At 59.7% G+C, this 210631-nt stretch carries 181 protein-coding genes, 5 tRNA genes, 5 pseudogenes and 1 riboswitch; of the genes and pseudogenes, 111 read left to right on the top strand and 80 right to left on the bottom strand.

What is annotated here, in order from left to right; all coding sequences use genetic code 11:
• The 4 genes and pseudogenes from KVG87_RS25105 to KVG87_RS25090 form a co-directional block, all read left to right on the top strand.
• A pseudogene (locus KVG87_RS25105) lies at positions 1-631 on the top strand (hypothetical protein); the annotation flags it as partial.
• A gap of 151 nt (positions 632-782) precedes the next feature.
• Positions 783-4430 (top strand): Tc toxin subunit A, encoded by a 3648-nt coding sequence (locus tag KVG87_RS25100; RefSeq protein WP_217853082.1) that lies wholly within the window; start codon positions 783-785, stop codon positions 4428-4430.
• A gap of 65 nt (positions 4431-4495) precedes the next feature.
• The gene (locus KVG87_RS25095; protein WP_217853080.1) at positions 4496-8593 is read left to right on the top strand and encodes a Tc toxin subunit A-related protein; all 4098 of its coding nucleotides are present in this window, start codon (positions 4496-4498) and stop codon (positions 8591-8593) included.
• Positions 8586-12647 (top strand): Ig-like domain-containing protein, encoded by a 4062-nt coding sequence (locus KVG87_RS25090; RefSeq protein ID WP_217853078.1) that lies wholly within the window; start codon positions 8586-8588, stop codon positions 12645-12647. The genes KVG87_RS25095 and KVG87_RS25090 overlap by 8 nt, the downstream gene beginning before the upstream one ends.
• A 9-nt stretch (positions 12648-12656) precedes the next feature.
• On the opposite strand, the gene KVG87_RS25085 is transcribed toward KVG87_RS25090, so the two are convergent.
• From KVG87_RS25085 to KVG87_RS25060, 6 genes are read right to left on the bottom strand one after another with little or no spacing between them, the layout of a single operon-like run.
• Positions 12657-13985, bottom strand: a complete 1329-nt coding sequence (locus KVG87_RS25085; RefSeq protein ID WP_217853076.1) for a DUF58 domain-containing protein — start codon at positions 13983-13985, stop codon at positions 12657-12659.
• Positions 13982-14983, bottom strand: coding sequence for an AAA family ATPase (locus tag KVG87_RS25080; RefSeq protein WP_076563963.1), 1002 nt, complete (start codon positions 14981-14983; stop codon positions 13982-13984). The genes KVG87_RS25085 and KVG87_RS25080 overlap by 4 nt, the downstream gene beginning before the upstream one ends.
• Complete coding sequence (locus tag KVG87_RS25075) at positions 14980-16143, bottom strand: DUF4350 domain-containing protein (RefSeq protein WP_217853075.1); 1164 nt, start codon at positions 16141-16143, stop codon at positions 14980-14982. Before KVG87_RS25075 ends, KVG87_RS25080 begins: the two co-directional genes overlap by 4 nt.
• Positions 16140-17678, bottom strand: coding sequence for a DUF4129 domain-containing protein (locus tag KVG87_RS25070; RefSeq protein ID WP_217853073.1), 1539 nt, complete (start codon positions 17676-17678; stop codon positions 16140-16142). Before KVG87_RS25070 ends, KVG87_RS25075 begins: the two co-directional genes overlap by 4 nt.
• Positions 17665-18642 carry a stage II sporulation protein M gene (locus KVG87_RS25065; protein WP_217853071.1) on the bottom strand — a complete coding sequence of 326 codons (978 nt, stop codon included), beginning with the start codon at positions 18640-18642 and terminating at the stop codon, positions 17665-17667. Before KVG87_RS25065 ends, KVG87_RS25070 begins: the two co-directional genes overlap by 14 nt.
• Entirely contained in the window at positions 18639-19355 is a 717-nt protein-coding gene (locus tag KVG87_RS25060; RefSeq protein WP_217853069.1) for an RDD family protein, read from the bottom strand. Before KVG87_RS25060 ends, KVG87_RS25065 begins: the two co-directional genes overlap by 4 nt.
• Positions 19356-19622: 267 nt before the next feature.
• Between KVG87_RS25060 and sbcB the strand changes: the two genes are divergently transcribed.
• Positions 19623-21053 carry an exodeoxyribonuclease I gene (gene sbcB, locus KVG87_RS25055; protein WP_217853067.1) on the top strand — a complete coding sequence of 477 codons (1431 nt, stop codon included), beginning with the start codon at positions 19623-19625 and terminating at the stop codon, positions 21051-21053.
• 98 nt (positions 21054-21151) lie between these two features.
• On the opposite strand, the gene mvaT is transcribed toward sbcB, so the two are convergent.
• Positions 21152-21529 (bottom strand): histone-like nucleoid-structuring protein MvaT, encoded by a 378-nt coding sequence (gene mvaT, locus KVG87_RS25050; protein ID WP_016773476.1) that lies wholly within the window; start codon positions 21527-21529, stop codon positions 21152-21154.
• A 337-nt stretch (positions 21530-21866) separates the two neighbouring features.
• Here mvaT and purU point away from each other — a divergent pair, with 337 nt between their 5' ends.
• Together purU and KVG87_RS25040 are read left to right on the top strand one after the other, a co-directional pair.
• On the top strand, positions 21867-22715 hold the full coding sequence (purU, locus tag KVG87_RS25045; protein ID WP_041479808.1) for a formyltetrahydrofolate deformylase: 849 nt from the start codon (positions 21867-21869) through the stop codon (positions 22713-22715).
• Positions 22716-22796: 81 nt separating this feature from the next.
• The gene (locus KVG87_RS25040; protein ID WP_016773478.1) at positions 22797-22973 is read left to right on the top strand and encodes a hypothetical protein; all 177 of its coding nucleotides are present in this window, start codon (positions 22797-22799) and stop codon (positions 22971-22973) included.
• Here the strand turns inward: KVG87_RS25040 and gpgF are convergent.
• The 5 genes and pseudogenes from gpgF to KVG87_RS26370 all read right to left on the bottom strand — a co-directional run.
• Positions 22957-23955, bottom strand: coding sequence for a glucosaminyl phosphatidylglycerol flippase (gene gpgF, locus KVG87_RS25035; protein ID WP_217853065.1), 999 nt, complete (start codon positions 23953-23955; stop codon positions 22957-22959). The two genes, KVG87_RS25040 and gpgF, sit on opposite strands and share 17 nt — an antisense overlap.
• Entirely contained in the window at positions 23952-24722 is a 771-nt protein-coding gene (gene gpgD, locus KVG87_RS25030; RefSeq protein ID WP_217853063.1) for an N-acetylglucosaminyl phosphatidylglycerol deacetylase, read from the bottom strand. The genes gpgF and gpgD overlap by 4 nt, the downstream gene beginning before the upstream one ends.
• On the bottom strand, positions 24715-25827 hold the full coding sequence (gene gpgS, locus KVG87_RS25025) for an N-acetylglucosaminyl phosphatidylglycerol synthase (protein ID WP_496198651.1): 1113 nt from the start codon (positions 25825-25827) through the stop codon (positions 24715-24717). Before gpgS ends, gpgD begins: the two co-directional genes overlap by 8 nt.
• 195 nt (positions 25828-26022) lie before the next feature.
• Positions 26023-26787, bottom strand: a complete 765-nt coding sequence (locus KVG87_RS26375) for a methyl-accepting chemotaxis protein (RefSeq protein WP_425375757.1) — start codon at positions 26785-26787, stop codon at positions 26023-26025.
• Positions 26788-26880: 93 nt separating this feature from the next.
• Positions 26881-27912 (bottom strand): annotated as a pseudogene (locus tag KVG87_RS26370) (HAMP domain-containing protein); the annotation flags it as partial.
• 186 nt (positions 27913-28098) lie between these two features.
• On the opposite strand from KVG87_RS26370, the gene KVG87_RS25015 reads away from it, so the two are divergent.
• Positions 28099-29586, top strand: a complete 1488-nt coding sequence (locus KVG87_RS25015; RefSeq protein WP_041480025.1) for a helicase HerA-like domain-containing protein — start codon at positions 28099-28101, stop codon at positions 29584-29586.
• A 132-nt stretch (positions 29587-29718) separates the two neighbouring features.
• On the opposite strand, the gene KVG87_RS25010 is transcribed toward KVG87_RS25015, so the two are convergent.
• The gene (locus tag KVG87_RS25010) at positions 29719-30174 is read right to left on the bottom strand and encodes a DUF721 domain-containing protein (RefSeq protein WP_041479804.1); all 456 of its coding nucleotides are present in this window, start codon (positions 30172-30174) and stop codon (positions 29719-29721) included.
• Between the two features lie 309 nt (positions 30175-30483).
• On the opposite strand from KVG87_RS25010, the gene secA reads away from it, so the two are divergent.
• The 4 genes from secA (at position 30484) to KVG87_RS24990 (ending at position 36300) form a co-directional block, all read left to right on the top strand.
• Positions 30484-33225, top strand: a complete 2742-nt coding sequence (secA, locus tag KVG87_RS25005; RefSeq protein ID WP_038861039.1) for a preprotein translocase subunit SecA — start codon at positions 30484-30486, stop codon at positions 33223-33225.
• A gap of 121 nt (positions 33226-33346) precedes the next feature.
• Positions 33347-34564, top strand: coding sequence for a bifunctional glutamate N-acetyltransferase/amino-acid acetyltransferase ArgJ (argJ, locus tag KVG87_RS25000; protein ID WP_217853061.1), 1218 nt, complete (start codon positions 33347-33349; stop codon positions 34562-34564).
• A gap of 159 nt (positions 34565-34723) precedes the next feature.
• Positions 34724-35356: a glutathione S-transferase family protein gene (locus KVG87_RS24995; RefSeq protein WP_016773486.1), complete on the top strand. Its 633-nt coding sequence runs from the start codon at positions 34724-34726 to the stop codon at positions 35354-35356.
• A complete protein-coding gene (locus KVG87_RS24990; protein ID WP_217853059.1) occupies positions 35353-36300 on the top strand; it encodes a Nudix family hydrolase in 948 nt (315 codons plus the stop codon). The genes KVG87_RS24995 and KVG87_RS24990 overlap by 4 nt, the downstream gene beginning before the upstream one ends.
• Before the next feature lie 113 nt (positions 36301-36413).
• On the opposite strand, the gene KVG87_RS24985 is transcribed toward KVG87_RS24990, so the two are convergent.
• From KVG87_RS24985 to KVG87_RS24975, 3 genes are read right to left on the bottom strand one after another with little or no spacing between them, the layout of a single operon-like run.
• Positions 36414-36998, bottom strand: coding sequence for a cob(I)yrinic acid a,c-diamide adenosyltransferase (locus KVG87_RS24985; RefSeq protein ID WP_217853056.1), 585 nt, complete (start codon positions 36996-36998; stop codon positions 36414-36416).
• Positions 36999-37001: 3 nt separating this feature from the next.
• Entirely contained in the window at positions 37002-39038 is a 2037-nt protein-coding gene (locus KVG87_RS24980; RefSeq protein WP_076563949.1) for a sensor histidine kinase, read from the bottom strand.
• Between the two features lie 45 nt (positions 39039-39083).
• Positions 39084-40001 (bottom strand): putative 2-dehydropantoate 2-reductase, encoded by a 918-nt coding sequence (locus KVG87_RS24975; protein ID WP_217853054.1) that lies wholly within the window; start codon positions 39999-40001, stop codon positions 39084-39086.
• A 140-nt stretch (positions 40002-40141) separates the two neighbouring features.
• Here KVG87_RS24975 and KVG87_RS24970 point away from each other — a divergent pair, with 140 nt between their 5' ends.
• Both KVG87_RS24970 and KVG87_RS24965 read left to right on the top strand, forming a co-directional pair.
• Complete coding sequence (locus KVG87_RS24970; protein WP_016773491.1) at positions 40142-40627, top strand: YajQ family cyclic di-GMP-binding protein; 486 nt, start codon at positions 40142-40144, stop codon at positions 40625-40627.
• Between the two features lie 152 nt (positions 40628-40779).
• Positions 40780-41622, top strand: a complete 843-nt coding sequence (locus tag KVG87_RS24965; protein ID WP_016773492.1) for a mechanosensitive ion channel family protein — start codon at positions 40780-40782, stop codon at positions 41620-41622.
• A 224-nt stretch (positions 41623-41846) separates the two neighbouring features.
• On the opposite strand, the gene KVG87_RS24960 is transcribed toward KVG87_RS24965, so the two are convergent.
• Positions 41847-43199 carry an OprD family porin gene (locus tag KVG87_RS24960; RefSeq protein WP_056787902.1) on the bottom strand — a complete coding sequence of 451 codons (1353 nt, stop codon included), beginning with the start codon at positions 43197-43199 and terminating at the stop codon, positions 41847-41849.
• An 892-nt stretch (positions 43200-44091) separates the two neighbouring features.
• On the opposite strand from KVG87_RS24960, the gene KVG87_RS24955 reads away from it, so the two are divergent.
• A complete protein-coding gene (locus tag KVG87_RS24955; RefSeq protein ID WP_217853053.1) occupies positions 44092-44517 on the top strand; it encodes an HIT family protein in 426 nt (141 codons plus the stop codon).
• A gap of 3 nt (positions 44518-44520) precedes the next feature.
• Positions 44521-44727: a SlyX family protein gene (locus KVG87_RS24950; RefSeq protein WP_016773495.1), complete on the top strand. Its 207-nt coding sequence runs from the start codon at positions 44521-44523 to the stop codon at positions 44725-44727.
• 63 nt (positions 44728-44790) lie between these two features.
• Here KVG87_RS24950 and KVG87_RS26065 read toward each other — a convergent pair whose 3' ends face one another.
• Positions 44791-45393, bottom strand: a complete 603-nt coding sequence (locus KVG87_RS26065; protein ID WP_016773496.1) for a cold-shock protein — start codon at positions 45391-45393, stop codon at positions 44791-44793.
• Positions 45394-45705: 312 nt separating this feature from the next.
• Here KVG87_RS26065 and KVG87_RS24940 point away from each other — a divergent pair, with 312 nt between their 5' ends.
• From KVG87_RS24940 to nadA, 19 genes are all read left to right on the top strand, one after another.
• Positions 45706-46176: a Dps family protein gene (locus KVG87_RS24940; RefSeq protein ID WP_217853051.1), complete on the top strand. Its 471-nt coding sequence runs from the start codon at positions 45706-45708 to the stop codon at positions 46174-46176.
• A 181-nt stretch (positions 46177-46357) separates the two neighbouring features.
• Positions 46358-46696, top strand: coding sequence for a ribbon-helix-helix domain-containing protein (locus tag KVG87_RS24935; RefSeq protein WP_217853049.1), 339 nt, complete (start codon positions 46358-46360; stop codon positions 46694-46696).
• Positions 46697-46826: 130 nt separating this feature from the next.
• A complete protein-coding gene (locus KVG87_RS24930; protein WP_016773499.1) occupies positions 46827-47048 on the top strand; it encodes an FmdB family zinc ribbon protein in 222 nt (73 codons plus the stop codon).
• Between the two features lie 98 nt (positions 47049-47146).
• Positions 47147-48922, top strand: a complete 1776-nt coding sequence (gene aspS / locus KVG87_RS24925; RefSeq protein WP_217853047.1) for an aspartate--tRNA ligase — start codon at positions 47147-47149, stop codon at positions 48920-48922.
• A 119-nt stretch (positions 48923-49041) separates the two neighbouring features.
• Positions 49042-49788: a YebC/PmpR family DNA-binding transcriptional regulator gene (locus KVG87_RS24920; protein ID WP_217853045.1), complete on the top strand. Its 747-nt coding sequence runs from the start codon at positions 49042-49044 to the stop codon at positions 49786-49788.
• Between the two features lie 155 nt (positions 49789-49943).
• Complete coding sequence (gene ruvC, locus KVG87_RS24915) at positions 49944-50471, top strand: crossover junction endodeoxyribonuclease RuvC (RefSeq protein WP_016773501.1); 528 nt, start codon at positions 49944-49946, stop codon at positions 50469-50471.
• A 114-nt stretch (positions 50472-50585) separates the two neighbouring features.
• A complete protein-coding gene (gene ruvA, locus KVG87_RS24910) occupies positions 50586-51194 on the top strand; it encodes a Holliday junction branch migration protein RuvA (RefSeq protein ID WP_024014088.1) in 609 nt (202 codons plus the stop codon).
• Positions 51195-52256 carry a Holliday junction branch migration DNA helicase RuvB gene (gene ruvB, locus KVG87_RS24905; RefSeq protein ID WP_024014087.1) on the top strand — a complete coding sequence of 354 codons (1062 nt, stop codon included), beginning with the start codon at positions 51195-51197 and terminating at the stop codon, positions 52254-52256.
• 127 nt (positions 52257-52383) lie between these two features.
• Entirely contained in the window at positions 52384-52851 is a 468-nt protein-coding gene (gene ybgC / locus KVG87_RS24900; RefSeq protein ID WP_041479792.1) for a tol-pal system-associated acyl-CoA thioesterase, read from the top strand.
• Complete coding sequence (tolQ, locus tag KVG87_RS24895; RefSeq protein WP_008080223.1) at positions 52841-53536, top strand: protein TolQ; 696 nt, start codon at positions 52841-52843, stop codon at positions 53534-53536. Before ybgC ends, tolQ begins: the two co-directional genes overlap by 11 nt.
• Before the next feature lie 23 nt (positions 53537-53559).
• Positions 53560-54012 carry a protein TolR gene (gene tolR, locus KVG87_RS24890; protein WP_160767866.1) on the top strand — a complete coding sequence of 151 codons (453 nt, stop codon included), beginning with the start codon at positions 53560-53562 and terminating at the stop codon, positions 54010-54012.
• Positions 54012-55088: a cell envelope integrity protein TolA gene (gene tolA / locus KVG87_RS24885; protein WP_217853043.1), complete on the top strand. Its 1077-nt coding sequence runs from the start codon at positions 54012-54014 to the stop codon at positions 55086-55088. The genes tolR and tolA overlap by 1 nt, the downstream gene beginning before the upstream one ends.
• Positions 55089-55105: 17 nt before the next feature.
• Positions 55106-56386, top strand: coding sequence for a Tol-Pal system beta propeller repeat protein TolB (gene tolB, locus KVG87_RS24880; protein ID WP_172834032.1), 1281 nt, complete (start codon positions 55106-55108; stop codon positions 56384-56386).
• 52 nt (positions 56387-56438) lie between these two features.
• Positions 56439-56936 carry a peptidoglycan-associated lipoprotein Pal gene (gene pal / locus KVG87_RS24875; RefSeq protein WP_003178634.1) on the top strand — a complete coding sequence of 166 codons (498 nt, stop codon included), beginning with the start codon at positions 56439-56441 and terminating at the stop codon, positions 56934-56936.
• Between the two features lie 6 nt (positions 56937-56942).
• Positions 56943-57782, top strand: a complete 840-nt coding sequence (ybgF, locus tag KVG87_RS24870; protein ID WP_217853041.1) for a tol-pal system protein YbgF — start codon at positions 56943-56945, stop codon at positions 57780-57782.
• A 167-nt stretch (positions 57783-57949) separates the two neighbouring features.
• Entirely contained in the window at positions 57950-58597 is a 648-nt protein-coding gene (queE, locus tag KVG87_RS24865) for a 7-carboxy-7-deazaguanine synthase QueE (protein ID WP_016770671.1), read from the top strand.
• A 19-nt stretch (positions 58598-58616) separates the two neighbouring features.
• Complete coding sequence (gene queC, locus KVG87_RS24860; RefSeq protein ID WP_217853084.1) at positions 58617-59291, top strand: 7-cyano-7-deazaguanine synthase QueC; 675 nt, start codon at positions 58617-58619, stop codon at positions 59289-59291.
• Between the two features lie 63 nt (positions 59292-59354).
• Positions 59355-59430: transfer RNA gene (locus KVG87_RS24855), tRNA-Lys, on the top strand.
• Positions 59431-59702: 272 nt separating this feature from the next.
• Positions 59703-60761 (top strand): quinolinate synthase NadA, encoded by a 1059-nt coding sequence (gene nadA, locus KVG87_RS24850; RefSeq protein WP_016773509.1) that lies wholly within the window; start codon positions 59703-59705, stop codon positions 60759-60761.
• 177 nt (positions 60762-60938) lie between these two features.
• Here nadA and KVG87_RS24845 read toward each other — a convergent pair whose 3' ends face one another.
• The 12 genes from KVG87_RS24845 to arcD (KVG87_RS24790) all read right to left on the bottom strand — a co-directional run bounded on the left by KVG87_RS24845 (position 60939) and on the right by arcD (KVG87_RS24790) (position 75631).
• Positions 60939-61427 (bottom strand): RDD family protein, encoded by a 489-nt coding sequence (locus KVG87_RS24845; RefSeq protein WP_076563939.1) that lies wholly within the window; start codon positions 61425-61427, stop codon positions 60939-60941.
• A gap of 97 nt (positions 61428-61524) precedes the next feature.
• The gene (locus KVG87_RS24840; protein ID WP_003227496.1) at positions 61525-61737 is read right to left on the bottom strand and encodes a cold-shock protein; all 213 of its coding nucleotides are present in this window, start codon (positions 61735-61737) and stop codon (positions 61525-61527) included.
• Positions 61738-62140: 403 nt separating this feature from the next.
• Positions 62141-63265: a glycine cleavage system aminomethyltransferase GcvT gene (gene gcvT / locus KVG87_RS24835; protein WP_217853039.1), complete on the bottom strand. Its 1125-nt coding sequence runs from the start codon at positions 63263-63265 to the stop codon at positions 62141-62143.
• Positions 63266-63316: 51 nt separating this feature from the next.
• A complete protein-coding gene (locus tag KVG87_RS24830; RefSeq protein WP_217853037.1) occupies positions 63317-64693 on the bottom strand; it encodes an L-serine ammonia-lyase in 1377 nt (458 codons plus the stop codon).
• Between the two features lie 176 nt (positions 64694-64869).
• A complete protein-coding gene (gene gcvP / locus KVG87_RS24825) occupies positions 64870-67722 on the bottom strand; it encodes an aminomethyl-transferring glycine dehydrogenase (protein ID WP_217853035.1) in 2853 nt (950 codons plus the stop codon).
• An 11-nt stretch (positions 67723-67733) separates the two neighbouring features.
• Complete coding sequence (gcvH, locus tag KVG87_RS24820) at positions 67734-68117, bottom strand: glycine cleavage system protein GcvH (protein ID WP_039758162.1); 384 nt, start codon at positions 68115-68117, stop codon at positions 67734-67736.
• Between the two features lie 451 nt (positions 68118-68568).
• The gene (gene gcsR, locus KVG87_RS24815) at positions 68569-70077 is read right to left on the bottom strand and encodes a transcriptional regulator GcsR (RefSeq protein WP_110646607.1); all 1509 of its coding nucleotides are present in this window, start codon (positions 70075-70077) and stop codon (positions 68569-68571) included.
• A gap of 209 nt (positions 70078-70286) precedes the next feature.
• The gene (locus tag KVG87_RS24810) at positions 70287-70649 is read right to left on the bottom strand and encodes a DUF5064 family protein (RefSeq protein WP_041479784.1); all 363 of its coding nucleotides are present in this window, start codon (positions 70647-70649) and stop codon (positions 70287-70289) included.
• Between the two features lie 62 nt (positions 70650-70711).
• Positions 70712-71641: a carbamate kinase gene (arcC, locus tag KVG87_RS24805; RefSeq protein WP_056787936.1), complete on the bottom strand. Its 930-nt coding sequence runs from the start codon at positions 71639-71641 to the stop codon at positions 70712-70714.
• A gap of 191 nt (positions 71642-71832) precedes the next feature.
• Positions 71833-72843: an ornithine carbamoyltransferase gene (locus KVG87_RS24800; RefSeq protein ID WP_024014074.1), complete on the bottom strand. Its 1011-nt coding sequence runs from the start codon at positions 72841-72843 to the stop codon at positions 71833-71835.
• 68 nt (positions 72844-72911) lie between these two features.
• Positions 72912-74168, bottom strand: a complete 1257-nt coding sequence (gene arcA / locus KVG87_RS24795; protein WP_016773516.1) for an arginine deiminase — start codon at positions 74166-74168, stop codon at positions 72912-72914.
• Positions 74169-74203: 35 nt separating this feature from the next.
• The gene (gene arcD / locus KVG87_RS24790; protein ID WP_016773517.1) at positions 74204-75631 is read right to left on the bottom strand and encodes an arginine-ornithine antiporter; all 1428 of its coding nucleotides are present in this window, start codon (positions 75629-75631) and stop codon (positions 74204-74206) included.
• A 439-nt stretch (positions 75632-76070) separates the two neighbouring features.
• Between arcD (KVG87_RS24790) and arcD (KVG87_RS24785) the strand changes: the two genes are divergently transcribed.
• Entirely contained in the window at positions 76071-77498 is a 1428-nt protein-coding gene (gene arcD, locus KVG87_RS24785; protein ID WP_217853033.1) for an arginine-ornithine antiporter, read from the top strand.
• Positions 77499-77589: 91 nt separating this feature from the next.
• Here arcD (KVG87_RS24785) and KVG87_RS24780 read toward each other — a convergent pair whose 3' ends face one another.
• The 9 genes and pseudogenes from KVG87_RS24780 to gap form a co-directional block, all read right to left on the bottom strand.
• Positions 77590-78936, bottom strand: coding sequence for a CoA transferase (locus KVG87_RS24780; RefSeq protein ID WP_217853031.1), 1347 nt, complete (start codon positions 78934-78936; stop codon positions 77590-77592).
• A 191-nt stretch (positions 78937-79127) separates the two neighbouring features.
• Positions 79128-79883, bottom strand: coding sequence for a methyl-accepting chemotaxis protein (locus KVG87_RS26365; RefSeq protein WP_437180907.1), 756 nt, complete (start codon positions 79881-79883; stop codon positions 79128-79130).
• Positions 79884-79985: 102 nt separating this feature from the next.
• Positions 79986-80993: pseudogene (locus KVG87_RS26360) on the bottom strand (methyl-accepting chemotaxis protein); the annotation flags it as partial.
• 441 nt (positions 80994-81434) lie between these two features.
• Positions 81435-81845: a YbaN family protein gene (locus KVG87_RS24770; protein WP_122507696.1), complete on the bottom strand. Its 411-nt coding sequence runs from the start codon at positions 81843-81845 to the stop codon at positions 81435-81437.
• Positions 81846-82007: 162 nt separating this feature from the next.
• Positions 82008-82604, bottom strand: coding sequence for a biliverdin-producing heme oxygenase (locus KVG87_RS24765; protein WP_217853027.1), 597 nt, complete (start codon positions 82602-82604; stop codon positions 82008-82010).
• 109 nt (positions 82605-82713) lie between these two features.
• Positions 82714-85299: a TonB-dependent receptor gene (locus KVG87_RS24760; protein ID WP_217853025.1), complete on the bottom strand. Its 2586-nt coding sequence runs from the start codon at positions 85297-85299 to the stop codon at positions 82714-82716.
• A 122-nt stretch (positions 85300-85421) separates the two neighbouring features.
• Positions 85422-86387 (bottom strand): FecR family protein, encoded by a 966-nt coding sequence (locus tag KVG87_RS24755; RefSeq protein WP_073472027.1) that lies wholly within the window; start codon positions 86385-86387, stop codon positions 85422-85424.
• Positions 86388-86488: 101 nt separating this feature from the next.
• A complete protein-coding gene (locus KVG87_RS24750) occupies positions 86489-87016 on the bottom strand; it encodes an RNA polymerase sigma factor (protein ID WP_217853023.1) in 528 nt (175 codons plus the stop codon).
• A gap of 199 nt (positions 87017-87215) precedes the next feature.
• Positions 87216-88217 carry a type I glyceraldehyde-3-phosphate dehydrogenase gene (gene gap, locus KVG87_RS24745; protein WP_016773526.1) on the bottom strand — a complete coding sequence of 334 codons (1002 nt, stop codon included), beginning with the start codon at positions 88215-88217 and terminating at the stop codon, positions 87216-87218.
• 220 nt (positions 88218-88437) lie between these two features.
• Between gap and edd the strand changes: the two genes are divergently transcribed.
• The 11 genes from edd (at position 88438) to KVG87_RS24690 (ending at position 102355) form a co-directional block, all read left to right on the top strand.
• Complete coding sequence (edd, locus tag KVG87_RS24740) at positions 88438-90264, top strand: phosphogluconate dehydratase (protein WP_071173347.1); 1827 nt, start codon at positions 88438-88440, stop codon at positions 90262-90264.
• On the top strand, positions 90261-91220 hold the full coding sequence (locus KVG87_RS24735) for a glucokinase (protein ID WP_217853021.1): 960 nt from the start codon (positions 90261-90263) through the stop codon (positions 91218-91220). The genes edd and KVG87_RS24735 overlap by 4 nt, the downstream gene beginning before the upstream one ends.
• 180 nt (positions 91221-91400) lie before the next feature.
• On the top strand, positions 91401-92132 hold the full coding sequence (locus KVG87_RS24730) for a response regulator (RefSeq protein WP_016773529.1): 732 nt from the start codon (positions 91401-91403) through the stop codon (positions 92130-92132).
• Positions 92122-93591 carry an ATP-binding protein gene (locus KVG87_RS24725; protein WP_076563924.1) on the top strand — a complete coding sequence of 490 codons (1470 nt, stop codon included), beginning with the start codon at positions 92122-92124 and terminating at the stop codon, positions 93589-93591. The genes KVG87_RS24730 and KVG87_RS24725 overlap by 11 nt, the downstream gene beginning before the upstream one ends.
• A gap of 239 nt (positions 93592-93830) precedes the next feature.
• Positions 93831-95090, top strand: a complete 1260-nt coding sequence (locus tag KVG87_RS24720) for a D-mannose isomerase (RefSeq protein ID WP_217853019.1) — start codon at positions 93831-93833, stop codon at positions 95088-95090.
• 118 nt (positions 95091-95208) lie between these two features.
• The gene (locus KVG87_RS24715; protein ID WP_024014061.1) at positions 95209-96510 is read left to right on the top strand and encodes an ABC transporter substrate-binding protein; all 1302 of its coding nucleotides are present in this window, start codon (positions 95209-95211) and stop codon (positions 96508-96510) included.
• Positions 96511-96724: 214 nt separating this feature from the next.
• Positions 96725-97633: a carbohydrate ABC transporter permease gene (locus KVG87_RS24710; protein WP_016773533.1), complete on the top strand. Its 909-nt coding sequence runs from the start codon at positions 96725-96727 to the stop codon at positions 97631-97633.
• A complete protein-coding gene (locus tag KVG87_RS24705; RefSeq protein ID WP_039758116.1) occupies positions 97626-98471 on the top strand; it encodes a carbohydrate ABC transporter permease in 846 nt (281 codons plus the stop codon). Before KVG87_RS24710 ends, KVG87_RS24705 begins: the two co-directional genes overlap by 8 nt.
• Before the next feature lie 2 nt (positions 98472-98473).
• Complete coding sequence (locus KVG87_RS24700; protein WP_041479770.1) at positions 98474-99634, top strand: ABC transporter ATP-binding protein; 1161 nt, start codon at positions 98474-98476, stop codon at positions 99632-99634.
• Between the two features lie 193 nt (positions 99635-99827).
• Positions 99828-101177 (top strand): carbohydrate porin, encoded by a 1350-nt coding sequence (locus KVG87_RS24695; RefSeq protein ID WP_076563920.1) that lies wholly within the window; start codon positions 99828-99830, stop codon positions 101175-101177.
• A gap of 323 nt (positions 101178-101500) precedes the next feature.
• Positions 101501-102355: a D-hexose-6-phosphate mutarotase gene (locus tag KVG87_RS24690; protein ID WP_073472039.1), complete on the top strand. Its 855-nt coding sequence runs from the start codon at positions 101501-101503 to the stop codon at positions 102353-102355.
• A 127-nt stretch (positions 102356-102482) separates the two neighbouring features.
• On the opposite strand, the gene KVG87_RS24685 is transcribed toward KVG87_RS24690, so the two are convergent.
• Positions 102483-103343, bottom strand: a complete 861-nt coding sequence (locus tag KVG87_RS24685; RefSeq protein WP_169842436.1) for a MurR/RpiR family transcriptional regulator — start codon at positions 103341-103343, stop codon at positions 102483-102485.
• Positions 103344-103569: 226 nt separating this feature from the next.
• Here KVG87_RS24685 and zwf point away from each other — a divergent pair, with 226 nt between their 5' ends.
• The 4 genes from zwf to KVG87_RS24665 all read left to right on the top strand — a co-directional run bounded on the left by zwf (position 103570) and on the right by KVG87_RS24665 (position 107162).
• Positions 103570-105036 carry a glucose-6-phosphate dehydrogenase gene (gene zwf, locus KVG87_RS24680; RefSeq protein WP_016773537.1) on the top strand — a complete coding sequence of 489 codons (1467 nt, stop codon included), beginning with the start codon at positions 103570-103572 and terminating at the stop codon, positions 105034-105036.
• Entirely contained in the window at positions 105023-105736 is a 714-nt protein-coding gene (pgl, locus tag KVG87_RS24675; protein ID WP_056787964.1) for a 6-phosphogluconolactonase, read from the top strand. The genes zwf and pgl overlap by 14 nt, the downstream gene beginning before the upstream one ends.
• Before the next feature lie 17 nt (positions 105737-105753).
• The gene (locus tag KVG87_RS24670; protein WP_016773539.1) at positions 105754-106419 is read left to right on the top strand and encodes a bifunctional 4-hydroxy-2-oxoglutarate aldolase/2-dehydro-3-deoxy-phosphogluconate aldolase; all 666 of its coding nucleotides are present in this window, start codon (positions 105754-105756) and stop codon (positions 106417-106419) included.
• A gap of 170 nt (positions 106420-106589) precedes the next feature.
• Complete coding sequence (locus KVG87_RS24665; RefSeq protein ID WP_217853017.1) at positions 106590-107162, top strand: peptidase associated/transthyretin-like domain-containing protein; 573 nt, start codon at positions 106590-106592, stop codon at positions 107160-107162.
• Here the strand turns inward: KVG87_RS24665 and KVG87_RS24660 are convergent.
• Positions 107159-108340 (bottom strand): aminotransferase class V-fold PLP-dependent enzyme, encoded by a 1182-nt coding sequence (locus KVG87_RS24660; RefSeq protein ID WP_217853015.1) that lies wholly within the window; start codon positions 108338-108340, stop codon positions 107159-107161. The genes KVG87_RS24665 and KVG87_RS24660 overlap by 4 nt on opposite strands.
• Before the next feature lie 30 nt (positions 108341-108370).
• Positions 108371-108607: a DUF3820 family protein gene (locus KVG87_RS24655; protein ID WP_003227425.1), complete on the bottom strand. Its 237-nt coding sequence runs from the start codon at positions 108605-108607 to the stop codon at positions 108371-108373.
• A 206-nt stretch (positions 108608-108813) separates the two neighbouring features.
• Here KVG87_RS24655 and KVG87_RS24650 point away from each other — a divergent pair, with 206 nt between their 5' ends.
• The gene (locus KVG87_RS24650; RefSeq protein WP_217853013.1) at positions 108814-109281 is read left to right on the top strand and encodes a ferritin-like domain-containing protein; all 468 of its coding nucleotides are present in this window, start codon (positions 108814-108816) and stop codon (positions 109279-109281) included.
• Between the two features lie 123 nt (positions 109282-109404).
• On the opposite strand, the gene KVG87_RS24645 is transcribed toward KVG87_RS24650, so the two are convergent.
• A complete protein-coding gene (locus KVG87_RS24645) occupies positions 109405-109875 on the bottom strand; it encodes a MaoC family dehydratase (protein WP_217853010.1) in 471 nt (156 codons plus the stop codon).
• A 43-nt stretch (positions 109876-109918) separates the two neighbouring features.
• Positions 109919-110863 carry an alpha/beta hydrolase gene (locus KVG87_RS24640; RefSeq protein ID WP_217853008.1) on the bottom strand — a complete coding sequence of 315 codons (945 nt, stop codon included), beginning with the start codon at positions 110861-110863 and terminating at the stop codon, positions 109919-109921.
• A gap of 225 nt (positions 110864-111088) precedes the next feature.
• Here KVG87_RS24640 and fadD2 point away from each other — a divergent pair, with 225 nt between their 5' ends.
• Complete coding sequence (fadD2, locus tag KVG87_RS24635) at positions 111089-112777, top strand: long-chain-fatty-acid--CoA ligase FadD2 (RefSeq protein ID WP_024014054.1); 1689 nt, start codon at positions 111089-111091, stop codon at positions 112775-112777.
• 347 nt (positions 112778-113124) lie between these two features.
• Positions 113125-114822 (top strand): long-chain-fatty-acid--CoA ligase FadD1, encoded by a 1698-nt coding sequence (gene fadD1, locus KVG87_RS24630; RefSeq protein WP_024014053.1) that lies wholly within the window; start codon positions 113125-113127, stop codon positions 114820-114822.
• A 158-nt stretch (positions 114823-114980) separates the two neighbouring features.
• Here the strand turns inward: fadD1 and KVG87_RS24625 are convergent, their stop codons facing one another.
• Entirely contained in the window at positions 114981-115358 is a 378-nt protein-coding gene (locus tag KVG87_RS24625; protein ID WP_016775519.1) for a hypothetical protein, read from the bottom strand.
• Positions 115359-115552: 194 nt separating this feature from the next.
• On the opposite strand from KVG87_RS24625, the gene KVG87_RS24620 reads away from it, so the two are divergent.
• From KVG87_RS24620 to def, 3 genes are all read left to right on the top strand, one after another.
• The gene (locus KVG87_RS24620) at positions 115553-115744 is read left to right on the top strand and encodes a CsbD family protein (protein WP_016775518.1); all 192 of its coding nucleotides are present in this window, start codon (positions 115553-115555) and stop codon (positions 115742-115744) included.
• A 163-nt stretch (positions 115745-115907) separates the two neighbouring features.
• The gene (locus tag KVG87_RS24615; RefSeq protein WP_041479188.1) at positions 115908-116864 is read left to right on the top strand and encodes a YihY/virulence factor BrkB family protein; all 957 of its coding nucleotides are present in this window, start codon (positions 115908-115910) and stop codon (positions 116862-116864) included.
• Positions 116861-117400: a peptide deformylase gene (def, locus tag KVG87_RS24610; protein ID WP_076563914.1), complete on the top strand. Its 540-nt coding sequence runs from the start codon at positions 116861-116863 to the stop codon at positions 117398-117400. The genes KVG87_RS24615 and def overlap by 4 nt, the downstream gene beginning before the upstream one ends.
• A gap of 14 nt (positions 117401-117414) precedes the next feature.
• Here the strand turns inward: def and KVG87_RS24605 are convergent, their stop codons facing one another.
• Entirely contained in the window at positions 117415-117849 is a 435-nt protein-coding gene (locus tag KVG87_RS24605; RefSeq protein WP_217853006.1) for a GNAT family N-acetyltransferase, read from the bottom strand.
• A gap of 717 nt (positions 117850-118566) precedes the next feature.
• Here KVG87_RS24605 and KVG87_RS26355 point away from each other — a divergent pair.
• Positions 118567-119340, top strand: a pseudogene (locus KVG87_RS26355) (PAS domain-containing protein); the annotation flags it as partial.
• 6 nt (positions 119341-119346) lie between these two features.
• Entirely contained in the window at positions 119347-119886 is a 540-nt protein-coding gene (locus tag KVG87_RS26350) for a methyl-accepting chemotaxis protein (protein ID WP_223259141.1), read from the top strand.
• Between the two features lie 94 nt (positions 119887-119980).
• Here KVG87_RS26350 and KVG87_RS24595 read toward each other — a convergent pair whose 3' ends face one another.
• From KVG87_RS24595 to KVG87_RS24585, 3 genes are all read right to left on the bottom strand, one after another.
• The gene (locus KVG87_RS24595; protein ID WP_217853004.1) at positions 119981-120370 is read right to left on the bottom strand and encodes a hypothetical protein; all 390 of its coding nucleotides are present in this window, start codon (positions 120368-120370) and stop codon (positions 119981-119983) included.
• A 226-nt stretch (positions 120371-120596) separates the two neighbouring features.
• Positions 120597-122021 (bottom strand): MFS transporter, encoded by a 1425-nt coding sequence (locus tag KVG87_RS24590; RefSeq protein WP_217853002.1) that lies wholly within the window; start codon positions 122019-122021, stop codon positions 120597-120599.
• Positions 122022-122146: 125 nt separating this feature from the next.
• Positions 122147-122587 carry a PACE efflux transporter gene (locus KVG87_RS24585; RefSeq protein ID WP_217853000.1) on the bottom strand — a complete coding sequence of 147 codons (441 nt, stop codon included), beginning with the start codon at positions 122585-122587 and terminating at the stop codon, positions 122147-122149.
• Between the two features lie 122 nt (positions 122588-122709).
• Here KVG87_RS24585 and KVG87_RS24580 point away from each other — a divergent pair, with 122 nt between their 5' ends.
• Positions 122710-123582 (top strand): LysR family transcriptional regulator, encoded by an 873-nt coding sequence (locus tag KVG87_RS24580; protein ID WP_217852998.1) that lies wholly within the window; start codon positions 122710-122712, stop codon positions 123580-123582.
• A 139-nt stretch (positions 123583-123721) separates the two neighbouring features.
• On the opposite strand, the gene gntR is transcribed toward KVG87_RS24580, so the two are convergent.
• Positions 123722-124753 carry an HTH-type transcriptional regulator GntR gene (gene gntR / locus KVG87_RS24575; protein WP_217852996.1) on the bottom strand — a complete coding sequence of 344 codons (1032 nt, stop codon included), beginning with the start codon at positions 124751-124753 and terminating at the stop codon, positions 123722-123724.
• Between the two features lie 216 nt (positions 124754-124969).
• Here gntR and KVG87_RS24570 point away from each other — a divergent pair, with 216 nt between their 5' ends.
• Both KVG87_RS24570 and KVG87_RS24565 read left to right on the top strand, forming a co-directional pair.
• Positions 124970-125503, top strand: a complete 534-nt coding sequence (locus tag KVG87_RS24570; protein WP_071173330.1) for a gluconokinase — start codon at positions 124970-124972, stop codon at positions 125501-125503.
• Between the two features lie 82 nt (positions 125504-125585).
• Entirely contained in the window at positions 125586-126938 is a 1353-nt protein-coding gene (locus KVG87_RS24565) for a GntP family permease (RefSeq protein WP_016773551.1), read from the top strand.
• Between the two features lie 172 nt (positions 126939-127110).
• Here the strand turns inward: KVG87_RS24565 and alaC are convergent, their stop codons facing one another.
• Positions 127111-128328 (bottom strand): alanine transaminase, encoded by a 1218-nt coding sequence (alaC, locus tag KVG87_RS24560; protein WP_110602462.1) that lies wholly within the window; start codon positions 128326-128328, stop codon positions 127111-127113.
• A gap of 138 nt (positions 128329-128466) precedes the next feature.
• Here alaC and KVG87_RS24555 point away from each other — a divergent pair, with 138 nt between their 5' ends.
• From KVG87_RS24555 to KVG87_RS24545, 3 genes are all read left to right on the top strand, one after another.
• Positions 128467-129129 carry a LysE family translocator gene (locus KVG87_RS24555; protein WP_016773553.1) on the top strand — a complete coding sequence of 221 codons (663 nt, stop codon included), beginning with the start codon at positions 128467-128469 and terminating at the stop codon, positions 129127-129129.
• A 69-nt stretch (positions 129130-129198) separates the two neighbouring features.
• Entirely contained in the window at positions 129199-129684 is a 486-nt protein-coding gene (locus tag KVG87_RS24550) for a GyrI-like domain-containing protein (RefSeq protein ID WP_217852993.1), read from the top strand.
• 88 nt (positions 129685-129772) lie between these two features.
• Positions 129773-130261, top strand: a complete 489-nt coding sequence (locus KVG87_RS24545) for a GNAT family N-acetyltransferase (RefSeq protein ID WP_217852991.1) — start codon at positions 129773-129775, stop codon at positions 130259-130261.
• Positions 130262-130403: 142 nt separating this feature from the next.
• Here the strand turns inward: KVG87_RS24545 and KVG87_RS24540 are convergent, their stop codons facing one another.
• Positions 130404-130889, bottom strand: coding sequence for a GNAT family N-acetyltransferase (locus KVG87_RS24540; RefSeq protein ID WP_130928859.1), 486 nt, complete (start codon positions 130887-130889; stop codon positions 130404-130406).
• A gap of 142 nt (positions 130890-131031) precedes the next feature.
• On the opposite strand from KVG87_RS24540, the gene KVG87_RS24535 reads away from it, so the two are divergent.
• Genes KVG87_RS24535 through KVG87_RS24525 form a run of 3 tightly spaced genes read left to right on the top strand, consistent with a single transcriptional unit; the run spans position 131032 to position 133064 of the window.
• Positions 131032-131457, top strand: a complete 426-nt coding sequence (locus KVG87_RS24535) for a YybH family protein (RefSeq protein ID WP_217852989.1) — start codon at positions 131032-131034, stop codon at positions 131455-131457.
• Positions 131458-131497: 40 nt separating this feature from the next.
• Positions 131498-131842, top strand: coding sequence for a YciI family protein (locus KVG87_RS24530; RefSeq protein ID WP_039758054.1), 345 nt, complete (start codon positions 131498-131500; stop codon positions 131840-131842).
• Positions 131835-133064, top strand: coding sequence for an RNA polymerase sigma factor (locus KVG87_RS24525; protein WP_217852987.1), 1230 nt, complete (start codon positions 131835-131837; stop codon positions 133062-133064). Before KVG87_RS24530 ends, KVG87_RS24525 begins: the two co-directional genes overlap by 8 nt.
• A 145-nt stretch (positions 133065-133209) precedes the next feature.
• On the opposite strand, the gene KVG87_RS24520 is transcribed toward KVG87_RS24525, so the two are convergent.
• Complete coding sequence (locus KVG87_RS24520; RefSeq protein WP_073472068.1) at positions 133210-134064, bottom strand: LysR family transcriptional regulator; 855 nt, start codon at positions 134062-134064, stop codon at positions 133210-133212.
• Positions 134065-134153: 89 nt separating this feature from the next.
• Here KVG87_RS24520 and KVG87_RS24515 point away from each other — a divergent pair, with 89 nt between their 5' ends.
• Positions 134154-134591: a multidrug/biocide efflux PACE transporter gene (locus KVG87_RS24515; RefSeq protein ID WP_217852985.1), complete on the top strand. Its 438-nt coding sequence runs from the start codon at positions 134154-134156 to the stop codon at positions 134589-134591.
• Between the two features lie 61 nt (positions 134592-134652).
• On the opposite strand, the gene KVG87_RS24510 is transcribed toward KVG87_RS24515, so the two are convergent.
• Positions 134653-135411, bottom strand: coding sequence for an SDR family NAD(P)-dependent oxidoreductase (locus tag KVG87_RS24510; protein WP_217852983.1), 759 nt, complete (start codon positions 135409-135411; stop codon positions 134653-134655).
• Between the two features lie 121 nt (positions 135412-135532).
• On the opposite strand from KVG87_RS24510, the gene KVG87_RS24505 reads away from it, so the two are divergent.
• Complete coding sequence (locus KVG87_RS24505; protein WP_217852981.1) at positions 135533-136429, top strand: LysR family transcriptional regulator; 897 nt, start codon at positions 135533-135535, stop codon at positions 136427-136429.
• A gap of 137 nt (positions 136430-136566) precedes the next feature.
• Here KVG87_RS24505 and KVG87_RS24500 read toward each other — a convergent pair whose 3' ends face one another.
• Positions 136567-137589 (bottom strand): transporter, encoded by a 1023-nt coding sequence (locus KVG87_RS24500; protein ID WP_217852979.1) that lies wholly within the window; start codon positions 137587-137589, stop codon positions 136567-136569.
• 198 nt (positions 137590-137787) lie between these two features.
• Here KVG87_RS24500 and KVG87_RS26345 point away from each other — a divergent pair.
• Positions 137788-138603: pseudogene (locus KVG87_RS26345) on the top strand (methyl-accepting chemotaxis protein); the annotation flags it as partial.
• Between the two features lie 117 nt (positions 138604-138720).
• Entirely contained in the window at positions 138721-139488 is a 768-nt protein-coding gene (locus tag KVG87_RS26340; RefSeq protein WP_409258734.1) for a methyl-accepting chemotaxis protein, read from the top strand.
• Between the two features lie 182 nt (positions 139489-139670).
• Here KVG87_RS26340 and KVG87_RS24490 read toward each other — a convergent pair whose 3' ends face one another.
• Both KVG87_RS24490 and KVG87_RS24485 read right to left on the bottom strand, forming a co-directional pair.
• The gene (locus tag KVG87_RS24490) at positions 139671-139976 is read right to left on the bottom strand and encodes a PepSY domain-containing protein (RefSeq protein ID WP_016773566.1); all 306 of its coding nucleotides are present in this window, start codon (positions 139974-139976) and stop codon (positions 139671-139673) included.
• Positions 139977-140132: 156 nt separating this feature from the next.
• Positions 140133-141260, bottom strand: a complete 1128-nt coding sequence (locus KVG87_RS24485; protein ID WP_217852975.1) for a glycerophosphodiester phosphodiesterase — start codon at positions 141258-141260, stop codon at positions 140133-140135.
• Between the two features lie 220 nt (positions 141261-141480).
• Here KVG87_RS24485 and KVG87_RS24480 point away from each other — a divergent pair, with 220 nt between their 5' ends.
• Positions 141481-141807: a DUF2025 family protein gene (locus KVG87_RS24480; RefSeq protein WP_076563894.1), complete on the top strand. Its 327-nt coding sequence runs from the start codon at positions 141481-141483 to the stop codon at positions 141805-141807.
• Between the two features lie 126 nt (positions 141808-141933).
• Here the strand turns inward: KVG87_RS24480 and KVG87_RS24475 are convergent, their stop codons facing one another.
• Positions 141934-142239, bottom strand: a complete 306-nt coding sequence (locus KVG87_RS24475) for an antibiotic biosynthesis monooxygenase family protein (RefSeq protein ID WP_076563893.1) — start codon at positions 142237-142239, stop codon at positions 141934-141936.
• Positions 142239-142943, bottom strand: coding sequence for a CTP synthase C-terminal region-related (seleno)protein (locus KVG87_RS24470; protein WP_217852972.1), 705 nt, complete (start codon positions 142941-142943; stop codon positions 142239-142241). Before KVG87_RS24470 ends, KVG87_RS24475 begins: the two co-directional genes overlap by 1 nt.
• A 15-nt stretch (positions 142944-142958) precedes the next feature.
• On the opposite strand from KVG87_RS24470, the gene KVG87_RS24465 reads away from it, so the two are divergent.
• A complete protein-coding gene (locus KVG87_RS24465; RefSeq protein ID WP_076563891.1) occupies positions 142959-143906 on the top strand; it encodes a LysR family transcriptional regulator in 948 nt (315 codons plus the stop codon).
• Positions 143907-144017: 111 nt separating this feature from the next.
• Here KVG87_RS24465 and KVG87_RS24460 read toward each other — a convergent pair whose 3' ends face one another.
• Both KVG87_RS24460 and KVG87_RS24455 read right to left on the bottom strand, forming a co-directional pair.
• Positions 144018-145337 (bottom strand): methyl-accepting chemotaxis protein, encoded by a 1320-nt coding sequence (locus tag KVG87_RS24460; protein ID WP_217852970.1) that lies wholly within the window; start codon positions 145335-145337, stop codon positions 144018-144020.
• Between the two features lie 232 nt (positions 145338-145569).
• The gene (locus KVG87_RS24455; protein ID WP_122602118.1) at positions 145570-146178 is read right to left on the bottom strand and encodes a TetR/AcrR family transcriptional regulator; all 609 of its coding nucleotides are present in this window, start codon (positions 146176-146178) and stop codon (positions 145570-145572) included.
• 211 nt (positions 146179-146389) lie between these two features.
• Between KVG87_RS24455 and KVG87_RS24450 the strand changes: the two genes are divergently transcribed.
• Complete coding sequence (locus tag KVG87_RS24450) at positions 146390-147445, top strand: MBL fold metallo-hydrolase (RefSeq protein ID WP_217852969.1); 1056 nt, start codon at positions 146390-146392, stop codon at positions 147443-147445.
• A gap of 37 nt (positions 147446-147482) precedes the next feature.
• Here KVG87_RS24450 and KVG87_RS24445 read toward each other — a convergent pair whose 3' ends face one another.
• Positions 147483-147800, bottom strand: a complete 318-nt coding sequence (locus KVG87_RS24445) for a helix-turn-helix domain-containing protein (RefSeq protein ID WP_073472092.1) — start codon at positions 147798-147800, stop codon at positions 147483-147485.
• Between the two features lie 93 nt (positions 147801-147893).
• Positions 147894-148661: an AraC family transcriptional regulator gene (locus KVG87_RS24440; protein WP_217852967.1), complete on the bottom strand. Its 768-nt coding sequence runs from the start codon at positions 148659-148661 to the stop codon at positions 147894-147896.
• 112 nt (positions 148662-148773) lie between these two features.
• Between KVG87_RS24440 and KVG87_RS24435 the strand changes: the two genes are divergently transcribed.
• A complete protein-coding gene (locus KVG87_RS24435; protein WP_217852965.1) occupies positions 148774-149589 on the top strand; it encodes a sulfite exporter TauE/SafE family protein in 816 nt (271 codons plus the stop codon).
• Between the two features lie 77 nt (positions 149590-149666).
• The gene (locus KVG87_RS24430) at positions 149667-150356 is read left to right on the top strand and encodes a DUF6933 domain-containing protein (RefSeq protein WP_217852963.1); all 690 of its coding nucleotides are present in this window, start codon (positions 149667-149669) and stop codon (positions 150354-150356) included.
• 3 nt (positions 150357-150359) lie between these two features.
• Here the strand turns inward: KVG87_RS24430 and KVG87_RS24425 are convergent, their stop codons facing one another.
• The 5 genes from KVG87_RS24425 to KVG87_RS24405 all read right to left on the bottom strand — a co-directional run bounded on the left by KVG87_RS24425 (position 150360) and on the right by KVG87_RS24405 (position 155304).
• Entirely contained in the window at positions 150360-151346 is a 987-nt protein-coding gene (locus KVG87_RS24425; protein ID WP_217852961.1) for a hypothetical protein, read from the bottom strand.
• A gap of 183 nt (positions 151347-151529) precedes the next feature.
• Entirely contained in the window at positions 151530-152246 is a 717-nt protein-coding gene (locus tag KVG87_RS24420) for an HNH endonuclease (RefSeq protein WP_217852958.1), read from the bottom strand.
• A gap of 114 nt (positions 152247-152360) precedes the next feature.
• Positions 152361-152894 (bottom strand): BRO-N domain-containing protein, encoded by a 534-nt coding sequence (locus KVG87_RS24415; RefSeq protein ID WP_217852956.1) that lies wholly within the window; start codon positions 152892-152894, stop codon positions 152361-152363.
• Positions 152895-153242: 348 nt separating this feature from the next.
• Positions 153243-154493 carry a ribonucleotide-diphosphate reductase subunit beta gene (locus tag KVG87_RS24410; protein WP_039757978.1) on the bottom strand — a complete coding sequence of 417 codons (1251 nt, stop codon included), beginning with the start codon at positions 154491-154493 and terminating at the stop codon, positions 153243-153245.
• A gap of 550 nt (positions 154494-155043) precedes the next feature.
• A complete protein-coding gene (locus KVG87_RS24405) occupies positions 155044-155304 on the bottom strand; it encodes a DUF2790 domain-containing protein (RefSeq protein WP_217852954.1) in 261 nt (86 codons plus the stop codon).
• 423 nt (positions 155305-155727) lie between these two features.
• Between KVG87_RS24405 and acs the strand changes: the two genes are divergently transcribed.
• From acs to argR, 7 genes are all read left to right on the top strand, one after another.
• On the top strand, positions 155728-157683 hold the full coding sequence (gene acs / locus KVG87_RS24400) for an acetate--CoA ligase (RefSeq protein WP_016773581.1): 1956 nt from the start codon (positions 155728-155730) through the stop codon (positions 157681-157683).
• A 732-nt stretch (positions 157684-158415) separates the two neighbouring features.
• A complete protein-coding gene (locus KVG87_RS24395; RefSeq protein ID WP_024014020.1) occupies positions 158416-159189 on the top strand; it encodes an ABC transporter substrate-binding protein in 774 nt (257 codons plus the stop codon).
• Between the two features lie 91 nt (positions 159190-159280).
• A complete protein-coding gene (locus KVG87_RS24390; RefSeq protein ID WP_016773583.1) occupies positions 159281-159970 on the top strand; it encodes an ABC transporter permease in 690 nt (229 codons plus the stop codon).
• Positions 159967-160665 (top strand): ABC transporter permease, encoded by a 699-nt coding sequence (locus tag KVG87_RS24385; RefSeq protein WP_122507650.1) that lies wholly within the window; start codon positions 159967-159969, stop codon positions 160663-160665. Before KVG87_RS24390 ends, KVG87_RS24385 begins: the two co-directional genes overlap by 4 nt.
• A 1-nt stretch (position 160666) precedes the next feature.
• Positions 160667-161779, top strand: coding sequence for a succinylglutamate desuccinylase/aspartoacylase family protein (locus KVG87_RS24380; RefSeq protein ID WP_217852952.1), 1113 nt, complete (start codon positions 160667-160669; stop codon positions 161777-161779).
• A gap of 27 nt (positions 161780-161806) precedes the next feature.
• Complete coding sequence (locus KVG87_RS24375; RefSeq protein WP_007912705.1) at positions 161807-162571, top strand: ABC transporter ATP-binding protein; 765 nt, start codon at positions 161807-161809, stop codon at positions 162569-162571.
• Positions 162572-162821: 250 nt separating this feature from the next.
• Positions 162822-163802 carry a transcriptional regulator ArgR gene (argR, locus tag KVG87_RS24370; RefSeq protein ID WP_041479242.1) on the top strand — a complete coding sequence of 327 codons (981 nt, stop codon included), beginning with the start codon at positions 162822-162824 and terminating at the stop codon, positions 163800-163802.
• A 14-nt stretch (positions 163803-163816) separates the two neighbouring features.
• Here argR and KVG87_RS24365 read toward each other — a convergent pair whose 3' ends face one another.
• Positions 163817-171580: a dermonecrotic toxin domain-containing protein gene (locus KVG87_RS24365; RefSeq protein WP_217852950.1), complete on the bottom strand. Its 7764-nt coding sequence runs from the start codon at positions 171578-171580 to the stop codon at positions 163817-163819.
• Positions 171581-171884: 304 nt separating this feature from the next.
• On the opposite strand from KVG87_RS24365, the gene KVG87_RS24360 reads away from it, so the two are divergent.
• The 7 genes from KVG87_RS24360 to astE all read left to right on the top strand — a co-directional run bounded on the left by KVG87_RS24360 (position 171885) and on the right by astE (position 179767).
• Positions 171885-173105: an aspartate aminotransferase family protein gene (locus KVG87_RS24360; protein ID WP_016773586.1), complete on the top strand. Its 1221-nt coding sequence runs from the start codon at positions 171885-171887 to the stop codon at positions 173103-173105.
• 246 nt (positions 173106-173351) lie between these two features.
• Positions 173352-174371, top strand: a complete 1020-nt coding sequence (aruF, locus tag KVG87_RS24355) for an arginine/ornithine succinyltransferase subunit alpha (protein ID WP_024014015.1) — start codon at positions 173352-173354, stop codon at positions 174369-174371.
• Positions 174372-174422: 51 nt separating this feature from the next.
• Positions 174423-175448: an arginine N-succinyltransferase gene (gene astA / locus KVG87_RS24350; protein WP_024014014.1), complete on the top strand. Its 1026-nt coding sequence runs from the start codon at positions 174423-174425 to the stop codon at positions 175446-175448.
• On the top strand, positions 175445-176914 hold the full coding sequence (gene astD / locus KVG87_RS24345; protein WP_163018874.1) for a succinylglutamate-semialdehyde dehydrogenase: 1470 nt from the start codon (positions 175445-175447) through the stop codon (positions 176912-176914). The genes astA and astD overlap by 4 nt, the downstream gene beginning before the upstream one ends.
• Before the next feature lie 138 nt (positions 176915-177052).
• Complete coding sequence (astB, locus tag KVG87_RS24340) at positions 177053-178399, top strand: N-succinylarginine dihydrolase (RefSeq protein WP_071173304.1); 1347 nt, start codon at positions 177053-177055, stop codon at positions 178397-178399.
• Positions 178400-178456: 57 nt separating this feature from the next.
• Positions 178457-178747, top strand: a complete 291-nt coding sequence (locus KVG87_RS24335) for a topoisomerase II (RefSeq protein ID WP_217852948.1) — start codon at positions 178457-178459, stop codon at positions 178745-178747.
• Between the two features lie 12 nt (positions 178748-178759).
• A complete protein-coding gene (astE, locus tag KVG87_RS24330; protein ID WP_217852946.1) occupies positions 178760-179767 on the top strand; it encodes a succinylglutamate desuccinylase in 1008 nt (335 codons plus the stop codon).
• A 126-nt stretch (positions 179768-179893) separates the two neighbouring features.
• On the opposite strand, the gene KVG87_RS24325 is transcribed toward astE, so the two are convergent.
• A complete protein-coding gene (locus KVG87_RS24325; protein WP_217852944.1) occupies positions 179894-180403 on the bottom strand; it encodes a 6,7-dimethyl-8-ribityllumazine synthase in 510 nt (169 codons plus the stop codon).
• 103 nt (positions 180404-180506) lie between these two features.
• Positions 180507-180678, bottom strand: a riboswitch (FMN riboswitch).
• Positions 180679-180953: 275 nt separating this feature from the next.
• Here KVG87_RS24325 and ltaE point away from each other — a divergent pair.
• From ltaE to KVG87_RS24290, 7 genes are all read left to right on the top strand, one after another.
• Positions 180954-181958 carry a low-specificity L-threonine aldolase gene (gene ltaE / locus KVG87_RS24320; RefSeq protein ID WP_217852942.1) on the top strand — a complete coding sequence of 335 codons (1005 nt, stop codon included), beginning with the start codon at positions 180954-180956 and terminating at the stop codon, positions 181956-181958.
• 146 nt (positions 181959-182104) lie between these two features.
• On the top strand, positions 182105-184720 hold the full coding sequence (gene alaS, locus KVG87_RS24315; RefSeq protein WP_076563868.1) for an alanine--tRNA ligase: 2616 nt from the start codon (positions 182105-182107) through the stop codon (positions 184718-184720).
• 90 nt (positions 184721-184810) lie between these two features.
• Entirely contained in the window at positions 184811-186052 is a 1242-nt protein-coding gene (locus tag KVG87_RS24310) for an aspartate kinase (RefSeq protein WP_016773595.1), read from the top strand.
• A 187-nt stretch (positions 186053-186239) separates the two neighbouring features.
• On the top strand, positions 186240-186428 hold the full coding sequence (gene csrA / locus KVG87_RS24305; RefSeq protein WP_002554426.1) for a carbon storage regulator CsrA: 189 nt from the start codon (positions 186240-186242) through the stop codon (positions 186426-186428).
• A gap of 62 nt (positions 186429-186490) precedes the next feature.
• Positions 186491-186581, top strand: a tRNA-Ser gene (locus tag KVG87_RS24300).
• Positions 186582-186688: 107 nt separating this feature from the next.
• Positions 186689-186765 (top strand) — tRNA-Arg (locus KVG87_RS24295).
• A 72-nt stretch (positions 186766-186837) separates the two neighbouring features.
• Positions 186838-186914 (top strand) — tRNA-Arg (locus KVG87_RS24290).
• A 19-nt stretch (positions 186915-186933) separates the two neighbouring features.
• On the opposite strand, the gene KVG87_RS24285 is transcribed toward KVG87_RS24290, so the two are convergent.
• Positions 186934-187446, bottom strand: coding sequence for a cell envelope protein SmpA (locus KVG87_RS24285; RefSeq protein ID WP_217852940.1), 513 nt, complete (start codon positions 187444-187446; stop codon positions 186934-186936).
• Between the two features lie 321 nt (positions 187447-187767).
• Here KVG87_RS24285 and mgtE point away from each other — a divergent pair, with 321 nt between their 5' ends.
• Positions 187768-189210, top strand: a complete 1443-nt coding sequence (gene mgtE, locus KVG87_RS24280) for a magnesium transporter (protein WP_016773597.1) — start codon at positions 187768-187770, stop codon at positions 189208-189210.
• Positions 189211-189464: 254 nt separating this feature from the next.
• Here mgtE and KVG87_RS24275 read toward each other — a convergent pair whose 3' ends face one another.
• The gene (locus KVG87_RS24275; protein ID WP_003178899.1) at positions 189465-189791 is read right to left on the bottom strand and encodes an Arc family DNA-binding protein; all 327 of its coding nucleotides are present in this window, start codon (positions 189789-189791) and stop codon (positions 189465-189467) included.
• A gap of 388 nt (positions 189792-190179) precedes the next feature.
• Between KVG87_RS24275 and phnN the strand changes: the two genes are divergently transcribed.
• A complete protein-coding gene (gene phnN, locus KVG87_RS24270) occupies positions 190180-190749 on the top strand; it encodes a phosphonate metabolism protein/1,5-bisphosphokinase (PRPP-forming) PhnN (protein WP_217852938.1) in 570 nt (189 codons plus the stop codon).
• Here phnN and KVG87_RS24265 read toward each other — a convergent pair.
• Positions 190724-190903: a PA3371 family protein gene (locus KVG87_RS24265; protein ID WP_016773599.1), complete on the bottom strand. Its 180-nt coding sequence runs from the start codon at positions 190901-190903 to the stop codon at positions 190724-190726. The genes phnN and KVG87_RS24265 overlap by 26 nt on opposite strands.
• A 20-nt stretch (positions 190904-190923) precedes the next feature.
• A complete protein-coding gene (locus KVG87_RS24260; protein WP_217852936.1) occupies positions 190924-191157 on the bottom strand; it encodes a hypothetical protein in 234 nt (77 codons plus the stop codon).
• 298 nt (positions 191158-191455) lie between these two features.
• Here KVG87_RS24260 and KVG87_RS24255 point away from each other — a divergent pair.
• Positions 191456-191532, top strand: a tRNA-Arg gene (locus tag KVG87_RS24255).
• A gap of 75 nt (positions 191533-191607) precedes the next feature.
• On the opposite strand, the gene KVG87_RS24250 is transcribed toward KVG87_RS24255, so the two are convergent.
• The gene (locus KVG87_RS24250; RefSeq protein WP_217852933.1) at positions 191608-195744 is read right to left on the bottom strand and encodes a CheR family methyltransferase; all 4137 of its coding nucleotides are present in this window, start codon (positions 195742-195744) and stop codon (positions 191608-191610) included.
• Positions 195745-195928: 184 nt separating this feature from the next.
• The gene (locus tag KVG87_RS24245) at positions 195929-197281 is read right to left on the bottom strand and encodes a lysozyme inhibitor LprI family protein (protein WP_217852931.1); all 1353 of its coding nucleotides are present in this window, start codon (positions 197279-197281) and stop codon (positions 195929-195931) included.
• Between the two features lie 217 nt (positions 197282-197498).
• Here KVG87_RS24245 and KVG87_RS24240 point away from each other — a divergent pair, with 217 nt between their 5' ends.
• The 4 genes from KVG87_RS24240 to KVG87_RS24225 all read left to right on the top strand — a co-directional run bounded on the left by KVG87_RS24240 (position 197499) and on the right by KVG87_RS24225 (position 202691).
• On the top strand, positions 197499-199103 hold the full coding sequence (locus KVG87_RS24240; RefSeq protein WP_016773603.1) for a tetratricopeptide repeat-containing response regulator: 1605 nt from the start codon (positions 197499-197501) through the stop codon (positions 199101-199103).
• Positions 199100-199792, top strand: a complete 693-nt coding sequence (locus tag KVG87_RS24235; protein WP_217852929.1) for a sensor histidine kinase — start codon at positions 199100-199102, stop codon at positions 199790-199792. The genes KVG87_RS24240 and KVG87_RS24235 overlap by 4 nt, the downstream gene beginning before the upstream one ends.
• A gap of 199 nt (positions 199793-199991) precedes the next feature.
• The gene (locus tag KVG87_RS24230) at positions 199992-201233 is read left to right on the top strand and encodes a glutamine synthetase family protein (protein WP_172834031.1); all 1242 of its coding nucleotides are present in this window, start codon (positions 199992-199994) and stop codon (positions 201231-201233) included.
• Positions 201234-201302: 69 nt separating this feature from the next.
• On the top strand, positions 201303-202691 hold the full coding sequence (locus KVG87_RS24225; protein ID WP_076563862.1) for an MFS transporter: 1389 nt from the start codon (positions 201303-201305) through the stop codon (positions 202689-202691).
• Positions 202692-202764: 73 nt separating this feature from the next.
• Here KVG87_RS24225 and KVG87_RS24220 read toward each other — a convergent pair whose 3' ends face one another.
• The 4 genes from KVG87_RS24220 to flgA all read right to left on the bottom strand — a co-directional run bounded on the left by KVG87_RS24220 (position 202765) and on the right by flgA (position 205367).
• Entirely contained in the window at positions 202765-203511 is a 747-nt protein-coding gene (locus tag KVG87_RS24220) for a flagellar brake protein (protein ID WP_217852927.1), read from the bottom strand.
• An 89-nt stretch (positions 203512-203600) separates the two neighbouring features.
• Positions 203601-204068 carry a flagella synthesis protein FlgN gene (locus tag KVG87_RS24215; RefSeq protein ID WP_041479278.1) on the bottom strand — a complete coding sequence of 156 codons (468 nt, stop codon included), beginning with the start codon at positions 204066-204068 and terminating at the stop codon, positions 203601-203603.
• A 48-nt stretch (positions 204069-204116) separates the two neighbouring features.
• Positions 204117-204443: a flagellar biosynthesis anti-sigma factor FlgM gene (gene flgM, locus KVG87_RS24210; RefSeq protein ID WP_016773609.1), complete on the bottom strand. Its 327-nt coding sequence runs from the start codon at positions 204441-204443 to the stop codon at positions 204117-204119.
• 162 nt (positions 204444-204605) lie between these two features.
• Positions 204606-205367: a flagellar basal body P-ring formation chaperone FlgA gene (gene flgA / locus KVG87_RS24205; protein ID WP_217852925.1), complete on the bottom strand. Its 762-nt coding sequence runs from the start codon at positions 205365-205367 to the stop codon at positions 204606-204608.
• Positions 205368-205449: 82 nt separating this feature from the next.
• On the opposite strand from flgA, the gene KVG87_RS24200 reads away from it, so the two are divergent.
• The 6 genes from KVG87_RS24200 to flgE all read left to right on the top strand — a co-directional run bounded on the left by KVG87_RS24200 (position 205450) and on the right by flgE (position 210586).
• Positions 205450-206382 (top strand): chemotaxis protein CheV, encoded by a 933-nt coding sequence (locus KVG87_RS24200; RefSeq protein ID WP_016773611.1) that lies wholly within the window; start codon positions 205450-205452, stop codon positions 206380-206382.
• A 46-nt stretch (positions 206383-206428) separates the two neighbouring features.
• Positions 206429-207256 (top strand): protein-glutamate O-methyltransferase CheR, encoded by an 828-nt coding sequence (cheR, locus tag KVG87_RS24195; protein WP_016773612.1) that lies wholly within the window; start codon positions 206429-206431, stop codon positions 207254-207256.
• 362 nt (positions 207257-207618) lie between these two features.
• Positions 207619-208029, top strand: coding sequence for a flagellar basal body rod protein FlgB (gene flgB / locus KVG87_RS24190; RefSeq protein WP_016773613.1), 411 nt, complete (start codon positions 207619-207621; stop codon positions 208027-208029).
• A gap of 3 nt (positions 208030-208032) precedes the next feature.
• A complete protein-coding gene (flgC, locus tag KVG87_RS24185; RefSeq protein ID WP_016773614.1) occupies positions 208033-208476 on the top strand; it encodes a flagellar basal body rod protein FlgC in 444 nt (147 codons plus the stop codon).
• A gap of 15 nt (positions 208477-208491) precedes the next feature.
• The gene (gene flgD, locus KVG87_RS24180) at positions 208492-209220 is read left to right on the top strand and encodes a flagellar hook assembly protein FlgD (RefSeq protein ID WP_016773615.1); all 729 of its coding nucleotides are present in this window, start codon (positions 208492-208494) and stop codon (positions 209218-209220) included.
• A gap of 31 nt (positions 209221-209251) precedes the next feature.
• Positions 209252-210586 (top strand): flagellar hook protein FlgE, encoded by a 1335-nt coding sequence (flgE, locus tag KVG87_RS24175; RefSeq protein ID WP_041479563.1) that lies wholly within the window; start codon positions 209252-209254, stop codon positions 210584-210586.
• Positions 210587-210631: the final 45 nt, after the last annotated feature.

Below are 210631 nucleotides of genomic sequence, written 5' to 3'. Positions count from 1 at the left end.
ACAGGAGTCGGAAGACAGCGAGCCGCTGTACTTTGACGTTGTGCCAGCGGCACCCTTCATTGAAACCCCGATCGAAGGCGATGCCATCGGGCAGCAGGTGATGGTGTGCGGTTTTGGCGTGCCGGGCGATACGGTTACGGTGACGCTGGTCGGTGCCGCGCGTTCCGAGCCGGCAAGCGCCATCGTGCAGGAAAATCGCACCTGGTCAGTGATGCTCGATGCAAGTCTGCTCGGCGGAGGGCTTTACCGGCTCGAGGCAGTCGCATCTCTGGACGAGTTCGAATCATTTGAAACCCTGCGCTCGGTCATTTTGGGTACTTTTGTGCCAGCCCTCGACGAGCCGGCGCCGGGACGCTGGGTCAGTTATCCAGTGCAGTTCAGCGGCAAGGGCCGTCCGGGCGTGGGCGCCGTCGTGAGTTGGTACAACCCGGATATTCAGTGGCTGGCTCAGGTACCCGTGGTCGATGAGCACTGGCGCGGGGCGGCGACAATGGCACTGCCTCTGGCGGGCAACTGGTACCGATTCCGGCAGACGCTGACTGACGCAGCGGATGGCGCAACGATGTCCGATTGGGCCGACAGTGCGCGTTTTGAAGTCGAAGCCGCACGCTTGCGCAACGACAATTCCTGAAACGCGGTTTCCGACGAACGGCTATAAAACCTGTCATAAATGACAGTGGACTTGACGCCATTCGAAGCGCTCAATCGTACTCATTGAATGTGCAGCCTGACGAAGGACGTCAGGTTGCGCGGGCCAGTTGTCGCCTTAAGGAAATCTGATCATGGTTGATTCGCGCCGTCCCCCCCTGCAGCTGTTCGATCAGTTGTTCAGCAAGGAACAACGAGCACAGAACGTCGGACTGCAGAACCTCGAGACATACCTGCAAAACGGTGGATCAATTTATCCACTGGTTGAAAAGGGGGTTCAATGCATGGTCCAAGAGCATCAGCTCAGCGTTGAGCAAGCGCAACAATATTGGCGCGGCGCCAATAGCCTGGCCACGTCTCAGCGGCGCCAATTTATCGAGCAGACGCTGAGGGGCACCAGGCCCGCGCCAAAGCGCAGCTCCAGCGGTTTGTTATCGATCGTAGACGGTCCCAATTATCACGCTCTGATCGGTACCGATTTTTCCGCGTTGTGCCCGCCAGATGCACTGGAGTCCATCTGGTCGCCAGTGGCGTATCTGATCGACTTGTTGCGCTGGGTTCGTGACCGTCTGGAGGGTATTAGAAAGGAAGATGATTTCTCGCTGCATAACCGGCGCACAGATCTCTTGGCACTGAACGTCGACTTCAATGCGGTTTATCAATCGATCTCTTCTGTGGACATCATCGTTGAGGTGCTGGAGAAATTCATCGCGGCGAAAACGGATATCGGATCGATCGAAGACGCGCTGATCGCAGCCCGTTACCCCAATGGTCTGCCTTATTACCAGCATTGGGTCACAATTGATGGTATCGCGCAGTTTCATGACCTGTCGGTGGGCGACTTCGAGCACCGGGTCGACCTGGCTTATCCTTATTTTCTGCACGCCAATGCTCGAGGTGCCAATACTGCAAAGGGTTTCGCCCACGCCTCGCGGCTTGGCCCTTATCAGCGCCTGTTGCTGACAGAACCGCGTGCGGATTTCGAGCTTCGCGTAGCTTTTTTTGCGCACAACTTTGGTACCACCAATACCGAGATGTATTCGAATCTCAATCAGGTGGAGTTTTTCGGTCAGCGCACCAAGCTCGACAGCCGACAGATCGAGGCGCTTCTATCGATCGGCGACTTTGCTCCTGTGCGCTCGGCCAATGTGACCTACCCGGATGAAACGCCCGAGCAGCCTGAAAGCGAGCGCTCGGGTTCGGTTTACATAAATAACGGTACTGCGCCGGCGGTGCGTATCGATCCTGCAACCAAGCCTCGCCTTCGAATGACGGCAAACCCCAACGAACTCATCGGGTTCAACCGCTATACCCGGATGAATCAGATGGTGCGTCTGGCCAACTGGACAGGATTGCCGTTCGAACAGCTGGACGCAGTGTTGACATCGGTCATCCGGGCAACAGGGCGCGGCAATTCAACGAAAGGTCACAGCAACGAGATGGACATCTCAAGTGGCGCGGTTCATGCGCTTGGGTTGTTCCAGACGTTGCGCGAGCGCTACGAATGCACCGCCGCGGACTTTGCTGTGTTTGTGGGTGAGCTGTCGGTTTACGGTCGCGGCGAAGCGCTCTCGCAGTTCGATCAGGTGTTCAATTTTCAAACCGGTTATCGCGAGCCTTTCAAGCTCGACGACGGTGAGTTTGCGGTGGCGCCGATACCGGGCGAGGTGGATCTGACGATCAGCCAGCTTTGCAGTGGTCTGGCGATTGATCCGCAGACTTATTACGTGCTGGCGAACGCAGTGGCCAAGGCTCATGGCTTGACCGACAAATTGAAGCGCAACGCAGCGATTATCTCGAGCTTCTACCGTTTGGTGAGGCTGGCCCGGCTGTTGAACATCACTCCGGTTGAAGGCGTGCTGATGCTATCGATCCTGGGCGGCGATGACTGGGTCAATGGCTTGGCCGGCACGCCTGTCATTCGCGATGTACCGGAGGGTTCACCGGATGCGCTGGAACTGATCGAGGCTATGCAAAGTTGCGTGCAGTGGTGCGCGCAAAACAATCTGCCGGTGTTGTGGGTGTTGCAGCATGCGGTCGCTGCGCCAGCGGCTCAGGATCCATCCGAACAGGATGAGCAGTTTTTCGAGCAGCTTCGCAATTTGCTGCCGACTGCACAGCTGTCCAACAGTACGTTTCTCATGGCAGGCGTTCCGGCAGCCGGGGCCGCGGACTGGATCGAATTTCTCGCGACATCCGCCGACAACCTGGGGCCGATTACCGACGCGCATGGTTTGATCCTGCCTCCGGAGGGAAGCGCTGAGATGTATCTGGCCTCCGTCCATAAAAAAATCGCCTGGGCGGTCGACAGCGCCCTGGGTGAGATCGAGCCAGCGTTGCGGCAGAGCATCATCGACAGCATGGTCAGCGCGTTTTTACAGATGCGCGATGCGCAGACTTCGCTGGTCAAGGAGACGCTGGCGGCATACGCCGGCGTTGGCGTGGATCAGGCATTGCCGGTCCTGAACTGGGCAGACGTCACGGTGCATCAGTTACTGCTGCATGTGCTGGAGCAAGCGGATGCGGGAAGCGAAGGGGCCGGCCGAACTCGCCCCCGAGTTGCCGACACGTCATCCGATCTACTGGCTGAAGTTCGCCGGCGCAGTGAGGTGGTGTCGACACTGGGGTTAAGCGCGGCGCTGTTGCAGGATTATCTGGATAGCGGCTACAAGGACTGGCTGGTTCAGGACGACAAGCATGCGTTGACGGTGCGCACGCTTTATTTCCTGACCGTGCTCACTCGCGCTTTTGCCCTCGCCTCAGCCTCGAGCGGCCAACCGCCACAGAAGCTGTTGGACTACCTGCGCCAGGTCAACGCATTGCCGGATGTCACCGGAGATGCGAGATGGCTGGCACAACAGGCGGCGGCGATCAAACTGGCCGATTTTTTTGGCTGGAGCGTTCAGGAAGTGCGCGAATGTGTGAGCCGCATCGATCCCGACCTGAAGGTGTTGAAAAACCTTCCCCAGCTCGATTTGTTGATGCGCGTGCTGGCGCTGTCCACCGAGAGCGGCATGGATGCGTTAACGATTTTTCTCATTGGTAATCTGCCCGAAACCGTCGACAAAAAATCCTATGCCGATGCAGCCGAACATGCCCTGCTCGGCGAGTCCGATACTCGTGCCCCGATCGTGCATGTTCCAGGCGACGTCAAAGAGCTGGTCACCATCACGTGCGAAGTGGTGGATGACAGCACCGTCGTGGCTAACAAGCCAGACGAAAAAGTCACTTATAAAGTGACCCTCAAAGACGCCAATGGAAAGTCGCTGAGTGGCGTCAATGTTTATTGGCGCGCCACGTTGGGCACCATTGAATACAAGGCGACGGGAACGGACGGGACACTGTTGGTCGAGTTTATCCCCGGCAAGGTCATGGGCCGCGACACGCCAATGCTTTGGTTGGACTTGTTCGAGCCGCAATACGCCCCTCCCATAGAAATAACTGCCGACTTCACTACGTTGTCGTTCCCTATTGCAGAACTTTCACCTACGCCTTTGGAAACGGTGAAATACGGTCATGAAGTAGAACTGTATGCGGTGCTGGAGGACGACTACGGAAACCGCGGACAAAACTCGCTCGTGGAGTGGTTTGGCAAGAGCGTTGCGCCCGCGAAGATGGATGCCGTCACTATTCGGCCGGCGCAGGGGTTCACTGATCAGCAGGGGCTTACCCGGGTTTTTGTCTCAAGCAAGACGGGCGGCACATTCGTGTTCAGCGTTCGCTCTCAGTCTGGGGAACGCGAAAGAATATTCCCCAATGCCATTACCTTCGCCAGGGAGTAGCGGCAGGGCGTTGCGTACTGCCTGGCGAGCGTTTGTCTCCGGGCCATATTTCAAGGAGCAAGATCATGGCACTGAGTAATATTGGCGGGCTGCTGGAAAAACGTCGCTCGGCACTTCTTGAGTACTGCATCGGTCAAGTGGCCAATGATAAATACCCTTTTCTGAAAACACCTGAAGACTTGTTTGAATTGCTGCGCATGGATCCTCTGGATACTTATCAGGTCAAGAGTTCCAGAGTTGCCGAAGCGATAAGTTGTGTGCAGCAGTACATCCATGCGGTGTATCGAAAGCTGGAACCAGGGTTCCAGGATCACGAGTTCGACAAGCGTCATCTGCGCGAATGGGAGATTTTCAGCAATTATCCCGACTGGACCGTGCCCCAACGGGTTTCATGCTATGCGGAAAACTTCATCGTTCCATCGGTGCGACTGCGCAAAACCAGTCTGTTCAAGAATCTGGAAAACAACCTGAACCAGGCCCGTCTGGACAAAGATACCGTGCAGGCGGCGCTGGAGGATTATTTGCAGGCATTCGAACAAGTCTGCGATCTCGATGTGATCAGCTGTTTCATGGACGGCGTGACACCGGCCAAAGCCGATTACTACTTTCTGGGGCGGCAGCGGGTGCAGCCGTTCCAGTATTTCTGGCGCAAGGCCGAGATCGAACTGGGCGCAACCAGCGTTTCGGTCAATCCGGCGGTCTGGAGTGAATGGCAAGCCGTGGAAATCCCGACCGCCGATCAGGTGCTGGATATCCGCCCGGTGTTCTGGAATGGCCGGTTGTGTGTGGTCTGGGCCGAATGGCGCGACGCGGTAGTCGCGAGCGCAGCGGAGTCGCTCAGCCCGAGCAAACTGGTGATCAATCTGGCATTCATGAAGCAGAACGGGCAGTGGTCTGCGCCGTTGTGTGTGCACAGTTCAGAACACAAGGACGCGGGTTTGGCGAGCTCCAGACTGATTGCGACGGTGCAGGTCGATTATCTGAATCCGAAGGGCAAGTTGGGGATTTTACTGACGGGCAACCTATCTTCGCCATCCGGCAGTCTGCGGGTGCATGGTGTCTACGACGTTCTGATGCGCCCCCTTCTGGACGGTGGCGCATGGCTGGATCTGGCGCTTGAGGAGCGATTCGTCAGCAACGATACGGTTCAGCACCCACTGAACACTCAGGTGACTGTTGTCACTCGCATAAAGCCCCATGGTTTCCTGACGCCCTATCTCGACCTGCACGTTATGGCAACGCGCGCGGATGACAAAGATGTGCTGACGGTGCAGGGTTTTTGCAGCCCCACGGGCCTGGACAGCGCTCGGTTGAAAATGGAGCTGCAAATTGCAGGTCAGCCTTCTGATAGTGACCCGCCGCCGATCCTCGAAGAACAGGATGCAGGCGGGGGCTGGGTAACTCAGTCGTGGACTTCCTCGCGGACGAAAGGCACCTGGCCCACGCCAGTCACTTTTTCATTCGCCTCTCCCACTTCCCCGACAGGACAGAAAGAGTTCGACCTGACGATTGTCGATCTCATGGATTTCGTCCCGCCAGCTCTGCACAAGAACAGTACCGACGGGGCACAGTTTCTTTCATTCAATCAAACTGGACTGGCGTTGAAATTCATTCGGCTCAATTCCTTGTTTGGCTCGGAACTGGTGAGATGCTCGAATATTTCCGTGGACGCCGTGCTGGACTGGTCCAACCAGTTCATTCGCGAGCCGTCGCCGATCGGCGCAGAGTTCGTTGAACCACCCAATGGTGCCTTCGACGGTGCCAATGGTCTGAACTTCTGGGAGCTGTTTTTCCACCTGCCGCATTTGATCGCCACCCGGTTGCGCGACGAAGAACGCTTTCAGGAAGCGCAGAGCTGGCTGCATTACGTATTCGATCCACAGGCCACCGCAGATCCGGCCAATCCGCCGGTTCCGATCGCGAACCCGAAACCGGCGTATTGGCGTTGCCGGCCTCTGGATATCGCAACAGCGCCGGGCAATCCAGGGTGGGAAATTCAGAATCCCCTCGATCCGGATGCCATTGGCTATGCCGCACCCGCGCATTTTCAGATCCTGATGTTCACCGACTACGTAGAAAACCTGATGGCGTGGGGCGATTGGTATTACCGACAATTGACCCGTGACAGTCTGGTGGCCGCCAAGCTTTGCTATGTCCAGGCCGGGTTTCTGATGGGCAAGGCGCCCACCGCCGACACAGCGACTCGTTGGCAGACCGACACCGTGGAAAACCTCTTGGACAATTGCGAATCGCGACCCCTGCTTGAAGCGCTTGAACAAACGCTGGATTTCAACCTGGCAGATTACCCGATCGCTTCCGACACCCCGCCGATCCTGGGTTTGTTGGCCTGCGAACCTTTTAGAATTCCGATCAATCAATCGCTGCTCGACCTGTTTGCAAAGCCGCAGCAACGCCTTGATAACCTGCGCAACAATCTCACGATCGATGGCAAACCGCTGGACGTGTTGCTATTCAGCCCGATGACGGATCCCAGGGAATTGCTCCGCGATCTGGCCGCTGGTAGCGCGGCCGGGCCCAGACCGATGGGCGGGCGCCTGGTGGTCAATGCGTATCGCTGGCGGGTCACGTTCGAAGTCGCGTTGCGCGGGGTACAGAGCCTGCGGGATTTCGGCAGTCTGGTGCTGCGTCTGCTCGAGCAACGTGACCGTGCCGAGCAGGAAGAATCGCAGCAGAACCATTTGCTCGAGCTGGGTCGCTATGCCGAAACGGTACAGGAACAATCCATCGCCCAACTGGAGGCGAATGTCACAGCGCTGAAGCAGAGTCGGGCAATGGCGCAGGACCGGGCCGACGCCTATGCAATGCGTTACAGCGAAAACGTTTCGCCGATCGAGTATCAGGTCATGGCCAGTCTGCAGCAGTCGAAGACATCAGCACTGCAGGCCAAAGTTGTCAGGGTGGCAGGGGGCGTCATCGCGGCGTTGCCAAAAATCTATGGTACTTCCAACGGTGGCTTCAAACCCGAACACACTTTCGATGCGGTGGCTTTCGGCCTGGAGGTTTTTTCGTCATTGCTGCAAATCGACGCCGACCGACAGGCCACCACTGAAGGTTATCGCCGTCGCCGCAGTGAGTGGGCGCTGCAACGCGATCAGGCGCTGGCGGAGGTAGGCGCAATCGATGCGCAGATCGAAGCGCAAAGCCATGCGATCAACGCGGCGAGATCCAGCCTTGAACAGACGCTCAGGGCCAACAGCCAAGCGTTGACCATGTACAACTTCCTTAAAAAACGCGCGAGCAATGCCGAGCTGTTCGGCTGGATGCTTGGCCAGCTCAAGGCACTGCACTATCAGGCGTACGACGCAGTCGTCAGCCTGTGCCTTAGTGCTCAGGCTTCACTGGCTGCCGAAACCGGGGATTATGATGCCCCCGTCCCTTTGCCTCAGGCCTGGCTCGATCACCGTTACGGTCTGGGCTCGGGTGAACAACTGCATATGTACCTGCTGGACCAGGAGCGCAGGCGCTTGCAAAGCTACGAGCGGCGGCCGGAACTGATCAAAACCATTTCCTTGCGGCAGTTGTTCGACGACAGAATCGAGCCTCAAGAGGGCATAACCAGCTGGGCAGATGCACACGCGCAATTGATGGCAACAGGTGTGTTGGAGTTCAGACTGACCCAGTTGTTGTTCGACCGTGATCATCCTGGCCATTTCTGCCGGCAGATCAGTTCGGTGGAAGTCGATCTGCCTGTGCTGGCCGGTCCCTACGAGGATGTGCGGGCAACGTTGCTGCAGATCAGTAGCGTGACCGCGACCCGACCGACCACACAGTCTGTGCAATATTTGCATAAGCCCACCGCAATCGCACCTGGCGATCTGCTGTTCAACCTGCGCAGCGGTCAGCAGATCGTTTTGTCGGTCGGGCTTGGCGATAATGGCCAGACCCACCAGAAACCCGACGAAGGATTGCTCAACCCGTTTGAATACACGGGTGCCGTTTCCCATTGGCGGCTGAGTTTTCCTCGCCCGCTTAATCAGCCACAAGCTGCAATGCTCAAATCCTTGACCAATATCATTCTTCGCGTGCGGTACTCCATCAAGGCCGGCGAGCCGACGTACGTCCAAAAGGTCACAGACCTGGTGACCGAGGCTGAAAACACCTACCTGGCGCGCCAACGCAACGGAGCCAGCGATCATGAATGAGCCCGTCGTGCAAAAAAATGAAAGCCTGCTGCTCAATGGTGACTTCAATGATCGGCTCAAAGAGTGGCGTACCAGCGGTAGGGTTGGCCTGGCGAGCGAGTTCTATGATGGCGAGTTAGTCAATTTCATGGAGGTCGGTGTCGGGGCTTCGGCCACACAGGAAGTCAAAGCTCCCAAAACCCCCGGTGCACAAGCCGGTTACGAACTGACGTTTTTATGTGAACTGCGGCCCGGCGTTTCATGGTCGGGCGAATCGGGCTGGTTGCACATCCGCAAGCGCGGTGAAGTGTTGATGAGCATCGAGCTCACGGCGCAAGAAGATCGGAATCCGGAGCTCGAAAACGCCCGACGGCTGGCGGGACAGCCGCTTGAATTCAAGCCGCGCGCGTATCAACGGTCGCTGGATGAATTGGAATTCGTCAGCGATGACGCATTGAGCTTTGAGGTCAGCGGTGTCCCTGACAACGCAGGCGACAATCGTTCGGCAATCTGCATCACTCGAATCGACCTGCAACTGAAGCTTGAACCGCTGCAACTGCAGACGGTGCGACTGGATAGCGAAGATCTGCCACCACGCCAGACGTTATACCTTTGCCTGGGCGCTTCCCTTGGCGATGACCCGGACGACTCTCTGTTCATTCCCCACGGCCTGTCTTTTATTCCGGCAGACGGCAGCGCCTGGCTGGATACGAATATCGCATTGATCATTCACGGCAACCCGATGGAATCAGTCAAGGCGACCCCCGACTGGGGAACCGATCAGCCGCTACCGTCGCAGTGGTTGCTCGATTGCCCGGATATGGGGGAGGAAAAGGCTCATGACTTCACGATAAGTCTGGTGAACCAATACAACGCCGAGCCATACACGATTGACGTGTCGTTGGGGCATCATCGATTAGCGCTTCGCGAAGTACAGAGCGCGGCTTATTACCCTGTCCTGGATTGTGCGCAAAGCGTCCGTTTGGGTGTGCAGGTTCTCTCGTACTACACCGGCCAGGCGATTGATGGCAGGGAAGTCAGGTGGACGACTGCCGGGCAAGGTGTGCTGGGCACCGGCACTACCGATGAACAAGGCTTGGTCTACTTCGATTTCGTTCCTGAGCAAGCAGGCGATTTCATTCTCACAGCTTCGGTCGACAGTCCTTATTACCCAAGTGGCGAGGTGACTCTCGAGTTTTCGGTCACGGTGCTGGCGACCGATCCCTGGATGGACTTGCGTTGCGTTGTCGAAGGGCAGGTGACCCAGTGGAGCGCGACCGGTTATCCCAATCGCGGCACTGATTACCCCTTCATTGTGCGCTTGCCCGCCGACAGCCCTTTGCTGGCGACTGATCTATCGCTGCACTGGAGCGGCGTCGGGCATGAAGAGCTGAAGGTCACGGTCAACCCTCCACTCCAGCAACCGGTCGCTTTTGAGGGGGACGATAGTCTCTGGACGCTGGACTGCGAGGACTGGCTGGACGGTCGCTTCGAACTGTCATTGGTCTGCTCGAAGTTGTTACTGCCATCGCCGCGTAAACCCATGTCGCTGGCGCGCAACAAGGTCAGGATCGCTGACACGCGCGGCCCGAATATTTCACCGGTTGTCGAGAACTCCGAAAAGACGTTGATGCGGATGCAGGTGGTGCATGTCACTGACAAAGGTGCCGGTGAGCCAGTGATTGATGCGATCGTCGACTGGCAAACCCCCGAGGGCATTGTCGAGTCTCGTACCGGCAGTGGGGGCTGGGCCAGCCTCTATTACCGGCCGTTGACGGCTTTGAGCAACGAGACGATTACCGCCAGTGTGAGTGCCTACGAAGGCGGGCCGGCAGATGAACACTCATTTTCGGTCACGGCGTTTGCACGAGACGAATGGAAGGACAAGGTCAGCATCACGTTTGATGCTGTTCCGATTGCCAATGACGGAATCGCATGCAAGCGCGGCCAGAGGCACATCCTGACGGTCCGGGCATTAGCGGGCAGCCCGTTGATTGGCGAGGCAATTACGCTCGGATGGCGGAACGAAAATCCAGAGAACGGTCTGGCGGTGAGCGACCTTGACGTACCGAGAATATTGCGCGAAGGGGAAGATCTGAGTTGGTTGTTCAGCTCTGATCGTATCGAAAGTACCAGCAGTATTTTCGAGGTGAGTTTGCGCACCGACACTCTCACGAACAAGGATTTTTCTTGCCGACTGTTATCACCTGACCTCCATGAAGAAATGACCGTGGTCCTGGATCAGATGACAGATCTCAGGGGCCAGCCACTCTTTCCGTGTATCGGTGCTGTACATCGCTATATCTTCCGCACCAATGCGCTAAGCCCTTTAGTGGGTATTGCCATGGATCTGGTATGGAATGGAAGCCCGGCGGCAGAGCTCGGAATCGAATTGAGTCCACCCTGCGGAAGCGAAAATGTTGTGGATGACAGCGGGTTTATCTGGACGCTGGACTGTTCAAAAAGTACCAGACCCGGTGTCTTCGCACTTCGGTTCGTTATCAATACCCATGGTTTCAGCGACATCAATACGATGACCCTGGGCCACAATAAAATCACTATCGAAGACGCCCGTGCATCTGCGGTGGATCCGGTCATTGGGCAGGATCCTGCATGGATGTGGCTGAAGGTACGCTCCCCTTATCGTCCCGACCTCGCTCTGGATCAAGTGCCTGTTCAATGGACAGGCGACGGCAGCACCGAAGAGCACAGGACGGCTGCCGACGGCTGGAGTGGTTTTCCCTTTGCGCCAGCCACTGCAGGTGAACATGTGGTGACAGCGGCGGTTATCAGCCCTTATGACCGTTTTGAAGAGCGCCACTCCATGAAGGTCCTATCGCTGGAAGGGGACCCCTGGGCCGGATTTGAATACAGTTTCGACTCCCAACCGTTTCAGCCACTGGGTCAAAGCGCTGAATTCCCTCGGCGCAAGGGGCAGCACCAATTGCGCGTGAGTGCCCCGGCGCGCAGTGCGTTGTTTGACCAGCACCTGACGCTGGGCATGACCGGCACCGGGCCGACGGAATTGGGCATGCGCTTCGAGGAGCCACGTCTGGGTGACCCCAGGCTTTTCTCGAGCGCTGGAATGACCTATCGGTTCAACGCGGGCGACCTCAAGGACGGGCGTTTCGGCCTGCGCTTTTCCTCGGAGCGGTTGGCCAGGCTTTCTCCGGTTATTGCAATGTCGCTGGGGCAAGGCGCGCAGGTGGTAAAAATTGCGGATCGTTCGCGCAGCAGTCAGACGCTGTTTTGGGGCGAGGCTGTATCTGAGCAGATCACCATTGTGTCGGGCATCAGTGGCAGACCGATGGTGGGGATGAAGGTTGTCTGGAGCAGTCCGGACCTTGGTGAGGTGACCACCACTACCAACTTCTACGGTGAAGCGCGGATACGGTTCGTGCCGACGACACCGGGTACGGCGCGGTTGACCGCCACGGTGGGCGATGCGCTGTATTCGGAGTCGATTTCTTTACCGTTTTTGCTGCACGAGCCCCGGGAGATCAAGGAACTGGTCAGCGATGACCCGAGCGGGTATCCGGGGCAACAGATGACCGCGCAAGTCCTGGTCGTTTCAGCCAGTACCGCGCAACCCTTGGCCAATGTCGAAGTGATGTGGGAGTACGACCGCACCTCGCTGCCGACAACCCTGACGGATGCCGAAGGCAAGGCAACGGCGCGGATTGTCCTGGGAGGAGCAGGCGAGGCTGCATTGCGGGCGTCGGTAAAGGGTGGTTTGGCTGGCTGGGTGGTAAAAACGCTCTGGTTGACCGTCACTGAGTGTCCAGCAGCGGTGGAATCCGTTGTTGCGTCGCCTAATCCGGTTCCCTTGCAGACCTACGTCTCCATGACCGCGCTGATTGTGGCCAAGGAGGGGCGAGAGCCCATGCCCAGACGGAAAATCCTTGTTTCCACTAATGGAGCACCGTTCACTGAGTCGTTTACCGATCACAGCGGGCGATACCAGGCTCACTGGCGGCCGATGAACCTTACGGATCAGATTTCGCTGGTCGTCAAAGTAGAAAACAGCGACGGCACTTCGGACAGCGGCGCTGTGTATGTTGCAGTCACCAACTGATCGAATCTGTCAGATCGCAGCGGTCTTTTTCCAGCTCATGTAACTTGTCACCAGTCCGGCCCCCAGCTCGGCGGGCCGAACATCCATCACTGCAACGCCATGAGCAGTCAGCCGCTCATGAAGTTGCGAGCGGGCATTGAGAAAATCGATGGTGCCGCAGTAGGCGAGTGCCTCGGGCAACGTTTGCACCGTGGTCTGGCGCAATGTATCCAACGCCTGTTCACGCAGGCTCGCCACCAGCACCCGATGTTGTGCGCTCAGGCGTTTGACTGCGGCCAGCAGTTGCTCGTCTTCATCGCGCAAATTGGTTACCAGCACTACCAGCGCCCGGCGCTTCTGGCGAGCCAATAGCTGGTTGGCGGCAGCCTGATAATCGGCGGGGCGCTGCGTGCTCCCGAGGTCATAAACAGCGTTGAGCAAGACATTCAGTTGGCCGCTGCCTTTGACCGGCGCGACATGGCGCGGCTTATCACCGGCAAAGGTACTCATGCCCACCGCATCACCTTGACGCAAAGCCACATAACTGAGCAGCAGGCAGGCATTGAGCGCGTGATCGAAGTGCGACAGCTCGCCATCGTGACTGCGCATCTGCCGGCCGCAATCGAGCAGGAAGATGATCTGTTGATCGCGTTCATCTTCATACTCGCGGGCAATCGGTGTGCGCTGGCGGGCGGTGGCTTTCCAGTCGATCTGGCGCAGGCTGTCGCCCTCGCGAAATTCGCGCAACTGATGGAATTCCTGACCCTGCCCGCGACGTTGTCGCTGACGTATGCCGAGCTGGCTGAGCCAGTTGTCGACGGCGCGCAACTCACCGCCGTAAAGCCGGGCGAAGTCCGGGTAGACACGGGTCTCGTCGCGGACGCTGAGCAGGCGTTTGCCGGACCATAATCCCAAAGGGCTGGGCAGGTTGACTTCGCACTGTTCGAAGCTGAAATGCCCGCGTTCGAGAGGGCGCAGACGGTAGCTGATCTGGCTGACATGGCCGTGTTGAAGCTCGACAAGCATCGGCAGATGTTCAAACGCCAGGCCGTCGGGAACGTGGTCGAAGAGTCCAATGGCCAGTGGCTCGGCAAATTCATGGGCCACCTCCAGCTTCACCTCCGCCCAGCGCCCCAATGCCAGGCTGCCGGGCATCTGTCGCTTGATGCGCGGCGAGGGCAGGCGTCTGAGGCGCACAGCGTCGATCACCGCCAAGGCCAGCAGCGCCAGGAGCAATCCCCAGTTGATCGAAATCAGGCTGGACGGGAGGTCGATCTGCAACGCCTGCAAGGCGCCGAGCACGATACTGATAACTACCAGCAGGGCCAGCCAGATCAGCAGCAGCCGAGACGGTTTCACAGGCGCGGCGCCGGCACTTGATCGAGCAATTGCGTGAGCACCTGATCGACCTGCAGGCCTTCGATATCCAGCTCCGGCGCGATGCGCACGCGATGGCGCAACACCGCCAGCGCGCAGCCTTTGATGTCATCCGGGATTACAAACTCGCCGCCGCGCAACAACGCCCGGGCACGGGCACAGCGAACCAATGCAATCGAGGCGCGTGGCCCGGCGCCGAGGGTCAGCCCCGGCCAGGTGCGCGTGCTGCGCGCCAGGCGCACGGCGTAATCGAGGACCTGATCGTCCAGCGGCAAGTCGCTGGCGATACGTTGCAGGGCCTGGACATCCTTGGCCTGCAACACCGTGCGCAGCGGTTGCACATCGAGCATGTCGGCGCGGGTCGAACGACAGACCTGACGGACCATGTTCAGCTCCTGATCGGCGTCGGGGTAATCCATGCGCACCTTGAGCATGAAACGGTCAAGCTCGGCTTCCGGCAGTGGATAGGTGCCTTCCTGTTCGATCGGATTCTGCGTTGCCAACACCATGAACGGTTGCGCAATCGGCAGCGCGCGGCCTTCGAGCGTCACCTGACGTTCCTGCATGGCTTCGAGCAATGCCGCCTGGGTTTTTGCCGGGGCGCGGTTGATCTCGTCGGCCAGCAGCAGGTTGGTGAACAGCGGGCCTTTGCGCAGCTTGAACTGCTCGGTCTGCAAGTCATACACGGCGTGACCGGTAACGTCGCTGGGCATCAGATCCGGGGTGAACTGGATGCGCGCGAACTCGCCGCCGAAGCAACGTGCCAAGGCCCTCACCAGCAAGGTCTTGCCCAGGCCGGGCACGCCTTCGAGCAGCACATGGCCGCCGGCAATCAGCGCGGTCAGGACAGCGTCGACCACCGCATCCTGGCCGATCAGCGCCTTGTTCAATTCGTTGCGCACCGCCTGCGCCAACTGGCTGGCGCGCTGGCGCTGCTGGGCGGCGTGCGTCGCGGTGCCGGGCTCGATCTGTTCAGTCATAACGCGTTCCTCAAGGTTTGCAGATGAGCGACCTGACGGCTGAATTCGGCGCTGGACAAACGCTGCTTCGGACGTGGGCTCAGGGCCTGGCTGATGGCGCGGGTGGGTTGCCGGGTCAGGCGCGATAACGCCAGCCATTGTTCGGCCACATTCAATTGATCGAAACCGGGATGGCGGCGGCGCGCGCGGCGCAGTATGTCTTGTTGCAAGGCTTGCAGCAGCGCCTGCTGGCCGTTGTGGCGCAGCAGGAAATCGGCACTGGCACGCAGATGCTCCAGCAGTTGGCGGCGACCCGCTGGCGCCGGCATTTGCACCGGGCCGTGACGCACGCCGGCCTGCCACAAACACAGGCCGATCAAGGCGAGCAGGGCGACGATGGCCTGCGGGAAGTAGCGCCAGAGCAACGTCCACAGACCATCGTGTGCAGTGTTGTAAACCAGTGTGACGTCGGTGTCGGCGCTCAGATACCAGAGCAGCCAGGCGTTGTCATATTTGCCGATAGCCGGGGTTTTCCACAGCTCGGCATCGGTGACCACGGTGATCGTGCCGAGGCCGTACACCCGTTGCATCATGTGCGTGGCTTTGGCGCTGTTGGCCCAGGCTTGCGCGACATTGTTCGGGTCGTCGAGGTGAAAGTCGGTGTCGAAACCGGCGTAGGCCGGCGCGTCTTCGTCTTCCAGGTACAGTTTGGTCAGTTTCGGGAAGCGGTCCTTTTCCACGTCCACTGGAGGATCTTTCAAGTCCTTGCTCAGCGATTGGTGCAGTTGCACCTTATCGAGCAGCAGATCATTGCTTTGCCCGGTTTGCGCATCCCACAACGATTCGGCGACGAACACCAGACGTCCTCCGGCGCGAGTCCAGTTCAACACCTGATCGACTTCACGCGGCGTCATCCGTGCGCGCTCGCCAAACAAAAGCAAAGTGTGGCTATGCGGATCGATCTGCGGCAGCACCGCCAGCGTCTCGGCGTGATTGACCGCGAGGGCGCGCTCGCGCAGGAACATTTCTGCCGCCAGATAAGGATTGGCTTGCGCGGCAGGCGAGGGGCCGTGATCGACGGTTTCCTGATAGGGCCGGGCCTTGAGGTAGAGGAACAGGCTCAAGCCGCCAAGCAGCAGAAGCGCCAGCGCAGCCAAAGTCCAACCGATGCGCCGGTTCAATGCCCGGATCCTTTGCTGAACAATTCACGCCAGCCGTTACACAGCTCGGCTTGCAGGTGCGCGGCCGGAAGTCGGTGCCCGTAGGCCATGTTCTGCCAGTGAACAGTGAGGTTGCGGCTGTAGGCGAGCAGGTCCGGGCGTTGCAATTGCTCGATGCGGTTGAGGATCTGGCTCTCGGTGTCGGCGGCTTTCAGCGTCAGGTCGAAATCATGCAACAGATGACTGAGCAGGCCGCGATAGAGCAGGCCCAGCGCGGCGCGAGGTTCGCTCAGCCACAATTGTTCGGCACTGGCGGCGATGTCATCGGGAAGGGTTTCACGGTTCAGATCCAGCCCGAAGACGTGTGGCGGCGCCGGTGGTTTGCTGCGCGAGGGCAGGTTCGGGCGACGACTGACGAAGGCCCGGAGAAATTCGCGATAACGCCAGACCAGCCAGCCCAGCGCGGCAATCAGCGCGCCCCACAACAGCACCTCAATCACGTTCGCCAAGGCATCAAGGTGTCGACCGTCGAGCCAACCGAGAAGGGTTTTCAGCCACTGCGGAGCCTCACCCGGTTGCGCGTCCTTGGCCGGGCTTGCCGGGTCGTCTGCGAAGCGATAGCGGGTGACGCTTTCCTTGTTCTTGAACGGCGGTTGTTCGAGCAGCGACTGGATGCTGTCGCGTGCGGCCTGACTGGTCAGCGGCTGATTGAGCAACCTAGGAGCATCCGGCGCATCGCTGGCCCATACCGGTTGCAGGTTCGGCAGCAGCAGACACGCCGCCAGCAACACACCTAGCACGCTGCTGTTCAAACGCTGGCGCAAACGGCGGAAAACCAGCTCGATGTCCCAGGCTTCCAGTTGCGTGCGACGGTTCAGGTACAGGCTGAAGCCGCAGGCGACATAAACCGGTCCCCAGGCCACCAGGATCAGCGCATAAAAAACGTTGGTCAGGTGTTCCAGCCAACGCCAGTCCTGATCGGCGGCAAGCAGCAGCGATTGCCAGTCCCAGTCGGTTTCGATCTGCTGCGGCAAGAGCATGTAGAACAGCAGCATCAAGCCGATCCACAGTGCGGTTTCCAGATGCACGCCGATAATCGTCAACCATTGCGCGGCGCCGCCGTTGCGTTGCAGCAGCACCTGCAGACGTTGTTGTCTGGCCTCGCCGTCGAGCCCTTCGAGTTGCGTCACTGGCAGCACAAAGCTGCGACTCAGACTCAGCCGTCGCCAGGTCAGACTGGCCAGCAGTTGCGGCTTGAGCAGGCGCGGCCACTCGCGCAAGGCTTGCTTGAGCGTCGGGGTTTCACCGAACAGCGCTTTGGAGAGGATGTACAGCGGCAGGCGTTCGTAGGCCGGTTTCAGCCACCAGAAAATGAACACCGCCAGCGATGGCGAATCCCACAGCAACAGGCTGAGCAGGGCGAACAGCGGCAGGGTGACGATCGCCCAACTGGTCATCAACAACCGCCGATGCTGCTGGCTCATCAACACGCCCAGGTCCATGGCTTCCCAGGTCGTGCGCGGGCGGATCACTACGCTGGCGTCACTCAGGCGCATGACGAATCCTTCCGGCAAATAGCAGATACACCGCGACGGTCAGCCACAGCGCGGCGCCGACGGCGTATTTGGTCAGCGGCGTGACACTGGTTTTCGACGACCAATAAGCCTCGATAAAGGCTGCGATCAACAGGAACAGCATGGCCCCACACACCAGCAACACGCTTTTGCGTGCGGCCAGACGCAGCGCCTCGCCCCATGTCAGACGCCCGGGGGCGATCAGTGCCCAGCCCAGCTTCAGGCCCGCCGCTCCGGCGAGGGCGATGGCGCTCAGTTCGAACGCGCCGTGACCGATCACGAACGACCAGAAGGTCTGGCCGAAACCGATCTCGCTGAGATGCCCGGCCACCGCGCCGATGATCATGCCGTTGTAAAGCAGGAAAAAACCGCTGCCCACACCCATCAGCAAACCGCTGGCGAATGTCTGAAAGGCGATGCCCGTGTTGTGCATCACGTAATAGCCGAACATTACCCAGTCTTCGCTGGCCGCCCGTTCCGCCGAGCGTCCGAGGTGGCCGGCAACGGGGTCGTACATGCCTTGCATCTCGCGCACCTGTTCGGCCGGGATCAGGTTGTAGATCAGTTCCGGGAACAGATAAACCAGCACGCCGAAACCGATCAGGCTGCCGAAAAACAACAGGCTGGCGGCCGCAACGAAGCGCCATTGTTCGCGCACCAGTCGCGGGAAGTCGGCGAGGATAAAGCTGATGATTTGCGCCCCGAGCCGACTGCGATGCCGATAGAGCTGTTGATGGCCGCGCAGTACTTGCTGTTGCAATGAATCGATCAGAAAACTGCTGTAGCCGCGCGCCTGGGCCAGAGCCAGATGTTGGCAGAGACGCCGATAGGCCTTGGGAAAATCGCTGACTTGCGCTGTCTCCTTGCCTTGTTCGAGGCGTTCGAGCGCCACGGCGAAGCGCTCCCATTCGGCCTTGTGGTGACTTTCGAACAGGCTCTGCTTCATGGGGTCGGCCCCAACAAACCGTGCGCGATGCCGTTGATTTCAGACACCGCTTTGGGCGCAGAGATGTGCAACGGCTGCGCCAGCAATGCCGCCAGCTCGTTGACCCGTGCGGGAGAGAGTTCGGCCTGACGCTCGGCGAAACCAAGTACCGCGCGTTGTTCGCTCAAGGTCAGTGGAACGGGGCTGCGGCGAGGTTCAGCGTCAGGCAGTTGCGGGCGGCTCAGCGGGCGTTCGCTGTAAACCACCAACGTGCCGGCGGCAATGTCGCCGAGGCGTTTGAAGGTTGGGTGTTGCAGGCAACTGAGCGCACCGAGGAAATAGCCGAAGGGCAGTAGATCGACAAAGCGCAGCAGGTTGCGCAATAGCGAGGCCGACCAGCCGATCGGCGTGCCGTCATCGTGCACCACGCGCAAACCCAGCCATTGCTTACCCGGCGAGCGGCCCTGACGCAGCACCTCGAACAACACCATGTACCACCAACTGATGGCAAACAGCAGCAAGGAACCGAGGCCCATGCCGAGCTTGCCGAGAAACGCCAGTGCGATAAACAGCACACCGAGGATCAAGCCGCGAATGCCCAGATCGATGGCAAACGCCACGGCGCGCACCATCAACCCGGCGGGACGCAACGGCAGGTCGATGCCTTCCGGCGTTTCGACCTGATGGCGCGTATCCAGCGGTGCTTTCCTTCGCGGTGCTGTGGGCTCGAGCATGGGCTACCTGATGTTCGCCTGTTCGGGATGCAAGTGCGCCTGATGCTAGCAGCCTCTCGGGTGTGGGAGCGAGCCTGCTCGCGAATGTGGTGGATCAGTCAGCCTATGTGCAACTGACGGAAAGCCTTCGCGAGCAGGCTCGCTCCCACAAGGGCAATGCATTCCAGTTGTAGGAATCTGGAGAAATTGCTGTTCGAGGGCGACCAGGCTGGCCGTGGCAACCCTGAAACGCCTAGACTTCGCCGATCTTCTGTTCAGGATTCGCCCGTGACTTCAATCTTCTGGTACGACTACGAAACCACTGGCATCAATCCGCGCAACGACCGACCGCTGCAGGTGGCCGGGATTCGCACCGACCATGCGCTCAACGAGATCGACGAGCCGGTCAACCTCTATTGCCAACCCAGCGAGGACATCCTGCCGCACCCGGCGGCGTGCGCGATCACCGGCATCACCCCCGGCCAGCTCGCTGAAAAAGGCCTGAGCGAAGCCGATTTCATGACCCGCGTGCATGCGCAACTGGCCGCAGCGGGCACCTGTGGCGCCGGTTACAACACCTTGCGTTTCGACGATGAGATGACCCGCTACAGCCTGTATCGCAATTTCTTCGACCCCTATGCCCGTGAATGGCAGGGCGGCAACAGTCGCTGGGATCTGATTGATGTGGTGCGCGCCGCTTACGCATTGCGCCCGGATGGTCTGGTCTGGCCGACCGATGATGAAGGCCGCGTGACCCTCAAGCTCGAACGCCTCACGGCGGCTAACAATATCGATCACGGCCATGCCCACGAGGCGCTGTCGGATGTGCGCGCCACCATCGCACTGGCACGGCTGATTCGCGAGAAACAACCCAAGCTCTACGAGTGGCTGTTCCAATTGCGCAGCAAACAGAAGGTGATGGATCAGATCCGCCTGTTGCAGCCACTGGTGCATGTGTCCGGGCGATTCTCGGCGGCACGCAGTTATGTCGGCGTGGTGCTGCCGCTGGCCTGGCACCCGAAGAATCGCAACGCCCTGATCGTCTGTGATCTGCATCTTGATCCGCAGGGGTTGCTGGACCTCGATGCGCAAGCCTTGCGTCAGCGTCTTTATACCCGTCGCGATGAGTTGGCCGAAGGTGAACCGCCGGTGCCGCTCAAGCTGATTCATATCAATCGCTGCCCGGTTGTAGCGCCGCTGGCGGTATTGCGCGCACAAGACCAGCAGCGCCTTGGGCTGGACATGGCGCTTTATCAGGAGCGGGCAGTGCGACTAACTGACGCACAACAAGTCTGGAAAGATAAAGTCGCGGCGATTTATGCCAGCGAAGATTTCACTCCCAGCGAAGATCCCGAGCAGCAGTTGTACGATGGATTTATCGGTGATCGTGATCGTCGTTTATGCGAACAAGTTCGAACGGCGGATCCTGCGCAGTTGGCGCAAGAACAGTGGCCTTTCGATGATGAACGTTTGCCTGAATTACTTTTTCGATATCGAGCACGCAACTTTCCGGACACCCTCGACGTAGCCGAGCAAGAGCGCTGGAAATTATTTTGTCAGCAACGCCTGACGCAACCCGAGGCGGGTGCGCCGAATACCGTGCAGTCATTTATCGAGGCGGCAGAGCAATGGTCGCTTAGTGCGTCACCGATGCAGCGAGAGGTGCTCAATGACTGGCAGAATTATGTCCAGGCATTACGCAAACGTTTGAATCTGTGAAATCGAACATGCCCGGACAATAAATTACGGGCATAAAAAAACGCCAGCGTTAGCTGGCGTTCTTTTGTTCGCGGATCGCTCTGCGAAGGCGTTGCGGCTTAGCCCAGCAGGGTCGCCCAGCCTTCAACCACGTCGCCGCCCCACTTGGCTTTCCACTCTTTCAGAGTCTTGTGGTTGCCACCTTTGGTTTCGATGACTTCACCATTGTGCGGGTTTTTGTATTGCTTAACTTTGCGTGCACGCTTGGTGCCGGTAGTTTTTACTGCGCCGCCACGTGGAGCCTTGGATTTTGCTTCTGGATCCAGCAGCGCGATGATGTCACGCAGGGACTTGGAGTATTCACCCATCAGCGTGCGCAGTTTGCCTTCGAATTCCAGTTCGGCTTGCAGTTTGTCGTCTTCGGACAGGTTCTTCAGACGGGCTTGCAGCTCTTTGATGGCTTCTTCGGTGGCGCGATATTCGTTGATCAAGGACATGAGTACTACCTTTCGTAGAATGCTGAATGACAGGGGACAGTGCCGCAATAATAGTCAGGCTGTTTCATCAAGTAAACATTTAGATCGGCTTTTTATTTAAATGAGTTACAGGAATTAGCCGCGCTTTGAATGTTCCGTTAAATAATGTGATGCAGTCAGCACAGATATTTACAGTTGTCTGACAAAAGCCCCGCTAAAGCGTCACGGTCTTGACGTAAGACCTGCGTCAGAAAGCCGTTTGACCATGCTTTGTCCCACCCGGCGCGTATGCGTACTGCAGTTTTCCTGCGCAGTCGCTAGAATGGCGGCCTTTGTGAAGTTCTGGAGTTTCCCCCTCATGCGCACTTTTCGGCTGGTGATCTCTTGCCCGGACCGCGTTGGCATCGTTGCCAAAGTCAGTAATTTTCTGGCCTCTCATAATGGCTGGATCACCGAAGCGAGCCACCACTCTGACAATCAAGTGGGCTGGTTCTTCATGCGTCACGAAATCCGTGCCGATTCCCTGCCGTTCGGTATTGAAGAATTGCGCGAGAAGTTCGCGCCGATCGCCGAAGAGTTCTCGATGGACTGGCGCATCACCGACACCGAGCAGAAAAAACGCGTGGTGCTGATGGCCAGCCGCGAATCCCACTGCCTGGCCGACCTGCTGCACCGCTGGCACAGCGATGAACTGGATTGCGAAATCGCCTGCGTGATTTCCAACCACGACGACCTGCGCAGTATGGTCGAGTGGCACGGCATCCCTTACTACCACGTGCCGGTCAACCCGCAGGACAAGCAGCCGGCATTCGACGAAGTATCGCGGCTGGTCAAACAGCACGACGCCGAAGTGGTGGTGCTGGCGCGCTACATGCAGATCCTGCCGCCGGACATGTGCCGCGAATACGCGCACAAAGTCATCAACATTCACCACAGCTTCCTGCCATCGTTCGTCGGCGCCAAGCCGTATCACCAGGCGTCCCTGCGTGGTGTGAAACTGATCGGCGCGACCTGCCACTATGTTACTGAAGAGCTGGACGCCGGCCCGATCATCGAGCAGGACGTGGTGCGTGTCAGCCACAGCGACAGCATCGAAGACATGGTGCGCTTCGGTCGTGACGTCGAGAAGATGGTGCTGGCCCGTGGTCTGCGTTATCACCTGGAAGACCGCGTGCTGGTGCATGGCAACAAGACAGTCGTGTTCTGATCGAGCACGCCACGCTTGAAAAACCAGGGGCCTGGGCGTTGAATCGCTCAGGCCCTTGTCATTTGAGCCCGAGGAAAAGTCATGAGCGATCCGCTGGACAAAGCCACTTCCAAAGCCCCCGCCACTCTTGGTGAAGGTTGCCTCAGCCGCTACGATCCGGATGACATGAGCCCGGACGACGGCACCGAATTCCCCGGTGCCGCCGAGCTTTGGGAGCAGCTCCAGCAAGAGCAGGACGAACCTAAGAAGCCTGCCTGACGTTCATCAACTTCTTCAGCAACGGCTTGCCCAGCATCAACACGAACACCGGGCCGCCAACCAGCAGATAGAAGTAATACGTCACCACGCGCCAGATCAGGATCGCCGCCGCTGCGGTGGATTTGCCCACCATCGGCGCGAGCAGCGCAGCCGAGGTCAGCTCTGCCGCCCCTGCGCCGCCAGGTAACAGGCTGAACTGGCCGGCGCCAAGCGAGAGCATCTGCACCAGAAAGCTCCACGCCCACTGCAAATCCGCGCCGAGCCCGCGCAGGGCCAGATACAGCACGCTGTAGCGCAGCAGCCAGTGCACGCAGGTCAGAGCAAAAACCTTAACCAGCGTTTGCCAAGGCAGTTTCAAGGTATCGGTAAATGCCGCGAGAAAGTGCAGCAACTTGCGCGCCCAGCGACGGCGAGTACTTGTCGTGATGTTCATCCCCGCCAACAGCCGCCCGCTCAGGCGAATCAACGCTCGGTGATAACGGGCGATCAACACGCAACTGAACAACCCCCCAAACAGCGAAACGGCGCTGACGGTCAGCAGCCACTCGAGGCGATCGCTGAGGTGCTGGAATAGCGCATAGATCAGAATCCCGCTGAGGGCGCAGAGAAAGAACAGCAGATCGCTGAGCTGATCCATGGCAAACACTGCGCTGCCTCGCGCCGGACGCACGCCGCAACGGGCGAGCAGAGCCATGATCGTCAGCGGCCCGCCGCTGCCGCCGGGCGTGGCGCAGTACGCAAACTCGGCCGCCATCACCACGCCGAGGCTTTTCAAGGGCGCGACTTTTTCTCGCTGGTCGCCGAGCAACAAACGCAAGCGCAGCGTATTGATGCCCCAGCAGAGCAGAATCATGCCGAACATGATCAACAGCCAGTGCAGCGGAAAACTGCGCAGGCGCGACCAGGTCTCGCCGCCGCCGAGCAGTACCGGAATCAGCACCGCCGCGAGCAGGCCGATCAGCAACAACAGGCTGCGCTTCATGCTGCGCGTTCCAGCTGACCGCGCTGTCGGGCCAGCCAGTCGATCTTGGTCAGCGGCACGCGCCCCTCCTCTAGCAGGCGTTGCAGCGTGTGCAACCAGTAATCGCGAGAAAAGCGGTGACGCATGTCCACCGGATGCAGCCCCAGACGAATCACCGATGCCTCGCGCCAGCGCTGTTCACGCTGGTCGCTGAGGATTTTCGACACGCCGCGCCGCCAGGCACTGCGCGCACTCCACACCAGCCCCGGTGCATCGATGGCGCTGAAATCGGGCAAGCGATAAAGATGCTGCGGATCGCTGGTGTAGCTGAGCGGCAATTCACGCAAGGCCTGGCGCGTGCCGTCGCTCATCAGCCAGGCCGGGGCGACGAAACCCTGCACCGGCCAGTCGCAGCGCTGAAACATGTCCAGACCTGCGTGCAGGCGGGCAAGGGCTGCTTCGCGGGACAGGCGGTAAAACTCGCCTTCATGGGTGTAGACCCGGCGCATGAACCAGTCGCGCGGGGTGTTTGGCATGGGTTCCTGATCGTCGTGGTAGTAGCCGTGCAGCGCCAGTTCATCGCCTCGGGCGACCCTGGCATCGAGCACTCGGCGAAACGTCGGGTTGGCGTCAAGCGCATCGTGGCGATGGAAATCCGGCACCACCAGCCACGTCATCGGCACATCACCCAAGGCATCGACGGCCTCGACGAAGGGCTGGTAATCCGCCCAGGTCGAGGGCGCGACATCATGCAATACCAGGCAAACAGCTTTCATTTCTTCAACCATTGGCCACCCGTGGCAGCGTATGGCCGAGCACCGCGTGATAGTGGCTGAGCAGACTGTCGACCACGGTGTCCCAGGCGTAATGCCGTTCGACGTGCTGGCGCGCCTGTTGACCGAGGCGGGCGCAGCCGCGACTGAACAGCTCGCGCACGGCATTGGCCATGGCCTGCGGATTATTCGGTGCACAGAGCAGGCCGCAGGAATCGTTGACGATCTCTTCAAACGCCCCGGCCGCCACCGCCACCACGGGAATGCCGCAGGCCATGGCCTCAAGGATGACCAGGCCGAAGGTTTCCTGGTCGCCGGCATGCAGCAGCGCATCGGCGCTGGCCATCAGCCGCGCGACTTTCGGCGCCGGGCAGAATTCGTCGATAACGCTGACGTTGTCCGGCACCGCCGCAGGCATCGACGAGCCGACCAACAACAAGTGATAACGCGGACCGAGGCGTTGCATGCACTTGAGCAGCATCGGCAGGTTTTTCTCCTTGGAACCGCGCCCGGCAAAGATCAGCAGGCGGGTGTCTTCGGCAATGCCCAGCTCGGCCCGCAGGCCGGGGTCGCGGGCGTCGGGATGGAAGGTGTGCAGATCCACGCCCAGCGGTTGCACATGGACATTGCGCACGCCAAGCCCGATGAGCTTGTCGGCCATAACCTGGCTCGGCGCGAGAACGCGGTCGAAATTGCCGTAGAGACGCGTGACATAAGCTTCGACATTCGGCGTGACCCAATGGCCCATGCGATTGCCCGCCAGCAGCGGCAGATCCGAGTGATAAAAGCCGATCACCGGAACGTCCAGCTGCCGCCGCGCATCCAGCGCCGCCCATGCGGTGAGGTAAGGATCGCCGACTTCGATCAGATCCGGCTGCAAATCCTGCAGGACGTTTCGCCATGGCGCCAGCCGCAGCGGGAAGCGATAGCCTTTGCCAAAGGGCAGGGCGGGCGCCGGAACCGTGTAAATGCCGTCATGTTCACCCAGTCGCGCGCCGGGGATCAGCAGGCTGTGGCGAATGGCGTTGCGCTCGCCAAGGCGACGGTGTTTGGCATCCAGATAAGTCCGCACGCCTCCGCTGGCCGGGGCGTAGAACATGGTGATGTCGGCGATATGCACGGTGAGCAACCCTCCGCTGTGTCGTTCTCCCTTGATTGACCTTTATCCAGAATAGATGTTCGGTCGGGATTGCGCGGTGGGGTGTCACTCGGGTTTTGTTGAAAGGTAGATATTCGCGAGCAGGCTCGCTCCCACAATGGAATGCATTTTCCCTGTGGGAGCGAGCCTGCTCGCGAAGCGGCCAGTCGTCGCAGCTTAAATCCTGAAGCTGCCAACCAACTGCTTGAGACGCGAAGCCTGCTGCTCCAGATCCGAGCACGCGCGCAAGGTCGCTTGCAGGTTCTCCACGCCTTCCTGGTTCAGCGTGTTGATCTCGGTGATATCGACGTTGATCGACTCGACCACAGCGGTTTGTTCCTCGGTCGCGGTCGCCACCGACTGGTTCATCCCGTCGATCTCGCCAATGCGCAGGGTGACGCTGTTCAGGCGTTCGCCGGCGAGGTTGGCGATCTCGACGCTGTCTTGGCTGTGGCGCTGGCTGTCGCTCATGGTGCTAACCGATTCTCGAGCGCCGACTTGCAGCTCCTCGATCATGGTCTGCACCTGTTGGGCCGATTCCTGAGTGCGGTGCGCGAGGTTGCGCACTTCGTCGGCCACCACGGCAAAACCACGACCGGCCTCACCAGCGCGCGCCGCTTCGATCGCCGCGTTCAGCGCCAACAGGTTGGTCTGCTGGGAAATGCTGGTGATCACTTCGAGAATCTGGCCGATGTTGACGGTCTTGCTGTTCAGCGACTCGATGTTGGTGCTGGACGCGCTGAGCATGCTCGACAGCTGGTTCATCGCTTTGATGCTGCGCTCCACCACTTGCTGGCCATCTTCGGCCAGACCCCGGGCGTCGCTGGCCTGATTCGATGCTTGCGCGGCGTTGCGGGCGATTTCCTGGGCGGCGGCGCCGAGCTGATTGATCGCGGCAGCAACGCTGCTGGTGCGCGAGGCTTGCTGGTCGGAGTTGTACATCGACGAATTCGACGCAGCGACCACGCGCAGCGCGACTTCGTTGACCTGGCCGGTGGCCGAGGACACTTCGCGGATCGAACCGTGAATACGCTCGACGAAGCGGTTGAATGCGGTGCCGAGGATGCCGAATTCATCGTTATTGACGATGTTCAGCCGTTTGGTCAGGTCGCCTTCGCCGTCGGCGATGTCTTCCATGGCGCGGGTCATCACGTGCAGCGGCTGGATCAGCAGGCGGATGAGCATGCCGAGCAGGGCAATGATGATTACCACGGCAATGATGGTTGCGATTACCGCTGAGGTGCGGAATTCGCTGAGCATCGCGTAGGCCTGGTCTTTATCGATCGACAGACCGATGTACCAGTTCACCGACGGCAGGCCTTTGATCGGAGCGAAGGTGACGATGCGGGTTTTGCCATCAACTGTCACTTCGCTGAAATCGCTGCTGATGCGCGGCGTGTCTTGTGGGTAGGCTTCTTTGAGCGACTTCATCACCAGGGCCTTGTCCGGGTGGACGAGGATCTTGCCGTCGGCGCTGATCAGAAACGCATAGCCCATGCCGTCGAAATCCCGCGCGGCGAGGGTGTCGATCAGCGATTGCAGGCTGAGGTCGCCGCCGACCACGCCTACGCTCTGCCCGGCCTTTTTCGAAGCGGTGGCGATGGAGATGATCAACTGGCCGGTGGCCGCATCGATGTAGGGTTCGGTCAGGGTCGAGGTGCTGCTGCTTTCGGCACCTTTATACCAAGGGCGCACACGCGGATCGAAACCGTCCGGCATCTTCACGTCCGGGCGGATGGTGAAATGCCCGGTGGCATCGCCCAGGTAGGTGGCCATGAACGTCGAGGTCAGGCTTTTCTGTTCCAGCAGGCTGGCGACCGTGGCAGGTTCCGGGTTGATGGCGATGTTCTGCGCGGCGTTCTCGATCAGCAGAATGCGCCCGCTGAGCCAGGTCTGGATGTTGCCGGCGGTGACCTCGCCCATTTCATTGAGGTAGTTGTTCAGATCATCGCGGATCGCATTGCGCTGCAGCCAGTCGTTGTACAACGTGAACGAGGCAAAAGCGGCAATGACGATGAGAGCGGCGGCAAGCAAAATCTTATGGCTGAAGCGCAGGTTTTTGTTCATGGCTTGGGGTTCCGCTAAGGTCTTAATGTCCTGGGCGTGCTTTGATAGAGACGCGCACTATGGGCAAGGTTGAAAAACTGATATTTCCGGCTCTCCTTAGGGAAATGTCCGACCCGATTTTCTGATGGGTCTATCCAATTTATGTATCGGCCATGTGTCATCAAAGATTAACCATTGGGTGAGAAAATGCCTGACTCTTCGCAACTCGTTATCGGCGCTGATCCGGCCGCGCAACCCATCGCTCAGGCCATGCGCCTGGCCAACCGCCACGGCCTGATCGCCGGCGCCACCGGCACCGGTAAAACCGTGACATTGCAGCGTCTGGCCGAAGCGTTCAGCGACGCCGGTGTCGCGGTGTTCGCCGCCGACATCAAGGGCGACCTCTGCGGGCTCGGCGCCGCTGGCAACCCGCAGGGCAAAGTGGCCGAGCGCATCGCCGGCATGCCCTGGCTCGGTCACACGCCGCAGGCTTATCCCGTCACGCTGTGGGACATCCACGGTGAATCCGGACATCCGCTGCGCACCACGTTGAGCGAAATGGGTCCGCTACTGATCGGCAGCCTGCTCGAGCTGACCGACAGTCAGCAGTCGGCGCTGTACGCGGCCTTCAAGGTGGCGGATCGCGAAGGGCTGTTGCTGCTGGATCTCAAGGATCTGAAAGCGCTGCTCAATCACCTCAAGGACAATCCACAGTTGCTCGGCGAAGATGCCGCGCTGATGACCACCGGCTCCAGCCAGGCGCTGCTGCGCCGCTTGGCGACGCTGGAACAGCAGGGCGCCGAAGCCCTGTTCGGCGAGCCGGCGCTGCAACTCGAAGACATTCTGCAACCGGGCGCCGATGGCCGTGGACGTATCCATCTGCTCGATGCCAGTCGGCTGGTGCACGAGGCGCCGAAGGTTTACGCAACGTTCCTGCTGTGGCTGCTGGCCGAGTTGTTCGAGCAACTGCCCGAGCGCGGCGACGCCGACAAGCCGCTGCTGGCGCTGTTTTTCGACGAGGCGCACTTGCTGTTCGGCGACACGCCCAAGGCTTTGCAGGAACGCCTGGAGCAAGTGGTGCGTTTGATTCGTTCCAAGGGTGTTGGCGTGTATTTCGTCACCCAGTCGCCGGCGGATCTGCCGGATGACGTGCTGGCGCAGTTGGGCTTGCGCATTCAACACGGCCTGCGTGCGTTCACCGCCAAAGAGCAGAAATCCCTGCGTGCGGTTGCGGATGGCTTTCGGCCGAATCCGGCGTTCGACAGTCTGTCGGTGCTGACTGAGTTAGGTATTGGTGAGGCGCTGGTCGGCACGCTGACCGAGAAGGGCACGCCGGAAATGGTCCAGCGCGTGCTGGTGGCACCGCCGCAATCGCGGATCGGCCCGCTGACTGAAACCGAGCGCACCGTGCTTATCGCCGGCTCGCCGTTCAAGGGCCGTTATGACAAGCCGATCGACCGCGAGTCGGCCTATGAAATCCTGATGGGACGCAAAGGGCTGGCGCCCGAGGCTGAAACACCAGCGGGCAAAGCGGCGGCCGAAGAGCCGAGCCTGGCTGACCGTGCGGGAGAATTCCTCGGCACGGCGGCAGGGCAGGCGTTGAAGTCGGCAATGCGCCAGGCGGCCAATAATCTCGGCAAGCAGTTGGTGCGGGGGTTGATGGGCTCTTTATTGGGTGGCAGCAAGCGCCGCTGATCTCAGGCGAATCGAAGATCAAAACTGTGGGAGCGAGCCTGCTCGCGAAAGCGCTGTGTCATTCAACATCAATGTCGTCTGACACGGCCTCTTCGCGAGCAGGCTCGCTCCCACACGGAATGGTGTGCGCGGTCAGGTCTTGCTTTTGGCATGCGCCGCCAGCCGCTCCAGCGCCGCGCGCAATCCCGGATCGCTGATCCCGTCGGCCGTCGACTGAATCGTCTCTGCCGCACTGCTCGACAGATCCATGGTGTGCCCAACCGCCCGATGCTGCACGATCGGTGGGCGCACGCTGAATTTGATCCGCGTCAGGTTGGCGAACTCTTCGAACAGTTGCAGTTGCCGTTGCAGGCGTTTCTGCTGATAGCGCAGGCGCGTCGCCCAGTGACCGTCAGTGACCACCAGCGACAGCTCGCCTTCGCGCCACTTGGCTACCCGGCAATGCTCGCGGGCGGCAGGCTGCAGCTGGCTTTCGAGCAGGCGCTGCAAATGCTCCAGGCGCTGGGCATGGCCGAGGATGGCTTTGAGCGGTTTGGCTTCGCGTAACAGAACGGCGGGTGCTCTGGCCGTGAGAGGGCGAAACGCCATGATCGAACACCTGAAAGTCACAGAGGCGCCATGGTAGCAGAAAGCTGCGGAACCTCTGGCCCATTGCTTTTGTCCCTGATTTGCTCATTAAATCAACGCCTGACTTCTTTCCCTCGACGGGTTGAAGTTGAGCAAAACGCCCTTATTTTAAGTGAGCCCCGTCAAAGCGCAGTGCCAGCATCGTGGAACATCGCCACTTTCCTCACCACCGTTTCCGGGTAGAATGCTCGTTCGCATGCGGCCATGAGGGCTGCACGGGCGACTCACGGGGCCGCCCTCCATCCCTTTAGTGTGGAAGATCCTGCCGATATGTTTGCGCCTTTGTTAAAGAAACTTTTTGGAAGCAAGAACGAGCGTGAAGTCAAACGCATGCTCAAGACGGTGCAGCTCGTCAATGCCTTCGAAGAGCAAATGGTGGCCCTTTCGGACGATCAATTGCGCGCCAAGACCGCCGAGTTCAAGGCCCGTATCGCCAAAGGGGAGACCCTCGACAAGCTGTTGCCGGAAGCCTTCGCCGTCGCCCGCGAGGCCGGCAAGCGTGTGATGGGCATGCGCCACTTCGACGTGCAACTCGTCGGCGGCATGACTCTGCACGAAGGCAAGATTGCCGAAATGCGCACCGGTGAGGGCAAGACCCTCGTGGCCACCCTGGGTGTTTACCTCAACGCACTGTCCGGCAAGGGCGTGCACGTGGTGACCGTGAACGACTACCTGGCCCGCCGTGACGCCAACTGGATGCGCCCGCTGTATGAATTCCTCGGCCTGACCGTCGGCGTCGTGACGCCGTTCCAGCCGCCGGAAGAAAAGCGTGCCGCCTACGCCGCCGACATCACCTACGGCACCAACAACGAATTCGGTTTCGACTACCTGCGCGACAACATGGCGTTCAGCATGGATGAAAAATTCCAGCGCGAACTCAACTTTGCCGTGATCGACGAAGTCGACTCCATCCTCATCGACGAAGCGCGTACCCCGCTGATCATTTCCGGTCAGGCCGAGGACAGCTCCAAGCTGTACATGGAGATCAACAAGCTGATCCCGCAGCTGGAACTGCACGTCGAGGAAGTCGAAGGCCAGGTCACCAAGGCCGGCCACTACACCGTTGACGAAAAGACCCGTCAGGTCGAACTCAACGAAGCCGGTCACCAGTTCATCGAAGAAATGCTCACCCGCGTCGGCCTGCTGGCCGAAGGCGAGAGCCTGTACTCGGCGCACAACCTTGGCCTGCTGACCCACGTCTATGCCGGTCTGCGTGCGCACAAACTGTTCAACCGCAATATCGAATACATCGTCCAGGACGGTCAGGTCGTACTGGTCGACGAACACACCGGTCGTACTATGCCGGGTCGTCGTCTGTCCGAAGGCCTGCACCAGGCTATCGAAGCCAAGGAAGGTCTGAACATCCAGGCCGAGAGCCAGACCCTGGCCTCGACGACTTTCCAGAACTACTTCCGTCTGTACACCAAGCTGTCCGGCATGACCGGTACCGCCGACACCGAAGCGTTCGAATTCCACCAGATCTATGGTCTGGAAGTCATGGTCATTCCGCCGAACAAACCGTTGGCGCGTAAAGACTACAACGACCTGGTGTTCCTCACCGCCGAAGAGAAATACGCTGCGATCGTCGCGGACATCAAGGAAAGCATGGCCGCCGGTCGTCCGGTGCTGGTGGGTACCGCGACCATCGAGACGTCCGAGCACATGTCCGAATTGCTCGTCAAAGAAGGCATCGAACACAAGGTTCTGAACGCCAAGTTCCACGAAAAAGAAGCTGAAATCATCGCTCAGGCCGGTCGTCCGGGTGCGCTGACCATCGCCACCAACATGGCCGGTCGTGGTACCGACATCCTGTTGGGCGGTAACTGGGAAGTGGAAGTCGCTTCGCTGGAGAACCCGACTCCTGAGCAGATCGCGCAGATCAAGGCCGACTGGCAGAAGCGTCACCAGCAAGTATTGGAATCCGGCGGCTTGCAGGTGATCGCTTCCGAGCGTCACGAATCGCGCCGTATCGACAACCAGCTGCGTGGCCGTGCCGGTCGCCAGGGCGATGCCGGTTCGAGCCGCTTCTACCTGTCGCTGGAAGACAGCTTGATGCGCATCTTCGCCTCCGACCGGGTGAAGAACTTCATGAAAGCCCTGGGCATGCAGCCGGGCGAAGCGATCGAGCACCGTATGGTGACCAACGCGATCGAGAAGGCGCAACGCAAGGTTGAAGGCCGCAACTTCGACATCCGTAAGCAACTGCTCGAGTTCGACGACGTCAACAACGAACAGCGTAAAGTGATCTATCACATGCGTAACACGTTGCTGGCCGCTGACAACATCGGTGAAACCATCGCCGATTTCCGTCAGGACGTGCTCAACGCTACCGTCAGCGCCCACATTCCGCCGCAATCGCTGCCAGAGCAGTGGGACGTGGCCGGTCTGGAAGCGTCGATCGAAAGCGATTTCGGCGTGAAACTGCCGATCCAGCAATGGCTCGACGAAGACGATCACCTGTACGAAGAAACCCTGCGCGAGAAGCTCATGACCGAGCTGATGGCGGCTTACAACGAGAAAGAAGATCAGGCCGGTGCCGAGGCGCTGCGCTCGTTCGAGAAGCAGATCGTCCTGCGCGTACTCGACGACCTGTGGAAAGATCACCTGTCGACCATGGATCACCTGCGTCACGGCATTCACCTGCGTGGCTATGCGCAGAAGAACCCGAAGCAGGAATACAAGCGCGAATCCTTCACGCTGTTCTCCGAGCTGCTCGATTCGATCAAGCGCGACTCGATCCGCGTGCTCTCGCACGTTCAGGTTCGTCGCGAAGATCCGGAAGCCGAAGAGCAACGCCTGCGTCAGGAAGCCGAAGCACTGGCGGCGCGCATGCAGTTCGAACACGCCGAAGCGCCTGGGCTGGATCAGCCGGAAGCGTTGGGTGAAGAGGTCGATGTGGCACTGGCCACCGCCGCTGCCCCGGTTCGCAACGAGCAGAAGCTGGGCCGCAACGAACTGTGCTACTGCGGTTCGGGCAAGAAATACAAGCATTGCCACGGGCAGATCCAGTAAAACCCGTTTCAATCGCTGAACACCCGCGCCGCGACCGGCTCCTGCCGTCGCGGCGTTTTGCCATTTATCCCACCGTCCGTTCCCGTGACGGTGCTGACATCATTGAGTAAGGAGCGCATTCATGGCTGTTGGTCTTGGTCCTTTGCCAACGTTGCACCCGGTTGCCGGTTTTGAACTCGGTATCGCCTCGGCCGGCATCAAGCGCCCGGGGCGCAAGGATGTGGTAGTGATGCGCTGTGCTGAAGGTTCGACCGTGGCTGGCGTGTTCACCCTGAACGCGTTCTGCGCCGCGCCGGTGATCCTGGCGAAAAAGCGCGTGCACAATGCCGTGCGTTACTTGCTGACCAACACCGGCAATGCCAACGCCGGCACCGGCGAACCGGGCCTGGCCGCCGCCGAGCGCACCACCGCTAAACTGGCTGAGCTGACCGGCGTCGATGCCAGCCAGATTCTGCCGTACTCCACTGGCGTGATCGGCGAGCCGCTGCCGGTCGAGAAGATCGAAGGTGCGCTGCAAGCTGCGCTGGATGATCTGTCGGAGAACAACTGGGAAGCCGCCGCCACCGGCATCATGACCACCGATACCCTGCCCAAGGGCGCCAGCCGCCAGTTCGAGCATGACGGCGTGACCATCACCGTCACCGGCATCAGCAAAGGCGCCGGCATGATTCGCCCGAACATGGCGACCATGCTCGGTTACATCGCCACCGACGCCAAAGTCTCCCGCGAGGTGCTGCACAACCTGATGCTCGACGGCGCCAACAAGTCGTTTAATCGCATCACCATCGACGGCGATACCTCGACCAACGACTGCTGCATGCTGATCGCCACCGGTAAAGCCGCGCTGCCCGAGATCACCCGCGCTGAAGGCGAGCTGTTCGCCAAGCTGAAGCAAGCGGTGTTCGAAGTGTGCATGGACGTCGCCCAGGCCATCGTGCGTGACGGCGAAGGCGCGACCAAATTCGTTACCGTTGAAGTGAATGGCGGCGGCAACCATCAGGAATGCCTGGACGTTGGTTACACCGTGGCCCACTCGCCGTTGATCAAGACCGCGCTGTTCGCCTCTGACCCGAACTGGGGCCGTATCCTCGCTGCCGTGGGTCGTGCCGGCGTGCCGGATCTGGACGTGAGCAAGATCGACGTGTTCCTCGGCGACGTGTGCATCGCCAGCCGTGGCGCCCGCGCCGCGACCTACACTGAAGCCCAGGGCTCGGCAGTGATGCAGCGGGAAGAAATCACCATCCGCATCGAACTGGGCCGTGGCGATTGCAGCGAAACCATCTGGACCACCGACCTGTCGCATGAGTACGTGAAGATCAACGCTGAATACCGTACTTGACCTGATCCGGGACCGAGCCGCTCCATTCGCGAGCAGGCTCGCTCCCACAGGGTATTCTCGCTGCAGTTCGGTTTTCTGTGGGAGCGAGCCTGCTCGCGAAAACGGCGATCCGGACACAACCCATTCAGAAGCATTCCTCTGACGAAAAGGCGCCACACCATGTCCCTGCACCTGATCATCGGCGACAAACTGCTTTCCTCTTGGTCCCTGCGTGCGGCACTGGCGCTGGACCTGACCGGCGCACCCTACAGCGAAGAGCTGATCAAGCTCGGCAAACCCGACACCCGTGAGCGCCTGCTCAAGCATTCGCCGACCGGCAAGGTGCCGCTGCTGCAAACCACCCGTGGCACCATCGCCGATTCGCTGGCCATTGCTGAGTACCTCGCCGAACAGTTTCCGTCCGAGCAACTCTGGCCGAGCGATACCTTCGCCCGCGCCCAGGCACGCTCGGCCTGCGCACAAATGCACAGCGGCTTCTTCGCCATGCGTAACCACATGCCGTTCAACCTGAGCCAGGACGCACCGCTGAATCCTGTGCCGCCAGAAGTGAAGGTCGATATCGAACGCATGCTCGCGCTGTGGGCCGAATGCCGCGCGGCAGCGACGGAAGAGGGGCCGTACCTGTTCGGTCGTGTCAGCCTTGCCGATGCCTTTTTCGCGCCGATCGCCGTGCGCTTGCGCACCTATCAGGTGAAGCTGCCGGCGGTCGACGAAGCCTATGTTGAAACCGTCTACCAATGGCCCGCCTTCAAAGCGTGGCAAAAGGCTGGACTGGAGGAATTGAACCCGTGAAACGCGTCCACGTCGCCGCTGCCGTCATTCGTGACGGCGCCGGCAAAATCCTTATCGCCCGCCGTGCCGACACCCAGCATCAGGGCGGCTTGTGGGAGTTTCCCGGTGGCAAGGTCGAGGCTGACGAATCTGTCCAATCGGCACTGGCTCGCGAGCTGCACGAAGAGCTGGGCATCGTCGTTGATGCTGCCCGGCCGCTGATCAAGGTTCGCCACGATTACCCGGACAAACAGGTCTTGCTGGATGTCTGGGAAGTATCAGCGTTCAGCGGCGAACCCCACGGTGCGGAAGGCCAGCCACTGGCTTGGGTCACTGCCAGGGAATTGATTGACTATGAGTTCCCGGCGGCCAATCAGCCGATCGTCGCGGCGGCGCGCTTGCCTGCCGAATACTTGATCACTCCCGAAGATCTGGAAGGCCCGGCCTTGTTGCGCGGCATTCAGAAGGCGATTGCCGGCGGGATCAAATTGATCCAGCTGCGCGCACCCAACGGCTACGACCCGAAATACCGTGATCTGGCGGTCGACGCGGTGGGCCTGTGCGCAGGCAAGGCGCAGTTGATGATCAAAGGGCCGTTCGAATGGCTCGGCGATTTCCCGTCTGCCGGCTGGCACATCACTGCAGCCCAACTGCGTAAATACGCGGCGGCAGGACGTCCGTTGCCGGCTGAGCGCTGGCTCGCGGCGTCGTGCCATGACGCCGAAGAACTGGCGCTGGCCGAGCAGATGGGCGTCGACTTTGTCACCCTGTCGCCGGTACAGCCTACGCTGACGCACCCGGATGCACAGCCGTTGGGGTGGGAGCAGGCGGGGGCGTTGATTGACGGTTTCAGTAAACCGGTGTTTCTGCTCGGTGGAGTAGGGCCGGCGGAACGCGAGAAGGCTTGGGGTGTTGGGGCTCAGGGTGTGGCGGGGATTCGGGCGTTCTGGCCTGATCCAGTGTAAGAGCTACCGGCGTCTTCGCGAGCAGGCTCGCTCCCACAATGGATTGCATTTCTCCAGTCAGAATGCAGGCAAATGTGGGAGCGAGCCTGCTCGCGATGGCGTCCTGTAAGGCGCTACTTTCCTTCAGGTTTCGCAGCCGGCTGCCACAAAATCTCCGCCACCCCTTGCCGCCGCGCAATCAACCGCGCCACAACAAACAGCAAATCCGACAACCGATTGATATACGCCAGGCCAACCCCGGCCAACGGCTCCAGCGCATTCAAATGCTGACAGCGGCGTTCGGCACTGCGCGCCAAACTGCGGCAGACATGTGCCTGCGCAATCAACATCGAACCACCTGGCAAGATGAAATTCTCCAGCGGCCCCAGCTCTTCATTCCATACATCGATGGCCGCTTCCAGCCGCTCGATTTCAGCCTCGTTCAACGCCTGATATTCCGGCATCGCCAGTTCACCGCCGAGGTCGAACAGGCGATGCTGACACGGCGCCAACACTTCGATGATTTCATTCAGCCCCGGATGCACTTCGCGCTCGGCGAGCAAACCGGCGAGCAGCACGCCGATTTGACTGTTCAGCGTATCGACCTCGCCGATCGCCTCGATGCGCGGGTGATCCTTGGGGACGCGACGGCCGTCACCGAGGCCTGTTTCGCCTTTGTCGCCGGTGCGGGTGTAGATCTTCGACAAGCGAAAGCCCATGGGTTACCTCGGTAGTGAATTGGTTTCGGTGGTCAACGGCGCAGGCTGCACCAGCGGCAGACGCAGAGTGAAGCAAGTGCCCTGGCCGGGCGCCGACTGCACTTCCATCTGGCCTTTGTGATTGTTGGTGATGATGAAGTACGACACCGACAGGCCAAGGCCGGTGCCCTGGCCGATTTCCTTGGTGGTAAAGAACGGCTCGAAAGTGCGCTTGCGCACGTTCTCGCTCATGCCGATGCCGTTGTCCTCGACCTGAATCTCGGCCCACGGCGGATTGAGTCTGGTGCGCAAAATGATCCGGCCCGGCTCGCTGTCGTCTTCTCGCTGATGAATCGCCTGCGCGGCATTTTTCAGCAGATTGAGCAGCACCTGTTCCAGCTCGTTGGCGGTGCCCGGCACTGGACCCAGTGCCGGGTCGAACTGGCGGATGATCGCCTGGCCCTTGAAGTCGAAACCGATGGCCAGATCGAAGTCGTTACCGGCGATTTCCACGGCTTGATCGATCAGCGCCGGCAGATCGCACGGCGCCATTTGCCGGGTGCTGCGGCGGCTGAAGCTGAGCATGTGCGTGACGATTTTCGCCGCGCGGGCGCCGGCCTGTTGAATGCCGTCGAGCAGTTGCGGGACTTCGCGGCCTTGCAGGTAGCGGTTCACAGTGTCCAGTTCGATGCCCAGTTGTTCGGCAGTCTCGATGTTCTTCGGCAGATCCGCCGACAGACGCCGGCGAATGTTCTGCACGTTGTGCAGGATCGCGCCGAGCGGGTTGTTGATTTCATGGGCCATGCCGGCCGCGAGGCCACCGACCGAGAGCATCTTCTCCGACTGCACCATCATTTCTTCCAGCGACAGACGCTGAGTGATGTCATCGATACGGATCACCACGCCACGCCCGGCACCGCCCATCAGTGGGTAAAACGTCAGCGCGTAATGCTTGGGTTCATCGTCCTTGAACCAGGTCACCCGATCGACTTTGGCCACGGTGTGCTGTTCGACTGTGGCCTTGAGCTGCGGCAAAAACGGCTTGAGCGGTTCGAAGGCGAGGAAGATCGGCTGGTTCAAAGCCTCGTCCAGGCGCGTGCCGGAGAGCGCGCTGGCCTCCTGGTTCCACTGGGTAACGTAAAGCTGCTCATCGAGGGCGATCAGCGCCGAGGGCATCGAGTCGATGATGCTGTTGAGATAATTCTGGAAGCCGGTGAGCTTCTTTTCGATCTTGCTGCGCACCTGGACTTCCAGCTCCAGTTTGCGGTTGGTATGGCGGGTTTCCTCGGCCAGCCCTTGCGCCTGATCGTAGGCGGCCTGCGAGTCGTCGCGGGCACGCTTGAGCTGCTGCTCGCGGGCTTCGATGCGCGAAAGCATGGTGTTGAACGCCTCGGCCAGACTGCCGATTTCGTCGTGGTTGCCGCGCGCGGCGCGCAGGGCGTAGTTCTCTTCGCGGGTGACCTGCCGGGACAATTCCTCCAACTGGTGAATCGGCCGGGTAATCAGGCGCTTGATCTGCCGGGCGATGACCAGCCACAGCAGTACGCTGAAGATCAGGATGCCGAGGCTTGCGGTCAGAGTGCCGGTGTAGAACGCCATCGGCAGTTCGCTGCTGGCGACCAGCAACAGATGCCCCGGCGCGGCGCCGGGGCGGGGCAGGGTGATCAGTTGGTTGCTGCGGAACTCGGTGAGTTGCCAGGCTTCGACGTGGCGGTAGCGCTCGGGGAGGCTGAGTTTTTCCCCGCGCTGCACTTGCGCCAGGCGTTCGCCCTTGCCGTCGTACAGGGCGGCGGCGCGCAGCGGTGAATAACTGTCGAGTTCCTTGAGCAGGCGCTCGGCGCTGCGCGGCGACTCCAGCGCATCGCTGACCAGACTCGGATTGGCGATCAGCCGGCCGATGGTCTGCAGGGCCTGTGGTGCCATGCTTTCCTGGGAAATGTAATAGGCGGCGCTGATAAAGGTCAGGTTGGCGACCAGCAGAACCGTGGTCAACAACACCAGCAGGGCGGCCAGCAGTTTCTGGCCGACCGGCAGGTTTTCAAGGCGCTGGCGCAATGGCATCAGGTTTATCACAGCAGGGGAACAAGTCGTCAGCCTAGCGGCTGCTCAGTCGCTGGGCAATCCACGCTTGTGCAGATGCGCCACCAAACGTTGCTGCAACTGGTGCAGATGCGGCAGATGCAACTGATGGCGCTCGGCGACTTTGCAGGCGTGGCCCAACAGATAGCTGATCTCGGTGCGGCGCTGGTTGGCGACGTCCTGATACATCGAAGAGTAATTGGCGGCGGTGGCGTGGATCACTCGTTCGACTTCCGCTTGCAGATTGTCCGCCGCAGCGGGTTGGCCGCAGCGTTCGAGCAGTTCGGTCAATTCGGCACAGAGTGTGGCAACTTCGCAGTGATGCTCGCTCAGCCCGCCGTTGCGGCAATCGTGGAGCACGCTCAGCGGGTTGATCGCGCAGTTCAGCGCCAGTTTGCGCCACAGTCGACTGAGGATGTCAGCGCTCCATTCATGGGGAATGTTCGCCGCTTGCAGATCGTCCAGCCAGACCGGCGCCAGCGGATTTGCCGCATCGCCCAGCCAGTTGAAACCGTGACCGGCAAACACCACGCGCCAATCGCCATCACGGAACGCGCCCTCGGTGCTGGAGGCGCTGATGCAGCGCGCCTGTGGCACCCGCGCGGCGACGGCGTCCTGACTGCCGAGGCCGTTTTGCAGGAGGATCAGTTCGGCGTCCGGAGCGAGGCGTGAAGCGAGGCGGGCGACGGCCTCTTCGGCGTCATAGGCCTTGCACGCGACCAGCAATCGGCGAATTGGCTCGGAGCTGTCCGGGGTTTCGCCGGGAACTGCATAGGTGTGAGCTTGTCCGTTTTCTACCAGGGTCAAGCCGCCCACTGCCTCGTAGCTGTGCAAGCGCGCCGCATTGCGCAGGATCAGCCGCACTGGCAAGCCGGCGCGAGCCAGACGTGTCGCCCAGAGTGTGCCGAGGCTGCCGGCGCCAAGTACGTGCCAGGTGGTCGACATCAGTTTTTTGCTCGATTGCTTGCAGGCATGTGCGGCTCGCCGTATCGGTAGGAAAAGACCCGTTATAATGAGCCCGATTTTAACCGCAAGCCAAGCGCGCTCCATCCACATCGAGTGCGCCTTTTTATTGGAGAGATTACATGCCGTCGTTCGACGTGGTATCCGAACTGGACAAACACGAACTCACCAACGCGGTCGAGAACGCCGTGAAGGAACTCGATCGTCGTTATGACCTGAAAGGCAAGGGCAGCTTCGAGTTCAAGGAAAAGGACCTGACCGTAAGCCTTACCGCCGAAGCCGCTTTCCAGCTCGAAGCGATGATCGAAATCCTCAAGCTGGCGCTGACCAAGCGCAAGATCGACGTGCAGTGCCTCGAGGTCAAGGATGCTTACGCGTCCGGCAAGCTGATGAAGCAGGACGCCATCCTCAAGGAAGGCATCGACAAGGAGCTGGCAAAGAAAATCGTCGGCCACATCAAGGAAGCCAAGCTCAAGGTCCAGGCCGCCATTCAGGGCGAGCAGGTGCGTGTCACCGGCAAGAAGCGCGACGATTTGCAGGAAGCCATCGCGGCCCTGCGTGCCAAGGAATTCGGCATGCCGCTGCAGTTCAACAACTTCCGCGACTAAGCTTGGTCTGAAGGCTATGTGGGAGCGAGCCTGCTCGCGAATGCGGTGTTTCATTCAGCGAAAAGTTGACTGACACGCCGCATTCGCGAGCAGGCTCGCTCCCACAGTTGTTTTGAATACACCCCGGGAAGCCGGAAATCAGGAGATAGAACATGGATTTGAATGCGGAAGTGGACCACCTGGTCAAGGCGTCCCAGGCGTGGATCCCGATGATCATGGAGTACGGCAGCCGCGTGTTGCTGGCAGTGATTACCCTGGCCATCGGCTGGTGGCTGATCAACAAGGTCACGCAGAAACTCGGCGGTCTGCTCGCTCTGCGCAATGCCGACCTCGCGCTGCAAGGCTTTATCAGCAGTCTGGCCAACATCATTCTCAAGGTGCTGCTGATTGTCAGCGTCGCGTCGATGATCGGCGTCGAAACCACCTCGTTCGTCGCGGCCATCGGTGCTGCGGGTCTGGCGATCGGTCTGGCCCTGCAGGGCAGCCTGGCCAACTTCGCTGGCGGCGTGCTGATTCTGCTGTTCCGCCCGTTCCGCATCGGTGACTGGATCGAAGCCCAAGGTGTAGCGGGTACTGTCGACAGCATCCAGATTTTTCACACTGTGCTGCGTACCGGCGACAACAAGACCATCATCCTGCCCAACGGCAATCTGTCGAACGGCATCATCACCAACACCAACCGTCAGCCAACGCGCAAAGTCGTGTTTGATGTCGGCGTGGATTACGAAGCGGATCTGCAGAAGGCCCGTCAGGTATTGCTGGATCTGGCCAAGGATCCCCGCGTCATGCAGGACCCGGAGCCACAGGCGGTGATTTCGACATTGGGCGACAGTTCGATCACTGTATCCCTGCGCGTATGGGTTAAAACTGCGGACTATTGGGATGTGATGTTCATGTTCAATGAGCAGGCGCGTGATCGTTTGAAGGCTGCCGGTATTGATATTCCATTTCCGCAGCGGGTTATACGTGTAGTGCAGGAATCTGCCACGCAGTAATCGTGTTGGAAGTTGGCTTGGCAGTCAGCAACTAATATAAAACCCGAGCAGTGTGTGCACTCTCGGGTTTTTTATCGGCGCGATGAAACTATGCTGGCTAATAAGTAGCTAGCTAATGTTTGTCTGTTTGATCAGTTATTCATCCATAAAAAAACCGCCCACCTGATTCAGGCGGGCGGTTTTGTTAGAGCAGAGCTCTACAGTACGTCAGCTTCGCAACCTTATTAGAGGATGTTCAGTGGGTACTCGATGATCAGACGGGTGTCGTTGTTATCAGACGAGTAACCGCTGTAGGCACCGTTGGAGCGGTACATGGCGTAACGCAGACGGAACGACAGGTCTTTGGCCGGACCTTCCTGAACCACGTACTTGGACTCGGCGTTCCACTCGTTCTCTTTACCTTCACCCAGACCGTTGGTCTTGATGTTGTCACCCATCACATAACGGGTCATGAAGCTCAGGCCAGGTACGCCGTAAGTCTTCATGTTCAGGTCATAGCGAGCCTGCCACGATTTTTCTTCGCGGCCCACGAAGTCGGAAATCTGGATGGAGTTGGCCACGAAAATTGTACTGTTGCCGTCAACGCCATAGTAGTAAGCGTTGTCGCCGCTCGACTGCTGGTAAGCAACGGTGAACTTGTGGGCGCCCAAGCTGTAAGCTGCTGCCAAGGACCACAGGTTGTTGTCTACGCCACGGGTATCGTTGTCGTCGGTCTCGTCGCCAATTGCACTGACCAAGTCGCCGCGTTTGTCGCCTTTGGTGTGGTAACCGTTGAAGTCGAAGTTCAGCGACTGCTCGTCGTTGATCGGCAAGGTGTAGTTGAGGTTGACGTAGTACTTCTTGAAGTAGTCTTCAGCGTCGGAAGCAGCCAATGCACCGGTGAAATTGTCTGTGAAGGCATAGCTGGCACCGAAGATGTTGATGCTGGTCAGGCCTTTGCCGCCATTGCCATCTTCATCCGGCAGACCGGCGATGCTGTCGCGGCCCATGCCGGTCTGCTTGCTCAGCGCTGTGAAGCGACCTGCGCTAAGTTCCAGACCTTTGATCTCTTTGGAAGTGATCAGGGTACCGGTGGCGACTTCTGGCAGCAGACGGCTGTCGTCAGTGGCGAAAACCGGGCTGGCAACGAATTGCTGACCGTATTTCAGAACGGTGTCGGATACACGGAATTTGACTGCGCCGCCGACCTTGCCCTGGGATTTCTCAGGGTTGCCATCGCTGTCGTTGGCGAACAAGCCGTTACCACGACGACCCGAACCGCCGTCCAGTTTTACCGAACCCATGGCCATGGCGTCGAGACCGAAGCCTACGGTGCCTTGAGTGAAGCCCGACTCGTAAGTCAGCAGTTGGCTGAGACCGCTATCCTGGCGATAGCCACTTTTGAAAGTGCCGTCACCGTTGGAAACGTTGCCCGCGCCATTTTTGTAGTCGCGGTTCATGTATTCGAAACGAGTCTTCAGTTTCAGGCTCTGATCTTCCAGGAAACCTTTGGCTTCATCCTGAGAAGACGCCATTGCGAACTGCGAGGTGCCTGCTGCAACAGCCAGGGCGATCATGCTCCACTTCATCACGCGCATCGTGATTTGCTCCTTTGGTTTTTAGAAGAGTACTGCCGTCCCACCTGTTTTATTATCTGGGCGGCTCTTTCTTTTTGTGTCGGCGCAAACTTATATCACGCCGACATTGTTGGCGATACTTGCGAAATCAACCTTTCAGCTTCTTTACGGCGTTGTCGCAAAAGGAGCGCTGGATGTCGCAAATTCACAGTACCGATGCAGCCGGACTGACAACTTTATCGCTGTTTCCGGGCCTTTTTTGCATCGCTAAAAAAGAGTCCCTGGCAAAACACTTGAATCTCCATCGGGCAACCCTGCCACTGTTTTTATTGGCTTCAAGCGACCACTTCCAGTGGTGCGCTTATAGTCCATACGGTTACTAATGCAACAAGCGTGCACAAACCGCGAAAACGCTGCGGTTATTTTTCTATGGGCCGCTCGCAGATGTGAAAACCGTGTGAAAACGGGGCTCCGGAGCCTTTTTTGCTGCGGGCTTGACGAGGTTCTCCCAATGGTGTTGCAGCGTACCCAGGGTGCGCAGGACAGCAAAAAACGTTACCGGTTCACCCCTTACTGAGTATTTAGCGGATGCCCGACCCAGTGAGCGTAGTCGTGTTGTGCAGTTTTGGTGCAAAAAAATCATGAATCCAGCCTTGGGCAATCTGGCGGCGACTGACCTGAGGTACGGTAGATCAAGGATTTTCGTGCAGCTCTTCACGTCAAGGCTCATGTCGAGGCCTGTGTTGGTGCGCGGCCGGGATAAATGTTTCATGTCGGAGCGCCTGACGATTTACTGCTGGCAGCGGCGTGAAGCTCGCTGCATTCGCAGGTATGCTGCCGTTCTGTCGCTTGGCGCGCTGCTTCGAATGGGCCGCCGCTAAGCTGAGTTAGAGGATCAGCGGGAGTGCTCACAGTGTTTGCTTTGGATTCACGATTTCAACAGGACGCCCTGGTCATCGGCGACTTTCCGTTGTGCCGGCTGTTGCTGTCCAACGACAGCAATTACCCTTGGTTCATCCTGGTACCTCGTCGCGAGGATATAAGCGAGTTGTTTCAGTTGGATGTCGCCGATCAGCAACAGCTATGGCGAGAAACCACCACCCTTGCCGAGTTGCTCAAGGATTCGTTCGACGCCGACAAGCTGAACGTGGCAACCCTGGGCAACGTTGTCAGTCAGTTACACATGCATGTCATTGTGCGTAAGCGTGACGATGCCGCCTGGCCGGCTCCGGTCTGGGGCAGGCACCCGGCCAAGCCGTACAGCGCGGAACAGGTAGCAGCCATTCGCGAGCGCTTGCGTCTGGTGCTGACCGAAGAATTCACCTTTGTGGAGGGCTGAGTCATGAGCCTTGAAGAGCGCGTAACCGATCTGGAAAGCCGTCTGGCCTTTCAGGACGACACCATTCAGGCATTGAACGATGTGCTGGTGGCCCAGCAGAGAGTCATCGAGCGCCTGCAATTGCAGATGGAAGCGCTGATCAAGCGTCACGAAGAAATGGTCGGGCAGTTCGGTGCTTTTGAAGAAGATGCGCCACCGCCGCATTATTGAGTCATTCGGCAGACATAAAAAAACCGCGGACAGCCAGGCTGTTCGCGGTTTTTTTGCTTTGGATCAGCGACGCGGCAGAGCGGCGATCACGTCCTCGGCTTGCAGGCCTTTGTCGCGGTTCATCACAGAGAACTCGACGCGCTGGCCTTCGACCAGAACACGGTGGCCTTCGCCACGAATGGCGCGAAAGTGCACGAAAATATCATCGCCGGAATCCCGGGAGATAAACCCGAAACCCTTGGAAGTGTTGAACCACTTCACGGTGCCGGTATCGCGATTGCTCATGTCATAGGTAGTCGGCGCAGCGGCCGGTGACGATTTGTAGAAGCTGACAGCCAAATGTAGCAGCACGGCAACCAGGGCGATCACCAGGCTGAACAACACGGCCGGCTGGCCAGCGATGACCGGCATCGGCGCGATCAGGGTCAAAGTTTGCAGGACGACAGTCAGTACCAGAAGGGCGCTGACCAGATTTTGCAGATGCTGGCGCGGGCCTTTGTTCCAGTAGGGAATCACTGGAGCGATGACCAGGTTCAGCAGGCCGAAAAAGGCCAGGTAAAGTGCATCGGGCTGTTGCAGGTAAGGAACGGCTTCGGCTTTCAGGCTGGGTATGAACGACAGCAGCAAGGCTGCTGCGCCCATTAGCAGGTGGACGATTTTCAACATTTTGATTGGCTCACGTTATGACGGCTCACAAGGAAGAGCTGAAGGCGCACGGTTCGCTTCAGGACAAAATAAGAGGCGGTGGACACGTACACGGCATCAGCCTATGCGCAACACCCCCGGAAAATGGGGCATGGCGACACACTGCCTATTTAACAGCAAAGCCTGCGGCTACTCAAATCAGCCCGGCCAGCGGCAGAGAAACGGTCGATTTGTCGCAGTCAGATCACGGATTCATAGCTGCGAGCGGGCGCTTGCCTTGCTAAAGTGGGGCTGAACCTGCTGGATGAATTCAATCACTGTTAGGGGGTAAGCATGGCAATTGATATCGGTATCAGTGAAGAAGACCGCAAATCCATCGTCGAAGGGCTGTCGCGACTGCTGTCGGACACCTACGTGCTGTATCTGAAAACCCATAACTTCCACTGGAACGTCACCGGCCCGATGTTTCGCACGTTGCACCTGATGTTCGAAGAGCAATACAACGAGCTGGCGCTGGCTGTTGACTCGATCGCCGAGCGCATTCGCGCGTTGGGCTTCCCGGCGCCGGGTGCCTACGCGACCTACGCGCGTCTTTCTTCTATTAAAGAAGAAGTCGGTGTGCCGAGCGCCGAAGACATGATCAAGCAATTGGTCGAAGGCCAGGAAGCGGTGACGCGTACCGCGCGCGGCATTTTCCCGCTGCTGGAAAAGGTCAGCGACGAGCCGACCGCTGACCTGCTGACCCAGCGCATGCAAGTGCACGAGAAAACTGCGTGGATGCTGCGCGCGTTGCTCGAGGAATGACCCGGCCGCTGCGGACGGCGTGAGGTCGTCCGCATGCTCTCCAGACTCTTACCGTTGTCGTTGGCTTATCCTACGAGGCTGGTCAACAAGTCGTATGGCGCTAATTTTGTCACTGGGTTTTTATGAAGGCGCAGGATGTTGCCTTATAAATCAGCAGTCATGGCAAAGGAGTGTCAACGCTATGGTAGAAGGAGACAGGCGAAGCGACAGGATGTCGGCTTCGCGGCACGTAATTAAAGTCGACCCGTTTGTCAGCGAGTTCGACATGAATCTGATCCGGCCGCTGTCGCGGTCGATTCGCCTCAATGGTTTTGCGACCTGCCTGCGCCTGGAGCAGGTCTACTGGAATATTCTCGGCGGCATGGCCGAGGACAATCATTGTTCGGTCAGCACACTGTTATCCCACGTCGATCGTGAGGTGCATCTGCGTTACGGCGGGGTGAAGAATTTCAGTGCGCTGGTACGGGTGGTTTGTGTCATGAACGGGGTCAAAGATCTCGCACCCGCAGTTTCGCGCTGAAACGGAGGTTGCAACGAGGTTGCGGGCTGTGCAGCGTTACGGCTGCACAGCCCGCATTTAATCGATATAATCCCGCGCTTTCGCCGCAAAGCCCTGCGCGCGGCAGCAATCTGATCGCCGAGACACCCCCATGCCAATGTACGATTACCAATGTGCTTCCTGTGGTCATCAGTTGGAAGCTATCCAGAAGATCAGCGACGCACCGTTGGTCGACTGCCCTGCCTGCCAGGCGCCCGAACTGAAGAAGCAGCTGTCCATGCCGGGTTTTCGCCTCAGCGGCAACGGTTGGTACGAGACCGACTTCAAGACCGGAGCCAAGAAGAATCTGGCCGGTGGCGACAAAGCTGACTAGGGTTCAAACCCTGAACGAACGACACGCGTGAGTTTCCGCCCTGCATGATGGCGGCGGGATCTCCACCGAATTTCGAATTACGAGAAGCGAACCACACCATGATGCGCAGCCACTATTGCGGCCAACTGAACGAAAGCCTGGAAGGCCAGGAAATTACCCTTTGCGGATGGGTTCACCGTCGCCGCGACCACGGCGGGGTGATTTTCCTCGATATCCGTGATCGTGATGGTCTGGCTCAGGTGGTGTTCGATCCGGATCGCGCCGAGAGCTTCGCCGCCGCCGACCGCGTGCGCAGCGAATACGTCGTGAAGATCACCGGCAAGGTGCGTCTGCGTCCGGCCGGCGCGACCAACGCCAACATGGCCTCGGGCATGATCGAAGTGCTCGGTTACGAACTGGAAGTGCTCAACGAGTCGGAAACCCCGCCGTTCCCGCTCAACGAGTTCTCCGACGTCGGCGAAGAAACCCGCCTGCGCTATCGCTTCCTCGACCTGCGTCGTCCGGAAATGGCCGAGAAACTGCGTCTGCGTTCGCGCATGACCACCAGCATCCGTCGCTTCCTCGACGAGAACGGCTTCCTCGACGTCGAAACGCCGATCCTGACCCGGGCCACTCCGGAAGGTGCGCGTGACTATCTGGTGCCGAGCCGTACCCACGCCGGTTCGTTCTTCGCCCTGCCGCAATCGCCGCAGCTGTTCAAGCAACTGCTGATGGTGGCCGGCTTCGACCGTTACTACCAGATCGCCAAGTGCTTCCGTGACGAAGACCTGCGTGCCGACCGTCAGCCGGAATTCACCCAGATCGACATCGAGACCAGCTTCCTCGATGAAAAAGAGATCATGGGCCTGACCGAGCAGATGATCCGCAACCTGTTCAAGGAAGTGCTGAATCTGGAATTCGGCGAATTCCCGCACATGACCTTCGAAGAAGCCATGCGCCGCTACGGTTCGGACAAGCCGGACCTGCGTATTCCACTGGAACTGATCGACGTTGCCGACCAGCTCAAAGAAGTTGAATTCAAGGTGTTCAGCGGCCCGGCCAACGATCCGAAGTGCCGCATCGCCGCACTGCGTGTTCCTGGCGGGGCGAGCATGCCGCGCAAGCAGATCGACGACTACACCAAGTTCGTCGGCATCTACGGTGCCAAGGGCCTGGCGTACATCAAGGTCAACGAGCGTGCTGCCGGTGTTGAAGGCCTGCAATCGCCGATCGTGAAAAACATCCCGGAAGACAAGCTCAACGTGATCCTTGATCGCGTTGGCGCAGTCGATGGCGACATCGTGTTCTTCGGTGCCGACAAGGCCAAGATCGTCAGCGAAGCCCTCGGCGCGCTGCGTATCAAACTCGGTCACGACCTGAAGCTGCTGACCTGCGAGTGGGCGCCAATGTGGGTCGTCGACTTCCCGATGTTCGAGGAGAACGACGACGGCAGCTTCTCGGCGCTGCACCACCCGTTCACCGCACCGAAGTGCACCCCGCAGGAACTCGAAGCCAACCCGGCCGGCGCACTGTCCCGTGCGTACGACATGGTCTTGAACGGCACCGAACTGGGCGGCGGTTCGATCCGTATCCACCGCAAGGAAATGCAGCAAGCGGTATTCCGCCTGCTGGGCATCAACGAAGCGGAACAGGAAGAGAAGTTCGGCTTCCTGCTCGACGCGCTGAAGTACGGTGCACCGCCGCACGGTGGTCTGGCCTTCGGTCTGGACCGTCTGGTGATGCTGATGACCGGCGCCCAGTCGATCCGTGAAGTGATCGCCTTCCCGAAAACCCAGAGTGCTGCCGACGTGATGACGCAGGCTCCGGGCGTGGTCGATGCCAAGGCATTGCGCGAGTTGCACATTCGCCTGCGCGAAACGCCAAAGGCTGAGTAAGACGGGCCTGAAGGCGCATCTTCGGATGCGCCTTTTTTCTTTCTCAGGTCGAATTTTTCAATTGCCGGCCGCTGCCTCGGCGGGGCGGGCAAGGTTTCAAAGAGCATTCGGAGCAAGTTATGGCAGGTCATTCCAAGTGGGCAAACATCAAGCACCGCAAAGAACGTCAGGATGCCAAGAGGGGCAAGATCTTCACCAAGTGGATCCGTGAACTGACCGTTGCGGCCCGTCAGGGTGGCGGTGATCCGGGTTCCAATCCACGTTTGCGCCTGGCCCTGGACAAGGCGTTGAGCGCCAACATGAGCCGCGACATCATCGACCGCGCCGTCGCGCGCGGTGCCGGCGCCACTGAAGCGGACAACGTTGAAGAACTGACCTATGAAGGCTACGGCCCGGGCGGTGTGGCGGTGATGGTCGAGTGCATGACCGACAACCGCAACCGTACCGCCGCAGCGGTGCGCCATGCGTTCAGCAAATGTGGCGGCAACCTCGGCACCGACGGTTCGGTGGCCTATCTGTTCGAGCGCAAGGGCCAGATCAGCTTCGCCCCGGGCGTCGATGAAGACGCACTGACCGAAGCGGCGCTGGAAGCCGATGCCGATGACGTGGTCACCCACGAAGATGGTTCGATCGACGTGTTCACCTCGTTCACCGGTTTCTATGCGGTGCGCAACGCGCTGGAAGCGGCCGGGTTCAAGGGCGACGACGCGGAAATCGTCATGCAGCCAACAACTAGCGCCGAGCTGGATCTGGAAGGTGCGGAGAAGGTGCTCAAGTTGATCGACATGCTTGAGGACCTGGATGACGTGCAGAACGTCTACTCCAACGCGGATATCCCGGAAGAAGTCGCCGCTCAGCTTGGCTGATAAGCGACTAGTCTTCCCTGTGGGAGCGAGCCTGCTCGCGAGAGCGGTGTGTCATTCAGCATCTGTATCTGCTGACATACCGCCTTCGCGAGCAGGCTCGCTCCCACATTTGCTATTGGCTGTCAGGTAAATCGTTTTATGAATCTGCAGGCGTTATGACTCTAATTCTTGGTATCGACCCCGGTTCGCGCATCACCGGTTACGGGATCGTTCGCGATACCGGGCGGGGTGGCTGCATCTATGTGGCCTCGGGCTGCATTCGCACCGGCTCCGGCGAGCTGCATGAGCGTCTGCAGATCGTCTATCGCGGTGTGCGCGAAATCATCAAGACCTACGGCCCGGTGACCATGGGCATCGAAAAGGTGTTCATGGCGAAAAACGCCGACTCGGCGCTCAAGCTCGGGCAGGCGCGGGGCGCTGCGATTGTCGCCGGCGCCGAAGAGTGTCTGGAAATCGCCGAGTACACCGCCACGCAAGTCAAACAGGCCGTCGTCGGCACCGGTGCGGCCAATAAGGAGCAGGTGCAGATGATGGTCATGCACATGCTCAAATTGACCAGCAAACCGCAGATCGACGCGTCTGACGCCCTGGCCATCGCCATTTGCCATGCGCACACTCGCTCCAGCCTGCTGCCGCACGGTCTGGGAACCGCACGCAGTCGTGGCGGGCGCCTGCGTCTCTGATAGCATCAGCATCAATTTTCCTGAAAGTGGCTTTGCTGTGCCTGTGTTGCCGGCGCGCAAGCCACCTTCAATCGTCGCCAGCCCACGGCTGGCCAGCGCTCAAGGATTCAAAACGTGATTGGACGCTTGCGCGGCACCCTGGCTGAGAAACAGCCGCCGCACCTGATTCTCGATGTGAACGGCCTCGGCTATGAGGTGGAAGTGCCCATGACCACCCTTTATCGTCTGCCGTCGGTCGGCGAACCGCTGACCCTGCACACCCATTTGGTCGTACGCGAAGATGCGCAATTGCTCTATGGTTTTGCCGGCAAGCGTGAGCGAGACTTCTTTCGCGAGCTGATCCGTCTCAACGGGGTCGGACCGAAACTGGCGCTGGCGTTGATGTCGAGCCTGGAAGTCGATGAGTTGGTGCGCTGCGTGCAGTCTCAGGACACTTCGGCGCTGACCAAGGTCCCGGGGGTTGGCAAGAAAACCGCCGAGCGTTTGCTGGTGGAATTGAAAGATCGCTTCAAGGCCTGGGAAACTTCGCCGGCGATGTTCGCGCTGGTGCCGAATCAGCCGGACGGCCCGGCACCGGTCAACAGCGCCGAGACCGATGCGGTCAGTGCGTTGATTTCCCTGGGCTACAAGCCGCAGGAAGCGAGCAAAGCGATTTCCGCGATCAAAGACAAGAACCTGAGCAGTGAAGACCTGATCCGCCGCGCTCTGAAGGGAATGATTTAAGTGATTGAAGCTGATCGTCTGATCGCCGCCGCGCACAGCCCGCGCGAGCGCGAAGAAGTCCAGGATCGGGCCATCCGCCCGGTCAGCCTGGCCGACTACATTGGCCAGCCGACCGTGCGCGAGCAGATGGAACTGTTTATCCAGGCCGCCCGTGGCCGCAGCGAATCCCTCGATCACACCTTGATCTTCGGCCCGCCGGGCCTGGGCAAGACCACGCTGGCGAACATCATTGCCCAGGAAATGGGCGTGTCGATCAAAAGCACCTCGGGGCCAGTGCTGGAACGCCCGGGTGATCTGGCCGCGTTGCTGACCAATCTTGAGCCGCACGACGTGTTGTTCATCGACGAAATCCATCGTCTGTCGCCGATCGTTGAAGAAGTGCTGTACCCGGCGATGGAAGATTTCCAGCTCGACATCATGATTGGCGAGGGGCCGGCGGCGCGTTCGATCAAGCTGGATCTGCCGCCATTCACGCTGGTCGGCGCCACCACCCGCGCCGGCATGCTGACCAACCCGTTGCGTGATCGCTTCGGTATCGTCCAGCGCCTGGAGTTCTACAGCACGGCGGATCTGGCAACGATCGTCAGTCGTTCGGCGGCGATTCTCGGCCTGCCGCTGGACCCGGAAGGTTCGTTCGAGATCGCCCGTCGCGCCCGTGGCACGCCGCGAATTGCCAACCGTCTGCTGCGGCGGGTGCGCGATTTCGCCGAAGTACGCGCCAAGGGCCACATCACCAAAGCGGTGGCGGATCTGGCGCTGAACCTGCTGGACGTCGACGAACACGGTTTCGATCATCAGGACCGACGTCTGCTGCTGACCATGATCGAGAAGTTCGACGGCGGCCCGGTCGGTATCGACAGTCTGGCGGCGGCGATCAGTGAAGAACGCCACACCATTGAAGACGTGCTTGAGCCGTATCTGATCCAGCAGGGCTACATCATGCGCACGCCACGGGGCAGGGTGGTGACGCGGCATGCCTATCTGCATTTCGGTTTGAATGTTCCGTCACGCATGGGCGAGATGCCCGTGGCAGACGAGTTTCTCGACGCCGTCGACGATTGATACACATTTGTTGGTGATTTATTCAGGGTTTGTACTGTCAGACGACGGTACTTTTGCGTTAAAGCTTTGAAACCACGAAAAACAGTTGTCTGGCCGGATTGGCAACCTGAGGAGTAAGCACTAGAGTATGCGCGCGCAAAACGGGCTTGAGCCGTTCGCACATCGTTGTCGCGTTTATTACGAGGACACCGATGCGGGCGGCATCGTGTATTACGTTAATTACCTCAAGTTTATGGAACGGGCTCGAACCGAGCGGCTACGGGAACTGGGCTTTGCCCAATCTGTGCTTGCCGGAGAGGACCTGTTGTTCGTCGTGCATTCCAGCGAAGCGCGCTACCACGCGCCGGCGCGACTGGACGACGAATTGCTGGTAAGCGCTGATGTAATCGAATTGAACCGTGCCAGCCTGCGCTTCAAGCAGCAAGTCAGGCGGGCCACGGATAATGTGCTGCTCTGCGAAGGGCAGTTTTTGGTGGCCTGCGTGCGCACCGACAGTTTGAAACCCCGGGCCCTTCCCGAAGACCTGCGTGCGGCCTTCGCCGACGCGGTCGGCCCGGGTACACACTCAAAGCAGGAGATAAAGCGTGGAAGCTAACGTCGTCGACCATTCCTCCATGTGGAGCCTGGTCAGCAATGCCAGCATCGTGGTGCAGTTGGTAATGTTGACCCTGGTGGCCGCATCGGTGACCTCATGGATCATGATCTTTCAGCGCAGCAATTTGCTGCGTGCCGGTCGACGCGCCCTGGAGAGCTTCGAAGAGCGCTTCTGGTCGGGTATCGACCTGTCCAAACTGTACCGTCAGGCCGGCAGCAACCCTGATCCGGATTCGGGCGTGGAGCAGATCTTCCGTGCCGGCTTCAAGGAATTCTCCCGTCTGCGTCAGCAGCCAGGTGTCGATCCTGAAGCCGTGATGGAAGGTGTCGCTCGTGCGATGCGCGTGGCCATCTCGCGCGAAGAAGAGAAACTCGAGCAGAGCCTGCCGTTCCTCGCCACCGTCGGTTCGGTCAGCCCGTACATCGGTCTGTTCGGTACCGTTTGGGGGATCATGAACTCCTTCCGCGGTCTGGCCAGCGCCCAGCAAGCGACCCTGGCCACCGTTGCCCCGGGTATCGCCGAAGCCCTGATCGCCACCGCGATCGGCCTGTTCGCTGCGATCCCGGCGGTCATCGCTTACAACCGTTTTGCTGCGCGCAGCGAAACCTTGCTGGGCCGCTACTACACCTTCGCCGATGAATTCCAGGCGATCCTGCACCGCAAAGTGCACACCAGCGAAGAATAAGCAGGTATTTCCCGATGGCTTTAATCGCTCGAGCTCGCAAAAAGCGCAAGCCGGTCGCCGAGATGAACGTGGTGCCCTACATCGACGTGATGTTGGTGCTGCTGGTCATCTTCATGGTGACCGCGCCGATGCTCAATCAGGGCGTGAAAGTTGATCTGCCCAAGGTTTCCAGCGAAGCCTTGCCGCAGGACAACAACACCCAGGTCCTGACCATTTCGATCAAGGCTGACAAGACCTACTATTGGAACCTTGGCAGCGAAGTCGACACCGAGAAGCAACAGGACAGGGCGATGACCCTGCCACAGATGACTGACGCGGTGACCAAGATCATCCGCGCCGGCACCGAGGGCGGCAAACGCACCCAGGTGTTCATTCGTGGCGACAAGACTGTCGACTACGGCGCCGTCATGGGTGCCATGGGCGGGTTGCAGAAAGCCGGGGTCGGTAACGTTGGTCTGATTACCGAGGCCCCCTGATGCAGCAACAGCGAGAGCCGTCCGCCTCGGAAAGCTACTTCTGGCCCAGTGTTCTGGCAATTGTCCTGCACGTGCTGGTGTTCGGCATGCTGTTCGTCAGTTTTGCCTTCACGCCCGAACTGCCGCCAGCCAAGCCGATCGTTCAGGCGACTCTGTACCAGCTGAAATCGAAAAGTCCGGCGACCACCCAGACCAATCAGAAGATTGCGGGTGAGGCGAAGAAAACTGCCGCGCGCCAGACTGAAGTCGAACAGCTCGAACAGAAAAAGATCGAGCAGGAAGCGGTGAAGGCGGCGGAACAAAAGAAAGAGGAAGCGGCTCAAAAGGCCGAGGAAGCCAAGAAGGCCGATGAGGCGAAAAAAGCGGACGAAGCGAAAAAGGCTGATGAAGCCAAGAAAGCCGACGACGCGAAGAAAGCCGAAGCGAAAAAGGCCGAAGAGAAACAATTGGCTGATATAGCCAAGAAGAAGGCTGAAAACGAGGCGAAAAAGGCTGCTGAAGAAGAGGCCAAGAAAGCCGCTGCTGAAGAAGCCAAGAAGAAGATCGTTGAAGACGCGAAGAAGAAAGCCGCCGAAGACGCCAAGAAGAAAGCTGAAGCTGAAGAGGCGAAGAAGAAAGTCGCCGAAGATGCGAAGAAAAAGGCTGCTGCTGACGCTGCCAAGAAGAAGGCCCAGGACGCAGCTCGTAAATCGGCTGAGGATAAAAAGGCCCAGGCATTGGCCGAGTTGCTTTCGGACAAGACGGATCGTGCAGCGACCAAGGCTGATGAACTCGGCGACAGCGTCGCGGGTGATTTCGATGATCTGATCAGGCTGCGTGTTTCGGAGGGTTGGAATCTTCCGCCTTCGGCACGTAAAGGCATGAAAGTAGAGCTGCGGATCAGTATGTTGCCGGATGGCACCGTAACCGGTGCGACGGTCACAAAGTCCAGCGGCGATGCTCCTTTTGACGCTTCGGCAGTAGCCGCAGTCAAGAACATCGGGCGGTTGACGGAAATGCAGGGCTTGAGCCCCAGTGATTTTGCTCCGTATCGTTCATTCAAGATGACATTCAATCCTGAGGATTTAGGCTTGTGAGAAATATTCTTCGATCAATGCTGGTCGTTATCTGCTGCCTTGCAGGGATAGCGGTAGCAGACGAAAAAAACATCCTGATCAGCAGTGGCACTGACCGGGCTACTCCGATCGCCGTCGTACCGTTTGGTATGCAGGGCGGCGCCGTGCTGCCGGATGACATGGCGGAAATCATCGGTAACGATTTGCGCAACTCGGGCTACTACGCGCCGATCCCCAAGCAAAACATGATCAGCCAGCCAAGCCAGCCGAGCGAAATCATCTTCCGTGACTGGAAGGCATTGGGTGCTCAATACGTGATGGTCGGCAACATTGCTCCAGCGGGCGGTCGCCTGCAGGTGCAGTGGGCGCTGTTCAACGTCGCCACCGAGCAGAAAGTGGCGGACGGCAGTGTTTCCGGCACGACCGACCAGATCCGTGACATGGCGCACTTCATCTCCGATCAGTCGTTCCAGAAGCTGACCGGTATTGATGGCGCATTCTCGACTCGTCTTCTGTACGTAACGGCCGAGCGTTTCTCCGAGAAGAACACGCGTTACACCCTGCAACGTTCCGACTATGACGGCGCCCGCGCAGTGACTCTGCTGCAATCGCGCGAGCCGATTCTGTCGCCGCGTTTCGCACCGGATGGCAAGCGTATCGCCTACGTGTCGTTCGAGCAGAAGCGTCCGCGTATCTTCATGCAGAACATCGACACCGGTCGCCGTGAGCAGATCACCAACTTCGAAGGCCTCAACGGCGCGCCAGCCTGGTCGCCGGATGGCAATCGCCTGGCGTTCGTGCTGTCGAAAGACGGTAACCCGGACATCTACGTGATGAACCTCGGTTCGCGTCAGATCAGCCGCGTAACCAATGGCCAGGGCATCAATACCGAACCGTTCTGGGGCAAGGATGGCTCGACCATCTATTTCACCTCGGACCGTGGCGGCAAGCCGCAAATCTATAAAACCAGCGTCGGTGGCGGTGGTGCCGAGCGTGTGACGTTCGTGGGCAACTACAACGCCAACCCGAAACTTTCGGCTGATGAAAAGACTTTGGTGATGATCCATCGTCAGGATGGCTTCACCAATTTCAAGGTGGCAGCTCAGGATCTGCAGCGGGGTAGTGTAAAGATCCTCACTGATAGCACTCTGGACGAGTCACCTACTGTTGCGCCCAACGGCACCATGGTAATCTACGCCACCCGCCAACAGGGCCGGGGAGTCTTGATGCTCGTGTCCATTAATGGACGCGTGAGGCTCCCGCTTCCTACCGCTCAAGGCGAAGTCAGAGAACCGTCCTGGTCCCCTTACCTGAAGTGAGCGGGCGCTACACGTTTTACTTAACACACTGGGGTTCATTAGGAGTTTCACGATGGAAATGCTGAAGTTTGGTAAATTTGCTGCGCTGGCTCTGGCCATGGCTGTAGCTGTAGGTTGCTCGTCCAAAGGCGGCGACAACGCCGGTGAAGGCGCTGTTGATCCAAACGCTGGTTACGGCGCAAACACTGGTGCCGTTGACGGTTCCCTGAGCGAAGAAGCTGCTCTGCGCGCAATCACCACCTTCTACTTCGAATACGACAGCTCGGACCTGAAGCCAGAAGCCATGCGCGCTCTGGACGTTCACGCCAAAGACCTGAAAGCAAACGGCGCTCGCGTTGTTCTGGAAGGCAACACCGACGAACGTGGTACTCGTGAGTACAACATGGCACTGGGCGAGCGTCGTGCGAAAGCCGTTCAGCGCTACCTGGTACTGCAAGGTGTTTCCCCAGCTCAGCTGGAACTGGTTTCCTACGGCGAAGAGCGTCCAGTTGCTACCGGCAACGACGAGCAGTCCTGGGCCCAGAACCGTCGCGTCGAACTGCGTAAGTAATTCGATATGCGAACGTGCCGTCGTGCTGTAACTGTTCTGGCTCTCAGCCTCGCGCCGCTTGCGGCGTGGGCTGCGGTTCCTGTGGTCGATGACAACTCCGGTTATAACAATAGCGGGAGCAGTTATCCGCCTGCGGGTTACGGTACGAACGGCGCCTATGCCGGGGGAGCGGCTTCGGCCCCTGCCTCGGCACAAGGCATGCTGTTCAACCAATTGCAACAGATGCAGGATCAGATCTCGCGCCAACAGGGCGTGATCGAAGAACTGCAGAATCAGGTTTCGCGCATGAAGCAGGAATCCCTGGAGCGATACCAGGATCTTGATCGGCGCATAGGATCCGGCGTTGCATCAGCCGCGACTTCCGAGAATTCTTCTGCCGGTGGCGATGCAAGTGCTGCTGCCGGTGCTGCCGCAGGCGCGGGTGCTGCTGCGGCAGCCCAGGCCCCTGCTGCGGGTAGCGAACCGGCTGATCCGGCCAAGGAAAAGCTGTATTACGATGCCGCTTTCGACCTGATCAAAGCCAAGGATTTCGACAAGGCCAGCCAGGCCTTCGCCGCTTTCCTGCGCAAATACCCCAACAGCCAGTACGCGGGCAACGCTCAATACTGGTTGGGCGAAGTGAACCTGGCCAAGGGTGATCTGCAAGGTGCAGGTCAGGCCTTTGCCAAGGTTTCGCAGCTGTATCCCAAGCACAACAAAGTGCCGGACTCGCTGTACAAGCTGGCTGACGTAGAACGCCGCCTCGGTCATACCGACAAGGTCAAAGGCATTCTGCAGCAGGTGGTGGCGCAATATCCGGGCACTTCCGCCGCGCAGCTGGCCCAGCGTGATTTACAGCGCATGTAAGCCTGTTCATCCGTGTTTTGAAGAAACCCGCGCTTGTCGCGGGTTTTTTCGTTAGAATTCACGCCCTTTTTCTGAAACACGCTTCTTGTGGTCTACGCGTTGGCGGGATTGCCTGAAGTGCCTGACGGAGGCGGACAGCCTGTTTAGCTGTTACGCCCGTGGCGACTATGCAAGACACATTGAGAATCACCGAAGTTTTCTACTCGTTGCAGGGGGAAACTCGGACTGCCGGGCTGCCCACGGTTTTCGTGCGCCTGACCGGTTGCCCGTTGCGTTGCCAGTACTGCGACAGCGCTTATGCGTTCAGCGGCGGCACCGTCCGTACCCTCGACGACATCCTTGAGCAAGTGGCCGGTTATCGTCCGCGCTACGTCTGTGTTACCGGCGGTGAGCCGTTGGCTCAGCCGAACGCCATTCCTTTGCTTGAACGGTTGTGTGATGCCGGTTACGAGGTGTCGCTGGAAACCAGCGGCGCCCTTGACGTATCCGCTGTCGACCCGCGTGTCAGTCGCGTCGTCGACCTGAAAACACCGGGCTCGAAAGAAGCCCATCGCAACCGTTACGAGAACATCGAACTGCTGACCCGCAACGATCAGGTGAAGTTTGTCATCTGCTCGCGGGAGGACTACGACTGGGCGGTTTCCAAGCTGATCCAGTACGGTCTCGACCAGCGCGCCGGGGAAGTGCTGTTTTCGCCGAGTCACCACGACCTGAATGCTCGGGAACTGGCGGACTGGGTGGTGGCGGACAACCTGCCGGTACGCCTGCAATTGCAGCTGCATAAATATCTTTGGAACGACGAGCCGGGGCGCTGAGATGACTGAACAACTGAACATTACTCAAAAACGTGCGGTGATCCTGTTGTCCGGCGGCCTCGACTCGGCCACCGTGGTGGCGATGGCACGCGCCGAAGGCTACGCCTGCTACACCATGAGCTTTGATTACGGCCAGCGCTCCCATGCTGAATTGCATGCCGCCGCCCGCGTTGCTCGCGATCTGGGTGTAGTCGAGCACAAGGTCATCGGGCTGAACCTCAATGGCATGGGCGGCTCGGCGCTGACCGACACCAGCATCGACATTCCGGAAGAGCTGGGCGAAGGCATTCCGGTGACTTATGTGCCCGCGCGCAACACGGTGTTCCTGTCGTTGGCATTGGGTTGGGCCGAAGTGCTCGGCGCCCGCGACATCTTCATCGGCGTCAATGCAGTGGATTATTCCGGCTACCCGGACTGCCGTCCCGAGTTCATCGAGTCGTTCGAGCGCATGGCCAATCTGGCAACTAAGGCTGGCGTGGAAGGCAACGGCTTCCGCATCCAGGCGCCACTGCAGAACCTGAGCAAGGCGCAGATCGTTCAGGCCGGCGTGAAGCTTGGCGTTGATTACGGTCTGACGGTTTCCTGCTATCAGGCAGACGATGACGGCCGCGCCTGCGGCAAATGCGACAGCTGCCGCCTGCGTGCTGAAGGCTTCGCGGCGGCGGGTGTGAGCGATCCAACACCTTATTTTTGATATTTTTCAAAAAAGGTGTTGAATAGTCCTTAAAAATCAGTATTATACGCGCCACCACACAGCGGGTCGTTAGCTCAGTTGGTAGAGCAGTTGGCTTTTAACCAATTGGTCGTAGGTTCGAATCCCACACGACCCACCATATTTGGCGGTTTAGAAAATCCGGAAGGCCCACGAAAGTGAGGATTTCCGGGTTTTTTTTTGCCTGCAATACGGGCCTTCAATCTTTCAGTGCGGCCCGATCTGACACAGGTCAGATTCATCTTTTGTCTCAACGGGATATTCTGTAGCCTTGCGCAGCTTCAACGCTGTCCCGTGCCTGATGATACTCACTCTCCCGGCGGTACCCTCTAGTGGTCTGGAGCCGGGTGTATACTCGACTTTCGCGCGAATGCGCCTGCAGGTCTTGCGAACATGACGCAGATTTCCGAACGCCTTCTGGTTCAAGCTCACCTCGACGCCAAGCAGCCTAAACCGCTGACTGCAGAAGAGGAGGCTTATTACCGTTCCGCCATCGCCGCCGAGCTCAAGGCTCAGGACGCGGTGCTCGTAGCCCACTTCTATTGTGATCCGGTGATTCAGGCCCTGGCCGAAGAGACCGGCGGCTGTGTATCCGATTCCCTGGAAATGGCCCGCTTCGGCAACGCCCATCCGGCTAAGACCGTGGTGGTCGCCGGCGTGAAGTTCATGGGCGAGACTGCAAAAATTCTTAATCCGGAAAAACGCGTGCTGATGCCAACTCTGGAGGCGACCTGCTCGCTGGACCTGGGATGCCCGGTCGATGAGTTCTCGGCGTTCTGCGACCAGCACCCGGAACGTACCGTGGTGGTGTATGCCAATACTTCCGCCGCCGTGAAGGCTCGGGCTGACTGGGTGGTAACCTCGAGCTGCGCACTGGAGATCGTCGAAAGCCTGATGGACAACGGCGAGACGATCATCTGGGGCCCGGACAAGCACCTTGGCACTTACATTCAGCGCAAGACCGGCGCCGACATGCTGCTGTGGGACGGTGCCTGCATCGTTCACGAAGAGTTCAAGTCCAAGCAGCTCGAAGACATGAAGGCGCTGTATCCGGACGCGGCGATTCTGGTGCATCCAGAGTCGCCGACTTCGGTAATCGAACTGGCGGACGCCGTCGGTTCCACCAGCCAGTTGATCGCTGCCGCGCAAAGCCTGCCGAACAAGACCCTGATCGTCGCCACCGACCGTGGCATCTTCTACAAGATGCAGCAGCTGTGCCCGGACAAGGTCTTTATCGAAGCGCCTACCGCCGGTAACGGCGCCGCGTGCCGCAGTTGCGCGCATTGCCCGTGGATGGCCATGAACACACTTGAGCGCACGCTCAAGAGCCTGAAAGAAGGCACCAACGAGATCTTTGTCGATCCGGCGCTGATTCCCCAGGCGATCCGCCCGTTGAAGCGCATGCTCGACTTCACCCAGGCAGCGCGGATGAAATTGGCCGGTAACGCCTGAGAGAGCCCTTGTATGAGTGAGCCCTGTGGTGAGGGGATTTATCCCCGTTGGGTGGCGAAGCCGCCCTAAATCAAACACCGCGGCATATCAGGGATACCGCTTGTGCTTCTTTACGACTGCTACGCAGCCGGACGGGGATAAATCCCCTCACCACAGGCCGACTCTTGAGCATGGAAATTATTTGCTCTTCTTCGGGATTCGCACCACGCACGTATCCGAATAGATGTCGTGCCAGGTGCGTTTCTGCTTGTCGAACAGCGACCAGAAGAACCCCAGCCCGATACACAACCACGACGCGATCGACACCATAAAGCGCAGCAGCGACTGCCACAGGCTGATGGCCGTGCCGTCGTTGTTCTGCACGCGAATGCCCCACACCTGCATACCGAGCGTCTGCCCGCCATGGGTCCAGAACTTGGCGAAGAAGCCGAACAACACCAACAGCAGCACCGTGGAGTAGAGCGGATCGCCATCGAGCTGGCCGGCATCGGTCATTGCCCGCAGACGCTCTTCGCCGACAATGGCGGCCTGGATCAACTTATAGATGAATCCGGTGACGATCAGCAGGGCGGTGCACAGCAGGAAGTCGTAGAACATCGCCGCCAGACGACGACCAAGAGCAACGGGAGGAAAGTCCCCTTGCGGCGTGAGCAGGTGTTTCGACATGGCAGCCTCGGGACGCGAATGGAAGCGCCATTTTACGGATTAGCGCGCACAAAAAAGCCCCTGATATCAATATCAGGGGCTTTTTCGTATCAGAAGATCAGGCTTCTGCTTGTACTTCGTCAGCCTGCATGCCTTTCTGGCCTTGCACAGCAACGAAAGTCACTTTCTGGCCTTCTTTCAGGCTCTTGAAGCCGTTGCCCTGAATGGCGCGGAAATGTACGAACAGATCCGGACCGCTTTCTGGAGTGATAAAACCAAAACCTTTCTCGTCGTTAAACCACTTGACGGTACCGCTCTGACGTGTGGACATTTCTTATTTCCTTTGACGCATAAATTGATGACAGCCCCTTTCACATGAAAGAGTACTGGAGCTGGTTGCAAGGAGTAAGAAGACGTCGAGCGGGATGTAGCTAACTTGTAGGCTACTGCCCAGGTCACGATTCCAAGCTGACCCATGCAAACACAGTGGACAAACTCTACGCCAACTATGGGAGAAAAAACAAGCCCTGCGAAGGCCCCGGTTTTACTGCTCTTCGCGGAAATTAGACAGTTCACTAGTGCAGTCTTAGACGATTGTCTGGTTCAGTTTTTTGCAGTCGTTATAAGCAACGTTCATATTCGAAACAGATGTTAAAAAACGCACTGTTTTATGGCGATTGCGTTACACATTAGTGCACGCATAACGCAATCGCGTTACTTATAGAAACAGTCGATCAACCGCGATAGTAGCGTTGTGGAACAAATGGCATTTTGCTTACAAGCATTTGCACCTTTTTCCCACGGACGATGGCCCACACAGGTGTATCGAGCGCGACGTAAGCGGTGTCAAGGTAACCCATCGCCAATGGCCCGCCCAAGGTCGGACCAAAGCCGCCACTGCAGACGCTGCCGATGGTCTCGCCGGCCTCGTTGACGATTTCTGCGCCTTCACGCACCGGGGTGCGCTCCCGTGGCAGCAGGCCGACGCGTTTGCGTGCCACGCCATTTTGTTGCTGCGCGAAAATTTGCTCCGCGCCCGGGAAACCCCCGGCCCGTGCGCCATCGGCGCGGCGTGGCTTGGAGATCGCCCAAAGCAGGCTGGCTTCGATCGGCGTGGTCTCGGTGTTCATGTCGTGGCCGTACAGGCACAGGCCGGCTTCCAGACGCAGCGAGTCGCGGGCGCCAAGGCCGATGGCCTGGACCTCTGGCTCGGCTAGCAGGGCGCGGGCTAGTTTCTCCGCTTCAGCGGCCGGTACCGAGATTTCGAAACCGTCTTCACCGGTGTAGCCCGAGCGGCTGACAAAGCAGTCCACGCCCAGCAACGACACACGGTTGAACTGCATGAACGTCATCTTCGCCACGTCCGGCGCAAGACGCGTCAGCACTGTGACGGCTGCCGGACCTTGCAGGGCGAGCAGGGCGCGCTCTTCGAACAGCGCCGTAATGGTGCACTGATCGCCGATGTGTTTTTGCAGATGCGCGAGATCCTGATCCTTGCACGCGGCGTTGACCACCAGGAACAACTCGTCATTGCCCAGATTGGCAACCATCAGGTCGTCGAGGATGCCGCCGCTTTCGTTGGTGAACATCGCATAACGCTGCATGCCCACCGGCAGGTCGATGATGTCCACCGGCACCAGGGTTTCCAGGGCTTTGGTCGCATTGGCACCGGTCAGGCGAATCTGGCCCATGTGCGAGACGTCGAACAACCCGGCTTGCTCGCGGGTGTGCTGGTGTTCTTTCATCACGCCGAGCGGGTATTGCACGGGCATGTCGTAGCCGGCGAAGGGCACCATGCGCGCGCCGAGTTCGAGGTGCAATGCGTGCAGCGGGGTTTTCGACAGGTGTTCGGTGGTCATGCGGGACTCCTTGATTCATACCAATCCTCTCCCGCAGGGAGAGGGGGCTAATTAGCATTCGATAATGTTGACCGCCAGGCCGCCGCGGGCGGTTTCCTTGTATTTGCTTTTCATGTCGGCGCCGGTCTGGCGCATGGTGCGGATGACTTTGTCGAGGGAGACGAAATGCTGACCGTCGCCCCGCATGGCCATGCGCACGGCGTTGATCGCTTTCACCGAGCCCATCGCGTTGCGCTCGATGCACGGGACCTGTACCAGGCCGCCGATCGGGTCGCAGGTCAGGCCGAGGTTGTGTTCCATGCCGATTTCCGCGGCGTTCTCGACTTGTTGCACGCTGCCGCCGAGCACTTCGCACAGAGCGCCGGCCGCCATTGAACAGGCCACACCGACTTCACCCTGACAACCGACTTCGGCGCCGGAGATCGAAGCGTTTTCCTTGTAGAGAATGCCGATTGCGGCAGCGGTCAGCAGAAAGCGCACGACGCCGTCGTCATTCGCGCCGGGGATAAAACGCATGTAGTAATGCAGCACCGCCGGAATGATCCCCGCCGCGCCATTGGTGGGCGCAGTGACCACCCGTCCGCCATTGGCGTTTTCTTCGTTGACCGCGAGTGCATAAAGATTGACCCAATCGAGCACCGACAGCGGATCGCGCAGGGCCGATTCCGGGTTCTTGCACAATTGCCGATGCAGCGCTGCCGCCCGACGTTTGACCTTCAAGCCGCCCGGCAAAATGCCTTCGTTACGACAGCCGGCAGCGACGCAGTCCTGCATCACCTGCCAGATTTTCAGCAGGCCGGCACGGGTTTCGGCTTCCGGGCGCCAGGCGCTTTCGTTGGTCAGCATCACCTGACTGATCGACAGGCCATAGGTGGCGCAATGACCGAGCAAGTCCTTGGCACTTTTGAACGGGAAGGTCAGCGGCGTGGCGTCTTCAACGATGCGGTCGGCACCTGCGGCATCTTCATCGACAACAAAACCACCGCCGACCGAGTAGTACTCGCGGCTGCGGATCTGAATCCCCGCCGCATCGAAGGCGCGAAAGATCATGCCGTTGGGGTGATAGGCCAACGGTTTGCGGATCATCGCCAGATGTTCTTTCTCGTTGAACGCAATGCTGTGTTCGCCGAGCAGGTTCAAGCGGCCATTGCCGCGAATTTCTTGCAGGCGCGTGGCGACGGTTTCGGTTTCGACTGTGTCCGGGTGCTCGCCTTCAAGGCCGAGCAGCACGGCTTTATCGCTGCCGTGACCTTTGCCGGTAGCACCGAGCGAACCGTACAGCTCGACACGCACGCTGGCGGTGCTGGTCAGCAGGTTTTCACGGCGCAAGCCCTCGGCGAAGCGCGCAGCCGCGCGCATCGGGCCGACGGTGTGGGAACTGGAGGGACCGATGCCAATCTTGAACAGGTCGAACACGCTTAACGACATGGGGGCTCCTGCGGAGCAGTTGTGAGTTTCAAGCTGCAAGCTGCAAGTAAAAGCGGATCGGGTTTTCCTTGCGGCCTCTATAAGGCCTCAGTGCATGCAGCAAGACACAAGCCGCAAGTTAAAAGCAGATCAGCCCTTACTTGCAGCTTGCAGCTAGAAACTTGCAGCTGCCGCTCTTAAGCGTAGCTTTCGATCGACGGGCAGGCGCACACCAGGTTGCGATCGCCGAAGACGTTGTCGACGCGGCCGACCGGCGGCCAGTATTTACCTTCGATCAGTGACGCGACCGGGTAAACGGCTTGCTCGCGGCTGTACGGGTGGGTCCATTCGCCAACCAGTTCTGCTGCGGTGTGCGGGGCGTTTTTCAGTGGGTTGTCTTCCTTGTCCAGGGTGCCGTTTTCCACTGCGCGGATTTCTTCGCGGATGCGGATCATCGCGTCACAGAAGCGGTCCAGTTCTTCCTTGGATTCGCTTTCGGTCGGCTCGATCATCAGCGTGCCGGCGACCGGGAACGACATGGTCGGCGCGTGGAAGCCGAAGTCGATCAGGCGTTTGGCGACGTCATCGACACTGATGCCGCTGCTGTCTTTCAGCGGACGCAGATCGAGGATGCACTCGTGCGCTACCAGGCCGTTGCTGCCGGTGTACAGCACTGGGTAATGCTCTTCGAGGCGGCGGGAAATGTAGTTGGCATTGAGGATCGCCAGTTGCGAAGCGCGCTTCAGACCCGCGCCGCCCATCATGCGGATGTACATCCAGGTGATCGGCAGAATGCTTGCGCTGCCGAACGGCGCCGCGCAGACCGCGCCTTCCTTGCGTTCCATCTGGCCGTGGCCAGGCAGGAACGGGGTCAGGTGCGATTTGACGCCGATCGGGCCAACGCCCGGGCCGCCACCGCCGTGCGGGATGCAGAAGGTTTTGTGCAGGTTCAGGTGCGAGACGTCGCCGCCGAACTTGCCCGGTGCGCAGAGGCCGACCATGGCGTTCATGTTGGCGCCGTCGATATACACCTGGCCGCCGTTGTCGTGAATGATCGCGCAGATCTCGCGGATGCCTTCTTCGAACACGCCGTGGGTCGACGGGTAGGTGATCATCAGCGCAGCGAGGTGCTCGCGGTGCTCGATGGCTTTGGCGCGCAGGTCTTCGATGTCGACGTTGCCGCGGGCATCGCACGCGGTGACGACCACGCGCATACCGGCCATTTGCGCGGTGGCCGGGTTGGTGCCGTGGGCCGACGACGGGATCAGGCAGATGTCGCGGCGCTCGTCGCCACGGCTCTGGTGGTAGGCGCGGATCGCCAGGAGACCTGCGTATTCGCCTTGCGAACCAGCGTTCGGTTGCAGCGAGATCGAGTCGTAACCGGTGGCGGCGCAGAGCATCGCTTCCAGCTCATCGGTCAATTGCTGATAACCGGCGCTCTGTGCGGCCGGAGCGAACGGATGCAGCGCACCGAATTCGGCCCAGGTCACCGGGATCATTTCGCTGGCGGCGTTGAGTTTCATGGTGCACGAGCCCAGTGGAATCATGGTGCGATCCAGTGCCAGGTCCTTGTCCGCGAGTTTGCGCAGGTAGCGCATCAGCTCGGTTTCCGAGTGATAACGGTTGAACACCGGGTGGCTGAGGATCGGCGACTGGCGCACCAGCGCAGCAGGGATGGTGCTCTGCACCGAGGCGGCCAGCGCAGCGAAGTCTGGCAGGGTCTTGCCGTTGGCGAACAGGCCCCACAGGGTTTCGACATCAGCCTGAGTGGTGGTTTCGTCGACCGACAGGCCCAGACGTTCGGCGTCGATCACACGCAGGTTGATCTGCTGAGCGTGCGCCTTGTCGTGCAGCGCAGCGGTGTCTGCGCCGGTGGCAACGGTCAGGGTGTCGAAGAAGTTTGCCTGCTCGACTTGAGCGCCCAGCGCGGTCAGGCCCTTGGCCAGAATCGCGGTCAGGTGATGCACGCGGTTGGCGATCTGCGTCAGGCCTTTCGGGCCGTGGTAAACGGCGTACATGCTGGCGATGTTGGCCAGCAGCACTTGAGCGGTGCAGATGTTCGAGGTGGCCTTTTCGCGGCGGATGTGTTGCTCGCGGGTCTGCATCGCCAGACGCAGAGCCGGCTTGCCGAAACGGTCAACCGAGACACCGACCAGACGGCCCGGCATGTCGCGCTTGAACGCATCTTTAGTCGAGAAGTAAGCGGCGTGCGGGCCACCGAAGCCCAGCGGCACGCCGAAGCGTTGCGCCGAACCGATGGCGACGTCGGCACCGAATTCGCCCGGTGCGGTGAGCAGGGTCAGGGCGAGCAGGTCGGCGGCCACCGCCACCAGAGCGTTGGCGGCGTGGAAGCGCTCGGTCAGCTCGCGGTAGTCGAACACATCACCGTTGCTCGCCGGATATTGCAGCAGCGCGCCAAAGAACGGCGTGACGTCAGTCAGTTCGCGCTCATCGCCCACGACCACGTCAATACCGAGCGGCTCGGCACGGGTGCGCAGCACGTCGAGGGTCTGCGGATGGCTGTGGATCGAGGCGAAGAACTGGTGGCTGCCCTTGTTCTTGCTCAGGCGTTTGCAGAAGGTCATGGCTTCGGCAGCGGCGGTGGCTTCGTCGAGCAGGGAGGCGTTGGCGATCGGCAGGCCGGTAAGGTCGCTGATCATGGTCTGGAAGTTCAGCAGCGCTTCGAGACGGCCCTGGGAAATTTCTGGCTGGTATGGGGTGTAAGCGGTGTACCAGGCCGGGTTTTCCAGCAGGTTGCGCAGGATCGGCGACGGCGTGTGACAGTTGTAGTAGCCCTGGCCGATGTAGGTCTTGAACAGCTGATTCTTGCCGGCGATGGATTTGATCATCGCCAGGGCGTCGGCCTCGCTGAGGCCGTCGTCCATGCCGAGCACGCTGGTGCCCTTGATGCTTTCCGGGATGACGCTGGCGCTCAGCGCTTCGAGGGAATCGTAGCCCAGGCTGTTGAGCATGGCTTGCTCGTCACCGGCGCGCGGGCCGATGTGACGGGCGATGAATTCGTTGGCGGTGCCGAGATTGATGGCGGTCATGGGGTAATTCCTCAGGCTTCGGCTTGGGCTTTGATCAGGCGGTCATAGGCGTCCTGATCGAGCAGTTTGCCGACAGCGGCGGCATCGCTTGGCTGGAAGCGGAAGAACCAGCCTTCGCCCAGCGGATCTTCGTTGACCAGTTCCGGGGCGTCTTGCAGCGCCGGGTTGACTTCCAGCACGTCGCCATCGAGCGGCATGTACACGCCGCTGGCGGCTTTCACCGATTCCACGGTGGCGGCTTCAGCGCCTTTTTCGTAAGCCTGCAGCTCAGGCAGTTGCACGAACACCACGTCGCCCAGGGCGTTCTGCGCGAAAGCGGTGATGCCGACAGTAACGCTGCCGTCGGCTTCGGTGCGCAGCCATTCGTGATCTTCAGTAAAACGCAACTCGCTCATGGAAACTCCTCAGGGGCCAGACTCGTCTGGTGGACGCGGTGGAAAGCTTGGGGCGGCGAAGCCCTTTATAGATGAAGAGTCAGGTAGCAAGAATGCGGCCAAGGTTGATTTAGTTATATAAATCAATGGCTTGTATTTTTCAGGTGGGTGTCGGCAGGTTGCGCCTGTAGCGAAATCGCTACAGCTTGGGGCGAGGAGAAAAGCTGAACGGGATCAAAGCGTTGCGCAGCGCTGGTCATAGACGAGTGTAGCGATATCGTTCCGCTGTAGCGCTTTCGGTACAGGTGGAGGTCGTTTTTGAACGGATTTCGAATACACCATAAAACCCTGTGGGAGCGAGCCTGCTCGCGAATACGGTGTGTCAGGCGCCAGCTATTTTGCTGATAGACCGCTTTCGCGAGCAGGCTCGCTCCCACATGGGGAATTTCCTGCAATAGGGATGCGTGGTGAGTCAGGGTTTATTGGGAATGCCGTATTTGCGCAGGCGATGGGCGATAGCGGTGTGCGAGGTTTGCAAGCGGCTCGCCAGTTGTCGGGTCGAGGGATAGCTGACGTAGAGCTTTTCCAATAGCTCTCGTTCGAACGATTCGACCGCTTGCTCCAGGCTGTCGACATCGGTATCGGCCTGGCGCGCCACCGAAGTGCCGGCGATGTCGAGGTCACCGATATCGACCAGGCTGCTCTCGCAAATCGCCGCTGCGCGAAAAATCACGTTCTGCAATTGCCGCACGTTGCCCGGCCAGCGATTGCCGAGCAGCGCCGGATAAGTGCCGGGCGCCAGGCGGCAGACCGGGCGCTGGATCTGCGCACAGGCCTGCTGCATGAAATAACGCGCCAGCAGCAGGATGTCCTGACCGCGTTCACGCAGCGGCGGCACTTCGACGTTGAGCACGTTGAGGCGATAGAACAGGTCTTCGCGGAACAGGCCTTCGCTGACCATTTTTTCCAGATCGCGGTGAGTCGCGCTGAGGATGCGCACGTTGACCTTCACTTCACGATCACCACCGACGCGGCGGAAGCTGCCGTCGTTGAGAAAACGCAGGAGTTTGGCCTGCAAGTACGGCGACATCTCGCCGATCTCATCAAGGAACACCGTGCCCTGGTTGGCCAGCTCCATCAGTCCCGGTTTACCGCCACGCGCCGCGCCAGTGAAAGCGCCGGGGGCGTAGCCGAACAGTTCGCTTTCGGCGAGGTTTTCCGGCAGCGCTGCGCAGTTCAACGCCAGAAAGGGAGCGCTGTGCCGCGCACTGATCGCGTGACAGGCGCGGGCCACCAATTCTTTACCGGTGCCGGTTTCGCCTTGAATCAACAATGGTGCATCAAGGGCGGCGACCCGTTGCGCGCGGGCCTTGAGCGTGCGGATCGCCGGAGACTCGCCGAGCAGGGCGTCGAAGCCTTCGGCGTGATCGTGATGCAGTGCCGAGAGTTGTTCGCCAATGCGGTTCGGTTGATACAGGGTCAGCAGGGCGCCGGCGTCGGTGATCGGCGTGGCGTCGAGCAGCAGGGTCTGGCCGTTGACGGTGATTTCGCGCAGCGGCAGGCGAAAGCCGTTTTCCAGCAGGGTGTCGAGCAGACCGGGATCGTTGAACAGCGCCGAGACGCTTTCGCCGGCCGGTTCGCGACCGTACAGGGCAATCAACGCCGGGTTGGCCAGCAGCACCTTGCCGGCGCTGTCGAGGGCCAGCACCGGGTCGGTCATCGCCGCGAGCAGGGCATCGAGTTGCAAGTGCCGGCGCTGGCCGGGGAGGATATCGACCACGGTCACCGCTTCCACGCCGAGCACGCGAAACAGCGCATCTTTCAGTTCTTCGAGCACTTGCGGGCTGAGGGTCGGCGCGTCGATGTAGACGTTCGGCGGGATCATCTCCACCGCATCCAGATTGAGATTGCGCCCACCGAGGATAGCCAGGACTTCCTGGGTGATGCCGACGCGGTCGATGAAGCTGACGTGGATACGCATGGGGGCGGTTCAGTGATCTGCAGAGCGGAGGGGGGCAAGTATGCCTTGGGGCGGGCTAATGGTGAAATCTGCGAGGACTTTCGTCACAACACAGATCCCGTGGGAGCGAGCCTGCTCGCGAAAGCGGTGTGTCAGACAAGACGATAATGCCTGATAGAAGGCTTTCGCGAGCAGGCTCGCTCCCACAAGGGGAATGTGGTGGATTCGGATTATTCGAAATGCTCGAGGTTCACCGGATCCCCCGACTGCATATTCAACTTCTGCCGAATGTCTTCAAACATCAGATCGTAATGCTTGTGCACCGAGCCGATCTGGCTGTGGGTCTTGGGTATGCCGTACTTCTCGGCGATCCGCGTGACATCGCGGGCGAAGTTGTAGGCCTCTTCCTTGGGCAGGAAAAACGCCTCCTTCATGTCCTTGCCCTGCATGCTGCCGTGCAGGGTGAACTGAATCCCTTTGCCTTTCTGCGGGTCGGTGAACACTTCATAGTCCAGATGCACGTTGTAATTGACGTCATCGTCGGTCAACGCGTGCCGCTCGATGTGCAGATGACCGGGTTCGAACTGGGCCATTGAGCTACTCCTTTCAAGGCATGGAAGCGGAGCAGGCCTTGAGCCTGCCCCGGCGTTTATTGTTATCGGTAGCTGATCCCCGGCTTCGCCGTGCTGACCCGCGTACCGGCGGTGCCCTGGACGATGGCTTCGATATCGGCCAGCGAACCGATCACCGCGACCTTGCCAGTATGGCGCGCGAATTCGCAGGCTGCCTGCACCTTCGGTCCCATGGAGCCGGCGGCGAAACCAAGGCGCTCAAGTTCGTCCGGGTGGGCTTCGGCGATGGCTTTCTGCGTCGGCTTGCCGTAGTCGATGAACGCTGCGTTGACGTCGGTGGCGATCACCAGCAGGTCGGCTTCCAATTGCTCGGCAAGCAACGACGAACACAGATCCTTGTCGATCACCGCCTCGATACCCTTGAGGTTACGGTTTTCGTCATACATGGTCGGAATGCCGCCGCCACCAGCGCAAATGACGATGCTGCCCTTGTCCAGCAGCCACTTGATCGGACGGATTTCGAAGATGCGCTTCGGCCGTGGACTGGCCACCACGCGGCGGAATTTGTCGCCATCCGGGGCAATCGCCCAGCCTTTTTCGGCGGCGAGTTTTTCCGCTTCGGCTTTCTCGTAGACCGGGCCGATCGGCTTGCTCGGCTTCTTGAAAGCCGGGTCGTTGGCATCGACTTCAACCTGGGTCAGCAGGGTGGCGAACGGCACTTCGAAGTCGAGCAGGTTGCCCAGTTCCTGTTCGATGATGTAGCCGATCATGCCCTCGGTTTCGGCGCCGAGCACGTCCAGCGGGTAGGGGGTGACAGAGGTGTAGGCCGCCGCTTGCAGCGACAGCAGGCCGACTTGCGGGCCATTGCCGTGGGCGATGACCAGTTGGTTGCCGGGATGGATCTTGGCGATTTGCTCGGTGGCGATGCGGATGTTGGCGCGCTGGTTGTCAGCGGTCATCGGCTCACCACGGCGGAGCAGGGCGTTACCGCCCAGGGCTACGACGATACGCATGGTGCAATCCTTCTAAGCAGAGGAATGGCAAACGACTCGATCTCCCTGTCGGAACCGATATCCCTGTGGGAGCGAGCCTGCTCGCGAAGGCGTCAGATCAGTCGACATTGCTGTTGAATGACCCACCACTTTCGCGAGCAGGCTCGCTCCCACATTGGGTTTCCGGTTCCTTCAGTGGGAGCGCTGTGGCGTCAGAGATCAGCCAGGGTCGAGACCAAAATCGCCTTGATCGTGTGCATGCGGTTTTCCGCTTGCTCGAAGGCGATGCAGGCCGGCGACTCGAACACGTCGTCGGTCACTTCGATGCCGTTTTTCAGGTGCGGATATTGTTCGGCGATCTGTTTGCCGACCTTGGTGTCGCTGTTGTGGAAGGCCGGCAGGCAGTGCATGAACTTGGTACGCGGGTTGCCGGTGGCTTTCATCAGGTCGGCGTTGACCTGATACGGCAGCAGTTGCTGGATACGCTCGGCCCAGGCTTCCACCGGTTCGCCCATCGATACCCAGACATCGGTGTGAATGAAGTCGACGCCTTTGACCGCTTCTTTCGGATCTTCGGTGAGGGTGATGCGTGCGCCGCTTTCCTCACCGTATTTTTTGCAGCGCGCGACCAGATCGTCCAGCGGCCACAGGGCTTTCGGCGCGCAGATGCGCACGTCCATGCCCAGTTTGGCGCCGATCAGCAGCAGCGAGTTGCCCATGTTGTTGCGCGCGTCGCCCAAGTAGGCGTAGCTGATTTCGTGGATCGGCTTGTCGGCGTGCTCACGCATGGTCAGCACGTCGGCGATCATTTGGGTCGGGTGATATTCATCGGTCAGGCCGTTGAACACCGGCACGCCGGCGAACTTGGCCAGCTCCTCGACGATTTCCTGTTTGAAGCCACGGTACTCAATGGCGTCGTACATGCGCCCGAGCACGCGGGCGGTGTCCTTCATGCTTTCCTTGTGGCCGATCTGCGAGGAGTTCGGGTCGATGTAAGTGACGTTGGCGCCTTGGTCATAGGCCGCCACTTCGAAGGCGCAACGGGTGCGGGTCGAGGTTTTTTCGAAGATCAGGGCGATGTTGTTGCCCTTCAGATGCTGTTGCTCGGTGCCGGTGTATTTCGCGCGTTTCAGATCGCGAGACAGGTCGAGCAGGTAACGCAGCTCACGTGGGGTGTGGTGTTCCAGGCTGAGCAGGTTACGGTTGTGGATGTTAAACGCCATGATGATTCTCCTTGGATTCGGTAATCGGCCCGGCCGCTACGGGATGGGTGCGGCCGGGGGACGGTCGTTTAGTAATCGATCGGGTCGCGGATGATCGGGCAGGTCATGCAGTGGCCGCCGCCACGGCCGCGGCCGAGCTCGCCGGCGCTGATGGTGATGACCTCCACGCCAGCCTTGCGCAGCAGGGTGTTGGTGTAGGTGTTGCGGTCGTAGCCGATGACCACGCCGGGCTCCATCGCCACCACGTTGTTGCCGTCGTCCCATTGCTCGCGTTCGGCGGCGAAGCTGTTGCCGCCGGTTTCCACCACGCGCAGTTTCGGCAGATTCAGCGCCGCAGCGACGGTGTCGAGGAAGCTGCCTTCTTCGCGGCGGATGTCGATGCCGCCCTGTTTGCTTTCGTCAGGGCGCAGGGTGAAGGCGACGATCTGGTTGACCACTTCCGGGAAGATCGTCACCAGGTCGCGGTCGCAGAAGCTGAACACGGTGTCCAGGTGCATTGCGGCGCGGGACTTCGGCAGGCCGGCGACGATGACTTTTTCCACCGCTTTGTTGTTGAACAGGTTCAGCGCCAGTTGGCCGATGGCCTGACGCGATGAGCGCTCGCCCATGCCGATCAGCACCACACCGTTGCCAATCGGCATGACGTCGCCGCCCTCAAGGGTAGAGTTGCCGTGATCCTTGTCCGGGTCGCCATACCAGATCTCGAATTCGGCGTTGGTGAATTGCGGATGGAATTTGTAGATGGCGGTAGTCAGCAGGGTTTCCTGACGGCGCGCCGGCCAGTACATCGGGTTCAGCGTCACGCCCCCGTAGATCCAGCAGGTGGTATCGCGGGTGAACTGGGTGTTGGGCAGCGGCGGCAGGATGAAGCTGGAGTGGCCGAGGAAGTCGCGGAACATCTGGATGGTCTTGCCACCGAAGCTGTCCGGCAGATCATCGGCCGACACGCCGCCAATCAGGAATTCGGCGATGTGCCGTGGCTCGAGGCTTTTCAGCCAGGATTTCACTTCGCTGATCAGGCCCAGGCCCACCGAGTCGGCGGTCACCTTGCGCTCAAGAATCCAGTCCAGCGCTTCGGGAATGGCGACGATGTCGGTCAGCAGGTTGTGCATTTCCACCACGTCGATGCCGCGCTCGCGCATCTTGGTGACGAAGTCGAAATGATCGCGCTTGGCCTGCGCCACCCACAACACGTCATCGAACAGCAGTTCATCGCAGTTGTTCGGGGTCAGCCGCTGATGGGCCAGACCTGGGGAGCAAACCATGACTTTACGCAGTTTCCCGGCTTCGGAGTGGACGCCGTACTTCACTTTTTCCGTGGTCATTTCTGTGTTCCTCCAGATGACAATTCAATCAGGGGTTACAGCGTCAGGAAGCCATCGTAGAGACCGTAGGCCGCCACCACGGCGCCCACGACCACTGCGGCGAAAATCAGCTTCTCGACGTTGGTGAAAACCGGTTGTTTGAGTTCCAGCTTGGCCTTGGCGAACAGGATTGCGCCGGGCGCGTAGAGCAGGGCCGACAGCAGCAGGTACTTGACCCCGCCGGCATACAACAACCACACCGCATAGATCAGGGCGATACCGCCGATGATCAGATCCTTGCGCCGCTCGGCGGCGAAGCCTTCGTAGCTCTCGCCGCGCACCGCCAGCAGCAGGGCATAGGCCGCTGACCACAGGTACGGCACCAGAATCATCGAGGTGGCGAGGTAGATCAGCGACAGGTAAGTGCTGGCCGAGAACAGGGTGATGATCAGGAACACCTGCACCATCGCGTTGGTCAGCCACAGGGCGTTGACCGGCACATGGTTGGCGTTTTCCTTGCGCAGGAACTCCGGCATGGTGTGGTCTTTGGCGGCGGCGAACATGATCTCGGCACACAGCAGCACCCACGACAGCAGCGCGCCGAGCAAGGAGATGATCAGGCCGACGCTGATCAGCACCGCCCCCCAGTGACCGACCACATGCTCAAGCACGGCGGCCATCGACGGGTTCTGCAGTTTCGCCAGTTCCGGCTGGGTCATGATGCCCAGCGACAGCACGTTCACCAGCACCAGAAACAGCAGCACGGTGATGAAGCCGATCACGGTGGCCTTGCCGACGTCCGAGCGTTTCTCGGCGCGGGCGGAGAAGATGCTCGCGCCTTCGATGCCGATGAACACCCAGACGGTGACCAGCATCATGTTGCGCACCTGGTTCATCACACTGCCCAGATCAGGGTTTTTCACGCCCCAGATGTCGGCGGTGAAGATGTCCAGTCTGAACGCGAAGACTGCGATCAACACGAACAGCAGCAGCGGCACGACCTTGGCGACCGTGGTCACCAGGTTGATGAACGCCGCTTCCTTGATCCCGCGCAACACCAGGAAATGCACGCCCCACAGCAGCAAGGACGCGCCGATCACCGCCGCCGGGGTATTGCCTTCGCCGAAGATCGGAAAGAAATAGCCGAGGGTGCTGAACAGCAGAACGAAGTAACCGACGTTGCCCAGCCAGGCGCTGATCCAGTAGCCCCAGGCCGAGGAGAAACCCATGTAGTCGCCGAATCCGGCCTTGGCGTAGGCGTAGACACCGCCGTCCAGGTCAGGCTTGCGATTGGCGAGGGTCTGAAAGACGAAAGCGAGGGTGAGCATGCCGACTGCGGTGATGGCCCAGCCGATCAGCACTGCACCGACGTCGGCGCTGGCGGCCATGTTTTGTGGCAACGAAAATATCCCGCCACCGATCATTGAACCGACTACCAGTGCAACCAGTGCACCGAGTCTTAGTTTTCCGGGCGCTTCAGACATTTGCATGACTCCATTGCAGGAAAGGAGAGCTCACAGCCTAGTACTGTTGTCTGTTCGAACAGCTGACATGGATCAGTGCATGGTCACATTCCATTGTTAATGAATGACTTGTCCGCCCGTTGCGGGCATAACGCTGTGGACTGAAAGGCCCGTTCCAGAGGCATTTAGCTGATGCAATCGGGAATAACTGTTAATGCTTTCGAACTATGACGCTAGTTGCTTTTCAGCGTTTGGCAAATGGCGGTCATCTTTTCGCAGTACAGAATTGATTAATCAGGATCAGCGCACAAAACTGTCTTAAACGTGATAAGCGTTATCGTGGTCGGCTATATATAACGGGTGCGAGATTCGGCATTACCTGATAAACGTCATCTACCCTTAGGCTTTTAGTCAGGTGTTGTTACAAATAAACAACATCGGCTCTTTCAAGGAGATCTGCATGTCGCAACCGACGCAAAAGCTGCGCCTTGGTGCGTTGATCGCGCTGGTGGTCGGGTCGATGATCGGCGGGGGGATTTTCTCGTTGCCGCAAAACATGGCGGCGCGCGCCGATGCCGGGGCGATCCTGATCGGTTGGGGCATCACCGCAATCGGCATGCTGACGCTGGCCTTCGTCTTTCAGACCCTGGCCAATCGCAAACCAGAGCTGGACTCGGGCGTCTACGCCTACGCCAAGGCCGGGTTCGGCGATTACATGGGTTTTTCGTCGGCGTGGGGTTACTGGATCAGCGCCTGGCTGGGCAACGTCGGCTATTTCGTCTTGCTGTTCAGCACCCTTGGCTATTTCTTCCCGGTGTTCGGTCAGGGCAACACGCCGATCGCCATCGGCTGCGCTTCGGTGCTGTTGTGGGCGGTGCATTTTCTGGTGATGCGCGGGATCAAGGAGGCGGCGCTGATCAACCAGTTGACCACCGTGGCCAAGGTTGTGCCGCTGATCATGTTCATCGTCATCGCTGCCGTCGCGTTCAAGGCTGACATCTTCACCCGCGACATCTGGGGCCGCAGCAACCCGAACTTCGGCGGGGTGATGGACCAAGTGCGCAACATGATGCTGGTCACCGTTTTCGTCTTCATCGGCATCGAAGGCGCCAGCGTCTATTCGGCTCGCGCAGAAAAACGCAGCGACGTCGGCCGCGCCACGGTGATCGGGTTTCTCGGTGTGCTGGCGCTGCTGGTGCTGGTCAACGTGCTGTCGCTGGGGATCATGAGCCAGCCGGAGCTGGCCAATTTGCAGAACCCTTCACTGGCAGCGGTGCTCGAGCACATCGTCGGGCCGTGGGGTGCGTTACTGATCAGCATCGGGCTGGCGATTTCGCTGTTGGGCGCGTTGTTGTCATGGGCCTTGCTGTGCGCGGAAATCCTCTTCGCCACGGCCAAGGACAAAACCATGCCAGCGTTCCTGAAGAAGGAAAACAAGAACCACGTGCCGGTCAACGCGCTGTGGCTGACCAATGTGATGATCCAGATTTTCCTGCTGATCACATTGTTCTCGGCGGGTACTTACACCAGCCTGATCTATCTGGCGTCGTCGATGATTCTGGTGCCGTATTTGTGGTCGGCGGCCTACGCGGTGCTGCTCAGCGGGCGCGGCGAAACCTACGAACACGCCTCGGCCGAGCGCACCAAGGATCTGCTGATCGGCGGCATCGCCCTGGTTTATGCGGTGTGGCTGTTGTATGCCGGGGGAGTGAAATATCTGCTGCTGTCGGCGCTGCTGTATGCGCCGGGGGTGATCCTGTTTGCCAAGGCCAAGCGTGAACAGGGGAAACCGGTTTTCACTACGGTGGAGAAAGGGATTTTTGCTTGCGTGGTGATCGGTGCGGGGCTGGCGGCGTATGGGTTGTATAGCGGGGTGTTGAGTTTGTAGGCGGGTTTGCTTTGGCCGGGCAGGCCCCTTCGCGAGCAGGACTACGCGAATACATGTGGGAGCGAGCCTGCTCGCGAAGGCAGCCTCAAAATCACCACTGCGCCCGATGTGACCCCAATTCGGCGGCGGGCCAATCCCACCGCACCGCCGCCCCGCTGATCTGCAGCGGCACGCGCAACCTCCGCGCCGGCCCCCACGCGGTGTGTTCAATCGCCGGATCCTGATCCAGCGCATCTTCGGCCCGCAGCGGGTCATGCGTCCCCGGCCCATGCTCGACCAACAGCTTCGCCGTCCGTGCCAGCGACAACCGCGCCGCGCCCCCGCGACCGTTGGCCAGTCGTTCAGTCAGCAATCTGATCGCACTCGCCGCCATCAGATACCCGGTCGCATGATCCAGCGCCTGCACCGGCAGCGGCGTCGGTTTATCGCTGTGCTTCCAATGCTGTCCGGCCTCGGCGATGCCGCTGCTCATCTGCACCAGGCTGTCGAAGCCCCGGCGGTTCTGCCAGGGGCCGCTCCAGCCGTAGGCGTTGAGGCAGACGTCGATCAGCCCCGGTGCCAGCTGCCTTCGGCGTTCAATACCAAACCCCAGATGTTCCAGCGCATCGGCGCGGTAGCCGTGCAGCAGAATGTCGGCGTCTTTCAACAGGCCTTCAAACACCGCGCGATCCGCAGGAGCCTGCAGATCCAGCCGCGCACAGCGTTTGCCCACGGTCATTTCCGGGACCACACCGGGTTCGTTCCAGCTCGGTGGATCGATGCGCAAGACGTTGGCGCCCAGCCCGGCGAGAAAGCGGCTGGCGGTGGGGCCGGCGAGCACGCGGGTCAGGTCGAGCACCTTGATCCCGGCCAGCGGTCGTGCGATCGAACCTTGCCATGGGCTGCGGTTCTCGTCCGTCTGCTCGATGAACTGCACCAGCGCTTCGGCATTCACCGCCACCCCCTGCGGGTGTTGCTGCCACTGCGCCCAACTGCGCATTTCGGCGGCGCAGCCCTTGGCGTCGACCACCGCCTGCTCAAGATCCGCGCTCGCCCACTGTGCGACTTTCGCCGCCATTGCGGCACGATCGGCGCAGGCACCGAGCACGCGTTCAGCGGCGGCGCGGTGATGCGGGGCGTTGGTGTGCAGACGGATCCAGCCGTCCCGGGTCGCATAGTCGCCGGCGACGGGATCCCATAACGGCGGCACCTGCCAGCCGATCGGGCGCAGCGAGGTGGAGAACCACAACGAGGCCAGACGGCGGTCGACTGCAACCGCAGGCAAGTGCCCGATTTGCTGGTGAAGCAATTCGCTGAGCGCTTGCCCGGCAGCGGCGATGCTGGCGCAGGCCAGTTCAGTGACTGCGAACGCCGAGGGCAACGCGCCGTCACCGTTGAAGGGGATCGGCGTGTGGGGCAGGCCGAGTGCGGTTTGGATGGACGTGAGCAGATCAGTCATCGAAGGCCCTCCGGAACGAGAGGGCGATGATAGTGCAAAAGAATCGCGGTTTAGATGAAACCAGGATGTGAACCCGTTTCCCCTGTGGGAGCGAGCCTGCTCGCGAAGGCGTCGTGTCAGTCAACACTGATGTTGGATATGACGACCTCTTCGCGAGCAGGCTCGCTCCCACAGGGATTTATGCTGGATTGTTACACGCGGAACTGATCCATCAATTTCATCTGCTGGCTCGCCAGGCTGTTGAGCTGGCTGCTGATCGCTGCCGATTCGGTGGCCTGCTCGGTCAGGGTTTCGGTCACGATGCGAATCGCCGAGACGTTGCGGTTGACCTCTTCGGCCACTGCGCTTTGCTCTTCGGCGGCACTGGCGATCTGCAGGTTCATGTCGCTGATCACCGTCACCGCGTCGCTGATCTTGCCCAGCGCATCAACGGCCTGACGAATCTGCCCGGCGTTGTTGTGCGCCTGGGTCTGGCTTGAGTGCATGGTCGCGACCACGCCACGGGTGCCGGTCTGGATGCGCTCGATAACGATGCGAATTTCTTCCACCGAATCCTGCGTGCGCTTGGCCAGGTTGCGCACCTCATCGGCGACCACGGCAAAACCGCGACCGCTTTCGCCGGCGCGGGCGGCTTCGATAGCAGCGTTGAGGGCCAGCAGATTGGTCTGTTCGGCGATGCTGCGGATCACTTCCAGCACCGAGCCGATCTGCTCGCTGTTGACCGCCAGCGCTTCGACTTCGGTCACCGCTTTGCTGACTTCATCGGCCAGCTGATTGATGTCGCGGGTGCTGCGCTCGATGATCGCCATGCCGTCCTTCGCCGACTGATCGGCACCCTTGGCCGCGTTGGCTGCGTTCGAGGCACTGTTGGCGACGTCGTGGGCAGTGGCGCTCATTTCGTTGGAGGCGGTGGCGACCTGATCGATCTCGCGGAATTGCACTTGCATGCCTTCACTGGTCTGGCGGGCAATTTCCGACGACTGATCGGCCGTGCCGCGCGCTTCGGTGATGCTCTGTTTGATCTGCGCGATGGTCGGCTGAAGCTTGTCGAGGAAGCGGTTGAACCAGTTCACCAGTTCGCCCAGTTCATCTTTCTTGCTGTAGTTCAGGCGCTGGGTCAGATCGCCTTCGCCGCTGGCGATGTTCTTCAACATGTCGGCGACACTGTTGATCGGACGGGTGACGCCGGAGGCGGTGAGCCAGATCAGCAGCAGGCCGACCAGACCGGCCACGCCCGCTACCAGCAGCGCAGTGATGACGCCGGTTTGTTGCGCGTCATCCAGCACCGCTTGCAGCTTCACCGAGTCGGCCAGCAGCACGTGCTCGGGCAGGTCGATGACCACGCCCCAGGCGCGCGAATTGCCGATCGGGTCGACCGGGTAAACCGCGCGAATCAGCTCGCCCTGTTGGAGAATTTTTGCCGTGCCGCTGCCGACCAGTTGCAATACATCCTTGCCGTCAGCGCCGAGGGTGTCGCTGATTTTTTTGCCGACCCGCGTCGCGTCAGCACTGTCGGCCGCCAGCACACCGCTGCCGGAGACGATCAGCATGTGCCCGGCGTTGTTGAACAGGCTGCGCTGTGAGTCGACGGCGGCGGCTTGCAGGGCGTCGAGCGCGATGTCGACACCGACCACGCCGATCGCTTTGCCATCCACCAGCAGCGGCACGGAAATGGTCGTCATGAGCATTTCCTTGCCACCGACGGTGTCGGCATACGGGTCGAGCAGGCAGGTGCGTTTGTTGTCGCGAGGGCAGGTGTACCAACTGTTGTACGGCGTGCCGCTGACGCTGAGGGTGGTTTTGGTCAGGTCGTCTTCGACCATGATCGTATTCAGCGCGGCGCCGGCGGCACGACTCCAGTACGAGGCGAATCGCCCGGCTTCGTTGGATTGCCGCGCGGCATCGTTGGCGAATTCGCTGTCCTTGCCGTCGAGTCCGTTGGGTTCGAAGGCCAGCCAGATGCCAAGGACTTTATCGTTGCGCTCGAAAGCGGTTTTCAGACTTTGATTCAACTCTTCACGAACGGCGCCTGCTTCAAGCGAACGCTTGGCCGCCATCGTCCGCAGATCCTTGATCTGGTCGGCGAGGGCGGTGACCACCAGCAGGCTTTCGCCAAAGGTTTTCTGCACCCGCACCGCTTGTTCGGCGGCCTTGGCCTGCAGCAGGTTCTGCACGCTGGCGGTGAGCAACTGGTTGCTGGATTGACTGACCAGCGCGTCGTTCTGGTTGGTCTGGTAGATGTTCATGCTGACAATCAGCGCCACCACTCCGAGCAGGCACAGGCCGGAGAGCAGGACGATTTTCAGGCGAATGGAAAGAGAGTCGAACATGGGGCGATCTCGCGAATGGAATAAACAGGTGGCTGGGCCGGGAGCCCGGTTTGCCAAATCCATTCAGCGCCATTCAATCCTCATCGGCGTTAAGCGAAACGGCATGAGGCGCTTGCCGACGGACGGTCGCCGCTAAACGTTTGCGCAGGGGAAAGTGCTGAAAAGGCTTTAATTACAGGGATGTTTCACTACCGCGACGGGCGTCTCCGGGCGCGACCAGATCCACAGGTTGCCCAGGCCCATGCCGGCAATCGCCAGATAGATCGGCCAGCCGTGATCGAGCATCACCAGCATCAACGTCGCACACAGCAGCATGCTGACGGTGGCACTGAGCTTGGCCTTGCGCGCGATGATCCTGCCGTTGCGCCAGTTACTGAGGATCGGCCCGAACAGGCGATGATTTTCCAGCCACGCACTCAAGCGCGGCGAACTGCGGGTCGCGGCCCACGCGGCAAGGAGGATGAACTCGGTGGTCGGCAGGCCGGGCACGACGATGGCGATCAGGCCAATGCCGAGGCTGACATAGGCCAGCAGGCCGAACAGCAGACGGGCGAGTTTTGAGGTGGCGGGTGTGGGCATGGGCTCAGCGGCGGCTTCTGAAGCGGAACGGGGATCTTACAGATTTGTGGTGAGCCCTGTGGGAGCGAGCCTGCTCGCGAAAGCGGTTGATCAGGCACATTGATGTTGAATGTGCTGCCGTCTTCGCGAGCAGGCTCGCTCCCACAAGGGATAAGAGTTGCTTCAGGCCACTTCGGCTTCTATGGCATAAGCCCGTTCCAGCAGCACGGTAAAGCGGTTGAACGCATCCAGCGCACCTTGCTCAACTTCCGCCTCTTCCTCAGCGGTGAACGGCAACGCATCGAGGGTGCGCACAAAGCTTTTCCAGCCCTCGGCGCGGCCACCTTGCGGTTCAGCCAAATGCCGGGCACCGAAGCTTTCGCTCAACTCCAGCGCCACCGCGCGCTTGATCAGGAACGCCGCGCCGAGCTTGGAACCCTCCGACACGAAGATCCAGCCCAGCGCTCGCGCCTTGCTCGGGTTTTTCAGCGCGCCGGCCACCGGCGCCGGGACTTCGGTGTCGAGGTCGGCGAGGTCAGCCTTGGCCGCTTCGGCGCGGCAACGGGCTGGCAGATCCGGGACGATCGCGGTCAGTTCGGCATCGTTGTACAGCTCGACCAGTTCCGCCTGGAACAGGTATTGCGCGACGACGAAACGAGCGAAGCTGGCGCGGGTTTCGAATGGTGCGTGGGCTTTGACCAGCGCATCGAGTTTGCTGTGCGGCTCATGGGTGATCTGGTTCAGGCGTTGCGAACGCAGGGTTTTTTCCGAGGCAGTCATGGGGTGTCCTTGATAAATGAGGCGCTTGATAACAAGACGTACGGGCGGGCGCCGGACAGTAAAAAAACCTCACTGCGCGGCGAGAACACGCGCAGTGAGGCCGGGCGGATCAGATGTCCCAGATCAGGTTGATCGCGAAGTTGCGTCCCGGTTGGGTCAGCCGATCGAGGTTGGCCGGTTGCGTCACCGAGGCTTCGCCGACGCTGTCGTAACCGCGCACGTCATCCCACAGCCAGTACTTCTTGTCGGTCAGGTTGTAGACGCCGCCGCTGACGGTGACGTCGTCGGTCACCTTGTAATAGCCGGCCAGATCGAGAATGCCGAAGCCCGGGGTCTTGAACTGACTGCTGACGCCGTCCGGCGATTTGAAATTGCTGTCGTCGACGCGGTCCTTTTTCTTCACCACGGTCCAGCTCAGCAGACCGCCATAGTTGTCCTGGTCGTAACCGAGGCCGAATACGCCGGTGAGCGGATTGACGCTGTTGATCGGCTCGCCGCTATCGTTGTTGCGACCGTAGGCGTAGGCGATCGAGCCTTGGGTATACAGGCCTTGCGGCGCGCCGAACGCATCCAGGTTCAAGCGACCTTTGACTTCCGCACCCTTGATGGTGGCGCGCTTGATGTTGTTGCTCTGGAAGGTCAACTGATCGTCGCCCGGCTTGATCGCGTCCTCGTTGATGAAGTCGCGGTACTTGTTATAGAACACCGCGACGTCGAACGAACCCTGCTCGAAATTCCCGCGCAGGCCGGTTTCGAAACCTTTGCTCTTTTCCGGCTCGAGGTCGGAGTTGGGCGCCACGGTGTAGCCGGTGGTGTTGTTCTCGAAACGCCCGTACAGGGCTTTTGCCGTGGGCGTGCGGAAGCCTTCGGCGTACTGGCCGTACCAGGTGTAGTTGTCCGTCAATGCATAGGTCAGGCCGAATTTTGGCGAGACTTTGTGCCAGGTCTTGTTCTTGTCGCTGACCGTGCCCTGGCCGTCGGCATTCACGGTGTTGAGGAATTCCTCGGTGATGTGCGGCTTGAGCTGGGTGTAGTCGTAGCGCAGGCCCGGCAGGAAGGTCCAGTCGTTCCAGCTGATCTGATCCTGAGCAAACAGGCTGTAGGTGTTGATGGTCGGATCGGGGAAGTCACTGGCCTTGGCCAGTACATCCGCCGCACTGGTCGCGCCAATCGCCGTGCAGCCACGACCGACCGCCAGGCATGTGCCGTCGCCGCTGCGTGAACCGGTGACTTTCTGTTGCTTGATCGTGGTGCCGTAGGTCAGCAGGTGATCGGTGTCACCGATGGCGAAGGCCTTGTCCAGTTGCGCGTCGAACACCCACTGTTTTTCTTCGTAGATCGTGTCGCGGGTACGCAGCACCTTACGAGTGATCGGGTAGTAGAACTCTTCGGTGCTCTGGTCGGTCTTGGCGATCTGGTGATTGAGGCTCCACTTGACGTTATCGGCCAGCAGGCTGTCGAGGGCGAACGAGTGTTCGATGCCGAAACGCTCGCGGGTGATGGTGTCGTTACCGGTGCGCCACTGGTACATGCCGCCGGGCAGGACGCTGCTCGGAATGGTCGGCGCGCCGTTGAAATACGGGCCGCCGTAGGCACTTTTCTGGTCGGTGTCGCGATCGTCCTTGTACTTTTCGTAGGTCAGGCCCAGGCGCGAATCGTCGTTGTAGTTCCAGCCGAGCTTGGCCAGGACGTTGGTTGCGCGCACGTCTTCCGGGTTGGCGGCGGTGCGCGCAAGGCCGGTGCCGTTGTTGCCGCCGAAGGACTCGGTTTCGTGTCCGTCGCGCTGGCTGTAATGCAGCAAGCCGTCGAACTCACCGCTGCGGCCGGCGACGGTGGCCGATTTCAGCCAGCTGTCATCTGCGGAGCTGTAACCGCTTTTCAGGCGCGCGCCGACATCCTTGCCCGGTTTGATGATGTCGTCGGCGTCCAGCGTGTAGTAACTGACCGCGCCGCCGATGGCGTTGCTGCCGTACAGCACCGAGGCCGGGCCACGGAGGATTTCCACACGCTTGACGATTTCCGGGTCGACGTAGTTGCGCTGGCTCTTGGCATACGGGCCGTTGAAGAAACCGTTAGGGATCTCCACGCCATCGACTTGAGTCAGGATGCGGTCGCCGTCGATACCGCGAATGTTGTAGCCGCTGATGCCGCCACGCTGACCGGCACCGCCAACGGAAACGCCCGGTTCGTAGCGCACCAGATCCTTGATGGTGTTGACGTTGTTGCGGTCAAGCGCTTGGCGATCATGCACGCTGACCGTCGAAGGCACGCTGTTGACCGACTGTTCCTGGCGAGTGGCGCTGATGGTCACCTGATCGAGATTGAGCGTGCCGCTGCTGTTGCGTTTTTCCAGCACCACATTGTTGTTGCTCAGCTTGCGAAAGCTCAGGTTGGTCCCCACCAACAGGCGCTCGAGGGCTTTCTCCGGCGGCAGCGAACCGCGCACGCCCGGCGACGAGACGTTCTGCCCCAGCTCGGCCGGCAAGCCGACCTGCCAACCGGTCACGGCGGTAAAGGCATTCAGTGCCGAAACCAGTGGTTGCTGGCCGATGGCGAACGAGTAATCGCCCATGTTGCGTGTCGGTTGCTCGGCGGCCGCCAGCAGCGGTGCGGTACCAGCCATGAGGATGGCCGCAGTCAGCAGCGACAGTACGCGGGAAGGGGAAGCAGTCTGGCGGGTAAGGCGTGAGGACATCGATAGCGCTCCGTGTCGCACGAATCTTTATAGGTGCTGATCGGCATGGTTAGATGCGAATCAATTGCATTGGCTATAACGAGACGTACTGCCATTGGCTATCGAGTAAAAATAATTCTCATTCAGTTCAGAATCACCAGCGCAGGGAATTCCTGCAGGCGCGCCGAGGTGATGTGGGCGAGGGAGCGGACCACGTCGAGCGGCTGGTCGAGACGGTAATTGCCGGTGACGGCGACGTCGGCCAGTTGCTCGTTGTTGTTGATGATCCAGCCCGGATAGTAGCGGCGCAGCTCGGCCAGCACCTGATTCAGCGGGCAGTTCTCGAACACCAGGCGGCCTTCAACCCAGGCCAGATCGGCATTGGCGTCGAGCTTGGCCGGGCGATCAAATCCGTTGGGGCCGATGCGAATGCTTTCCCCGGCGCGCAGGCGCACCCGGGCATCGTTGTGGGTGGCGCGCAGATCGACATCGCCACGCTGCACATTCACTTGCGCGACCCCGTCGAGGTAGCGCACGGCAAATGCGGTGTCGTGGACGCTGGCCGTTACCGGACCTGCGTCGATCTCCAGCGGCTGATTGCGCCCGCTGGCAATCTCGAAAAACGCCTCGCCCTGAAACAGCCGCGCCACACGTTGTTGATCGTTGATGGTGCTGGAAAACGCCGAATTGGTATTGAGCAGAACCTTCGAGCCGTCCTCCAGTTGCAGCCTCTGACGCTCGCCGACCACGGTGAGGTGATCCGCTTGAATGCGCATCGGCAGGTTACTGAAACTGAACAGCCCGAGGATCAGCACCGCAGCGGTGGCCAGCGGTTTCCAGTGCGGGCGCAAGCGCTTGAGAAAAGTGATTTTTACCGGTTTTGCTGCCAGAGCCTCGGCGCACAGCGCGACTTGCGGGCCATCCCAGATGGCCTGGGCCTTGGCGAACGCCTCGGCATTCAACGGATCAGCCGCCAGCCAGGCATGAAATTGCCGGGTCTGTTCCTCATCCGGGCTGCCGAGCACGATGAGCCAGTCCAGCGCCTGGTCCATTGCAGCTGCAGCGTCCCGCGCCGAATCGGGCGAAGGCGGGCGGTGGGTATCCGTCACGGTGGTTCCTCAGGGCTTCTGGCGAAGCAGTTTCTAGCTTCGAGCTGCAAGCTGCAAGCCGGATGCGTTACTGCTTTTTGTTTTTACTTGTAGCTTGCAGCTCAAAGCTTGCCGCTGCCGTTATGTCGTTCGGCGACGCCGATGCAGATCGACATGATCAGTTTCAGTTCCTTCTGCACGGTGCTCAGCGAAACATCAAGTTCATCAGCGATTTCCTGATAGCTGTGCCCGTGCAGGCGGCTGAGGATGAAGATCTGCTGCTGGCGCGGGCTGAGTTGGCTGAGGCTCACGTTCAAACGCTCCAGCAATTGTTCGGCATGGGCGGCGTCTTCAGCGCTGCTGGCGGGCGCGGCGATGCTCTGCACCACGTCCTGTGGTACATCGTCGACCATGGTCCGCGCATGAATCTTGCGCGCACGCAAATGATCCAGCGCCAGATTGCGCGCGGTCTGGAAGACAAAGGGTTCAAGGTGATCGATGGACCGTTCGCTCAACGCCCGGGTCACGCGCAGGTAGGTCTCCTGCAACAGGTCTTCAGCGGTGCTGTGATTGTTGACCATCCGTTCCAGCGTGCGCAGCAGGGAAGTGCGCTGGGCGAGGAAGACGTGGTTGAAGCGCGATTGACTCACGGGAGGACCTGATCCATTTCGAGCGAATGATAATGCTTATCATCCAGCCGAATGGTCAAGTGCTGATTTCGAATTGAAATCGGATCTTCTGTGGGAGCGAGCCTGCTCGCGAAGGCGTCGTGTCAGTCAATTCCATATCGACTGACAGAAAGCTTTCGCGAGCAGGCTCGCTCCCACAGGGATTGGGGACCGGCCGGGATTATTCGGCGTTACACAATGCCAGGCAGTTATCCAGCATGCGGTTGGAGAAGCCCCATTCGTTGTCGTACCAGGCCAGCACTTTCAGCAACTTGCCGCTGACCTTGGTGTGGTTGGCGTCGAAGATCGACGACAGCGGGTTGTGGTTGAAGTCGCTGGAAACCAGCGGCAAGGTGTTGTAACCGAGAATCTTCGAATGCTGGCTCGCCGCTTTCAGCAGGGCGTTGACTTCGTCGGCACTGGCTTCTTTCTTCAGTTGCACGGTGAGGTCGACCAGCGACACGTTGATCACCGGTACGCGCACAGCCATGCCGGTCAGTTTGCCCGCCAGTTCCGGCAGCACCAGGCCTACCGCTTCGGCTGCGCCGGTCTTGCTCGGGATCATGTTCTGCGTGGCCGAGCGGGCACGGTACGGGTCGCTGTGATAAACGTCGGTGAGGTTCTGGTCGTTGGTGTAGGCGTGGATGGTGGTCATCAGGCCGCTTTCGATCCCCAGCTCGCGATGCAGCACCTGCGCCACTGGCGCGAGGCAGTTGGTGGTGCACGAAGCGTTGGAAATGATCTGGTGCGACTGACGCAGAATGTCGTGGTTGACGCCATAAACGACGGTGGCGTCGGCGCCTTTGGCCGGGGCCGAGATGATCACCTTGCGGGCGCCGGCGCTGATATGCGCGGCGGCTTTGGCACGGTCGGTGAACAGACCGGTGCATTCGAACACTACGTCGATTTTTTCAGCGGCCCACGGCAGGTCGGCCGGGTTGCGAATGGCGCTGACTGCGATGCGGTCGCCATTGACCGTCAGGCTTTCGTTATCGTGCGCCACTTCGGCGTCGAAAGTGCCGTGGACGGTGTCGTATTTGAGCAGATGGGCATTGATCGAACTGTCACCCAGATCGTTGATCGCGACGATCTGCAGGTCTTGACGATAGCCTTGGGTATACAGTGCGCGCAGGACATTACGGCCGATGCGGCCAAAACCATTGATTGCGATTCGAAGAGTCATGGAACAGCGCCGCCGTCGTTTTGTTGTTGGAATTACAAGATTATTCGCATAAAAATAGAAAACAAGCCTTTTTAGTGGCAATATTTTGTTTTATCTACAACGAGTGACCTGAATCAACTGGTCCGAATGGTCAAAAAAGCCGTCTGTCATTCCAACAACAACGGCGTTTGATCAGCATAGACAATCAGGTCGCCACATCCGTTAGCCTGGAGTTCTACACATGCATCCCCGCGTTCTTGAGGTCACCGAACGGCTTATCGCCCGCAGCCGCGCCACGCGTCAGGCTTACCTTGCACTGATTCGCGGCGCCGCCACTGACGGCCCGATGCGCGGCAAGCTGCAATGCGCCAACTTCGCCCACGGCGTGGCCGGGTGCGGCAGCGAAGACAAGCACAGCCTGCGGATGATGAACTCGGCGAACATCGCCATTGTGTCTTCGTATAACGACATGCTTTCGGCGCACCAGCCGTACGAAGTTTTCCCCCAACAAATCAAGAACGCCCTGCGCGAGATCGGCTCGGTCGGCCAGTTCGCCGGCGGCACTCCGGCCATGTGCGATGGCGTGACCCAGGGCGAGCCGGGCATGGAACTGAGCCTGCCCAGCCGCGAAGTCATCGCCATGTCGACCGCCGTGGCGCTGTCGCACAACATGTTCGACGGCGCGCTGATGCTCGGCATTTGCGACAAAATCGTTCCGGGCCTGATGATGGGTTCGCTGCGTTTCGGCCATCTGCCAACGATCTTCGTCCCGGGCGGGCCGATGGTGTCGGGGATTTCCAACAAGGAAAAAGCCGACGTCCGCCAGAAGTACGCCGAAGGCAAGGCGACCCGCGAAGAGCTGCTGGAATCGGAGATGAAGTCCTACCACAGCCCGGGCACCTGCACCTTCTACGGCACCGCCAACACCAACCAGTTGCTGATGGAAGTCATGGGCCTGCACTTGCCGGGCGCCTCGTTCGTCAACCCGAACACGCCGCTGCGCGACGCGCTGACCCGCGAAGCCGCGCATCAGGTCACGCGCCTGACCAAGCAGAACGGCAACTTCATGCCGATCGGCGAAATCGTCGACGAAAAGGCGCTGGTCAACTCCATCGTTGCCCTGCACGCCACCGGCGGCTCGACCAACCACACTCTTCACATGCCGGCCATCGCCATGGCCGCTGGCATTCAGCTGACCTGGCAGGACATGGCCGACCTTTCCGAAGTCGTGCCGACCCTAAGCCACGTCTACCCGAACGGCAAAGCCGACATCAACCACTTCCAGGCAGCGGGCGGCATGTCGTTCCTGATCCGCGAACTGCTCGGCGCCGGCCTGCTGCATGAAGACGTCAACACCGTGCTCGGTCATGGCCTGAGCCAGTACACCAAAGAGCCGTTCCTCGATAACGGCGAGCTGGTCTGGCGCGAAGGCCCGACCGACAGCCTCGACGAAAACATCTTGCGTCCGGTGTCCCGTGCGTTCTCGCAAGAGGGCGGCTTGCGGGTGATGGAAGGCAACCTCGGTCGCGGGGTGATGAAGGTTTCTGCCGTTGCGCTGGAAAACCAGATCGTCGAAGCACCGGCAATGGTGTTCCAGGATCAGCAGGACCTGGCGGACGCATTCAAGGCCGGTCTGCTGGAGAAGGATTTCGTCGCGGTGATGCGCTTCCAGGGCCCGCGTTCCAACGGCATGCCCGAGCTGCACAAGATGACGCCATTCCTCGGCGTACTGCAGGATCGCGGCTTCAAAGTGGCATTGGTGACTGACGGGCGCATGTCCGGCGCGTCGGGGAAAATCCCCGCAGCGATTCACGTCAGCCCGGAAGCTTATGTCGGTGGCGCTTTGGCACGCGTGCAGGAGGGCGATATCATCCGCGTCGATGGCGTCAAAGGCACCTTGGAACTGAAGGTCGACGCCGCCGAATTTGCAGCGCGCGAACCTGCCAAAGGCCTGTTGGGCAACAACATCGGCAGCGGACGCGAGCTGTTTGGCTTCATGCGCATGGCCTTCAGCTCGGCGGAGCAGGGCGCCAGCGCCTTCACTTCTGCCCTGGAGACGCTTAATTGAAACTGGCTTTGGTCGGTGACATCGGAGGCACCAACGCGCGGTTCGCGTTGTGGCAAAACCAGCAACTGCAATCGGTTCAGGTGCTGGCCACGGCCGACTTTGCCAGCCCGGAAGAGGCAATCGCTCTGTACCTGAGTGGGCTCGGCCTGGCGCCGGGTTCGATCGGCTCAGTGTGCCTGTCGGTGGCAGGTCCGGTGAGTGGCGATGAATTCAAGTTCACCAACAATCACTGGCGGCTCAGCCGCAGCGCGTTTTGCAAGACCTTGCAGGTCGAGCAGTTGTTGCTGACCAACGACTTCTCGGCGATGGCGCTGGGCATGACCCGCTTGCAGCCGGGCGAATTCCGCGTGGTTTGCGAAGGCACGCCGGAGCCTTTGCGCCCGGCGGTGGTGATCGGCCCGGGCACTGGTCTGGGTGTCGGCACCTTGCTCGATCTCGGCGAAGGGCGCTTTGTCGCGTTGCCGGGCGAGGGCGGCCACGTCGACCTGCCGCTGAGCAGCCCGCGTGAAACGCAACTGTGGCAGCACATCTACAACGAGATCGGCCATGTCAGCGCGGAAACCGCGTTGAGCGGCGGCGGCCTGCCTCGACTCTACCGGGCGATCTGCGCGGTGGATGGCCATGAGCCGATACTCGAAACGCCGGAAGCGATCACCGCCGCTGGCCTTGCCGGTGACCCGATCGCTTTGGAAGTGCTCGAGCAGTTCTGCTGCTGGCTCGGGCGCGTCGCCGGCAACAACGTGCTCACCACCGGCGCGCGCGGCGGGGTGTTTATCGTTGGCGGGGTGATTCCACGCTTCGCCGATTTCTTCCTCGCCAGCGGTTTTGCCCGCTGCTTCGCCGACAAAGGCTGCATGAGCGATTACTTCAAAGGCATCCCGGTGTGGCTGGTGACCGCGCCGTATTCCGGCCTGGTCGGCGCCGGCGTGGCCCTGGACCAATCAATCCCGACCTGAAATGCAATCCAATTGTGGGAGCGAGCCTGCTCGCGAAAGCGGTGTGTCAGTCAACAGATCTGTTGAATGTTAAAACCGATTCGCGAGCAGGCTCGCTCCCACAAGGGTTTCTGTAGTGTTTGTTAGTTTGATGCTTAAGGCATAATCCGCCCCAACTCCAACAACAAGGATGCCTTCGAAGTGAGCTCAGTCAACAAGTCGATATTGTTGGTCGATGACGACCAGGAAATACGCGAGTTGCTGGAAACCTACCTGACCCGCGCCGGGTTTCAGGTGCGGGCCACCGCCGATGGTGCCGGTTTTCGTCAGGCGCTCAACGAGGCGCCGAGCGATCTGGTGATCCTCGATGTCATGCTGCCCGACGAAGATGGCTTCAGCCTGTGCCGTTGGGTACGCCAGCACCCGCGTCAGGCGCAGGTGCCGATCATCATGCTGACCGCCAGCTCCGACGAAGCCGACCGGGTGATCGGTCTGGAGCTCGGCGCCGACGATTACCTCGGCAAACCGTTCAGCCCGCGCGAACTGCAAGCGCGGATCAAGGCCCTGCTGCGCCGCGCACAGTTCGCCCACGAACGCAGCGGCAGCGAAGTGCTGGTCTTCGACGACTGGCGCCTGGACACGGTCAGCCATCGGCTGTTCCACACTGACGGCGAGGAAGTGATCCTTTCCGGCGCCGATTTCGCCCTGCTGAAACTGTTCCTCGATCATCCGCAGCAAATCCTCGACCGCGACACCATCGGCAACGCCACCCGCGGCCGCGATCTGATGCCGCTCGATCGCATCGTCGACATGGCCGTCAGCCGTTTGCGCCAACGCCTGCGCGACACTGAAAAACCGCCACGCTTGATTCGCACCGTGCGTGGCAGCGGTTATCAGTTGGCAGCCAATGTGGTTGCCGGCAATGCTCACTGAGTCGCTGGGCAAATTCGTCGGTCGCATACCGGTGCCGCGCTCGCTGCTCGGGCGGATGCTGCTGCTGACTCTGCTGGCGGTGCTGTTCGCGCAGACGCTGTCGAGCGTGATCTGGGTGTCGCAACTGCGCGCCACCCAGCTCGAAGGCCTGGTCACCAGCGCCCGCAGCCTGGCGCATTCGATGACTGCCAGCGTCAGCTATTTCCGTTCCTTGCCAGTGGCCTATCGACCGCTGGTGCTCGATCAATTGCGCAGCATGGGCGGCACCCGATTTGTCGTGACGCTCAATGACAAACCGCTGGGCATGGACGTGCTGCCGGTGACGCCGCGCAAGGCTGCAGTGATGCAAGCGGTGGACGAAGTGCTGCGCCAGTCTCTGGGCCATGACACGGATATTTCGGTGACCTTCGTCAGCCCCGAAGACCTGCGGATTTTCAACGCCGGGCTGAAACTTGATGAATTGCCGCGCTCCTGGGCGCACTACGCGTTGACGCTGGAGCCGGTGAATCCGCCGGTACTGGTCACGCAGATTCAAATGGCTCCGGGGGAATGGCTGTACATCGCCTCGTTGCTGCCGGAGCCGTACACCAGTCTCGAAGAACAAGGCCTGCCGGCGCAGCAGGTATGGTTTATCGTCCTCACCAGCGGCTTCTTGCTGTTGTTCATCGGCCTGCTGGTGCACTGGCAGAGTCGGCCGCTCAAGCGTCTGGCGCGGGCAGCGCGGGATCTGTCGCTGGGCGCGGACGTCGAGCCGGTGGCGGAGGGCGGTGGCAGTGAAGTGGTCGAAGTCGGCCGCGCGTTCAACACCATGCGCGAACGCATCAGCCGTTACCTGACCGAACGCAGCCAGTTGTTCAGCGCGATTTCCCACGACTTGCGCACGCCGATCACCCGCCTGCGCTTGCGCGTCGAACTACTCGAAGACGAACAGCTGCAAGCTAAGTTCGGCCGCGATCTGGATGAGCTGGAGCTGCTGGTCAAAGGCGCGCTGCAATGCGTGAAAGACACCGACATCCACGAGAACATCGAGCCCGTGGATCTCAATCATGTCCTCGATTGCCTGGTCGAGCCGTATCTGGCGCCGAACGGCAATGGCCGCGTCACCCAGCATGGCCGCGCGCTGTCGGCGTATCCGGGCAAACCGCTGGCGCTCAAGCGCTGCATCGGCAACCTGATCGACAACGCCTTGAAGTACGGGCAGAACGCGCATCTGCACATCGATGACGATGACAGCGCCTTTGTCTTGCACGTCGACGACGAAGGCCCGGGCGTACCACAGCAACGGCTGGAGCAGGTGTTCGAGCCGCACTTCCGCCTGGCGGGGCAGCAGCAGGGCTACGGACTTGGTCTGGGCATTGCGCGCAACATTGCCCATAGCCATGGCGGCGAGGTGACGTTGCAGAACCTGCGTGAGGGTGGATTGCGAGTGACGTTGCAGTTGCCGCGCAGTGTTGATTAGCCAGACCGCGTTATCGTTCTTCGCGAGCAGGTCGAATCGTCGCACCGTCGCTCCCACAGTGATTGCATTCCACCTCCAGAAACACAGTTGAATGTGGGAGCGAGCCTGCTCGCGAATACGTCAGGCGCATCAATCCAAATGTCACAGGTCAGTGACAAACCCCGTCCCCTTCGTTACAAGCCCGCCCCGGCCCGTTGTTTAGACTGCCCGCAGTCCTAACAACAAAAAAGGGTCACGCCATGGACACCTTTCACCCAGACTTCAGCAGTTGGCTGAACGCCCCTGCCCACCAGCAATGGCTAGCCGCCGAAGGCCTGCGTCTGCTGGATTTCGCCAAGGCTGCGAAGCTGCCCGAAGGTTTCGGCAACCTCGATGAGCGCGGCCGTTTGCCGGCGCACGCCCAAGCCGAAACCATGAACACCGCGCGCATGACCCACAGTTTCGCCATGGCCCACATTCAGGGGTTGCCGGGATTTGCCGAACTGGTCGACCACGGTATCGCCGCGTTGCGCGGACCACTGCGTGATGCGCTGCACGGCGGCTGGTTTGCGGTTGCCGGACACCGCGACGACAACACCGGCAAGAACGCCTACCTGCACGCCTTTGTCGCGCTCGCCGCCAGCTCCGCCGTGGTCGCACAACGGCCCGGTGCCCAGGCCTTGCTTGATGACGCCATCGACATCATCGACACTTACTTCTGGAGCGAAGAAGAGGGCGCCATGCGCGAATTCTTCAGCCGCGACTGGAGCGAAGAAGAAGCCTATCGCGGCGCCAACAGCAACATGCACGCGACCGAAGCATTCCTCGCGCTGGCCGATGTCACCGAAGATCCGCGCTGGCTGGTGCGCGCCCAGCGCATCGTCGAGCGGGTGATCCATGGCCACGCTGCGGCCAACGATTACATGGTCATCGAACACTTTGATCGCGACTGGCAACCGCTGCGCGAATACAACCACGACAATCCGGCTGACGGTTTCCGTCCTTACGGCACCACGCCGGGCCACGGTTTCGAGTGGGCGCGCTTGCTCCTGCACCTTGAAGCCGCGCGAGTGCAGGCCGGCATGCTTACGCCGGGCTGGCTGGCGACTGATGCGCAAAAACTCTTCGAAAACAATTGCCGGCACGGCTGGAATATCGATGGCGCGGCGGGCATCGTCTACACCCTCGACTGGCACAACAAAGCCGTCGTTCGCCATCGCCTGCACTGGACGCATGCCGAAGCCAGCGCCGCCGCCAGCGCCTTGCTCAAACGCACCGGCGACGCGCAATACGAAGCCTGGTACAGACTGTTCTGGGAATTCTGCGAGACGAATTTCATCGACCGCTGCCACGGCAGCTGGCACCACGAACTCAATCCGCAGAATGTGCCAAGTGCCGATATATGGCCGGGCAAGCCCGATCTGTATCACGCCTGGCAGGCTGTGCTGATTCCACGATTGCCGCTGGCGCCAAGCATGGCCACGGCTTTGGCGCGGTTGTCCCGGCCTGTTCCTGTGTAACCATGTCGTGACATTTACGCGTCCCTTCGTTACCTGCGAAGCGAAACGCTCTGTTTAAACTCCGTGCAGCGCAAGCACCAGACTTGCAATGCATAACAACAAGAAAGGTACATCTCGAATGAATGCGATTTCTCGCCTCGCTACTGTCATTTCTGTCGCCTCCCTGTTCCCGCTCGCAATCCTGCCGCTCAGTGTCTCCGCTGCCGATTCCAAAGGTTCGGTCGAAGTCGTGCACTGGTGGACTTCCGGTGGCGAAAAAGCCGCTGTCGATGTGCTCAAGGCCCAAGTCGAAAAAGACGGTTTCACCTGGAAGGACGGCGCTGTTGCCGGTGGTGGCGGTGCGACTGCCATGACCGTGCTGAAAAGCCGTGCCGTTGCCGGCAACCCGCCAGGCGTAGCGCAGATCAAAGGCCCGGACATCCAGGAATGGGCGTCGACCGGCCTGCTCGACACCGACGTTTTGAAAGACGTCGCCAAGTCGGAAAAGTGGGACAGCCTGCTCGACAAGAAAGTCTCCGATACCGTGAAGTACGACGGTGATTACGTGGCCGTGCCGGTGAACATTCACCGCGTGAACTGGCTGTGGATCAACCCGGAAGTCTTCAAGAAAGCCGGCATCACCAAGAATCCAACCACCCTCGAAGAGTTCTATGCAGCCGGCGACAAGCTGAAAGCGGCGGGCTTCATTCCGCTCGCCCACGGCGGTCAGCCTTGGCAGGACAGCACCGTGTTCGAAGCCGTGGTGCTCTCGGTCATGGGCGTGGATGGCTACAAGAAAGCCCTGGTTGATCTCGACAACAAAGCGCTGACCGGCCCGGAAATGGTCAAGGCGCTCACTGAGCTCAAGAAAGTCGCGACCTACATGGACGCGGACGGCAAAGGCCAGGACTGGAACCTCGAAGCGGCCAAGGTCATCAACGGCAAGGCCGGCATGCAGATCATGGGTGACTGGGCCAAGTCCGAATGGACCGCCGCCAAGAAAGTCGCCGGCAAGGACTACGAGTGCGTAGCGTTCCCGGGCACCGACAAGGCGTTCACCTACAACATCGACTCGCTGGCCGTGTTCAAGCAGAAGGACGCAGGCACTGCGGCCGGTCAGCAGGACATCGCCAAAGTCGTGCTGGGTGAGAACTTCCAGAAAGTCTTCAGCATCAACAAAGGCTCGATCCCGGTGCGCAACGACATGTTGAACAACATGGACAAGCTCGGCTTCGATTCCTGCGCGCAGACCGCTGCCAAGGACTTCCTCGCGGACGCCAAGTCCGGCGGCCTGCAACCAAGCATGGCGCACAACATGGCGACCACGCTGGCGGTGCAGGGCGCGTTCTTTGACGTAGTCACCAACTACATCAACGACCCGAAAGCCGACCCGGCCGATGCGGCGAAGAAACTCGGCGCGGCAGTTCAGTCGGCCAAGTAATGCTTGGCCCCTGTAGGAGTGAGCCTTTGTGGTGAGGGGATTCATCCCCGATGGGTTGCGAAGCGACCCCGGAAAGTTGCAGCGGTGCAGTGTCTGAAATACCGCATGTAATGATTTCGCGACTGCTGCGCAGTCGATCGGGGATAAATCCCCTCGCCACAGGGCTCACTCCTGCAAGGGAATGCTTTCGTAAACCCTTATTGTGGATTTCCCCATGAGTTCTGTTGCTGTGTTCAGCAAGGCCTCGCCGTTCGATGCATTGCAGCGCTGGCTACCAAAACTGGTGCTGGCGCCGAGCATGTTCATCGTGCTGGTGGGCTTCTATGGCTACATCCTGTGGACGTTCATTCTGTCGTTCACCACCTCGACCTTCCTGCCCAACTACAAGTGGGCCGGTCTGGCGCAATACGCGCGGTTGTTCGACAACGATCGCTGGTGGGTGGCGAGCAAGAACCTCGCCGTGTTCGGCGGCATGTTCATTGGTATCACCTTGGTGATCGGTGTGTTGCTGGCGGTGTTCCTCGATCAGCGCATCCGTCGCGAAGGCTTTATCCGCACCATTTACCTGTACCCGATGGCGCTCTCGATGATCGTCACCGGTACCGCATGGAAATGGCTGCTCAACCCGGGCATGGGCCTGGACAAATTGTTGCGTGACTGGGGCTGGGAAGGCTTCCGTCTGGACTGGCTGATCGACCCCGATCGCGTGGTCTACTGCCTGGTGATCGCCGCTGTGTGGCAAGCCTCGGGCTTCATCATGGCGATGTTCCTCGCCGGCCTGCGTGGCGTTGATCAATCGATCATCCGTGCCGCGCAGATCGACGGCGCGAGCATGCCGCGCATCTACTGGAAAGTCGTACTGCCAAGTCTGCGTCCGGTGTTCTTCAGTGCGGTGATGATCCTCGCGCACATCGCGATCAAGAGCTTCGACCTGGTTGCGGCAATGACCGCCGGCGGCCCGGGTTATTCCTCCGACCTGCCAGCGATGTTCATGTATTCCTTCACCTTCAGTCGCGGCCAGATGGGCATGGGCTCGGCCAGTGCGATTCTGATGCTCGGTGCGATCCTCGCGATCATCGTGCCTTACCTGTATTCCGAGCTGAGGACCAAGCGTCATGACTAGTCTTGCTGCCAAACCCGCTATCAGCTTGAGCCGCATCGCAATCTACGCGGTGCTGATCCTTGCGGTGTTTCTGTATCTGGTGCCGCTGGTGGTGATGTTGCTGACCAGCTTCAAGACCCCGGAAGACATCAGCACCGGCAACCTGCTGAGCTGGCCGACCGTGGTCAGCGGCATTGGCTGGGTCAAGGCCTGGGCCACGGTTGACGGCTACTTCTGGAACTCGATCAAGATCACCGTACCGGCCGTCATCATCTCAACCGCGATCGGTGCGTTGAACGGTTACGTGCTGTCGATGTGGCGCTTCCGTGGTTCGCAGTTGTTCTTCGGTCTGCTGCTGTTCGGCTGCTTCCTGCCGTTCCAGACCGTGCTGCTGCCGGCCTCGTTCACCCTCGGCAAGATGGGCCTGGCGAGCACCACCACCGGTCTGGTGTTCGTGCACGTGGTTTACGGTCTGGCGTTCACCACGCTGTTCTTCCGCAACTACTACGTGAGCATTCCCGATGCGCTGGTCAAGGCTGCGCGTTTGGATGGCGCGGGTTTCTTCACGATTTTCCGCCGCATCATTCTGCCGATGTCGACGCCGATCATCATGGTCTGCCTGATCTGGCAGTTCACCCAGATCTGGAACGACTTCCTGTTCGGTGTGGTGTTCTCCAGCGGTGATTCGCAACCGATCACCGTGGCGCTGAACAACCTGGTCAACACCAGCACCGGCGCCAAGGAATACAACGTGGATATGGCAGCGGCGATGATCGCCGGCCTGCCGACCCTGCTGGTCTATGTGGTCGCAGGCAAGTATTTCGTGCGCGGGCTGACGGCCGGCGCGGTCAAGGGGTAATCATGGCTACGCTTGAACTTCGCAACGTAAACAAGACCTACGGGGCCGGCCTGCCGGACACCCTGAAGAACATCGAACTGTCGATCAAGGACGGTGAATTCCTGATCCTCGTCGGCCCGTCGGGCTGCGGCAAATCGACCTTGATGAACTGCATCGCCGGTCTGGAAACCATCACCGGCGGCGCGATCATGATCGGTGATCAGGACGTCAGCGGCATGAGCCCCAAGGATCGCGACATCGCCATGGTGTTTCAGTCCTACGCGCTGTACCCGACCATGAGCGTGCGCGAGAACATCGAGTTCGGCCTGAAGATCCGCAAGATGCCGCAGGCGGCGATCGACGAAGAAGTCGCCCGCGTGGCCAAGCTGTTGCAGATCGAACACCTGCTCAATCGCAAACCGGGCCAGCTCTCCGGTGGTCAGCAACAGCGCGTGGCGATGGGCCGTGCACTGGCGCGGCGGCCGAAGATCTACCTGTTCGACGAACCGCTGTCGAACCTCGACGCCAAGCTGCGCGTCGAGATGCGTACCGAAATGAAACTGATGCACCAGCGTCTGAAAACCACCACGGTCTACGTGACCCACGACCAGATCGAAGCGATGACCCTGGGCGACAAGGTGGCGGTGATGAAGGACGGCATCATTCAGCAGTTCGGCACGCCGAAAGACATCTACAACGACCCGGCCAACCTGTTCGTCGCAAGCTTCATCGGTTCGCCACCGATGAACTTCATCCCCCTGCGCTTGCAGCGCAAGGACGGTCGCCTGCTGGCGCTGCTCGACAGCGGTCAGGCGCGTTGTGAATTGCCGATGAGCATGCAGGACGCCGGCCTCGAAGATCGCGAAGTAATCCTCGGCCTGCGCCCGGAGCAGATTGTTTTGGCGAATGGCGAGGGCAATGGTCTGCCGAGCATCCGCGCCGAAGTGCAGGTCACCGAACCGACCGGTCCGGACACGTTGGTGTTCGTCAATCTGAATGACACCAAGGTCTGCTGCCGACTGGCGCCGGACGTGGCACCGCAGGTGGGCGAAAGCCTGACGCTGCAGTTCGATCCATCGAAAGTGTTGTTGTTCGACGCCAATACCGGCGAGCGTCTGGGCGTTGCGGGCCAGGTGCAGACAGAGACCCGGTCGGCGAATGTGGCGCAGTTCAAAGGCCGCTGAAGTACAAAATGTGGGAGCGAGCCTGCTCGCGAAAGCGGTCTGACATCCAGCATTGATGTCGCCTGATACACCGCATTCGCGAGCAGGCTCGCTCCCACAGGGGGCAAGCAGTGCCCGGCCTGTCGAGCACTGCACTTTATGTAAACCGCGTTAGATAAAAACAGTTAATAACAATAAAGACGAGGATGTAGGGATGAAAAAGAAACACGTCAATGCCCGGTTGATCTGCCAGGTTTCAGCGGCAGCTGCACTGGTGCTGGCCGGTAATGCAATGGCGGCGGATGCGTTCAGCTCCGACTCCAAGTGGATGACCGGCGACTGGGGCGGCGAGCGCACCAAGCTGATCGAGCAGGGTATCGACATCAAGGCCGACTACGTTGGCGAGATGGGCGCCAACCTGAACGGCGGTTACAACGACGACAAGACTGCGCGTTACGCCGACCAGTTCGGTCTGGGCGTGGCCCTCGACCTGCAGAAGCTGTGGGGCTGGGACAACACCCAGGCGAAGATCCAGCTGACCAACCGTAACGGCTACAACATCTCCAACGACCGCGTTGGCGATCCGCGTGCCGGCACCCTCAGCTCCTCGCAGGAAGTCTACGGCCGTGGCCACATGGTGCGTCTGACCCAGTTGTGGATCCAGCACCAGTTCTTCGACAACAAGCTCGACGTCAAGGCCGGTTACTTCGGCGAAGGCGAAGACTTCAACACCTTCCCGTGCGACTTCCAGAATCTGGCGTTCTGCGGTTCGCAAGTGGGTAACTGGGCGACCAACATCTGGTACAACTGGCCCGTCAGCCAGGCCGCGATCCGTGTGAAGTACAACATCAACGACGAGCTCTACGCGCAGATCGGTGCGTACAACCAGAACCCGTCGCAACTGGAACACGGCAACGGCTTCAAGCTCAGCGGCAGCGGCACCAAAGGTACCGTGCTGCCGGTTGAATTGGTCTGGTCGCCGAAGGTCAACAGCCTGCCGGGCGAATACCGCGTCGGTTACTACAAGAGCACGGCCGATGCCGACGACGTTCGCGAAGACGTCAACGGTTTCGATGCGGCAACCACCGGTGATGACTACAAGTCGCACAACAGCAAAAGCGGTTACTGGTTCGTTGCGCAACAGCAACTCACCAGCCACAACGGTGATGCGACTCGCGGTCTGAACATCGCCGCCAACGCGACCTTCCACGACAAGGACACCAACTTCATCGACAACTACCAGTCGGTGATGTTTGTCTACAAAGGCCCGTTCGATGCGCGTCCGAAGGATGACATCGGTATCGGCGCGGCGCGTATCCACGTCAACAAGGACGTCAAGCGCAACGCTGAACTGCTGAACGCTGCCAACGGTGTGTCCGACTACGACAACGCCGCGTTCTCGCCGATTCGTGAAACCGAATACAACTACGAGCTCAACTACGGCATCCATGTCACCAACTGGCTGACCGTGCGTCCCAACCTGCAATACATCACCCATCCGGGCGGTGTGGATGAAGTCGATAACGCTTTGGTCGCTGGCCTGAAAATTCAGTCAACGTTCTAACGCGTCTGCGATAAGCTCCTCTCTATGTGCGCATTTTGCGGACAGCCAAGGCTGTCCGCTTTTTTTTGTGACACAGGTCAGATGTGTTGCTTGATGATTTTTTGTGGCTGGAGAGCTTTTTGTGGCGAGGGGATTTAGCGAAACGTCGCACCGCCCCGCTGGGCTGCGAAGCGGCCCCAAAACCATCCACTGAGGTGTATCAGCGAGAGGCCGTTTTCCAGGTTTGCGACTGCTTCGCAGTCGAACGGGGATAAATCCCCTCGCCACAGTATTCAAGGGTCACAAAGGTAATTGTACCCCCATGATTTTCAGGACCGTAGCCAATGCATGAGCATCCGCTGCAACGCTTCTTCAAATCCCTGCGCGAGCGGCCGGTGTTCGCCTGGGAGCGCTATCAGATGCGCGATGTGCTGGTGATCGATCATCCGTTGTGTCAGGCGGTGTTCAGTCGGCAGGGTGCGCAGTTGCTGCACTTTCAGCCGCGTGGGCAGAAGCCGTGGTTGTGGTGCGCGGCGAAGTGGCCGCATGTCGGCGCGATTCGCGGTGGCGTGCCGGTGTGCTGGCCGTGGTATGGCCGTCATCCGAGCGAAAACGCCTGGCCGTCCCATGGTTGGGCGCGACTGCTCGACTGGAAACTGCTCGACAGCAGCAGCGCCGAAGACGGCGTGCGCCTGCACTGGCAATTACAGCTGTGCGATTGGCAGGTCGACCTGCACGCGCATCTGGGCGAACGCATGGAATTACGCCTGAGCACCGAGCATCAGGACGACATGCCGTGCCAGTTGAGCCAGGCTTTGCACGCTTACTGGCGTATAGGCGATGTTGGTGAGATAGCGCTGTCTGGGCTCGAAGGCGCGCAGGGTTATGACCAGTTGAATCGCCAGGTTTGCCAGCAGGAGGGTGAATTGCGCGTTGATGGCGGCTGTCAGCGGGTGTTTCAGCATGACGGCGAATTGCAGCTCAAGGATCACGCCTGGCAGCGCGAGTTGTGCATTGATACCGGCGACAGCGGCGACACCGTCGTCTGGCATCCCGGCGCGCGGCCGTTGCTGGGGGTGAGTTGGGACGAGGTATCGGAATTCGTTTGCGTAGAAGCAGCGGCGGGCGGCACCGACAGTCTGCACCTGGCGCCGGGTGAGAAGGCGCATTTGAGTTTGCAGGCGTGGGCGGCGGCTTGATTGAAAGCCCCGCGGCGAGTCGACCGGCCCTTTCGCGAGCAGGCTCGCTCCCACAGGGGAATGCATTCCAAAATGTGGGAGCGAGCCTGCTCGCGAAGAGGGCGGATCAGTCAGCCGAGATTCCGGATCAATTGAATTCGTCACCCACCGGATACCGGCTGGCATTCAAGCTCTCTTTGATCTTGCGCAGATGCGGCTGGAAATCCACGCCACGGCGCAAGGTCATCCCCGTCGCCAGCACATCCAGCACCGTCAACTGAATGATCCGCGACGTCATCGGCATATAAATGTCGGTGTCTTCCGGCAACGGAATGTTCAGGCTAAGGGTACTGGCCTTGGCCAACGGTGAATTTTCCGCCGTCAGGCCCAGAACCGAAGCGCCGTTCTCCCGAGCAATCCGCGCCACTTCCACCAGCTCACGGGTACGCCCGGTGTAGGAAATGATCACGAACAGCTCACCGGTGTGCGCCACCGAAGCAATCATTCGCTGCATCAGCACATCGGCATGCGCGGTGACCGCAAGGTTGAAGCGGAAGAACTTGTGCTGCGCATCCAGTGCCACCGGTGCCGAAGCGCCGAGGCCGAAGAAGTGGATCTGCCGGGCCTGGATCAACAGGTCGACGGCGCGGCTGATCAGGTTCGGGTCGAGCGCCTGGCAAGCACTGTCCAGGGAAGCGATGGCGCTGCCGAAAATCTTCTGGGTGTACGCCTCGGGATTGTCGTCGGCCTCGACCGCGCGGCTGACATACGCCGCGCCACTGGCCAGGCTCTGGGCCAATTGCAGCTTGAGTTCGGGGTAGCCGCTGACACCGAACGAGCGGCAGAAACGGTTGACCGTCGGTTCGCTCACCGAGGCGGCCTGGGCGAGGGCGGCGATGCTGAAGCGGGTGGCCTGCTGCGGGTTGAGCAGAATCACCTCGGCGACCTTACGTTCGGCCTTGTTCAGCTCTTCAAGGCGACTCTGGATCTGTTCCAGTAAATTTCGCACGCGGTCCATATGGAATTCCTGATTCACCGACGCAGAGTTGCGTCGGGCTATGCAAATTGGGCCTTTGATATGGCCCGTGACGGTGGTCTATCCTACTGATGCGTCCGGGCGACCACCACTCGGATTGAGTATTCTGCGAAAATGTTGTGGTTATTACTACATTTTCCCTTGAGTGATGCCTTAAAAAAAGGTATTTGTAGCTTAACTTGATAAAAGAACAAACATCATGCCTTCCATTACGGTTGAACCGTGCACCTTTGCCTTGTTCGGCGCGCTTGGCGATCTGGCCCTGCGCAAGCTGTTTCCTGCCCTGTATCACCTTGACGGTGCCGACCTGCTGCACGAGGACACGCGCATCATCGCGCTGGCCCGTGAGCCCGGCAGCGAGCAGCAGCACATGGCGTTCATCGCCGCCGAATTGCGCCGTTATGTCGGCAAAGAGCTGAACGAAACCGTGGCCGAGCGCTTCCTCGCGCGCCTGACCTATCTGCACGTCGACTTCCTCAAGGCTGAGGATTACGTGGCGCTGGCGGAATTGGCCGGCAGCAGCCAGCGCATGATTGCCTACTTCGCCACCCCGGCGGCGGTGTACGGCGCTATCTGCGAGAACCTCGAGAAAGTCGGTCTGGCCGAAAATACCCGTGTAGTGCTGGAAAAACCGATCGGCTCTGACCTGGAGTCCTCGCGCAAGGTCAACGACGCAGTAGCGCAGTTCTTCCCGGAAGACCGCACCTACCGCATCGACCACTACCTGGGCAAAGAGACCGTTCAGAACCTGATCGCCCTGCGTTTCGCCAACAGCCTGTTCGAAACCCAGTGGAACCAGAATTACATCTCCCACGTGGAAATCACCGTGGCCGAGAAGGTCGGCATCGAAGGCCGTTGGGGCTATTTCGACAAGGCCGGCCAGCTGCGCGACATGATCCAGAATCACCTGTTGCAGCTGCTCTGCCTGATTGCCATGGATCCGCCGGCCGACCTGTCCGCCGACAGCATCCGTGACGAAAAGGTAAAAGTGCTCAAGGCGCTGGCGCCGATCAGTCCGGAAGGCCTGACCACACAAGTGGTGCGCGGCCAGTACATCGCCGGCCACAGCGAAGGCAAATCCGTTCCGGGTTACCTCGAAGAACCGAATTCCAATACCCAGAGCGACACCGAAACCTTCGTCGCCCTGCGTGCCGATATCCGCAACTGGCGCTGGGCCGGCGTGCCGTTCTACCTGCGTACCGGCAAGCGCATGCCGCAAAAGCTGTCGCAGATCGTCATCCACTTCAAGGAACCCTCGCACTACATCTTCGCCCCGGAGCAGCGCCTGCAGATCAGCAACAAACTGATCATCCGCCTGCAACCGGACGAAGGCATTTCCTTGCGCGTGATGACCAAAGAGCAGGGCCTGGACAAGGGCATGCAACTGCGCAGCGGCCCGCTGCAACTGAATTTCTCCGACACCTGGCGTAGCGCGCGGATCCCCGATGCCTACGAGCGGTTGTTGCTGGAAGTGATGAACGGCAATCAGAACCTGTTTGTCCGTAAAGATGAAATCGAAGCCGCGTGGAAGTGGTGTGACCAACTGATCGCCGGGTGGAAAAAGTCCGGTGACGCGCCCAAGCCTTATGCGGCCGGGTCGTGGGGGCCGATGAGCTCCATTGCTTTGATCACGCGGGACGGGAGGTCGTGGTATGGCGATATCTGATGTGCAACTGCCGACGGGTGTGACTGCCCGCGAATTCAACAGCCCGGTGCTGCTGGCTGAAGGCCTGGCGCTGAACGTTGCCAAGCAACTGAGCGAGGCCATTGCCGCGCGCGGCAACGCGGTGCTGGTGGTGTCCGGCGGGCGTAGCCCGGTAGCGTTTTTCCAGCACCTGGCCAAGCAGGAGCTGGACTGGTCGAAGGTCGTTGTGACCCTGGCCGACGAACGCTGGGTACCGGTGGAACATGCCGACAGCAATGCCGGCCTGCTCAAGCAGTATCTGCTTAAAGGCCCGGCAGCCAAGGCGCAGTTCCTCAGCCTCTACAGCGCGGCGGCCAACGTCGAGCAGGCTGCTGAACAGGCCGATCGTCTGCTCGGCGAACTGCCGCCGATCGACGTGCTGGTGCTGGGCATGGGCGATGACGGCCACACCGCATCGCTGTTCCCCGACAGCCCGAACCTCGCCGAAGCCCTGCAAGCCGATGGCACGCGCCGTTGCTGGCCGATGCTGGCGCCAAGCGTGCCGCGTCAGCGCCTGACCATGAGCCGCGCGCTGCTGGCCTCGGCCCGGCACAAGATTCTGTCGATTTCCGGTCAATCGAAACTGACCACCCTGAATGCCGCGCTGGCATCCGATGACGTTGCGGCCATGCCGGTGCGCGCGTTTCTGCAACCTACGTTAGAGATTTACTGGTGCCCATGAGCCAAGGAACAGCCGCTATGACAACCCCATCCCCGACCGTTTCCATGGCGGACAAAGTTGCCCTGATCGACAGTCTCTGCGCCAAGGCGCGGATCCTGCCGGTGATCACCATCGCTCGCGAACAGGACGTGCTGCCGCTGGCCGACGCCCTCGCCGCCGGTGGCCTGACTGCGCTGGAAGTGACCCTGCGTTCGCAGTTCGGCCTCAAGGCCATTCAGATCCTGCGCGAACAGCGCCCGGAACTGATGACCGGTGCCGGCACCGTGCTCGACCGCAACATGCTCGCAGCGGCGGAAGCGGCAGGCTCGCAGTTCATCGTCACCCCGGGCATCACCCGCGACCTGCTCGAAGCCAGCGTCGACAGCCCGATTCCGCTGTTGCCGGGCATCAGCAACGCCTCGGGGATCATGGAAGGCTACGGTCTGGGCTATCGCCGCTTCAAGCTGTTCCCGGCGGAAGTCAGCGGTGGCGTGGCGGCAATCAAGGCCCTCGGCGGCCCGTTCGGCGAAGTGAAATTCTGCCCGACTGGCGGCGTCGGCCCGGCCAATATCAAGAGCTACATGGCGCTGAAAAACGTCATGTGCGTGGGCGGTAGCTGGATGCTTGATCCGGAGTGGATCAAGAACGGCGACTGGGCCCGCATTCAGGAATGCACCGCCGAGGCCCTGGCGCTGCTGGACTGATTGTTACCCGACACTTCGTTGTGTGCTTTACGGCTTTATGGTGCGCTTGGTCGGCGCACCTTTTTTTTGCGCTGAAAAAACTGCCGATACATGCGGCGATACATAGTTACTGCACGCTGACTTTTTCACGGGGTTAATCTGCGTCCATCTTATGGAAGAGAGAACGCCTCATGGACGACCGTCAGTCTCTGACCCTTACGCCACAATCCCGTTATCAACCGAAGCAACTTCCCCTCGGCCGCCCCGCAGCTGAATCTCAAGTGCGCAATATCAGCCAAGGTGTCCAAGGCTTGCCGCTGGTCCTGCGTCTGTCGCTGGTCGATGCGATGACCAGCGAGCCGGTCATCGGCGCGCTGGTGCGCATTCAACAGCGTGTCGATGGCGACACCAGCCTGGGCGGCAGTCAATCGACCGACAGCCATGGCATCGTCCGTTTCACCAGTGTCTATCCGGACCGACTGGCGCACGGCGCTGCTTGCCTGAAGCTGAACGTATTCATTCCCGGCGACGAAGCAGGAGCGCAAGCTCACCACGAGGCCTGGGCCGGCACCTTGCACGTCCCAGGCCGCTGCGGCTGTGAAGGTGCCGCCGAGGACGCCTTGCGGTTGGTGTTGCAGCCGATCGCCGGCGCGGATCTTGAAGACGGTGCTTTCGCCTGCCAGACCCTCGGCATCGACACCTTTGCCGTGTCGTCGCAGCTTGGCCTGGAAGGCTACGAAAAAAACTCCGGAGCGCCGTTCTAGCGCAGTTGGTCCAGCGCCCGAACCAGCTGCTCCATCTCGCCAGCCGTGGTGGTCAGCCCCGGGGTGATGCGAATGCACGGCCCGCACGCGGCGCCGGTGCGCACCACGGTGAACAGGTTGAACTCTCTGAGCAGACGCTCGGCCATGGCCTGCTGATCGGCATGCCGGGTGAAGCGCAGCGCGGTGATCCCGCAATACAGTTGCGGGTCGTCCGGCGTCAGCACCTCGATGCCCGGCAGGTGCCGGACCCGGCTGACCCACAGGTTGCGCAGGTAACTCAGGCGTGGGCTTTTGGCTGCGGCGCCGCCGAGCGCGTCGTGCTCTTCGAACACCAGCGGCAAGGTCATCAGTGCCGGGATGTTCGGCGTGCTGTACGAGGTCCGCGCGCGAATATCGCTGACCGGGTAATGCATCTCGCCCATGTCCGGATCGATGTCGGCGAGACGCTGCGGGGCGATATAGATAAAGCCGAGGGTCAGAGGTGCGCCGATCCATTTGTGCAGGTTGTAACCGGCGAAAGCGATGCCCAACGCTTGCAGGTCGAATTCAATCTGGCCGAGGGCGTGGGCACCGTCGAGGATGATGTCGACGCCATGCTCTTTGGCCAATGCGGCGATGGCCTGCACCGGCATGACTAGACCGGTGCGATGGGTGACGTGGGTCAGGGCCATCAGTTTGAGTTTTGGATGGCTGACGAAAGCCTCGCGGTAGCTTTCCAGCAGGCTGTCGAAACTGGCGGGATGGTGGTGGGCAATTTCGATGACCTCAACGCCACGCTGCTTCGCCAGCCAGCGCATGGCGCCCTTGACCGTGTCGTACTCGAGGTCGCAGATCAGTACCTGATCACCCGGTTGCAGACGATTGTAATTGCGGATCAGCGATTGCAGGCCTTCGGTGGCATTGCGCGTCAGCGCCACGCTTTGCGCGCGCACGCCAATCAGTTCGGCCAGTTGCGCGCGGATCTCAAGGTTGTCGTGCTGTTCAAAGCGCTGGCGTGCATAAATCGAGTTGCTGGCGTTGATCAGCTCGATATTGCGCTGGTACTCCTCGATCACTGTGCGCGACATGCGCCCGAAGTAACCGTTTTCCAGATTGACCGGACCGGGCTGCACATCGTATCGATCGGCAAAGGTTTGCCAGAAGGCTTCGTCACGGGCGCGGCGGGTGTTGTCAGGCATGGTCGGCAAGGCTCAAGAGGGAAGGGCGCGTCAGTGGCGCGGGGCGGGTTTGCCGTGTTTTGCGCGCAGCGGCTCGAGCAGGTCGGACAGGCCGTTATGGTCGATCTCCTGCATCAGCGCCAGCAGGCCACCGAGTTCACCGTGGGGAAAGCCTTCACGGGCAAACCAGTTCAGATAGGGGCCAGGCAGGTCGGCAATGATCCGCCCTTTGTACTTGCCGAAGGGCATTTCGCGGGTGATCAGCAGTTCGAGTTTTTCCGGATTCATCAGCACGCTTCATCGATTCACATCACAGCCTGGAAAATACAGGCATTCTGCATGCAGGCCAAATGACAGATCATGCAAAAAACCAGCATACAGATGGTTCAATCTTTTGTAAGTTGTTGAAAATAAAGGTTTTTTATCCGATCAAAAAGCTGGCACGCACACTGCAATATCCCTTGCATCTTCAACCCATCGCAAGGAATTGAAAAATGACCGACATGAAAAAAGAAGCCATTTCTGTACTCAACGACCTGATTGAAACCTGCAAGGACGGTCAGGAAGGGTTCAAGACTTGCGCTGAAGACATCAAGCACCCAGAACTGAAAACCCTGTTCGTGACTCGCTCCGCTGATTGCGCCACCGCAGCAGCCGAGCTGCAGGCTCAGGTACGTTCGCTGGGCGGCGATCCGGAAACCTCGACCAGCGTTGCCGGTGATCTGCACCGTCGCTGGGTCGACGTCAAATCCATGTTCACCGGTAAAGACGAAGAGGCTGTGCTGAACGAAGCAGAGCGCGGTGAAGACCATGCGCTGAAGGCTTATCGTGAAGCGATCGAGAAGATCAACAAGCACAATCTGGTGGGCATCAAGGATCTGGTTGAGCGTCAGTACCACGGCGTACAACGCAACCACGACCAGGTGAAAGCCCTGCGTAACCAGGCTCGTGCCAACTCTTAAGCTGCACTGAAACAACTGTGGGAGCGAGCCTGCTCGCGAATTCGGTGTGTCATGCAATGTTGCTTTTGCTGACACGACCATTTCGCGAGCAGGCTCGCTCCCACTTTTATTTTGTGCGACTGATCAACCGATACTGATCGCCGGCAAAGTCGGCAGCGTGACCGTCTGCTGTTTGCGCGGCGCGAGAATCTGCGCCTCGCCATCCACCACCAATTCATCACGCTGGTTGAATACGCGAGTGGCAATGCGCACGCGGAATTTCGGCAGCTTCTCCAGAATCTCCAGGCGCACCGTCAACGTGTCGCCGATCTTCACCGGCTTCTGAAAGCTCATCTGCTGACCGATATAAATGGTGCCTGGTCCAGGCAATTCACAGGCCACCGCTGCGCTGATCAGCGCACCGCTGAACATGCCGTGGGCGATGCGCTCCTTGAACATGCTGGCGGCGGCAAACTCGGCGTCCAGGTGCACCGGGTTGTGGTCGCCTGACATCGCGGCGAACAGCTGAATGTCGCGCTCTTCGACAGTCTTGCTGTAGCTGGCGGTCTGGCCGACTTCAAGGGCTTCGTAAGGGATGTTGGTTACCTGGGTCATCGGTTTCGATTCCTGTGACGGATTTCAGTCAATCCACAAAAAATTATTCGCTGCGCTGCGGGCGCCGGTGGCTCAGGGCCTGGTCGATCCAGGCGAGCACATCGGCGGTCACTTCGTCGCGATTGCTTTCATTGAACAATTCGTGCCGGGCCTGCGGGTAGATCTTCAGTTGCAGGTGCTGGCTGCCGGCCGTGCGCAAGGCATTGGCCAGATCTGTCAGACGCTTGCCCTCGCTCACCGGATCACATTCGCCGCCAATCACCAGCAACGGCAGGCCCGGATCGATCTGCGCGAGATTGGACGCTTTGCTGATTTGCTGCAAGCCGCCGAGCAGGTCGATCCACAGCTGATTGGTGCAGCGAAAGCCGCACAACGGGTCGGCGGCGTACTTGTCGACCTCGGCCGGATCGCGGCTCAGCCAGTCGAAACGGGTCCGCACCGGTTTGAATTTATTGTTGAACGAGCCGAACGACAGCCACTCGATCAACGCACTGCGGCCCTTGCCGCCCTGACGCAGTTTTTCCAGCCGGGCAATCTGCCGGGCGGCGCGATACAGCGCCACTGGCTGGTAATTCGAGCCACTGAGAATCGCCCCGTGCAGACTGGCACTGTGGTGCAACAAATAGCCTTGGGCGATGTAGCTGCCCATGCTGTGGCCGAGCAGGATGATCGGCACGCCGGGATGTTGCTGGCCGATATGCTGGTTGAGGCTGGCCAGATCGCCAACCACCTTGCACCAGCCATCGTCATCGGCGAAATGGCCAAGGGTGCCGTTGTCAGCGGTGCGACCATGGCCGCGCAGATCCGGTGCGTAAACACCATAGTCTTTGTCGCAAAACGTGTCGGCGAGTCGAGCGTAGCGAGCGCTGTGTTCGGCCATGCCATGGGCCAGCAGAATCACCGCTTTCAATGGCGTGGCCGGCAGCCAGCGGTTGATGTACAGGCGGCTGCGGTCACTCGCGTCCAGCCAGAAGGTGTCGTGGGTCATGGCGATTCCTTTGCTCAGCATCGCCACAGTGTATAGCGCGTCTGATCAGCTCACGCCACGGCAGGAAGATTCACGGGATCAATGAGGGCTTGCGTCATATTTGCCTCAATGGCCATAGCTGCTAGTGTCCGTGAAGCTCCGCTTTGTGCTTTTCGCCTTCCATGGACGAAGCAGAAACGACAGAAAGCGGCTCCCGGATCGGCTCAGGTAAAGAGGACAAGAACAATGCAACCTGATTTCTGGAATGACAAACGCCCGGCCGGCGTACCGCTGGACATCGACATGGGCGAGTTCAAGTCGGTCATCGAAGTGTTTGAGCGTTCCTGCAAGAAGTTCGCTGACCGCCCGGCGTTCAGCAGCATGGGCATCACCCTGACCTACGCCGAACTCGAGCGCCAGAGCGCGGCGTTCGCCGGTTACCTGCAGGCCCATACCGATCTGGTGCCGGGGGATCGCATTGCGGTGCAGATGCCCAACGTCCTGCATTATCCGATTGCCGTGTTCGGCGCGCTGCGCGCCGGGCTGATCGTGGTCAACACCAACCCGTTGTACACGCCACGGGAAATGCGCCACCAGTTCAAGGATTCCGGCGCACGTGCGCTGGTCTACCTGAATCTGTTCGGACAGAAAGTCCAGGAAGTGCTGCCCGACACTGACATCCAATATTTGATCGAAGCGAAGATGGGCGACTTGATGCCCACCGCCAAAGGCTGGCTGGTCAATACAGTGGTCAGCAAAGTGAAGAAACTGGTTCCCGAGTATTCGCTGCCGCAAGCGACCTCGTTCAAAAGCGCGCTGCGCATGGGCCGCGGCCTGGGCATCAAACCGCTGAACGTCGGTCTCGATGACATCGCCGTGCTGCAATACACCGGCGGCACCACCGGCCTGGCCAAGGGCGCGATGCTCACCCACGGCAATCTGGTGGCGAACATGCAGCAGGTGCGCGCCTGCCTCGCCCAGCTCGGGCCGGACGGCCAGCCGCTATTGCGCGAGGGCCAGGAGGTGATGATCGCGCCGCTGCCGCTGTACCACATCTATGCCTTCACTGCGAATTGCATGTGCATGATGGTGTCCGGCAACCACAACGTGTTGATCTCCAATCCGCGCGACATCGCCGGCTTCATCAAGGAACTGAAGAACTGGCGTTTCTCGGCGCTGCTGGGTTTGAACACCTTGTTCGTTGCGCTGATGGATCACCCTGACTTCAAGACCTTGGATTTCTCCAGTCTGAAGCTGACCAACTCCGGCGGCACCGCGCTGGTCAAGGCCACCGCCGAGCGCTGGGAGCAGATGACCGGTTGCCGTATCACCGAAGGCTACGGCCTGACCGAAACCTCGCCAGTGGCCTGCACCAACCCTTACGGCGATCAGTCGCGTCTGGGCACGGTGGGCCTGCCGGTGCCGGGTACGCTGGTGAAAATCATCAACGATGACGGCGTCGAACAGCCGCTGGGCGAGCGCGGCGAGCTGTGCATCAAAGGCCCGCAGATCATGAAGGGCTACTGGAACAAACCCGAAGCCACCGCCGAAGTGCTCGATGCCGAAGGCTGGTTCAAGTCCGGTGATATCGCCGTGATCGACCCGGACGGTTTTGTGCGCATCGTCGATCGTAAGAAGGACATGATCATCGTCTCAGGCTTCAACGTGTACCCCAACGAAATCGAAGACGTGGTCATGGCTCACCCGAAAGTCGCCAACTGCGCGGTGATCGGCGTGCCGGACGAACGTTCGGGAGAGGCGGTGAAGCTGTTTGTGGTGGCGCGGGAGAGCGGGGTCAGCCTGGAAGAGCTGAAGGCGTACTGCAAAGAGAATTTCACGGCCTACAAAGTGCCGAAACACATCGTGTTGCGTGAGTCGTTGCCGATGACGCCTGTAGGGAAAATTCTGCGGCGCGAGTTGCGGGATATCGCCTAGGCCTGAACCGCAGCGCTTGTGACATTCGCGAGCAGGCTCGCTCCCACAGGTATCGATGCTTTCTGTGGGGGCGAGCCGGCTCGCGAATCTTTTGTGCCCGCTGAATTCGGGGGTTTTAGGGAGTTATAGGATTTTTGCTCTAAAATGACCGCTGGCAAGTCTTGAGTCATCAATATGACTGTAGGGGCCTCTTTTGGCTCTGGTCGACCCTTGGCAAAGCTGCTACTCTCGGCGCGCTTTGTGACTTCTCGGCCTGTAAAACGCCGGATTCACCAATACAAAACACACACCAATAATAATCGCATCAAATGCGGTGAAGAATTCGCGTTGCTGAGGAGTGGGCTTCCATGATCGAAGACTTTTGGAAGGATAAGTACCCGGCTGGAATCGCAGCCGAGATCAATCCAGACGAGTATCCGAACATTCAGGCAGTGTTGAAGCAATCCTGCCAACGCTTCGCCAACAAACCGGCTTTCAGCAACCTCGGCAAGACAATCACCTACGGTGAGCTGTACGAGCTGTCCGGTGCCTTTGCCGCGTATCTGCAACAGCATACCGACTTGCAGCCCGGTGATCGAATCGCCGTGCAACTGCCCAACGTCCTGCAGTACCCGGTCGCGGTCTTCGGTGCCATTCGCGCCGGGCTGATCGTGGTCAACACCAACCCGCTGTACACCGCGCGGGAAATGGAACACCAATTCAACGACTCCGGCGCCAAAGCCCTGGTGTGCTTGGCGAACATGGCGCACCTGGCCGAAGCCGTGGTGCCGAAAACCGGGGTCAAGCACGTCATCGTCACCGAAGTCGCCGACCTGCTGCCGCCGATCAAGCGCCTGCTGATCAACAGCGTCATCAAGTACGTGAAGAAAATGGTCCCGGCCTATCACTTGCCCAAAGCCATCAAATTCAACGACGTCCTGAGCAAGGGCCACGGCCAGCCAGTGGCCGAAGCCAACCCGGACAGCGGCGATGTCGCGGTGCTGCAATACACCGGCGGCACCACCGGCGTGGCCAAGGGCGCGATGCTCACGCACCGCAACCTGGTCGCCAACATGCTGCAATGCAAGGCGCTGATGGGCTCCAACCTCAACGAAGGCTGCGAGATCCTGATCACGCCGCTGCCGCTGTATCACATCTACGCATTCACCTTTCACTGCATGGCGATGATGCTGATCGGCAACCACAACATCCTGATCAGCAACCCGCGCGACCTGCCGGCGATGGTCAAGGAACTGTCGAAGTGGAAGTTCAGCGGTTTCGTCGGTCTGAACACGCTCTTCGTGGCGCTGTGCAACAACGAAGGTTTCCGCAAACTGGATTTCTCCGCGCTGAAAGTCACCCTGTCCGGCGGCATGGCCCTGCAACTGGCCGCAGCCGAGCGCTGGAAAGCCGTGACCGGTTGCGCCATCTGCGAAGGCTACGGCATGACCGAAACCAGCCCGGTGGCCACGGTCAACCCGATCCAGCACATCCAGATCGGCACCATCGGCATTCCGGTGCCGTCGACCCTGTGCAAAGTCATCGACGATGCCGGTGTCGAGCAGCCGCTGGGCGAAATCGGCGAGCTGTGCGTCAAGGGCCCGCAAGTGATGAAGGGTTACTGGCAGCGTCAGGAAGCCACCGATGAAATGCTCGACAGCGACGGCTGGCTGAAAACCGGTGACATCGCGCTGATCCAGCCGGACGGCTACATGCGCATCGTCGATCGCAAGAAGGACATGATTCTGGTGTCTGGCTTCAACGTCTATCCGAACGAACTGGAAGACGTGCTGGCGACTTTGCCGGGCGTATTGCAGTGCGCGGCGATTGGCGTGCCGGACGAGAAGTCGGGTGAGGCGATCAAGATTTTCATCGTCGCCAAACCGGGCGTGACCCTGACCAAAGAACAGGTCATGGACCACATGCGCGCCAACGTAACCGGCTACAAAGTGCCGCGCTCGGTGGAATTCCGCGATGCGCTGCCGACTACCAACGTCGGCAAGATCCTGCGCCGCGAATTGCGGGATGAAGAGCTGAAGAAGATCAAGGCCAAGTCTGCCGCGTAAATAAAAAGCCCCGCAGATGCGGGGCTTTTTGTTGGTGCGTGACTTTAGACTTGTATCAACTGTGGAGCCGCCTTCGCGAGCAGGCTCGCTCCCACATTTGACCGTGTTGCAACTGGCGAACGCGGTTGAGTGTGGGAGCGAGCCTGCTCGCGAAGCTGTTACTGACGAAACGGTGCAAAATTCACATTGGTCCCGGCCGGACGCATGTCCTGCAGGTACGAATCCTTGTCCGCACTCAATTCCAGGCTCAACGCCGCCTTGCGCTTGCCTTCATTGCGAATCACCAGGCCTTCGAGCTTTTCGCGCAGGAACACCGTGGGCACTTTCAGGTGCAGCAACTCATCGGTGGCCGGGGTGTGCAGCAGCAAGTGAATCCACTCGTACTGACCGATGGCCAAGCGCGACACCGGCAGGTCGAACCACCAGATATTGCGGTTACGGTTCAGTTCGGCGAAGTGGCAGTTGTTGGTGCCGAGCACGGCGCCGCCCAGTTCCTGGTTGCGACGGGCGATGGCCTGGGTTTTATTGAGCTTCATGACATTCCTGCGAATCGGTGTGCCGGGCTCAGCGCCCGTAGGCTGAGCATTCTCGGGGCAACGCCGGCAAACATAAAGCGCAACCTGCATGCCAAGACGAAATGCCGGCAAAATAAATGAAACTCGGCGCAAAGCGCACCGGTCAATCGTTACGTAATGACTTTTCTTCCCTTTATGCTTCACGGAGAAACACCATGAGTAGCACAGGCGATAAAGTAAAAGGCATGGCCAACGAAGCCGTCGGCAATATCAAGCAAGGCGTCGGCAAAGCTACTGACAACGATAAGATGCGTGCCGAAGGCAAGGTTCAAGAGAAAAAAGGTGAAGCCCAGCAAGCGGTCGGCAACGCCAAGGACGCTGTGAAAAAAGGCGTCGACAAGGCGTAAGCGAGCCTTGAACGAATCACACGAGCGGCCATCCAAGGATGGCCGTTTTTGTATCAGAACCCTGCGGTCATCCGCCGAAGGATCGCCAAGTAGGCTACCTTGAGGTAAAAAACGGCCCCTGAGTCGCCACGACTTCAACCTTTTGCGGCGCAAGGAGACGCGAATGATATTTCCGGACATGAAAGGTCTGCCCCTGCACCGGGTGATGGTGCGCACGGTCACTGAGTTCGTCGATGACGAAATGTCGACCTACGCCTCGGCACTGGCCTACCAGATGCTGTTCTCGCTTTTCCCGTTCATTCTTTTCCTGATCGCCCTGATCGGTTTCCTGCACCTGCCGGATTTCTTCTCCTGGCTGCGTCTGCAATCCGAACTGGTGCTGCCGCCGCAGGCGCTGGAGCAGGTCAACCCGGTGATCGACCAGTTGCAGCAATCCAAGGGTGGCCTGCTGTCCATCGGTATCGTGATCGCCCTGTACACCGCGTCCGCCGGCGTGCGCCTGATGATGAGCGCGATGAATGCCGCCTACGACGTGGTCGAAGGCCGGCCGATCTGGAAGCGTTTTCCCCTGTCGATCGTCTACACCGTCGGCATCGCCGGCATGCTGCTGATCGCTGCTGCGCTGATGGTGCTCGGGCCGCAGGTGATGGGCTGGATTGCCGCACAAGTGGGGCTGGAATACTTCATCGTCACGGTGTGGACGATCGCCCGCTGGCCGGTGATCGTGATTCTGATGATGGTCGCGGTGGCGCTGATCTATTACGTGATGCCCGACGTCAAACAGGAATTCCGTTTCATCACCCCAGGTTCAGTGCTGGCCGTGGTGGTGTGGATCCTTGCCTCATTGGGTTTTGCCTTTTACGTGAAAACCTTCGCCAACTACAACGCGATGTATGGCAGCATCGGGGCGATCATCGTGCTCTTGCTGTATTTCTACATTTCCTCCGCAGTCTTGTTGCTCGGCGCGGAGATGAATGCAGTGATCGAGCACATGTCCGCCGAAGGCAAGGAAAAGGGCGAAAAAGCCCCTGGCGAGCCTGACGAATCCCCCAAACAACACGTCTCGGGCCTGGGCCGCGATCATTCGCTCAAGCCGGACACTGATGAAGCGCGACCATGATTCGTGAAATTCTGAAAATGGGTGACGAGCGCCTGCTGCGCATCGCCGCGCCGGTGCCGCCGGAAATGTTCAACAGCGCCGAGCTGTGGCAACTGATCGATGACATGTTCCAGACCATGGAAAGCGTCGGCGGCGTTGGTCTCGCGGCGCCGCAGATCGGCGTCGACCTGCAACTGGTGATCTTCGGCTTCGAGCACAGCGAGCGTTACCCGGACGCTGAAGCAGTGCCGCAGACGATCCTGATCAATCCGCTGATCACACCGTTGAATCCGTTGATGGAAGAGGGCTTCGAAGGTTGTCTGTCGGTGCCAGGCCTGCGCGGCGCGGTGGAGCGTTATCAGCAGATTCGCTACGAAGGCTTTGATCCGAAGGGCGAGCCGATCGTGCGCGTGGCCTCGGGGTTTCATGCACGGGTGGTGCAGCATGAATGCGATCACCTGATCGGTCGGTTGTATCCGTCGCGGATTACCGACTTCAGCAAGTTCGGCTTTACCGAAGTGCTTTTCCCGGACCTTGATCCGAACGCTGACGACTGATTGTCAGAACACCATCAACCCCTGTGGGAGCGTAAATCTGCGGGATTGAGCCCCATCGCAATCATCGGCTTGCTCCGCGCGTACCGGCTCAATCGCTCGGCCATCGCCTGCGGCAGCGGCGGATCGAAGCTGAACCCACGCCGCTCATAAAACCCGCGCAAATCCGGATGGCAAAACAGCCACACCGGCTCGTCCACCTGGGCAACCGCCGCTGCGATCAACTGCGCAGCGACACCTTGTTCCCGACACTGCGGATCGACAAACAACCCCGTCAGCCAGTGTCCGCCCGAGACTGGCCGCAGGCACAGCGCCGCAACGATCTCGCCGCGCCTTGCAACCCACAGTTGCGCCTCGCGCACGGCTTTCATCGACGACTGGTGGCTGCGGTAGAACTTGTTCATCAGCGGCCACAACGATTCGTCGAGCTGGCTGTAGTGGATATCGGGCATGAGGTCGGCTGTTGTGCGAAAAGCGCCGATTATAAAAGAACGCGCGCTTCGGGATAGGTGTATACCTGAACTCACACCCCTGTGAGTGGAGTACCGATCATGTCCAAAGGTATGGATTCAAAGAAAGCCGCGAAGAAGAAGCCGGCCAAGACCGCGATTGAAAAACGCGCGGAGAAGAAAGCCAAGAAGGTCGATATTTTCGGCCATTGATCAAACCATGCGGAAGCCCGGTTCACGGGCTCCCGCCTCGCTGGCGAAAACGTCCGTTTTCACCACACTGTTTCCCCGCGCTGAACCGTTTCTTGTGCAAAAAATGCCAGATACTGGCCGACTAGTGGCCTTGCGCCCGGCGTCGGGCTGGCTATGCTTGCAGATAACTAACCATGTCGACCGTCATGCCAACCGGCCGGCGGTAAAGGGTTGGTCCGTGATTCATGCTGCCAGAGTGCGCAAATAAAGGCACCGACACTGAACCAACAAGGAGCGTCACCAACATGGAAGTTCTTCACGTTAGGGCTGGCCCGAGTGCGGGCTATCAAGAAAAGGATGTCTTGATCAGAGCGTCGCTGCAGGGACCCTCCGATTGATCATCATTTATTACCTGACAACTTCCTCCTGTGGAGGAAGGCGTGTGCCTGTTCTGTGGAACGTAGTGGTGGATCTTGAAAGACCTGAACTTTCATCAAATCAAAAGAACGCGCGGAAGGTGATACAACCATGTTCAACCTACATCACAAGGCTGACCTGCGGGAAATCGAGCGTTTCAGCTGTGCGCTGACCGAGGCCAACGCGAAAATCGAAGCGATCAGCCGCTCGATGGCGATGATCGAGTTCACTCCGGACGGCATCGTTCTCGACGCCAACGAGAACTTCTGCAAGACCATGGGCTACAGCGCCGAAGAAGTGCGCGGCAAACACCATCGGATTTTCTGTGAAGAAAGCTTTTATCGCAGCGAGGACTACGCGAAGTTGTGGCGCGACCTGGCTCGTGGTGAACCGCTCAGCGGCACTTTTCTGCGCCTGAACAAGAGCGGCCGCGAGATCTGGCTCGAAGCCAGTTACATGCCGGTGTTCGGGCCAGACAAACAGGTCAGAAGTGTCATCAAGGTTGCGGCGGACATCACCGCACGCATCAACAAAGAACATGAAGAAGAAGCCATGCTGGCGGCGATCGGCCGTTCCATGGCGGTGATCGAGTTCACCCCCGAAGGCAATGTCATCCGCGCCAACGACAACTTCCTGCAAACCATGCAGTACGCGCACCCTGAAATTGTCGGCCAGCACCACAGCCTGTTCTGTCACCGTGCCGAAGCCGAATCTGCGCAGTACAAGGCGTTCTGGGCTTCGCTCAATCGCGGCGAATATCACTCGCACCGTTTCGAACGCAAGAACAAGTCCGGGCAGATGGTTTATCTCGAGGCTTCGTATAACCCGCTGTTCGACGCCAAGGGCCGCTTGTACAAAGTGGTCAAGTTCGCCAGCGACATCACCCGGCAGATGACCACCCTGCAAAACGCTGCGGAATCGGCCCACAGTACCTCGGTGCAAAACGACGCCTGCGCGCAGAAAGGCTCACAGGTGGTGCAGCAGACCGTGCAGATCATTCAGGACATTTCCCGCGATCTGAACGAAGCGGCGGTGAGCATCGATGCGGTCAGCAAACAGTCGGACATCATCGGCACCATCGTCCAGACCATTCGCGGCATTGCCGATCAGACCAACCTGCTGGCACTCAATGCCGCGATCGAAGCGGCGCGCGCCGGTGAGCATGGACGCGGTTTCGCGGTTGTCGCCGATGAGGTACGCAGCCTCGCCGCGCGCACCAGTCAGGCCACTCTGGAAATTGTCGACGTGGTGCGCAAGAACCACGACCTGTCGCTGAGCGCAGTGTCGAGCATGCAGTCGAGCCTGAGCCGAACCGGGTTGGGCGTGGAGCTGGCGAACGAGGCGGGCGAGGTGATCCTCGAGATTCAGCAAGGTTCGCGGCATGTGGTGGATGCGATCAGCCAGTTCAATGAGACGTTGCAGTTGAATTGATCTATTCGGGGCAACGCTCATTTCTAGCGACTAACGTCGCAAAAAATGAGCGTTGTTATATCAACGTCAAAACGTCTTATCGCCCATTCGTTGTTTATTTTTGGGGGATAACTTTAATGTCAAAGCTGCTGTCGACGGTCCATTCCCTGCCATGTATATCTGTCCACGTCGCCTTGAAGTTACCTTTATAAGTCCCCGCCAAGCTGTCGATGTCAATATTTCCGGATAAGATCCCGGGAAATGCGGTCTCCGAATTGGTTGAATAAATGACATTTGTGTTATCTACAGTCAGGGCATGCGAGCCGCTGTCTAGCCCACCGTTTTTGAAACTAAGGCCCAAGTGTCTGTTTTCGTCATCATTGGATTGAACATTTTGGGTGGGAATAGGAGGTGCGTTGGGTGCGACACTTATCTTGGTGGCGCTATAGTCTGGTACAACTGGCGCGCCAGGCGAGGTGATTTTAGCGTTGAAGGTGCCGGTCATGGGATATCTCCATATATCTGAATGAAAGCGGCAACCAATCGTTGCCGCTTGCTCATCATTCGCGCGGCGTCCTTTTGCGTCTACTGTCAGAAATTACAGGTCGGCGCTGAAATGGACGTGATTCAGACGGACGGTCTGACCATGGATCTCCGCCTGCAATATCAAGTTCAAATCATGAGCAGTTCTGCCCACATGTCGCCGGCCTTGATTCAGCTAATGTTGCCTCTCAGCGATGGGCAATATTTTCCAACGCCAGATTACGCGTACGCGGGCCGAACCAGCCGATGGTCAGCATCACGATCAGCATGCTGCTGACGATAAACGCCAGTACCCCCGGCGTGCCGAAATTATCCAGGAACATGCCGATCAGCAGACTGCTGAACACCGTCGACAAGCGACTGAACGAATAGCAGAACCCGACCGCGCGGGCGCGGATGTTGGTCGGGAACAGTTCGCTCTGGTAGGAGTGATAACTGAAGCTCAGCCAGGCGTTGCAGAAGGTGATCATCACCCCGCAGAAGATCAGCCCGAACGCGCTGCTCTGTAGGGCGAACAGGGTGCCGAAGGTCATCGCGCCGAGGGCCGAGCCGACGATCTGCCATTTGTTTTCGAAGCGGTTGGCGAACTTCACAAACAGCAACGGCCCGAGCGGGTAGGCGAGGGTGATGATGAACGCATACATCAGACTGTGGGTGACGCTCACGCCTTGCCCCGAAAGCAGCGCCGGCAACCAGTTGCCGAAACCGAAGAAACCGATCGCCTGAAAGATGTGGAAGACGATCAGCATCAACGCGCGGCGGCGGTAGGGCGGCTGCCAGATATCGGCGAAACGGCCCTTGCCTTCGACATTGACGGGCACCGGTTCCGGCGCATCCAGCGCTTTGCCGTAATCCTTGGCGCAGCGCGCTTCGAGATGGTCGAGGATCCGGTTGGCCTCATCGAAGCGACCGTGTTGCGCCAGCCAGCGCGGCGATTCCGGCAGACGCTTGCGCAGCCACCAGATAAACAGCGCAAACACCGCGCTGGCCAGCACCACCCAACGCCAGCCGGACACCCCGAACGGCGCTTGCGGCACCAGCCACCACGACATCAAGGCCACCGCCGGCACCGAGAGGAACTGCACGAAAAACGCAAAGGCGAACGCCGAGCTGCGCATGCGCTTGGGCACCAGTTCCGAGAGGTAAGCGTCGATGGTCACCAGCTCGATTCCGAGGCCGATGCCGACCAGAAAACGCATGCCGATGATGCCCAGCGCTGAGGTCTGGATCCCCATCAGCACTGTCGCCACCGTGTACCAGATCAGCGCGAAGGTGAAGATTGCCCGGCGACCGAAACGATCCGCCAACGGACTGAGCAGGCTGGCGCCGAGGAACAGGCCGAGGAACGTCGCCGAGGCGAACGCCGCCTGATCGGAGAAGCCGAACACCCCCTGACTGCCAGTGGCGAACAGGCCGTCGCGAATCAGCCCGGGACTGATGTAGGCGGTCTGGAACAGATCGTAGAGTTCGAAAAATCCGCCGATCGACAGCAGCGCCACCAGACGCCAGATGGTAGCAACGGCGGGCAGCCGATCAATGCGGGCGGAAATTTCGGCGGCGCGTACCGGGTCGATGCCATCACTGGGCGCGGCGGCGGGAGCGTGAGCAGTCATAAGCTGATCCATTTTTTATTGATGGAAAAGCTTAGCCTGCTATCGGAATTGATGGATTGTGAATATCAGCGGTTTACCCGGTCAAACCGCTGATTTCTCGCAATATCTGCTTACGAATTAGCGATTTATGCCGCAGCGGCAGAATCCGGCAGCGCCGACGCCGGCAAACCGAAGATCCGGTCGAACAGCCAGTTGAATACGAAGGTGTAGCACGGGATGAAAATGATCAGTGCCAGATCCAGCAGGAACGCCTGCACCAGACTGATGTTCATCCACCACGCGATCAACGGAATCAGAAACACGATCAGCGTCAGTTGAAAGCCGACGGCGTGGGCGATGCGCCGTTTGACCGTACGGGTGCGCGAGATCTGGCGACTTTCCCAGCGCTCGAACAACGAGGTGTAAATGAAGTTCCAAGTCACGGCGATGCTGGTGATGATCACCGCCAGCGGCCCGGTGCTGCCCGGAGATGTGCCCGACAGCAATGCCAAACCAAGGGCCGAGAAGGTCATGCCGATCACTTCGTAGAGCGACACGTAGACCAGTTTGCGTTTCACGCCTTGCATGCAGATTTGCCTCTTTCTTGCCGAATGTTAGCCAGCGGGGCTGGCGAAGGCGAGCAAAGATAGCTTCAATAGACCTGACAGAAAAAGTCGGTAGCTTTCAGTTTTATTGATAGGTTAGGCATTTGAATTTCAACAGCGACAGCATCGAATTGTTTCTCGCGGTGATCGAACGCGGCTCGTTTTCCGCTGCCGCACGGCAGTTGGGCAAGGTGCCGTCGGCTGTGAGCATGGGCATTGCCAATCTTGAAGCGGAACTCGGTTACCCGTTGTTCGACCGCAGCCACCGCGAGCCGCAACCCACGGCGATGGCGCAGTCGTTGGTGCCGCACGCGCGACTGATCGCCGAGCAGATCAAGCAGTTGCAGGTGCACGCGGTGGAGCTGTCGCTGGGGCTGGAAAGCAGGTTGTCGATCGGCGTGGTTGCGGACGTTGATCGGCGGCGCTTGCTGGCAGCGATCAAGGTGATTGCCGAGCGGCATCCGTTGCTCGACATCGAAGTGCTGACTGCGCCGCAGGATGATGTGCTGGCGATGTTGCACAGTGGCCGGGTCAGCCTGTGCCTGGCGTTCGCCGGTTTGAGCGTGAATGCGCTGGAGCGGTTTCAGTTTGTCGGCAGCGAACGCATGATCGCCACGCTGGCGGCGGACAGCCCGTTGTTGCAGGGGCGGGATGTGTTTCTCGAAGATCTGGTGCAAGTGCGGCAGATCATCGTCGCCAGCCGCGACTTGCCGATCAGCGAGACGCGGCCATTGGTGGCTGAATCTTACTGGCGTACGGACAATCTCGAGACGGCAATGGAAATGGTTGAAGCGGGATTGGGTTGGGGGAATTTTCCGCTGTCGGTGGTGCAGCCGTGGCTGGACGCGGGACGCTTGAAACGGCTGAATTTTCGCAACATCGAAAATGGCCTGGTGCTGCCGGTGCACGCGGTGTGGCTCAAGAGCCAGCCATTGCAGAAGGGTGCGCAGGCGTTGGTTGACCTGCTCAGCCATTGAATTTGGTAAAGATCCCCTGTGGGAGCGAGCCTGCTCGCGAAGGCCTCGTGTCAGCTGCATCAAAGCTGACTTACCCACCGCTTTCGCGAGCAGGCTCGCTCCCACAAGGGTTGTGTTGCAACTCAGCATTTGTGAAGGGTCAGGTACTCTCGCGAACCTTCAGCTCAAACCCCATATCCTCCATCGGCCGCGCCACTTTGTTGCCCGCCATCAACGTCAGCATCTGCTCCGCCGCGCGCCGGCCGATCGCCTCACGGGGGGTGTTGATGCTGCTCAGGCGCGGCACCATGTGTTCGGACATCGGCAAGTCGTTGAAACCGAGGATCGCCACTTGCTCGGGAATTTTGATGCCATAGCGCAACGCTTCCAGCAGTGCACCCTGGGCCAGGTCATCGTTGCCAAAGAAGATCGCATCGACGTCCGGATGCGCCGCCAGCAATTGCAGGAACAGCTCGCCGCCCAAGCCCACCGACGAAGCACGCGGTGTCAGCACTTCCAGATCCGGGTCGTAACGGCCTGCCTTCTGCAATGCTTTGCGGAAACCCTCACCGCGCAGCAAGGTGCGCTGGTCCAGCTGCGCACCAATGTAGGCCAGACGCTTGCGTCCCCGAGACAGAAGGTGTTCGGCGGCAGTTTCCCCGGCGCTCAACTGCGAGAAACCCACGCAATTGACTCCGGCAGCACTGTCGAGCTCCATCATGTACACGCAGGGAATGTTGCTGGCCTCGATCATCCGCCGTGAACTTTCCGTGCGATCAAAACCGGTCAGCAGAAACCCGCGCGGCTGATAAGCCATGTAATTGCGCAGCAGGTTTTCTTCTTCATCGCGCGAGTAGTGGAAGTTGCCGATCAGTACTTCGAAGCCCTTGGGCGTCAGCACCCGATGAATGGCTTCCAGCGTGTCGATGAACAGCAGGTTGGACAGTGACGGCACCAGCACCACCACCGAATGGCTCTGCGCCGAGGCCAAAGCACGGGCGGCGGGGTTGACTACATAGTTGAGTTCAAGCGCAGCTTTCTGCACTTTTTCCACCAGTTCGGTGGCCACCGTGCTCACCCCGCGCAAGGCGCGCGAGGCAGTGATCGGGCTGACGCCGGCCAGGCGGGCTACTTCGTTGAGGGTCGGACGGCCGGTGGTGCGGGTATTTTTATCGTTCTTGGGGGAGGTCATCGGGCGGCTTGCCAAACAAAAATCAAGGCACTAAGGTAGCGCTGTCCTGATGCAGCTGCAAATGCGTGAGCGCGGTCCTGCCTGATCTGTGCTTTTTGGCGTCGGGAACAAACCTGCTGCAACCCAAAAAAACGACAAGAAGGCGTCGGCAACTTCTGCCTGTGCACTAGAGTCATAGCTAGCAAAGGTAGCGCTGTCTGCGCGCTGAGGTGTTATATGAGTCATCCCATCACCGCCCTGGTCATCATGGGCGTTGCCGGTTGCGGCAAGACGTGCGTCAGCCAGGCCCTGTGCCAATTGAGCGGCGCCACTGCCATTGAAGGCGATACTTTTCATCCGGCCGCGAACATCGAAAAGATGAGCGCGGGGATCCCCCTGAACGACGAAGACCGCGCCGGCTGGCTTGACAGCCTGTGCGATGAACTGCGTCGCGTCGATGCCCAAGGCCAACGCCCGGTGTTGACCTGCTCGGCCCTTAAACACAGCTATCGCGAACGCCTGCGCAGCGCCTTGCCGGGCCTGGGTTTCGTGTTTCTTGAACTGACCCCGGAAGTCGCCGCCGAGCGTGTATCGCACCGCCCGGGCCACTTCATGCCGGCGACGTTGATCGAAAGCCAGTTCGCCACCCTCGAATCGCCCAAGGGCGAGCCGCTGACCTTGCCGCTCAATGCCTCGATTCACAGCGTCGAAGAGCTGGCCCTGCAGGCTCACGTCTGGTGGCAGGCCAACGGTCTGAAACAGGCGATATGAGCATGTTGAAAAAGACAGCGCTGTCCTCCCGACTTCTGTTCAACCCGCTTTAATAACAACAACAATCCAGGAGACACCCCCCATGTTTGGCATGTCCCACGAGACGTTCCTGCTGCTCGATGCGGTGGTCACGGTAATCGGCCTGATTATCCTGATCACCAAGTTCAAGATTCACCCGTTCATTGCCCTGACCATCGCCGCCGCCTTCCTCGGCCTGACTTCCGGCATGCCGATCAATACCATCATCAAGGCGTTCCAGGACGGCTTCGGTGGCGTGCTCGGTTTCGTCGGCATCATCCTCGCCCTGGGCACCATGCTCGGCAAAATGATGGCCGAATCCGGCGGCGCCGATCAGATCGCCCAGACCCTGATCCGCGCCTTCGGCAAGGACAAGGTGCAGTGGGCGATGATGTTCGCTGCGTTCCTGGTGGGTATCCCGCTGTTCTTCGAAATCGGCTTCGTGCTGCTGATTCCGCTGGTGTTCATCGTCGCCCGTCGCACTGGCGTATCGATCATCAAGATCGGTATCCCGCTGCTCGCCGGCCTCTCTGCGGTGCACGGTCTGGTGCCGCCGCACCCGGGTCCGCTGCTGGCCATCGGCGTATTCGGCGCTGACATCGGCAAGACCATTCTCTACGGTCTGATCGTCGCACTGCCGACCGCTATCATTGCCGGTCCGATCTTCGGTACCTTCATTGCCAAGCACATCCCGGGTCACCCGAATCAGGAGCTGGTCGATCAACTGGCCCGCGAAAACGATTCGGCCAACCTGCCGAGCTTCAGCATCACCCTGGTCACCGTGCTGCTGCCGGTGTTCCTGATGCTGCTGAAAACCTTCGCTGACGTAGCGCTGCCGGACGGCAACTTCTTCCGCATCTGGATGGACATGATCGGCCACCCGATCTCCGCATTGCTGCTGGCGTTGCTGCTGTCGCTGTACACCTTTGGCTACAAGCAGGGCATCGGTTCCAACCAGATGCTCAAGTGGCTCGACGCGAGTCTGGCGCCAACCGCCGCGATCATTCTGATCATTGGTGCGGGCGGTGGCTTCAAGCAGATGCTGGTGACCAGCGGCGTGGGTGACGTGATCGGCCACATGGCGGTCAGCGCGCAGATCTCGCCGATCCTGCTGGCCTGGCTGGTAGCGGCGGTGATCCGTATCGCAACCGGTTCGGCCACTGTGGCGACCATCACTGGCGCCGGCATTGTGGTGCCGGTTGTCGGCATGATTCCGGGCGTCAACCGTGAGCTGCTGGTGCTGGCCACCGGCGCCGGTTCGCTGATTCTGTCCCACGTCAACGACGCCGGTTTCTGGCTGGTCAAGCAGTACTTCAACATGACCGTGGCCGAAACCTTCAAGACCTGGACCGCGATGGAAACCATTCTGTCGGTAGTGGGCCTGGGCTTCATCCTGCTGTTGTCGCTGTTCGTTTAAGCGGCAGTTTGCAGGCACAAAAAAACCGCAGTGATGCGGTTTTTTTGTGCCTGGAGGTTCACTGAAAGCCATTGTGGGAGCGAGCCTGCTCGCGAAGGCGTCGTGTCAGCTGCATCTATGCTGACTGACCCACCGCTTTCGCGAGCAGGCTCGCTCCCACAGGGGGCAGGTGTCAGGCAGGAGATTTCGGATTGAAGCCATCCGCGCGGAACATCCCGCGAATCCCGCGCACGGCTTGACGAATACGGTCCTGGTTTTCGATCAGCGCGAAGCGCACGTGATCATCACCGTACTCACCAAAGCCAACCCCCGGCGAGACGCAGACCTTGGCCTCGGCCAGCAATTTCTTGGCGAACTCCAGCGAACCCAGATGCGCATACGCCTGGGGAATCTTCGCCCAGACGTACATCGACGCTTTCGGGTTCTCGACCATCCAGCCCAGCTCATGCAGGCCCTTGACCAGCACGTTGCGACGCTGGCGATACTGCTCGGCGATGTCGCGCACGCATTGCTGATCGCCTTCCAGCGCGGCAATCGCCGCCACTTGCAGCGGGGTGAAAGTGCCGTAGTCGTGGTAGCTCTTGATCCGCGCCAGGGCGCTGACCAGTTCCGGGTTGCCGACCATGAAACCGATGCGCCAGCCGGCCATGTTGTAGCTCTTGGACAGGGTGAAAAACTCCACCGCAATGTCCTTGGCCCCGGGCACCTGCATGATCGACGGGGCTTTCCAGCCGTCGTAAACGATGTCGGCGTACGCCAGGTCGTGGATGACCAACACGTCGTATTGCTTGGCCAGGGCGATCACCCGCTCGAAGAAATCCAGCTCCACGCATTGCGCGGTCGGGTTCGACGGGAAGCCGAGGATCATCATTTTCGGCTTGGGGATCGAACCGCGAATGGCGCGCTCCAGCTCATCGAAGAAATCCACCCCCGGCACCAGCGGCACCGAACGCACCTGAGCGCCAGCGATCACCGCACCGTAGATATGAATCGGATAACTCGGGTTCGGCACCAGCACCGTGTCGCCCTGGTCCAGTGTCGCCAGCATCAAATGCGCCAGGCCTTCCTTGGAGCCGATGGTGACAATGGCTTCGCTTTCCGGGTCGATATCGACTTCGTAGCGCTGCTTGTACCAATTGGAAATCGCCCGGCGCAGGCGTGGTATGCCTTTGGACGTCGAGTAACCGTGGGTGTCCTCACGTTGGGCGACCTGCACCAGTTTTTCGACAATGTGCGGCGGCGTGGCGCCGTCGGGATTGCCCATGCTCAGGTCGATGATGTCTTCACCACGGCGGCGAGCGGCCATTTTCAGCTCGGCGGTGATGTTGAAAACGTAAGGGGGGAGTCGATCTATGCGCGCAAAGCGGCGCGGCGAACCTTGTTCGGCCATTGTTGCCTCGGATAACGTAAGCGCCCGGAACCGTCCGAGCGACGCTGGTCACTGCGGTGACCTGTGGCGGAAGATAAGGGCAGTGATGGCATACTGTCCAGCGCGGTTGTAAACATTTTTTTCAAGGAAAATCGGTCAATGGAATTCACCAGCGGCTTCTTGCTGAGCCTTTCGCTGTGCCTGGATATCGGCGTAGCCAACATCGCGATGATCACCCTGGCCATGCAGCGCGGCTACTTTCAGGGCTTCGCCCTGGGCCTGGGTACCTGTGTCGGCGACCTGATTTACGCGGTGCTGGCGCTGGCCGGCATGACCGTCCTGCTGCAATACGAAACCGTGCGCTGGGTCCTGTGGATTGGCGGTTCGGCGCTGCTGATCTACTTCGCGGCGAAGATGATTTATTCGGCGATTCACCACGAAGCGCTGCTGGCGGAAACGGCGGAAGTGGGGCAGAACTCCCATCGCAAGGAATTCTTTCGCGGCATCTTCCTCGCGATGTCGTCGCCGAGTGCGATTCTCTGGTTTGCTGCGGTCGGCGGCACGTTGATCGCCCGATCCGGTGGCGGTGGTCCGTTGAGTTCGGCGCTGTTTTTGGGCGGCTTTCTCTGCGCCGGGCTGCTCTGGTCGGCCGGTCTGTGCTTCGCGGCAAGCCACGGCGGCAAGCTGCTGGGCGACAAGCTACTGCGCTACTCCTATCTGGCATCGGCGGCGATCTTCTGTTATTTCGCGGTGTACGTGATCGTTTCCGGCTACAACGAGTTTGTCGGCTCGGGCGCCGTCGAGCAGTTGCATTCGCTGTAAACGTGCGAAACGGGTCGGGCTTTCTATACTCCCAGCCGAATCCACTATTCCGTTCTGAGGAGTCGCGTCATGGATGAACAACAACGCGTCGAGATAGCCGAGCCTCGCTTCGAACACGGGCAATTTCTGCTGATTGCCGGTTTCGGCGGGCGATTCACTCAGGAGACCACCGCAGACATTCCCGCGTTGTGGGAAAAACTGATCCCGCACTTGGGAAAAATCCCCGCGCAAGTCAACGAAGTAACCTACGGCGTTTGCTGCAATGCGGATGGCGAGGGCGGTTTCGAATACATCGCCGGGGTGCAGATCGACAAGCTCGACGACCTGCCGGAAAAGTACCGCTGGGTTGAAATCCAGCCGCAGAAATATGCGGTGTTCGAGCACAAGGGGTCACTGGCGCAACTCCCTGACACCTTCCAGTACATCTGGAACACCTGGCTGCCGCAGTCCGGCCACGAAGCGGCGGACGCCCCGGAATTCGAGCGCTACAGCGAGGATTACAACCCGAAACTCAATACCGGCACGCTGGAAATCTGGCTGCCGATCAAGGCATGAGCGGCGTAACAATCGAGGCGGAGCATGTCCGCCCCGGTGGTTGTGCTTTATGCTGGCGGGCCTTGTTTCCACAGATTTTTGAGCTGCCATGAACACCTTGATCCGCAACGTCAGCGCCGCCGACCTCGACCGCTGCTACGCCATCGAAACCATCGCCTACGAGGGCGACGAAGCCGCCACCCGCGAGAAGATCGCCACGCGCATTGCCACTTGGCCGGACGGCTTCATCGTCGCCGAGGTGGACGGCGTGGTCGCCGGTTTCATCAATTCCGGCGCGGCGTTCGACGTGCAGATGTCCGACGAGGCCTTCAAGGAGCTGATCGGCCACGACCCGAAAGGGCCGAACGTGGTGATCATGTCGGTGGTGGTGCACCCGAATTACCAAGGGCAGGGCCTGGCCAAGCACCTGCTCGGCGAATTCATCGAGCGCATGCGCGCCATGGACAAAGCGACAATTCACCTGATGTGCAAAGAGCAACACATTGCGTTGTACGCCGGATTTGGCTTTGCCTACATCAAGCCGTCGGAGTCCGACCACGGCGGCATGGCGTGGCACGAGATGATCCTGACCCTCTGAAGCCAACACCTATCGAAACTGCCTGATCGTTCCCACGCTCCGCGTGGTAATGCAGCCGGGGACGCTCCGCGTCCCAAAACCGTGACGCAGAGCGTCACAAAGAGGCGTTCCCACGCGGAGCGTGGGAACGATCAGGGGATACTCAGAAGAACAGCCCCATCCGCCGCTCGTACCCAATCCGGCCCTTGTACGCTTCACCGCTGTCGACGTAGCCATGCCTGGCATACAGCGCAATCGCCGCCTCGTTATCAGCGTCCACCGACAATTCCAGCCCCTTGATCTCCGGCCAGGCCTGGCGGGCGACAGCGGGCAGCGCTTGCAGGCAAGCCTTGCCGTAGCCCTTGCCTTGCGCGCGCCGATCGACCTGCAGCGCATGCAACGTGGCGCTGTGTTCGTCGGCCCAGTCGGGCAATACCGGCGGGCGCTTGAGCAGCAGAAACGCCACCGGTACGTCGTCCGCCAGCAGGGCAAAACCCTTTACGCCGGGGCCGGGTTTCGACAGCAGGGTGTGCAGGGCACCGTGGATGTCGCCGGAGAACTTGATCTGCTCGGGGTGAATTTCAATCGACTCGACTTGCTCACGCTGCAAAGGGCTGAGGCTGTCGTAAGGCACGAGTTGGGCTGACACGGGAATTTCCTTTTTCCTACAAGGATTGAAGCTCGGATTCTAGCGACATTGTCGTCGGCGAAATTTTTTTGTTTGCCCTGTCGATCCGCGCATTGGGCAAACGACTAAGGGTGTCTTCACAACAAAAACCACGGAGAACACCATGAGCGCACAAAGCGAAATCCAGAACCTGATCAACACCTATCGCGAAGCGGTAATGGCCAAGGACGTCGAAAAAGTCATGGCCCTGTATGCCGATGACATTGTCTCGTTCGATGCGATCAAGGCCCTGCAATTCAAAGGCAAAGCGGCGTACCGCGCACATTGGGTCGAGTGCATGGAAATGTGCCCCGGCCCGCACATCTTCGAGTTCCACGAAATCGCCATCGAAAGTGCCGACAACATCGCTTTCGCCCATTGGGTAGCCAACTGCGGCGGCACCAATGACAAAGGCGAAACCCAGAGTTGCTGGATGCGCGTCACCGCCTGTTACCGGCAAATCGGCGGGGCGTGGAAGATTGCCCACGAACACTGGTCGGCACCGTTCGATCCGATGAGCGGCGCGACGCTGTTCGATGTGCAGCCCTGATCTTCAGCCATAGTTGATCCGTTCGAATCAGGAGAGCGCCATGAAATACCTATGCCTGGTCTACAGCGATGAACGCTTGCTGCACACCTCGCCGGACAGCCCGGAAGACGCCGAATGCTGGGCCTACGCCGAGTCGATTCAGGGCAGCGGGCGGATGATCGCCGCCGAAGCGCTGGAATCGGTAGAGACCGCCACCACGGTACGCATGCGCAACGGCAAGGTGTCGATCACCGACGGGCCTTTCGCTGAAACCAAGGAGCAACTGGCCGGTTTTTACCTGATCGATGCCAAGGATCTCAACGAAGCGATTCAGGTCGCCGGCAACATTCCGGCAGCGCGGGTCGGCAGCGTTGAGGTACGCCCGGTGCGGCAGTTGAATGTCTGACGTCCGGGCGCGGGTCGAGCAGGTCTACCGCGAGGACTCGCGGCGGATTCTGGCGACGCTGATTCGCCTGCTTGGTGATTTCGACCTCGCCGAAGAAGCCTTGCACGAGGCGTTCTTCGTCGCGGTCGAACGCTGGCAGCGCGACGGCGTGCCGGACAATCCGCGCACCTGGCTGGTCTCGACCGGACGCTTCAAAGCCATCGATGTGCTGCGCCGACGCGCGCGGTTCAAGGCGTCGCAACCGTTGCTGCTGGCACAGCTCGATGAGCTGGAACAGGCTGACTGGAGTGGCGAAGACGTGGAAGACGATCGCTTGCGGCTGATCTTCACCTGCTGCCACCCGGCCCTGGCGGCAGATGCGCAAGTGCCGCTGACCTTGCGTGAAGTCTGCGACCTCACCACCGAGGAAATCGCCCGTGCTTTTCTTTCGGCGCCGGCGGCGATTGCCCAGCGCATCGTCCGCGCGAAAGCCAAGATCCGCGACGCGAAGATCCCTTATCAAGTACCCACGCTGAACGAATTGCCCGAGCGCCTCGACAGCGTGTTGCGGGTGATTTATCTGGTGTTCAACGAAGGCTATTCGGCCTCGGTCGGCACTGAGCTGACCCGCGAGGATCTGACTCGCGAAGCGATTCGGCTGGGGCGCTTGTTGATGGAGTTGCTGCCGGAGCCGGAAGTCATGGGTCTGCTGGCGCTGATGCTGCTGCACGAATCACGTCGACCGGCGCGCACTTCGCCGAGCGGTGAACTGGTGTTGCTCGACGATCAGGATCGCTCGTTGTGGGATGCCCGGTTGATGGCTGAAGGCTGCGCGCTGGTCGAGCGCGCGCTGAGTACGCGACGCTTCGGGCCATATTGCCTGCAAGCGGCGATTGCGGCGGTGCATGCGGAAGCGCCGTCGGCGGCGGAAACGGACTGGCAGCAGATTGTCGGTCTGTACGACGTGTTGCTGCGCGCGGTGCCGTCGCCGGTGATCGAGCTGAACCGGGCGGTGGCGGTGGCCAAACGGGATGGAGCGTTGGCCGGGTTGTTGTTGGTTGAAGGGATTCTGGCGCGGGGCGAGTTGCAGGATTACCACTTGGCGCATTCGGCGCGGGCGGAGTTTTGCCGGCAATTGGGCCGAATGGAGCAGGCGCGGGCAGCGTATCAGCGGGCGCTGGAGTTGACGCGGCAGGAGCCGGAGCGGCGGTTTATCGAGGGGCGACTGAGGGACCTGGGTTGATCTGGAAGCTGCGTCGGTGCGGCTGGCCCTTTCGCGAGCAGGCTCGCTCCCACAGGTGATTGCATTTCACTTTTGGAAGGCTCGCTCCCACAGGTGAGCGCATTTCAAGTGTGGGAGCGAGCCTGCTCGCGAATGGCAGCACCGCTTATTCGAGCATCTTGCTGAGCAACCAGCTCCCCGCCGGCCCCGGCGGATACAAGCGCGACCACAACGCATCTACAAACACCGGTTTCGGCCAGCCGCGCACGTCGAGCTCTATCAGCAAATCATTGGCATAACGCTGCACCAGCCACCTCGGCAGTGGTGCCCAGCCAAAACCCTTTTCAGCCATTTCCAGCAGCATCAGATAACTCGGCGCCGACCACACCCGGCCTTTGCCACGGCTGTCATACGGATTGACGATGGTCGCCAGCCGCAATTCGCGATGTTGCTCGAGGATCTGCTGATCCACATGCTCAAGCTTCGCCAACGCATGCTCGCGGCTGACGAACAAGGCAATCTCCGTGCGCTCGGCCACAGTGGAGGTCACAAGATCCGGCGGGTAGTTGTCCTGCATTTCCGCGAAGGCCAGATGCGCCCGGCCGCGCTGGACCAGTTCGATCAGGTCTTCGCATTCGGCAATCAGGCATTCCAGCTCAAGCTCCGGATAACGCTGCTCGAAATCCACCAGCGCCGCCTCGAAACGATACGACTGATAAGTGTCGGAAATCGCCACGGTCAGTTTCGGTTCCACACCTTGGGCCAATTGCCGCGCGCTCATCTCCAAGCGACTGGTGGCGGCCAGAATCGCCTCGGCTTTCTGCAGCATGACGTGGCCGGCGGGGGTGAGCGTGGGCTTGCGGCTGCTGCGGTCGAACAGCTGCAAATCCAGATCAATCTCCAGACTGGCGACCGCCGCGCTGATGGTCGACTGACTGCGCCCCAGTTTGCGCGCTGCTGCGGAAAATGAGCCCTGCGTCGCTGCCTGGACAAATGCCAACAGCACTTCCTGCGAAGCCATGAGCTATCGCCCTGATCGATGGTTATTGATTATGAAGTATCGGTATTCAGTTGGATCATGGCAACCATCGTCAAACAAGGAGTCAGGCCATGACTGCCCACAAGTCCATCACCGAACGTGTTTTCCAGGCGGTTGGTTTCGAGTTTCTTGCCATCCTGATCTGCACGCCGCTGCTCGCCTGGATCATGCAAAAGCCGTTGCTCGACATGGGTGCGGTGACCGTGTTGATCGCGCTGTTGGCGCTGGCGTGGAACGTGGTGTTCAACCGTTTCTTCGACCGTGCATTGGCGCGGATGAATCTGGCGCACAACGCCTGGGTGCGGCTGGTGCATGCGTTGCTGTTCGAAGGTGGACTGATCGTGATGGGCGTGCCGCTGATAGCCTGGTGGCTGTCGGTCAGCCTGTGGCAGGCGTTGTTGATCGACATTGGCGTGCTGCTGTTCTTCCTGCCGTACACCTATGTCTATCACTGGGGTTATGACGTCCTGCGCGAGCGCTTCATGGCTCGCCGCACATGTGAAAGCTGAGGTAAACCTGTGGTGAGGGGATAAATTCCCTCACCACAAAGGTGAGTCATCGTGCACAAAGTCAGAGAAACATGCCGCCGGACGCCTCGACCCGCTGACCATTGATCCACTGGCCACCCTCCGACAGCAGCAGCGCCAGTGCACCGCCAATATCGTCCGGAAGCCCGACCCGACCCAGCGCGGTATTGCTGGCGACCATCGCGTTGACCGCGCTGTTATCGCGCACCGTGCCGCCGCCAAAATCGGTTTCAATCGCACCGGGCGCCAGAACGTTCACGCCAATCTGCCGCGCGCCAAGCTCTTTCGCCTGATAACGCGTCAGCACTTCCATCGCACCTTTCATCGCCGCATAAGCGCCGTAACCCGGCAGGCTGAAGCGGGTCAGGCCGCTGGAAATATTGATGATGCGCCCACCGTCATTAATCAGCGGCAGCAATTGCTGAGTCAGGAAAAACGGCCCTTTCAACTGCACGTTCATCAGCAGATCGAACTGCTCCGGGGTGGTTTCGCTGAACAGCGCATGCACGCCGACCCCGGCATTGTTGATCAGGAAATCAAAGCGCTGACGCTCAAAGGTTTGCCCCAATACCTGTTCAACCTGCGCGGCAAACGCGGCGAAGTTGTCGCTGTGGCCGACGTCCAGCTGCAGCATCGCCGCTTTCGCGCCGAGTGCCTGCAATTCAGTGACCAGCGCCTGGGCCTCGTCGGCGCGGCTGTTGTAGGTGCCGATGATGTCGATGCCTTGCGCGGCGAGGTGCAGGGCGGCGCTGCGGCCCAGGCCACGACTGGCGCCAGTGATCAGTGCGATTTTGCGATTCATGCTGACTTCCTCGATTGCGTTGAGTGGGGATGGAAGAAGTTTATTTATCCGCCCTGAGGTGATAAACACGGCAAAAGCGGAATCACTGATCGGCTCAGCCGAACAATCACCGGGGCTCGCCATGAACAAATTGGAACTGCTGCGCACCTTCGTCCGGGTCAGCGAACTGTCGAGTTTCACTCTCGCCGGGGACAGCCTCGGCCTGCCGCGCTCGACGGTTTCCGAACAAGTGCAGGCACTCGAAGCTCTGCTGGGCACGCGGCTGTTGCAGCGCACCACGCGCAAGGTGCAGGCCACTCAGGATGGACTGGTGCTGTATGAGCGCAGCAAGGACTTGCTTTCGCACATGGATGAGATCGAAGGGCTTTTTCGTCAGGACGAGGCGTCGCTGACCGGGCGCATCCGGGTCGACATGCCGAACATTCTCGCGCGACGTCTGATCATGCCGCGCCTGCCGGAATTCATGGATCGCCACCCGAATCTGCAGATGGAAATCAGCAGTACCGACCGGCGCGTCGATCTGCTCAGCGAAGGTTTCGACTGCGTATTGCGCATCGGCGCGCAGCCGGATCAGTCGGTGGTCGCCCGGCATCTCGGCGACTTCCCGATGGTCAATTGCGCCAGCCCGGCTTACCTGCAACGTTACGGCGTGCCGCAGACCATCGAGGATCTGGCGCAGCATCGGCTGGTGCATTACGTCGGCGTACTGGGCTCGCGTTCTGAAGGGTTTGTGTATGAGGAGGGTGGTGAAGTGCGGCGCGTGGCGATGGCCGGCAGTGTCACGGTCAACAGCACCGATGCCTATGAAGCGGCGTGCCTGGGCGGCTTCGGCCTGACGCAGGTACCGCGCACCGGCATGCAGCCGCATCTGGAAAATGGCGAACTGGTGACCGTACTGCCACAACACACCGCACCGCCGATGGCGATTTCGTTGTTGTACGCGCGGCAACGGCATTTGCCGCTGCGGGTGCGGGTGTTTATGGATTGGCTCGGCGAGGTCGTACGTTCAACGCTCTGACATTGAGCACATTGCCCCTGTGGGAGCGAGCCTGCTCGCGAAAGCGCCATGTCATTCAACATTGATTTATCTGACACACCGACTTCGCGAGCAGGCTCGCTCCCACAGGGGGACTGTCTTGTGTGTGGGATTTGCGCTCAATGATCCCCACGCTTGCGAAACGCCCAGCGCCCGGCAATCACGGTGAACGTCGCCACCAGCGCGACCAGCACCCAAAACCCGTGCGGGTCCTGCGAAAGCGGCACACCCCCCACATTCATGCCGAAAAAACCGGCAATGATGTTGATCGGCAAGGCCAGCACCGTCACCACCGTCAGGGTGAACAGCGTGCGGTTGCTTTGTTCGTTGAGGTTGGCGGCGATTTCTTCCTGCAACAGTTTGATCCGTTCGCCGAGGGCGGTGAGGTCGTTGATGATCAGCGCAAACTCCTCGGTGGATTTGCGCAACTCCTTGACGTCCTCCTTCTGCAACCACGGCGGCGGACGATTGAGCAGGCGCAGCAACGACCCTGGCTCCAGCGCCAACAGCCGTTGCAGGCGCACCAGCACGCGACGGTTGGCGCCAAGTTCGGCGCGGTTGGTCGACAGGCGCGAGGAGAGCAGTTCGTCTTCGACCTGATCGACACTCAGGCTGGTCTTGCGCACGATCTGCGTCAGCACTTCGCCCTGATCGCGCAGCAAATGCACGAGCAGTTCCGAGGGCGAGCGAAAGCATTCGCCGGCCTTCACCGACGAGCGCAACTTGTCCACCGAGTGCAGCGGTTGCAGGCGCGCGCTGACGATCAGTTTGCTGCGCACGCAGACCCACAGCGTCGACACGTCGGAGGAGACCATGCTGCTGAGGTTGAACACCACATCGTTGACCACCGCCAGCAGCGCCGAATCGACATGCTCGATGCGCGTCGAACGCGAACCTTCGTGCAGCGCTTCGAAAAACTCCTCGGGTAATTGCAGATGACTTTTCATCCAGCGCTCGCACGCGGCGTGGGCCAGGTTCAGGTGCAGCCAGAGAAATTCTTCGCTGTCGCCGTCGTCCTGCAAGTAGCGCAAGGCCGTTGCCGAATCGATCTCGCGCCCGCGCTCACCGGGCAGGAAGCGAAAGCCGTAGAGCAAGCCAAACAGGTCCGGGGCGCGATGGCTGATATCGAGGCTGTGGTTCATGGCGGCTCGCTGGGAGGAGGGTGTCTGGTGGGGGATTTTCAGGTTCACCTGAGCGGCATGATCGCAAGCCAACATGACCGTTTTGTGACAGTAAAGTGACTGCAAATCAACGCGTTACCGACTGTCGGAAGATTCTCAAGAAGCGCTCTGGCGCGCCGATCTCAGGTGAGTTAGGTTGCGCGCCATCGGCCCTTGGCCATGGTACGTCGACAGGGAAGTCCGGCCATTTTTCACGTCCGCTCGGGCGTGCCTCATCCCTGCTTCGAGTACCTTGCAATGCTGCAAAAATCCCTGAGAACGCAAATTCTCGCCCTGCTGAGCGGCAGTCTGCTGGCGATATTGTTGATCGCGCTGGCCTGCTTTCATTTCCTCTCCAACGGCGTGCAAAGCTATAGCCAGTTGATCGCCGGCCCGTTGCACACTTCGCAACTGATCGATGAAGCCAACCTGCAATTCAAAGTGCAGGTGCAGGAATGGAAAAACGTCCTGCTGCGCGGCAAGCAACCGGCGGATCTGGCGAAATACTGGAGCCAGTTCGAAGAGCGTCAGCGCGACGTGCAGAACATTCTCGGCGAACTGGCCGGCCAGAAAGGCATCGAGGCAACTCTCAAGTCACGCATTGAACGCTTGCGCGAGGAGCATCGCCAGTTGGGCGCGGCCTACCAGAACGGCCGCGATGCCTACGTGGCTGCCGGTGGTGATCCGAGCGCCGGCGACGCAGCGGTCAAAGGCGTTGATCGCGCCACCAGCGAGCAGATGAGCGCACTGGTCGCCGAGCTGCGCGAGCAGGGCACCGCGCAATCGGCGTTGATCAGTGCCAGCGCTGAGCGCACCGTGTGGCTGGGCCTGTTGGTGATGCTCGCGTCAGGCTTGTTGATCGGTCTGCTGAGCCTGTGGCTGGTCAGCCGCAACCTGATCGAGCCGATCCGCAACCTCATCGATTACGTCACCCGCTTGAGCCGTGGCCAGTTGGCTGAACGTGTTGTCAGCGAGCGTCGCGATGAACTGGGCAACCTCGCTGCCGCAGCGAACACTCTGCGCGATTTTCTGGCTGACACCTTCACTCGCTTGCAACGCAGCGCCGGTGATCTGGACAGCGCCAGCGGCGAGTTGAACGCCATTGCCACGACCATGGCCGGCGGCACCAGCGAGCAATTCAACCGCACTGATCAAGTGGCCACGGCGATGAATGAAATGTCCGCCACGGCGCAGGAAGTCGCCCGTCATGCCGCCGATGCCGCGCGTGCCGCTGACGATGCCGATCAGTCGGCGCAGCAGGGTGAAAAGGTCATGCAGACCACCATTCACTCGATCACGCAGATGCGCGGCGAGATCGCCAACACCGCCACGGTGATCCGTCGACTGGAAGCCGACAGCGGTCGTATTGGCAAGGTGCTGGAAGTGATTCGTGGCATCGCCGAACAGACCAATCTGCTGGCGCTCAACGCAGCCATCGAAGCGGCGCGGGCGGGTGAGGCCGGGCGTGGTTTTGCCGTCGTTGCCGATGAAGTGCGCAACCTCGCTCAGCGCACGGCGGAGTCGATCATCGAGATCAACCAGATCATTCAGAACGTGCAGACCGGCGCTGTCGATGCCGCGCAGGCTATCGAGAGCGGCCAGGCGCGCAGTGATGAAAGTGTCGAGCAAGTTACCCAGGCCGGCGCGATGCTGGAGCGCATCACCTTGGCGGTGGAGGCGATTCGCGACATGAACCGGCAGATCGCCACGGCGGCGGAAGAGCAGACGTCGGTGGCCGAGGATATCTCGCGCAACCTGACTGAAATCACCGCGATTGCCAGCACCAACCTCGACAACGTGCAGCGCACCGAAAGTGCGAGTCAGAACCTGCATGGGTTGTCGGGGCAGTTGAACGAGGTGACGGCGCGGTTGAGTGCTTGATTGCGAGTTCAAGCGTCCGGCAACTTTCGTAGGTCCTCGCCTGCTCGCGATAACGGTGGAACAGTCAACATTGATGTCGCTGACACTCCGCTTTCGCGAGCAGGCTCGCTCCCACATGATTTACGGCAGGCATGAAAAAGCCGCACGATTTTTCAATCGTGCGGCTCTTTAACAGCGGTCTATCAAGTATCTTGCTTGTCGCTCAGCACTTTACCGGTGGTGGCATCAAAGTCCACGTCGAACTCTTTGCCGTCAGCAGTTTTAAGTTCAACTTCATACTCATAACCATTGAAGTGGTTATCCAGGTCGGTGTCGGTAATCGTTGCGCCCGGGTGCAGTTTCAGTGCTTCGGCGTTCATCGATTCCAGCGACTTGATCTTGCCGTCCTTGACCAGTTGCGGGATCTGGTCGATGCGAACATCAGCCTGAGCCAGGCCAGCGGTGAGGGTCAGGGCAGCGGCGGTAAACAGGGCAGTCAAAGTTTTCATCGGTTCATTCCTTGGCAGTGCGTTGAAGTGGTTGATCTGTGTAAGTGGGTTCAGATTAACCAGCGCAACTTAACTCACCCTTAAATCTCTGCTTCGCGATAAAACTGCTCTTTGTGGGAGCGAGCCTGCTCGCGAAGCAGGCGACTCGATAACAACTTAGAAACCGTTCTTCTTCAGAACCTCATCAACACCGCCAACAGCCGGACGCTTGTAAAACTTCAACAGTTCACTGGCGCGGTTGGTAAAGATGCCGTCGACACCCGCCGCCATGACTTTCTCGTAGTCCACCGCCTCGTCGACCGTATAAACATGCACCAGCATGCCCTGATCGTGGGTGTACTGATTCATCCATGGCTGCACCAGGTCGGAATAGCTCTGATCACCACCCTGAGTCAGCTTCGCCGAAGGGCCGGTGCCGATCGCGCCCTGGGCCTTGGCGTAATCGACCCATTGCTTGAATTCCGCTTCCGACTTCGGTTCCTGTTTGCCGTAGAACACGTTTTTGTCTTTCTCGCCGGACGCGGCAAACGTCACCGCAGATTTAGGCTCGATGCTGCCTTCGCCGACCCACAACAGCAGAATCTTCGGCACTTGCGGCATTTCCTTTTCCAGCAATTGCAGGCTGTTTTTATCGAAGGTCTGCAGGATCACCTTGCCTTTGCCCTGACCGACGCCGAGCGCACTTTTCGCCAGTTTCGAACCGGCCGGACTGAGCCAGCCGCGATCCTGCAGTTTTTCCTTGAGGTCATGTTCGATGCCGGGAAACAGCTGCGGCTCTTTGGTTTCGATGTACAGGCCCGGCTTGTGCTGCGGGTTGGCGCGGGCGATGTCGATGATTTCATCGAGGGTAAGAATCTTCAGCCCGGCGTAGGAGGGGCGTGCGCGGTCAGGATATTTGCTGTTGAACCAGCTGCCGGCATCGAGGGTTTTCAGTTCGGCCATGGTGAACGCGGTGGCCGGGCTGTCCTTGCGCTCGGGGAATTTGCTGGCGACGTCGGTGGTGCGTTGCAGGTTGTCGTCGTGCAGGGCGAAGAGCACGCCGTCCTTGCTGCGCTGCAAATCCATTTCCAGGTAATCGGCGCCGAGGTCACGGGCAAGTTTGTAGGCCGCAGCGGTGGATTCCGGGGCATCGAACGACGCGCCACGGTGGGCAATCACCGCCGGATGCGGAATGCCATGGGCGGCAGCGATTGCCTTGGGCTCGGGGTGGCTGGCGGCATGCGCCTGACCGAGGCCGAACAACAGACTCAGCACCAGAGCGCTTCGGGTAAAAGTGGCAGGCATGGTCGAGTTCCTTTCGCAGGTTTTTTTCGAGACGTACCTTTTAACAATTGAAGCGCCGCAGGGCTATCGCCAGACCGACATAAAGCGAGCAAAACGGAAGTTTCCTGCACTTTTGTGGCGCTGTTTGCAGTACGCTTGCCCACGGCATATGCCCCGGCAGAGGGCGCGCCGCTACATTGCCCTGCGTGTAAACCATCGATCATCTTTCGTGAGGTTTATCATGCGCATCACCTCCCAACTCATCTGCCAGGCCGCCGACGACCTCAAAGGCTTCGTTGGCCTCAACCGCAAGACCGGCCAATACATCGTGCGCTTCAGCGAAGACTCCTTCGGCATGGACGTCGCCGACGACGGCATCATCCCGGCCAGCGAATTCGTCTGGGCGACGGCGTCGGAAACCACCATGACGCTCAAGCGCGAGTTGATTCAGTTGCTGCTCGATCAACACATCGACGACCGGATTAACATCACCGAGCCGTTGCGGGTTTACATGAGCAAAGTTGAAGTGCCGGAGATTGTTGCGGTGCGGAGTCTGGTGCGCGGTTGAGGTATTGCAGTGTGGTTGCGGGCCTCTTCGCGAGCAGGCTCGCTCCCACAGGGATTTTGTGAACGCCACAGATCCAATGTGGGAGCGAGCCTGCTCGCGAAGGCGGCGTTGGGGGCGCCGCCAACCTCAATGGCCGGATACATACTCGCGCTCAACACGGCATACTCGGGTGTGAAACGCCGAATACCATTCAGAGCGCCCGCGTGCCTGAATCAACCGGTGCTCGGGATTATCTCTCCATGCGAGAATCGCGGCCTCGCTCTGCCAATACGACACGGTAATCCCGACACCGTCCGCGCCCCGAACTGATTCCACGTCAAGAAAGCCAGGCTGCTGACTTGCCAGCTCGGCCATGCGCTGCGCCGCGGCGGCGTAACCGTTGTCACCCTCGGTGCGGGTCGATGTGAAAATCACTGCGTAGCAAGTTGTCATCAGCTTGGCTCCATGCAGGCTTCGATAAACGCGTGAACCAGCGGTGGCATTTTTCCTTTTAGTGCGGCGCGTTCCGGCTGGAACAGCGTGGCGACGAAAAACGGATGTTTTTTCAGTTCGATAGCGCGCAGATCCCCCGCTGAACCACGGCCTACCGCTTGTAGCTGATCGCTCATCAAATGCTGTTCGAACTGCGGATTCACGCCGTAGCGGCAGCGATAGCCTTCTTCAATTTCAAACTTTTCGTACGCCTTGGCGATCAACGAGCCGGGCTGGAGGTGAATGACGTCGATGGCTTCAACCAGCGAGCAGCTCAGCGGCGTGAGCACAGCGCGTTCGGATTCTGGCGAGGTTTCCCCATGCTCGGCGTCGGCCCAGCCCAGCACATTGCGCGAATATTCCAGAACCGCGTGCTGAAAACCGCCACAGGTGCCGAGGAAAGGTCGCCCTTGCTCGCGGGCAAAGCGGATGGCGCGTAGCGCACCGTCTTCACTTTTATAAGGGCTGGCGGGTACACACCAGAATCCATCGAATTGAGTCAGCGCAGTGTCGGTGCCGATCTCTTCAGTGGCCAACCACTCGAACTGCACGGTGCGTTGCAGGTGTTCGGCGACCAGGCCGAGTGCAACCGGGATTGCTTGGTGGGCGGTGACTTGAGGGTCGTAGTCGCCAATCAGGGCGATGCGAATGGCGCGATTTTCCATGGGATTTCCCTACGCTTGCTGATGGATGGCAGCCACTATAGATTGGCGCTCACGCATTCAATATTGGCGTTTCCCCAAGTGATCAATGCAGCGGCGCACTATCGACTCGACTATCCCGATCTGACGCTGATCCTGGCCTTGGTGCGCAGCGGCTCGCTGGCACGGGCGGCGCAGTTGCTTCAGGTCGACGTTTCGACGGTGTTTCGCGCTGTTCGCCGACTGGAGTCAGCGCTCGGTCAGCAGTTGTTTGAAAAAAGCCGCGCCGGTTACCTGCCAACCTCGTTAGCGCAGACCCTGGCTGAGCAAGCCGAACGCGCCGAACAGGCGCTGGAAGCCGCCCGGATCGGTGTGGAGCAGGGTAGGGAAGTGATCAGCGGCACGGTGCGGCTGACCTGTACCGACTCTGTTCTGCAAGGCTTGTTGTTGCCGGCGCTGGCGCAGTTCATGCCCAACTATCCGGCATTGACGATCGAACTGAGCACCTCCAACGATTTCGCCAACCTCAGCCGCCGCGATGCTGACATTGCCTTGCGCATGACACTTACACCACCGGAGCACTTGGTGGGACGGCGACTGGCGAAGGTTTCCTATCGCGTTTGCGCCAGTGAGCGATATCTAGAAAATAGGAATGCGTCGAATCTGGCTGCGCTGACCTGGATTGCCCCGGACGAATTCCTCCCGGATCACCCTACCGTGGCCTGGCGCCGCCAACAGTTACCCGGTGTAATCCCTGCTTATCGTTGCAACAGCATGCTTTCAGTCACGGAACTGGTGCGTGCCGGCCTCGGCGTGGCGGCTTTACCCGACTTTCTGATCAGCGATGGTTTGCAGATGTTGAGCGATGCGTTGCCGGGCTACGACACGGCGCTGTGGCTGCTGACCCGGCCCGATTGCCGGGCCTTGCGCTCGGTGGTGACGTTGTTCGATGAGCTCGGGCGAGCGTTGCGCCTCCCCACACCTTGAATCTGCGCCGTTCACAAACTCCTCGTGGGAGCGAGCCTGCTCGCGAAGGCCGCACCTCGGTACACCGCCAGAGTAAGTGTTAAGCCCGCCGACTCATTCAAACCAACCCCATCACCCCGACACCCGCTCATTGGCAAACATGCTCACCGCATCCACCGCCTCACTGGCGCCATCGCGAATCTGCAGAATCACCGTGCCGGCCTGATTGGCCAGTTCCACGCCTTCTGCGGCGCGGTCGCGGGTGCCTTGCATGCTTTTGATCGCCTGCCGTGTTTCGCTCTGGATCAGACTGATCATGGTGGAGATCTCTGCGGTGGAACCGCTGGTGCGCGCCGCCAGTTGCCGCACTTCATCGGCGACCACGGCAAACCCGCGACCCTGTTCACCGGCGCGTGCCGCCTCGATGGCCGCGTTGAGGGCGAGCAGATTGGTCTGATCGGCGATCGCGCGGATGGTGTTGACGATGGCGGTGATTTGCTCGGAGCGGTCGCCCAGTTGCGCAATCAACGTCGAAGATTGGCTGATGTCCTCGGCGATTTCGCGCATTTCGCTGGCAGCCTGTTGAATCACTTGCGTACCTTGCTCGGCGACTTTTCGTGTCGCTACTGAGATGTGGTAAGCGGTGCTGGCACTGCGCGCGTCCTGTTCGTGTTGCTCGACACGAGCGGTAACGTCAGACGCGAATTTCACGACTTTGTACAAGCGCCCCGAAGCGTCATAGACCGGGTTGTAGTTGGCCTCCAGCCAGACGATCTGACCGCGTTTATCCACGCGCTCGAACTGCCCGTGGAAGAACTCGCCCTGATTCAGGCGCCGCCAGAAATCCTGATAGGCGCTGCTGTTGACCAGCGCCGGGGTGCAGAACAAGCGGTGATGCTGGCCCTTGAGCTCTGCGAGGCTGTAACCCATGCGCGTGAGAAAATTCTGGTTGGCGGTAAGAATGTTGCCGTCGAGATCGAACTCGATCACCGCCATCGCGCGATCGATCGCCTGCAGCTTGGCGTTGGCCTCGTTCTCCTGCTGCACCTTGGCGGTGACATCCATCGCGTACTTGACCACTTTGATCACCCGTCCCGACGCATCCTTGATCGGGTTGTAACTGGCCTCCAGCCAGATCGGCTGGCCTTTGCTGTCGACCCGTTCAAAAGTGCCGGACTGGAACTGACCGTTTTTCAGGCGCGACCACAGCTCAGTGTATTGGGCACTGCGACCGAACTCCGGTGTGCAGAAATGCCGATGCGGCTGGCCGATCGCCTGGGCAGCCGTGTAACCCATGGTCTTGAGGAAGTTGTCATTGGCACGCAACACCACGCCATCAAGATCGAACTCGATCACCGCCATCGAACGGTTGATCGCTTCGAGCATCGCGGCCTGGTCAAAAACGGTGTGTTGCAGTTCAGCGAAGGCGGCTTTCTGGCGATTGAAAAACATGCTTGCGATACTCGGGAAGTGGGGAAAATCAAAAGGATTCAGTCCCTATTCCTGCGCCGGCAGACCGAAATGCACAGACGGCATTCGGTGGTGACTGCTCAATGCCAGCGTTCCGTTACTGGCAGATGGCTACTTATACAAAACTTAATAAAGTTGTACAAGAAAGGAATTTTTCACAAGTTTGTATAACTTTTTACGATATTAGTTGTACACGGCTCGACGAGCCGGTGATTCACCGCTGATACAGTGCCAGGAACATCTCCAGCGCCGACTCGGCAACTGCATTCTGCGCGTCTGGATCAAGGGCCGCGCGACCCAGCGAGATCTGCGGCCAGAACGCGAATGCCTTGAGCAAACCTTGTACTTGATGCGCGGCAAACTCTGGATCCACCGGTTTGAGCCGTCCGTCGGCTTGCGCCGCGCGTATCCAGACAGTCAGTCCTTCCTCGCGCTCGCCCATGCGCTCGATCATGTTCTGCGCACGTTCAGGGGAATGAATGGTTGCGGCAATCGCCACCCGGGCGAGGGTGAGAAAATTCTCGTCGGCCATCATCTGCACTTTTTCTCGCAGCATCTGGCGCAGTTGTTCGTGCAGTGGTTGCTCGCGGTTGTAGCTCACCGACGGCTCGGCAATGATCCGCGCCCACAACTGATTCAGGATCTCGGCGAACAGCTCTTCCTTGCTCGGGAAGTGGTTGTACACCGTCCGCTTCGACACGCCGGCCGTAGCGGCGATCTTGTCCATGCTGGTGATTTCGAAACCGTGGGCACGGAATTCGGCGATCGCCGCCTGGATGATGGCTTCGCGTTTGCGGTCAGTGAGGCGTTGTGGAGCGGTCATGAGCGGGCTTCAGCAGAGAAGGGAGGAAATTACACTCGGCAGTTTACTTGGCGCCGGCTTTGATGCAACCTAGAAACTACACCGCTCAGTGTAATGTTGCGTTAATCCTCGCACCTTACAAACCAGAGCGTTTGGCCTTTGCGTGCAGCTTGGCCATTTTCATTTCCCGTGGAATACCGTGCAGCACACGGTTTTTCGGAGTCGTTCATTCATGGCCAATCCAGTCTCTCTCCCGGATAACACTCCCACGCCTGAAGCCTCGCGCCAGGATCAAGGGCTGTTTCGCAATCATGCGCCGGTGCAGCGCGAAGGGGTACGCAAAATGCTGCGGATCATGTGGAACATGATTTTCCACAAACCGCGCAACACCCGTCCGACCGCCGCCATCCCTGTGCAACCGTTGACCCGTGAAGATCTGCTCGCAGCGCCCAATCACAGCGTTTACCGCTTGGGGCACTCGACGCTGTTGCTGAAGATGCGCGACAAATTCTGGATCACGGACCCCGTCTTCGCCGAGCGCGCCTCGCCGGTGCAATGGGCGGGTCCGAAACGTTTTCATCAGCCACCGATCAGCATCGACGAACTGCCACCGATCGAAGCGGTGATCCTCTCGCACAACCATTACGACCATCTCGACTACGAAGCGGTACTCAAACTCGCCGCCAAAACCACTTACTTCCTGACTCCGCTGGGCGTGGGCGACACCCTGATCAAATGGGGCATCGACGCCAGCAAGGTGCGGCAGTACGACTGGTGGCAGGGCACCGAAATCGCCGGTATCCGCTTCATCGCCACCCCATCGCAGCACTTCTCCGGCCGTGGCCTGTTCGACGGCAACAGCACGCTGTGGGCGTCCTGGGTGATGATCGACGCCGACACACGAATCTTTTTCAGCGGCGACAGCGGTTACTTCGACGGCTTCAAACGCATCGGCGAACAATACGGCCCGTTCGACCTGACCCTGATGGAAACCGGCGCCTACAACGTCGAATGGCCCCACGTGCACATGCAACCGGAAGAAACCCTGCAAGCCCACATCGACCTCAAGGGCCGCTGGCTCTTCCCGATCCACAACGGCACCTTCGACCTGGCCATGCACGCCTGGCACGAACCTTTTGACCGCATCCTTGCGCTTGCATGGGAACGCAGTATTGCGATTACCACACCGCGAATGGGGGAGGCGTTCAACATTGCGCATCCACAACGGGGGAGTGCGTGGTGGATGGCGGTTGAAGAGGAGGGGGAGGCGGTGGTACAGAACGCATGAATCCGTTCAGTTGGTGAGGGGCGTCCCCCTCGCCAGCTTAGTCAGCCATCGCAAAATCCCCACGCCCCACCGATTCCCCCGCCATAGCCTGCGCCCTGACACTGCGCCCCGGTGCAAACCCCGGGAAGAACACTAACCCCTGCGCTTCGAACCGATAAGCCAGTGCCAGTCTCGCGGCGTCCGCTACGTCCTGCTGCGCTTCGAACCGCTGGATATCTGCCACCGCCACTTCGGCCTCGCGCGACAGTTGTTCAACGCTCCAGCCCAGCATGGCGCGGGCCTGGACGCAGTGGGTCGGGGTGAACTGGAAAAGGGCAATGCGTTCGAGGACGTGGTTCATCGCAAGAGAGGCCATGGTGTGCTCCGGGCTCAAAAGTGCTGATTGAAAATGTACTGTGTTTTTGTACAGTTGTTTTCGGCCGGGATCAAACGCATTTTTCGAATTTGCCTAGTTCGCCGGCTCCAACCAGACGGACGGTGCCTGTCCCAGCACACGCCGAAACATCGTCGAAAACGCCGCCGGGCTCTCGTAGCCGAAGTCCAGAGCAATCCGCGTCACCGCTTCCCCCGCCGCCAACCGTGCCAACGCCTGCACGACGCACGCCTGCTGGCGCCACTGACGAAAGCTGAGCCCGGTCTGCTGCCGAAACAATCTGTTAAAGGTGCGCAAGCTTATGTGTAACTGAGCGGCCCAATCCTGCGGGGATTGATGGGTGTTGGGCAGGTTCAGAAAGGTCTGACACAGACTGAGGAGCTTTCCTTCGGCGGGCATGGGAATGTGTAGGGCAAGGGGCGCGCTGCGTGCCAGTTCATGCAACAGCAAGTTGATCAGCACGCCGTCGCGTCCGGCTTGGTCGTACATCAGTGGCACGTCCACCGCTTCCATCAGTAGATGCCGCAGCAGCGGCGACACGTTGAGCACTTGGCAGTCCGGCCCCAATTCCACGTTTCCCGGCTCGATATACACGCTGCGCGTGCTCACCCCGAGCATCAATACCTCATGGGCCACGCCCGGCGGAATCCACACCGCGCGCTGCGGCGGCACCACCCAATTACCGTTCCGAGTGCTGACTTGCATCACGCCTGTGGCGCCGTAGAGCAATTGGCCACGTCGATGCGTATGAAACGGGAGTAGGTGGCCGTGGGAATAATCGGTACCGATGGCCACGACCGGGCGAGGCGTGTCATCGAGCTGATTGATCGAAATATTGCGCATCAGGCGTGTTCCAGCGATTGGCGTAAACGCGAACATTATTGGCCCAACTACTGAAGCCGGCCAGTGCATCACGCTCTAATGTCCTGGGCTCCCCCGATCCTGGACGCCCACCATGTTCTACCTCCTGCTTACGCTGTTCGGTTGCCTCACCGGCATCAGCGCCGTGCTCTTCGGTTTCGGCGGCGGCTTCGTCATCGTGCCGCTGCTCTATCGCATGCTCACCGCCAGCCACGCAGCCGACGACCCCATCGCGCAATCGGCCATGCACATCGCCGTGGCCACCTCGACCTGCGTGATGGTCGTCAACGCCCTGATCGCCACACGCAAACACCAACGCGCCGGCAATCTGCTCCGGGACTACCTCTGGCCATTGGGCGGGTTTATCGGCGGGGGCGCGGTCGTCGGCGCCATCGCTGCGATGTGGGTCAGCGGTCAAGTGATCCGCTACGCCTTCATCGCCTACCTGGGCGTGACCATCGTCGATTGCCTGCTGCGTCGCGGATTTCTCACCCAGTCCCAGACGACAATCCCACGGCGACTGACCACGACGGAAACATCCGCCGGCGGCGTAGGCATCGGCGCCATCGCGACCTTCATAGGTGTAGGAGGAAGCGTCATGACCGTGCCGCTGCTACGCCGTTGCGGGCTGAGCATGTCGCAAGCGACGTCCATGGCCAATCCGCTCAGCGTGCCGGTAGCGTTGGCCGGGACGTTGACGTACATGGCGCTGGCCGGTTTCACTGAGTCTGATTTGGGCGTTTGGTATATCGGGTATGTCGATGTGCTGGCGTTTGCGCTGCTGACGGTTGGTTCGTTGCTGGGGATCAGATTGGCTGCGCGGTGGATAGGGCGGATACCGGATCGGGTGCATGCCTGGATCTATATTGGTTTGCTCATCGTGGTGCTGCTGAGCATGTCGCTCAAATGAATCGTTGATTGACGCGGGTGAAAGAAATCAGAATCGGCGGCAGAGCGTTGCCCTCCAGTCTTCAGCAGAGAACCAGGATGTTGATCTTCAATTGCACCGAAGCCGCCAGCAAGTTTTTCAGCCGTGTTCATAAAGGCCAAACGATCACGCCGGTGGACACCAAACCGCCGTCATCAGTTATTGAGGATGATGAGCTGAACGGCGCGGACGAACAGTGGTTGGTTCATGCGATCACGGTGCAGCGCAAATATGTGTTGTTGGTCCTGCACATCAAAACCCGCTATTGCGTGATCCTGGCCGATGCCAAAAAGGCCGACGCCGAAGGGTTTGTAGCGTGGTTTAACGAGCGTTGGCGCGAAAGTCTGATCCGCGACGCAATCAATCATGACCTCATGCAATGGGTTGATGCGGGGACAATGACCGATCGTCTCGAGCTGAGTCGCGAGTATCGTTTTTATCGCCGTGGCCATCGCAGCGCACAAAAGCACATCGAACAAGTCGCTTGGTTTTTCGAGGATTGCGCGGCAGAGTGGGGCTGTTTGCCCCAAGGCGAACGTGCAGCTATCGGTTTCGATGCGCGGATGAACTCGCAAATTCGAAACACCAAGGACCGAAAAGATTACTTTCGCCCTGATGAAGAAATGCTCGCTCATTGGCTGCGCCAGTATTGCGGAGTGGAAGATCTGGGCGTTCAGGCTGCAGTTGAGCGACGCAGGGAGGCGGAGCGGGAGATTCGAGCGTTTGAAGAAGGGGCACGCATCAACTGAGCGTCACTCCAACCCCGGCGCTTCACGAATAATGAAGTGATCCAGGTTCTCGATGTTGGCATTGAAGACCTCGAAAGGTTTTTCGGGGTTCTTCTTGCCGGGTACCTGCTTCAACTCCGGCGTCACCCCATAGAAGAAACAGAACAACGCCTTGTCGCTATCCACCGCGTGCTTGATCTCCTCCAGAAAGGCCTTGCGCTTGCGGTAGTTGTCGATCAGCTTCTTGTTCAGATAAACGCTGACCGGATACGGCTTCTTCTTACTGTCATCGGTCTTCTTGAACCAGACCTTGTCCTCGAAGTCGATCCGAAAACTGGCACTGTGGAAGTCCTCGATCTTCTTGATCCGCCCCCAGTAAATCAGCCCTTTGTTGTCCGTCAGATATTCGATCTTCTTGAAGAACGAACTGTACGGCGCCGAATGCTCGCCGACCTTCAACGGCATGCGCTTGAGCAACTCCTTGTCGGCGAAGTTGGAAACAAAACACTCCACCGGATGCGCAAACACACTGGTCTTGTCCGGCGCCGACTCACGACCCACCGACTCTTTACCACTGTCCGCCGCCACCCGCACCGGATCATCCCGCAACATATCCGCCGCCCCCGCTGGCGTGACAGGCTTGCGCACATACTCACGCCGGGTCAGCAACAACTCCGACGGGAAATGCTCCTCACGCCCGTCATCTACCTCGCCATCCGCCGTCTCAACGCCAGACACTGAAGCCTTCAAACTCACATACGGACAACCCGCCACATGCTGCGTCGTGGGAAGATTCTTGAAGTGCGGCGTGCGCACGTAATTCACGTTCTTGGCGTTGAACGTGCCCAACTCATTGGAAGCCTCGAACGTCGAACGACAAGCATCGTTGGGGCACTGGAAGTGTTCCTTCGCGGAGTCAAACGCCACCGTCTCATCGAAATTGAGATCGCGAACATCATAGATCGACAACTTGTCGTCGAGGCTGAGGCAGTAGGCGAGATCGAATTTCATGGTGGGGCTCGGATCCTTGAGTGGGGGAGGGGTATTAATAGCGGGAGGCGGCGCGGGTTGCACTGATTGTTTTCAGGATGCTGAATCTGTGGGAGCCAGCCTGCTGGCGAATTGGTGGTATCAACTCATTACCGAATTCAGACACCCACTCAGCAGCGAAAACTCCCCGTAGTCACAGAGTTTTTATTCCTCTGGAATGAGCCTTTTCACCCTTTCATAAAGCGAAGCTGTAAACGCCACGCGATCATTCGAATGGTGGCAACGACGATGGCAATTCGGACAAAGTGCTACAGCGTTCGAGACTTGATCCGAACCCTTATCTGCAAGTGGTTTGACATGGTGGACTTCAAGAAACGGCAGATCATGCATCTGAAACGGAGCCGGGTCGCCACAGCCTTCGCAATGCCCCTCAGCTTCATTTCGAACCCAGGCTCTAACCTCGGGATCGCGAACGTAAACCGTGCGAGTACTTGACGCTTTCTTTGGTTTCTTTATGCCTCTCGGCGGCTCTTTTATGTGCTTCTTCTGAATTGCAGCAGCGCGACGCTCTAGTGTTTCCTCGTCGGCTGTCGGAATAGCAGGGTCGCCCGGCTGGAAGCCGCGATTTGTGAGAGCTATTCGTATTAACTGCTCAACGTTCGAACCAACGTTTTTCGCCGGTTTATAACCCTTAATGGGTTTCCGATCCATCGTCATCAGGACTTTGGAAATGTTCTGCATTCGGAATTCGACAGAGCCTTTTGTACGAGTCGACAAGGCTGATGCGCGTAGTTCACGATTCTCATGTGCCTTGTTGAATTTGTGACCCGCGAGCTCTAAATCAAGCATTCTGAGATAGGTGTCAACCGCTGCCTCAATCTCAGCAACAGTCCAGTCAGTGTCTTTTTTCTTGTCGCTCATAAAATCGCCGAGGGGTTGAAAACCCTCGGACGATACTGAGTGGCCATCACGGCTGTCTAGGAAAATTCCTACAGAAAATAGCGACGGATCTCTCGAGATCCGACAACCACATCGCTAACCCATCGAATGCTTCGAAGACTGAAACACCTGCGTGACCCTTCGCCACCAGGAGTTCTCTACCGAAGCCCGACGTGGATTTTGATCATTTAACAGAGAAGGCATATCCCGAAGCCGAATCCAGCCCTCATCCTGCCAATGCAGCAAACTCAAAGACATTTCCGGCCAATCCAACAAACTCAACATGGGCCGATGTGAATCCCCCGAATCCTGCGCATCGCGCAATGTCGGCACTACCTCATTAGTCAACCACTCACGCAGCAACCGATTTCCCGGTACGTAGTGATAGATCAATAGCGCATACACCCCCGATTCACTGAGCATCAGATGCTGTTCTGGTTCTCGAAAGTACTCGATCCGCATGACGCGGCGTTGATCGCTATCTAGCTTGTGGACCACCCGATCATTCAGGTGGAAGCCCATCAAACGGCCAACATCCCGGGCGGAGAACCATGGCTGATTTTCGAGTAGAAGGGCATGTAGAGACAGGTTGTGGCGAGAGAAAACAGTTACCGAGCATGGATCCGACATATCTATGACCTCTACGTTATGGATTTTGGGCGGGCCTGACCCCAACGTAGAGCGGACTTAAAAAATCCCAACGAGCAGAACAGTTGTCACCGACGAATCACGCGTCTGTGTCACTGACGAAGCTTTCTACGTTGGGCGTTTCTTAGGCACCTGCCACAGAGCTTAGTAGTGCTCGCAGCAGGCTTCAATGGGAAGCGACTGTAAGTGCTGTAGGAGATTGAGCGCTGTGACGTAGGCGTAAAAAGGCTCACCGATCGCCCACAAAAAAGCCCCGACAAAATCGGGGCTTTTTGCTTTCTCGACTTGTCGACTCAGGCAGCAATCGTCAAATCATGCCAAGCGAGACTATTAGTCCCAGCTCAGAGCACCACCAGTTTGGTATTCAATCACCCGCGTCTCAAAGAAATTCTTCTCTTTCTTCAAGTCCATAATCTCGCTCATCCAAGGGAACGGGTTAGTCGTCCCTGGGTACTCTTCTTTCAAACCAATCTGCGACAAACGACGGTTAGCGATGAACTTCAAATAATCCTCCATCATCGCAGCATTCATACCCAACACCCCGCGAGGCATGGTATCCCGTGCGTATTCGATCTCCAGCTGCGTACCCTGCAGGATCATCTGGGTCGCTTCTTCTTTCATCTCAGCATCCCACAAATGTGGGTTTTCGATTTTGATCTGGTTGATCACGTCGATGCCGAAGTTCAGGTGCATGGATTCGTCGCGCAGGATGTATTGGAACTGCTCGGCGACGCCGGTCATTTTGTTGCGGCGGCCCATGGAGAGGATTTGGGTGAAGCCGCAGTAGAAGAAGATGCCTTCCAGAACGCAGTAGTAGGCGATCAGGTTGCGCAGCAACTCTTTGTCGGTGTCTGGGGTGCCGGTTTCGAACTTCGGATCGGAGATCGAACGGGTGTACTTCAGGCCCCAGGCTGCCTTTTTGGCGACCGATGGGATCTCGTGGTACATGTTGAAGATTTCGCCTTCATCCATGGCCAGGGATTCGATGCAGTACTGGTAGGCGTGGGTGTGGATCGCTTCTTCGAACGCCTGGCGCAGGATGTACTGGCGGCATTCCGGATTGGTGATCAGGCGGTACACGGCCAGTACCAGGTTGTTGGCAACCAGGGAGTCGGCGGTGGAGAAGAAGCCGAGGTTGCGCATGACGATGCGGCGCTCGTCGTCGGTCAGGCCTTCCGGGTTTTTCCAGAGGGCGATGTCGGCGGTCATGTTGACTTCTTGCGGCATCCAGTGGTTTGCGCAACCGTCCAGATACTTCTGCCAGGCCCAGTCGTACTTGAAAGGTACGAGTTGGTTGAGGTCGGCGCGGCAGTTGATCATGCGCTTTTCGTCAACGGCGACACGGGCGGAGGCGCCTTCGAGTTCGGCGAGGCCTTCGGCGACGTCGAGGGAGTTCAGTGCAGCCTTGGCGCGGGCCACGGCGGCCGAGTCGTCGGCGGTGACGGCGCGGGCTTCCAGCGCTGCGGCACCGCCGGCGTTGTCGAGGCGGTCCATGTTGGCTTCGCTTGCGTGGCCGGCGTTGGCGCCTTTCACGGTTGCGACTTCACTGTCTTCTTTATCGAATTCGTCCCAGCTCAGCATGACGTGTCGTCTCCTGCGTGAGGGCTTGTGCCCGTGTGAAACCTGAAGGGTTGGTTTTTCACACGGCCAAACAAGCCGCGTTGGATGTCGTTTTTTGCAGCGCTGCACGCAGGCAAATAAACAGAAATTTTGACGGGTTCCGAGAGCCTCTGATGGGCGCAATCAGCGTCTGGCACTGTTGCGGGGCTTCAGAATGGCTTTTGCTCCCTGTAAGGGAATATTGCTGACCCGTATGGGGCGGCATTATAGGGAAATTTTTACCGGCGTGGTGCGGCGAATCGGCTCATGGCGCGGCCGAGGAGGGGGTGGATTTCGGTCCGACCGAGGGATTACAGGGCTTTGCGCGGAGTCGGCCCCGAAAGATTTTTTTTCGTTAATTTTTTGGCAGGTGGTTTTTTGTTTAAAAAATAGCCAGAAAAGCGGGTTTTTCACTATATCTAGTGTTTTGCAAGCCTTTTTAGCGGCTCCAGACACAACTGAGCCCGACCGTAGCCGGGCTGGAATCGACCCTCAATGTAGCGCTGAGCGATCCGATTCGGTGCAGTCTGATTCAGTTCGTGCAGCCGTTGCCCATGATGCTGTAGCGCAGGATGTGGCGTTGGCCTTTGGAGTCGTCGTATTCCATTTTCGCCGGTACTACTTCGCAGACATTTGGTACTTCGCTCATCGATACAACTTTGGCGATGTCCAGATGTGTGGAGTAAGTGTATTCCTCGATGACCGGTTGTTGCTGTGCGACATCAGTCGGGACCTCGTCTGCCATGGCGGTTGCGCACAGACTGCTGAGGACCAGAACCAATAAAGCTTTCATTTGTAATTCACCTTTTTGAGGTCGAGTGGGGTCACGCAACCTTTTTAGGGTTGCGTGTGGAGCTTGAGTATTTGATGCGTTACTTGGAGAGCTGGATTAACGGCCTTCGTGGGGGCTGTAACGTTGTTAATCGCGGTTGCCTTGTTGGCGAGGTGAATTTTAGGGCGGTGAGGTGTCGGTAAACAGGGGCGGTTTTGATAAACACTTTTGATAGATTTGGTAACAATCGATTGAGATCTTGGAGTCTGGGCGGATGGGGGTTGCCTGATGGACCGCTTTGAATGCATCGCTGGCAACCCAGCTCCTACACGGAATGCGGACATTTTGTAGGGGCTTGTTACTACCATCGTCGAATGGTTCTATGGCCCCCACCCGGCTACAACGGGGTCATACAAAAACAACTATTACACCGAGGTAGGAAAGATGAGTGCGGCTTCTCTGTATCCCGTTCGTCCCGAGGTTCTGGCAAACACGCTGACTGACGAGGCGACCTACAAAGCCATGTACCAGCAGTCGGTCGTCAACCCTGACGGCTTCTGGCGCGAGCAAGCCAAGCGTCTGGACTGGATCAAGCCCTTCACCACGGTGAAACAGACCTCGTTCGACGATCACCATGTCGACATCAAGTGGTTTGCCGACGGCACCCTGAACGTTTCCTACAACTGCCTCGACCGTCATCTGGCCGAGCGCGGCGACCAAGTCGCGATCATCTGGGAAGGCGACGATCCTTCCGAAAGCCGCAACATCACCTACCGCGAACTGCACGAGCAAGTGTGCAAACTGGCCAACGCCCTGCGTGGTCAGGACGTGCACCGTGGCGACGTGGTGACCATTTACATGCCGATGATCCCCGAAGCCGTGGTCGCCATGCTGGCCTGCACCCGGATCGGCGCGATTCACTCGGTAGTGTTCGGCGGTTTCTCGCCGGAAGCCCTGGCCGGTCGCATCATCGATTGCCGTTCTAAAGTGGTGATCACCGCTGACGAAGGCATCCGTGCCGGCAAGAAGATTTCCCTCAAGGCCAACGTCGACGACGCCCTGACCAACCCGGAAACCAGCAGCATCCAGAAAGTCATCGTGTGCAAGCGCACCGGTGGCGACATCAAGTGGAACCAGCATCGCGACATCTGGTACGAAGACCTGATGAAGGTCGCGGGCACCGTTTGCGCACCGAAAGAGATGGGCGCCGAAGAAGCGTTGTTCATTCTTTATACCTCCGGCTCCACTGGCAAGCCGAAGGGCGTGCAGCACACCACCGGCGGTTATCTGCTGTATGCGGCGATGACCCACGAACGCGTGTTCGACTACCGTCCGGGCGAAATCTACTGGTGCACCGCCGACGTCGGCTGGGTCACCGGCCACAGTTACATCGTCTACGGCCCGCTGGCCAACGGCGCGACCACCGTGCTGTTCGAAGGTGTGCCGAACTACCCGGACATCACCCGGGTGGCGAAGATCATCGACAAGCACAAGGTCAACATCCTCTACACCGCGCCGACCGCGATCCGCGCGATGATGGCCTCGGGTCAGGCGGCGGTTGAAGGCGCCGATGGCAGCAGCCTGCGCCTGCTCGGGTCGGTAGGTGAGCCGATCAACCCGGAAGCCTGGGACTGGTACTACAAGAATGTCGGCAAGTCGCGTTGCCCGATCGTCGATACCTGGTGGCAGACCGAAACCGGCGGCAACATGATGAGCCCGCTGCCGGGTGCCCACGCGCTGAAGCCGGGTTCGGCGGCGCGTCCGTTCTTCGGTGTGGTGCCGGCGCTGGTCGACAACCTCGGCAACATCATCGAGGGCGAGGCCGAGGGCAATCTGGTGATTCTCGATTCGTGGCCGGGTCAGGCGCGTACGCTGTACGGCGATCACGATCGTTTCGTCGATACCTACTTCAAGACCTTCCGTGGCATGTACTTCACCGGTGACGGCGCGCGTCGCGATGCCGATGGTTACTACTGGATCACCGGGCGCGTGGACGACGTGCTCAACGTCTCCGGCCACCGTATGGGCACCGCCGAGATCGAAAGCGCGATGGTCGCGCATCCGAAAGTTGCCGAAGCTGCGGTGGTGGGTGTGCCGCATGACATCAAGGGGCAGGGCATCTATGTCTATGTGACCTTGAAGAACGGTGAGGAGCCGACCGAGCAGTTGCGCCTGGAGCTGAAGAACTGGGTGCGCAAGGAGATCGGCCCGATCGCTTCGCCGGACGTGATCCAGTGGGCGCCGGGGCTGCCGAAGACCCGTTCGGGCAAGATCATGCGCCGTATTCTGCGCAAGATTGCCACGGCGGAATACGATGGCTTGGGCGATATCTCGACCCTGGCGGATCCGGGTGTGGTGCAGCATTTGATTGATACGCACAAGACCATGAATGTTGCTTAAGCGTTAGGAGCATAGGAGCCCTGTCCGGTGTATGCCGGGCAGGGCTTTTTTGTGTCTGGTGGATTTGTGTCGATCGGGCTGGCCTCTTCGCGAGCAGGCTCGCTCCCACAAGGAAGTGGGCGCATTTTGATCGTTCCCACGCTCTGCGTGGGAATGCAGCAAGGGACGCTCTGCGTCCCATAAGCCGACGCAGAGCGTCGAGGGAGGCGTTCCCACGCGGAGCGTGGGAACGATCAGCGACTCAACCAATAATTATCGATCTGCGCCGTCAGACCTTTCCCGCTGTTACCCGCCCCAACCCAATGTGTAACCGCCCGCGCCAAACCGGGGCGAAGGGAAACGCGGTGCGCCGTTTTAGAGCCGCCAAAGCCCCGCGGAAAAATAAGACATAACGCTGCGCTTGCCGGATTAGAAGGGTTTACGAATAATAGGCCCGCAACTTGCAATATGTATCGGTTCACTGTCTTTCGCTCTTGCATGAATTTGCAGGGCTGTCAATGAGCTCAAACCGCTTTCTCGGTGCATCTGTAATTAGTTGTCGCATTGAAGAAATATCGGCTTCGGGCCTGTCGTTAGAATGCCGATCACTCGCTCATCGTGGCTGACGTTGAAATCGCCTGCGGTTTCAACGGGAAATTTCCGCCGATGCGCAACCGATTTCCGATTCACCCATTCGCATATTGGGCTGTCGCTCACTCTGCCGTTTTTGCCCTTTACCGATGGAGTCCCAAGATGAAGAAACTTGTGCTGCTTGGCGCCCTGGCACTGTCCGTGCTGTCGCTGAATGCCGTCGCTGACGAAAAACCTGTGAAAATCGGCATCGAAGCGGCTTACCCTCCATTCGCTTCGAAAGCACCGGACGGCAGCATCGTCGGTTTCGACTACGACATCGGCAACGCGCTGTGCGAAGAGATGAAGGTCAAGTGTGTGTGGGTCGAGCAAGAGTTCGACGGCCTGATCCCGGCTCTCAAAGTGCGCAAGATCGACGCGATCCTGTCGTCGATGTCGATCACCGAAGATCGCAAGAAGTCGGTCGATTTCACCAACAAGTACTACAACACCCCGGCGCGTCTGGTCATGAAGGCCGGCACTCAGGTCAGCGAAGGTCTGGCTGAACTGAAAGGCAAGAACATCGGCGTACAGCGTGGCTCGATCCACGAGCGTTTCGCCCGCGAAGTTCTGGCTCCACTGGGCGCCGAGATCAAGCCGTACGGCTCGCAGAACGAAATCTACCTCGACGTGGCCGCCGGTCGCCTCGACGGTACCGTGGCTGACGCCACCCTGCTCGATGACGGCTTCCTGAAAACCGACGCCGGCAAAGGCTTCGCATTCGTTGGCCCGGCCTTCACCGACGTCAAATACTTCGGCGACGGCGTAGGTATCGCGGTGCGCAAGGGCGACGCCCTGAAAGACAAGATCAACACTGCCATCGCGGCCATCCGCGAAAACGGCAAATACAAGGCAATCCAGGACAAGTACTTCGCCTTCGACATCTACGGCAAGTAAGACGTCTCTGCGACAAGTCCGAAATGGCGCAAGCAACAGAATCTCTGCGGTTTGCGCCATTTTTTCATCCCAACTTTCGAGGACCTGAATCATGTTGAAAGGCTACGGGGCTGTCATCCTCGATGGCGCATGGCTGACGCTTCAGCTCGCCTTGTCGTCCATGGCTCTGGCCATCGTTCTCGGGCTGATCGGTGTCGCGTTGCGCCTGTCGCCGGTGCGCTGGCTGGCGTGGCTGGGCGACCTGTATTCGACGGTGATCCGCGGCATTCCCGATCTGGTGCTGATCCTGCTGATCTTCTACGGCGGTCAGGACTTGCTCAACCGCGTCGCGCCGATGCTCGGCTATGACGACTACATCGACCTGAACCCGCTGGCCGCCGGTATCGGCACCCTCGGTTTCATCTTCGGTGCGTACCTCTCGGAAACCTTCCGTGGTGCGTTCATGGCGATCCCCAAGGGCCAGGCCGAAGCGGGCATGGCGTACGGCATGAGCAGTTTTCAGGTGTTCTTCCGGGTGATGGTGCCGCAGATGATTCGTCTGGCGATTCCCGGCTTCACCAACAACTGGCTGGTACTGACCAAGGCCACCGCGCTGATTTCCGTGGTCGGTCTGCAAGACATGATGTTCAAGGCCAAGCAGGCGGCGGATGCCACGCGCGAGCCTTTCACCTTCTTCCTCGCAGTGGCGGCGATGTACCTGGTGATCACCAGTGTTTCGTTGCTGGCATTGCGTCACCTTGAGAAGCGCTACTCGGTAGGCGTAAGGGCGGCTGATCTATGATCTTCGACTACAACGTCATCTGGGAGGCACTGCCGCTGTACTTCGGCGGCCTGCTGACCACCCTCAAACTGCTCGCGCTGTCGCTGTTCTTCGGCTTGCTCGCGGCGTTGCCGCTGGGGCTGATGCGCGTCTCGAAAAACCCGTTCGTCAACGGCGCCGCGTGGCTGTACACCTACGTAATTCGCGGCACGCCGATGCTGGTGCAGCTGTTCCTGATCTACTACGGTCTGGCCCAGTTCGAAGCGGTACGCGAAAGCTTCCTGTGGCCGTGGCTGTCGAGCGCAACGTTCTGCGCCTGCCTGGCTTTTGCCGTGAACACCAGCGCCTACACCGCAGAAATCATCGCCGGCAGCCTGAAAGCCACGCCGAACGGTGAGATCGAAGCGGCCAAGGCCATGGGCATGTCGCGCTTCAAACTGTACAAGCGCATTCTGCTGCCGTCGGCCCTGCGCCGCGCGCTGCCGCAGTACAGCAACGAAGTGATCATGATGCTGCAGACCACCAGTCTGGCGTCGATCGTGACCCTGATCGACATCACTGGCGCGGCACGTACCGTCAATGCGCAGTTCTACCTGCCGTTCGAGGCGTACATCACCGCTGGCGTGTTCTACCTGTGCCTGACCTTCATTCTGGTCAAGCTGTTCAAACTGGCCGAGCGTCGCTGGTTGAGCTACCTCGCGCCACGGAAGCACTGATATGCAACGCATTGATCACGTATTGCCGTGGAGCCACCTGGGCAGCGAGCGCAAGGTTTCGGTTTTCCGTTTCGGCAGCGGCGAGCGCAAGGCCTACATCCAGGCCAGCCTGCACGCCGATGAACTGCCGGGCATGCGCACCGCCTGGGAGCTGAAAAAGCGCCTCGGCGAACTCGAAGCCCAAGGCTTGCTCAACGGCGTGATCGAGCTGGTGCCGGTGGCCAATCCGATCGGTCTCGGGCAACTGCTGCAAGGCAATTTCCAGGGCCGTTTCGAGGCGGGCAGCGGCAAGAATTTCAACCGTGACTTCGTTGAGCTCAGCGCGCCGGTGGCGGCGGCACTGGGCGACAAGCTCGGTGATGATCCCCATGCCAACGTGCGCCTGATCCGCCAGGCAATGGCCGACCACCTGGCCGGCTTGCCTGAAGCGAGCAGCCAGTTGCAAGGCATGCAGCGTGTGCTGCTCAGCCACGCCTGCACCGCCGATGTGGTGCTGGATCTGCACTGCGATGCCGAAGCCGCGCTGCACATGTACGCGCTGCCGCAGCACTGGCCGCAGTGGCGTTCGCTGTCGGCACACCTGAACGTCAAGGTTGGTTTGCTCGCGGAAGATTCCGGCGGCAGCTCGTTCGATGAAGCCTGCTCGTTGCCATGGCTGCGCCTGTCGCGGCAGTTCCCCGAGGCGCAGATTCCGCTGGCGTGTCTGGCGACGACGATCGAGCTGGGCGGGCAGGCCGACACCGGCCGCGTCGAAGCCGAGGCTTATGCTGAAGGCATTCTGGCGTTCCTTGCCGAGCAAGGTCTAATCACCGGCGAGTGGCCGGACCCGGCCTTCGAACCGTGCGAAGGCATGCCGTTCGAAGGCACCGAATTGTTGTTCGCGCCGCACCCCGGTGTGGTGAGTTTTTCCCGCAGGCCCGGCGAATGGGTCGAAGCGGGCGACGAGATTTTTCAAGTGATCGACCCTGTGTCCGATCGGGTCAGCACGGTATGTGCTGGTACGTCCGGGGTGCTGTTTGCCATTGAACGGCTGCGCTATGCCCAACCCGGTTTCTGGCTGGCCAAGGTGGCGGGGCGCGAAGCGCTGCGTCACGGGCGCTTGCTCAACGACTGACTGACTGTTTTTGTGAGAACCGACCGCATGTACAAACTTGAAGTCCAAGACCTGCATAAACGCTATGGCAGTCACGAAGTGCTCAAGGGCGTGTCCCTGAAAGCCGCCGCCGGCGATGTGATCAGCATCATCGGCTCCAGTGGCTCCGGCAAAAGTACTTTCCTGCGTTGCATCAACCTGCTCGAGCAGCCGCACGCCGGCAAGATCCTGCTCAACAACGAAGAGCTGAAACTGGTGGCGAACAAGGACGGCGCGCTGAAAGCCGCTGATCCGAAACAGCTGCAACGCATGCGTTCGCGCCTGTCGATGGTGTTCCAGCATTTCAACCTGTGGTCGCACATGACCGCGATTGAAAACATCATGGAAGCACCGGTGCACGTGCTCGGCGTACCCAAGTACGAAGCCCGGGAAAAAGCCGAGTACTACCTGAACAAGGTTGGCGTGGCCCATCGTAAGGATGCGTTCCCGGGGCACATGTCCGGTGGCGAACAGCAGCGTGTGGCGATTGCCCGGGCGCTGGCGATGGAACCGGAAGTGATGCTGTTCGACGAACCGACCTCGGCCCTCGACCCGGAACTGGTCGGCGACGTGCTGAAAGTCATGCAGGCGCTGGCGCAGGAAGGCCGCACCATGGTCGTGGTGACCCACGAAATGGGCTTTGCCCGTGAAGTGTCGAACCAGTTGGTGTTCCTGCACAAAGGCGTCGTCGAAGAAAGCGGCAACCCGCGCGAAGTGCTGGTCAACCCGCAGTCGGAGCGCTTGCAGCAGTTCCTGTCGGGCAGCCTGAAATAAATCAGGGCTGCCGTTGTGCACCAGATTAGGTCATGCTTCGCGACCTTCTGGCTGGCTCAGATGCCCTGTGGGAGCGAGCCTGCTCGCGAAAGCGGTAGAACAGATAGCAGTTATGTTGACTGGTACACCGCCTTCGCGAGCAGGCTCGCTCCCACATTCTGATCTTCACCGGTTTCAGGATTTGTGTTCATTTCCGGGCTAGCATTGGCCCATGCCTTCATCACCGTTGTTCGTTTCGGATTGCCCGCCCATGACTGCCCATCGAATTGGTTTCCTGATTTGGCCCAGCACTAAAGCGTTGACGCTGGCGCTGGCGGAGGAGGCCTTGCGTGTTGCGCAGCGGGTGCACCCGGACGTGGTTTACGAACTGTCGTTCTTGCAGGCCGAGCCGCAGACCGAAGGGGCCTGGCAATTGCCCGGCGAGCCGTGGGCCGGCAAGCTCGAGAATTTCCAGAAACTGTTCCTGCTCGCTGACGAGCCACCGACCACCCTCGCGCCGGCGCTGAGCAGTGCGCTCAAGCAACTGGTGCGTGCCGGTTGCGTGATCGGTGGTCTGTCGGCCGGTGTCTATCCGCTGGCCCAGCTCGGTTTGCTCGACGGTTATCGCGCCGCCGTGCACTGGCGCTGGCAGGACGATTTCGCTGAGCGCTTCCCGAAAGTCATCGCCACCAGCCATCTGTTCGACTGGGATCGCGATCGTCTGACCGCTTGTGGTGGCATGTCGGTGCTCGACCTGTTGCTGGCGGTGCTGGCCCGCGATCACGGTGCGGAGCTGGCCGGTGCGGTGTCGGAAGAACTGGTCGTTGAGCGCATCCGCGAGGGCGGTGAGCGTCAGCGCATCCCGTTGCAGAATCGCCTCGGCTCCAGCCATCCGAAGCTCACCCAAGCGGTGTTGCTGATGGAAGCCAACATCGAAGAGCCGCTGACCACCGACGAAATCGCCCAACACGTGTGCGTATCCCGTCGGCAGTTGGAGCGGATCTTCAAGCAATACCTCAACCGCGTGCCGAGCCAGTACTACTTGGAACTGCGCCTGAACAAGGCCCGGCAGATGTTGATGCAGACCAGCAAGTCGATCATCCAGATCGGCTTGTCCTGTGGCTTCTCCTCGGGGCCGCACTTCTCCAGCGCCTATCGCAATTTCTTCGGTGCCACGCCGCGCGAAGATCGCAACCAGCGGCGCAGCAGCAGCCCGTTCGAATTGTCGTCAGTGCCGCCGGAGCGTGGCTGAGCGCGGATCGACCCTCAATCGGTTTCCATGCCGCCGGAGAAGTCATGGAAATCCTCAATCGTCTGATACGCGGTGTCGTTGCTCGACTGCTGCTCCAGCAGGCGCAATTGATACGCCGCCTCATACCGCCGCAGGCGCTGCAAACTTTCGGCAGTCAGCGGGTTGTCGCTGAAGTCGTATTCGGTCAGCACGTCGCCGGGCTGTGAAGGAAACTCGCCCGGCAACTCGGTGATCGCGTTCCCGGACAAGTCCGCGTACATCAATCGAGGCAGTTCGAGCAGGCCGTCAGGCACCTTGCTCAAGGCACAGTTGCCCAGACGCAAATCGGTCATCTGCGGGAAATGACTCAGATCCGGAGCGATGTTGAGCGGATTGTCGCTCAGGTCCACCGAACTCAGGTTTCTCAGCGTTGCGAATGCTTCTGCGGTCTGCGCAGTCAACGTGATCTCACAGCCCGGCAGATACAGGCTGCGCAGCCTTTCCATGGCGAAAATCGGGGCGGGAATCTCGCTCAGCGGATAATTGCGGATGTCGATGCCTTTGAGCTTCGGGAACAGCTCCAGCAGACGATCGATCCGAGGCGCAGCGGACGCTGTGGTGGTCAGTTTCAATTGTTCGATGTGGTCGAAACGCGCAGTCAGCGGCGGCAGCTCACCGGTAAACGACAACTCGCAGCTGACCCTTGGCCCTGTCAGGAACGAGGGTGCGCGGCGCAGGTCGTCTTCGAGGTTTTGCCTGAAGTGCTGGCGGTTGAGTCTTTCCCTGGCTGCCGCGTCGGTCGCAAGCGGCATCTGCGTGTCAGTATCGTTGGAAGTCTCGTTGGCCCAGCTATCCAGGCGTTCGAGCAGGCTGGTGAGCTCGGTTTTGCGGCGCATCAGCTCAACACGTCCATCGGCCAGCGTGCCCGCAAGCTTGTAGACCAGATCGTTGGCATCGAAGCCGAACAGCGATGGGTAAAGGCTTTGCGCCAGATCGATGTCTTGCTGTTGGACCCAGACACCGAAGTTGTCAGCCTTGGCCTGGAATGCGGCCTTGATCCGTTCTCTGGAAGCAACCGACAACGGGTTGCCGCCCAGTTCAATGCCGCGATCGGCATACTGCGTCAGTTGCGCCGGCAATTCGCTGATGTTGTTGTCGCTCAGCAACGCGACTTCCAAGTGCGGCAGCTGTTCCAGCCCGGCGGGAACACTATCGATGCCGGTGTTGATCAGGTCGATGAACGTCAGGTTCTGCAGTGTCGATAGGTCGGGCGTGACCTGCAGTGGGTTGCTATACAGGTCCAGAGATTTCAATCGGGTCATCGTGGACAGGATCGCTTGTCCGGCAGCATCCAGAGTGATCTGGCACTTGCTTAGCATCAACCTCTCAAGCAGCGGCAGGCTTGGCAGCGATTGGGGTATCCGGCCCAAGGCGAAATCCTGCAGTTCCAGTCCGCGCAGGCCGCTGAAGCTTCGGAAAAAACCATCGGGAATGTTCAGCCCCGGATTGCCCTGAAGGTTGAGATGCGTGATGTGGCTGAAGTCAGCGGTCAGTTCCGGCAATTCGCCGGTGAATGTCGCATCGGCTTCGAAAGTATTGAACCGCAGGGCTGAGTTTTCGTTTTGCCGGCCGCGCCAGAGTTTCTCAAGGTCGCTGCTGAATCTTTGTCTGGCGGCGAGTTCTGCAAATTTTTCCGGCGCAGTCCAGGGCAGCTCTGTCGAAGGGTTGTTGACCGGCAAGCGCGCGCTCCATGTGTTGAGATCACTGGTCATGCGGGCAATTTCCGCCTCCCATCTGACCAGTTGTGCCGTACCGGTCGGTAATGTCCCGGGCAGGCGATAAATCATGTTGATCGCAGCGTTTTCGCCCAGTCGCGGGAACAGTCTCTGCGCCATGGCAATGTCAGCCGATGGCGGCTTGATCCGGAAGTTGCGCCCGTGAGTGGCGTAGTAGAGCTTGATGCGGTCGCGGGCATTCATGGACAGAGGATTGTCGTTCAGATAGACGCTGTCGGCCCGCTCGGGATGCAAACTGAAGACAGCGTCGGGCAGCACGGTTATCTGGTTGTTATTGAGATGGAGCTCTCGCAGCAGCGGATGCTCGGCGATGCCCTTCGGCACGCTTGTCAGTTCGCTATGGCCGAGTGAGAAGTTCGTCACCTTGGGCAGGATTGTCAGGTCTGGCGCGTTTGTCAGTGGGTTATGGCTCAGATCGAGCAACCGCAACTCGGGCAGCGCGCCGAGTACCTGCTGCCCGGCAGGGGTAAGCGTCAGCGCGCAGTCATTGAGTTTGAGCTCTTTGAGATAGTGCAGACGGCTGACGAAAGAAGGGATGTCATAGAGTGTGAAAGCTTTCAGTTCCAGCATCTGAAGATTCGGGAACAAGGCAGCGAACGGCTCCAGTCCCGCGATCGTCACGTTGCCCGCCAGCGTAAGGCTGGTAACGTGATCGAAGTTGACCGTCAGGCGCGGCATTTCGCCGAGGAACTGAAGGTCTGCCGCAAAAGAACGAGCGCGCTTGCCGGTGCCCATCGATCTTTCGCCCCAGAAGTCCTCTATCAATTGCTTGAAGTCCGAGCGTGCGGATCGTTGCGCCAGATGCTCGCTTGCGCTTAAGGCGTGACCGGTAACCGGGTGCGCAGACGGCGTTGCCAAAGCCCAGCGGGTCAGGTCATCGCGCATCTGTTGCTGTTCTGCTTGCCAGCGAAGCAGCTGTTGGCGACCGTCGGCCAGGTCGCCGGGCAAGTCGTAAATCATCTCGCTGGCCTCTTGCTTGTTCAAACCGGGAAACAACTGCCGGGCGAGGCTCACGTCCGGCTCGGCCGCCAATACGTCGAAGTCGTTGCGATGGAGGCGGTAGTAGTTTTTGATCTGCTCACGGGTGGCGGCCGATAGCGGGTTGTCGGCAAGGTCAATGCCGTCGCTGCGCTCGGCGGGGAGGTCGAACAGCGCCTCGGGCAGTTGCGTGATGCGGTTGCCTGCGAGCACTGCGGTTCGCAACCCCGGATGGCTGGCCAGTCCTTCGGGAACGACGGTCAGCCCGCAGTTGGACAGATCGAGATAGATCAATTCGGGCAACAAATTCAGGTCGGGGAACGTACCCAACGGATTGTCGCTCAGGTCCAGCGAGTCGAGGCTGCCAAGTGACAGCAGCGCAGCCTGGTTTTCCGGGGTCATGACCACGCCACAATTTTTCAGCTCCAGATCGCTTAGTTGAGGCAGTTTTGCTTCGCCCAGCGCAAGCGGTCCCAGTTCGAAGCCGTTCATTTTCAGCTTGGCAAGGTTGGGGAAGCACTCCACGAAGCGCAGGGCGTCGGTGCTATTGGCGGTGCCGGTGAGGTTCAGCCGCGTCACGCGCTCCAGACCGGCGCTGAGTACCGGCATATCCCCACTGAACGTCGCCGTTGCTTTGAGTTCTTCAAGGCGCGGGTACAGGGGCGGGCTGCGCCAGAATTGCTCGATCTGTTGCGCAAAGGATCGCCGGGCCTCCAGTTCGCGGGTTTGTGCCTCGAGAGGCAGACGCTCCCCCGACTCAGAGGCGGTCACGGTGGCCTGGTTGATCCATTGACTGAGTTCGAGATTCAGCACGCCGAGTTCATTTTCCCAGCGGGACAACTGTGCGCCGCACTCCGCCAATGGCCCGGGCAATCGGTACAACACCTGTGTTGCGCCTTCCGTGTCAAGGGATGGAAACAAGGCGATGGTGCGTTGCAGATCCTCCTGGACGGGCCGGACGCCGAAGTGCCTTCCGGTGTGCTCGTAGAACACTTTTACCCGCTCGCGGGAAGCCGCCGTCAACGGGTTATCGGCGAAGGTATAACCATCGCTGAGGGAGCTTGCCAGGTTGAAAAAACTGTCCGGTATCCGCGTGATGCGGTTGCGATCGAATTGCGCCGAAATCAGGCGCGGATGATCCAGCAGATCGTCGGGCACCGTGTGAATGCCGGTATCCGACAGGTTCACGTAGCGCAACGAAGGCAGTGTATGCAGGTCCGGAGGCAGGCCCAGCGCATTGCCTTGCAGATCGAGCAGGGTGAGCTGCGGCATGGCCGCGAGCACTGACTCTGTGACCGTCGTCAGACTGATCCGACAATTGCGTAAGCGCAATTCGCGCAGCGAGCGCATCGAAGTCAGTGCTTGCGGCAGGCTCGACAGATTGAGGTTGCGCGCATCGATATTCTGCAACTGGCTGAAGGACTGCAGAAAGCTGTCGACAGATGTGGTCATCGGGCTGCCATCAATGGCGAGCGAGGTGATATGGCTGAAGTCTGCTGACAACACGGGCAAGTCGCCCATCACCGCAGGTGTAAGGCGCAAGGCGTATCCGGCGGCAAAGCCCCGGTGATTGATACCCGTGACGTGCTCCCGTCTCCAGGCTTTGAGCAATTGCTCCCTGAGCAGCCTGCGATTCTGGATTTCGGCGCGCTTCTCCAGCGAGGTGAGCGCCGTGCCGGTTTCCGGGTGCACGGTGGGGGGATTGTTGGCCCAGACATGCAGTTCGTTCTGCAATTGCAGGTAGTCATTTTGCAAACGAAGCATTTCGGCGCGCGGGCCTGCGGGACTGCTGCGCATGCTTTCGGCGAGGAAGCGCATTTCATGGTTCGACATGCGTGGATAGAGCACCCGGATGTCTTCTTCGAGGGTGTGCGGCTGGTAAGCGGGGCGTGGCGGACGCGGAGCATGGGCGTAACCGTCGGTACCGAGCAGGCGCAGGGTGTCGATAGCCGGCGCTCGGGACGGCGTATGGGCAATCACCTGACGCCACTCGTTGCGCTCGAGCGTGCGTTCACGAATGGCCGCCTTCAGCGCCTGACCCTGGCCGATCCGCAGGTCCAGGCTCTGGCGCTCACTGTCGGGCAATGCGTACAACAGGCTGGAATAGAAATCAGCGAATGAATGCAGCTGCTGCCCACGATCGTCATAAGGTTGGTATTGGCCATCGTCGCGGCGAACCAGCACCTTGTATTCGGGCGCATCGTCACGGCCGATCGTGTCCAGTAACCGGCCTTCGTAGCGCCCGTCGCGGATTTCGATGCGCACATCGCCGCTCCAGCCCGGCAACAATTTGAGGCTGTGCAGCGCTAGAGAGTCAGAGTCGTGATTGCTCACCGAATCCAGCTCAAGGCCTTCATACGCGCGGGTAAGGCGCACCTCGTCACTGGCCATCTGCATGAGCGCCTGCTGGCGCGGGGGCAATTGTCCTTCGCTGATCTGCAGCAGTTCGCTGCCGGTCGCGGTATCGAGCAGTTCGCGGGTAATGCTGGCCGGCAATTGCGGAGGGTGGGTCTTGAGTCGTGCCGCCAGCGGGTCGTCGAGGTGCTGAAGGGCTTGATAGCGCGACTCGAACAGCGCGCTGGTGTTGCGTCTGGCGAGGTCGGCCACTTGTTTGCGCAGGTTGTGGCTGCGGACCTCGATGGACGGCGTCGGTCCCGCGAAGGGCTCGTCCAGCAAGTTTTTGATCTGCGTCTCGTCGAGGGCGTGGAGCAGCGCTTTCAGCACGTCGCCACCGACCAGTTCGCCCTGGCGCAGTTCGGTCACGGGCAGGCTTGCGTCTGTGGACGATTGCCACAATGGCTCGCCTTGGCGATCGAGCAGGCGCAGGCACTGGTCGTCTGGCCAGCGGCCGTATTCGCTGAGCACCTGCAGCTGCGTGACCGGGTCGGCGCGCAAAAAAACTTCAGCGTCAGCGCTGTCGAGCTGGTCGATGAAGCGTTGCAACTGCTGATCAATCTTGAAGCGCTGGATGCTGTCGGCCAGCAGCGGCGGGACCTTTTCCTGCTCGACATGCATTTTGCGCAACGCGTCTTCGCTGGTTCCGCTGATCTGCAGCACGGTTTCGCGCTCGCTCGCGGACAAGCTCTCGACCGCAGGGCCGATACGGCGCAGCGCGGTTGCGCCATCCCATTCCAGCGGTTGCTCCAGTTCAGTGTGCCAAGCGCCTTCGCCGTTGTGGCGCAGCACCGGTTGGTATGCGTCGGGGCGACTCGGATGTTCGATGCGGTACTGCCCCGGCACCTGACTTTCCGTGACCGCAAAGTGCGCGTCCTCCAAGGGCAGCAGAAGCTTGTCCTCATGCGCATGCAAACCCAGGGCATCGGGTTGCGAATCGGCAGTCGGGCGCTGCGGATGTTTGTAGCGTTCGAGATCCGGTTGCCAGTAGCGGGTGTCGCCATTGGCCAGTTGTACCGGTTTGAAGCGGTCGATGAACGCCACGATTTCCTTGGGCAATACCTTGCGAAACTCGGCCGCGCCAATCGCACCGCCGACGGCGAACATGCCCAACTGGATCATCGATTCCACGGTCCCCATCAGGTGTTCGACCGCTTCGGTCGTGCGCCCCTGCGCCCACTCGATAATGCCTTCGAATACTTCATCGAGCATCTGATAGGCCATGTACGCCATCATCGCTTCACCGAGCACCGGCACGAACGGCGCGACGATCATCGCCGCGGTCTGGGCGATGGAAGAGAGGATGTTGACCAGTGAATCCCAGAACGCCCAGCGCGCCCTTTGATCGACCAACGCAGTCGGTACGGCAATGGTTCGGCCGTCATTGAAAATCTTGTTCAGCTTTGCCTGGTAGAGGTGTTGCCACACATCGTCGTAAAACGGCGTCAGCGCGGTCTGCAGATCGGGCCGCTCCACCGGGGCTTCTCGCCACGCCGGCAGCGGGTCGCCGGGTTCGTGCGGATGCCAGCGGATTTCACTGAGCCGGCTGTTGAGGGTGCTGAAGAAAAAGCCGCGCTGGTCGTGGTTGACGAAGCGGCTGAAGAATTGCTGATAGTCCCTGGAGCGCAACTGGCGCGTCAGTTCCACAACCATTTCCAATGGCGAGGCGTACTCCTTGAACGGATGTTCGGGGTCATCCGGGACGTAGGCGACGACGCGCGCTGCATTGCGTGTCATGTACAGGTCCGGGGCGAATACCACGATGCCGGTCAGCGGTGCGCAAAGCATCGTCATGTCATGACACAGCAGCGGGGCGCCATGCACATGCAGGCCTTTCACGCCGTCGAGCATGGCCTCGATCGTGCGTAACGCGTTTTCCGACACGTCGCGGTTCATCCGCGCCCATTGCAGGGCCGATTTCATCGCGGCCTTCTGGCTGGCGTCGATTTTGCCGCGCAAGACCGACGCGACCATTGGATCGGAGTAGCCCAGATTGTCTTCCAGACTGGCTTTGTATTTCGCGCCGATATCCAGTCGACGGCACAGTTTTGTGAATGCGGGAATGCTCAGTCTGGCCTTGATGTCGGGCAGGGTTTGAAACTGTCCTGTAGCCGAAGGTGCGCTAGTGAATGTCGACTCGGCTTCGAAGGCGTCGTCTTCGGTTTCCCTTTCTTCGAAGTTATGCAGTGCCGCCTCGAGCAGTGACACGGACCAGGCGCGGGCGCCGGTGCGGATCGGAAACCACGGGGTGGTGGCGGGAATGTACAGGCGCATGTAGGTGTTTCTGACATCCAGCTCCAGATCGAAGCAGCTTTTCAGCTCGGCCTTGAGCAGGGGCTCGGCGAAGGCCGCAGCGTCCTGCAAGTGCTCCAGGCTTTTATCGACCCGGCTCTGGGCGGTGATATGCGCCGCCCCAAGGCTTTTCATCAGCGCGTGCTGTTCGGCTGGCGCAACCTTGAGCGCGGCCGGCTGTTGCGGGAGGCTGCTTTTCAGTGCTTCGCGCCGCGTGGCTGAGGTGTCGCCCAGCCAGGCGGGAATCGCGTTTTTCAGTGGTTGGTAATGTTCGTCCGCATGTTGCGCGTCATGTACGGCATCCGGGGTTGCCGATGGGGGTGCTTCAGACAAATGCATGGCCATTCCTTGGCGTTGGGAAGAACCCTCAGCAAATCAGCAGCAAGCGACCACCGTGCGGTAGATATTTATGTCTCTGCCGTGGGGGCTGGCTTGGTATCCTGCGCGGCCTGCCGCAAATCGGCCGCGCCCGGTAAACTGCGCCTTTGCGACGCTATATGTCGCATTGCCGTAAACCCGGGAAAATCCGGGGTTTGCGCTATAAGAAGTTGTCGCTTGGCGACAAGGCCGGGCACCCAACTGTCCTTACAATCCCCTCATCGCTCGCCAGTTCCAGGCGGGTGTTCCTCTTCAGGAGACTCCGATGTCCGTTGAGCACGCTGCGGTACAACGCGCCGATTTCGACCAGGTAATGGTTCCCAACTACGCGCCTGCCGCTTTCATTCCGGTGCGTGGCGCCGGTTCCCGGGTCTGGGATCAGGCCGGCCGCGAGCTGATCGACTTCGCCGGCGGGATTGCCGTCAACGTTTTGGGCCATGCGCATCCGGCGCTGGTCGGTGCGTTGACCGAACAGGCGAACAAGCTGTGGCACGTGTCCAACGTGTTCACCAACGAACCGGCCCTGCGTCTGGCGCACAAGCTGATCGACGCCACGTTTGCCGAGCGCGTGTTCTTCTGCAACTCCGGCGCCGAGGCCAACGAGGCCGCGTTCAAGCTGGCCCGTCGCGTCGCATTTGACCGTTTCGGCACCGAGAAATACGAAATCATCGCCGCGCTGAACAGCTTCCACGGCCGTACCCTGTTCACCGTCAACGTCGGTGGCCAGTCGAAGTACTCCGACGGCTTCGGTCCGAAAATCACTGGCATCACCCACGTTCCCTACAACGATCTGGCCGCACTGAAAGCCGCGGTGTCCGAGAAGACCTGCGCGGTCGTGCTTGAGCCGATCCAGGGCGAGGGCGGCGTGCTGCCGGCCGAGCTGGCTTACCTGCAAGGTGCCCGCGAACTGTGCGACGCGAACAACGCGCTGCTGGTGTTCGACGAAGTGCAGACCGGCATGGGCCGCAGCGGCAAGCTCTTCGCCTACCAGCATTACGGCGTGACCCCGGACATCCTCACCAGCGCCAAGAGCCTGGGCGGCGGTTTCCCGATCGCGGCGATGATGACCACCGAAGCGCTGGCCAAACATCTGGTCGTCGGCACCCACGGCACCACTTACGGCGGCAACCCGCTGGCCTGCGCCGTCGCCGAAGCGGTGATCGACGTGGTCAACACCCCTGAAGTGTTGAACGGCGTGAACGCCAAGCACGACAAGTTCAAGACCCGTCTGCAACAGATCGGCGAGAAATACGGCCTGTTCACTCAGGTGCGTGGTCTCGGTCTGCTGATCGGTTGCGTGCTCAGCGAAGCGTGGAAAGGCAAGGCCAAGGACATCTTCAACGCCGCCGAACAGGAAGGCCTGATGATTCTCCAGGCTGGCCCGGACGTGATCCGTTTCGCCCCGAGCCTGGTGGTGGAAGACGCCGATATCGACGCCGGTCTCGACCGCTTCGAACGTGCCGCAGCGAAGTTGACGCAAGCCTGATGGACCTTTCGGCGCCTGGAGTTTTTCCGGCGCCGAACCAATTTTTGATACCGGGCACATCCACCTGTTGGATTGAACCTGTGGTGAGGGGATTTATCCCCGATGGGCTGCGCAGCGGGCCCAGATTTTTGGGGGTGCTTCGCCCCCCAGCGGGGATAAATCCCCTCGCCACAAGTCCCATTCCTGCATCGATCTTTATGTGGGCCCGGTTTTTTCTGTGAATATTGAAGAGAAAGGAGTGACACCATGCTGGTGATGCGCCCCGCGCAAATGGCTGATCTGGGCGAGGTACAGCGTCTGGCTGCGGACAGCCCGATTGGTGTCACTTCCTTGCCGGATGACGTGGAACGTCTGAGCGACAAGATCGCCGCGAGCGAAGCTTCGTTTGCCGCCGAAGTGAGCTTCAACGGTGAAGAGAGTTACTTCTTTGTCCTCGAAGACTCGAGCACCGGCAAACTGGTCGGCTGCTCGGCCATCGTCGCTTCGGCCGGTTATTCGGAGCCGTTCTACAGCTTCCGCAACGAGACTTTCGTCCACGCCTCCCGCGAGCTGAAGATCCACAACAAGATCCACGTGCTCTCGCAGTGCCACGACCTGACCGGCAACAGCCTGCTGACCAGTTTCTACGTGCAGCGCGAGCTGGTCGGATCGCCGTGGGCCGAGCTCAATTCCCGAGGTCGTCTGCTGTTCGTCGCCAGCCACCCGGAGCGTTTTGCCGATTCGGTGGTGACCGAGATCGTCGGTTACAGCGACGAGAATGGCGACTCGCCGTTCTGGGATGCGATCGGGCGTAACTTCTTCGACCTCAACTACGCCGAGGCCGAGCGCCTGTGCGGGCTGAAAAGCCGCACCTTCCTCGCCGAGCTGATGCCGCATTACCCGATCTACGTGCCGCTGCTGCCGGACTCCGCCCAAGAGGCGATGGGCCAGGTGCACCCGCGTGCGCAGATTACTTTCGACATCCTGATGCGCGAAGGTTTCGAGACTGATCACTACATCGACATCTTCGACGGCGGCCCGACCCTGCATGCGCGAGTTTCCGGGATCCGTTCGATCGCCCAGAGCCGCGTGGTGCCGGTGAAGATCGGCGAGCCAGTGAAAGGTGCCGGGCGTCAGTATCTGGTGGCCAATGCGCAGTTGCAGGATTACCGCGCGGTGTTGCTGGAGCTGGACTACGCGCCGGGCAAACCAGTGACGCTGGATATGGAAGCAGCCGAAGCCCTGGGCGTCGGTGAAGGTGCCAGCGTGCGCCTGGTGGCGGTTTAACGCCTTAGCGAGTTTCACGGGTGGCGCGAGCGGCCCGTTTGAGGAGATAGCATGATTGTTCGTCCCGTACGCAGCAGCGATTTATCCGCGCTGATCGACCTGGCCCGCAGCACCGGCACCGGCCTGACTACCTTGCCGGCCAACGAAGAGCGCCTGACCCACCGGGTCGGCTGGGCCGAGAAGACCTTTCGCGGCGAAGCCGGGCGTGGCGATGCGGACTATCTGTTCGTGCTCGAAGACGATGACGGCCGCGTGGTGGGGATTTCCGCCATCGCCGGTGCGGTCGGCCTGCGTGAGCCCTGGTACAACTTCCGCGTCGGTCTGACGGTCAGCGCTTCGCAAGAGCTGAACATCTACCGCGAAATCCCGACGCTGTTTCTGGCCAACGACCTGACCGGCAATTCCGAGCTGTGCTCGCTGTTCCTGCACGCCGATTACCGCAACGGTCTCAACGGCCGGATGCTGTCCAAGGCGCGCATGCTGTTCATCGCTGAGTTCCCGGAGCTGTTCGGCAACAAGATCATCGCCGAAATGCGTGGTGTGTCCGATGACGCCGGGCGCTCGCCGTTCTGGGAAAGCCTCGGCCGGCATTTCTTCAAGATGGAATTCAGCCAGGCCGATTACCTGACCGGCGTCGGCAACAAGGCGTTCATCGCCGAACTGATGCCGAAATTTCCGCTGTACACCTGCTTCCTCTCGCCGGACGCGCGCAACGTCATCGGCCAGGTGCACCCGGACACCGAGCCGGCGCTGGCCATGCTCAAGAGCGAAGGCTTCAGCTATCAGGGTTACGTCGACATCTTCGACGCCGGCCCGGCCATCGAATGCGAAACCAGCAAGATCCGCGCGGTGCGTGACAGCGAAGCGCTGGTGCTGGCCGTCGGCACGCCGGGCGATGACGCCACGCCGTTCATCATCCACAACCGCAAGCGCGAGGATTGCCGCATCACGGCTGCACCAGCGCGCCTGGCTGCGGGCACCCTGGTGGTCGATCCGCAGACCGCGAAACGTCTTCAACTCAGCGCCGGCGATCAGGTTCGCGCCGTGGCGCTGTCCGCTGCACGGGAGTCGAAATAATGAATTCGCTATACATCGCAGGTGAGTGGCTGGCCGGTCAGGGCGAGGCCTTTCAATCGCTGAACCCGGTGACCCAGCAAGTGCTGTGGGCGGGCGAGGGCGCCACTGCCGCGCAGGTCGAATCGGCGGTTCAGGCTGCTCGCCAGGCATTTCCTCAGTGGGCACGTCGCACCCTCGAGGAGCGCATCAGCGTCCTCGAAGCTTTCGCCGCTGCGTTGAAAAACCACGCTGACGAACTGGCTCGCACCATCGGCGAAGAAACCGGCAAACCGCTGTGGGAAGCTGCGACCGAAGTCACCAGCATGGTCAACAAGATCGCGATTTCGGTGCAGAGCTATCGCGAGCGCACCGGCGAGAAGAGCGGCCCATTGGGCGACGCCACCGCCGTGTTGCGCCACAAGCCCCACGGCGTGGTCGCGGTGTTCGGCCCTTACAACTTCCCCGGTCACCTGCCTAACGGTCATATCGTCCCGGCGCTGCTGGCCGGTAACAGCGTGCTGTTCAAGCCCAGCGAACTGACGCCGAAAGTCGCCGAGCTGACGGTCAAGTGCTGGATCGAAGCCGGTCTTCCGGCAGGCGTGTTGAACCTGCTGCAAGGTGCGCGGGAAACCGGTATCGCTCTGGCGGCGAATCCGGGTATCGACGGTCTGTTCTTCACCGGTTCAAGCCGCACCGGCAATCACCTGCACCAGCAATTCGCCGGGCGTCCGGACAAGATCCTCGCCCTGGAAATGGGCGGCAACAACCCACTGGTGGTCGATCAGGTCGCTGATCTGGACGCGGCGGTGTACACCATCATTCAGTCGGCGTTCATTTCCGCCGGCCAGCGCTGCACCTGCGCCCGCCGTCTGCTGGTGCCGCAAGGCGCGTGGGGCGACAGCCTGCTCAAGCGTCTGGTTGAAGTCAGTTCGACCATTGAAGTCGGTGCGTTCGATCAGCAACCGGCGCCGTTCATGGGCTCGGTGATTTCCCTCGGCGCGGCAAAAGCGCTGATGGATGCGCAGGAACAACTGCTGGCCAACGGCGCGGTGGCGCTGCTGGAAATGACTCAGCCACAGGCGCAATCGGCCTTGCTGACCCCGGGCATTGTCGATGTGACGGCCGTGGCCGAGCGTCCGGACGAAGAACTGTTCGGGCCGCTGCTGCAAGTGATCCGCTATGCCGATTTCGGCGCCGCGATCAGTGAAGCCAACAACACCGCTTATGGACTGGCCGCCGGTTTGCTCTCCGATTCCGAAGCGCGTTACCAGCAGTTCTGGCTGGAAAGCCGCGCCGGCATCGTCAACTGGAACAAACAGCTGACCGGTGCCGCGAGCAGCGCGCCATTCGGCGGCGTCGGCGCCTCGGGCAACCACCGCGCCAGCGCCTACTACGCAGCGGACTACTGCGCATACCCGGTGGCGTCGCTGGAAACCCCGAGCCTGGTGTTGCCTGCCTCGCTGACACCCGGCGTGAAAATGGCGTAGCGCCCATTCGCGAGCAGGCTCGCTCCCACAGGGAAATGCATTCCAGTGTGGGAGCGAGCCTGCTCGCGAAGGCCGCGCCTCGGTCGCAAAGAATAGTTACTGAAGCCTATAACAACAGATTCTCGTGGAGCCTCGCTGATGAAATCCTATGAAGTCAATTTTGACGGTCTAGTGGGGCCGACCCATAACTACGGTGGTCTGTCCTACGGCAACGTCGCCTCGCAGAGCAACAGTCAGCAATCCTCGAATCCGAAGGAAGCGGCGCTGCAAGGTCTGGCAAAAATGAAAGCGCTGATGGACATGGGCTTTCAGCAAGGCGTGCTGGCTCCGCAGGAGCGTCCCGATGTGGCCGCGCTGCGCCGTCTGGGCTTCAGTGGCACTGACGCGCAGGTGATCGAGCGCGCCGCCAAGGAAGCGATGCCGCTGCTGGTCGCCAGTTGCTCGGCGTCGAGCATGTGGGTGGCCAACGCCGCCACGGTCAGCCCAAGTGCCGACACCGCTGACGGCCGCGTGCACTTCACCGCTGCCAACCTCAATTGCAAATACCACCGCAGCATCGAACACCCGACCACCAGCCGCGTGCTCGGCGCGATGTTCGCCAATCAACAGCACTTCGCCCATCACGCCGCTTTGCCGGCAGTGGCGCAGTTCGGCGACGAAGGCGCGGCCAACCACACGCGTTTCTGCCGTGAGTACGGCGAAGCGGGCGTCGAGTTTTTCGTGTTCGGCCGCAGTGCGTTCGACAACCGTTTCCCGGCGCCGCAGAAATACCCTGCACGCCAGACCCTCGAAGCCTCGCAAGCCGTCGCGCGTCTGCACGGTCTGCGTGACGAAGGCGTGGTCTACGCGCAGCAGAATCCCAACGTCATCGATCAGGGCGTGTTCCACAACGACGTGATCGCCGTGGGCAATGGTGAAGTGCTGTTCTATCACGAGGACGCGTTCCTCGAGACCGACAAGATGCTTGCCGAGCTGCAAGGCAAACTGGCCAAGGTCGGCGGTAACTTCCAGTCTGTTTGCGTGCCGCGTTCGGCGGTCACTGTGGATGACGCGGTGCGTTCCTACCTGTTCAACAGCCAGTTGCTGTCGCGTGCCGATGGCTCGATGCTGCTGATCGTGCCGCAGGAATGCCAGGCCAACGAACGCGTCTGGGCTTATCTGCAAAGCCTGACCAGCTCCGGCGGGCTGATCCGCGAAGTGAAAGTCTTCGATCTCAAGCAAAGCATGCAGAACGGCGGTGGCCCGGCGTGCCTGCGTCTGCGTGTGGCGCTGAATGAAACCGAACTGGCGGCGGTCAACCCAGGCGTTATCATGACGGCCCCGTTGTACGGTTCGTTGACCGCATGGGTTGAAAAGCACTACCGCGACCGCCTGAGCGAAACCGACCTAGCGGACCCGCAGTTGCTGCTTGAATGCCGGACGGCACTGGATGAACTGACGCAAATCCTTAAACTGGGCGCGGTTTATCCTTTCCAGATCAATTGATCGCCAGCGTGCTGCCTGAACGTGGCGCGCGGCGTGTCACCCCAAGAGAGTAAAAACATGAGCGATTCCCTGCAGCTGATCCTTGAAGACACCGACGGCACGCAATTGCAAACCTCGTGCACCCGCGTCGCGGTGATGTGGCAAGGCAAAGAGCTGTGGATCCAGCAGGACGGCCGTGGCCAGCTGCTGATCGGCGTGGACGTCGAGGAAGGTGACGAAGAGTACGCCAACCTGCTGCTGCGCCCATTGGCGACTAATCTGGTAAGTCTGCAACTGGAAATGGAACCGGCTGACCTCGGCGCTGACGAGGCTCACGTACACGGCCCGGATTGCAACCACGACCACTAAGGAAACCGCTCTATGCTCGCCCTCGGCAAACTGCTTGAACTGACCCTCGCCGGCCGTGAACCGGCGGAGAAGACTCAACTGACTGTCGAAGGCGTGCGCATGCGCTGGTTGAGCGAAGGGGCGCTGGAAGTGCGGCCCCCGGAAGCGCGCGACAATGGCCTGGACCTGCTGCTGTCGGCAGGCATCCATGGCAACGAAACGGCACCGATCGAGTTGCTTGATCGGCTGCTGCACGACATCGCACGCGGCGATCTCAAGCCGCGCGCACGCATTCTGTTCCTGTTCGGCAACCCGGAAGCGATTCGCAAGGGCGAGCGTTTCGTCGAGCAGGATGTCAATCGGCTGTTCAACGGCCGCCACGAACAAAGCAGCGGCTCGGAAGCGTTGCGCGCCTGTGAGCTGGAACGGTTGGCGGCGAGTTTCTTCAGCAAGCCCGAGCGCCAGCGTCTGCACTACGACCTGCACACCGCGATTCGTGGGTCGAAGATCGAACAGTTCGCCTTGTACCCGTGGAAGGAAGGGCGCCAGCATTCCCGTCGCGAACTGGCGCGCCTGCGCGCCGCCGGCATGGAAGCAGTGCTGTTGCAGAACAAGCCATCCATCGTCTTCAGTTCGTACACCTACGACAAACTCGACGCCGAGGCTTTCACCCTGGAACTGGGCAAGGCGCGGCCGTTCGGGCAGAACGACGGCGTTAACGTTTCACTGCTGGAAACCCGTCTGAAGCAGATCATCGAAGGCACTGAGCCGGAGACAGAAGAAGGGCTGGACGGCTTGCAGCTGTTCAGCGTGGCGCGGGAAATCATCAAGCACAGCGATGCGTTCCGCCTGAACCTGCCGGCGGACATCGAAAACTTTTCGGAGCTGGAACCGGGTTATGTGCTGGCGGAGGATCTGGCCAATACCCGCTGGGTGATCGAGGAGCAGGGCGCACGAATCATATTCCCCAACCCCAAGGTCAAGAACGGCCTGCGCGCCGGCATCCTGATCGTCCCGACCACCGACGAAAACCTCGCCTGACCCAGGTTGTGATCGTTCCCACGCTCCGCGTGGGAATGCAGCCCGGGACGCTCCGCGTCCCAACAGCGGACGCAGAGCGTCCATTGAGGCATTCCCACGCAGAGCGTGGGAACGATCATGTAAGAATCAGACCGCTACAGCGCGCGGCTCGGTTCGACGCAGCGCACGAATTTTCTGCAGCGTATCCGCGCAAGTCCGCGCCGCTTCCTGACCCTTGTGCACAAAGTGCTCGAAGAAGAACTTCTGGTGCTCTTCGCCCGAATGGAAGTGATGCGGGGTCAGCGATACCGAGAACACCGGCACTTCGGTTTCCAGCTGCACCTGCATCAGGCCGCTGACCACCGATTGCGCTACGAACTCGTGACGGTAAATGCCGCCGTCCACCACCAGGGCGGCGGCGACGATGCCGGCGTAACGGCCTGACTTGGCCAGCAGCTTGGCGTGCAGCGGCATCTCAAAAGCGCCGCCGACTTCGAAGAAATCGATGTCCGATTCCTGATAACCCTGCACCAGCATTTCAGCGACGAAGCCTTTACGGCTCTGGTCGACGATTTCCTTGTGCCAGCAGGCCTGGATGAACGCGATGCGCTCGCCCTGTGGGTGTTTGCTTTTGCTGTCGATAGCGGTGGGTTGCATGTTCTGACTCCTGTTTGTGTGAAAAACAGGGCGTTATGAATCGAAAGGGATGCAAGGGTGCGAACGCAGGCACGAGTGCACGCGGACGGCCCTTTGGCGTCGATCCCGTTCTCTCTTCATCCGGACTATGACCGTCGGCCCCGGAATCACACCGGGTCTGCTGACCTTGCCGACGCACCCGACTCAAGTCGTGTGCAACGCCAAGCGCTCGCGGGCTATGCGCATTGCGCGCAATTACCGCCGGTGGGGAATTGCACCCCGCCCTGAGAACGTTTGTGCCGCCCAATCTCGGGCAGCGCGCAGTTTGTAACACATATTTTTCGGTCCTGCACAGAACCTGTGGGAGCGAGCTTGCTCGCGAAAGCGGCTTCACATTCAACGAATATGCTGCCTGTTACTGCTCTTTCGCGAGCAGGCTCGCTCCCACATGGATTGTGCTTTTTCCTGAGGACGGTGATTTTTCCTTCTTCAAGGCTTGATTAATCCGCGCCATGACCGCAGTAATCCCACTTCACAAAGGGATTTCCCCATCTGACCAGAGGCCAGGTTCATGAGCGTTATCGATCTTCGCAGCGACACCGTCACCCAACCGACTCCCGCCATGCTCGATGCGATGACCGCAGCGGACACCGGAGACGATGTGTATGGCGAAGATCCGACGGTCAATCGCCTCGAGGCCGAACTGGCCAAGCGCCTGGGCTTTGCCGCTGCGCTGTTCGTGCCGACCGGAACCATGAGCAACCTGCTCGGCCTGATGGCGCACTGCGAGCGTGGCGACGAATACATTGTCGGTCAGCAGGCGCACACCTATAAGTACGAAGGTGGCGGGGCGGCGGTGCTCGGCTCGATTCAGCCGCAGCCGCTGGAGGTGCAGGCCGACGGTTCCCTGGATCTGGATCAGGTCGCCGCCGCGATCAAACCGGACGATTTCCATTTCGCCCGCACGCGTTTGCTGGCGCTGGAAAACACCATGCAGGGCAAAGTGCTGCCGCTGGAATATCTGGCGCGCGCGCGACGCTTTACTCAGGAACACGGCCTGCAATTGCACCTGGACGGCGCTCGGCTGTACAACGCGGCGGTCAAGCTTGGCGTCGACGCCCGCGAGATCACCCAGCATTTCGATTCGGTGTCGGTGTGCCTGTCCAAAGGCCTCGGCGCGCCGGTCGGCTCGGTGCTGTGCGGCTCCGAGCAACTGATCGGCAAGGCGCGGCGTTTGCGCAAAATGGTCGGTGGCGGCATGCGTCAGGCCGGGTTGCTCGCGGCGGCAGGCTTGTACGCGCTGGATCATCACGTCGAACGGCTGGCGGATGACCATGCCAATGCACAGTTACTTGCCGATGGTCTGCGTGAGGCCGGTTTCGTCGTCGAGCCCGTGCAAACCAACATGGTTTATGTGCAAATGGGCGACAGGGCCGCAGCACTCAAGGACTTTGCCGGCGAACGCGGGATCAGGCTCAGCGCCGCTGCGCGCTTGCGCATGGTCACGCACATGGACGTCAGCCGCGCGCAAATCGAGCAAGTGATCGCGACATTCGTCGAGTTTTCACGCAAGTGACAGCGTCAGCCGTCCAATTGACCGTTTCTATCGTATAAACACGCTGTACCCCGCGCGCAGGGCCGATATAATGCGGCCCTTTGCCGTCGCTTCGTCTCATGACGTTTCGAACAGGCCTTTGGCCGCAGCCTCCGTGGAAGAACCTAATGAAAAGCGCAGAAATCCGTGAAGCCTTCCTTCGCTTCTTCGAAGAGCAAGGCCACACCCGTGTAGCCTCCAGCTCTTTGATTCCGGGCAACGACCCAACCCTGCTGTTCACCAACGCGGGGATGAACCAGTTCAAGGACTGCTTCCTGGGCCAGGAAAAACGTGCGTACACCCGTGCCACCAGCAGCCAGAAATGCGTGCGCGCCGGCGGCAAGAACAGTGACCTGGAAAACGTCGGTTATACCGCGCGTCACCACACGTTCTTCGAAATGCTCGGTAACTTCAGCTTCGGCGACTATTTCAAGCACGACGCGATCACCTTCGCCTGGACCTTCCTCACTGGCGTGCTCAAGCTGCCGAAGGAAAAGCTCTGGGTCACTGTGTACGCCACCGACGACGAAGCGTATGACATCTGGACACAGAAAATCGGCGTGCCGGCCGAGCGCATGATCCGCATCGGCGACAACAAGGGTGCGCCGTACGCTTCCGACAACTTCTGGACCATGGGCGATACCGGCCCGTGCGGTCCGTGCACCGAGATTTTCTACGATCACGGCGAGCACATCTGGGGCGGCCCGCCGGGCTCGCCGGAAGAAGATGGCGACCGCTACATCGAGATCTGGAACAACGTGTTCATGCAGTTCAACCGCACCGCCGATGGCGTGTTGCATCCGTTGCCAGCGCCGTCGGTGGACACCGGCATGGGCCTGGAGCGGATCAGTGCGGTGATGCAGCACGTCAATTCCAACTACGACATCGACCTGTTCAAGAACCTGCTCAAGGCTTCGGCTGAAGCGATCGGCTGCGAAAACGGCGATCAGTCGTCGCTCAAGGTCGTCTCCGACCACATCCGTTCCTGCGGCTTCCTGATTGCCGACGGCGTGCTGCCGTCCAACGAAGGTCGCGGTTACGTGCTGCGCCGGATCATCCGTCGCGCCTGCCGTCACGGCAACAAGCTTGGCGCCAGCGGCAGCTTCTTCTACAAGATCGTCGCGGCGCTGGTCGCCGAAATGGGCGAAGCCTTCCCGGAACTGAAGAAGCAGCAAAGCAACATCGAGCGCGTGCTCAAGGCTGAAGAAGAGCAATTCTCCAAGACCCTGGAGCACGGCCTGAAAATCCTCGAGCAGGATCTGGCCGAGCTCAAAGGCACCGTGGTGCCAGGCGACGTGGTGTTCAAACTCTACGACACCTACGGTTTCCCGATGGACCTGACCGCCGACATCGCTCGCGAACGCGGCCTGACCGTCGACGAAGCCGGCTTCGAGCGCGAAATGGAAGCGCAGCGTGTTCGCGCGCGTTCGGCCAGCTCGTTCGGTCTGGACTACAACACCCTGGTCAAGGTCGACGTGGCCACCGAGTTCACCGGTTACGCCGCCACCAGCGGCTCGGCGAAAATCGTTGCCATCTATAAGGATGGTCAGTCGGTCGACGTGCTGAGCGAAGGTCAGGAAGGCGTGATCGTGCTCAACCAGACGCCGTTCTACGCCGAATCCGGTGGCCAGATCGGCGACTGCGGTTTCATTCAGGCCGGCAGCAGCCGCTTCGACGTGCGCGACACCACCAAGACCGGCGGCGCATTCCTGCACCACGGCGTGCTGGCCTCGGGCAGTCTGACCATTGGCGCACCGGTGGAAACCCACGTCGACGCCGAAGTGCGTCACGCCACCGCGCTGAACCACTCGGCTACGCACTTGCTGCACGCCGCGCTGCGTCAGGTGCTCGGTGAGCATGTGCAGCAGAAAGGTTCGCTGGTCGACAGTCAGCGCCTGCGTTTCGACTTCAGCCACTTCGAAGCGATCAAGCCAGAACAGATCAAGCAGCTGGAAGACATCGTCAACGCCGAGATTCGCAAGAACTCCGCCGTTGAAACCGAAGAAACCGACATCGAAACCGCGAAGAACAAAGGCGCCATGGCGCTGTTCGGCGAGAAGTACGGCGACAGCGTGCGCGTGCTGAGCATGGGCGACTTCTCGGTTGAACTGTGCGGCGGTATCCACGCCAACCGTACCGGCGACATCGGCCTGCTGAAAATCATCAGCGAAGGCGGTGTGGCATCGGGCGTGCGTCGTATCGAGGCAGTCACCGGTGCTGCGGCGCTGGCCTACTTGAACGCGGCGGAAGAACAACTCAAGGAAGCGGCCAGCCTGGTCAAGGGCAGCCGCGACAACCTGATCGACAAGCTCTCGGCGGTACTGGAGCGCAACCGTCTGCTGGAGAAACAACTCGAGCAGTTGCAGGCCAAGGCAGCCAGCGCGGCGGGCGACGATCTGTCGGCCTCGGCGGTGGACGTCAAGGATGTGAAGGTGCTGGCCGCCCGTCTGGACGGTCAGGATGGCAAGGCGCTGCTGGCGCTGGTCGATCAGCTGAAAAACAAACTCGGCCGCGCAGTGATCCTGCTCGGCGGTGTCCATGAGGAAAAGGTCGTACTGGTTGCAGGCGTAACCAAGGACCTGACTGGCCAACTCAAAGCCGGTGATTTGATGAAACAGGCTGCTGCGGCAGTGGGCGGGAAGGGCGGTGGTCGTCCGGACATGGCGCAGGGCGGTGGTGTCGATGCCGCTGCGCTGGATGGCGCACTGGCGCTGACCGTTCCATTCGTCGAGCAGGCTTTATAAGACGGCTCGCCAGGCCCGCAGTCTAGTGGCGGGCCTGGCGACTGTTCGAAAGATTATTGGGCGCCCTTCATGGGCAGAGGCGGCTTTGAAATGGCTTTGATCGTACAGAAATTTGGAGGCACCTCGGTCGGCACTGTCGAGAGAATCGAGCAGGTCGCCGACAAGGTTAAGAAATTCCGCGATGCCGGCGATGACCTGGTGGTTGTGCTGTCTGCAATGAGCGGCGAAACCAACCGTCTGATCGATCTGGCCAAGCAAATCAGTGGCGAGGCGCAACCGGTTCCGCGCGAGCTGGACGTGATCGTGTCCACCGGTGAGCAGGTGACGATTGCCCTGTTGGCCATGGCGCTGATCAAGCGCGGTGTGCCGGCGGTGTCGTACACCGGCAATCAGGTGCGGATCCTGACTGACAGTGCGCACAATAAAGCGCGTATCTTGCAGATTGATGACCAGAAGATTCGCGGTGATCTGAAGGCCGGTCGCGTGGTGGTTGTCGCCGGTTTCCAGGGCGTCGACGAGCACGGCAACATCACCACCCTCGGTCGCGGCGGTTCCGATACCACGGGCGTGGCGCTGGCGGCGGCCTTGAAGGCGGATGAATGCCAGATCTACACCGACGTCGACGGTGTCTACACCACCGACCCGCGTGTGGTGCCGGTTGCTCAGCGTCTGGACAAGATCACCTTCGAAGAGATGCTGGAAATGGCCAGCCTCGGTTCCAAGGTGCTGCAGATCCGTGCGGTGGAATTCGCCGGCAAGTACAACGTTCCGCTGCGCGTACTGCACAGCTTCAAGGAGGGTCCGGGCACCCTCATTACTATTGATGAAGAGGAAACCATGGAACAGCCGATCATTTCCGGCATCGCTTTCAACCGCGATGAAGCCAAGCTGACCATCCGTGGCGTGCCAGACACCCCGGGCGTGGCGTTCAAGATTCTCGGCCCGATCAGTGCCGCGAACATCGAAGTCGACATGATCGTGCAGAACGTCGCGCACGATAACACCACCGACTTCACCTTCACCGTGCACCGCAACGACTACCAGGCCGCACAGACCGTGCTGGAAAACACCGCTCGCGAGATCGGTGCCCGTGAGGTCGTCGGCGACACCAAGATTGCCAAGGTCTCGATCGTCGGCGTCGGCATGCGTTCCCACGCAGGCGTGGCCAGCCGCATGTTCGAATCCCTGGCGAAAGAAAGCATCAACATCCAGATGATCTCGACTTCGGAAATCAAGGTGTCCGTAGTGATCGAAGAGAAGTACCTGGAACTGGCCGTGCGCGCGCTGCACACGGCTTTCGAACTGGATGCTCCGGCCCGTCAGGGCGAGTAATCCACTTCCGTGAAGGGCGCGGTCTGACCGCGCCCTTTATTTTTGAATGGCGCGAGCCCCGGAACTGTTCTTTTGCTCGCGCTGGTCAATACTCAGGCATGTAGGGCTACGATCGCTGCGGTTGTAGGTCGGGTGCCTTTTTTTTGCAGACTGTTGTCCCTGAAATGAATGGCGTAAGGAGAAAGGTATGCTGATTCTGACTCGTCGGTGCGCGGAAAGCCTGATTATCGGTGACGGCGAAATCACCGTGACCGTGCTCGGCGTCAAAGGAAACCAGGTGCGTATCGGCGTCAACGCTCCGAAAGAGGTTGCGGTGCACCGTGAGGAAATTTACCTGCGTATAAAGAAAGAGAAGGACGAAGAACCAAGCCATTAATTTTTATCGATTTTTATGTTTGCAAACGGGGAAGAAGCTGGTTAATATACGCCCCGTGTTGCGGAGAGCTGGCCGAGTGGCCGAAGGCGCTCCCCTGCTAAGGGAGTACACCTCAAAAGGGTGTCGGGGGTTCGAATCCCCCGTTCTCCGCCATTATTTGCTTAGTACGTCGTAATCTGGCTTTTTCTGTAAGTTGTTGAAATTACTAGAAAAAGTGTTTGACATAGAGATTAGACGGCCTATAATGCGCGGCAACAAATGCACTCGTAGCTCAGCTGGATAGAGTACTCGGCTACGAACCGAGCGGTCACAGGTTCGAATCCTGTCGAGTGCACCATTTAAGAGTTATTTGCTGTAAGGTGAGTAACTCGGTTTCAGCCAGTTGTGGTCTGGTTTAAAAACACAAAATGCACTCGTAGCTCAGCTGGATAGAGTACTCGGCTACGAACCGAGCGGTCACAGGTTCGAATCCTGTCGAGTGCACCATATACCAAGAAGCCCGCGTTTAACGCGGGCTTCTTGCTGTCCGGGATTTGGCTTTTCCCTTCACACAGCCTCTTTCATCAAAATCAATTTGAGCACTGCGGCCTCGCTTGAGGTCGTAACGATAGCTCGTTGTCGATGTGCGCGTGTTGATCTTGTCCGGTTTGCCCAGCGCGCTTTCGACGTCCCGCTGACTCATGCCGGCAATCACTCGGCGGTTGATGATCGCTTCGCGCCGCTGTCTGTTGTCGATCAGGTTTCCACATTTATGTTCAGTGCCTCCGACGATGCCCGGTTCGCGTCCGCTGTCTTTCATGCCGGTCGCGGCTTCGTGATTGAACTCCGGCATGATTGCGACCCAGCCGGGGGAATACGGGTGGACCTCTTGAATTGAGAGTTGCTCGCCAGTTGCGCAGCTCATCGACGTAAACGTGACGGCGCCGTCAGCGGCCTGGCAACGATGAAGTGTGGTGGCGTTGGCAGGCGTGAAGTGGAGCAGGGCGGTCAGTAGAAAAAGCGCTGGTTTTGCTGGCATTCGATGTCCTCCATGACGATCTAAACTCAAGGGTAGTCGCTGCTTTTTGCATTGCCGGTGTGTTTTCTTTTCAAGATGAGTCGTCGCATTTGCACGGGTCAGGCAGGCGCTCAGGTTTGTTTCGCAAGCGCTTGTTTCAGCCGTGATTTTTTCAACGTTTTAAACCGTCAGGCGTGTATCATTGCGCCCGTCAGCCCCGCCGGGGCTTATGGAAAACCTCCATGGACTTACCCAGTAGTTGTTCAGTAAACCGTTTCACCAATCATGAATTGACTGATTGATCCTTCCGGCGTGCCCCGCTGCTGGGAGTGGAGTTCGCCTATGTCCGAAATCGAAGTAAAGAAAACACAGGAAAGCCTGCAGGACCGCCTGGCTCAGGTCGTCGAGTTGCTGCAGCGCCAACGTGTCGTTGAAGACCTGACTCATCGCCAGGAAGGTCCGCACCACGACCGCGTGGAAAACCTGGTTCACCGGCAAAACCTCGTCGAGCTGCAACGCAAGCTCGATGATCTGCACTCCGCCGACGTTGCCTACATTCTTGAAGCCTTGCCGCTGGACGATCGTCTGACGCTCTGGCAGCTGGTCAAGGCCGACCGCGACGGCGACATTCTTCTCGAAGTATCCGATTCCGTCCGTGAAACGCTGATCGCCGACATGGACGATCACGAGCTCCTGGCTGCGGCCAAGGACATGGACGCCGACGAACTCGCTGACCTGGCCTCCGAGCTGCCGCGCGACGTTGTCCATGAGCTGATGGAGAGTCTGGATAACCAGCAGCGCGAACGCGTGCGCTCGGCCCTGTCCTATGACGAGGATCAGGTCGGTGCGCTGATGGACTTCGAGATGGTGACGATCCGTGAGGACGTCAGCCTTGAAGTGGTTCTGCGCTATCTGCGTCGCCTCAAAGAGCTGCCCGGTCATACCGACAAATTGTTCGTGGTCGATTACGACGGCGTGCTCAAGGGCGTGCTGCCGATCAAGCGTCTGCTGGTCAACGATCCGGAGAAGCAGGTCGCGGAAGTGATGGCCAGCGATCCGGTGAGCTTCCACCCGGACGAAGATGCCTACGACGCCGCTCAGGCGTTCGAGCGTTACGACTTGATCTCGGCGCCGGTGGTCGACAAGAACGGCAAACTGATCGGCCGTCTGACCATCGACGAAATGGTCGACCTGATCCGTGAGGAAAGCGAAAGCGAAGTCCTCAACATGGCCGGTCTGCGCGAAGAGGAAGATATCTTCGCCTCGGTGTGGAAATCCCTGCGTAACCGTTGGGCGTGGCTGGCGGTGAACCTGATCACTGCATTTGTCGCATCGCGGGTGATCGGTCTGTTCGAAGGTTCGATCGAGAAGCTCGTGGCACTGGCGGCGCTGATGCCGATTGTGGCGGGTATCGGTGGCAACTCCGGTAACCAGACCATCACCATGATCGTGCGCGCCATGGCGCTGGATCAGGTCAGCACCGGCAACACCTCGCGCTTGATGCGCAAAGAGCTGGCGGTCGGTTTGATCAACGGTCTGGTCTGGGGCGGGGTGATCGGTGTGGTCGCGTACATGCTCTACGGCAGTTGGTCACTCGGCGTAGTAATGACGGCGGCGATGACACTCAACCTGTTGCTGGCGGCGTTGATGGGGGTGTTGATCCCGATGACGCTGGCGAAGATGGGCCGCGATCCGGCGATGGGTGCCAGTGTGATGATCACCGCAATGACCGACAGCGGTGGCTTCTTCATCTTCCTCGGGTTGGCGACAATCTTCCTGCTCTGACCTTGTGCAATAAAAAGCCCGTCAAATTGACGGGCTTTTTTGTGCCTGCCAAACAAATACGGGCGCAAGTACAAGAACGGTGGCGAGGGGATTTATCCCCGCTGGACTGCGCAGCAGTCCCATTTTTTTGGGGCTGCCATGCAGCCCAGCGGGGATACATCCCCTCGCCACACTCAATTGCCAAGCGGCCATCTGTCATATTGCGGGCAAAAAAAAGCCAGCAATCATGCTGGCTTCAATATGTTCGGTATAACTCAGGACGCGTCTGCGGCCATTTCTGCGTCGTGTGCGATCAGCGACACCAGGGCGTTCTGCTGACGGTGCGACAGCTGACGGAAGCGTTGCAACAGCTCGCGCTCGTGCAGCGACAGCTCCGGGCTGTCCAGACGCATGCTCAGCTCTTCGCCCAGTGCGCCTTCCTGAATAAGACTCTGCTCAAGGCGCGCAATGATCTCGGAGTTCATGCTGCGATGATGATTGCGAGCCACCTCGGCAATGCGTTCACGCATTCCGTCTGGCAGACGTACGACAAACTTGTCAGCCGTACGGCTGGAATAAATTGCCTGTTTCAATGGGCGCATATATTTAACCGGTTAGTTCAGGGGAGCGGTTCTCGGGATTGGCCGCAGGATGTGTGGTAGGACAAGCATCCGGACCAATTGGTTCAACCTGAATTGTTAAGAGGCCGGCATCATGCCTCAAAATTGCCAGATCATTGGCGTCAATTCTGTGACAAATATTGAGCCGGGTAAAGGCGTAATGCCAGCACCAGTTGTCAGAAATGCGGACTGGTTGGAAAACTTTCCATCCTTGCGTATCGCTGCCCGCTTTCGCATGCACATCTGTTGATGTCCGAAGACCTCAGAACGTGCATGCTATGCGGCTCGCTATTCTTGATCCCTATGTGTACAGGATAGTGGCAATTTGCCGATTTACTAGAGGCAGGACCCGTCGGAGGGCGTTTTCGGGATGGATGGCAAGCTTTTTTACCTGATGGGGCCGTCCGGTTCGGGCAAGGACAGCCTGATCGAAGCAGCGCGTGAGCCATTGCGTGAGTTGAACTGTGAAGTGATGCGCCGGGTGATTACCCGATCAGCGGAGTCAGTCGGCGAAGATGCAATCGGCGTGACGCCTGAAGAATTCGACCGGCGACAGCACGCAGGCGCTTTTTCCTTGGCCTGGCAAGCCAACGGTCTCTCTTACGGCATTCCAAGGGAAATGGATGAATGGTTGCAAGCGGGCCGGCACGTACTGGTTAACGGGTCGAGAGCGAACCTGCGTCAAGCAATGGAGAAATATCCAACGCTGGTGCCGGTTCTGCTGACGGTCAACGATGAGGTCCTGCGTAAGCGCTTGCTCAAGCGTGGCCGGGAAACCCCTGAGCAAATCGACGCAAGACTCGCGCGCAACGCACTGTTCAAAGACCGAAGATCCAGCGACAGCCCCGTTAATCAGATCGACAATTCGGTTGATCTTGCTGAAGCTGTCTCTGCATTGATTGAGCTGATCCGGCTCAACGCAGAACCGGATCGAACTTGATCTTGCGCCCAGCAATCAGCGCCAGCACAAACAGCACCGCAAACACGCCACAGCCAACCAGAGGCAAGGTGACTTCCGTCTCCTCGAACAGCGCCAGATGGGTGACGCCACTCAGTAAAGCGAGGATCAGAAATCCTGTCGCCGATTTGGACATGTTGTACTCCTGAAGATATTTCAAAAAACCAGACGTTCGGTGGTTGGCGCCGAGGCTAGCTCAGGCTCGCTGACCATTTGCGTAGAGGCAGCGCTGCGATCACTCAACACCGCCCACTGCGGCGCTTTCTGCACCTGCAGGTAATGCGGCATGCGCTGCGCCACTCGCTGCTCAACGTCAGCCTTGGGAAAAAAATGTGATCCGAGCAAGAAAGCCAGAGCCGCTGCGTTTGCAAGCAAGAGGGTGCTGTTCATGGCACGACGCTCCAAGTTGTTCTTTTTGATAGAACAGGCATAGCAGCCGCCGTGCCAACAGTGTAACGGCTGATAAGTCCTTTAAAAACAAGGGTTTGGTATGTTTTTTCCGGCGACGCTGATTGCAATCTGCAATGACCGCATTTCCGCGCAGTGCAATTTGCCCGGTAAAAGTTCCCGCAATCTTCCAGGGCGCTTGCCTACACTTAAAAAGCCCTACGGACGACATGACAAAACAGGGGCTGGCCGTTAACATGCACGCCGTCTGTCGCACCGTGTACAGGCCGCGTCGATCAGTGTCTCAGTAGCTCAATTGGATAGAGCATCCCCCTCCTAAGGGGAAGGTTGCAGGTTCGAACCCCGCCTGGGACACCACCTCTTCAAAAAACAAAAAGCCCCGTCGCACTTACTCGTGCGGCGGGGCTTTTTGCGTTGGAGCGCTGGCGAGCTTTACAGCAACTCCGAGCGGCGCAACGCCTCGATGGTTTCAATCAGGTCGTCGTACGCCACCGGTTTACCCAGATGCTGATCGAACCCGGCTTCACGGGACTTCTGCATGTCGCTCTGAGTGCCATAACCGGTGAGGGCGATCGCCGGTACGTCTTTCGCCAGCGGCAGCTTGCGCAGGGCAGCCATCAGTTCATAGCCGGTCATGACCGGCATGCCGAGGTCGGAGATGATCAGATCGTAGCGCGTGGTCTCAGCGTCTTTCAGCGCTGCCACGGGATGGTCGAAGGCCGTCACTTCGGCATCTTCCATTTCCAGGAGCATTTTCAAGGTCTCCAGCACTTCCGGCGAGTCGTCGACCAGCAGGATGCTCAAGCCCGCCAGCTTGCCCGACTCCGGTTCTGCCGAGGGCTGCTCCGCGGTTTCTACGGTTTCGGTCGCCAGTGGCAGGCATACGGTGAACGTGCACCCGGCGCCCAGGCCCGGTGAGGCGACCCGTACTGTGCCGTGTTGCGCCTCGGTCAGTTGCCGTACCAGCGACAAGCCAATGCCCAGTCCTTCGCGTTGATGATTGGTGTGCTGCTTTTCCGCCTGGCCGAACAGGTCGAACACGTGTTCGAGATTTTCCGCTGCGATACCGACGCCATTGTCCCTGACGTTGAGTTGAGCCATTTGCCCGCTTCTGCTGGCAATCAATTCGATGCGTCCGGTCGGCGGGGTGAATTTCAGCGCGTTGTTCACCAGATTCCAGATGATCTGTTCGACGCGGGTCGGATCGGCATGGATGAACAGCGACTCTTCGGGCAGTTGCAGGTCGATGTGCGTTGCATGCTGTTCATTCAGCACGACCGTGTGGATGTCACGCAGCACAGCGCTCAGGTCGACGCGGGCCAGTTGCAGCTTGAGCTTGCCGGTGCGTACGCGAGCCACGTCGAGCAAGTCGTCGATGATCCGCGCCTGGCTGTTGACGGCATCGCAGATGGTATTGACCGCTTTGGTCGCCGGTCCGGCGGTGCGGATCATTGGCAAACGGCGCAACAGTTCGGCGTTGAGCTGGATCAGGTTGAGCGGGTGCTTGAGTTCGTGGGACATGACCGCGAAGAACTCATCACGCAGGGACACCGTATTGCGCGTCTGCGCCAGTTCCTTGCTCTGTTCATCCTGCTGGCGCTTGTGCCCGGTCAGGTCGCGGGCGATTTTCACATAGCCTTGCAAGCGATCGCCGCTGAGCAAGGTGACCTCGCCGCTGCAGAAGAAACGGCTGCCATCCTTGCGCACATGCCAGCGCTCATCCTCAGAGCGGCCGTGCTGGCGGGCGGTGGATAATTCACTTTCAGCCATGCCGGCAGCACGGTCTTCGGCTGTGAAGATGAAATCGTAGTACTGACCTTCGGCCTCGTTTTTGCTGTGGCCAAAGATCAGTTCAGCGCCTTTGTTCCAACTGGTGATCGCACCCATTTCATCGAGGATGATAATCGCGTAATCACGCGTACTCTCAGCGACCAGACGCATGCGTTCTTCGCCCAGGCGCAGCTCTTCCTCGGCTTCGCGGCGTTTGCTGATGTCGATGAAGGTCAACACGGTGCCGTCGATGTGGTCTTCGCTGGAGCGATAAGGCAGCAAGCGGGCGATGTACCAGCGGTTATCGGTACTGTTGATCTCGCGTTCGATCATGTTCAGCGATTCGAACACTTGCGCCGCGTCCTCGGTCATCGCCGGGTAATTCAGGCGATGGGTGATATCCAGCAGTGAACGGCCGGTGTCTACCGGCAACATGCTGAAGATGTCGGTGGCGCGCGGCGTGAACCATTTGATGCGCATGCTGCGATCGACGAACACCGTAGCAATGTCGGTAGATGCGATCAGATTGGTCAGATAATCGTTGATCTTGTCGGTTTCTTCGACTTTGGTCTTCAGCTCGTAGTTGACCGTCAACAGCTCTTCATTGATTGACTGCAACTCTTCCTTGCTGGTCTCGAGCTCTTCGGTGGCCGAGCGCAGTTCTTCGTTGATCGCCTGCATCTCCTCGTTGGAAGCCTTGAGCTCTTCGCTGGAGATTTCCGACTGTTCGATGGTGTCCTGCAAATGCAATTTGGTGCGTTGCAGCTCACGTTCGAGGTTGGAGAGCACTTGGCTTTCAGTCTGCAGCACCGTGGTCAGCGCCTGCTCGTGCGCGTCGATCTCCGTTTCATCGAAGGTCACCAGCACGCACTCGCTGTCGAAGTCGTCGTCCTTGTACGGCTGCGCAATCAGCGTGATGCGGTACTGACGCTCCTCGCGCTTGAGCAGCACTTCACGCGAGCGCACGGTGAGGTTGCTTTGCTGCACCTGGAACAGCGTCGTGCGGATTTCCAGGCGCAGTTCCGGCAGGATCAGCGTCAGCAAGTTGCGTGACAGCTCGCCGCCGACATGCCGCAGGAAGCGCCCGGCGGCTTCGCTCATGTGAAGGATATCGGCGTTGGTGTCGACGATAATGCTCGGCGGGGCGAAGCGTTCTATGGCGCGGCGGTGGATATCGGCAAACGACAGCTTGACGGGCTCTATGGCTTTCGATGGCGGTCGGGAAACGCTGGTGCGCATGTAACCGCCACGCGGCATGGTCGGGGTGCGGCGGCTGTTCGCGGTACCGGTCTTGGCGCGGAAGATGCGGTTGCGCTTGTCCACTGGCGCGAACAGTTCATGGCAGGCATCGGCGCTTTCCGAGGTGCCGAGAAACAGGAAACCGCCCGGTCGCAGGGCGAAGTGGAACATCTGCAGGATTTCCCGCTGCACCTCGCGATCCAGGTAAATCAGCAGATTGCGGCAAACGATCAGGTCGATCTGCGAGAACGGCGGATCGGACAACAGGCTGTGCTTGGCGAACAGCACTTTCTCGCGGATTTCCTTGCGGATCCGGTAGTGGTCATCGTCTTTGACGAAATAATGCCGAAGGCGTGTTGGCGGTACGTCGGTGACGATGGCTTGCGGATAGGTGCCGGCGCGGCCAGTGGTGATGGCGCGTTCGTCGATATCGGTGGCGAACACTTGCAGGTTGGCCTTGCTGCTTTGTACCTGCATCTGATCATCGAGCAGGATCGCCAGGCTGTAGGCTTCTTCGCCGGTCGAGCAGCCGGCAGACCAGACGCGCAATTCTTCTTTTTCCGACGAGTCGGCAACCGATTGCACCAGTTGCGGCAGCACATCGCGCTCAAGGGCTTCGAAGGCTTCGCGGTCACGGAAGAAGTTGGTCACGCCGATCAGCATGTCGCCGAGCAGGGCCTTGGATTCTTCCGGGGTATTTTGCAGGTAGTCGTAATAGGCGCCGAGGTCAGACTGGCTGGTGACCTGCATGCGCCGCTCGATGCGGCGCAGCACGGTGGCGCGCTTGTAATGTTTGAAGTCATGGCCGGTGCTGCTGCGCAGGTACAACAGGATTTCATGCAGGCGTTGTTCGGCGATCGACGCTTCGTGTTCGTTTGCAGGCTTCAAGGCTTTCAGGTCGGGATCATTGGCGCTGGGTAATTTGATGTTCTGAGAGTTGCGCCACAGCTCCATCAGTTTCTGCGGCATCTCGACCACTGGCAGTATCAGATCGACCATGCGCGTCTCGATGGCGGCGCGCGGCATGCCGTCGAACTCGGCGTCTTCCGGCACTTGTACCAGCGTCACGCCACCCTGTTCCTTGATTCGCGACAAGCCCACCGCACCATCGGAACCGGTGCCTGAAAGCACCAGGCAAAAAGCCCGCTCGCGATGCACATCGGCCAGATCGCGGAAGAACAGGTCGATGGCAGTGTGGCGCGCTTGGGGTGAGCCAGCGGGGCTGACGCGCAGGTAGCCGTCATTCATCGTCAGCGAGTGCGCCGGAGAAATCACGTACACGCAGTTCTTTTCGATCGGCGCCGGCTGCGTCACTTGCAGCACCGGCATGCGCGTCGATTCCTGAATGATCTGGTCGGCGATGCTCTGGTGATCGGGCGACAGGTGCAGAATGATCACGAACGCCATGCCACTGTCCTTCGGCATATGCTCGAAAAACAGCTTGATCGCTTGCAGGCCGCCCGCCGAGGCGCCGATGCCCACCACGGGGAAATTCAGGTGGCTGGGTGTCAGGTCCTTGCGTTCGGGCGCAGAGGGCGAGGCAGGGGTTTTCGAGGTCATCACTTCGGCCTTTTTTGTGGCGGTACAAGCGTATCGCGGACGTCCGGGGGCGCAGGTAATTGAGCAGAATAAACCTCATTTGCGAATCTGCCTGCACTTTTGAAGGACAAATGTGCTGCCTGTGTTTTTGACATCCGGTGATTGGCAACCGTGCCGATTAATTTGCCGGCGTGATGATCGGTGGTCAGTCGTCGTTGATTTCGACTTTGCCAAGGCTCCCACTGACATCGGTTACATGCCGACGGCCGAAGACTTCGTAAGTAGTCCCGCTCGCCTCGACGCCCGGCTTGCGCACGGCCAGTTGGGCGAATAACCCCGTCTTTTCGCTGTAACTGCCGAACCAGTCAATCAGCGCCCCGATGTAGCATTCGCCGCCGATCATTACCGGCAAATCGGCGATCTTTTCGATGGTGTAGTGCCCTGGACCGTAGCTGTAGTAATCGTCGTCTCCGGCACCCGTGGGAGGAATAGGGCAAAGGGGTGCGTTAGCGGTTGATTCCGATCCGACTTTCATTGCCTGGGTGATGGCGTGTTCGAGTGCCCCGTGCAGATCCGCGTCAAGCTCGTAGGTGCTGGTGCCATCCTCTTTATGTTGAGTCGTGGGCACCTGCAGGGCGTAACTGTAACGCACGGACACCGTCGGCACCTGACGGTTGACCTTCAGCGGATTGAGCAGATACAGGTTGTCGACACCGTAGGCGCCGTTTCGGTAGGCGGCATAGATTCTGTCGTGAAGCTTGATCCAGCTGATTGCCTGATTAGCGCCACGGTCGTTGGTGTAGAACAGCGAGCTTTCCGGCTCGACCGATCTTTTGACGAACCGCTCGCCCGTGCGGCGCCAGGTTTCCACGTAGGTGAACAAGCCGGTGCCGCCTGCGTATGTGTCGACGATAAGGTCGCGCTGGCCATCATTGTCCAGATCCAGCAGTGCGTAGGAAGACCGTCCGGTCTCGGCGGCGCCGTCGATGCTTGAGGCGTTCAATGCTTTCCATTCGTCCTCGCTCACGCCTTTGGGACGCGACTTGGGGAAGTTGGTTTGCTCGCCGTAGCTGTCGACTGGATCGCCCGCGAACGATGTCTGCGAAGACTCGAAAGCCCGTGCGGCCAAGGCATGTTCCAGCGCAAATTCCGGGTGGTTTTTGCTCTCGGCACGAATGCTCTCCTGCAGATCGTTCATCGCCTGAAGATCCACGGCGTCCGGCTGCCACATTGCGGCTTGCGTCCATTGTGCCTGCAACGCTTGCAGGCGCTGGCGGTAGCTGCCATCCAGGCAAGCGACATCGTCTGCGCAGGTGTTGCGGGTTTTCAGCCAGGCGCGCTGGGTGCGCTTGAGTTCAGGTTGCCCCGCTGTGGCAGTTGTCATCAGTTGGCGATACAGCGTGCCCATCTGCGCGTCTAGCTCATACAGCGATTTATTCGCGCAAATCATGTTTTCCACGTCGTTCGCCGCTTTTTTGCAATCCATCGCCGCCGCTGTCGCTTGCTGGATAAAGACAAGCAAACACGCTGACAGGATGTAGCGTCCCTTGATGTACACGATTCAGTCCTTATGCAAATCCTTGAGCAGGCGCGCAGAGTAATACTCCAGGCAACATTCTTGAAGCAGCACCCTCAGGCCCCGGGATTTTTGGCCGATAACCCGAACGGTGAGTTCAGACTCCAGCGAAATCGCTTGATGGCGCATGGCCTCCGGCTATCATCTGCGCGCCTGAAATCGCCTCGGTTCGTTTTCTTCAATTGCCTGGAAATCTTCGATGTCGTCGTATCACCAAAAAAGCTTTCTGATCGTCGATGATTTTTCCGATTTCCGCAGTTCCGTGCGTTCGATGTTGCGTGAGCTCGGCGTCAAGGATGTCGATACTGCCGACACTGGCGAGCAGGCGCTGAAGATGTGCTCGCAGAAGTCCTACGATTTCATTCTTCAGGACTTCCACCTCGGCGACGGCAAGAAGAACGGCCAGCAGGTGCTCGAAGACCTGATGTCGGAAAAGCTCATTAGCCACGAAGCCGTTTTCGTCATGGTCACCGCCGAGACCAGTCAGGCGATGGTGCTCAGTGCGCTGGAGCATGAGCCGGATGCGTACCTGACCAAGCCGTTCAACCGTTCCGGGCTGGCCCAGCGCCTTGAGCGTCTGGAGCAACGCAAGACTTTGCTCAAACCGATTCTGCAGGCCCTTGATCGCGGTAAGCCGGTCGAGGTGCTCAATGCCTGTATTGCCCTGTGCAAACAGGACATCCGCTATTCGCCGCTGTGCCTGCGTTACCGCGCCGATGCGCTGCGCGATATGAATCAGAACGAAGCGCTGGAGCGACTCTACGACGGCATCATTGCCGACCGTCCGTTGCCGTGGGCCTTCGCTGGATTGGGCAAGTTGCTGTTCAAGCGCGGGCAGGTCTCGCAGGCCAAAGAGGTCTATGAAAAGGCCTTGAAAGTGTTCCCGATGATGCCGGCGCTGTATGACGGCATGGCTGATGTGCTGGTGGCCGAAGGCGACAGCAAAGGCGCGCAGCGGGTGCTCGAAGAAGCGATTCGACTGTCGCCATTGGCGGTGCGCCGTCAAGCTTTGCTCGGCAAACTGGCGATGGCCAACGAAGATTTCGAAACCGCCTCGCGGGCTTATCGTCAGGCCGTGGCGCAGGGCGCGCAGTCGCGTTTCAAGGACCCGGAAAGCAATCTCGGCCTGGCTCATGCGCTGATCAGCAAGGGCAGCGATCGCGGCCTCGACACGCGTACGCGGCTGGAGATCAATACCACCCTCAGCGCCGTGGCCAAAGAAAACCCGAGCGATCCCGGCCTGCAAATCCGTGCGCGACTGATGAAGGCCACCAGCCTGTTGCTCAACGACGCTGAAACCGCTGACAAGCTTACCGAACAAGCACTGATGCGCCTCGATGGCATGGAACAGTTCATGAGCCCCGAGGCGGCGTTGCTGGTGGCCAAGCAGTTGCAGATGCTCGGTCAGGCCGAGGCGGGCACTTCGATGCTCAAGAGCTGCGCGGAGATCTACGGTGACGACCCAGCGGTGATGAAAGACATCGCCAAGCTCACCGACGATCCGACGATTCTCAGTTCGAGCAACGCTGCGGCCGATCTCAACCGCCAGGGCGTGCGCGTGTACAAGACCGGCAATCTGGTCGAGGCCCGCGAGGTGTTCCGCAAGGCGCTCAAGCTGCAACCGAAAAACATCAGTATTGCGCTGAACCTGGCCCAGTCGCTGCTGCATGGCACCGACACCAGTGTGCCGTCGGCGGAGCTGGAAGAATGTCGGGCCTGCCTGAAACTGGTGGGCCTGATGCCCGACACCGACGCGCGGTTTGCGCGTTATCAGAAGCTGAAAAGCAAGGCGTTTGGCGAATGAACCCAATTGATCCGGCGCTGGATTTTTCCACGGTGATTGCCTCCACCGTCCACGACATGAAGAACTCCCTGGCCATGCTGATGCAGGCGCACAGCCAATGGCTGGCGCGTCTGCCGAAAGAGCTGCGCGACGGCTCGGAGCAGGGCGTGATCGACTTCGAGTTCGCCCACCTCAACGGCATGCTGGTGCAGTTGCTCGGGCTTTACAAACTCGGCGTCAACCAGTTGCCGCTACAGCCGGCCTATCACGAACTCGACGATTTCATCGAGGCGCAACTGGCCGCGCATCAGGAGGTGTTTGCCAGTCGCGGCATCATCGCCACCTATGAAGTCGATCCGTTGAGCCCGCTGGGTTTCTTCGATCGCGAGCTGATCGCCTCGGTGCTCGGCAACTGCATCAACAATGCGATCCGTTACGCCCGCGAGTCGTTGCTGATTACTGTCAGCGACGAAGCCGGGCAACTGGTGTTGAGCATCAACGACGACGGCGACGGCTATCCAGCAGAGATGCTCGAGCGTCAGACCGATTATGTGCAGGGCATCAATCACAGCAGCGGCAGCACTGGCCTCGGTCTGTATTTCGCCAATCGCATCGCCGCGCTGCATCAGCGCAACGGCGTGGAAGGGCGCACCGAAATCAGCAATGGCGGGCCGTTGGGCGGTGGGGTGTTCAGCCTTTACCTGCCGTGACAGGCTTTTTGTTTGACGCTGCTTGATATTCCGAACAGCCGCAGCCTATTTTGTCCGGGTCGCCGTTCGCGGCTCGCACAACAACAAGGATTGCGTCATGACAACCGATGGCCAGGGTTCACTCGCGCAGCGATTGACCGGCATTGATGAGATTGAATGTGTCACCCCGGATCTGAACGGTGTGCCACGGGGCAAGGTGATGACCGCCGAGGGTTTCCTCGAGGGGCGGCGTTTGCAGTTGGCGCGGGGTGTGCTGCTGCAATGCATCATGGGCGGCTATCCGCCGGCGCGGTTCTACGGCAGCGATGACGGCGATCTGGCGCTGGTTGCCGATCCTGCGCAGATTCACCGTTTGCCCTGGAGCGACGAGCCGCGTGCCATGGCGATTTGCGACGCCGACGAACTGAGCGGGGGGAGCTCAAGTCTCTCGACCCGTGGTCAGCTCAAAGCGGTCATCGCCCGTTACGCCGCGCACGGTCTGGCGCCGGTGGTGGCGACCGAGCTGGAATTTTTTGTCTTCGCACCGAACACCGATCCGACTCAGCCGTTCCGTCCGCCGGTGGGCCTCGACGGCCGTCGCGAGGATGGTCAGTCGGCGTTCAGCGTCAGTTCCAACAACGGTCTGCGGCCGTTCTTCAGCGAAGTATATAAATGCATGGCCGCCCTGGGCCTGCCGCGCGACACCTTCATGCATGAAATGGGCGTCAGCCAGTTCGAGATCAATCTGCTGCACGGCGATCCGCTGCTGCTGGCCGATCAGACGTTCCTGTTCAAGCACCTGCTCAAGGAGGTCGCGCTCAAGCATGGCCTGAGCGTGGTGTGCATGGCCAAACCGCTGGCGCACACGCCGGGCAGTTCGATGCATATTCACCAGAGCATCGTTGAAATCGGCAGCGGTAAGAATGTCTTCACTGACTCGAACGGCGAGCCGACGTCGATGTTCCGCCACTTCATCGGCGGGCAACAGGCAGGCCTCGCCGATTTCACCGCACTGTTTGCGCCTAACGTGAATTCCTATCAGCGCCTGTGTCATCCGTACGCGTCGCCGAACAATGCCTGCTGGTCCCATGACAATCGCGCCGCCGGCTTGCGTATTCCCGCCAGCTCGCCGGTCGCACGTCGGGTCGAAAACCGCTTGCCGGGCGCCGACGCCAATCCTTATCTGGCGATCGCCGCCAGTCTGGCCGCGGGTTTGCACGGCATCGAACAGGAACTGGAGCCGAGCGCGGCAATCCAGGGTGAGTTCGCCGTGCCGGATAATCTGGCCTTGCCGTGTACCTTGCACGCCGCGCTTGAGCGTCTGAAACGTAGCCAGTTGGCGAGGGAACTGTTCGGGTCGGAGTTCATCGAAGGCTACATCGCTTCGAAGACCATGGAGTTGACCAGCTTCTTTGATGAAATCACTCCCTGGGAGCGCCGTGTGCTGGCCGCCCAGGCCTGACGTATCGCTGCTGCCGGGCTGTCGATCTGACCGCCCGGTATTTACTGCAAGGAGCCGCTCGGAACGCCGATGCGCCAAATCTGGAAATCCTTTCGAGCGCTGTATTTCGCCTCGCTGATGATGTTGATCGGCTCAGGCCTTCTTTCTACTTATCTGGCTTTGCGTCTGGCCGCCGACAATGTCGACGGGCTGTGGGTCGGTGCGCTGATGGCGGCCAACTATTTCGGTCTGGTGCTGGGCGGCAAGATCGGCCATCGCCTGATCGCCCGGGTCGGGCATATCCGTGCCTATTCGGCGTGTGCCGGGATCGTCGGCGCGGCGGTGCTCGGCCATGGTCTGGTGGACTGGCTGCCGGCGTGGCTGGTGCTGCGGACGATCGTTGGTCTGGGCATGATGTGTCAGTACATGGTCATCGAGAGCTGGCTCAACGAGCAGGCCGATGCCAATCAACGCGGCCTGGTGTTCAGCGGTTACATGATCGCCTCGTACCTGGGCCTGGTGCTGGGCCAGCTGATTCTGGTCATGCACCCCGGCCTCGGTCTGGAACTGCTGATGCTGGTGGCGCTGTGCTTTGCCCTGTGCCTGGTGCCGGTGACGCTGACCCGACGGATTCACCCGGCGCCTCTGCACCCCGCGCCGATGGAGCCGCGCTTCTTTATCAAACGTGTGCCGCAATCGCTGAGCACGGTGCTCGGCGCCGGTTTGATCATCGGTTCGTTCTACGGTCTGGCGCCGCTGTATGCCTCGCAACAGGGGCTGACGACCGAGCAGGTCGGTCTGTTCATGGGTAGCTGCATTTTTGCCGGCTTACTGGTGCAGTGGCCGTTGGGCTGGTTGTCCGACCGTTATGACCGCGCATTGCTGATTCGCTGCTTTGCCGGGTTTCTGGCGGTGGCGGCGTTGCCGTTGGCGATCATGCCGCAGGTGCCGCTGGAGGTGCTGTTCGTTGTCGGTTTCTTCTGTTCGCTGGTGCAGTTCTGCCTGTATCCGCTGGCGGTGGCGTTCTCCAATGACCACGTCGAAGGCGATCGGCGGGTGTCGCTGACCGCGATGTTACTGGTGACCTACGGCGTCGGCGCGAGCATCGGGCCGCTGCTGGCGGGTGTGCTGATGAAGTTTCTCGGCAGTCAGAGCCTGTATGCGTTCTTCAGTTTCTTCGCGTTGGTGCTGGTCTGGCGGATTCGTCCGAAAGCGGTCACCAACCTGCATCAGGTCGACGACGCACCGCTGCATCACGTGGCGATGCCGGACAGCATGTCGAGTTCGCCGCTGGTGGCGGCGCTTGACCCGCGTGTTGATGAGCAGGTGGTGCAGGAGCAGATGGTGCAGGATCCGGCGCCGGTCAATCCTGAGCCCGAACCGGAGCCCGTTGCGCAGCCGGAAGCAGTCGTTGCAGCCGAACAGGACAGCGGCGATGACGACAAGCCTGCGCCGGATATCAGCGGTGGCCGGCCTTGAGCCGAAGATAAACAACGGCGCATAAAAAAGGGCAGTCCTGTGCGGGACTGCCCTTTTTATTGGTCGCTGCGACTCAGAGATCGTCTTTGTCGAAACGCCGTGCTTCACGCTGCAACTGGTAAACAAACCGCTCGACGTTGCGCGCAGCCTGGCCACTGATGTTGTGGAAGCGCAGACCGGCAAAGGTAATGTTGAGTTTTTCTTCGAAATGCAAATAGCGCAGTTCGACCGATGTTGGCTGATTGCCGAACAGCGGCGGGGCGATCAGGCGGTCGTAGACCTGGCCCAGTTGCAGGCGGTCAGTGATGTCGCTTTCGAAGCGGAATTTGCAGCCAGTGGCGGAGATATCCAGCAGCTTGCCGTGCAGAGGAACCTTGAGCTTTTCGCCGCCCAGTTCAACGCTGACCAGGTCGGTAAGTTTCAACGCAGCGCGGAAAGCGTTGCGGCGCTGGTGGTAGACCACTTCGCTCGGCAGGTCGCCGGTGTAGAAACGATCGCCGTCGGATTCTTCGATGTTCAGTGTGCCGTTGCATTCCCAGGCGATGCGTACGCCGTCATGAAAGCCTTCGACCTTGAACGGCTCGCCAGCCTGGAGGAAGCGCTCGCCGTCGCGTGGAATCATTTCATCCAGCGCGATCGTTGCGGTTTCGCGGTCGACCTTGATCAGGTAACTCTGAAAGCGCTGGCTGCGTTCATGGAAGGTGATGATCAGCGGATCGTGGCTGTCTTGCAGCTGGCGCAGGTTGCTGGAGATTTCCAGTGGCGTGGTGAGCACCTTCGGAGGCTGCGGAGCATCATCCGCGCTTAGGGTGTTGGACACGGTTCTTCAATCTCCAGACAAAATAAGACGACTGGCCAGTATTTTGCCAGCATGTTGCGCAGGTGGATAGTGCAGGGTCAGCGAATGGCTCATGCCTGGCTGAGCGTTCGCGGCTTGACCGGTTTGGCAAAGGTCCCGCTGGCGTCGTACAGCGCTGGCGGCTCACCGCCGGTGAGGATCTTCAGCTGATTGGCCGTGGTCGCCTGCTGGATCTGGATCGACTGGCCATTCTTGACGTTGGCAGCCTGGCACTGGGCGATCAGCGCGGTCAGGGCATCGCCTTGGGTCAACAACTGGTCGCCAATGCTCGACTGGCTGGCCAGTTGCTCAAGACCTGTGCGATCGGTCGGCAGGTTGAGGCTGGCGAGGATTTCGCTGCGCTTGCGGCCATGCTGCTCGAGCAGAATGATCAACGCTTGCTTGGTCGCCAGAATTTCTTCCAGCAACGGCATGTCGCGACCATGCAAAGCGAGGGATTCGGTTTGCAATAACTCCAGCAATTGTTGCGCTGGAGCAAAGTCGTCGTTGATCAGTTGCAATAAGTTAGTGTCGTGCATGGCTGGCCTTGGGGTTTAAGCGTCCAAAAGCCTGGCGCCGGCAAAAGCCTAGCGCTGGGCTTCGAAGTTGAGCAGTTTGCTGGCTACACGGTTGCTGTCGACTTTATAGCTGCCATCGGCAATCGCGGCTTTCAACTCGGCCACACGGGCTTTGTCGACAGCAGGCTGATCGCGCAGCTTGTCAGTGACCTTCTGCAACTGTTGAGCCTCATTGCTGAGGTGTACCGACTCCCCGCTTTTGGCGACATTGGCCTGTTCGGCCTGGGTATTCAGCGGCGCGGAGGGGCTGTTTTCAGCGCTTTCCTTGGCGTTGCTGGTACGTGTGCTGCCGGTTAGTGACGAGGAACTGTTCAATCGGTTGAAATCGATAACCATGATAAAAAACCTCTGGGAATTTGGACGCTTGCCATGTTTTCGGCTATCCCCTGAAAAACTTTAGGCCCAATCAACCATAAGCTTGCATGCGCCGTTGCGAGACCTGCTGCGGCACAGTTTAGGGAAGCGACGGGATCGGCGCCAGTTTTCTCCACGAGGCTTTTACATGGCCACTTCGACCTGTCCCGGCGCAATCACCTGCGCCTTGATAACTCTTTGAGAATTAAGGTTTTTTACTCGAATCTGTTCTTTCATGCCGCCATTGGAGAGCGCTTCCCCCGGCATGCGTACGGCAAGGGTGCCGCTGCGCGCAGTGATCACCACTTGGTCACCCTTACGGACCACTTCGGCCTGTTCCAGATGCACCAGGGTGATGACCTGATCGGCGACCGTTGGTCGGGTAAGTTTCTGCCCGATCGCTTCGTCGACGGAGGTTAGGAAACCCTGGTTGATCGTGCTGACGTCGCGCTCGCGCAAGGTCACATCCTGCGGCTCGATAATGCCGGCGCGTTTCAGCGGACGAGTGGTCGTCACGATCTCGCGAAACAGGCGGACTTGAGCGGGTACGAACACCGTCCAGGGCGAACTGCCTTCGCAGCGAACCTTCACCGTGACGCGGCCCAGCGGGCGTGCCGGGCTCTCCAGTGTCGCTGTCAATTCCTTGTCGCACATGGGCATGCGCATGCGCGGGTCGAGCTGGTTGACTTCGATTTCGTAGCGGCCTTCGGTTTGACTGGAAGCCAAATAGTCTTCTACGGTGAATTCAAGAAAGCCCTGAGTCACGCCGATAAGCATATCAGGCAAGGTAACCGCATCTGCATTGGCAGGACTGCCAGCAAGCGAGCAGCAAACGGCGGCCACCGCGCAAAGCCCTTTGCGAAGGGTAGATGTCAGGCGTCGGGAAAATGTCGTTTGAGCGTTCATACGAGTTAAAAAGCAAGCGCCGTGCCGTTTAGCAATGAATGTGCGTCGCAACAACACTTGGCGTTGGTGTAGGAGTCTGGGCATGGCTGGTGTAATGGATTCGGTGAACCAGCGCACGCAACTGGTAGGGCAGAATCGCCTCGAGTTGCTGTTGTTCCGTCTCGACGGGCCGCAGCTCTACGGGATCAACGTGTTCAAGGTACGGGAAGTGTTGCAATGCCCGTCGCTGACGTTGATGCCCAAATCCAGTCCTGTCGTGTGCGGGGTAGCGAATATACGGGGAGCGACCATTCCGATCCTGGATCTGGCAATGGCAACGGGCTCCGGTGCGTTGAAAGACAAGAACAGTCCGTTCGTGATCATCACGGAGTACAACACCAAGACCCAGGGTTTCCTGGTCCGCTCGGTGGAGCGCATCGTCAACATGAACTGGGAAGAGATCCATCCGCCACCCAAGGGTACCGGTCGCGATCACTACCTGACCGCTGTGACCCGGGTCGACAATCAGTTGGTCGAAATCATCGACGTCGAGAAGGTGCTGGCCGAAGTGGCGCCGACGCCGGAAGCGATTTCGGTGGGCGTGGTCGATGTCGAGACGCAGACCAAGGCGTTGTCGCTGCGGGTGCTGACGGTCGATGACTCGTCGGTGGCGCGCAAGCAGGTCACCCGTTGTCTGCAGACCATCGGTGTCGAAGTGGTGGCGCTGAACGACGGCAAGCAGGCGCTGGATTACCTGCGCAAGCTGGTCGACGAGGGCAAGAAGCCGGAAGAAGAGTTCCTGATGATGATTTCCGACATCGAGATGCCGGAGATGGACGGGTACACCCTGACGGCGGAAATCCGCGGCGACGCGCGCATGCAAAAGCTCCATATCATCCTGCATACTTCGTTGTCGGGGGTATTCAATCAGGCGATGGTGAAGAAAGTCGGTGCTGATGACTTCCTGGCCAAATTCCGTCCTGATGACCTCGCATCCCGGGTAGTCGACCGGATCAAAGCAGCAGATATCAGCTAGGGACCTTCTGTCCCTGGCGGTCAACACGATTTAAGAGGCGGCATCATTGTCTACGGGTAATTTGGATTTCGAACAGTTCCGGGTCTTCCTGGAAAAAGCCTGTGGCATTCTGCTCGGTGAAAACAAGCAGTATCTGGTCTCGAGCCGTCTCAACAAACTGATGGAGCAGCAAGGCATCAAGTCCCTGGGTGAGCTGGTACAGCGCATCCAGACCCAGCCGCGCAGCGGTTTGCGCGAGCAGGTGGTCGATGCCATGACGACCAACGAAACCCTGTGGTTTCGCGACACCTATCCGTTTGAAGTCTTGAAGAACAAGGTACTGCCGGAAGCGATCAAGGCCAGCCCCAACCAGCGTCTGCGGATCTGGTCGGCGGCCTGCTCGTCGGGGCAGGAACCGTACTCGCTGTCGATGTCCATCGACGAGTTCGAGCGCAGCAACCTGGGTCAGTTGAAGATGGGTGTGCAGATCGTTGCCACCGATCTGTCGGGCCTGATGCTCAACAACTGCAAGACCGGCGAGTACGACAGCCTGGCGATCGGTCGCGGTCTGTCGCCGGAACGCCTGCAACGCTACTTCGACCCGAAAGGGCCGGGGCGCTGGGTGGTCAAGGCGCCGATCAAGAGCCGGGTGGAATTCCGCTCGTTCAACCTGCTCGACAGTTACGCGGCGCTGGGCAAGTTCGACATCGTGTTCTGCCGCAACGTGTTGATCTACTTCTCTGCCGAAGTGAAGAAGGACATCCTGTTGCGCATTCACAGCACGTTGAAGCCGGGTGGGTACCTGTTCCTTGGCGCTTCGGAAGCGCTGAACGGTTTGCCGGATCATTACCAGATGGTTCAGTGCAGCCCGGGGATTATTTACAAGGCGAAATAAGCGGTTTGCAGTGATACAAAAAACGGGAGGCCCCAAAAGGCCTGCCGTTTTTTTGTGCCCGAATTATTTTCCACGAGCCCCCTGTGGGAGCGAGCCTGCTGGCGATAGCGGTCTGTCCGTAAGACAGTTGACGCCTGACACGCCCCCTTCGCGAGCAGGCTCGCTCCCACAGGGATCTGCGCTGACCTGGCAAGGACGGCAAGCGGCAGAAAAGCGGCATCCGGCGGTAACCGGTTGCCGCTTTTCTGGCATTGCCACTTTGCAAGTCCGGCGCAAAGCCCCGGAATACGGGGGTTGTTCCATTTGGCACGGCGCTTGCTAATGCTCAGATACGAAAAACCGGTCACCTGAAGGTTCCCGACATGAGCATCAGCTTCGACAAAGCGCTGGGCATTCACGAAAAGGCATTGGGCTTCCGCGCCCAGCGTGCCGAAGTGCTGGCCAACAACATCGCCAACGCCGACACCCCGAACTACAAGGCGCGGGATCTGGATTTCTCCAAAGTGCTCGAAGCACAGACCGAGAAGACCAAGACCGGCGGCCACTTTGCCCTGAACATGACCAACAGCCGTCACATCGAGGCTGAAGGGCTGGGCAATGGTGACGAGTCGCTGATGTATCGCACGCCGATGCAGCCTTCGATCGACCAGAACACCGTCGACGCTCAACTGGAACAGTCGAACTACGCGGAAAACGCCGTCGGCTTCCAGGCCAGCTTCACCTTGCTCAACAGCAAATTCAAAGGGCTGGTGTCAGCCCTGCGCGGAGAATAATCCATGTCCCTGTCCAGCGTTTTCAACATTGCCGGCAGCGGCATGAGCGCGCAGACCACGCGTCTGAACACCGTGGCGTCGAACATCGCCAACGCCGAAACCGTTTCGTCGAGCATCGACCAGACCTACCGCGCCCGTCATCCGGTATTCGCCACCATGTTCCAGGGCGGCCAGGCCGGCGGCAGCAATTCGCTGTTCCAGAACCAGGACGCTGCCGGGCAGGGCGTGCAGGTGCTCGGCGTTGTCGAAGACCAGAGCAATCTTGAAGCGCGCTACGAGCCGAACCATCCGGCCGCCGACGCCAAGGGCTACGTCTACTACCCGAACGTCAACGTGGTGGAAGAAATGGCTGACATGATTTCCGCGAGCCGCTCGTTCCAGACCAACGCGGAAATGATGAACACCGCCAAAACCATGATGCAGAAGGTACTGACCCTCGGTCAGTAATAAGGGGCGACTGCCATGAGCGTTACGGATACCACCAGCAGCCTGAGCATGAACGACATCCTGGCCAACTCGTCGAAGAAGGCCAGCAGCACGACGTCGGGCGGCATCGCTTCGGCGACCAACAGTGCCACCGGCGGCCAGGCGCTGGGCAAGGATGCTTTCCTGCAATTGCTGGTCACCCAGCTGAAAAACCAGAACCCGCTCGACCCGCAGGACAACAGCGCTTTCGTCGCGCAGTTGGCGCAGTTCAGCAGCCTTGAAGGCATCACCACGCTGAACTCCACCGTCAGCGGCCTTGCCGGCAACTACAACTCGTCGCAAGCGCTGCAGGCTTCGTCGCTGGTCGGTCGCAACGTGATCGTGCAGACCAACACCGCCCAGCTCGATGACCCGAGCAAAGGCCTGACCGGTTCGGTCACCGTGCCTTCGTCGATTGCCGGCGGCACCGTGACCATTACCGACAAGGACGGCAAGACCGTGCGCACCATCGACCTGGGCAGCCGCGCTGCCGGCGATGCCAGTTTCACGTGGGACGGCAAGGACACCGCCGGCACCGTGGTTCCGGTCGGCACTTACACGTTCAAGGCCAACGCACCGATCAACGGCACCGCGACCGACCTGGCGACCTACCTGCCAGCGACCGTCAACAGCGTGACGATCAGCCAGACCGGTGGCGAGCTGATGCTCAACCTGGCCGGCAAGGGCACCGTTGCCCTGTCCAAAGTACAAACCATTGGTATATAGAGCCGACTAACCCGGCACGAAGGAGTGGAACATGTCTTTTAACATCGGCCTTAGCGGTCTCTATGCCGCCAACAAACAACTCGACGTAACCGGCAACAACATCGCCAACGTCGCCACCGCCGGTTTCAAATCCTCGCGCGCAGAATTCGAAGACGTCTATTCGTCGACTCGTCTGGGCAGCGGCAGCAAAGTGATCGGCAACGGCGTGCGCCTGGCCAACGTTTCCCAGCAGTTCACCCAAGGTGACATCAACAACACTGGCAACGTGCTGGACATGGGCATCAACGGTTCCGGTTTCTTCACCATGAGCAACAACGGCTCGATCTCGTACACCCGAGCCGGTACGTTCAAGGTCGACAACGCCGGTTACATCACCAACACCGATTACACCTCGCGTCTGCAGGGTTACGGTGTGGATGCCAACGGCAAGATCATCAACGGCGTGTTGACTGACCTTAAGATCGACACCTCGAACCTGGCGCCGAAGTCGTCTTCTGCGGTGACCTCGAGCATCAACCTCAATTCGTCTTCGCCAGTGATCGTTGATACCGGCGCCAGCGCCGTCAAGTTCGATCCGTCGAAGCCTGAGACTTACACCAAGTCCTTCAGCACACCGATCTATGACACCCAGGGCAACGCCCACGTCATGGACCAGTACATGGTCAAGACTGGCGGGAACACCTGGAAGGTTTACACCCTGGTCGATGGCCGTAACCCGGACGCTACCGGCAGCAACCCTGTGACCACTGCGCCGGTTGCCTCGACATTGTCGTTCGACAGCTCCGGCAAGCTGGTTCAGGTGAGCACGCCTAACCCGGCGGATCCGGCCAACCCGATCATCAGCAGCGATCTGAAGATGACCGGCTGGGTGCCGGGCACTGTGACCAATGGCGTGTTTACGCCTAACGGCGCGGCAGCGAATCCGAATGGCGTGACCATCTCGATGGCCAACACCACTCAGTACAACGCTGATACCTCGCGTACGATCCCGACTCAGGATGGTTACGCCACTGGCCAGATCACTAACCTGACCATCGACGGCACCGGTACGCTGTTTGCCAACTTCAGCAACAACCAGAGCAAGGCGATTGGTCAGGTTGCACTGGCCAGCTTCACCAACGAACAGGGCTTGCAGGCTGTCGGTGGCACCAGCTGGAAAGAGACTTTCGCTTCGGGTATTCCGGGCTATGACGCGCCGAAGACCGGTACGTTGGGTGAGGTGGTGTCCAACTCGCTGGAAGAGTCGAACGTTAACCTGACCAATGAGCTGGTTGATCTGATCAAGGGTCAGAGCAACTATCAGGCGAACGCCAAGACTATTTCGACGCAGAGCACGATTATGCAGACCATTATTCAGATGACCTGATTCGGGTTTCTGACTGGTTTTTTTGGGCCCCTCGGTTTTGAGGGG

The sequence above is a fragment of the Pseudomonas siliginis genome (genome assembly GCF_019145195.1).
Classification (GTDB): domain Bacteria; phylum Pseudomonadota; class Gammaproteobacteria; order Pseudomonadales; family Pseudomonadaceae; genus Aquipseudomonas; species Aquipseudomonas siliginis.
The sequence above is the reverse complement of the archived record's forward strand: the minus strand, read 5'-3'. Positions and strand labels throughout refer to the sequence as shown.

Coding starts and splice junctions, on each gene's coding strand:
- KVG87_RS25100 (WP_217853082.1), top strand. CDS start 783: ATGGTTGATTCGCGCCGTCCCCCCCTGCAGCTGTTCGATCAGTTGTTC.
- KVG87_RS25095 (WP_217853080.1), top strand. CDS start 4,496: ATGGCACTGAGTAATATTGGCGGGCTGCTGGAAAAACGTCGCTCGGCA.
- KVG87_RS25090 (WP_217853078.1), top strand. CDS start 8,586: ATGAATGAGCCCGTCGTGCAAAAAAATGAAAGCCTGCTGCTCAATGGT.
- KVG87_RS25080 (WP_076563963.1), bottom strand. CDS start 14,983: ATGACTGAACAGATCGAGCCCGGCACCGCGACGCACGCCGCCCAGCAG.
- KVG87_RS25070 (WP_217853073.1), bottom strand. CDS start 17,678: ATGCGCCTGAGTGACGCCAGCGTAGTGATCCGCCCGCGCACGACCTGG.
- KVG87_RS25065 (WP_217853071.1), bottom strand. CDS start 18,642: ATGAAGCAGAGCCTGTTCGAAAGTCACCACAAGGCCGAATGGGAGCGC.
- KVG87_RS25060 (WP_217853069.1), bottom strand. CDS start 19,355: ATGCTCGAGCCCACAGCACCGCGAAGGAAAGCACCGCTGGATACGCGC.
- mvaT (WP_016773476.1), bottom strand. CDS start 21,529: ATGTCCTTGATCAACGAATATCGCGCCACCGAAGAAGCCATCAAAGAG.
- purU (WP_041479808.1), top strand. CDS start 21,867: ATGCGCACTTTTCGGCTGGTGATCTCTTGCCCGGACCGCGTTGGCATC.
- KVG87_RS25040 (WP_016773478.1), top strand. CDS start 22,797: ATGAGCGATCCGCTGGACAAAGCCACTTCCAAAGCCCCCGCCACTCTT.
- gpgF (WP_217853065.1), bottom strand. CDS start 23,955: ATGAAGCGCAGCCTGTTGTTGCTGATCGGCCTGCTCGCGGCGGTGCTG.
- gpgD (WP_217853063.1), bottom strand. CDS start 24,722: ATGGTTGAAGAAATGAAAGCTGTTTGCCTGGTATTGCATGATGTCGCG.
- KVG87_RS26375 (WP_425375757.1), bottom strand. CDS start 26,787: ATGTACAACTCCGACCAGCAAGCCTCGCGCACCAGCAGCGTTGCTGCC.
- KVG87_RS25015 (WP_041480025.1), top strand. CDS start 28,099: ATGCCTGACTCTTCGCAACTCGTTATCGGCGCTGATCCGGCCGCGCAA.
- KVG87_RS25010 (WP_041479804.1), bottom strand. CDS start 30,174: ATGGCGTTTCGCCCTCTCACGGCCAGAGCACCCGCCGTTCTGTTACGC.
- secA (WP_038861039.1), top strand. CDS start 30,484: ATGTTTGCGCCTTTGTTAAAGAAACTTTTTGGAAGCAAGAACGAGCGT.
- argJ (WP_217853061.1), top strand. CDS start 33,347: ATGGCTGTTGGTCTTGGTCCTTTGCCAACGTTGCACCCGGTTGCCGGT.
- KVG87_RS24995 (WP_016773486.1), top strand. CDS start 34,724: ATGTCCCTGCACCTGATCATCGGCGACAAACTGCTTTCCTCTTGGTCC.
- KVG87_RS24985 (WP_217853056.1), bottom strand. CDS start 36,998: ATGGGCTTTCGCTTGTCGAAGATCTACACCCGCACCGGCGACAAAGGC.
- KVG87_RS24980 (WP_076563949.1), bottom strand. CDS start 39,038: ATGCCATTGCGCCAGCGCCTTGAAAACCTGCCGGTCGGCCAGAAACTG.
- KVG87_RS24975 (WP_217853054.1), bottom strand. CDS start 40,001: ATGTCGACCACCTGGCACGTACTTGGCGCCGGCAGCCTCGGCACACTC.
- KVG87_RS24970 (WP_016773491.1), top strand. CDS start 40,142: ATGCCGTCGTTCGACGTGGTATCCGAACTGGACAAACACGAACTCACC.
- KVG87_RS24965 (WP_016773492.1), top strand. CDS start 40,780: ATGGATTTGAATGCGGAAGTGGACCACCTGGTCAAGGCGTCCCAGGCG.
- KVG87_RS24960 (WP_056787902.1), bottom strand. CDS start 43,199: ATGCGCGTGATGAAGTGGAGCATGATCGCCCTGGCTGTTGCAGCAGGC.
- KVG87_RS24950 (WP_016773495.1), top strand. CDS start 44,521: ATGAGCCTTGAAGAGCGCGTAACCGATCTGGAAAGCCGTCTGGCCTTT.
- KVG87_RS26065 (WP_016773496.1), bottom strand. CDS start 45,393: ATGTTGAAAATCGTCCACCTGCTAATGGGCGCAGCAGCCTTGCTGCTG.
- KVG87_RS24940 (WP_217853051.1), top strand. CDS start 45,706: ATGGCAATTGATATCGGTATCAGTGAAGAAGACCGCAAATCCATCGTC.
- KVG87_RS24935 (WP_217853049.1), top strand. CDS start 46,358: ATGGTAGAAGGAGACAGGCGAAGCGACAGGATGTCGGCTTCGCGGCAC.
- KVG87_RS24930 (WP_016773499.1), top strand. CDS start 46,827: ATGCCAATGTACGATTACCAATGTGCTTCCTGTGGTCATCAGTTGGAA.
- aspS (WP_217853047.1), top strand. CDS start 47,147: ATGATGCGCAGCCACTATTGCGGCCAACTGAACGAAAGCCTGGAAGGC.
- KVG87_RS24920 (WP_217853045.1), top strand. CDS start 49,042: ATGGCAGGTCATTCCAAGTGGGCAAACATCAAGCACCGCAAAGAACGT.
- ruvC (WP_016773501.1), top strand. CDS start 49,944: ATGACTCTAATTCTTGGTATCGACCCCGGTTCGCGCATCACCGGTTAC.
- ybgC (WP_041479792.1), top strand. CDS start 52,384: ATGCGCGCGCAAAACGGGCTTGAGCCGTTCGCACATCGTTGTCGCGTT.
- tolA (WP_217853043.1), top strand. CDS start 54,012: ATGCAGCAACAGCGAGAGCCGTCCGCCTCGGAAAGCTACTTCTGGCCC.
- tolB (WP_172834032.1), top strand. CDS start 55,106: ATGCTGGTCGTTATCTGCTGCCTTGCAGGGATAGCGGTAGCAGACGAA.
- pal (WP_003178634.1), top strand. CDS start 56,439: ATGGAAATGCTGAAGTTTGGTAAATTTGCTGCGCTGGCTCTGGCCATG.
- ybgF (WP_217853041.1), top strand. CDS start 56,943: ATGCGAACGTGCCGTCGTGCTGTAACTGTTCTGGCTCTCAGCCTCGCG.
- queE (WP_016770671.1), top strand. CDS start 57,950: ATGCAAGACACATTGAGAATCACCGAAGTTTTCTACTCGTTGCAGGGG.
- nadA (WP_016773509.1), top strand. CDS start 59,703: ATGACGCAGATTTCCGAACGCCTTCTGGTTCAAGCTCACCTCGACGCC.
- KVG87_RS24845 (WP_076563939.1), bottom strand. CDS start 61,427: ATGTCGAAACACCTGCTCACGCCGCAAGGGGACTTTCCTCCCGTTGCT.
- KVG87_RS24840 (WP_003227496.1), bottom strand. CDS start 61,737: ATGTCCACACGTCAGAGCGGTACCGTCAAGTGGTTTAACGACGAGAAA.
- gcvT (WP_217853039.1), bottom strand. CDS start 63,265: ATGACCACCGAACACCTGTCGAAAACCCCGCTGCACGCATTGCACCTC.
- KVG87_RS24830 (WP_217853037.1), bottom strand. CDS start 64,693: ATGTCGTTAAGCGTGTTCGACCTGTTCAAGATTGGCATCGGTCCCTCC.
- gcvP (WP_217853035.1), bottom strand. CDS start 67,722: ATGACCGCCATCAATCTCGGCACCGCCAACGAATTCATCGCCCGTCAC.
- gcvH (WP_039758162.1), bottom strand. CDS start 68,117: ATGAGCGAGTTGCGTTTTACTGAAGATCACGAATGGCTGCGCACCGAA.
- gcsR (WP_110646607.1), bottom strand. CDS start 70,077: ATGCGTATCCACGTCAGCTTCATCGACCGCGTCGGCATCACCCAGGAA.
- KVG87_RS24810 (WP_041479784.1), bottom strand. CDS start 70,649: ATGGCCCAGTTCGAACCCGGTCATCTGCACATCGAGCGGCACGCGTTG.
- arcC (WP_056787936.1), bottom strand. CDS start 71,641: ATGCGTATCGTCGTAGCCCTGGGCGGTAACGCCCTGCTCCGCCGTGGT.
- KVG87_RS24800 (WP_024014074.1), bottom strand. CDS start 72,843: ATGGCGTTTAACATCCACAACCGTAACCTGCTCAGCCTGGAACACCAC.
- arcA (WP_016773516.1), bottom strand. CDS start 74,168: ATGACCACGGAAAAAGTGAAGTACGGCGTCCACTCCGAAGCCGGGAAA.
- arcD (WP_016773517.1), bottom strand. CDS start 75,631: ATGTCTGAAGCGCCCGGAAAACTAAGACTCGGTGCACTGGTTGCACTG.
- arcD (WP_217853033.1), top strand. CDS start 76,071: ATGTCGCAACCGACGCAAAAGCTGCGCCTTGGTGCGTTGATCGCGCTG.
- KVG87_RS24780 (WP_217853031.1), bottom strand. CDS start 78,936: ATGACTGATCTGCTCACGTCCATCCAAACCGCACTCGGCCTGCCCCAC.
- KVG87_RS26365 (WP_437180907.1), bottom strand. CDS start 79,883: ATGCAAGTGCAATTCCGCGAGATCGATCAGGTCGCCACCGCCTCCAAC.
- KVG87_RS24770 (WP_122507696.1), bottom strand. CDS start 81,845: ATGCCCACACCCGCCACCTCAAAACTCGCCCGTCTGCTGTTCGGCCTG.
- KVG87_RS24765 (WP_217853027.1), bottom strand. CDS start 82,604: ATGACTGCCTCGGAAAAAACCCTGCGTTCGCAACGCCTGAACCAGATC.
- KVG87_RS24760 (WP_217853025.1), bottom strand. CDS start 85,299: ATGTCCTCACGCCTTACCCGCCAGACTGCTTCCCCTTCCCGCGTACTG.
- gap (WP_016773526.1), bottom strand. CDS start 88,217: ATGACTCTTCGAATCGCAATCAATGGTTTTGGCCGCATCGGCCGTAAT.
- edd (WP_071173347.1), top strand. CDS start 88,438: ATGCATCCCCGCGTTCTTGAGGTCACCGAACGGCTTATCGCCCGCAGC.
- KVG87_RS24725 (WP_076563924.1), top strand. CDS start 92,122: ATGCTCACTGAGTCGCTGGGCAAATTCGTCGGTCGCATACCGGTGCCG.
- KVG87_RS24720 (WP_217853019.1), top strand. CDS start 93,831: ATGGACACCTTTCACCCAGACTTCAGCAGTTGGCTGAACGCCCCTGCC.
- KVG87_RS24715 (WP_024014061.1), top strand. CDS start 95,209: ATGAATGCGATTTCTCGCCTCGCTACTGTCATTTCTGTCGCCTCCCTG.
- KVG87_RS24710 (WP_016773533.1), top strand. CDS start 96,725: ATGAGTTCTGTTGCTGTGTTCAGCAAGGCCTCGCCGTTCGATGCATTG.
- KVG87_RS24705 (WP_039758116.1), top strand. CDS start 97,626: ATGACTAGTCTTGCTGCCAAACCCGCTATCAGCTTGAGCCGCATCGCA.
- KVG87_RS24700 (WP_041479770.1), top strand. CDS start 98,474: ATGGCTACGCTTGAACTTCGCAACGTAAACAAGACCTACGGGGCCGGC.
- KVG87_RS24695 (WP_076563920.1), top strand. CDS start 99,828: ATGAAAAAGAAACACGTCAATGCCCGGTTGATCTGCCAGGTTTCAGCG.
- KVG87_RS24690 (WP_073472039.1), top strand. CDS start 101,501: ATGCATGAGCATCCGCTGCAACGCTTCTTCAAATCCCTGCGCGAGCGG.
- zwf (WP_016773537.1), top strand. CDS start 103,570: ATGCCTTCCATTACGGTTGAACCGTGCACCTTTGCCTTGTTCGGCGCG.
- pgl (WP_056787964.1), top strand. CDS start 105,023: ATGGCGATATCTGATGTGCAACTGCCGACGGGTGTGACTGCCCGCGAA.
- KVG87_RS24670 (WP_016773539.1), top strand. CDS start 105,754: ATGACAACCCCATCCCCGACCGTTTCCATGGCGGACAAAGTTGCCCTG.
- KVG87_RS24665 (WP_217853017.1), top strand. CDS start 106,590: ATGGACGACCGTCAGTCTCTGACCCTTACGCCACAATCCCGTTATCAA.
- KVG87_RS24660 (WP_217853015.1), bottom strand. CDS start 108,340: ATGCCTGACAACACCCGCCGCGCCCGTGACGAAGCCTTCTGGCAAACC.
- KVG87_RS24655 (WP_003227425.1), bottom strand. CDS start 108,607: ATGAATCCGGAAAAACTCGAACTGCTGATCACCCGCGAAATGCCCTTC.
- KVG87_RS24650 (WP_217853013.1), top strand. CDS start 108,814: ATGACCGACATGAAAAAAGAAGCCATTTCTGTACTCAACGACCTGATT.
- KVG87_RS24645 (WP_217853010.1), bottom strand. CDS start 109,875: ATGACCCAGGTAACCAACATCCCTTACGAAGCCCTTGAAGTCGGCCAG.
- KVG87_RS24640 (WP_217853008.1), bottom strand. CDS start 110,863: ATGACCCACGACACCTTCTGGCTGGACGCGAGTGACCGCAGCCGCCTG.
- fadD2 (WP_024014054.1), top strand. CDS start 111,089: ATGCAACCTGATTTCTGGAATGACAAACGCCCGGCCGGCGTACCGCTG.
- fadD1 (WP_024014053.1), top strand. CDS start 113,125: ATGATCGAAGACTTTTGGAAGGATAAGTACCCGGCTGGAATCGCAGCC.
- KVG87_RS24625 (WP_016775519.1), bottom strand. CDS start 115,358: ATGAAGCTCAATAAAACCCAGGCCATCGCCCGTCGCAACCAGGAACTG.
- KVG87_RS24620 (WP_016775518.1), top strand. CDS start 115,553: ATGAGTAGCACAGGCGATAAAGTAAAAGGCATGGCCAACGAAGCCGTC.
- KVG87_RS24615 (WP_041479188.1), top strand. CDS start 115,908: ATGATATTTCCGGACATGAAAGGTCTGCCCCTGCACCGGGTGATGGTG.
- def (WP_076563914.1), top strand. CDS start 116,861: ATGATTCGTGAAATTCTGAAAATGGGTGACGAGCGCCTGCTGCGCATC.
- KVG87_RS24605 (WP_217853006.1), bottom strand. CDS start 117,849: ATGCCCGATATCCACTACAGCCAGCTCGACGAATCGTTGTGGCCGCTG.
- KVG87_RS26350 (WP_223259141.1), top strand. CDS start 119,347: ATGACCACCCTGCAAAACGCTGCGGAATCGGCCCACAGTACCTCGGTG.
- KVG87_RS24595 (WP_217853004.1), bottom strand. CDS start 120,370: ATGACCGGCACCTTCAACGCTAAAATCACCTCGCCTGGCGCGCCAGTT.
- KVG87_RS24590 (WP_217853002.1), bottom strand. CDS start 122,021: ATGACTGCTCACGCTCCCGCCGCCGCGCCCAGTGATGGCATCGACCCG.
- KVG87_RS24585 (WP_217853000.1), bottom strand. CDS start 122,587: ATGCAAGGCGTGAAACGCAAACTGGTCTACGTGTCGCTCTACGAAGTG.
- gntR (WP_217852996.1), bottom strand. CDS start 124,753: ATGACCTCCCCCAAGAACGATAAAAATACCCGCACCACCGGCCGTCCG.
- KVG87_RS24570 (WP_071173330.1), top strand. CDS start 124,970: ATGAGTCATCCCATCACCGCCCTGGTCATCATGGGCGTTGCCGGTTGC.
- KVG87_RS24565 (WP_016773551.1), top strand. CDS start 125,586: ATGTTTGGCATGTCCCACGAGACGTTCCTGCTGCTCGATGCGGTGGTC.
- alaC (WP_110602462.1), bottom strand. CDS start 128,328: ATGGCCGAACAAGGTTCGCCGCGCCGCTTTGCGCGCATAGATCGACTC.
- KVG87_RS24555 (WP_016773553.1), top strand. CDS start 128,467: ATGGAATTCACCAGCGGCTTCTTGCTGAGCCTTTCGCTGTGCCTGGAT.
- KVG87_RS24550 (WP_217852993.1), top strand. CDS start 129,199: ATGGATGAACAACAACGCGTCGAGATAGCCGAGCCTCGCTTCGAACAC.
- KVG87_RS24545 (WP_217852991.1), top strand. CDS start 129,773: ATGAACACCTTGATCCGCAACGTCAGCGCCGCCGACCTCGACCGCTGC.
- KVG87_RS24535 (WP_217852989.1), top strand. CDS start 131,032: ATGAGCGCACAAAGCGAAATCCAGAACCTGATCAACACCTATCGCGAA.
- KVG87_RS24530 (WP_039758054.1), top strand. CDS start 131,498: ATGAAATACCTATGCCTGGTCTACAGCGATGAACGCTTGCTGCACACC.
- KVG87_RS24525 (WP_217852987.1), top strand. CDS start 131,835: ATGTCTGACGTCCGGGCGCGGGTCGAGCAGGTCTACCGCGAGGACTCG.
- KVG87_RS24520 (WP_073472068.1), bottom strand. CDS start 134,064: ATGGCTTCGCAGGAAGTGCTGTTGGCATTTGTCCAGGCAGCGACGCAG.
- KVG87_RS24515 (WP_217852985.1), top strand. CDS start 134,154: ATGACTGCCCACAAGTCCATCACCGAACGTGTTTTCCAGGCGGTTGGT.
- KVG87_RS24510 (WP_217852983.1), bottom strand. CDS start 135,411: ATGAATCGCAAAATCGCACTGATCACTGGCGCCAGTCGTGGCCTGGGC.
- KVG87_RS24505 (WP_217852981.1), top strand. CDS start 135,533: ATGAACAAATTGGAACTGCTGCGCACCTTCGTCCGGGTCAGCGAACTG.
- KVG87_RS24500 (WP_217852979.1), bottom strand. CDS start 137,589: ATGAACCACAGCCTCGATATCAGCCATCGCGCCCCGGACCTGTTTGGC.
- KVG87_RS26340 (WP_409258734.1), top strand. CDS start 138,721: ATGGCCGGCGGCACCAGCGAGCAATTCAACCGCACTGATCAAGTGGCC.
- KVG87_RS24490 (WP_016773566.1), bottom strand. CDS start 139,976: ATGAAAACTTTGACTGCCCTGTTTACCGCCGCTGCCCTGACCCTCACC.
- KVG87_RS24485 (WP_217852975.1), bottom strand. CDS start 141,260: ATGCCTGCCACTTTTACCCGAAGCGCTCTGGTGCTGAGTCTGTTGTTC.
- KVG87_RS24480 (WP_076563894.1), top strand. CDS start 141,481: ATGCGCATCACCTCCCAACTCATCTGCCAGGCCGCCGACGACCTCAAA.
- KVG87_RS24475 (WP_076563893.1), bottom strand. CDS start 142,239: ATGACAACTTGCTACGCAGTGATTTTCACATCGACCCGCACCGAGGGT.
- KVG87_RS24470 (WP_217852972.1), bottom strand. CDS start 142,943: ATGGAAAATCGCGCCATTCGCATCGCCCTGATTGGCGACTACGACCCT.
- KVG87_RS24460 (WP_217852970.1), bottom strand. CDS start 145,337: ATGTTTTTCAATCGCCAGAAAGCCGCCTTCGCTGAACTGCAACACACC.
- KVG87_RS24455 (WP_122602118.1), bottom strand. CDS start 146,178: ATGACCGCTCCACAACGCCTCACTGACCGCAAACGCGAAGCCATCATC.
- KVG87_RS24450 (WP_217852969.1), top strand. CDS start 146,390: ATGGCCAATCCAGTCTCTCTCCCGGATAACACTCCCACGCCTGAAGCC.
- KVG87_RS24445 (WP_073472092.1), bottom strand. CDS start 147,800: ATGGCCTCTCTTGCGATGAACCACGTCCTCGAACGCATTGCCCTTTTC.
- KVG87_RS24440 (WP_217852967.1), bottom strand. CDS start 148,661: ATGCGCAATATTTCGATCAATCAGCTCGATGACACGCCTCGCCCGGTC.
- KVG87_RS24435 (WP_217852965.1), top strand. CDS start 148,774: ATGTTCTACCTCCTGCTTACGCTGTTCGGTTGCCTCACCGGCATCAGC.
- KVG87_RS24430 (WP_217852963.1), top strand. CDS start 149,667: ATGTTGATCTTCAATTGCACCGAAGCCGCCAGCAAGTTTTTCAGCCGT.
- KVG87_RS24425 (WP_217852961.1), bottom strand. CDS start 151,346: ATGAAATTCGATCTCGCCTACTGCCTCAGCCTCGACGACAAGTTGTCG.
- KVG87_RS24420 (WP_217852958.1), bottom strand. CDS start 152,246: ATGAGCGACAAGAAAAAAGACACTGACTGGACTGTTGCTGAGATTGAG.
- KVG87_RS24415 (WP_217852956.1), bottom strand. CDS start 152,894: ATGTCGGATCCATGCTCGGTAACTGTTTTCTCTCGCCACAACCTGTCT.
- KVG87_RS24410 (WP_039757978.1), bottom strand. CDS start 154,493: ATGCTGAGCTGGGACGAATTCGATAAAGAAGACAGTGAAGTCGCAACC.
- KVG87_RS24405 (WP_217852954.1), bottom strand. CDS start 155,304: ATGAAAGCTTTATTGGTTCTGGTCCTCAGCAGTCTGTGCGCAACCGCC.
- acs (WP_016773581.1), top strand. CDS start 155,728: ATGAGTGCGGCTTCTCTGTATCCCGTTCGTCCCGAGGTTCTGGCAAAC.
- KVG87_RS24395 (WP_024014020.1), top strand. CDS start 158,416: ATGAAGAAACTTGTGCTGCTTGGCGCCCTGGCACTGTCCGTGCTGTCG.
- KVG87_RS24390 (WP_016773583.1), top strand. CDS start 159,281: ATGTTGAAAGGCTACGGGGCTGTCATCCTCGATGGCGCATGGCTGACG.
- KVG87_RS24385 (WP_122507650.1), top strand. CDS start 159,967: ATGATCTTCGACTACAACGTCATCTGGGAGGCACTGCCGCTGTACTTC.
- KVG87_RS24380 (WP_217852952.1), top strand. CDS start 160,667: ATGCAACGCATTGATCACGTATTGCCGTGGAGCCACCTGGGCAGCGAG.
- KVG87_RS24375 (WP_007912705.1), top strand. CDS start 161,807: ATGTACAAACTTGAAGTCCAAGACCTGCATAAACGCTATGGCAGTCAC.
- argR (WP_041479242.1), top strand. CDS start 162,822: ATGACTGCCCATCGAATTGGTTTCCTGATTTGGCCCAGCACTAAAGCG.
- KVG87_RS24365 (WP_217852950.1), bottom strand. CDS start 171,580: ATGCATTTGTCTGAAGCACCCCCATCGGCAACCCCGGATGCCGTACAT.
- KVG87_RS24360 (WP_016773586.1), top strand. CDS start 171,885: ATGTCCGTTGAGCACGCTGCGGTACAACGCGCCGATTTCGACCAGGTA.
- aruF (WP_024014015.1), top strand. CDS start 173,352: ATGCTGGTGATGCGCCCCGCGCAAATGGCTGATCTGGGCGAGGTACAG.
- astA (WP_024014014.1), top strand. CDS start 174,423: ATGATTGTTCGTCCCGTACGCAGCAGCGATTTATCCGCGCTGATCGAC.
- astB (WP_071173304.1), top strand. CDS start 177,053: ATGAAATCCTATGAAGTCAATTTTGACGGTCTAGTGGGGCCGACCCAT.
- KVG87_RS24335 (WP_217852948.1), top strand. CDS start 178,457: ATGAGCGATTCCCTGCAGCTGATCCTTGAAGACACCGACGGCACGCAA.
- astE (WP_217852946.1), top strand. CDS start 178,760: ATGCTCGCCCTCGGCAAACTGCTTGAACTGACCCTCGCCGGCCGTGAA.
- KVG87_RS24325 (WP_217852944.1), bottom strand. CDS start 180,403: ATGCAACCCACCGCTATCGACAGCAAAAGCAAACACCCACAGGGCGAG.
- ltaE (WP_217852942.1), top strand. CDS start 180,954: ATGAGCGTTATCGATCTTCGCAGCGACACCGTCACCCAACCGACTCCC.
- alaS (WP_076563868.1), top strand. CDS start 182,105: ATGAAAAGCGCAGAAATCCGTGAAGCCTTCCTTCGCTTCTTCGAAGAG.
- KVG87_RS24310 (WP_016773595.1), top strand. CDS start 184,811: ATGGCTTTGATCGTACAGAAATTTGGAGGCACCTCGGTCGGCACTGTC.
- csrA (WP_002554426.1), top strand. CDS start 186,240: ATGCTGATTCTGACTCGTCGGTGCGCGGAAAGCCTGATTATCGGTGAC.
- KVG87_RS24285 (WP_217852940.1), bottom strand. CDS start 187,446: ATGCCAGCAAAACCAGCGCTTTTTCTACTGACCGCCCTGCTCCACTTC.
- mgtE (WP_016773597.1), top strand. CDS start 187,768: ATGTCCGAAATCGAAGTAAAGAAAACACAGGAAAGCCTGCAGGACCGC.
- KVG87_RS24275 (WP_003178899.1), bottom strand. CDS start 189,791: ATGCGCCCATTGAAACAGGCAATTTATTCCAGCCGTACGGCTGACAAG.
- phnN (WP_217852938.1), top strand. CDS start 190,180: ATGGATGGCAAGCTTTTTTACCTGATGGGGCCGTCCGGTTCGGGCAAG.
- KVG87_RS24265 (WP_016773599.1), bottom strand. CDS start 190,903: ATGTCCAAATCGGCGACAGGATTTCTGATCCTCGCTTTACTGAGTGGC.
- KVG87_RS24260 (WP_217852936.1), bottom strand. CDS start 191,157: ATGAACAGCACCCTCTTGCTTGCAAACGCAGCGGCTCTGGCTTTCTTG.
- KVG87_RS24250 (WP_217852933.1), bottom strand. CDS start 195,744: ATGACCTCGAAAACCCCTGCCTCGCCCTCTGCGCCCGAACGCAAGGAC.
- KVG87_RS24240 (WP_016773603.1), top strand. CDS start 197,499: ATGTCGTCGTATCACCAAAAAAGCTTTCTGATCGTCGATGATTTTTCC.
- KVG87_RS24235 (WP_217852929.1), top strand. CDS start 199,100: ATGAACCCAATTGATCCGGCGCTGGATTTTTCCACGGTGATTGCCTCC.
- KVG87_RS24230 (WP_172834031.1), top strand. CDS start 199,992: ATGACCGCCGAGGGTTTCCTCGAGGGGCGGCGTTTGCAGTTGGCGCGG.
- KVG87_RS24225 (WP_076563862.1), top strand. CDS start 201,303: ATGCGCCAAATCTGGAAATCCTTTCGAGCGCTGTATTTCGCCTCGCTG.
- KVG87_RS24215 (WP_041479278.1), bottom strand. CDS start 204,068: ATGCACGACACTAACTTATTGCAACTGATCAACGACGACTTTGCTCCA.
- flgM (WP_016773609.1), bottom strand. CDS start 204,443: ATGGTTATCGATTTCAACCGATTGAACAGTTCCTCGTCACTAACCGGC.
- flgA (WP_217852925.1), bottom strand. CDS start 205,367: ATGAACGCTCAAACGACATTTTCCCGACGCCTGACATCTACCCTTCGC.
- KVG87_RS24200 (WP_016773611.1), top strand. CDS start 205,450: ATGGCTGGTGTAATGGATTCGGTGAACCAGCGCACGCAACTGGTAGGG.
- flgB (WP_016773613.1), top strand. CDS start 207,619: ATGAGCATCAGCTTCGACAAAGCGCTGGGCATTCACGAAAAGGCATTG.
- flgC (WP_016773614.1), top strand. CDS start 208,033: ATGTCCCTGTCCAGCGTTTTCAACATTGCCGGCAGCGGCATGAGCGCG.
- flgD (WP_016773615.1), top strand. CDS start 208,492: ATGAGCGTTACGGATACCACCAGCAGCCTGAGCATGAACGACATCCTG.
- flgE (WP_041479563.1), top strand. CDS start 209,252: ATGTCTTTTAACATCGGCCTTAGCGGTCTCTATGCCGCCAACAAACAA.